Genomic DNA, 230686 nt, shown 5'->3' with positions numbered 1-230686 from the left:
CACGCAGCAGCGAGGTGGAACTGCCCAGCCGGCACCTGGGACTGGTGCAGGCCGAGGAACTGGCGGACCTGGATGCCCGCCTGGATGCCGCCGCCGATGCGCTGGCCGCCAGCGCCGAGGTGGCCTTGCCGCCCGCGGTCCGCTTCGCCGCGCCGGAGGCGCCGGGAGAGCGGCCCGACCTGGCCGGCGTGCGCATCGGCGTTGCGCGGGATACCTCGTTCGCCTTCCTGTACCAGGCCAACCTGGACCTCCTCGAACAGCTGGGCGCCGAACTCAGGTTCTTCTCGCCGTTGGCCGACAACGCCTTGCCGGAGGTGGACAGTCTCTATCTGCCCGGCGGCTATCCGGAACTGCATCTGCCGCAACTGGCCGGGAATCGCGCCATGGCGGAGGCCATCCGCGCGCATCATCAGGCCGGCAAGCCGATCCTCGCGGAATGTGGCGGCATGCTCTACCTGCTGGAGGGGCTGACCGACGTGACGGGCGCAGCCGCCGATCTGCTCGGCCTGCTCCCCGGTCGAGCCACCCTGCAGAAGCGCCTGGCCGCCCTGGCCCTGCAGGAGGCGCGGCTGCCCGAGGGTTCGCTGCGGGGCCACACCTTCCACCATTCGCTGCTGGACTCCCCGCAGGTGCCCCTGGTCCGGGGCCTTTGCCCCAACGACAAACCCGTAGCCGAAGCGGTGTTCCGCTCCGGGCGCCTGACCGCCTCGTACATCCACTTCTACCTGCCGTCCAATCCCCGAGCCGCCGCGGAGCTGTTCAGACCATGAGCGACCACGCCTTCAGCCCCGATGAGCGAGCGGCGGTCTATCGCGCCATCGCCGAGCGTCGCGACATGCGTCATTTCAGCGGGGGCGAGGTCGCCCCCGAGCTGCTGGCGCGCCTGCTGGAGGCCGCCCATCAGGCGCCCAGCGTGGGGTTGATGCAGCCCTGGCGCTTCATTCGCATCACCCGTGCCGAGCTGCGCGAGGCGATCCACGGGTTGGTGGAGGCGGAGCGGGCGCGTACCGCCGAGGCCCTGGGGGAACGCTCGGATGCCTTCATGCGACTCAAGGTGGAAGGCGTCCGCGACTGTGCCGAACTGCTGGTCGCGGCCTTGATGGATGGGCGCGAAGCCCATGTGTTCGGCCGCCGGACCCTGCCGGAGATGGACCTGGCATCGCTTTCCTGCGCCATCCAGAACCTCTGGCTCGCGGCCCGCGCCGAGGGGCTGGGCCTGGGCTGGGTTTCGCTGTTCGACCCCGTTGCCCTGGCGAGCCTGCTGGGCATGCCCGAGGGCGGCAAGCCGGTCGCCGTGCTCTGCCTGGGACCGGTGACCGAGTTCTATCCGGCGCCCATGCTGGCCCTGGAAGGCTGGGCGCAGCCCCGGCCGCTGGCGGACCTGCTGTTCGAGAATCAATGGGAGGCGCGGCCATGAGCCTGGGCTTGCTCACGCTCGGCGCGGTGGCGCTGGATGCCCTGTTCGGCGAACCGAGGCGCTGGCATCCGCTGGTGGCCTTCGGCAATTTCGCCCACCGCCTGGAGCGGCGCTTCAACTCGGGCGGCAGGGGCTGGCGCAGCCATGGCGTCAGCGCCTGGGTGCTGGCGGTGCTGCCGCTGAGCCTGCTGGCCTGGCTGTTGTCACAGCTGCCCTACATCGGCTGGCTGGTGGGGGTGGTGGCGCTCTACGCCGCCATCGGGTTGCGCAGCCTGAACGAGCATGCCGAGCCGGTGGCCGATGCCCTGGAGGCTGGCGACCTGGACGAGGCCCGTCGTCGCGTGGGCTACATGGTCAGCCGGGAAACCCGCGAGCTGGACGAATCCGCCGTGGCCCGCGCCGCCACCGAGTCGGTGCTGGAGAACGGCAGCGACGCGGTCTTCGCCGCGCTGTTCTGGTTCGCCGTGGCGGGTGCGCCGGGCGTGGTGCTCTATCGCCTGTCCAACACCCTGGACGCCATGTGGGGCTACCGCAACGCGCGTTTCGAACGATTCGGCTGGGCCGCCGCGCGCATCGACGATGTCCTCAACTACCTGCCGGCGCGGCTGGTGGCCCTGACCTATGCGCTGCTCGGCCGGACCCGGCAGGCCCTGCGCTGCTGGCGGCGACAGGCGCCGCGCTGGGACAGTCCCAACGCCGGTCCGGTGATGGCGGCGGGCGCCGGCGCCCTGGGCGTGGCCCTGGGCGGGGCGGCGGTCTACCACGGCGAGCGCCATGAGCGGCCGCTGCTGGGGGAGGGGCCGGAAGCCAGTGCCCGGGACATCCGCCGGGCCATGGACCTGGTGCGCCAGGGCGTGGTGCTCTGGCTGGCCATCCTGATCCTGGGGGGCTGGCTCCTTGCTTGAACACGGCGGACGACTGAAGGCGGCGGCCCGGCGCTACGGGATCGCCGAAACGGACTGGCTCGACCTGTCCACCGGCATCGCACCCTACGGCTGGGCGCTGCCCGAGATCCCGGCGGCCGCCTGGACGCGCCTGCCCGAGCGGGACGATGGCCTGGAGGAAGCCGCTCGAGGCTACTACGGGGCCGCCTCGCTGCTGCCGGTGGCCGGTTCCCAGGCCGCCATCCAGGCCTTGCCCCGGCTGCGGGCGGCCAGCCGGGTCGGGGTCGTCGCCCCCTGCTATGCCGAACATGCCCATGCGTGGCAGCGCGAGGGCCACGAAGTGGTGGCGCTGCGCAGCGATGAAGTCGAGCAGGCGCTGGATCGCCTGGACGTCCTGCTGGTGGTCAACCCCAACAACCCCACGGGCGAGCGCCTGGCTCGGGAGCGGTTGCTGGCCTGGCATGGCCGGCTGGTGGCGCGGGGCGGATGGCTGCTGGTGGATGAGGCCTTCATGGACTGCACGCCAGAGCACAGCCTGTGCGGATCGACCCCAGCGCCGGGCCTGGTGGTGTTGCGCTCCTTCGGCAAGTTCTTCGGCCTTGCCGGCATCCGACTGGGCTTCGTGCTGGCGGAACCGGCGTTGCTGCAGCGGCTTGAGGAACAGCTCGGTCCCTGGGCGGTGAGCGGTCCCGCTCGCGCCCTGGCGCGCACGCTGCTGGCCGACGAGGCCGGGCAGGTTCGGCAGCGGCTGGCGCTGTCGCGTGACGGCGCCCGGCTCGAGCGGCTCCTGGGCGAGTGCGGACTGGCGCCCGCCGGCGGCACCGCGCTGTTCCAGCGACTGCTCCGGGAGGACGCCGCCCGACTCCATGACTACCTCGCCGCACGCGGCATCCTGACCCGTCTGTTCATGCAGCCGGCCAGTCTGCGCTTCGGCCTGCCGCCGGATGAATCCGGCTGGCGGCGCTTACGCGCGGCCCTTATCGACTACGCCAAGGATCACTCATGACCACCCTGATGGTGCAGGGCACCACGTCCGACGCCGGCAAGAGCACCCTGGTGACCGCGCTTTGCCGCTGGCTGCACCGCCAGGGCGTGGCGGTGGCGCCCTTCAAGCCACAGAACATGGCGCTGAACAGCGCCGTGACCGAGGACGGCGGCGAAATCGGCCGTGCCCAGGCGGTGCAGGCGCAGGCCTGCGGGCTGGCGCCCCACACCGACATGAACCCGGTGCTGCTCAAGCCCAACACCGACATCGGCGCCCAGGTGATCATCCACGGCCGCGCCGTGACCTCGATGAACGCGGCCGCCTACCACGACTACAAACGGGTGGCGATGGCCGCCGTGCTGGCGTCCCACCAGCGCCTGTCCGCCGAGTACCCGGTGGTGCTGGTGGAGGGCGCGGGCTCTCCGGCGGAGATCAACCTGCGGGCCAACGACATCGCCAACATGGGCTTCGCCGAGGCGGTGGACTGCCCGGTGATCCTGGTGGCGGATATCGACCGGGGCGGGGTCTTCGCCCATCTGGTGGGCACCCTGGCGCTGCTTTCGGAAAGCGAGCAGGCGCGGGTGAAGGGGTTCGTCATCAACCGTTTCCGGGGCGACATCGCCTTGCTCCAGCCCGGCCTGGACTGGCTGGAGGCGCGTACCGGCAAGCCGGTGCTGGGGGTGTTGCCCTATCTGACCGATTTCCACCTGGAAGCCGAGGACGCCATCGATACCCGGCAGGGCCACAAGGCCGGCGAACTGCTGCGGGTGGCGGTGCCGGTGCTGCCGCGCATCAGCAATCACACCGATTTCGATCCGCTGCGCCTGCATCCCCAGGTGGCCCTGACCTTCGTCGCCCCAGGCCAGCCGATTCCGCCGGCCGACCTGATCATCCTGCCGGGCTCCAAGAGCGTCCGGGCCGACCTCGCCCGGCTCCGCGAGCATGGCTGGGACCAGGCCCTGGCGCGACATCTGCGTTACGGCGGCAAGGTGCTCGGCATCTGCGGCGGTTATCAGATGCTCGGCCGCACCATCGCCGACCCCCACGGCCTGGAGGGCGCGGCCGGTACCAGTTCGGGGTTGGGGTTGCTGGCGGTGGACACCGTTCTGGAGCCCGAGAAACAGTTGCGCAACGTCAGCGGTCGCCTGTTTCTGGAGCGGGCCCCGGTTAATGGCTATGAGATTCACGCGGGCATCAGCACGGGGGCGGGGCTCGAGCGTGCCGCGGTGATCCTGGACGACGGCCGCGCCGACGGCGCCCTCAGTGCCGATGGCCAGGTCATGGGCACCTACCTCCACGGCCTGTTCGAATCCTCCGACGCCTGCACGGCGCTGCTGCGCTGGGCGGGCCTGGCGGAGGTCCGGGCGGTGGACTATCACGCCCTGCGCGAACGTGACATCGAGCGGCTGGCCGACCAGGTGGAGCAACACCTGGATACGGGGCTGCTCGCCCAACTCTGTGGCCTGCGGGAGAACGCCCATGCCTGAACTCATCCTCGGCGGCGCCCGTTCCGGCAAGAGCCGGCTGGCCGAGCGCCTGGCCGGCGAAAGCGGGCTCAGGGTCACCTATGTCGCCACCAGCCTGCCTCTGGACGGGGAGATGAGTGCGCGGGTCGCCCATCATCGCGCTCGCCGTCCGGCGCATTGGGGGCTGGTGGAGGAGCCGCTGGAACTTGCCCGGGTGCTGCGGGAAAGCGCCGCGCCCGATGCCTGCCTGCTGGTGGACTGCCTCACCCTCTGGCTGACCAACCTGCTGATGCTGGACGACCCCGCCCGTCTCGACGCCGAGCGTGAGGCCTTGCTGGCCTGCCTTGGCGAGTTGCCCGGCCGCCTGTTGCTGGTGAGCAATGAAACCGGCCTGGGCGTGGTGCCCCTGGGCGAACTGACCCGTCGCTATGTGGATGAAGCCGGCCGGCTGCACCAGGCCATCGCCGAGCGTTGCGAGCGGGTGGTGTTCACCGTTGCCGGCCTGCCCATGATCCTCAAGGGAGAAGCCTTATGAATGCGTTGAACTGGTGGCAGGCGCCGTGCCAACCGCTGGACCCCGTCGCCCGTGCCAAGGCCCGCGCCCGGCAGGACCTGCTGACCAAGCCCCGTGGGGCACTGGGCCAATTGGAGGAACTGGCGATCACCCTGGCGGCTCACCAGGGACGGGAGCGGCCGTCGCTGGAGCATCCCTGGTTTGCGGTCTTCGCCGGCGATCATGGCGTGGTGGCGGAGGGTGTCTCCGCCTATCCCCAGGCCGTGACGGGCGAGATGCTGCGCAACTTCGTCCGGGGCGGAGCGGCCATCAGCGTGCTGGCCCGTAGCCTGGGCGCCACCCTGGAGCTGGTGGACCTGGGGACCGCGATTCCCCTGGAGCCCCTGCCCGGCGTACTGCACCTGCAACTGGGGGCCGGAACGGCCAACTTCGCCCGCGAGCCGGCAATGACCGCGGCCCAGTGCCTGATCGCCCTGGAAGCGGGTCGGGCCAGCGTCGAGCGTGCCGTGGGAGCCGGTGCCGAGCTGTTCGTCGGTGGAGAGATGGGTATCGGCAATACCACCACGGCCAGCGCCCTGGCCTGCGCCTTGCTGGGCTTGCCGGCCGGCGCCCTGACCGGTCCCGGTACCGGTCTCGACGACCGGGGCGTGGCACGCAAGGTGGCGGTGATCGACCGTGCCCTGGCTTTGCACCGGGGCGCCTGCACCGGTCCGGAGGAAACCCTTCGGTGCCTGGGCGGTTTCGAAGTGGCGGCCCTGGCGGGCGCCTACCTGGCCTGCGGTCAGCTGGGACTGACGGCCCTGGTGGACGGCTTCATCTGCAGCGTCGCGGCCCTCTGTGCGGTGCGCCTGAACCCCGCGTGCCGGGAGTGGTTGCTGTTCGCCCATCGTTCCGCCGAGCCGGGCCACAAGGCGGTCCTGGAAGCGCTCGAAGCCGACCCGTTGCTGGACCTGGGGCTGCGTCTGGGCGAAGGCAGCGGCGCCGCGGCTGCGGTGCCGCTGCTGCGCTTGGCCTGCGAGCTGCACGGTGGCATGGCGACCTTCGCCGAGGCCGCGGTGTCGGATCGGCCGGCATGAAGCTGGATCTCCTGCGCCATGGCGAGACCGAGCGGGGCGGCGGTTTTCGCGGCAGCCTGGATGACGCCCTCACCGAGCGGGGCTGGGCGCAGATGGGCGCGGGCATCGAGGGCGCGGGGCCCTGGGATGCGCTGGTGAGCTCGCCGTTGCAACGCTGCGCCGGGTTCGCCCGTGACCTGCAGTGCCGGCTGGGCCTGCCGCTGTCCTTCGAGCCCGAGCTGCGGGAATTGCATTTCGGCCAGTGGGAGGGCCGCAGCGCCGCCGAACTCATGGAGGACCAGGCCGAAGGGCTGGGGCGCTTCTGGAACGATCCCTACAGTTTCACGCCGCCGGACGGCGAGTCTCTGCTGGACTTCGAGGCGCGGGTACTGGCGGCCAGCGAGCGCCTGCGGGTCCGATTTCTCGGGCAACGGGTGTTGCTGGTCACCCACGGCGGTGTGATTCGCATCCTGGTGGCCCGGGCGCGGCAAATGGCCCGGTCGCAACTGATGCAGGTGGAGGTGGCCCATGGCGCGTTGTTCCGGCTGGCCTCCGATGGGCAGGGTCTGCGGGAGCGGCCATGATTCCATTCCTCATCGCCCTGCAGTTCCTCACCCGATTGCCGGTGCGCCTGCCGGGCATGCCGGAGCCGACCGAGGTCGGGCGCTCGTTGATCTGGTACCCGGTGGTCGGGCTTCTGGTCGGGGCCCTGCTGATGGCGGGGGCCGTTCTCCTGGAGGGCAGCCCGCCTCTTCTCGCGGCCGCGCTGCTGCTCGCGGCCTGGGTCGGGCTCTCCGGTGGGCTGCACCTCGACGGCCTGGCCGATACGGCGGACGCCTGGGTCGGTGGCTACGGCGATTCTGAGCGCACCCTGGCAATCATGAAGGACCCTCGTAGCGGCCCTATCGCGGTGGTGGTGCTGGTGGTGGTCCTGCTGCTGAAGTTCGCCGCCTTGTCCGCGCTGCTCCAGGCGGGCGTTGCGTGGCCGTTGTTGCTGGCGCCCTGGCTGGCGCGGGGCCTGTTGCCATTGCTGTTCCTCACCACTCCCTACGTGCGGGCCGGTGGCCTGGGGCAGGGGCTGGCGCGTCACCTGCCGCGCCGCCAGTTGCCGCCATGGCTCGCGGCTCACGCTTTGGCCATGCTCCTGCTGGGTTGGGTGGCCTGGTTGGCGCTGGCGTCGGCCCTGCTGGTCCTTGCGCTGTGGCGCCGCGACCTGCTGCGCCGCCTGGGAGGCACCACCGGCGATACCGCGGGCGCGCTGGTGGAAATGGTCGAAGTCACGGCGCTGGTGGTGGTGACATTGGCGATCGGCGTGTCGCGATAGGGCTCGCGGTGCAAGGGCGGCGGCTGGTACCACCGGACCCGCGCCGATGATCGACTCGACCGGCTTCCTCGTTGACGACCCCATTGATGCGGGTATATACATGCATCCCATGCTTCCGACCCAATGCCTCTGCACCAAGCTGCGCCGTGCCAGTCGCAACGTGACGCGCTTCTATGACGACGCCCTTGCCGGCGTCGGACTGAACGTGGCCCAGTATTCCCTGCTCAAGCACGTGACGCGGCTCGACCAGCCCAGCATCACCAGCCTGGCGGATGCCATGGGCCTGGACCGCAGCACCCTTGGGCGTAACCTCAAGCTGCTCGAGTCCAAGGGATGGGTGACGTTGGAGGAGGGCGAGGACTCGCGCAATCGCCTGGTGTCGCTGACGCCTGCCGGTCGTGAGGTCCTGGATCGAGCATTGCGGGACTGGGAGGTCGCCCAGGCGCGGATGTCGGAGCGCCTTGGGCCGGAGAATCGGGCGGCGCTGATGGCGTTGCTGGATGACCTGGAGTACCTGGACTGATTTTTTTCGGATTAAAGCGGGTAGCTACCCGCAAAGGATTTCTCTATGACTTCGGTGTGGCGCACGAGTGGCTGGATCCTGCTGGGGGCTTCGCTGATCCTGGCGTTGTCCCTGGGAATCCGCCACGGCTTCGGCTTGTTCCTGGCTCCCATGAGCGGTGAGTTCGGCTGGGGGCGGGAGGTGTTCGCCTTCGCCATCGCCCTGCAGAACCTCATCTGGGGACTGACCCAGCCTTTCACCGGTGCTCTGGCGGACCGCTTCGGCGCCACCCGCGCGGTCGTCGTAGGGGGCGTGCTCTATGCCGTCGGCCTGGTGCTGATGGGGTATTCGGATTCGGCGCTGTCGCTGTCCATCAGTGCGGGGCTGCTCATTGGCATCGGCCTGTCGGGGACATCCTTCTCGGTGATCCTCGGCGTGGTGGGGCGCGCCGTGCCGGTCGATAAACGCAGCATGGCCATGGGCATCGCGGCGGCTGCAGGCTCGTTCGGCCAGTTCGCCATGCTGCCCGGCACCCTGGGCCTGATCGGCTGGCTAGGGTGGTCGTCGGCATTGCTGGCCTTGGGGCTGCTGGTGGCGCTGATCCTGCCGCTGGCGGGCATGTTGAAGGACAATCCCGCCCCGCCCCAGGCCCATGAGCAGACCCTGGGCGACGCCTTGCGGGAGGCGGCGGGACATTCCGGGTTCTGGCTGCTGGCGCTGGGCTTTTTCGTCTGCGGCTTCCAGGTGGTGTTCATCGGCGTGCACCTGCCCGCCTATCTGGTGGACCAGCACCTGCCGGCCAGCGTTGGGACCACGGTGCTGGCGCTGGTGGGCCTGTTCAATGTCTTCGGCACCTATATCGCCGGTTGGCTGGGCGGCCGGCACGCCAAGCCCAGGCTGTTGACCGCGCTCTACCTGCTGCGGGGGATAGTGATCCTGGCCTTCGTCTATTCACCGCTGTCCATCTGGAGCGCCTACGCCTTCGGCATGGCCATGGGGCTGCTGTGGCTGTCCACCGTGCCCCTGACCAACGGTACCGTGGCGACCCTGTTCGGGGTGCGCAACCTGTCCATGCTCGGTGGTATCGTTTTCCTGTTCCACCAGTTGGGCGCCTTCCTCGGCGGCTGGCTGGGCGGTTATCTCTATGACCACACGGGCAGCTACGAACTGGTATGGCAGATCTCCATCTTTCTCAGCCTGCTGGCGGCAGTGCTCAACTGGCCGGTGCGCGAACAGCCGGTGGCGCGCCTGCAGCCGGTCGGCGCCGCATGACTACGCACCTGGCCTGGTGGGGCGTGGCCCTGTCGGCCGGCGCACTGATGGCGCTGGCCTGGTGGGGATGGCAGCAGGGCGGCCTGGCGCTGATGCAGTTGGGCATCCATTGCTAGGCGGGCGATCCGGCGTTAGCGTAGGCCCATCGATTTTGCGCCGGAGTCCGCCATGAAAGTCCTGCCCGTCCTTTCCCTGACGCTCCTTGCCCTATTCGGCGGCCAGGCCCTGGCCGCCGAGTGTCCTGCACTGTTGCAGCATGAATTGCCGAAGCTTCGCTCCAAGGAAACCCTGGACCTGTGCCAGCAGTTCGGTGGCAAGCCGTTGCTGATCGTCAACACGGCCAGTCACTGCGGCTTCACCCCCCAGTTCAAGGGCCTGGAAGCCTTGTACAAACGCTACAAGGATCAGGGATTCGAGGTGCTCGGCGTGCCGTCCGACGACTTCAAGCAGGAAGCCGCCAGCGCCGAGGAAACGGCCAAGGTCTGCTTCGTGAACTACGGTGTGACCTTCGCCATGACCCAGCCGCAGCACGTCACCGGCGATCAGGCGACGCCGCTTTACAGGGAACTGATCGCGCAATCCGGGCAGTCGCCGCGCTGGAATTTCTACAAGTACGTGGTGGATCGCCAGGGCAAGGTGATCGCCCATTTCTCCAGTCTGACCAAGCCGGATGATCCGGACCTGATCGAGGCGGTGGAGCGGGCATTGGAAAGCAAGCCCTGAATCCCGATCTACCTCGAAGATATTTCTTTCTTATCTGTCAGATTCGTCTGTGCTAAGGTTCATGCGCCCCAGTGCCCCGAGCAAGGAATCGCGCATGGTCATTTCGGAGCTGATCCATTTCCCGCCGTTTTGCCGACCCCGGCAATGCCCTTTGCCGTCCTGAGCCCGACTTCGCGCGCGTGCAGTGCGAAGCGGTCGTTCGTCGGCGGAAAGCAGTTTCGCCTTGTTCCTGCCCGTCGGATTTCTATGATGGCGTGCATTCTGGGCGATGCATCTTTTGATCCGGAAAGTTCCCTTGAGCGGGTAGCCGCTCTGGTCGTTGTGTCCCATGGAAAATATGAGAATGAATGGTCCTGTAGTCCGTCCCCAGCAATTCAGTGACGAAGTCGATCTGGTCGCGTTGTTCAAGGACCTGTGGAAGCAGAAGTTGCTGGTTCTTGCCATCACGGGCCTGGCCACGGCTCTGGCTGCCGTCTACGCCTTCACGGCTACGCCCTATTACAAGGTTGAGAGCGTGCTCAGGACGGCATCCCTGAAGGATCTGGACGAATTGAATGGTTCGGGCCTCTACTCGCTGACGCCGAAGCAGGCGCTGCGCAATGTCGGCGACGCCCTGGAGTCCTACAGCCTGCGCATGAAGTACTTTCACGAGAACCCCGAGTTGTTCAAGTCGCTGCAGGAGGATGGCGAGTCGCTGGATCGAGCGCTGGAGCGCCTCAATCGTGAAGGGCTCGCGATGCTGCGTCCCGATCCCAAGAAAGGCGCCGATGCAGCTCCGTTCCAGGGCATCAGCCTGACCTACCCTGAGGGGCTGGATGGGGTGGCTATCGTCAACGGCCTTATCCTGGCGGCGATCGATCAGGAGCGGCAGCGGGTTCAGGACGATTTCGACGTGTTCGTCAGTAACCGCCTGACGCAACTGCAAAGCCAGATTGCCACCGAGCGCGCGCGCTACGAGGCGGACAAGGAGTCGCGTATCGCGTCGTTGTCGGAGGCTGATCAGTTGAAGAAGAGTCGACTGCAGGACGAACTGCGGGCGCTGCGTCAACAATTGCAGGTTCGTCGCCAGAACCGGATCAAGCAGTTGGATGAGGCGATCCAGATCGCCGAGAACCTTGGCATCGCCAAGCCGACCACACCTTCCGCCCTGGGTGACAGCGCGCGCGAAGTGCAGGGCAGTGTGATTCGTACCGAAGTCAACAACCAGCAGATTCCCCTTTACTTCATGGGTAGCGAGACACTGAAGGCCGAGCGCTCGGCCCTGCAGTCCCGTCGTTCGGATGATTTCACCGAGCCGCGCATCGCCGAGATCCAGAAAGAACTCAATCTGCTGGCGAACAACCGGCAGATCGAGATTCTGAAGCAGCGGGACAACGAGGACCTGTTCTTCAAGAACCTGGTGAAGCTGCGCGGCGAGCAGGCCCGGCTCGAAAACCTGAAAGTCGATTTCTCTCGTCTGCAACTGGTGCGTGTGGATCAGCCGGCAACCGCGCCGCAGAAGCCCGAGAAGCCCCGCAAGGCCCTGATTCTGGCGCTGGGGTTGGTCGGGGGGCTGATGCTGGGCGGTTTCGTCGCCCTGGTCCGGGTCATGGTCCTGCGGCAACGCGTTGGTGCGACCGCTGTGTGACGCTACCGTCTTTCACGCAGGGATAACGAAAAGCCAGTCAGCATGCTGACTGGCTTTTTCTTTTCCTGCCGCGCCGCTGACTCAGAAGCGATAGGTCACCTGGGCTCCCAGGCCGTGGGCGCTGTTCTGGAAGGTGGCCTGGTAGCGCTGCTTGGAGGCGCTGAACTGGTCGATCCTGGCGTCTTCTTCCTTCAGGTAGGAGTAGGCGACGTCGATGGTCACTTGGTCGCTGGGGCTCCAGGCGGCGCCCAGGCTGAAGATCTTGCGGTCGTCGGTGGGGATGCGCGGTGAACGGTGCTCGTTGCGAGCCGGGGACTGGTCGTAGGCCAGGCCGGCGCGGAGGGTCCACTGACGGTTCAGCTTGTAGGCGGCGCCGACGGCGTAGGACCAGGTGTCGCGCCAGTCCTGTTCTTCGACGATGTTGCCGAGGGCTGCTGGCAGGGTGCCCTTGTTCTCGACGCGGATCTCTTCCAGTCGGCTCCAGCGGGTCCAGGTGCTCCCGGCGTACAGCGTCCAGTCGTCGTTCAGTTCGTGAGTGACTGAGAAGTCCACGGACTCGGGAGTTTCCAGGTCGAGGGATGCGTCGTACCTGCCGGCCAGAGGGCCGAAGCCGGAGCCGCTGAGGCGGGTGTCGCCACGCAGTGTGTAGTCCACCTTCGAGTGGTAGGTGAGGCCCAGGCGAGTGCGGGCGTCCACTTCGAACAGCAGCCCGGCATTGAATCCCAGCGCGGTATCGTCACCCTTGACCTTCACCTGGCCGTCGTTGCGGCCCGGCGTAGCCGGGTTGAGCACGGACGAGGTCAGCTCGCCGTCGATCCGGTTGATGGTGGGGCCGAAGCCGACAGCAAGCCGATCGTTGATCCGGTAGCTGATGGTGGGCTGGACGGTGATCACCCGGACTTCGCTGCGGTCGCCCCAGTAACGGCCGGCAAAGCCGCTTTCGTAGTCGGTGATCAGGCCGAAGGGGGCGTAGAGGCCGAGGCCGAATGCCCATTGGTCGTCGATCGGTTTCACGTAGTAGCCCATGGGAACGGCTACCGTGGGCACCATGTCGCCCTCGTTGCTGCCGCCGAAGGTGCCACGGCCGTCCTTGATGTCGGTCTCGGCGAGGATCGCCGCAGCGCCGACGCTGACCTGCTCGCGCTTGAGTCGCGCCATGCCGGCGGGGTTGCCGAACACAGTGGTGGCGTCGTCGGCGGACGAGGAGCGGCCGGCGAAGGCAGTACCCATGCCGCTGACGCTCTGCTCGTTGAGGGCGAAGCCGGCGGCCAGGCTGTAGGTGGAGGCGGTGCTGATGGTGAGCGCGAGGGCAGTCTTGAAGACTCTGCTGGTCACGGTGGACTCCTGAACGGTGCTGCAAAGGGGCGGCACGCTATCAGGATTACGACCCTCTTTCTAGCAACGGGTATGTCAGGAAAATCCGGTAAGATTGTCGAACAATCCTTGAGTTTGTGGTTATTTGAGCTGATCGTGCTGGATGTAAGCGGTGGTTGTTCCTGACTGTTCGGTCAGCGAGCCTGGTCAGGCAACCCGGCAAAGACCCCCTACGTGGCGCTGCCAGGCGTCGATGAAGTCCCGCGGGCTCCCTTCGGGCTGGAACACCTCTCGCCAGATCATGGCCATGCCGAACAGGTCGTCGGCGGGCGGCATGACCAGGATGCTGGATTCCACCAGCATCCAGGCGATGGCCGTGGCGTAGCGCAGGTTCACCGTCAACTCCAGATGCGGGGCGCCGAGGAAGGCGTGCTGGCTGGCGAGGCCGCGTACCAGGCTGGCCAGTTCGGGATCCCGGGCCAGATGCTGGTCCCAGAGCGCCTGGTGGCGCTCATCGCTGATGCGGTACAGCCCTCGGCCCTGGTCGCCGTCCAGTGCGGCACCGAGGGCGGACTGGCAGGCGGCGGCACCGAGCAACAGGGTTTCAGCCGTGGAGGAGGGGCGTTGCAGGTAGAGCAGCGTCGGTCGGATGACGTGCTGGCGCAGATCGCTGGCGGCAATTCCCATGGGGCCCTCGCGAAGGGTTCCGGCGGGGCCGGGGCGCTTGGCAGCTTCTCATCGTTTTAGTAGAGCCCCGCCGGGAGCGGGGTTAGCCGCTCGATTTGAAGTCTAGTGCGAGTTTTCCGCTGTAAAGGCCTGTTTTTAAACTGTTTCGGGTTTTCGGTTATTGCCTATATAGCGGCGCGTGATTAAAGCGTGGCCCGCCAGCGGAGGCGTGCCGCGCTTCAGGGGGGGACAGCGGCGTCACTCGCCGGTGGCCACCGGGCGGGCGGCGTCGGTGATCCATTCGCTCCAGGAGCCGGCGTAGAGCCGCGCCAGGGGGTAGCCGGCCAGGCACAGGGCGAAGAGGTTATGGCAGGCGGTGACCCCGGAGCCGCAGTAGGTGACCAGTTCGTCGTGCGGACGTTCTCCGATCAGTCGCGCAAAGCGCTGTCGCAGTTCGGCCGGCGGCAGGAAGCGTCCGTCGGCCCCCAGGTTGTCGGTGAAGGCGGCGCAGGTGGCGCCGGGAATATGGCCGGCCACGGGATCGATGGGTTCGACCTCACCCTTGAAGCGGGGCAAGGCGCGGGCATCCAGCAGGGTCAGGTGCGGGTCGCCCAGGCGTTGTCCTAGAGCGTTTGCATCCACGAGGAGGCGGGCATCGGGCTCGCCCCGGAAGCCGCCCTTCGCTGGCGACGGAGTTGCCGTATCCAGTGCCAGGCCCGCGCCTTTCCAGGCTTTCAGGCCACCGTCCAGCAGGAATACGCCATCGCGTTTGCCCAGCCAGGCCAGTAGCCACCAGGCGCGCGCGGCGAAGGCGCCTGGGCCATCGTCGTAGAGGACGACCTGGCTGTCGTTCTCCAATCCCCAGGTTCGCAGGCGGTCGAGCAGCCGGTCGGCGTCCGGCAAGGGGTGGCGGCCGGTCACGCCCCGAAGCACCGGGCCGGACAGGTCGCGCTCCAGGTCGGCGAAGCGGGCGCCGGGAATGTGGCCTTCGGCATAGCTGCGCTCGCCGTACGCCGGGTCTTCCAGGGCGAAGCGGCAGTCGAGGATGACCAGGCCGGGTGAACCCAGGCGGTCGTTGAGTTCGGCGGAGGTGATGAGTTGCGCGAGCGACATCGTGGATTCCTTGTCGTGGCCGTGGAGATGCTACGCATCATAAGGAGGCGCGCCCGCCCTGTCTCGGCGGTCCGCGCCTGGTCACCGGCAGGTGGCGCGCAGGCGTTGCAGTCCGGCGTCGAGGTCGGCGATCAGGTCGTCCGGGTGTTCCAGTCCCACATGCAGGCGAACCAGCGGGCCTTCGGCGCTCCAGGTGGTGGCGCTGCGATGGGCATCCGGGTGGGTGAGCAGGATCAGGCTTTCATAGCCACCCCAGCTGTAGCCCATGCCGAATAGCTGCATGCCGTCGAGCATGGCATGGATGGCGCGTTCGGATACGCCCTTGAACTCCACGCCAAAGAGGCCGCAGGCGCCGGTGAAGTCGCGCTTCCAGAGTTCGTGACCGGGAGCGCCAGGAAGGGCGGGGTAGAGGATGCGACCGACCTCCGGCTGTTCCGCCAGCCATGCCGCAATGCGCTCGGCGTTGCGCTGATGACGTTCCAGTCGGGTGGACAGGGTGCGCAGTCCGCGCAAGGCGAGGTAGGCGTCGTCGGCGCTGACGGACAGGCCGAGTTGCTTGTAGAAGCCGCGAATCTCCGGATAGAGGGCTTCGGTGGTCATGATCACGCCCATCAGGACGTCCGAGTGTCCGACGATGTACTTGGTGGCCGCATGGATGGAGATGTCCACGCCGTGGCGGAAGGACGCGAAATGCACCGGGGTGGCCCAGGTGTTGTCCATCATCACCAGGGCGCCGTGGGCGTGGGCGGCCTCGGCGATGGCGGGCACGTCCTGCACCTCGAACGTCAGGGAGCCGGGCGACTCCAGGAAGACCACTCGCGTGTTGGGGCGCATCAGTCCGGCGATACCGGCGCCGATCAGCGGGTCGTAGTAGGTGGTCTCGATGCCGAAGCGTGCCAGCGTCTGGTCGCAGAAGGCCCGGGTCGGGTCATAGACCGAGTCGGTCATCAGCAGGTGGTCGCCCGGTTTCAGGGTGGCAAGCAGTGCGGTCGTCAGGGCGCTCAGGCCGCTGGGCGTGAGCATCGCGGCGTGGGCGCCTTCCAGTTGCGCCAGTGCCGCCTCGAGGGCGCGGGTGGTGGGGTTGCCGTGGCGGCCGTAGGTATTGAGGGTCCCGTTCTGGGCCTGCAGCGTTTCCACGTTGGGGAAGAGCAGGGTGGAGGCTCGGTACACCGGCGTGTTGACGGTGCCGCCGACGCGCCCTCGTTCGCGGCCTTCGTGGGTCAGGAGCGTGTCCGGATGCAGCTTGCGGTGGTCCACCTGGGTTACCTCTGGAGTGGTGTCGCGTAACGGGAAGGCGGTCGCCGTGGTCGTCGCCTGTGGAGGTCACAGATTAGCGTCGAGGGATGGGAAATTCTTTGCGTTGATCGCGGGGCAGGTGGAGATTATTGGAAATATTTTCTTTTTTCTTGATGGTTGCTAGAAAATAAATTCGTTTTATGGCGCTCCATGGGGCATTACAAGTCAATGCCCAGGCTCCAGATGACCCAGTGGCAAGGCCGTGCTGTGCTTGATCACTTCCATGGCGAAACCCGCGCTGACGTCCGAAAGGTCAGCCACCCGGATCAGGCGCTTGTACACGGCGTCATAACCTTTGATATCGGGGACCACGATCTTCAGCAGGTAGTCCACGTCGCCGGTCATGCGATAGATCTCGACGATCTCCGGGATGTCGCGGGTACCTTCGATGAATTGCCGGGTCCAGTCGTCGCTGTGGCAACTGGTGCGGATGCTGACGAAGACCGTGATGCCGAGCTTCAGCCGCTCCGCGTCGCAGAGCGCCACCTGGCGGGTGATGATCCCCTCCTCGCGGAGCTTCTGCAGGCGTCGCCAGCAGGGTGTCTGGGAAAGGTTCACCGCTTCGGCCAGCTCCGCCAGCGAAAGGGAGGCGTCCTGCTGCAGGAGGCGGATGATCTGCAGGTCTTTCTTGTCCATGAAGGTGTCCGGATCGGGTCGTTTGGTCGGGGGCGGGCCGGTGACTGTGTCGAAAGCATGACAATCGGCATCATAAGGTCACCCGCGCATGAAGTCGCGCGGGGCAGAAGATGGGAGCGCTCGATGCCAAGCCTGCAACTGCTGAATGAACCTGCCTCGCTGATTCGCCGCCTGGGCGTGATCCTCGGATCCCTGCTGGTGGTCGTTTTCTACTGCTGCCTGGTGCTGCTGCGCGCAGCCTTCGGCCGCCTGCACCGCGCCGTGGTCGATCGCTACACCCGCGACATGTCGCGCCTGCTGTTGCGCCTAGTGCGCATGGACCTGTCGGTGCAGGGGACGCTGCCGGATTTCAGTGATGGACGCCGCTACCTGGTGCTCTGCACGCATTCCAGCCACTACGACATTCCCGCCAGCTTCGTGGCCTTGCCGGGGTCCATTCGCATGCTGGCGAAGAAGGAGCTCTTTCGTGTTCCCTTCCTGGGGCCGGCGATGCGCGCCGCGGAGTTTCCGTCCATCGATCGGCACAATCGTCGCCAGGCCCTGGCCGACCTGGCGACCGCGCGGAAAATGATGGAGAAGGGCATCGTCCTCTGGGCCGCGCCCGAGGGGACCCGTTCCGCCGATGGTCGCCTGCTGAAATTCAAGAAAGGCTGCTTCCACCTCGCACTGGATACCGAGGCAATGATCGTCCCGGTGTCGATCCGTGGCATCCACCGTGTGCTGCCTGCCCGTACCTTTCGCCTCAATCTCGGACAGAAGGTGGAGGTGCATGTGGGGGAACCCATCGATGCCAGTCGCTATGAGGCCGCGCAGCTCGCGGAGCTGATGGCGGAAACCCGTGCCCGGATGGAGGCCCTGCTGGGACAGCAACCGTCCGTGGACGAGGTGCCCGTTCGTCGCGCGTCGGTCGCCTGAGTTCGGCACCCGTCGCTGGCCTGATGGTGATTCAGCCTCGGTGCTGTTCGCCGGTGAACACCAGCGTGACCCGGCAGCGTCGACAGTAGTAGCGGCGCCCCCGTGCCACCAGCGCGTGGCGTTGGGACGAAAAAGGGTGCGGCTCGGGACAGGCGCAGCGATAGAGATAGCGGGTGACCCGGCGTCGTTGCACTTCATAGCTGTGGCAACGATTGGGGGGAAGTTCGTAGACGCCGCGCATGATCAGCTGCCACTCCTCGCCGTGGGGCTGGATGGTGTGGCCGAAGAGCTGATGGGCGATCAGGTGCGCCACTTCATGCGCCACCGTCTGGCGCAGGAAGTCCTCGCGATTCTCACGATACAGCTGCGGGTTGAAGCGCAGCTTGTTCTCATCGAGGTGGGCGACACCCGCTTTCTGTCCCCGAAGCCTGAAGCTCACCTCGGGGCGGGGAAATCGGCGTTTGAAGAAGTCTTCCGCCTGTTGGTAGCAGGCTTCGACGCGGGCCAGTAGTTGCTCGGGCATAGGGCACTCCAAGGGGGCGGATTATGCCGGAAAGGCGGGGAAGTCTGCTTGCAGGACGCCGAGCGGTGCGCCATCTCCCGATTCCGCTGTTAGCGGTAAACCATCCGGGGGCTGCTGCCGTACAACTGGGAATCCGCCGGCAAGCTGTAATGCCCGTTCGCTCAGGTTGCACCTCGGGCAAACGCCCCCGATAGCGGCTAATCGCTGTCCGGCGGCTGGCGCTCGCCCCTCAGTGCACCCCTTTCGAGGCCTGGCCGAACTGGCGGTCGGCGGTGTTCAGGCGCTCCAGCTCGCGGCGCACCATGGCGGCGAATGCCGGCGGCTTGAGGTGGTAGAGCTCGGTGGCGACCCAGGCCAGCCAGCGCGGGCCCAGGGCGTCGCGCTGCGCCAGCAGGCGCAGGGCTTCATCACGGGCCCGGTCGGCGTTCTCGGCGTGGAACTGCCGGCGGCTCCCGGGCTCAGCCGGCTTGCAGGCCGACATAGACGTTCTGCACGTCGTCGTGGTTGTCCAGGGCCTCGAGGAAGGCTTCCACTTCCTCCAGTTCGGCGCCGGACAGGCTCACCGGGTTCTTCGCCTTGTAGCCCAGGTTGGCCGATTGCACGGTGAAACCGAATTCCGGCAGGGCCTTGCACACGGCATCCAGGTCGGTGGGTTCGGTGTAGAAGAGGCTGAGGTTCTCGTCGCCGGCCTCGAAGTCCTGGGCACCGGCTTCGATGGCGGCCAGTTCGGCGTCGGACTCGGCGTTGGCCGGCTCGGCCTCGATGATGCCCAGGTGATCGAAGTCCCAGGATACCGAGCCGGAGGTGCCCAGCTGGCCCTTGCGGAACAGCACGCGGACTTCCGCCACGGTGCGGTTCAGGTTGTCGGTCAGGCACTCGACGATCACCGGGACGCGGTGGGGCGCGAAGCCTTCATAGAGGGTGCGCTCGTAGTGGACCACCTCGCCGGACAGGCCGGCGCCTTTCTTGATGGCGCGCTCCAGCGTGTCCTTGGGCATGGACGCCTTCTTCGCCTGGTGCACGGCAAGGCGCAGCTTGGGGTTCATGTCCGGGTCGGCGCCGTTGCGCGCGGCGATCATGATTTCCTTCACCAGCTTGCCGAAGATCTTCCCTCGGGCATTGGCGGCGGCTTCTTTGGGTTTGGCTTTCCACTGGGCGCCCATGGTGGCTCTCTCGCGGTTCTGATGGGAAATGGCGCGGGATTCTACTTGGACGACGGGGGCGGCGGCCAGCCGGCTCGTCAGTTGCGGGTGACCTGCGCGAGCAATCTGGCGCCCGCTGGCCATTGTGGATAGATTGCTGATTTCCACACCGAACATCCTCAAGTGGCCCCCAGCCTTCCGAAGTGCGGAAACCCGATGCCGTTGCCCAGTAGTTCCAGTGCGCCAGTCGGCGCGAGTGATGAGCGATTCGACAGCCTGCTCCGCCTGGCCAGGCGGCAGTTGGGCATCAGGGCCATCCTGCTGACCACGGGCGCCGACAAGCTCCAGCGGATCCGCAGCGCCCAGGGCCCGCTAGATCCCGAAGCCTTCGCGGAGGGCCTCCTGGAGCTGCCCCCGGGCCTTCCCTGCGAAGAACTGCTGGAAGTGCCCGATATCCTCGAACAGCCACGCCTGCGCCAGCATGACCTGGCTCGGGCATGGCCCGAACTGCGCTATCTCGCCGCCCACTCCCTGACCGACCCCCGAACCGGCCTGGCCGGCATGCTCTGGCTGCTGCACGACCGGCCCCACAGGCTGGACGAGGAGGCGCGGCTGGGTTTCCGCGACTTCGCCGGACTGGCGGCCGGGATGCTGGCGGACCGGCTCGAGCTGCAGCGGGTCCGGGACAGCGAGGAGCGCATGGCCCTGGCCATCGCCGGCAGCGGGACCGGCATCTGGGATCGCAATGCGCGGACCGGCGAGATCCATTACTCCAGCGACTGGAAGGCCCTGCTGGGGTATTCCGAGCATGAGGTGGGCAACCGCATCGAAGAGAGCTACACCCGCGTGCACCCGGATGACCTGGCCTATGTGCAGGCCACGATCCAGGCACACTTCGAGGGTCGGACCGACGCCTACGAGGTGGAGCATCGGCTGCGCTGCCGGGATGGGCGCTACAAGTGGGTGTGCAGTCGAGGCAAGGTGGTGGCCAGGGATGAAACCGGCCAGCCCTTGCGCATGGTGGGCACCACCACCGATGTGACCGCGATGCACGCCCTCTCGGAGAAGATGCAGCAGACGGCCGCCTTGATGACCGACCTGACCAACGAAATCCCCGGCATGGTCTTCCAGTACCGGCGGCAGCTGGATGGAAGGGCCGCCTTCACCTACGTCAGCAGCGGCGTCCGCGAGATCTACGGCCTGACGCCCGACCAGTTGGTGCAGGATGCCGAGTTGTTGCACGGCATCCTGCATCCCGACGACCTGGCCCTCTACCTCGGCTCCCTGGAAAGCTCCGCCCGTGATCTCAGGCCCTGGCACCTGGAGTACCGGGTGCAACTGCCGGGCTCTGGCCTGTCCTGGCGCCAGGGGGCCGCACGTCCCCGGCCGCTGGCGGACGGCAGCGTCCTCTGGCACGGCTTCATCACCGATATCACCGAGCGCAAGCTGATCGAGGCCGAGCTGCAGGTGTTCGCCACCACCGACTCCCTGACGCAGCTCGCCAATCGGCGTCATTTCATGACGCAGCTGGAATCCGAGCTGGCGCGGGTGCAGCGCAGCCAGGACTACGGCGCGGCGATCCTGATGTTCGACCTGGATCACTTCAAGTCCATCAACGACCGCTGGGGGCATTCCGTGGGCGACGAGGCGCTGCGGCATTTCTCGGCGATCCTCCGCGCCCAGTTGCGCCGTACCGATGCGGCCGGACGCATGGGCGGCGAGGAATTCGCCGTGGTGCTGAGCAACGCCTCCCTCGACGAGGCCCGGACCTTCGCCGAGCGGGTCCAGCGCGAACTGGCGGGCGCTCCGGTGACCCATGGCGACGAGCGCCTTCCCCTGGCGGTCAGCGCCGGCATCGCTACGCTGCATCCTGACGATCCCAGCGCCGAGGCGGCCCTGTCCCGCAGCGACATGGCGCTCTACCGGGCCAAGCGGGGGGGGCGCAACCGCATCGAGTGCCATTGAGTCCCGGGCCCCAGGTTCCGGTCCGGCTCGGGGGAGCAAGGAACCGAAGTGGGCCGAAAGACGACAAGGACGGGGTTCATCGCCGATCCGCCCGGCGGATGGCGGTTTTCGATCGGCCAAATGCCATGGAGAGTGCACAGGATGGTATGGAATCGCGCATCATTGGGCGCTGTCAGCTTTTAGGGAGGTTTCCATGGATCTTGTGTCACCCCGTCTGCGCATCGCAGCCCTGACCCTGGGCGCCGCCCTGGCCGGTTCCGCCCTGGCGTCCGAGGAAACCCTGCTGGTGGAGTCGATCAACGCCTACCGGGTCCAGCCGCAGCCCTGCGCCGGTCAGGTGTCCACCGAGCTGCCGCCGCTGAAGGCCGACCCGCGCCTGGTCCTGCCCACCGGCAGCATCGGCGACCTGCAGCAGGCCCTGGCCCGCACCGCCTACCCGCTGGTGAACGTCCAGGCCATCAACCTGTCCGGCCCCCGCGATGCCCAGGCGGCCATGAAGGCCCTGCAGGAAAGCTTTTGCCAGGTGCTGCTGGACCCGCAGTTCGTCGATGTCGGGGTCAACCGCGAGGACCGCGACTGGCGCATCGTCCTGGCCCGGCCGCTGCTGGCCGGCGGCCTGGGGGATTCCCAGGCGGAAGGGCAGAAGTTGCTGGAACGCATCAACGCTGTCCGTGGCCAGCCACGCCAGTGTGGCGGCCAGGCTTTCCAGGCGGCTGGCCCGTTGACCTGGAACGCCACCCTGGCGACCGCCGCCCAGGATCACACCCGGGCGATGGCCAACCAGAACTTCTTCGACCACAAGGACCGCGACGGCCGGACCCCGGGCGACCGCGCCGAACTGGCCGGCTACAGCGCCCAACTGGTGGGCGAGAACATCGCCGCCGGGCTGGATAGCCCCGGCAAGGTGGTGGAGGGCTGGCTGGCCAGCCCGGGCCATTGCGCCAACCTGATGAACCCGCGATTCAGCGAGCTGGGCGCCGCCTACGCGGTGGACCCGAAAAGCGATGCGGGCATCTACTGGACGGCGATGTTCGGCTCGCCCTGATCGCGCAGGGCGGGCTCACGCCCACCCTGCGATGCCGTCATGCCGGCGCCACCGTCTGCAGGTGGTTGGAAAACGCCGTTTCCGTCTCGCAGCGCCAGGTGGCCCAGAGTTTGGGCCTGTCGCTGCCCTCGTCCAGTTCCAGTGCCAGCCAGTTGCGCGCCGGCATCACGTAGCGGTTGTGGCCGGGGAACAGCATCATTTCCACGCTGGAGTGCGCATCGAGATGCTGGGGCGAGCCGGCGCTGGCGTTGAGCAGGCCGAGGAACAGCCGTTCGGCCACGCCCATCAGGGACGGGTGCACCACCGCCGATGAGGTGAACTGCTGGATCTGCGCCCTGGCTTCGCTGGCGGGCAGGTCGCGGCGATAGGCGATGCCCCAGGCGGCGACATGCACGTCCCCGGAAACCAGCGAGACCCGCAGCCCCTTGCTCCGGGCCGTTTCCGAGAGCACTTCCAGCAGCCGCTTGCGTTCACCTTCGTGATCGTCGTGGGACCAGTGGTCCCGCAGGTCGTCGGCGCTGCTGTCGAGCACGTGATCCTGGCCGAGGTTGTCCAGCAGGGCCTCGGCGGCCGACAGCTTGGGATGCACCACCGGCACCGACGACATGAACAGCAGGTGCTGGACACGGGTGCCCGGGTTCTTCGGCGGCGCCTTGGCATCCAGCTTCCCGAGCCAGGCCTTGAGCTGCGTCCAGCTGTCCGACCCGAGTACCTGGGTGCGCGAGCGCTCGGTGCGCAGGTCCGCCACCACCAGCGCCAGGGGGCCGGCCTGGAACGCCGACGTGAAGCCGGGCTGGCCGTCCAGCAGCGGCAGCGCCAGCGGGTCCTGCGCCAGCCGCTGGCTCCAGGCCACGGGCCGGTAGATCGGGTCCTGGCTGGAAAAGCCGGGTGGCGTGGCGTCCGCCAGTTCCGGCAGGTCGTCCAGGGCGTGTTGCATCTGGAACACCCAGAAGGCCCGGCGGGCATGGCGGAACAGGCAGCGGAACAGCGGCGAGCGCTGCATCTCCGGGCTGTAGGAACCCCAGCCGTCGAAGATGTCGTGGTCGTCCCACATCATCAGCGTCGGGATGCGCGCCAGGGCGTCGGCGGCATCGCGGTTGGGTTCGGCGGCACCCCAGGGGCGGCGTTTTTCCGGCAGCCAGCGTCGGGCGTACAGGGTGAAGTAGTAGGCCTCGATCTTGCGGTCCAGGGTGGCGGACACGCTGAACTTCAGTTGCTCCGCCCGCGACAGCGACACCCAGTGCTTCAACTCCGGCAGGTCTTCCCAGATGGAATCGAAATAGATCTGGTCGCCGCCCATCAGCAGCAGCTGGAAGCGCTGCAGGCCCTTGTCGTGGATGCGCACCTCGTGCCAGAGCTGCTCCTTGTCCAGCAGCATGCCGCCCCTCAGCGACTTGTCGTGGCTGGCCAGCAGGTCGGCCCAGACGGTGTTGGCCGGGCGCACCAGCCGGCGCATGCCGGCCGGGTCCGAGAAGCCGTTGCAGGACACATAGGCCAGGCGCGGGGCGAGGTCCCGGCCCGGCACGGTGAAGTGCCAGGTCGGCCCGCCTTGCACGCCGTATTCGACCCGGCGCTCGGTTTTCTTCATGGCGCAGGAGAGGTCATAGCGCAGGTAGCGCTCCTTCCTGATGACGAGCAGTTGCCGGGGCGCCGCGCAGGCCTTGCCCTCCAGCAGCAGAGTGGGCACGGCGGCGCCGTCCTTCAGTCCGATCAGTGCCGAAACCTTCCAGGTGCCGTCCGCACCGATGCCGCGAAACGACAGCACCGGGCCCAGCAGGAAATCGTGGGTGGCCATGGGTCTTCCTCCCTGTTCTGGCGTGGAATCCACGTCGATGGCGGGTCCCCATGACCCGCCCAGGCTGTGCGACAGAAATGTGACCGACTGGTTCCAGGGAGCCGCTCGCCGACCGACGAGCGAGGGATGGAAGAGACGAAAACGTGACCGGCGTCGCGAAAGCCGAGCCGGCACCCGCCAGGGTGGCGGAAGCCGGCGTTGGGGTCAGGCGCCCGCAGGGGCGAGGGTGGCCGGCTCGGGTCGCCTGGCGTAGCGCTGGGCGAGCACGGCGCAGACCATCAGCTGGATCTGGTGGAAGAGCATCAGCGGCAGGATCAGCACGCCGATGCTGCCGCTGGCGAACAGCACCTGGGCCATGGGCACGCCGGTGGCGAGGCTCTTCTTCGAGCCGCAGAACAGGAGGGTGATGCGGTCCTCGACGCCGAACCCCAGCCACTTGCCCAGCAGGTGGGTGAAGAGCAGCGCCAGGGCCAGCAGCAGGCAGCAGGCGGCCACCGCGCCCAGCAGGGTGAGGGCGGGCACTTGCTGCCAGAGGCCACCGATCACCGCCGAGCTGAAGGCGGTGTAGACCACCAGCAGGATGCTGCTCTGGTCGACGTTCTTCAGCCAGCCCTTGTTGCGGTTCACCCAGCCGCCGATCCAGCGGCGGGCGATCTGCCCGGCGATGAAGGGCAGCAGCAGTTGCACGCTGATCTTGCCGATGGCGTCCAGGGTGGAGCCACCCTGGCCCTGCACGCCCAGCAGCAGGGCCACCAGCAGCGGCGTGATGAAGATGCCCAGCAGGCTGGACGCCGCCGCGCTGCACACCGCCGCCGGGATGTTGCCCCGGGCGAGGGAGGTGAAGGCGATGGCCGATTGCACCGTGGCGGGCAGGGCGCAGAGGTAGAGGAAGCCGGTGTAGAGTTCGGCGCCCACCAGGGGCATCAGCACCGGCTTGAGCGCCAGGCCCAGCAGCGGGAAGAGGCCGAAGGTGCAAAGGAACACCAGCAGGTGCAGGCGCCAGTGGCCGGCACCGGCGATCACCGCCTCGCGGGAGAGCTTGGCGCCGTGGAGGAAGAACAGCAGGCCGATGGCGATGTTGGTGATCCAGTCGAAGGCCACCGCCACCTGGCCACGGGCGGGCAGCAGGGTAGCGGTGACCACCACGGCGATCAGCGTCAGGGTGAAGTTGTCGGGCAGCAGGCGGGAACGGGCCATGGTGTGAATCCGGTCGTTGTCATCGAGGCTCGGGCTACTCTAGCCTTGGGCAAAGATGCCGACTAACGCGATTGGGGCAAGAAATGCCGGGAAACGGACAGACTGATCGGCGCGAACGCCAGATTCCCCAGCTCGCCAGGCTGCCGCGGCCCCTGTACGCCCGCAACGAATCCCTGGTGAACGCGGTGGGCACGCCGCGCCATACCCATGCCTGGGTGCAGCTGTCCTACGCGGTTCGCGGCGTGCTCCATGTGCACACCGCCGAGGGCAGCTTCGTCGCCCCGCCGCAGCGGGCGGTGTGGATACCGGCGGGCATCGAGCACGAGGTGTTCAGCTCGGCCCATACCGAAATGCGCAGCCTCTACCTGGACCCGGTCGCCGCCGGCGGTGCCGAAGGGTGCCGGGTGATCGAGATCGATGCGCTGACCCGGGAGCTGATCCGGCGATTCTGCGAGCTGCCGGTGGCCTACGACGAACAGGGGCCGGACGGCCGCCTGGCGCGGGTGCTGCTGGACCAGTTGCAGGTAGCCCGGGAGGTAGGCCTGTCCCTGCCGTTGCCCGCCGACCCGCGCCTGCTGCGCCTGTGCCAGGCCTTGCAGGAGGCGCCGGACGACGCCCGCACCCTGTTGCAGTGGAGCCAGGCCCTGGGCGCATCGGAGAAAACCCTGCGGCGGCTGTTCCTGCGCGAGACCGGCCTGACCTTCCGCGCCTGGCGCCAGCGCCTGCGCCTGCTGGGCTCACTGGAAGCCCTGGAACAGGGGCGGCGCGTCACCGAGGTGGCGCTCGGTTGCGGCTACGACTCCACCTCCGCCTTCATCGCCGCCTTCCGTCAGCAGTTCGGCGTGACGCCTGGGGATTTCTTCCCGCCATGATGGGGCCGGCAGTGGCGGGCGGCGGCCATGTCGCCCAGGGTGCTGTTCGCCGGGCGCCATGTCCTGGCAGCGTCAGGAGCGGACACCGCCGGCGGGGCGAGGAGGCGTGGATTCTCCGTAGGAGCCGGCTTGCCGGCGAACCGCGCGGAGCAGCGTGGTGCTACGGCAGCGCCTTGCCGGAAACGACGACGGGAGCCCAAGGGCTCCCGTCGAGGTGGATCGGATCAATGCGGCTGGTTGAGGGTCAGGCGCATGTGGCGGTTCACATCCTTGTACAGCAGGTAGCGGAAGCGACCGGGGCCACCGGAGTAGCAGGCCTGCGGGCAGAAGGCGCGCAGCCACATGAAGTCACCGGCTTCCACTTCGACCCAGTCCTGGTTCAGGCGATACACCGCCTTGCCTTCCAGCACGTAGAGGCCGTGCTCCATCACGTGGGTTTCGGCGAAGGGGATCACGCCGCCCGGCTCGAAGTTCACGATGTTGACGTGCATGTCGTGGCGCATGTCGCTCATGTCCACGAAGCGGGTGGTGCTCCAGCGGCCTTCGGTATCCGGCATCACCAGCGGCTGGATGTCCTGCTCGTTGGTGACGAAGGCGTCCGGCAGCGGCACGCCGTCGACGCGCTGGTAGTGCTTGCGGATCCAGTGGAAGCGGGTGTGCTGGCCCGAGGTGTTGCGCACCTTGTAGTCGGCGCCCGGCGGGATGAAGGCGTAGCCGCCCGGTTGCATGCTGTGGACCTGGCCCTGCAGGGTCAGGGTCAGCTCGCCTTCCACCACGAACAGCACGGCCTCGGCGTTGACGTCCTGCTCGGGCTTGTCGCTGCCGCCGTTGGGGGCCAGTTCGACGATGTACTGGGAGAAGGTCTCGGCGAAGCCGGACAGCGGACGGGCGATGACCCACATGCGCATGTTGTCCCAGAAGGGCAGGTGGCTGGTGACGATGTCACGCATCACACCCTTGGGAATCACGGCGTAGGCTTCGGTGAACATGGCGCGGTCGGTCAGCAGCTCGGTCTGAGCCGGATGGCCGCCGTGGGGCGCGTAGTAGGAAGTCTTGGACACGGAAGGTCTCCTGTTGATAGTCGGCTCCCCGTCGGGCCGTCGAGGGGACGGGCCAGGCGTCTCTTGGCGCGGCACCGGGCCTGGGAGCAGGGGCGGAATCCAAGATATCCAGCTGTAGGTCCATCGACAAATTAAATGTTGGGATGGGGTGTATTCGATTAGCGAATGCGGCTGCGATGGCGTGGCGGCGTTCTCCGGGCTCGCCCAAAGGCGCTGTCAGGCCTCGTGTTGGTGCTCCTCGTCGAGCAACCGCGAAAGGGATTCGCCCAGGGCCTTGATCACCGGCCCGGCAGTGGGGCGGTGGATGATGGCCACCTCGAAGCTGTCCACCGGGGGCAGGCCCAGCTCCCGGGGGAGCTTCACATGGTCGCCGGTCACTGCCCGCCGTGGCAGCAGGCCGATGCCCATGCCGTCGGCGATGGCCGACTGGATGCCATTGAGGCTGGAACTGGTGAAGCTGATGCGCCAGCGCCGGCCGGCGGCCTCCAGGGCGCCGATCATTTCGTCGCGGTACAGCCCACGGGGCGGGAAGGTGACGATGGGCAGCGGGTCGAGGTGGAAGGTGGGGCTGCGGGCGCTGTCCACCCAGCAGGTCTTCTCCGGCCAGCTGGCCACGGCATCCCGGGCATTGCGGCGCTGCTTGAGCAGCACCAGGTCCAGCTCGCCCCGGTCGTAGCTGGCGGCCAGGTCGCGGCTGAGGCCGCTGGTCACTTCCAGCTTGGCCTGGGGAAAACGTCGATTGAAGTCCGCCAGGTGCCGGGTGGTGCTGCCGGCGGCGAAATCGTCCGGCACGCCGATGCGCACCGTGAGGGACACGCTGGCGCCGTCCAGCGCCTCGTGCAGTTCGTCGTTCAGGGCCAGCAGGCGCCGGGCGTAGCCCAGCACCGTCTCGCCGGCGTCGGTGGGCAGCACATCGCGGTTGCCGCGCTCCAGCAGCCGGTGGCCGGCCAGTTCCTCCAGGCGGCGCACTTTCTGGCTCACCGTGGATTGGGTGGAGTTGAGCCGGGTGGCGGCGGTGGTGAAGCTGCCGCAGTCGGCCACCGCCACCAGGGCGCGGAGCAGGTCGAGTTCGAACAGGCGGCTATTCGATCTTTCACTTTGGTCCATGACGCTATTCATCTTTCAAATGGCAATGGACGGCTTGTAGCAGGTCGGGCGGAAGGGGGCAATCGGCGCCCTGTCCCCGTCCGTTCGCCTGCCCAGCGGGGGATCACGAAAACCGGGCCTGAAGCGGCGGAGTGCCCCAGGCCCGGTTCCGGGGATCGGTTCAGGCGTTCTCCAACCTGGACAGGGAGTGCCCGGCGACGAAGATCGACGCGGCGAGCAATCCCAGGTCCTTGAGGAGGAACTGGCCGGGCGCGACGCTGATGCCGGGGAAGCCGACGCTGGGCTCGATCACCCCAGGCGTCGAGAACATGAAGCTCAGCGTCGTGAGGAACAATCCGGCGGAGAGGGCGCCGCCGATCAGCGAGAGTTTCGGCGACACCAGCCGGCCCGCGATCAGCAGGCCGATGCTGACTTCGAGGACGCCGAGCAGGCTGGAGAAGGTGTCTACGCTGAAGATCCCGTACAGCCATCCCAGCAGGGGGCTGTTGCTCACGAGCGGGACCAGTCCCTGGGCTTCGTAGTGGGTGAACTTCATGCCGCCGAACCAGAAATAGATGACGGCGAGGGCGAAGTAGGCGCCGTAGGTTCCGGTCGCCAGGGTGAGGGTGCCGAGCGACAGTCCGTTCGAGCGGGTGTTGCGGCCTTGATGGGCGATGTTCAGGGTATTCATTGATCAGGCTTCCCGTGATGTGGCTTGGGGCTGTCCCGACGCGCCTGGTGGCGCGGCCTGGGGACGGTGGTTCAGCGGATGAGGTGCAACCTGCGCGGTCAGGTTCGCGTGGTCGCTTCGGGCCCCCTTGTGCCAGGGGGCGATCAGGTTTTCATGAGGTTCCTGCCGTCGATGATTCACCTCCTGCAATCCCACGCGGAGTGCGTTGGGCTTGGGCACAGTGTTGCCCCGCTCGGTGAACCTTTGGCTCCTGAACGTACAGAGTTCGATGCAGATCGTCTTGATTCGCCGGCGCCCTGTTGGGGCGGATGCCCCCGCGCATTCCCAACCCGGCCGGTCATCGGCGGTGGGCCGCATCCCCGGCGCGCCCTACCAGCGCGGGTCCTTTCGCGGCCACCGACATCGGCGGTTGCCGCTCCTCATGAACCCCGCCCCCAGGGGTCGCCCTTGCTGCGCCGGTCGCCTTGCCGGCGGTCCTTCTCGAAACGGATGCTCTGGCGCCGGTCCGGGCAGGTGCGCCGGTCCCCGCCGCTACGGGTATCGATCTGGAACTTCGCCTTGCCAGGGCCGGATGGCGTCGCATCCGCCGTCTCCATGGGCTCCAGGCTGAGTTCGTCGAGGTTGAGTTTGTCGTTGATGTCCATCGCTTCCCTCCGCGTGGGCGTTGCACCCAGCAGAGGGTAGACCGGCCAGGGGATCCGCTCCGGGCGAAATCCGGGGCAATGGCATGAGCGGGCGATGGGGCTTACCGACGGATCCTGTGCCGATCGTCCGCGCATCGGTTCGGGGAATGAATCCCAGGCGTTGCCTAGACTCATGAGGCACAGGCCTCGTCGGATTTCCTTGGCGTGCCGTCATCACTGTGTCCGGTACCATACCGGCGAGGAGGCGGATGTGGATGAACATCGAATGCCCCGCGGCGCCATTTCCCGGCGTCGTTTCCTGGGCGGTGGCGCGGTGCTTCTGGGCGGCGGCCTGCTGTCCGGATCGACCCTGGCCCAACAGCTCTGCGCGCTGACCCAGGGCGATATCCTCGGCCCTTACTATCGGTTCGGTGCCCCCTTCCAGTCGCGGCTGGCGGGGCCCGAAGAGCCTGGCGAGCGGCTGATGATCACCGGCACCCTGTTCAGTTCGGACTGCCGCACGCCGGTACCGGGCGCCCTGATGGAGATCTGGCAGGCCAACAGCGCGGGCCTGTACGACACCCAGAAGCCCGGCAACTTCACCGACAAGGGCGACTTTCACCTGCGGGGGATGCTCTATACCGACGCCCAGGGCAGGTACCGCATCGAAACCGTCATGCCGGGCCGCTATCCGGTGCCGCCGAACCTGCCCGGGCTGGAGAAATACGGCGGGCTGATGCGGCCGGCGCACATCCACTTCCGGGTGATCGACTCGCTCCATGTGCCTGTCACCTTGCAGCTCTATTTCAAGGGTGATCCCCATATCGCGGGCGACCCCTGGGCGCGCGACAGGTCCACCAACACCATCGAACTGCAGCGGGACGGCGAGCTCCGTCGGGGCGTGTTCGACATCGTGCTCGCGCGAGGCTTCCAGTGACTTTCCAGCAGCGCGAGGCCGCCCCATGAACGCACCGCAGGCGGTGCTGCTCGACATCAGCGGCGTGCTGTGCGACGGCGACCAGCCCATACCGGGCGCCGTCGGGGCAGTGCGCCGGCTCCAGGACAGGGGCTATCCCCTGCGGCTGGTGACCAACACTTCGCGCCTGGGCCACGTCGCCCTCCATCGGCAACTCCGGGGCATGGGCTTCGACGTCGAGCCGGAACAGATCTTCACCGCGCCCCGGGCCGTGAGTCGCTACATCGAGGCGCGAAGCCTGCGGCCGTTCTGCCTGATCCATCCGGCGCTGGAGGAGGAGTTCGCCCCCTGGTTGCATCAGTCCGCGCCCGACGCCGTGGTGGTGGGCGATGCCGAAATGCGCTTCGACTACGAGCACCTCGACAGGGCCTTCCGCTTGCTGGTCGAGGGCGCGCCGCTGATCTGCATGGGGGATAACCGCTACTTCCGCATCCGGGGCGTCCTGCACCTGGATGCCGGTCCCTTCGTGCGTGCCCTGGAATACGCGTCGGGCGCCACCGCGCTGGTGCTCGGCAAACCCTCCCGTAACTTCTTCGCCAGCGCCCTGGACGACCTCGGGGTGAGCGCCGGCCAGGCCTTGATGGTGGGCGACGATGTGCAGGCCGATGTGCTCGGCGCCCAGGCCGCCGGCCTTTCCGCCTGCCTGGTGCGGACCGGCAAGTACCGCACCGGGGACGAGGCCCTGGCCCCGGGGGCCCATCTGGCCGCGGACCTGGCGGAGGCGGTGGCCTGGCTGGGGTGAGCCCCATCCGCCCCACGCCATGGGGCCCGGCTCCGTAGGAGCCGGCTTGCCGGCGAATGGTGCGGGGTCGCGGGCGGCCATTGCCCCTGGCTCAGAGCTTCAGGTTCAGTGACAGGTAGGCGGTGCGCCCCGGCGCGGGGGAGAACATCGGCTGGTCGTCGCCGCCCCAGAAGAAGTTGTCGTACCAGACGTACTCGTACTCGCGGTCGGTGAGGTTCTTCACCTGCAGATCCAGGCTGGTGGTGGGCGTCAGGCTGTAGTGGACGCTGGCGTCCAGCAGCGCGTAGCCGCCGTACTTGCCCTGCCGGTTCAGCTCGTCGATGTAGTAGTCGCCCTGGGCGCGGGCCTGCAGGCCGAGGCGCCAGTCCTGGGCAAACTGGTAGTCGGTGCCGAGGTTGCTGATATGGCGAGGCGTGGAGAACACCTCCTTGCCGGCCAGCGACTCGCCGCCGGCGGTGAAGGCGCTCTTCACCTTGGCCTCCTGGTAGGCATGGGAGGCCCAGAGGCTCCAGCGGTCGGTGAGGTTGGCGGTCAGCTGCAGGTCGACGCCGCGCCGGCGGGTTTCCCCCAGTCCCACGGTGGTGCCGGTGCTGGGCATGTTCGCCACTTCGTCGGTGGCGTCCTGCTGCCAAAAGGCGATGCGCGCCTCGGCGCCTTCCACCGGGCTGAACGTGATGCCCACTTCCTTGCCGGTGTTGATCGACGGGTCGAATTTGGCCTGGCCGGCCGTCAGGTAGGCCGGCTCGCGGGAACCGGTGAGGATCTGGAAGGTGCGTCCCCAGTTGGCGTAGAGGTTGACGTTCGGCGTCAGGCTGTAGACCAGGCTCAGCTTGGGCTGCTGGATCGTGCCGTAGTCCTGCAGGTCGGCTTCGGTGCCATCGGGCAGTTCGGTCTCGCCGTAGAAGCGGTCGACCCGGTAGGCCGGGATGATCTTCAGCGACTCGATCGGCTGGATCACCGCCTGCACGTAGGCACCGAAGTTGTCGAGGCTGTAGGCGTCGTCGTTCTGGATCCGCGCCGGGGTCACGTCGAACTCCGTCGGTACGCTGTAGTTGTAGCGGTAGCGGCGGTATTCGTTGTCCTGGTGCTCGACGTTGAGGCCGCCTTCCAGGGTCAGCCAGTCACGGGCGGTCCAGGTCAGGCTGCCGAGCAGACCGGTCTGGCGCTCGTCCCACTGGCGGCGCTGGCGGGGCGCGTTGCCCACCGGGTAGGAGGTGAAGGTCACCTTCCGGTCGTCGACGTAGCGGTTGTAGTAGAGCTTGCTGCTCAGGCTCAGGTCGTCCCGCGCCTGCCAGTCCAGGTGGATCGCCGCTTGTTTCATGTCGCGGTTGTCGCCGTCGTTGGCGTTCTTCGGGTCGGAGTCGGTGCGGCTGGCCTCGAGTTCTTCGCGGGTCAGGAAGCCCGGCTCATCGGCCTGGTGGTGATAGAGGCGGGTGACCAGGCCGAGCTTCAGCAGGCCGGCGTCGTCGGTGTAGAACCACTTGCCGCCGAGGGCGTACTTGTTGGATTGGTCATGGTCGCGGTAGCCGTCGGAGTCCTGCTTGGCGAGAACGTAGTTCTGCGCGAAGTTGCCCGACTCGCGCCCCATGGCCAGTTGTACTTCCCGGGTGTCGAAGCTGCCGTAGGTCAGGCGGCCGTCACTGTAGTTGCCGCCCTGGCGGGTGACGAAGTTGATGTTGCCGCCGATGTTGTGCAGGCCGTAGCGCGGGTCGTTGGTGCCGCGCACCACCTCGATGTAGTCCAGTTCGAGGGGGAAGACCATGTCGATGAAGCGCTGGTTGCCGCTGTTGACGTTGCTCGGCACGCCGTCGATCAGGGTCTTGATGCCGTTGATGTAGCCCTCGCCATTGAAGGCGCGGAAGGTGGCCTTGCCCGACTCGGCGCCCTGGCGCGTTTCGGTCAGCTGGATGCCGGGCATCTGCCCCAGCAGCTCCCAGCTGTTCATCACGTTCTGCTCCTCGATCCTGTCGGCACCCAGTACGTCCACCGAGGTCAGCACACTGCTGCCGCCGAGCAACGACGGACCGCCGCTGCCGTCTACCAGGACCTCGCCGAGGGTGAGGGTGGATTCGCCGGCTTGCGCGGCGTGGCCGTGGCCGCTGGCCAGGGCCACCAGTACGGCGAGGGGGAGCAGTTCGTTCTTCATGTAGGTCCTTCGGTGTGCGTCCTGGGCCTGCGTGGCGGCGGAGTTCGGGACGAGCGAATCCCGTCCCGGCCGCGCGGCGGTCGCGCGGCCAGGCCTGGGTGCAGCGGTGAGTGTTGGTGGTGTTTCCGCCTATGACGGCATCGAGCCGGCGTTCTGCTGGAAGCCTGTGTGCGTCGGAAAAAGATGACGGAGAAAGATGTTATACCATAACGTTTTTTCAGCCAATTCCCACTGCCTTTCAGGTTGTCGCGTGGCGTTCCAGTGACCCACGGCAGCCCTGGAGCGCGCTGCCGTGGGCGATGGGTCAGGTTTCGTCGGCGCCGCGATAGCGCGGGTAGGGCAGGGCGTTCCAGGCACGGCTGCCGAGGCGGCTGGCCTCCACCGGCGCCGGAATGTCGTCGAGCAGGGCTCTGGCCGCGCTCAGTTCCCGCAGCACCTCCGCCCGGTCCTGGTACATGAACTCGTCGGAGGCCTGTTCGGGTGCCTGTCGCAACTTCTCGTCCAGGTCGTCGAGCAAGCGCCGCTGCTGCCGGTGGAGGGCGTCGCGTGCCTCATCCACCCAGGCGGCCTGCAGGGTACGGTTGTGGTCCAGCACGGCGCTGTATTCCCGGTAGATGCCGTCGTAGACATCGCCCGTGTGGGTGCGCGCTTCCTGGCAGGCCAGCTCCAGGTCGCGCACCGTGAGGGATTCCGGCGCCAGGGGCTGCTGGCGCGGCGCGCCGCCCAGTCGGCTGAAGCGGGTGTAGAAGGGAAACAGGCTCTGGATCACCTTGGCCACCGGCAGGGTGCCTTCGCCGTCCTCCCCCAGGCCCTTGGGCTGGATGCCCTGCATGGCCGCCAGGGCCGACTCCGGGCGCACCACCTCCTTGGGCGGCACCAGGCCGTGGCGCAGCATCTCGCGGATGCCGGTACCGGAAATGTTCAGACGGTAGCGTTCGTCATGGGGGCAGGTTTCCGTGGTGGCATGGCTGGCGCAGCGCACGCAGTAGAAGACCTCGTGAAAGAGGCGCACCTCGATGCCCAGTTCATCCGGGGTGAACTGGTCGAAGATGCTGTGGCTGGCGTACTTGTCGTAATAGCTGCCGATGCCGGCGTGGTCACGGCCGATCAGTGCGTGGGTGCAGCCGTAGTTCTTCATGATCAGGGCGTGCAGCACCGTTTCCCTTGGGCCGGCGAATATGTAGGTGACCCGCAGTGGGGAGAGGATGGCGCGGTCCTTCGGGTAGTAGGTGTCCAGCACGTTGCGGTAGGCCTGCATACGGTACTCGTGGCGCACGTACTCGCGCTTGGCCATCTCCACCAGGGGTTGCAGCAGCAGGCCGTCGATACCTTCCAGGGCGTTGCGGTGGATGTACTCGTGGCCCCGGTGCAGCGGGTTGGCGCCAGTGATGAAGCCGGCCACGGAACGGAAGCCCCGATCCTCGTAGAAGCGCTTCCAGGTATCCCGGGGTTCCAGGCGCAACGACTCGAAGGGACCCCAGTCCACCCGCTGCAACAGGTGCAGCGGTCCGCCCAGGGCCAGGTCGCCCATGCGCCGGTGGATGGCGTCCACACCCGGGTGGTTGCGGTCGGTGGTGCCGAACAGCTGGCGGGCGCGTTCTTCCTTGTCGTAGTCGAAGATGTCCTCCACTGCGAGGATGGCCACCGGCTCGTTGCGGCTGTCGGTCAGGGCCACCTCGTCGCCCACCGCGAGGGTGCCCATCACCTCGCGGTTGCGCTCGCCCACCGGGGCGAAGCTGAGCGGCACCGGCCACACCAGGCCGTTGGCGAGGCGGCCGCTACTCAGTACCGAAAGGTAATCCGCGCGGTTCATGAAGCCCCTGTTGGGGGAGAGCACGCCGGTGGCGATCATCTCGATGGTGATCACCGCCTCCAGGTCGACGCGGATCGACGGCAGCCTGCGTGCCCGCGCAATTTCCGCCTGTACCCGGTCGGCCGGCACCACCTGGTTGACCAGCGTGCCGCCGTGGGGGTGTTGGGGGTAGCGATCGAAGGCGAGTTCCATGGTTCCTCCTGCTCGGCTCGGGTCTCGCTCGACGGAGGCCCAGGGGGCGATCGAGCGAGTCACGGTGTGCCGTCTTGTTATGGGGTGAGGCGCTGGACCGGTGCCTGCGGCCGTTCGATCGGGCCGGGCGTGCACCGGACTGGCTGAACGGTATTGGCGGCCCGCTTGGGCGGACAAGGTCGTTGCCCTGTGGGGAAAGTCTGTAAGTTGCGAGCGGGCTTTCTGGCTGGGCCGTCCGGGCACTGCCCGTGTGCCAGGAACACCCTGCGACTGCCGGGCTGCAGGGTGGATAGCCTGTGGCCCGGCGGGGGAATCAGCCGATCACCCGTTCCGGCCGCTGCAATAAGCGATGGCACTCACTCACATCCAGCCAGGTGCGACCTTGCCAGTGCAGCACCTCCAGTTCGTGCTCCCGCCACGGGATCACGTCGCGGCGGGGACGCGGGCCCTTGAGGCGCCCTTCGTCCCGCAGGCGGGGAATCACCTGCTGGGTGATCCAGCGGCGGATGGCGCGGTTCTCGGGGTGGAAATAGAACATCAGCACGGCATAGGCACCGGACTCGCTAATCAGGAATTCCTCCTCGAATTCGCCGTTGCTGTTGCGCATCCAGGCCCGCTGCCACTGGTCGTCGTCCAGGTTGCGCCGCACCCGCTCCGACAGCAGCGGATGGTGAATCAGGCGGAACAGGTCGCTGGCGGGAAACCAGGGCTCAACCTCCAGCAACACCGCGCGCAACTGGCGCTTGTGGCGGATGAACAGGCTGGGCAGGAGGACTTCGGCATCGGCCGGGGGCGTGGGATTGAGTTGGGGAGACTCGGGCATTTCCATTACCTCTGCTTGGTTTAACAGCTTTCTCAGGGCTGTGGCGTCGGGAGTTAAGAAACCCCAAGCAGAGGGCCGGACGTATTCCCCTTTCGGGTCTTGTATTAGCCCACTCCCGACAGAACAGAGGAGGATTTTTGCGGACGCGAGTATGAAGCGTGCACAAAAAAGCCGCTGAGCTATCGGGAGCGGTTACACCGCTGCTTGAGTAAGCGTTTCTTAGGCGCCGGGGAAAGAGGCTATGGGCGGTGCAGGGAGGGGGCAATGCAGTTGCAGCGTGGGAAATGGCTGATCGGCCCACGGAAGTCAGCCCAAGGGGGATCGCGCTTTACCCATCCAACTCGGGGACCTGGTCCATGGCGATAGGTGTATTTGCATAAAATGCGAAGAAAATGGCGTGAAATGTCAAGTTGACTGATGCCATATCCTGAAAGACTAGGGATTGTTTTTGCCGGAATAGGGTGCTGAAACTCTTCGTGTTGGTACGCGTTTCTGAAAGCTTTAGTGCGGCTCGTTTGTCGAGACGTGGCGTGAGATGTTTCTTAAAGCCTGATCGTTTGTTGTGGAGATGTGTTTTTAAGGCGGAAGTGAGGGTGGTCATGAGTGTGCCGGGTGTCATTTGTATTAATGATTTAAAAGATCTGTTGGCAAGTTTTGGTTTGTTTTTATTTTTATGTGTTGAGGTGGTTGCTTCGGAAATGCCAAGTCCTGAATTTATCAAGGGTATGTCTTATGAGTTGGATGGTCGTGCGACGATGCATGCCATTACGGCCAATATGGCGAAGCGCTTCGATGAAGGGGAAATGAATACTTACTGGAGTTCCTATCATCGACTGGAGGAATTCAGCCGGCCCAGGTATGAAAATATAGCGAGGGTGTTGGGTATCGAGTTGCCTGGCAGGACCTGGGTTTCGATCAAGGCAAGGGTCATAAGTTGGTTGCCGGGCTTCATGATGCCCTGGGTTATCGAGAATTTGCGTAATAGAACGGTTGAGTATGTCGAGCGGCTACGGTGGCTTTCTGGCTTAGGTCCTGCCGAGGAGCGGGAGTTTTATGCCTATATGGTTCGACAAGAACTGATGCAGATTCAACTCATGGATCTCGCGCTCAAAAAGGAGTACGCGGCTGCGGAGGATCTGGTTGCCCGGTTCATAGCCCAGGAGTCCGTTGCCAGGGAGCACTCGTTCTAGGCTTTCGATTTTCCCGCCACTGGGCGGCCGTGTTCTCTTGTCCGGCCATGTCGACATGGCGCATGTCGCGCCTTTTGCGCGATGGAGAGATGCTCTTTTCGAAGCGTTGCACTGCATCTAGGATGGTCAGATGTAGCTGTGCCAGAACCTTTGTTCTGGCGATATTCTGGTTGCGATCATCCATTATGACTGACCGTCGTCACACCGTTTTCTGCGAAAGCCTGTTCGTGAGAAATGCAGCGCTTTTCGCGCCCTATCTGGGGGCAGTGGGGCTTGGTGAAAAGGTTCTGACGTCACCTGATGCAGAGATCCCATTGTCCCAGTACATGGCTTTGTGGGAGGTGGTTGGTCGCGAAGTTTCACCCAGCGTCGGCCTTCAGACTGGCGCCCGGGCTCAAAGCAGTGACTGGGGTGCCTATGGATACGCCGCGCGAAGCGCGCCGTCGATGCAGCTGGCGCTTCGTTGCCTGAGTCACTTTTATGCCGTGCTTGCCCAAGGTGCGCGAACCGAAGTCAGCGTCAATGATTCGTTCGTCACCTTGATCTATCAGGTGGTCGATCCGCTCATCACCGAGCGTCGCCAGGATACCGAATACACAACGAGTGCTGCGCTCGCAATTTTGCGAGAGCTGACCAAGTGCTCCAGTCTGAAGCCGGTCCGGGTAGAGTTTGAACACGACAGGCTGGGTGATCTTTCTGTCTATCAGGACGTGTTCTCTTGCCCGGTTGTCTTCAATCAGCCCGACAATCGAATGGTGTTCGCCAAAAGCCTTCTGGATATGCCGATCCTGACGGCGGATACCCGGCTGTTCCAGGCGCTTGAGCCCTTCCTGCAGCGGCAGCATTCGGCTCGTGTCGAGTCAGAACTCCTTGGCCGAATGGCGGCACATATCGCCAGTGGCCTGGGCAGTGGTGGTGTAAGCATCGAGTGGGTCGCCAGTAGCATGAACATGGGCGTACGCACCTTGCAGCGCCGACTCTCCGAACAGGGCCTGGACTTTACTCAGGTAGTTGAAGATGTACGTCGCTCTTTGGCGGAAGAATACGTCGCCAGATCCGACTACAGCTTCACCCATATCGCCTTGTTGCTCGGATACTCGGAAGCCAGTTCTTTCAGCCGCGCATTTCGCCGGTGGACTCAACTCACTCCTCTCAAGTATCGCCAGCGCGCAAGGGGCTGATTCGATCCATTGGCATCGCATGTCAATGATTTGTCATGAGCTGGCAAGCGCACTTTTCCTGCTTTGAGTAGCTTGCCTATCAGGGCGCACTCCCTATAGCGCGTTTGTCGTATTGGCGATCGAAGAAACCCTTCACTTTTAGCCGTTTGTTCAGAGGGCACCTCAGGGCTGTCCCGGTCAGTTGACGGTGTTCTTCGAAGCGCATGATCGATAACCACGAACCTGCCTGAATGGAGGGTGCGCTTCTATGTCGTACATCCAAGGATTTGGTGTGTACAGGATTGGAACTCTTTAAATCCAATAGACCGAAGTGGGCCAGGGTATGAGCGAGCTACAGATCGGCAATATCCGCTTCCTGCTCCGCAGGAGAGGGCGGTCTGACTGTGTCTCAATTCATGGGTCGGCGGCTCTGGGGAGAAAATCATGAATAAGCCTGTCGCGGGGGGAACCGTTGATATTCCCCGCCGGAAGTTGCTCCAGTTCGCTGGGGCCTCGATCGCTCTTGGTGGAATCGGGCTGAAGCCTGGGTGGGCAAAGGCCGACTCGGATGACGACGTCCTTGATGTCGTCATAGTCGGTGCCGGTCTGGCGGGCCTGACGGCCGCCCGCAGCCTGTTCAAGGCGGGCTGTGAGTCCTTTCTGGTCATCGAAGCGCGCAACCGCGTGGGCGGGCGCACCCTCAATCATGATCTGGGGAATGGCCACATTTCCGAGGCCGGCGGGCAATGGATCGGTCCCGGTCAGACTGCGGTGGCGGATCTTGCCCGGGAGTTGGGGGTGGGAACCTTTCCGTCCTACTACCAGGGTGACTCGGTCTTCCTGGGGGGCGGCGGCCGAATGGCCATGGACCTGAAGGGCACGCTCGGCGCTGACGAGGCTGTCGCGGCAAAGCTGAGCGAGCTCTCTCGTGATGTTCCATCGGGAGCCCCATGGGAGTCTCCTCGGGTCGCCGAGCTGGACAGGATGTCCGTGGGGGAGTGGCTGGCTGATCAGGATGTGGATTTCGAGAAGAAGTTGAGTCTCGAGGGCGGGGTTCTGATATCGGGGGGCGTCATGCCCGCCAAGATGGGGCTGCTGCACTTCCTTTCCATGATCAATTCCGCGAACTGCGAATACTCGCAACTCGACTCGATGGAGCACAGCGCCCAGGAGACCCGCTTCATTGGCGGATCTCAGCTACTGAGCACCAGGATGGCGGAGCAGCTTGGCGAAAAGGTCAGGCTTTCCAGTCCGGTCCGCCAGATTGAAAACTGGGACAAGGAGGTCGTGACCCTGCGGACCGACAGCGGTGAGGTGCGAGCGCGAAAAGTGATCATGGCCATACATCCCGCCCTGTGCCAGCAGATCGAGTTCGCTCCGCAGCTTCCGGCGGCACGTGCGGCTCTTCAGCGCGCCTGGCCTGGACATTCCCCGATGAGAAAAACGGCGATGGTGTACGCCCGGCCGTTCTGGCGAGAGAAGGGGTTGAATGGTCATATCGCGCAAATCGGAGGGCCCGTGATCTGGGCTTACGACAACTCGCCGCCGAATGGGGAAATCGGTGTCATCAATGCCTTCGTTCGAAGCGCGGTGCTGCCATCGGACCCTGGCCAGGCTGAGCGGGCCCAGGTCGAGATCTATGCCCAGGCACTGGGCGAAGAGGCTTTGTCACCTCTGGCTTACTACGATCACGATTGGGGGCAGGACGATCCCTGGACGATCACCTGCGTCTCGGCAATCCCGCCTGGATTCTGGAGCGAGCACGGCAAGGCCCTGCGTCCACCCTGCGGCAATCTGATCTGGTCCGGCACCGAGACGGCCGATATCTGGGCAGGGTACATGGATGGTGCTGTGCGTTCGGGGCATCGGAGTGCCCTGCAGGTTCTCAACGCGCTGCGCCATGTCGGGAGGCCCGCATGAAGAAGGTCATCCTGCTGGGTTTCGTCAGCATCGTTGCCGTCCTGCTGGTCATATGGGGCCCCGATGGTCGGGATCTCTATCTGCTGCAGAAGCATTTCGAGAACTCGAACCAGGCAGCGGAACTCGATGGGGGGCCATGGCCTCGCCTGTCCGATGTCTGCATCGCCTGCCATGGCTTCAAAGGGGATTCACAGAATCAGCGGTATCCAAGTCTGGCCGGGCAGCCGGCTCCCTATATCACGGCCCAGCTTCAGAATTTCGCCAGCGGAACGCGTAGCAATCCGTACATGACTCCCCTGGCGATGACCTTGAGCGAAGCGGAGATAAAGGCGCTTGCCGATTACTTCGCCAAGCAACGTCCGGGAAACAACGCCAGCTTCAGTCCCGAATCTTCCTTGCGCGAAAAGGGCAGGACGCTTGTGGAAAGCGGGGCATGTGGCGCATGCCATGGGGCGCAATTGCTGGGCCACGAAGGTTTTCCGCGCCTGGCTGGCCAGGGTTTCGACTATCTCCTTGCGCAACTGGACAACTTCGCAAATGGAAAGCGCGTAGAGGCCACTGGCGTGATGAAAACCATTGCCAGTGCGGCCTCACCGGACGACCGCAAGGCAATCGCCAGTTACCTGGCCAGCCTCGCGACTGACAGCAACTGAGTCGAGGGCGTTTCAACCAGGCGGCCACCGACTTCGGTGGCCTCCATGCCGCTCGTCCCCCTGCACGACGACTCCGCTCGGCCTCCTGACGGGGCACTTCGCGCGGCGTCATCGTCTTCGCCTGGTTTCAGATCGGTTTGCGCGGCAGGATGACTTGTCCCCTGCCGGCGCGGGTCACCCCTCTCCTCTTCTGGGAGAGGGGCGGGGGAGGGGGCGGTATCCGCAGACTGGGAGTGGGTCAGGGCTCCGGGCAAAATCGCCAATCCAGTGTGAACAGGAATTCCCAGATACTCCGCGATGAACCCAAAAAAGACGCCCCGAAGGGCGTCAAAGGCTGCATCGTTTTCGTGTCGATTCGGGCAGGTCAGCGCAGCAGCAGGCTCAGCAGTCCCTGGGTGAGGCGCCCATAAGGCGGCTTGAGCAGGAAGCTGCCATTGAGGCGTGCCTGGTAGAAGATCGGCCGCATCTTGCTGAAGGTCTGGAAGCCTTCCTCGGCGTGGTAATGCCCCAGCCCCGAGTTGCCCACGCCACCGAACGGCAGGTTTTCCTGCAGGACATGAAGCATCACGCTGTTGACTGTGACACCACCGGACAGGGTCTGCCTGAGCACCTGTTGCACACGCTCGGAATCGTCGTCGAAGAGGTACAGCGCCAGCGGCCGCTCACGGGCGTTGATGTAGTCCACTGCCTCTTCCAGTCGGCGATACGTGAGCACTGGCAGCAAGGGGCCGAAGATCTCCTCCTGCATGATGTGCATGTCGTCGCGTACGTTGAACACCAGGTGCGGAGCCAGCTTGCCCGCGCGGCGTGCTTCTTCCGTATCGGCCAGCGCCACCACCCGCGCGCCCTTCTCGCGGGCGTCTGTCAGCAGGGCCTCTACGCGCGCCAGCTGGCGGGCATTGATCATGCAGCTGTAGTCGGGGTTGGCTCCCAGCGGCTGCGGGTAGCAGCGGGCCACGGCAGCCTTGGCGTGCTCGATGAAATCGGCCTCGCCGCCTTCGGGCAGGAAGAGGTAGTCAGGCGCCACGCAGGTTTGTCCGGAGTTCAGGCACTTGCCCCAGAGAATCGTCTCGGCGGCGCGCTGCAGGGAATAGCCCGGCGCCACCAGGGTCGGCGATTTACCGCCCAGCTCCAGGGTCACCGGCGTGAGGTTCTCGCTGCAGTTGCGCATGATCTGCCGGCCGACTGCCGGTGACCCGGTGAAGATCAGGTGATCGAAGGGCAGGCGGGAGAACTGATCATTGATGCCGGGCCCCGGCTGAATCACCGCCACCAGGTCCTGGTCGAAGCGCTCGCCGAGCAAGCGAGCCAGCAGCGCGCCATAGCGGCTGGAGTCGCTGGCGATCTTGATCATGGCCCGGTTGCCGGCGGCCAGGGCACCGCACAGTGGCCCCAGCGTCAGGTACAGCGGGTAGTTCCAGGGGGCCGCAATGCCGATCACGCCAAGAGGCTGTGCCAGCAGCGCGGCTCGCCCGGGCTGGAACCAGATCCCGACGCCACGCCGTTGCGGCTTCATCCACCGCTTCAGGCATTTGAGCGCGTGATTGATTTCGCTGACCAGGCCAAAGATGTCCAGCAGTTTGCTCTCGTGCGCGGAGCGGTGGCCGAAGTCGGCGGAGATGGCTGCGGCAATCTCATCGGCGTTGTCCAGCACCAGCGCCTTGAGGGCCAGCAGGTTGGCGCGGCGCGCCTGATAGGACGGATAGCGTTCAGTGGCGAAGGCCGCGCGCTGGCGGGCGAAGAGCTGGCGCATCTGTTCGACGGCCGGACCGACTTGTTCGATCGACATGGGAAGGGCTCCGGGGGTTGCTGAAGTGGCGGCGGCCCCTTGCAGGGCCAGGCCGCCAGCCAGTGTCTGGTCAGTCCCGGGCTGGGCGCCCGGAACATGCCATCAGTGCTTGCGAACGACCGCCGCCATGCGGCGGTCGGGCACGAAGCGGGACGGGGACGGCGGATGCCTGGTCGTTCAGGACCTGCCCCCGGCGGCCGCGACCCACTCGGCGCCGCGTTCGGCAATCATGATGGAGGGGGCGTTGGTGTTGCCGCCGACCAGGGTCGGCATGATCGAGGCATCGATCACGCGCAGTCCGTCGATGCCATGGACCCGCAAGCGGCTGTCGACCACGGCCATCTCGTCCTGGCCCATCTTGCAGGTGCCGACCGGGTGGTAGATGGTGTCGGTGCGCTTGCGCAGCAACTGGATCAGTTGCTCGTCGCTGTGCAGGTCCTTGCTGTAGAGGTCCTTGAGGCCGAAGCGCGCCATGGGAGCCTGGGCGATGATCTCGCGGGTCATGCGATAGCCCTTGAGCAGGGTCTTCACATCATCGTCATGGCCCAGGAGGTTCGGGTCGATACGCGGCGGCGCGCTCGGGTCGGCGGAGTTCAGCCCGACGCTGCCGATGCTTTTGGGGCGCAGCACGCAGACGTGGCAGCTGAATCCGTGTCCCCAGTGAAGCTTGCGGTTGTGGTCGTCGACCGCGCCGATCACCGCGTGCAACTGGATATCCGGACGCTCCAGACTCGCGTCGGTCCTGAGGAAGCCGCCACTTTCGGCGCAGTTGCTCGACAATGGGCCTTGGCGGCGGCGCAGGTAGTCGAACACCGCCTTGCCCATTTTCGGACTGCCGCTGACGGACAGGCCCATCAACGAGGTGTCGTGGCTCTTGTAGCAGAGCACCACATCGGGGTGATCCCGCAGGTTCTGGCCGACGCCCGGCAGTTCATGCTGCACGGCGATGCCCTGGGGCTTGAGTTCCGCCTCCGGTCCAATGCCGGAGAGCATCAGCAATTGGGGGCTGCCGAAGGCGCCAGCCGCGAGCAGGACTTCCTTGCGGGCCTTCAGTTGCAGGTGCACGCCTTTGATCAGGACCTCCACGCCGGTGGCCTGTTTGCCTTTGAGCAGTACGCGCTCGGCGTGGGCACCGGTCAGCACGGTGAGGTTGCTGCGCTCGCGGATGGGCTTGAGGAAGGCGGTGGCGGTGCTCCAGCGGCGGCCGTCGCGGATGGTCACCTCGTAGTAACCCACGCCCTCCTGCTCATCCCCATTGAAGTCGGGGTTGAAACGGTGGCCAGCGCCTATCGCGGCATTGACGAAAGCCTCGGTGACCGCGTGGCGATGGGCGCGGCTGACATACAGCTCGCCGTCACCGCCGTGGTACGCGTTGCTGCCACTGTGGTGCATCTCGCTCTTGCGGAAGTAGGGCAGCACATCGGCGAAGGACCAGCCTTCGTTGCCCAGCGCCTGCCAGTCGTCGAAGTCGCTCTGGTGGCCACGGATGTAGATCATGCCGTTGATCGAACTGCTGCCGCCGAGCACCTTGCCCCGTGGCTGGTAGCCGAGGCGCCCGCCGAGTCCGGGTTGTGCGACGGTGTGGAAGGCCCAGTTGACGTGGCGGGTCGGTACGATTGCCGCCACGCCGATCGGAACATGGATCAGCGGCGAGCGGTCTTCCGGGCCGGCTTCCAGCAGGCAGACGCGGTTCTCCGGATTGGCGCTCAGCCGGTTGGCCAGGACGCAACCGGCAGAACCGGCGCCAACGATGATGTAGTCGAATTCCATCTTTGCGGGTCTCGAATAGGGGCCTGGAAGGCAGCGCTCAGGTCAGGTGTCGGGGACGATTTCCGGCGTATCAGCCATCCCAGTCCGTGTGTTCGTGGACGAAGCTTCGGATGCTCTGTTCTGCCGCCCTGGCCTGAGGCAAGGCGGGGATCAGCTGGAAGACATGGGGAAGCCGCTTCCATATCTCCAGCTGCACCGGCACGCCGGAGGCATTGGCCTTTGCCGCCGCCCGCACCGAGTCATCCAGGAGCATTTCCGTGCTGCCCACCTGGAACAGCAGCGGTGGCAGGCCGCTGAAGTCCCCGAACAGGGGCGATACCGACGCGTTCGAGTAGGTGTCGGCTGGCGCGTAGAACGCGCGGACGCCGACGGCGAAGGGCAGCGTGAAGATCGGATCGCGGGGCGCGTTGCTCACGGCGCTTTCACCGCTGAGGGTGAGGTCCAGGAAGGGTGAGAGGAGAATCGCGCAACTGGGCAACGGCTGTTTGTCGGCCTTGAGGTGCTGCAAGGTCGCCATGACCAGGTTGCCGCCGGCGGAGTCGCCGGCGATGACGATGTCCCTGGCCTTGAAACCCTGGTCCAGCAACCAGCGGTAGGCCGCAAGGCACTCCTCCAGTGCGGTGGGGTAGGGATGTTCCGGGGCCAGGCGGTAGTCCACCAGCAGTGCGCGGGTTTTCAGGCCCTGGCACCAGGATGAAACCATGGCGGCGTACACGTCGGGCGTGTAGGCCACGAAAGCCCCGCCATGGATGTAGAGCAGCACGCGGTCCGGCCGGTAGCCCTCGGGCGACAGCCACTGGGCGGAAACACCGTTGCAGAGCACGTTCTCCCGTTTCACGCCGGCCAGGAGAGCGGGGGATGCCTGGCGATTCAACTGGCTGAACTTCCCACGCAGTTTTGGAATGTCGATGTGCAGTCCAAGCCTCGACTTCACCGTGAGACGGAGCAGCAGATTGAGCAGTTCGAGGGTGTAGCGGCCCTGGGTTGGATGGAAGACGCGGGTGAATGCGTTCGCCGGCAGGTGCTTGGTCATGGTCATGTTCATGGGGCCACCTCAGGCGGGAGAGACGTCGGCGGTGGGCCAGCGATACCCGCGCAATTGCTCGCGCAACTGCAGCTTGCTGACCTTGCCGGTGGCGGTGTGTGGAATTTCGTCGACGAACATCACGTCATCGGGAATGCAGAACTTGGCGACCTTGCCCGGATACTGGCCGAGAATTTCTTCGCGGCTCACGGCCTGGCCCGCTTTCTTCACGACGACCAGCAGGGGGCGCTCGTCCCACTTCGGATGGGCCATGCCCACCGCTGCGGCCTCGGCGACGGCCGGATGGCCCATGGCGATGTTTTCCAGTTCGATGGAGCTGATCCACTCGCCACCGGACTTGATCACGTCCTTGGCCCGGTCGGTGATCTGCATGAAGCCATCCTGGTCCAGGGTGGCCACGTCGCCCGTCGGGAACCAGCCGTCCACCAGCGGGCTTTCGTCCCTGCGGTAGTACTGCTCGAGGACCCAGTGGCCACGGACCAGCAGTGCGCCGGAGGCCTTGCCGTCGCGGGGCAGTGGGTTGCCCTCGTCGTCGACTATCTTCAGGTCGATACCGAAGGGCGGCCGTCCCTGCTTCACCTCGATGGCGAAGCGCTGCTCCTCGTCCAGCCTGAGTTGCGATTCCTTGAGCGTGTTGACAGTCCCGACCGGCGACATTTCCGTCATGCCCCAGGCGTGCTGGATCTTGATGCCGAACTCGTTCTCGTAGCTCTTCATCAGGGCAGGGGGGCAGGCCGCGCCCCCGACCACCATGCGCTTGACGCTCGACAGGGTCACGCCGTTCTTCTGCATGTATTGCAGGACACTGAGCCACACGGTGGGTACGCCCGCAGAGAAGGTGACGCCCTCGCGCTCGAACAGTTCGAACACGCTTTCGCCATCCAGGGCCGCTCCCGGGAAGACCAGCTTGGCACCAACCAGCGGCGCCGAGTACGGAAGGCCCCAGGCGTTGACGTGGAACATCGGCACCACGGGGGCGACCACGTCGCGAGCGGACAGGGACAGGGCGTCGGGCAGCGAGCTCGAGAGGGCGTGCAGCAGGGTCGAGCGGTGGGAATAGAGCACGCCCTTGGGATTGCCCGTGGTGCCCGAGGTGTAGCAGAGGGCGGCCGCCGAGTTTTCATCCAGCCGGGGCCAGGCGAAGTCGGCGGACTCCCTGTCCAGCAGGTCCTCGTAGCACAGCAGGTTCGGGATGTCCGCGCCCGGCATGTGCTCGCGGCTGGTCATGGCGACCCAGTACTTCACGCTCGGGCACTGGGCTGCGATGGACTCGACCAGCGATGCAAAGCTCAGGTCGAAGCAGACGACGCCGTCTTCGGCGTCGTTGACTATCCAGCTGATCTGCTCCGGAAACAGGCGGGGATTGATGGTATGCGTGATCGCTCCCATGCCCGAGATGGCGTAGTAGAGCTCGAAATGGCGATAGCCGTTCCACGCCAGGGTGCCAACGCGATCGCCCGGTCGAACCCCGAGCTTCGCCAGGGCATTGGCGGCTTTCCTGGCGCGTCGATGCGCTTGGGCATAGGTGTAGCGGTGAAGCGTACCTTCGACCGTGCGGGAGACTATCTCGGTGTCGCCGTGATAGCGCTCCGCATGTTCCAGCAGGGAAGAGACGATCAGCGGCAGCGTCATCATTTGGCCGTGCATGGTGTTCTCGCCTTTTGTTTTCATGGATCTTGATTGCCAGGCTTGCCCGGTATCGGGACGGCAGTTAATGGCCTGGTGGCGTGTTTTCACGAAAGCCGGTTTTTCAACCGGCAACTCGCGATACTTGTGTCTTGTATGCGTCCTGCCTGGCGGAGAGAAACTCCAGGCGACTGTCTTCGACTGGGTCTTTCAACAGCATCTTCTTGTCGCGTCCGTAATGCATCAGGACTTTCCAGGGATAGGATCGCCCTTGTCGCGGCAGTAAGTGCTGGTCGCGCTGTATATATCCTGACTTCAGCCCAAGAATATTGTCGTTGATGGTGTTATTTTCATTGTCGAGTGGAGTTACAACCTCGAGATTGTATTTCTCCATATGCTTGAAAAGGCGGCAAAGATACTCGGCGGAAATGGTGGATTTCAGTGTCCAGGAGATATTGGTGTAGCCGAAGATCCAGGAGAAGTTGGGGACGTTCTCCATCAGCACGCCCTTGTAGGTCATCTGCTCGCCGACGGGGCAGGGCTTTCCATCGATGGACAGGGACATGCCACCCAGCAACTGCAACCTGAGGCCGGTCGCCGCGATGATGATGTCGGCCTGCAGTTCCTTGCCGGATTTCAGGAGAATTCCATTCTCGGTAAAGCGCTCGATGTGGTCGGTTTCAACTGATGCTTTGCCGCTGCGTATGGTCTTGAACAGATCCCCATTGGGCACGGCACAGAGTCGCTCGTCCCAGGGCATGTACTTGGGCGTGAAGTGGCGCATGTCGACATCCGGGCCGACATTTCTGCGGACATGGGAGAGGAGAAACGAGCGCATCATCTTCGGCCAGCGTCGGCACGCAAGGTAAACGCCCCGATACAGCAGGATATTGCGCGTGCGGCCCAGGGCGTTCGCCCAACGCTCCGGCATGATGCGCGACAAGGCGGCGGTCACCTTGTCGACCGAAGGCAGCGAGTAGATATAGGACGGGGAGCGCTGCAGCATGGTGATGTGCCCGACGCGGTCCGCCATCGCCGGAATCAGGGTGGCCGCGGTTGCGCCACTGCCGATCACCACGACTTGCTTGCCCTGATAGTTCAGGTCCTCTGGCCAGTGTTGCGGGTGAACCAGGGTGCCTTTGAAGTTCTCCTCGCCTGGGAAGTTGGGAAGAAAACCATCGTCGTGGTTGTAATAACCGGTGCAGCACACAAGGTATTTGCAACGGTAGTGTCTGGTTTCGCCGCTCGGTTCATGCAGAGCGGTCAGGTGCCACAGTCGCTGCTGGCTGGACCAGTCTGCACTGGTAATTTTGATCCCGTATTGGATCTTGTTGGTTATTCCATATTCCGCAGCGGTGTCCTGGATATATTCACGGATCTCGGGACCATCGGCCAGAACCTTGCGCTTGTTCCACGGGCGGAACTTGTAGCTGAAACTGAGCATGTCCGAATCGGAGCGTATTCCCGGATAGCGAAACAGATCCCATGTTCCGCCGATGCGATCACGGCGCTCGAGGATCGCCAGGGATTTCCCTGGAAACTCCTTCGCAAAATGGCAGGCAGTACCAATGCCCGACAGGCCCGCGCCAATGATCAATATGTCGTGATGCTGGTTGCTCATATGAATCTCCGTGCTTATTGGAGTAAGCAGGGCAATTGATTGATGGAGTCGGCTCAGCCAGCGAGAAGTCTCGTTAATGACGACTCCTGATAAGCCACATGGTTAATACCTGGCAGGGGTGAGCCGCGGCGGAAAACACCGGCTGGCTCATTTCGCTTATTGCCGAATGGCTTCGTCACGCTCGTCCACTGTTGGCTACTGCGAACCCCGGAAAGGGACGGCAGGCAATGGATGAGGGGATGAGGCGGTTGGTCGGCGGGAGGCTTTCACCTGCCACGGCACGCAGGGCATGGACGAACGGGATGCGGTTGGGGCGAACGGCGGCTGAGCCACCGGGAAGACCCATTGAGGCGGCATCGCCGTGCGTGGGATCAGGATGTCTTGCACAGACTTTCATGAGACGAGCTCCTGAAGCTTTTGTTGTTTTGCTGGACTGTAATCCGATTCCCTATTTGGCGCAACTAGTGTTATCAAAATGATGGTTGCGTAAAATTGGCGCAGGTTTCCCGCCAAAGGGAAGGCCGCCCGGCCCGTCTGCAAGGGGCTGCGGGTGCCGGGCTCGCTCGCTCGTGAGTCGTCGGTGCCCGGTCGGCAGGCTGACGAACGGCGGCGTGGTACGGGGCGTCCGAGGATGGGCCACCCATGGCCGGCCATCGGCAGGAGCGAGCGGGCTCGCTCCTGCCGAGGCTCCGGCCTGCGTGGTCTAGGGCAGGGCGAAAAGCACCTTCACCTTGTCGTTGATGGCGCTCTTGTCGACATAGCCGATGGCATTCGCCTCGTCGCCGACCATCGCCACCACTGACGCGTCATCGGCAGCGCTTTGCAGCGGCTGGCCCTTGCCCGTGAAGATCAGTCCGGACCAGTACGACTTGAGCTGCGATTCGCTCTTGTTGGTGACCGCGCCGTAGAACTTCTCCTTGGTAGGGTTCCAGCCTTTCTGGTCGATGCCTTTGAGGCTGGTGTCCTTGCCCAGGAAGATATTGGCCACGTCGGATTGGGTGGGGGCGGCACTGGCGCCGGCGTTGACGATCACGACCACCTCGGATCGGGCGAGGGTGGATGCCGTGGCCAGGGTGGTGGCGATGAGTGCGGTGATGAGTGGGTTCATGTGGTCACTCCTTAGAACACGAAGTCGACGCCGACGCTGACAATGTCGCCGTCGTAGTTGCGCGAGGGCGCGCCCGCCACACCGTTGCTGGCCGCGAAGACCGCGTGGTCGAAGGTTTCCTGGGCGCTCTCCACGAACGTGCCGCGATAGCCATTGCCACGGGTGTCGACCCGCTTGTATTCGCCCTTGAGGACGACGGTCGGCGTCAGGTTGTAGTTCACGCCGTAGGTCCAGGAGCCCTGGCGGCCAATGTCTTCATCCAGTTGGGCATAGGTGACGTGCATCAGTACGTCGCCGAAGCGACGGCCACCCATGAGGTAGAAGGCATCGATGCTGCCTTGCTGGTCGCCTTCGGTGTTGTTGCTGGTCCACTCGTTGGACGATAGCCAGGTCCCGTCGTCGTACTGGTAGCCGATTGAGGTGAACCGGCCCTTGCGTCGGTCCAGGCTCAGGAAGTCGATGTTTGCGGGTGACCCGCCCGGGGTGATGACCGAGGCGCTGAGGTCGGTATCGATGTCCGCTTCGGCGTAGCCCACGCGGAGCGTGCCGAAGTCGCTGGTTTCCAGGCTGACGTTCGCGGCGAAGATCTTCTTGTAGTCGATGTCGTGCAGGTCATCCATGGCGAACAGGTTGCGGTTGACCGCCTGGCCGCCGGCTAGCTGGAAAGACAGGGCGCCGATGCCGGTGGGCAGCCTGTAGAGGATGTCCCCGCCCTCGTAGTTGCTCAGCTGGACCTGGCTGTAGACCTCGTCCGGCAGCCGCAGCCAGGGGTGGGTGAAGCCGACATCGAGGGTTTCCGAGTACATGTAGATCGGCAGTCGCAGGCGGCCGGCGCGCAGGGTCAGGCCGTCGCTGGCGCCCCAGGAGAGGTAGGCCCATTCCAGGTTGCCCTTCCAGGTGTCCTGCTCCGGCTTGAGGGTGGCCTGCACGGTCACGCCCAGCGTGTCGGTGAGCCCGTACTGGATCTGGCCGCCCAGCTTGGACAACTGGTCGCCGCGCCAGCCGTCCGTGGTCTGCCCGCTGACGCCGAAGCTCCGTCCGTCATCTTCGCCGCCCAGGTGGGTGATGCCGGCGGTGCCGAAACCGTTGAGTTGATAGTCGCCCTGATCCAGGGCCATGGCCGGCGTACTCGCGATAAGACCTGCGAGACCGAGTGCTCTAATGCCTTGCATGCTTCTACTGCTCTTGTGGTTGGGAAGGGTCAGATGCGGAACTGGGCTGTGGCGCTGCGCAGATGGTCGCCCGTGCTGACCAGCTGTTCGCCCAGGCGCGCGGTGGTGTCGGCGCCTTGGGTGGTGGCCTGGGTGTCCTGCTGCAGCATCTCGGTGTCCTGCTGGATCGAACGGGAGAGACCGATCTGTTCCTGGGTGAACTGGGCGATCCCGGCGTTCAACTCATCAATCTGGCGAACGGCCCGGGTGATCGCCTCGAGGGTCAGCGTGGCCTGCTCGGAGCGTTCGATGCTGGCCCTGGCCTTCGCGCCATTCAGGGTCATGGCGTGCAGCACGCCGTTGGCGCTGCTTTGCAGGCGCTGGATGATGCTCTGGATCTCCGCGGTGGACGCGGCCGTCTTCTGGGCAAGGTTGCGAACCTCGTCGGCCACGACGGCGAAGCCTCGACCCTGCTCGCCGGCCCGTGCCGCCTCGATGGCGGCGTTCAGGGCGAGCAGGTTGGTCTGTTCGGCGATGCTGCGGATGACCGTCAGCACCGAGCCGACCTGCTGGGTCTCTTCCTCCAGCTGTTGCATGGCCTGCACCGAGCTGAGCACGCTGCTGCCCAGATCGCCGATGCTGGAGGAAAGGCTGTCGATGTTCTGCCGGGCTTCTTCGGCCTGGCGGGTGGCGGCGCTGGCTTCCTCGGAAGCCTGGCGCGAGCGCTGCGCCACTTCCTGGATGCTGCTGCTCATGGTGCCGATGTCGCGGCTGATCGATTCCGTACGCCCCTGCTGGGAGTGCGCGCTCTTTTCCGCGCCCCGCGTCAGCCGATGCAGTTCCCGGGACATCTGCTCTAGGGGGCCGGCCGTTTCGATGATCTGGCGGATGGTGCCCTGCAGCCTGTCGAGCAAGCCGTTGAACAGGCCGATCATTTCTCCGATCTCGTCCCCGGATTCGACGTTCACGTGGCGGGTCAGGTCGCCGTCGCCGCTGGCGATGGCCCTGAGCGACTGGATGACGCCCTGGATGTTGTTCATGACCTGGCGGATCACCAGTACCGAACCGATGCTGACCACCAGCAGCAGGAAAGCACTGAGTAGGTATCCGACCCGGGTGGTGGTGGCGTTGTCGGTCCTGACCTGCTTCAGGCTGCTCTGGAAGTCGGCGTAGGCGTGGCTGCGGAAGCGGTCGCCGGCTTCTTTCGCGCGCTTGAGGTCTACCGCCATGCGATCGAGATTCGGCCGCAGGTCCTCGAAGGCGGCGCCATCGAGCAGACGGTCCGAGGAGGCGAATGCATTGTCGGCATAGCGCCGGATGGCCGCTGACCAGGCCTGCAGCTCCTTCGCCCGGTCGGTTCGCGCGTCCGTCAGCGATTCCAGGTCGCGCAAGCTGGCGCTCACACCGGCCAGGACCTTGCGTGCTTCATCCAGGGTCTCCCGCTCACCGGCGGCGACTGCGCTGTTGAGCAGTCCGGGAATGCGCGAGAACTGGAAGTTCACCTTGTCGGCGGTTTCCAGTGTCGGGTAGCTCTGCTTCTCGAGGGTTACCAACCGACTGTCGTTGTCGTCCAGTTGCAGCGCCGTGTAACCCACGAACAGCAACAGGCCGATCAGTGCCACTGCGGGTGGCAGGGAGAGTTTCAGGGTCAGCGATATGGCTTTGAACATGGGTTCTGTTGCTCTCGACGGAACGAATGGACGGTTTGCAAACCTGCCTTTACCGGGACGCGTTGGTGCACTTGCCTCTGAGCCGTAGACAGGCCCACCGCAGGTCACGTCCCCGGAGCGAGGCCGATTCGCGGGCAAGCGAAGGCCGTCACAGCCGGCAGCTGCCTGCCGGCGCGTCGATGGAGCGGGTCATTGCCACGCTCAGCTCAGGGGGTGTCCCGCAGTGGGACTTGTCGGCGTTACCTGTTCATTCCGGCCCATCCATGGCCAGCCACAACCAGGCCGTATCGGCTGCCGGCGTCTCTGCGTCGGCAGCCGTCCAGGGAATAGCAGCCATCACTCTTCCTCCCGGCGGGTCAAGGCGAACGTCGGGGGCAGGTGGTGGATTTTCGGACTGAATGGATCGAGGGGGACGCGCCAGCGGACCGCTGGCGGCGTCCTCGGCGTGGAAGGGTGTGCGCTCATCGGCGACAGGTCCAACGGTGGCCGGAATGCCGGCTCGGACCGCGACAGTGCCTTGGTTCCCAGGTCCATCTTCGCCCCCACCACTTGGTTGTGGTTTGTTTATTATTTCATGCGTTGTGCAAAATACAGGAGTTTCGGTTTCGTGCAAAGCGGTACGCTGCGACTGAGTACGACAGGCACGAGATGACCCGCTTGGGCACGGCGTTTGAGTGGTATCGACAGGGGACGAGGCGACCCTCGGGCAAGCCGGATCGCCGGGCAGCGGATGGGGAGCGCGAGTGGCGGGGAGGGCGTGAAGCCGCCCTCCGAGGGGTGTGTCGATTACTGCGCGGTGGTTTCGGCTTTTGGCGAGCGCCTGGTGACCTTGGGCGGGGAAATCAGGGTGATGAGCGCATCGAGCAGGGCCTGTCCCCGCTCCGCGCTGAAGCGCTCGGGTTCGATTGGCAGCATCATGAGCCAGCCATCGCTGAAGGCGTTGATCTGGTCGGCCAGCAAGTCGGCGGGAATGTCCGCGCGAATCTTGCCTCGGCGCTGGCCATCCTCCAGTAACGACGTGGAGACCTGGCGAAAGTGGATATGGCGCTGCCTGATGAGGCTGGCGAATGCCGGCTCGTGGCGGGCATGGGCGAGCAGTTGAAGCAAGGCGAGCCAGATGTCCGGCTCTTCGAAGTTGATCCACTGGTGCCACTGCTGGATAAGCGACTTGATGTCGATTAGTTCGCGGTTGATTTCCAGGAGCGCTTCGACCTTGTCGAACAGGTTCTGGGCGACGGCACCGACCATCTCTTCCTTGTTCGCAAAGTAGTAGGTCACGGCTCCGGTGGTGCATCCAGCGTGTTGCGCTACCTTGCGCATCGAGGCGCCAGAGTAGCCTTCCCGGGCGATCACGGCGATCGCAGCAGTCAGCAGCTCGGCCCGTTTTGCGTCGTGGTCGCCGACGGGACGACCACGACGGGCGACTGGCTCGGACTCGCTTTCGCCAGCACGACGCTTGGCGCTGGGGGAGAGGCGGGAACGTGATTCAGGCATGGGGAAATTTCGATTTCATTGGGGCGATCGATCGGGGGACAGTTGCCGCAGCCAGGCCGCAAATGTCGGGGCGCGACCCAGCATAGGGAAAATGACCGAGGAAAGCACCCACCCCCGATCCACCGTGAACGGTGCGCCCGGATGGCGACCTCAGGTATCGCCGCAGCCCGCGACTGCGACGGCGCGAATTTCCACGCGCAACCCGGGGATGGCCAATTGAGAGATGCCGACTGCGGTCCACGCGGGATAGCGGTCGGGGAAGTACTGGTCCTTGACCGCTGCGAAGGCCGGCATGTCGCCCTGGAGTTCGGTGTGGAAAGTCATCAGCTCGACGACATCGGCCAGGCTCGCGCCAGCCGCCTCCAGCACATGCTTCAGGGCCTGAAAGGCGAGGTGCGACTGCTCCTCGACATCCTTGCCGGGGGTCATGCCGGCATCGACCCCGACCTGGCCTGATACCCAGATCATGTCGCCGACGCGGGTCGCCTGCGAGAAGTGGAAATGGTCATAGATCGCCTGGGTCGGCGGCGGGTTGATGGATTGCCGTTTCAGGTTCTGGGTCATCATCGCGTGGTCTCCAATCGAACGGTTCGGTCGAACGGGTTGGAGCGTAGCGGCATGATTTTTTTAGCGCAACATTAGTTATGTAAATATTCCCGGGGCTCAGGGACCCCGAATGCTCCGCGCGGACGAGGCGGGACGTCCGATCAGCAGCCGGCGCATCGGCGCTTCGATGGCGGACGCCGGGGGAGGGGCGGTGACGCATGGGCCGGTGCTGTCCGGCCCATGCACGCGGGCTGGTTAGAGGCTGCCCACCAGATGCCCGCCATCCACCGCGAGGATGGCGCCGGACATGTAGGCACCGGCTTCGCTGGCCAGCAGCAGGAACGGGCCTTCCAGTTCCTGCAGGTTGCCCAGGCGGCGCATGGGCACGGCATCGCGTATGTAGGCCTGGCCCTTGTCGCTGTCGAAGTAGGCGTCGTTCATCTCCGTCTTGAAGTAGCCCGGTGCGATGGCGTTGACACGGATCTGGTAGCGCGCCAGTTCCAGCGCCAGGGACTTGGTCAGCTGCACCACGCCGGCCTTGGCCGCGCAGTAATGGCTGTAGCCGTTGCCGACGCGCAGCCCGAGGATCGAGGCGATGTTGATGATGCTGCCGCCACGTTCGGCCTTCGCCAGCCGCTGGGCGGCCACCTGGGCGACGCGCCAGACGCCGTCGAGGTTGGTGGAGAGCATGGCGCGCCAGTCGTCCTCGCTGATCGCCAGCGGGCGCTGGCCGCTGCCGATACCGGCATTGTTGAGCACCACGTCGACCACCCCGAAGTGCGCCTCGGCGGCATCGAAGGCCGCCTCGACGCTGGCACGGTCGGTGACGTCGAGGGCGACGGAGAACGCCTGTCCGCCCTCCGCTCGGATGTCGTTGGCGACTTGTTCGAGCCTTTCGACGCGGCGGGCGGCGAGCACCACCTGTGCGCCGGCGCGACCGGCGACCCGCGCCAGGTGCATGCCGATGCCGCTGGAGGCGCCGGTGACCAGCACGGTGCGACCGGCCAGGGAGAATTGTTTCGCGAAGTCAGCTTTCATCAGAACACCTCGAACAGGCCGGCAGCGCCCATGCCACCACCCACGCACATGGTCACCACCACATACCTCACGCCACGGCGTTTGCCTTCCAGCAGGGCGTGGCCGACCATGCGCGCCCCACTCATGCCATAGGGGTGGCCGATGGCAATGGCACCGCCGTTGACGTTGTAGCGGTCGTTGTCGATGCCCAGCTTGTCGCGGCAGTAGATGGCCTGGCAGGCGAAGGCTTCGTTGAGTTCCCACAGGCCGATGTCATCGATCCTCAGGCCGTGCTGCTTGAGCAGCTTGGGTACCGCGAGCACCGGGCCGATGCCCATTTCTTCCGGTGCCAGGCCGGCGACGGCGATGCCACGGTAGGCACCCAGCGGCTCCAGGTTGCGCTGCTCGGCCAGGCGGCCGTCCATCAGCACGCAGGCGCTGGCGCCGTCGGAGAGCTGGCTGGCGTTGCCGGCGGTGATGCAGCCGCCTTCCACCACCGGCTTGAGCCGGGTCAGGTCCTCGAGCACCGTCTGCGCCCGGTTGCCTTCGTCGAGGCGCAGGGTGACGTCCTCGAAGCTGACCGCACCGGTGGCCTTGTCGACCACCTGCTTGGTGGCGGTCACCGGGACGATCTCGCCGTCGAACAGGCCGGCGGCCTGGGCCGCCGCGGTGCGCTGCTGGGACTGCAGCGAGTAGGCGTCCTGGGCTTCGCGGCTGATGCCGTAGCGCTGGGCCACCAGCTCGGCGGTGTGCAGCATCGGCATGTAGGCGTGCTCGGCGTTGCGCATCACCTGTTCGTCGCGCTCGGCGAAGGACCATTCCATATGGCGGTTCTGTACCAGGCTGATCTGTTCCTGGCCGGCGCCGATGGTGACCTGCATGCCGTCGACCATGATCTGCTTGGCGGCGGTGGCGATGGCCATTAGGCCGGAGGCGCACTGGCGGTCGAGGGTCTGGCCGCTGACCGACAGCGGCAGCCCGGAGGCCAGGGCGGCCATGCGGCCGAGGTTCCAGCCGGCGGTGCCGCCGGGCATCGCGGTGCCCATCACCAGGTCTTCGATTTCGGCGGCCTCGATGCCGGCGCGCTCGACCGCGGCACGGATCGCGTGGCTGGCCATGCTCGGCGACTTGAGGTTGTTGAAGGCACCGCGGAACGCCTTGCCGATCGGCGTGCGGGCGGTGGAGAGGATGACGGCTTCTTTCATGACGCGGGTGTCCTGTATGAAGAGGCCCGTTGGCCGGGCCCGGAAGGGGGTCAGATCTTCTCGATGCGTGCCCGGCCGGCGGCCACCAGGCGCTCCAGCAGCGCAGCGGGCTTGAACCACATCTCGCCGTACCCGCCGAGCGTGCGGCGATAGTGCTGGATGCCGGCGAGCACCTTGTCCAGGCCGAGCTGTTCGGCGTAGTGCAGGGGGCCGCCGAGGTGGGCGGGGAAGCCGTAGCCGTTGATCCACACCAGGTCGATGTCGCTGGCGCGCAGGGCGATGCCTTCGTCCAGCAGCTGGATGCCCTCGTTGATCAGCATGAACAGGCAGCGGTCATGGATCTCCTGGTCGCCGACGGGGCGCCGCGGGACGTGCAGCTCGCCGGCCAGGCGTTCCGCCAGCGCGACCACCTCGTAGTCCTCCTGGCGATTGCGTCCCTCGTAGAGGTAGAAGCCGCGTCCGGTCTTCTGTCCGTGTCGGCCCTGGGCATAGAGTTCGTCGCCGAGGCGGCAGTAGCTTTCGTCATGGGCGAAGGCGGCGCGATTCGAGTTACGCACCAGGAAGTTCACATCGATACCGGCCAGGTCCAGCATGCTGAACACGCCCATGTTCAGGTCGAGGTCGGTGAGCACCTTGTCCACCTGGGTCGGGGTGGCGCCCTCCAGCACCAGGCGATGGGCTTCGCGGGAGTAGGGCTCGAGCATGCGGTTGCCGATGAAGCCGAAGCACACGCCGGAGATCACCGGCAGCTTGCCGATGCGCTTGGCGATTTTCATGGTGGTGGCCAGCACGTCGGGGGCGGTGGCCTTGCCGCGCACCACTTCAAGCAGGCGCATGACGTTGGCCGGGCTGAAGAAGTGCAGGCCGATCACGTCCTGCGGGCGGGAGGTGCTCGCCGCGATGACGTCGACGTCCAGCGACGAGGTGTTGCTGGCGAGGATGGCGCCCGGCTTGCACAACCGATCGAGCTCGCGGAACACCTGCTGCTTGATCTCCAGCTTCTCGAACACCGCCTCGATCACCAGGTCGGCGTCGGCCAGGTCGGCGTAGTCGAGGGTGCCGAACAGCAGCTCCATGCGCTGTTCCAGTTGTGCGGCCGTCAGCTTGCCGCGCTTGACGCTGATCTCGTAGTTCTTGCGGATGTTCGCCAGGCCGCAATCCAGTGCCTCGCCCTTCTGCTCGAGCAGGGCCACCGGGATACCCGCGTTGACGAAGTTCATCGCGATACCGCCACCCATGGTGCCGGCCCCGATCACCGCGACCTTCTCGATCCTGCGCAGCGGAATGTCCGCCTCGATGCCGGGAATCCGACCGGCCTCGCGCTCGGCGAAGAACACATGGCGCAATGCGGCCGATTGCTTCGATGCCTCGGCTTCCTTGAACAGCTCGTGCTCACGGACCAGGCCCTCGGCCAGCGGCAGGTTGCAGGCAGCTTCCACGGCGGCGAGCACCAGGCGCGGCGCCAGGCGGCTCTTCCAGCGCGGTTCGTTGGCCGCGCGGAACTGGCTGAGGAAGTCGGCGGCAACGCTCTCGGCCGGGTTGGCGAAGCGGCTGGTGCGCTGGGCCGGGGCGCGCTGGTCGAGCAGCTCGCGGGCGAAGGCCCGTGCGTCGTCCAGCAGGCTTTCCTTGCCACTGGCCAGGCGATCGAGGAGGCCGAGTTCGAAGGCGCGCCCGGCGCCGATGGGCTGGCCGGAAATCATCATGTCCAGTGCCGGTTCGACACCGATCAGGCGCGGCAGCCGCTGGGTGCCACCGGCACCCGGCAGCAGGCCCAGGTTGATTTCCGGCAGGCCGAGGCGGGCGTCGGGTTCGCTGATCCGGTAACCGCAGGCCAGGGCCAGTTCCAGGCCGCCACCGAGGGCGAGGGTGCCGATGGCGGCGATCAGCGGCTTGTCCAGCGCGGTCAGGCGCAGCAGCAGGTTGGGCAGGTCCGGCGCGGCGAACGAGGCCTCGCTGCCGAATTCGCCGATGTCGGCACCGGCGCAGAACAGGCCGTGGGCGCCGTGGAGGATGATGGCCTGCACCGAGGCGTCGGCGGCGGCGCGCTCGCAAGCGTCGAGGATGGCGGCGCGCAGGGGCTGGCCGAGGGCGTTGACCGGCGGGCGGGCCAGGCCAATCAGGGCCAGGCCGTCTTCTACGCGGTAATTCACCAATGTGGTCATCTCAGGTACTCCGGGAATCGATGAAAGCGTGGAGCGAATGGGGCGGGTAGCGGGACAGGGTCAGAACCAGGCGTTCTGCATGTCGAAGCACAACCGGTTGCCGGCGCTGAGCAGGCGGGCCTGGCTGTCCAGTCCGGCCAGTTCCCAGTCCATGAAGTAGCGCGCGGCGTGCACCTTGCCCTGGTAGAAGTCGGCCTCGCTGCCAAGGGCGCCACCGGCCAGCGCGCGACTGGCGACCAGCGCCTGGCGGAGCCAGATCCAGCCCACCACGACGCGGCCGAACAGGTCGAGGTAGGCGGTGGCGTTGGAGAGGCCGAGGTGGGCGTCGGCGGCGACCTGCGCCTGCAGGTCCCGGGTGACGCGCTCGAGGATGCCCAGCGCGTCGCCGAGGGCGGCGGCCAGCGGCGCACAGGTGGGATCGCCGGCGGCCCGGTCCAGGCTGGCGCGGGCCTCGGCGAGGAACAGCCGGTAGCCCTTGCCATCGTGGTAGCCCAGCTTGCGGCCCAGCAGGTCGAGGCCATGGATGCCTTCGGTGCCTTCGTGGATCGGGTTCAAGCGGTTGTCGCGGTAGTACTGTTCCAGCGGGTATTCGCGGATGTAACCGGAGCCGCCGAGCACCTGGATGCCGAGGTCGGAGGCGATCACGCCGTACTTCGACGGGTAGGACTTGACCATCGGGATCAGCAGGTCGAGCAGTTCCGCGGCGTCCTCGCGGGTAGCCGCGTCGGGCGCGGTGTGGGCGTCCTCGAACAGGCTGCTGGCGTAGAGGCACAGCGACAGGCTGCCCTCGGCATAGGTCTTCTGCTGCAGCAGCATGCGGCGCACGTCGGCGTGCTCGACGATGCGCACCTGGGGCGACAGCGGGTCCTTGGCGCCGGGCAGTCGGCCCTGGGGCCGCTCGCGGGCGTAGTCGAGGGCATGGATGTAGCTCTGGTAGGCCAGGGCGGAGGCGCCCAGGGCCACGCCGATGCGTGCCTCGTTCATCATCTGGAACATGTAGGCGAGGCCCTTGTTGGCCTCGCCCACCAGGTAGCCGACCGCACCGTCCTTTTCACCGAAGCTGAGTACGGTGGAGGTGGTATTGCGGTAGCCCATCTTGTGCAGCAGGCCGGCCAGCGCCACGTCGTTGCGCGGGCCCAGGTTGCCGTCCTGGTCGACCAGGAACTTCGGCACCAGGAACAGGGAGATGCCCTTGACCCCGGCCGGCGCGCCCTCGATGCGGGCCAGCACCATGTGCACGATGTTGTCGGTCAGCTCGTGGTCGCCGCCGGAGATGAACATCTTCTGGCCGAACACCCGGTAGCTGCCGTCAGTGGCCGGGCGCGCGGTGGTGCGGATGTCGCCCAGCGCCGAGCCCTGGCCGGGTTCGGTGAGGGCCATGGTGCCGCTGTAGCGACCGTCGAGCATCGGCGGCAGGAAGCGCTGGCGCAGGGCGTCGCTGGCGAAGCTCTTGACCAGGTTGGCCGCGCCGATGGTGAGGAAGGAGTAGCCGGCGCTGGCGATGTTGGCTGCATTGAAGTAGGCCATGCAGGCGCGCAGGACCACCTCCGGCAACTGCAGGCCGCCGTCCTCCGCATCGTGGTGCGCGGCGTGGAATCCGGCTTCGGCCAGGGCGTCCCAGGCGGCCTTGGTTTCCGGAATCAGGGTGACCTTCTCGCCGTCGAAGGTCGGCTCGTTGGCGTCGCCCTTGTGGTTGTGCGGGGCGAGGTATTCGGCGGCGATGCTCCGCGCAGTCTCCAGGGTGGCATCGAACACGGCTCGGTCGTGCTCGGCATAGCGCGGGCGTTGCAGCAGCGCTTCGGTGTCGAGCATCTCGTAGAGCTGGAAGCTCAGTTCGCGCTCATTGAGCAGCTTGTCGGTCATGGCGTTCTCGTCAGGCAGGGAAAGCTGGTGCCCGTTGTAGCAAAGGGCCTGGCGCCGGCGCGTCGAACCGAGGGTGGAAATCAGGGTGGAATTTGGGGGGAGGAGGGTGGAGCGAGCAGTTCGATCGGCCCGCTTCAGTCCACCAGCTTCAGGGCGCGGGCCGCCTGCAGTGCGCTGTCGCGGTCGCCGGCATCGAGCTTGCGGAACAGGTTGTTGATGTGGGTCTTCACCGTGCTCAGGCTGATGTAGAGGCCATCGGCGATCTGCTGGTTGCCCTGGCCGCGGGCCATTCGCCGCAGCACGTCCTGCTCGCGGCGGGTCAGGGGCTCGGGCAGTGGCTGATGGGCGACGTCGACCTCGCTGTGCAGGCCGCGCAACAGCCGCGCCAGGCGCTCGGGAGGCGGCAGCGGCTGTTCCAGGCCGAGCTGGCGGCGGGTCTGCGGGTTGAGCAACTGGCGGAACAGCTCGCCGAGCGCCTGGCCTTCCAGCTGCATCAGTTGCCCGAAGCCGTGCCGTGTCGCCAGTTGCAGTGCCTGTTCCAGGCTGCCCAGCGCCGCCTCCCGGTCGCCGCTGTCGCGGTGGAGCGTGGCGTCGAGCAGGTGCAGGTCGAGGCGCAGGCGCTGAAGGCTCTCGGCCTCCGCCAGCTCGTGCAGGTTGTCGGCGATCTGCCGGGCGCTGGCGTGCTGGCCGAGGTGGCGCTGGACCCAGGCGTAGGCCAGCCATTCCTCGGGCATCAGCTCCGCGCCGTAGCGGCGGCGGCACCCGTGCCACTCCTTGAGCCAGGCGAGGATGAAGTCCTGGTCGTGCTCGCACCCGGCCAACCGGGCCTGGTAGGCGCCGATCTGCCGGTACAGGGCGAACAGCTTGAACTGCCGGGCCAGGCGCCGGGCTTCGTCCCAGCGGGATCGAGCCAGGCGTGTTTCGCCCTGGGCCAGCAGCCGGCAGGCCTGATAGTGGAGCACCCAGGGCAGGCCGGCGCTGTGCGGGAAGGCCAGCGCGATGGCTTCCGCCTGGCTCAGGCGCTGGGCGGCCTGCTCCAGGTGATTCTGTTCGAGCAGGACGATGCCCTGGCCCAGTTGCTGGAACAGGTCGTAGAACGAACCGGGCGCGCCGGGAGGCGAATGCAGGCCGAGGAATCGCGCGCCGGCTTTCTCGACGTCGCCTTGCGCCAGCTCGATCTGGCCGAGCAGCAGCTGCAGCATGTTCGTGTAGCCGCTGAAGCCCAGTGCCTCCAGTTCGGCAAGGGCCCGGCCCGCCGTAGAGCTGGCCTGGTGGGCACGGCCAAGGGAGAAGAGGCAGATTGCGCGGTTGAACAGCAGGACAGCAGTCGCCGCGCTGGAGGCGGGGTACTGGTCCATGGCGCGGTCCACGAGGCGCAGGCCGTGATTGAAGTTGCCACCCAGGGCGGCCAGTCGGCTGCGCAGGAATGCGAGGGTCTGGTGGATGCGCTCGGAGCGGCGCTCGGGCACCTCGTGACGGCGGATCAGGCGTTGCAGCCGCTGCAGGCAGGCGCTCGCGTGGGTGATGTCGTTGGTGACTATCACGGTGCTCGCCTCGGTCACGGCCAGGGTGAAATGCTCGGGTGCGTTTTCGCCCGGCACCTTGGCGAGGAAGTCGACGATGCTGTTGACCTGTCCCTCACGCAGCAGGTCGAAGCAGTGCTGCTCGAGCGCAGCCAGCAGGCGGTTGAAGTCCCGGGCCCGGCCGAGCTGGTAGACGGCCTCGGCGTAATGGCGCTGGGTGAGCAGCCAGTCGGCGGCTTGCAGGTGCAACTGGTTGAGCAGGTTCGGATCCTGCTGGTGAAGTGACTGATAGAGCGTGCGGCGCAGCAGCGGGTGGAGGCGGAACACCAGTCGTTCGCCCTTGCGCTGCTGGATGAACAGGTCCTGGCGCTGCAACTGGTGGATCAACTGGGCGGCGTTGTCCTGGCCTCCGATGTAGGCCGCGAGGCGGGTGTCGAATGCGCTGACCACGGACAGGCGGGAAAGGAAGCGCAGCAGCGGTGGCGCCAGTCGTTGCAGGACCTCTTCATGGAAGAACCGGGCGACCTGCTCGAACGCGTGTTGCGACAGGAATGCCGGGGCATCGACCGAGCTGAAATCCGACAGCTTCGCGCCCGAACAGGTGCCGAGACCGAACAGGACGCCACTGAACCAGCCTTCGCTCTCGGCCCGAAGCAGGTACACGAGATCGCTGTCCAGGCTCTGCCCCCGGGCGCTTGCCAGCTCGCGGATTTCGCCGCTGTCCAGAACGAGGTCCCGGACGTCCAGCGTCTGCAGGCGTTGATCGCGTTGCAGGTGGCTGAGCGCAATGGCGGGCTCCCCTTCGCAGGCGGCCAGCAGATGAAGGTGCTTCGGCGGGTGGCGGAGGAGTTCGTCGAGGTAACGGCAGGCATTACGGGAACGCAGCAGGTGGAGATCGTCCAGGACCAGCGTGAAGCGAGCCTCGCGGCTCTCCAGGTGATTGAGGAGAGTCGTCCACAGGCTCGCCTCGGCAGCGCGACCCGGTGTCAGGTCCGGTATTGGCAGTTCGAGCGCATGACAGAGCTGTGCCAGCAGTTCGAGCGGTTGATTGTCGCTGTCATCCAGCCGGTACCACGCCCAGGGCAGGCCCGAATCACTCAGCGCGAGTACATGCTGCGCGAGGAGCGTGCTTTTCCCGTAGCCCAGGGGCGCCCTGAGCAGGCTCAACAGCCTGCCGTCACCGGCGGCTTCGCCCAGGCGTTTCAGCAATGCCGGGCGGGGCAGGCTGATGGCTGGCACCTGCGGCGGGCGGAGCTTGTTGCGCTTGGGGGAGGGCTGCTTCATCTCGGGTCGGTCCGCGCGTCGCAGTGGGCCTTCGGCGATGGCCGCGGGCTCAGTAGCTGGCCACCAGCAGTTTCATCGCCCGGCAGGCCGTCTCGGTTTCCTCCTCCAGGCGTTTCAGGTCGCCATGGCCGGACCAGGCGAGCAACAGGCCGTCGAAGAGGTTGATGAGCAGGCGGCTGATGGCCGGCAGCGTGGCCTGGTCCAGTTGGGAACCGGTGATCCGTTCGATCGACCGCTCCGTTGCCTCGCCGGCCATGGCGTAGATCTTGTTGGCCATTTCCGGGTTGTTGCGCAGGGTCCAGAAGAACAGCTCGGATTGCGTCGTGGCCACTTCGGGGTGAGCGCTGAACCATTTGACCAGCTGGCGCAGCATCTCCGCCGTGGATTCCGCGGCGGAGGTGCCGACCGGCACCTGCTCCAGGGCTTGCTGGGGCAAGTTGAACAGCGACTCGTAGACGGCATAGAAGAGCTCGTCCTTGGTATGGAACACGTAGTGCAGTGAGGCAAGTGGGGAGTTTGCCGCTGCTGCGATACGCCGCGTCGTCGCATTGGCTACCCCATGCTCCGCAATCACTTTCACAGTGGCTTCTATGAAGTCCTGTCTGCGCAGTTCAGCGCCTATTCTGGCCATAAGGCAATCTCCTTTCTACGGCTATGCCGCCTGCTATCCGGCTCGGCGTCGACGGTGGCGGATGCTACCGCATGGCCGCTCGCCGAGTCATGAACCCCCGTCAATCAACACCCGAGCGGTCGAGCGTCGAGGCTTGTCACCGATGCCTTCCTGCGCACCATTAAAGGTAACGACTGTTTCGTGAATACCCAGTTTGGTGCGCCATGCGGAACAGGTCAGTGCGCGAATTGGGTACGAACGTATCACCCAGTCTGGCTCGCGAACGGCGTAACCATTTGATTCTCGCGCTGTTGCGTCGGTCCTCTTAGGTTTGGCACATCCCTTGCTGTTGATCAAGTGACTTGTTCAAATGATTCTGTCTGCTGATCAGAGTATCCGGGACCGCCCGCAACGGCTTCCAGAGCGCTCAGGCAGACAGCCAGGGCGCCACGAGGGCCCGCAGAAGCGGGGCCCGGTGCGGCGCAGGTTTCTCGGGCTTTTCACACCATCAAACCCACTAAGTCAGGTGTACAAATGGAAACGAAGAAACTCACCACGTTGGACAGCAGTGAGTCTGTCGAACGAGTGGTCGAAGTCATCCAGCGCGATGGCGGCGTGATCATCTCGAACTTCATTTCAGACCAGGCACTGCAAGCGCTCAGAGCCGAGCTCGACCTCTACCTGAATGAAACGCCTTATGGCGAGGATGCCTACTTCGCGGGCGCCCAGACTCGGCGTGTCGCCCGCCTCATCGCGCGAAGCGATGCGGCAGTGAGCATTGCGCTGCATCCGCTGTTCATCGAGTCGGCCCAGAAGATCCTGCAAACCCCGACCCATGTATGGAGCGGAAGTGAGCGAATCGAGGTAGCGCCAAACATTCAACTCAGCTTCACCCAGGCCATCCAGATCTGTCCGGGACAAGGCTTGCAACCCCTGCATCGCGATGACGCCACCTCGCTCTGGCGACATCCGCAGTACGGCCGCGAGGCCCGGCTGCAAATGATGCTGGCCGTTTCCGACTTCACCGAAGAGAACGGCGCCACCCGCGTCATTCCTGGCAGCCACACTTGGGACGACGAGCGTATGCCCACCCAGGAAGAAACGGTCCCTGCGGAGATGTCGGCCGGTTCGGCCCTGTTCTGGATCGGTTCGGTTTACCACGGCGGCGGCGCCAACAACTCCGATCGACCAAGGACCGGGCTCTCCATGGCCTATGACCTGGCATTCCTGCGCTCGGAAGAAAATCACCTGCTTTCCATTCCGATCGAGCGCGTCCGGGAACTTCCGGAAGAAATGCAGCAACTGCTCGGCTGGAGCGCAAGCAGGACCTTCCTGGGGTGGGTGGAAATCGACGGGCAGATGCGAGACCCGCGCGAGTTGCTGGGTATGCCCTCGTTCAAGGAAGTCGGGAAAGGATTCTGAGGAAGTCTGGAGCCAGTGGGGCGGAAGGGCCATGAACTGAAGCGCGGTCGGCGGATGCTTCGAAGCGTTCAGGGAAGAACTCTCCAGGTTTCTGCCGCCGCCCGCGTGATGGCCCAGTCCAGCACCGCTCATGGACCCGGCTCCGCAACTGCGGAAATGCGTAAACGAAGAGGATTGCACTGTGCGCGAAAATGATGACGGCCGATCCGGCTTTGATGTGTCCGTGCTGGGGCTTGGGGCCATGGGAACGATCATGGTGCGAGCGCTCCTCAAGCAAGGGAAACGCGTGGCGATCTGGAATCGATCTCCCGGCAAGGCCGAGGGGCTTGTCGCCGCAGGCGCCCACCTCTGCGAATCCGCGGCAATCGCCCTGGCGGCGAGCCCGGTTGCGATCCTCGTGCTTCTGGACGACACCGCGGTACAGGAGATGCTTGGGGCGGATGGCGTGGGTCAAGCACTCGCCAACTGCACGATAGTCAACTTCTCCACGGGCTCGAAAGAGGACAGCCTGGCGCTTCAGGCACTCGTCAATCGTGCTGGCGGCCATTACGTCAAAGGGATGATCGTGGCCTATCCGCGCAATGTCGGTCATCCCGAGAGCTACTGCATCTATACCAGCGAGCGTGAAGCCTTCGAGCGGCATCGGGAGCTGCTCGAAGTGCTCGCCGGACATGCGGTGTTCCTTCCCTGGGATGAAGCGCTTGCGTTCGGGACCATGCTCCACGCGTATTCATTCGCCGCGATGGTTGCCTTTTACGAAGCCGTGGGCGCGAGCCGGCACTTTGGGATGTCCGCGCCGAAGATGGCTCGGCTTCTATCCGACGCTTCGCGTTTCCTCATCTCCGATGCGCTTGAAGACGCCGTGCGCCGGCTCGAGGAAGGGGATTTCGCGGGCGATCAGGCGACGCTCGATGTGCATGCAAGTGCCTTTGAATACATTGCCGAGTCCATGCATGCCTGCGGTGCGCGGACCCCGGTCTTCGACGCGGTGTGCCAGGTGGTACAGCGCGCGCAATCCATGGGGTACGGCGATCAGGACGTCTCGGCCACCACCCAGTTTTTCGCGGCCGAGGTTCCCGACTGTGCGGACTCCCCGGCCCCTCCCGAATTCGACACATCCCAATGCTCAGGCGCCGCAGTTGGATCCGCGACGCCATAAGGCATGCGCCCATGCGAGCTCGGTGATTGAAGCCCGGCCGCTGTGTCCAGGGCAGTTCGCATCGCTCGATCGACACGGTCGCGAGGGGGCATCACGCCGCACCTAACGTCAACTGAAGTTAAACAGTGAGGGTCTACCGTGGAAATTATTCAAGCTGAACACATTATGCATAACGACCCAGCTCATATCCGGCTGGAGCACGATCCCAAGTACGCTCACGGATCGGCCTTTATCAATGGTGTCTACTGCAGCATAGATGAAGCGGCTATTCCGATTACCGATACCGGCTTCATTCACGCCGATGCTGCCTATGATGTTGTCAGCGCCAGCAAGGGCTTCATTTTTCGACTTGAGGATCACCTCGCACGCTTTGAAAAAGCCTGTGAGAAGTTTCTCCTGAACAACCCTTACAGCAACTCCCAGACAGCGGAAATCCTGACCAACCTGGTCAAGCTGGCCGGCACCAGAGAGGCGTATATCTGGTGGTGCGTGACGCGCGGTCAGACGCCGGCAAATCGCGGTGACCTCGGTGCCTACAAGAACTGCTTCTACGCCTTCGTCGTTCCCTATGCCTACATTGCGAACGATGAAGTGCGATCCCGCGGTATCGACCTGATGGTCAGCCAGAAATACATTCGTATTCCGCCAAAAGCAGTGGACCCGACGGCCAAGAACTTCCACTGGATGGACATGAAGCTGTCCCTGGTCGAGGCGATGCAGAATGGCTGTGACTGGTCCGTGCTGTGCGATGCGGAGGGCTACCTGACTGAGGCGCCCGGCTCCAATATTTTCGTTATCAAGGACGGCACACTCTTCACTCCGGACAGCGGTTGCCTGGAGGGAATTACCCGCAAGACCACCCTGGAACTCGCCGAGGAGATCGGGATGCCGACTCGTGTCGAGCGGGTGCATGTCGATCAGTTGCGCGAAGCTGATGAAGCCTTCCTGACCTCAACGGCCGGCGGCATCATGCCGATCAACAGCGTTGACGGAAAACTGCTGGGGGGCGTGGCCGGGCCTGGCGAACAGGTCACCCAGCTCCACAACCTGTATTGGGAAAGGCGCTGGGCTGGCTGGTTGGGTACTCCGGTCGACTATCGCGAGCCGGCGACTGTGTAAACGCCTGAGGGGATGGCCCCCACGCCATCGTTCCACGGGTGGGCCATCTCCCGCATTGCGGCTCAGCGGCCCCAGGTGCTGGCTGGCCGATTGAGCGGCCAATCCCCCTGGCGCGCCATTGCCGCATTTGATCCCTCCCGCCACCCGCGCCTGGCCGACCAGGCGCGGGTGCGCGCTGCCCTGGCTGCACTGCGTTGTTCTGAATTTGTATAACAAATATTAAGATAACAAGTGTTGCTCAAAATAAGGCGCAGCGTTACAGTGCTGTGAAACAAGAAGCCGTCCCCGCTCAGGAGCGCAGCGCATGAGTCCCAGAAACGAAGCGATCACCCGTAACTCCGGATCGATGCGGTTCCGCCGCATTGGCGGGTGGGTGGAGCAACCGGGTGATCTGCAGCCGCAACTGGAAGGCCATGCCAGCGCCGATGTCATAGTGGTCGGGGCCGGTTTTGCCGGCCTGTCCACGGCGCTGGAGCTGACCGCTCGCGGTGCCAGCGTCATCGTCCTCGAGCAGGAGTTCGGCGGCTTCGGCGCCAGCGGGCGTAATGCCGGCTATCTGCTCGGCAGCATGGGGATCGAGTTCGAACTCTTCGTCAAGCGCGTCGGCGTTGAACATGCGAGGAAGTTCATCCGCTTCTACGACGAGGCTGTGTGCTATGTGGAGAGGCGGCTGGTCGAGCTGGGCATCGATTGCGACTACAACCCTTCCGGCGTCATCCGGGCTGCCGTGCATGAAGCGCAGGAAAAGTGGCTGCGCAGGAGCATGGAGCTCGGTCTTGAGCTGGGTTCCGTCACTCGTTTCGTGGACCAGGCCGAGATGCGGGCGCGTGGTATTCCGCCAGCCTTCCTGTTCGGCTGCGAGCAGCGCGGCGGCACGCTGAACCCGGGGAAGTACGTGAGCGGGTTGCGTCGTGCGGCGATCCGAGCTGGGGTGAAGCTGTACGAAAAAACTCCACTGCTCTCCTACAGCGAAGGGCCGACCATCACCTGCAAGACCGCTCGCGGCACCGCAAGCGCACCCGTCATGGTGCTGGCGACCAATGCCTACACGCCACAGTTGGGTCTGCTGCGCGACAAGGTTGCGCCGATACGGGTCTCGGCGATTGAAACCCAGCCGCTGTCGCCGGAGCAGCTGGCGTCGCTCGGCTGGCATGGCCGGGAGGGCATCATCACGCCGCACCTGACCATGGAGAGTCACCGTCTGACGGCGCACAACACCCTGGTGCTGACGGTCAAGAAGTTGAACTACGTCTACGGCTCGAAGACCCCCAACGTGCCGGATAACGGCGCCTATGACGCATTGGCGCAGACGCTGCGTGAGCGCTACCCCTTCCTGCGAGGCCTTGGTATCCAGCACTGCTGGAGTGGATACGTCAGCGTGGCATATGACGCGCTGCCTGTGGTCGGCGCAATCGGGGCGCAGCAGAACATCTTCCATGTGGCGGGGTGCTCGGGACATGGTCTTGCCACCCATTCGTTCATGGGGCAACTGCTTGCCGAGAAGATCAACGGTGTCGAGAACGCACACCTGACGGCGTTGCGCCACAAGACGCCTTCCACACTCCCTGAGCCATTCCAGTGGTGTGCCCTGAAAGCCGCTTTCGCAGCGACCAGGCAGTATGACGAATGGACGAACCGCAAGGCTCGTAAAGCCGCCGCCCGGAACTCGGCGATAGCCCTGTCTGATGCCGTCAAACTTCCATGACTCTGTCGTGAAGGCTGGAGGGTGAACCCGTGGGAATTTCAAGTATTTATTTCGAATGACTATCTGATAGTTGTTCCTCCGTTCAGGCGAATAAAGATGCTGCTCGCAACTACTGCGTCGGTCGAACTGCTTGTTGGCTAATTAAAGTTAAATAATGATTGCGTGAGATAATAAAATGACCAAGAAACCCACGTATGACACCCAGCTGAACTCAAAGCGCAGGCAATTATTGAAACTTGCCGGAGCCTCGGTGGCTGTGGGAAGTCTCGGTCTGAAAGTGGGACTGGCGCATGCCAATACGCCCACCGGTGATGCGGGGGATGTCCTGGATGTCGCCATCATCGGCGCCGGCCTGGCCGGATTGACCGCCGCCAGGGACCTGCTCCAGGCGGGCAACCCGTCTTTCGTGGTCCTGGAAGCCAGGGACAGGGTCGGAGGACGTACCCTCAACTTCGATGCCGGTGGCGGACATATATCCGAGGTGGGCGGCCAGTGGATCGGCCCCGGCCAGACGGCGATAGCGGACCTCGCGCGGCAGCTGGATGTGGGGACCTTCCCGTCGTACTACGAAGGACGCTCGGTCATCATGGCGGGGGACGGACGACTCGAGATCGACCTCGAGGGCACCTTCGGTTCCGACCTGCCCGTGGCCAGCAAGCTGAGCGAGATGTCCCGCGAAGTACCCTCGGGGGCTCCGTGGAAATCACCCCGGGCTGCAGAGTGGGACAAACTCTCGGTCGGCGATTGGCTGACTCAGCAGAACGTCAAGCCGGAGAACCGACTGGGCTGGGATACCACCGTAACCATTACCGGTGGGGTCCCCGTGCAGAAAATGGGGCTTCTGCATTACCTGTCGATGATCAACTCGGCCAGTTGCCAATACGAAATCCTCGATTCGATGAAGGACAGCGCACAAGGCACGCGCCTGGTCGGTGGTTCGCAGATTCTCAGTATCAGGATGGCCGAGCGACTGGGCGACAAGGTGCGTCTGCAGTGCCCTGTCCGCAAGATCTCCAACTGGGATGGCGAGGTCGTGAGCCTGCATACGGATCAGGGGCTCATCCGCGCGCGGAAGGTCATAGTCGCCATCCATCCTGCCCTCTGCAACCAGGTCCAGTTCGAGCCGGCCCTTCCGGCGGCCCGCGCGGCGCTGCAACGCGCCTGGCCCGCGCATTCTCCGGGGCGCAAGGCCGCCATGGTGTATTCCCGGCCGTTCTGGCGGGAGAAGGGCATGAGCGGACAAATCATGATGGCGGAAGGTCCCCTTGCCTGGGCCTACGACAATTCACCGCCCAATGGCGAGATCGGCATCATCAATGCCTTCCTCTCCAACGCCAATGTGCCGTCGGACCCTGAAAGGGCAAAGCGCATCCTGATGGAGGTGTTCGCCCAGGCCTGGGGCGACGAAGCGTTGCAGCCCGTGGCCTATCACGATCACGACTGGAAGTTCAGCGACCCCTGGACGATCACCTGCGTCTCGGCCATTCCTCCGGGCTTCTGGAGCACTCATGGCGAGGCGCTGCGCCCGCAGTGCGGCAATCTGTTCTGGTCCGGTACCGAAACCGCCGATATCTGGGCGGGCTACATGGATGGCGCCGTGCGCTCCGGCCATCACAGCGCGCTGCAGGTGCTCAATGCCCTGCGTCAGGCGTAGGAGATAGAAATGAAGAAGATGATCGCCTTGTGTTGCGTCGCAGTCCTTGTCGGGCTGCTGGCTTTCTACGGTCGGGATGCGCTCGACCTCTATCGCCTGATGAGTTTCATGGACACCACTACCCAGGCCAGGGACGCCGATGAGGGGGCCTGGCCACGTCTGACCGAGGCCTGCGTCGGCTGTCATGGTCGCCAGGGACGTTCGCAGAACCAGCATTATCCGAACCTGGCCGGCCAGCCCGCAGCCTACGTGGCGGCTCAACTGAAACGCTTTGCCAGCGGGGAGCGTGCCAGTCCGACCATGGCACCGCTGGCCATGACCCTGAGCGAGACCGAGATCGAGTTCCTGGCGGCTTACTACGCCAGGCAGTCCGCCACTGCCAACCAGACCTTCGAGCCGGACGCCCAGTTGCGGGCGAAGGGCGAGGAGCTGGTGACCAGCGGGGCCTGCGCCGCTTGTCATGGCGAAGGACTGATGGGGCACGAACAGTTCCCTCGTCTGGCAGGGCAGGGATACGACTACCTGCTGGCACAACTCGATGCTTTTGCCCAGGGCGGGCGGAAGGATCCGTCGGGCGCAATGACGGCGGTCGTCTCGACCTTGTCCGAGGGGGATCGCAAATCACTGGCCCAATATCTTGCATCGCTCGCTCCTGCGGCGAACTGATGCATTGAATTAAATACTTGATAGAGGCTGTCGTTATGCAAGTCATAGATATCCTTGCGCTTGTTTCGTGTCTTTTGTTGGCTCTTTCCGGATGGGTCTATGGGGCAAAGTTCATCAGGAGAAAGAATTATCTGCTAGGTCTGGAGTGGTGGGTCGTCGGTTTCTCTGCGTCGAATTTCCTCGTATTCATCGCGACGAGCTCCGAGTTCAACTACGGTATTTCGCTCTTCCTTGATTCCTTCTCCAGAAGCTTCGGCATGCCGATCATCGCCACCCTCGGCCTGATGGCGGTTACCCATAATTACAAGCCTTCGCTTATGAAGGACCTCATGCTGTTTGCGGCGGCATTCGCCGGTACATGCTTCGTGTACCTGTCTGATTCGTTTGACGAGCCGCGCCCTTACTTCTACGTGATCATGTGGTCGGGCTACTCGATTTATCTGTCTTACTTCATCGTGCAACTGATGCGTGCGGGAGAAGGCATGCACGCCCTGGCTACCGCAGTGGGGGCGGCAGTTCTCCTGGCCGTGGCGATCACCTATGACTTCTTCCCGATCCCGGGCGACGACACCCACATGATTTTCATGACCTGGGCCTTCTTCACCTGGTCCTATTCGGCGATCCAGATGTATTACGCCTACTGTGCATTGGAGCGTGCGAAGGGCGTGTCTTCCCGATCGTTCGTACCTGCTCGCTAGTCGCGCCGTTGTTCGCGAAGTGGTTCGTGGTTGGGGCGCGGAGCTGGCGCCTCACCGCGAGCCTCGTCTCTTCCAGGCAGCGAACACCCGATACTCCAGAGCGGGCCAAAAGCCCGCTCCTTTGCCGCCCTTCGGGGCGGTATTTTTTGTGCGCCCAGCATGGGCGCAATCTTGTGGGTGAGAGTCCCGCCGTGAGTTGACCACAGCGAACGAAGTGAAGCGCAACTGCATGAGGGTGACCGAGTGTGGGGAGGAAGCGTGGAGCGAAGCCGCGAGCCGATGAACAAGAACCGGATAGAAGGCGATGCCGACCAGGGCGAGCGGGCAAAAAGCCGCGAAGCCCTCGTGGTCAAAGGGCGGCGGCGTAGATCCGGCGGTTGTGCGGTGAAGGATTGCGTTCTTACCTGGGGAGATCTCGCCTTGTGCCTGAAAGGGCGACGGCGGCAGCCGGAGCGAGAAGTCAGCAGAGGCCGTAGTAGTTGTTTTTTGACGAAGGGCCGAACGAGAGAGAGCGCCGGAGGCCATCTTGATGCGACATGACCGGAAGTCAGATGCCCGCCAAACGCGGGGCGGACGCCGACGAGAAACGGTGAAGCCGTGAATCGCGCCGTCAGCGACGAGGCATTGCGCCCGCAAGGTGATCCCGAAAGCGCAGGGCAAGGGCTGCTGCAACGCGCCCTTGCGAGAGGCAACCTGCAGCGCGCCTGGAAAAGGGTCAAGGCCAACAAGGGGGCGGCGGGTGTCGACGGTCTGGACATTGAACAGACGGCCGAGCACCTGCTGACCGCGTGGGCCGGGATTCGCCATAGGCTGTTGTCAGGGACGTATCGGCCCAGTCCGGTACGCCGCGTGGTGATTCCCAAGCCGGATGGTGGCGAACGCGAGCTGGGCATTCCGACGGTCACCGACCGCCTGATCCAGCAAGCGCTGCTGCAAGTCTTGCAGCCACTCCTTGATCCCACCTTCAGTGAACACAGCTACGGTTTTCGCCCTGGCCGTAACGCCCACGGCGCGATCCTCGCGGCGCAGCGTTATGTCGCGTCAGGGCGTCGGATCGTGGTGGATGTGGACCTGGAGAAGTTCTTCGATCGGGTCGATCACGACATCCTGATTGATCGTTTAAGCCAACGGATTGCGGACCGGTCGGTGATCCGGCTGGTGCGCGCGTATCTGGATGCCGGAACGCTGAAGGCTGGTGTGGTCGAGAAAAGCCGCTGCGGGGCGCCGCAAGGCGGCCCGCTGTCGCCGTTACTGGCGAATGTGCTGCTGGACGAAGTGGATCGGGAGTTGGAGCGAAGAGGCCACTGTTTCGTGCGCTATGCCGATGATGCGAACGTCTACGTCCGCAGCGTCAAGGCGGGTGAACGGGTGATGGCCTGGCTAAAGCGCCTGTATGGGCGGCTGCACTTGAGCGTCAATGAGCGCAAGAGTGCGGTGGTCAGCGCGTTTGGCCGGAGATTCCTCGGTTATGCCCTTTGGCAGACCTCGAACGCCGAGGTTCGGCGCGGGGTGTCGATGAAGGCGCGGGAAACGTTCAAGCAACGAGTCAGGCAACTGACCCGCCGGTCCGGTGGCTGCAGCCTGGCTGATGTGGCCGGGAAACTGCGCAGCTACCTCTTGGGATGGAAAGGGTATTTCGGGCTGGCACAAACCCCCCGAATCTGGCGAGCGCTGGACGAGTGGATACGCCGCCGTCTGCGTGCCCTTCACCTCAAGCACTGGCGCCGTGGCAAGACGACCTACCGGGAGCTACTCCGCCTTGGAGCCAGTCCCCAGGTGGCGCAATCGGTGGCAGCGCTGAGCCGCCGCTGGTGGCATAACAGCCTTTCCGCCGTGCACCGCGTGCTGACGACTGCCTACTTTGACCGTCTCGGCGTGCCACGCCTCTCCTGACCTCAATCCCTCGAACCGCCCGGTGCGGACCCGCATGCCGGGTGGTGTGGCAGGGGAGCGGCCTGTGAAGGCCGCCCCCTATGCCGATTGCGCTCGAAAACTGCGCTCGTCAGGCGCTGAGGGCCCGGTAACGTCCGGCACATGGAGTTGCTGGCTCGGGCCGGCGCGCCTGCCAGCAGGTTCGAGGCAGGGGCATGGCGAAGGGGAAGCGGTATTTGAGGGAGTCAGTGGAGAGGGCTGACGCCTGATCGGCCCTCCCCGCACTGACCCTGTTCGTCAGAGCTTGAGATAGTCCGCCAGATCGGCGTAGTTGTGTTGCCAGAGGCCCGGACTGCCGTTGGGGTACTGAGAGCGGAAGCCGATGATCTTCTGAACGCGAGGGGAGAGGGTTCTGGCCACCTCCATAGGGACGATCAGCGGATAGGCTTCTTCGGGCGTGAGAATCGACGCCTGCATCGGAATCGTCAGCCCGCGACGGTACTGATCGGTCGTGACGTTGGCGCCACCACCATGAACGACCTTGCCGCCGAACAGCACGGCATCACCGGCTTTCAACTCGGCAGGGATTGTCATCTCTGGCGACCCCACATCTTCGAAGTCATCCCAGTGCTGACTGCCGGGAATCACTCGCGTAGCGCCGTTTTCCTCGGTGAAGTCGGTGAGGGCCAGCATCAGGTTGGTGATGGCACGCGGCGCATGCTTGTTCATGGCGACAAAGGGCTGATACTGGGCCATGTCGCGATGCAGCATTTGCGCTTTATTGCCAGGCCCGATTTCTATCAGTTGGGCGGTTGTCAGCCACCAGTCGCCACACTCCGGCTCGTAAAGCGCGCGGCCCATTTCGTGAAAGAGGTCGTCATCGAGGATTTCCTCACGAAAGGTCTTGCTATGTGTGATCAGGTTGGTAAGTCGTTTGGTGTGATGACCATGAAACTCTGCAATCAACTCGTGTTCGTGCTTGGAACCCGCATCCAGCGCTGAAAGCGGCGCTTCGAGTTCCGCGTTTATTCGCACTACCTGTTCATCGGTCATGAAGTTTCGGATGATGACCGCTCCAACTTCGTCGCAAAGCCGGACAATCTCTTCCGCGGGAGTTGATCGGCTCACAATTGGCAGGCTTGGTCTTGAATCTCGATGGTTGGACATTGACAACACTCCGAACAGGTAGGGAAAGAAACGGTTCGTGTCCGGGCATGTTCATCGCCAGCACTCATCGACTGGCACTGCTGAACGAGCCCTTCACTACGATCTCGGCTGCTCCAATGCCAAAGAAACATGGGGAGAAAACGTGCCTCCTTGTGATGGTTCCTGGGCTCAAGCAGCCACTTCATGCTATTTTTTCCACTGCCTTGCGGTAAGGTACAAAATGCACACCTTATCCGGCTCTTTTTGATTGATTTGCACCTTCCATGACCAGCACTCCACCTCTCTGGCCACGCCCTTCCGAAGCCGTTCGTGAGCTCATGCGCAAAGGCGCCGAGATCGCCCAGGGCCTGCCGCCGGAGTGGGTTGAGCACCTGAATCAATCGATCTTCGCTACACCGGACGATGCGAGCGTGCGGGAGGACCCGGTTATCCTGGCGTCTTGCCGGCGAGCCAATCGGGCAGAGTTGCTGCATTGGGCGAACGCGAACCTGCAGCGCCCCGGAGAACCGGTGGAGCCCTACGTTTCCACCGACATGGTGGATACGGCCAGGGAGCTGGCCCGCCGGGGCATGTCCGAACTCCTGCTGAATACCGCGAGGGCTGCACAGAACACAGCCTGGGAGCTCTGGATGAAGATGGCGTTCAGCCTGACTCAGGATCCTGAGGAGCTTGCGGAACTGCTGGAGGTCTCGTCGCGTTCGATCTCAGCGTTCATCGACAGCAACATGCGTCTGGTGACCCAGATCATGCTGGACGAAAAGAACGCCCAGGCCCGCGACGAGCATATCGACAAGCGCAGCCTGGTCAGTCGACTGCTCGATGGCAGAGAGGTGGATACCGGGCAGATCGGCAGGCAACTGGGCTATTCCCTCTCCCAGAAGCACTGTGCCTGCCTCGTCTGGAGCGAAAGCCCGGACGCCGAAATCCGCCCGCTGGAGGACGCGGCCCACGCGCTGGCTCGCCTCACCGGAGCCGCAGAGCCCCTCATGGTGTTCGCGGGTTCCGCGACCCTGTGGGTCTGGAGCGGCGCAGCGAAACCGCTGGACCTGAATCGGCTGCAGGGCATCGCCCAACAGTTTCCGGGCGTCCGCGCAGCAATCGGCTCCCCAGGGGCGGGGCTGAACGGCTTCCGTCGCTCGCACCTGGAAGCGCTGGCCACGCAGAGACTGATGGGGCGGTTGGCTGGCGCACCCTCCGTAGCCAGCATCGATCAGGTGCGGATGGTCTCCCTGATGACGCAGGACGACCGTGCGGCCAGGCAGTTCGTCGCGAGCATGCTGGGGCGGCTGGCGACGGAGTCCACTGTCCTTCAGCGCTCGCTGCACGCATTCCTGGCCCATGGCTGCAACATCACCCAGACCGCCGAAGCACTAGGTACGCACCGCAACACCCTGTTGCGTCGGCTGGAGCGCGCCCAGGACCTGTTGCCCGTCCCGCTTGCCGACCACCGCATTCAGATCGCCGCAGCGCTTGAGCTGCTGATCTGGAGCACCCCGCTGAATGGCGACGAACGGTAGTCGCCGCCGAACGGTGGCTTCAACGACTGGATTCAAAGGCCGCCTGGCCATTCAGGCGGGCCATCCTCCACGAACGGATGACTGCGGAATTCTCCGGCGAGAAGCTGCCGGGGCTTCAGGCGAAGCGCCTGGCCGCGTCAATGCTCGGCGCCAGAGCGCCCGATGCGCAGGAGACGGGGTTGGCGTTTGATGCCGTGTTTCCTTTGCCATTCCAGGGGGCTCATTCCGAACCATCGATTGAATGCGCGATTGAATCCGCTGGGGTTCGAATAGCCGAGCAGCCCGGACATCTGAGCCATGCTGATCGAGGGGTCGGCGAGGCACTGGCCCGCCATTTCCTGTCGGGTTTCATCCAGGAGCCGTTGGAAGGACGTGCCTTCCTGTGCCAGCCAGTGTTGCAGCGTGCGCGGGTGAATGGCCAGGCAATCGGCGATCTTCTCGATCGTCGCGCGCCCGGAGGGCAGGAGATGGCGCAGCAGTTGCCTGACATAGCTGGGCAGTTCGTCAGCCGCGAGGCGCTCGATCCTGCTCATGTGGTCGGCGATCAAGCGGTGCAGCGTTTCATTCGCCGAGCTCAAGGGCAGCGACAGGTCGGACGAATCGAACTCTGTCTCGGAGCAGCGCGCACCGAAAGTCGGTATCAGACCCAGGGCCTGCAGGTAGTGCGACTCATCCTGGAGCGGCAGATGTCTGAGCCGGATCGCTCTGGGCTGCCAGCCGCTTCCCGCGAGCGTCCGCATCAACTGCAAGCCGATTCCGCATGACGACTCTTCGACCTGGCTCACCCCGGGCACGTCGCGCTCGTTCGGGCTGTAGCTGAGGCGCGCTCGCCCGTCTTCGATGTCGAGCCCTATTTCGGCATCGTTGAAGTACAGCGAATAGCTCGCCCGCAGTTCGGCCAGGGCATCGCCTACCGTCCGGGCGTTTCGTATCAGATAAAACAACTCGCCGAAGACATCGACACCTTGATGGAGCCCGAACTGCAGGCCGAACAGGGGATTGCCGGAGCATCGGGCGCACAGCTCGAGCAGACCGCTGAATCTGCGGTAGGACAGGATTCCGTCCTGCCGGCGCAGGATGTCCTGGGGTATCGATGCGCGCTGGAGCATTTCGACCGGATTGAGGCCCTGGCGGTTGGCGAACTCACCGAAGCCAACAAGGCCGATGGCTCGAATCAATGGCGTGAACGGCATGCGTTTGTGCATTCGGGGCGGCCTGTCATCCGGATGATCGGCGGGTTAGCTGCGGCACGGTCACCCGGTGCCACTGGCGCTGTCGGGTAACACCGGCTGCCCGGTCATGACGTCAGGCGCTGCCTCACCCGGGCCGGGGATGGCGATCCGTTGCGTTTGCCGATGGCGTTGTTTCCACTTCTGGGGACTCATGCCGTTCCAGCGGCTGAAGGCTCGGGAGAATGCGCTGAGATCGGCATAGCCCAGCAGTTCCGAAAGCTGGGTCAGGCTCACGGAGGAGTCGCGCATGTAACGAGCCGCCATCGATTGCCGTGTCTGGTCCAGCAGTTTTTGAAAGCTGGTGCCTTCCGCGTGCAGATAGCGTTGCAGACTCCGAGGACTGATCTTCATCTGCTCCGCGACGTGTTCGATGGTGACCTGGCCGCTGGGAAGCCGCCTGCGCAACAGCTTTCCCACATAGGGAGGCAGTTCCTGCAGGGTGATCTGGGCCAGCTCACCGATATGGCGGCTGGCCAGTTCATGGAATCCCGCATCGATGGCACTCAGGGGAGACTCCAGCAGGGATTCGTCGAATACCCACGCATTGACCGGGCTGTCAAAGTGCGGCGTGACGCCGAGCAACTGTCGGTAAGCGCTGGGTTTTTCCGCTACCGGATGCCGCAAATGCAATCCGAGTGGTTTCCAGGGATGCCCCAGCAGACCCTGGATGAGCCGCGCGGAGATGCCCATGGCCAACTCCACGGTCTGCCTCACCGCAATGGCGTCACCGTCGGTTACATCGTAGAGCAGTCGTGCGGTGCCGCCCTGTCGTTCGAGATGGAGGTCCGCCCCGGTGCTGTGAAAATGGAAGTACCGGGTCAACGCCTCGAGTACCTGGCCCAAGGTGCCGGTGCTTCTGATCACGTACAGCAAGCTGCCCAGCGCCTGAGGGCCCTGGTGGAGACCGAGTTGCAATCCGAACAACGGGTTGTGCGAGCGCTTCGCGCACAGCTCCAGCAATGCGACGAACTCGGTACCGGAGATCAAGCCGTCCACGGCGTCGCTGGGGAGTCCGACTTCAGCCAGGACGGCCTGTGGTTCGAGTCCCTGGCTGATGGCGAACTTATCGAATCCCAACAGGGCGATGCCACGGACAAGAGAAGCCATTTCGATGCCCAGGTGATGGATACGGCGCGGTGCAAGGCTGCGGCCGCGGTTGAAGGGGAGGGGAGCGTGCCTCCTCGGGTAGTGGTCCGCCGACGATACTACATCAGCCGGAGGCGCCTTCCCGGACCCTCCCGCATCAAGCGGGAATTGGTAATTTTTTGGCGCGATCTGTCAAGCGCTTGCGTGCGCCAGTGTCCAGACTTCAGCCCACCAATAATAAAAAGCACCCATGCTGGAGGTTCGCGATGCGTCGCTTCCTGTTCGTTTGTGTCACCCTCGCCGTGGTCCTGAGCACCCTCTACGCACTGAAGCCCACGCATCCGAATCGGGCGGTCGACCCGCGTATCGGGCACCCGGTAGCCAGCATCGGTGACGTCTTCAGGCACTACTGAGCCGTGGCGATGAATGCCTGAACTTCCGGGGGCCTGGCCGCAGCGCCACCCCCGCCAACCCACGAATCCCGCGCGTCAACCCTGATGAGCCCCAGACCCAGCGCGGGCCGGCAGGGTTCGCGTCGGCCGCTCCAACGAGCCCCTGAGGTCGGGACGGGGGCGGGCGGGCTCAGTGGTTCTCCACCAGCAACGCCAGTGCCCGGCAGGCCGTCCTGGTCTCTTCTTTCAGCCGCTCCACGTCGCCATGGGCAAACCAGGCGACGAGCAGGCCATCGGTCATCTGGATGAGCAAGCGGCTGACCGAAGCCAGAAAAGCCTTGTCCAGTCGCGGGCCCACAGCCCGCTCAATGGCCTTTTCCGTCATCTCGGTGGCCGTCGTGTAGATCCGGTTCGCCAGTTCGGGCTTGTTGCGCATGGTCCAGAGGAACAGCTCGGATTGCGTGCGAGCCATTTCGGGGTTGGCGGTGAACCATTCGATCAACCGGCGCAGCACCTCCGCCACGGTTTCAGCGGGCGTGGCGCCGGGAGGTAGATGCTCCATGGCCTCCTGCGGCATGTTGAAGAGCGACTCGTAGACCGCATAGAAAAGGTCGTCTTTCGTGTGGAATACATAGTGCAGCGATGCCAATGGGGAGCCTGCCGCGGCGGCAATGCGCCGAGTCGTTGCATCGGCCACCCCATGTTCGGCAATCACTCTGACAGTCGCCTCTACGAAGTCCTGTCTGCGCAGTTCGGCACCTACTCTGGCCATGTCTGAGTCATCTCCATTCTTGCAGCGCTGCCGCTGCGGTCTCGGCGTCAATGTCGCCGGATGCTACAGGATCATCGTTCGTCGAGACATGGGCGGGTCTTCGGCGGTGCGACTAAGTTGTAAACAGGTCCTGCATTTGCCCTCTCTCCGGTGACCCCTGATCCCGGTATATCTTCGTAACACGTGTTCCGTAAATTCCCAAAATGGTGCGGCCTGCTGACACGCACTGGTGCGCTCTTGAGGTGACAGGTATCGCCGATCAGGTGCTTAATTTTCATAACGAGCTGATAAATAAAGAGATTTTCAGTTTCTTGGCGTTTGGCATGTGGCTTGCTTTGTAGTCATCGGACTTGTTCATTTGATCATGTCACTTGATTAAGAAAATGCGGCACAAGCCGATCCTTCCCTCCAGGAAGGTCGCGCCGCCGGTCAACGCCCCGTGAGGACCTTCCAATGAATGAAGTGATTGAGCGCCCAGAAGTCGGCATTTCCACCCGCCGTGGCGTCAGGCATCTGCTCGTGGCCATTGCGGCATCGACTGCAATCTGTTCGGTTCAGGCTGCGGAGAAGGATCCTGCATTGCTGGGTACGAAGCTGACCCCGCTGGGCGGCGAGGTCGCGGCAAGTGCCGATGGGGTGATCCCGGCCTGGACGCCACCTGGCCAGCAGGACGTGGGTTGGAGCTACGGCCAGATACGTGGCCAGCATTGGAAGTTCAAGGACGACAAGCCGCAGTTCAGCATCGACGCCAACAACGTCTCGCAGCACGCAAGCAAGCTTTCGCCCGGCCAGCTTGAGCTGTTCAAGAAGATTCCAGGCTATCGCATGGATGTCTATCCGACCCGCCGTAGCTGTGGCGCTCCCGATTTCGTGGCCGAGAATACGAAGAAGAACGTCGGTTTCGCCAGCCTGGACGCCGAGGGGCTGGCGTTGCAGGAGGCGCATGTTCCCGGCGTGCCGTTCCCCATGCCGACGACCGGCGCCGAGGTCATGTGGAACATGAAGATGCGCTACCGCGGCGTTGGCGTCGACATTCCCAAGAGCATCGCCGGGATCTCCCCGCGCAAGGGGGGAGGGGATTGGCTGCGCATCTCGAATGATCTGTCCTTCTTTACCCCTTGGGGCGAGAAGGGGAGTGCACTGTTCTCTTCCGTAGGCCGGCTGGAAAACGCCACTTACTTTTCCTTCCTGGAGCCGGCTGCCCTGGCGGGGCAGGCTGCCGTGGGAACCGTCACAGCCGGAGAGCAGTCGGCCACCTTCTATTATTTCCCTGGTCAGCGTCGTGTACGGCGCATGCCCGCCTACTCCTACGACGCCCCGCAGATCGGCATGGATAACCAGTACACCGTCGATGAAGCGAACATCTTCTTCGGTCCCCTGGATCGCTTCGGCTGGACGCTGGTCGGCAAGCAGGAGTTGATCGTGCCCTACAACGCCTTTGGCGCCTACGACACGTCCGCCAAGTTCGATGAGGTCGCCCAGGACGATTCGCTCGTGCCCGAGTCGCGTCGCTACGAACTGCATCGTGTGTGGGTCGTCGAGGCCAATGTCCGCCAGGGCATGCGCCACCAGGCGCCGAAGCGCCTGTTCTATATCGACGAGGACAGCTGGAACGCCGTGATGGCCGTCGACTACGACAAGCAAGGGCAGATCTGGAAGGTACGCGAGGGATTCCCGATTCCTGTGTACGAGACCGGTGCTTGCGACACGCAGGCCCTGGTGCAGTACAACCTGGCGGACGGCCGTTACCTTTTCGACCTGGGCACCATCGGCGCTGGCAAGGATCTCCGCTGGCTGACCGAGAGCGAAGGCAACCCGCGGCATAAGCGCGATTTCTACACCTCCGACAACCTGCGGACCATCAGCGAGCGCTAATTGCGAATCTCGGGAGCCGACATGAAAAGAACAATCGCTAAAGCATCGGGTCTGGTCATCGCCTGCACAGCGCCGCTGGCCATGGGCTTCACCTTCGAGACGGAGAATATCCGTGGCTCGTTCGATTCCACCATTGGCTGGGGCATGGGGGTGCGCACCCAGTCTCAGGGCTGCGATCTGGTCAACGCCGGTGCCACTGGCAGCAGTGCGCCTGGCTGTCTGGATCCGACCGTCTCCGGGATCGGCGATCAGGGCAACCTCAACTACGACAAGGGCGACCTGTTCACCCACTACGTCAAGGGCGTTCACGAACTGGTATTGAAGTTCCCCGAGGACTTCACCTTCATGGCGCGCGGCAGCTGGAAGCGCGACTTCGCCGCCACCGACACCACCGGCGCGCTGGCTGCGGAAACCCAGTTCCGGCAGGCCATGGGCTCGGACATCGGCAGTGACGGGCTGACCGACGACGCCCGCGACGACCTGGAGTTCAAGGCGCGCCTGCTCGATCTGTGGGTGAGCAAGAGCTTCGATGTGGGGGACCAGCGGGTCCGCGCGCGCCTGGGCAACCAGGTGATCAACTGGGGCGAGAGTCTGTTCGCGGTGGGCGGTATCAACGCCACCAACGCCTACGACTTCCAGGCACTGTCGAGCCCGGGGGTGCAGCTCAAGGAGGCCGTGCTGCCGGCGCCGATGCTCAGCGTCGCCACCGGGCTGGGCCATGGCGTGAACGTCGAGGCCTACTACCAGTTCGCCTGGAACAAGAGTGAACTGCCGCCGGTGGGCAGCTACTGGTCGACCACCCATGCGCTTGGTGAAGGCCTGGAGGCTTACGGCTTCGACGACAAGGATGCTCGCGACAGCGGTCAATGGGGCCTCTCGGTGCGCTGGCAGCCGGAGGACAGCGACGTCAACTACGGTTTCTACGTGATGCGCTATCACGACAAGCTGCCGTCGCTGAGTTACAACCAGGCCACCTTCGCGCCCACCTGGGTCTATCCGGAAGACCGCATGCTCTACGGCATCAGCGCCAACCTGCCGGTCGGCGACTGGGCCGTGGGCACCGAGCTGTCCTATCGGCCCAAGGAGGCCGTACCGCTCAACCCCCTGCCTGGCCTTGCATTCGGCCCCGCGCCTTGTTCGGGGCGGGGCGGGGAGTGCTGGAAGGACACCAAGAAATTCCAGTGGCACCTGACCGGCATCTACAGCATGACCAACGCCAACTCTCCGGACCTCCTCGAGTTCACCGGGGCCAGCACCGGTACCCTGCTGTCGGAACTGGTGCTGGTGAAGTATCCGGGGCTGCACGACAGCTACGATGGCGAGCTGGTCGCCCCCGGGGCCAACACCTGGGTCGAGGACCTGTCGCAGTTCCCGCCCAAGTCCCACGGCGACGCGACCTCCTCGGGGATCCACCTCGACTTCAGCCTGACCTATGACAGCACCCTGATCCCGGGCTGGACCGTGACCCCGGGCATCTACTACCAGCAGTCGCTGGGCAATGGGCGCACGCCATCGGTCTATTCGACCTACTCCCGCGATGCCAGCTCGATGAACCTGTACCTGAACTTCGTGCGCAACCCGGGTAACTGGCAGGTCAGCCTGAACTACGCGAAGTTCAACGATGGCGACACCTCTTACGACCAACTGCTGCGTGATCGCGATTACGTCGGCGTGGCGATTTCGCACTCGATGTGAGGCATGCAGTGAATACTCCAGTTGTAGATGGGTCCGCTAAGGGAGGGCGTGGCGTGCTGCCACGCCTGGAGGCTTGGCTGTTTCGCCAGCGCCGGCTGGTGCTGGTGTTGCTCGCTCTCTTCACCTTGGGCATGGCCTGGTTTGCCATTCAGCTGCGCATGGACGCCGGCTTCGAGAAGCAGTTGCCCATAGGCCATGAATACGTCGAGACCTTCCAGGCCTACCGCACCGACCTGATCGGTGCCAATCGCCTGACGATTGTGGTCAAGGCCCGCGACGGCTCGATCTGGAACGTGGCGGGGCTCAAGCGGCTGTACGACGTGACCCAGGCGGTGACCTTCCTGCCCGGGGTCTCGCGCAGCAGCGTGCAGTCGCTGTGGACGCCCAACTCCTTCGTCAACGAGATCACCGAGGAGGGCTTTCGCGCCGATCCGCTGATCCCCGGCACCGTGACGCCCGAGCGTCTCGACCAGGGGGTCGTCGACAAGATCGCCAACTCCACGGCCCAGGGCGGTTTCATCGGCACCCTGGTGGCGCGCGATCAGAGCAGCGCGATGATCACCGCCGAGCTCAACGAGCTCGACGAAAATGGCCAGCAGCTGGATTACGTGGCCTACAACCAGGTGCTGGAGCAGCAGATCCGCGCGCAGTTCGAGGACGAGGCGTTCGAGATCCAGATCATTGGCTTCGCCAAGCAGATTGGCGATATCGCCGATGGTGCCTCCGCGGTTCTGGAGTTCTGCCTGCTGGCGCTGCTGCTGACCGCCGCGGCGGTCTACTGGTATTGCCATTCCGTGCGCTTCACCCTGCTGGCGCTGGGTTGCTCGCTGACCTCGCTGATCTGGCAGTTCGGCAGCCTGCGCCTGCTTGGCTACGGCCTCGATCCCCTCGCCGTGCTGGTGCCCTTCCTGGTGTTCGCCATCGGTGTGTCCCATGGCGTGCAGCAGATCAACTACATCGTGCGGGAAATCGCCTGCGGCAAGAGCGCCGAGGAGGCTGCGCGCTCCAGCTTCAGTGGCCTGCTGATTCCGGGCACGCTGGCCCTGGTGACGGCCTTCGTGTCCTTCGTCACCCTGCTGCTGATCCCGATTCCGATGGTGCGCGAACTGGCCATTACCGCATCGCTCGGCGTGGCCTACAAGATCATCACCAACCTGGTGATGCTGCCGCTGGTGGCGTCGATGCTGAAGGTGGAGGGCAGCTACGCGGTCGCCGAGGAGGTTTCCCGCGAGCGCCGCGCGCGTTGGCTGCATGGGCTGGCGCGGCTCGCCGAATGGCGCAACGCCCAGGTCGTGCTTGGTGTCGCCGTGCTCGTCTTCATTGCGGCGGTCTGGCAGAGCCATGACCGGGTTGTCGGCACGCTGCAGGCCGGTGCGCCGGAGCTGCGCGAGGACGCCCGTTTCAACCGCGATGCGGTGTCCATCGCCGGCAGCTACGACATCGGTCTGGACTGGCTCAGCGTGGTGTTCGAGGTCAGCCCTGACGCGTCGGGCGAGGTGCCGCCCGGCGCCTGCGAGAACGTCGCCCTGGGGCAGTACCAGGACAACTTCGTATGGGCCATGCAGGGCGTTCCCGGAGTGTTGTCGGTCGCCTCGTTCTCCACCCTCATGCGCCAGTACAACGAGGGTTACAACGAGGGGAATCCAAAGATGAGTGCGGTCCCCATCGATCCGCTGAACTACTCCGCACTGGCTACCGAGGTGGCGCGGGTTGCAGGAATCATGCGTTCCGATTGCAGCATGACCGCCGTGCATCTGTACCTGGCGGATCACAAGGCGACGACCATCAACCGGGTGCTCGAGGCGGCCAAGGCGTTTCGCGCCAAATATTCCATGCCGGGCGTCACCATGCGTCTCGCCTCGGGCAACGCCGGTGTCCTGGCGGCCATCAACGAGGAGGTGGAAAAAAGCGAGACGCCCATGCTGCTGTACGTCTACGCCGCCATCGCGCTGCTGGTGCTCGTCGTCTATCGCGACCTGCGAGCGGTGCTGGTGTGCTGCCTGCCCCTGACCATCGGCACCTTCATCGGCTACTGGTTCATGAAGGAACTGCAGATCGGCCTGACCATCGCCACCTTGCCGGTGATGGTGCTGGCGGTGGGTATCGGCGTCGATTACGCCTTCTACATCTACAACCGCCTGCAACTGCACCAGGCCCACGGCCAGCCGATCACCAAGGCCGTCGAGCACGCCCTGCTGGAGGTCGGCGTGGCGACCATCTTCACCGCGATCACACTGGCGATCGGCGTCGCGACCTGGGCGTTCTCCGATCTCAAGTTCCAGGCCGACATGGGCAAGCTGCTCGCCTTCATGTTCATGGTCAACATGATCATGGCCATGACCGTGCTGCCGGCCTTCGCCGTCTGGCTGGAGCGGGTGTTCCCGCGCAAGCGCCCCGTGCGCATGGTCGGCGCGCTGGCGCACTGAGGAGAGAGAGATGCGATACCTGACTTCATTCATGGGGACCCTGCTCGCCACAGTGTTGCCGCTGTTCCCGCTCCAGGCCGCGCCATTGCAACCCGTGCCGGCCGCCCAGGCGGGCCATGCCACGCAGGCCACCCTGCTGGGGGCCGCCTGGGCGAAGGATCGCGTGGTCGCCGTGGGCGACCACGGCATGGTGCTGCTGTCCGACGACCAGGGGAAAAGCTTTCGCCAGGCCAACTCGGTGCCGCTGTCCTCGCCGCTCAACGGCGTGTCTTTCGTCGATGACAAGCAGGGCTGGGCCGTTGGCCACTGGGGCGCGATCCTGTCCACCTCGGACGGTGGTGACTCCTGGCAGATCCAGCGCCTGTCCAGCGAAGAGGACCGGCCACTGTTCGCCGTGCATTTCTTCAACGCCCGGCAGGGTGTCGCGGTTGGCCTCTGGTCCCTGGTGCTGACGACCGATGACGGTGGGCGGACCTGGGCGGAGCAGACGGTGCAGGCCCCACCGGGGTCCAGCCGGGCTGACCTCAATCTGATGGGGCTGTTTGCCGATGGACACGGCCGCCTGTATGCCACGGCCGAACAGGGCCAGGTGCTGCGCTCCGAGGACAAAGGCAAGAGCTGGAGTTACCTGGATACCGGTTACGAAGGCACCCTCTGGTCCGGCGCGGTGCTGGCCGATGGAAGCCTGCTGGTCGGCGGCCAGCGCGGCACGCTGTTGCACGGTACCGCCGAGGGCAAGGACTTCCGTCGTCTGCCGCTGGAGAGCAAGAGTTCGGTCACGTCCATTGCGGTGTCCGGTCCCCAGGTGCTGGTGGTGGGCCTCGATGGGCTGATGGTGCGCAGCAGCGATGGCGGCCAGAGCTTCCAGGAGCAGCTGTCGGCTGATGGCGTCTCCTTGACGGCTGTGCTGCTCAACGGCGGCGGTGCTCCCGTGCTGTTTTCACGACGCGGTGTAGTGCCCGCAGAAGACTGATGACGGGCCGCTTCGACTCGCACTGAAATGGCGAGTCGTTGGCGGTGTTCCGGCCAGGTGGAGGATTGTGGTTGTCACCCTTTGAGGGCCCCGTCGCGAGTCGACGTCAGGCCCTTTTTTTTGATCCGGGTCGCGCAGGAGGATGCTGAGTGATGAAAGCCTTTCATCTCGTCTTGGCCATGGCATGGCCGGTGATTGCCGGGGCGCAGGTCGAAGCCGTCTACACCGATGCGGAAGCGGCGAACAAGGCCAGGCTGCTGATCGAGGAAGCCCATGCCCTGCATGCCAGGGTCACCGAAATCTGTAGCGATCCCAATGCCACGGGGCTCCTCTACCAGGTGGCTGAAGAGGTGGTGAGAAAGCTGGATGACTGGCCCGATCATTATCGGAAAAGACAGGCCCTGACCTCATATCACGCTTGCCGCCAGTCCATGGTGGACGTCCAGACCTACGCCTACGCCTGTGCCCAAGGAGGGTTCAAGGGCGGGGCGGAGAAGTACATGCAGCGCCGGTGGACAGAAGATACCGCCAGTTGTGACCAGGCCATTCGTGCATCGGAGCTCTCGCAGGGTCATGGCAACTGACCTCAATGCTCCGCACCTGGCTTGCCTGGATGGCACCAATCGACTCCTTGGCAGGGTTCGTTGCTGCAGTGATCGCCGTTCGAACTCCAGTCGCGTAGGGTGGATGACGCTCTTCTCATCCACCAACCAGTTGCGTAGGGTGGATGACGCTTTTCTCATCCACCAACCAGAGCCGATCCCGTACTCACTCGCCCCAGGTCTCCGCGTCCTCCTCCAACGCAATGCCCGCCCAATCCACCGGATAGATTCCATCCCGCACCGCCCGATGAACGCTCGAATACGGCCAGTCCTGCGCGAACTGCACGGCGGTAGTTGGACATGATTCCTCCTGAGTCGCCTTTCAAAGCGGTGGATGAGAAGAGCGTCATCCACCCTACGAAGTTGCAAGTTGCGAGCGGGTTTCTGGTGGCTCAGCCGATCACCCGTTCCGGCCGCTGCAACAAGCGATGGCACTCACTCACGTCCAGCCAGGTGCGACCTTGCCAGTGCAGCACCTCCAGTTCGTGCTCCCGCCACGGGATCACGTCGCGGCGGGGACGCTGGCCCTTGAGGCGCCCTTCGTCCCGCAGGCGGGGAATCACCTGCTGGGTGATCCAGCGGCGGATGACGCGGTTCTCGGGGTGGAAATAGAACATCAGCACGGCATAGGCACCGGACTCGCTGATCAGGAATTCCTCCTCGAATTCGCCGTTGCTGTTGCGCATCCAGGCCCGCTGCCACTGGTCGTCGTCCAGGTTGCGCCGCACCCGTTCCGACAGCAGCGGGTGGTGAATCAGGCGGAACAGGTCGCTGGCGGGAAACCAGGGCTCAGCCTCCAGCAACACCGCGCGCAACTGGCGCTTGTGGCGGATGAACAGGCTGGGCAGGAGGACTTCGGCATCGGCCGGAGGCGTGGGGTGAAACGGGGGAGACTTGGGCATATCCATTACCTCTACGTGAAGTGGGCAGCCTTCCTCGGGCTGTTGGCGTCGGGAGTTAAGAAACCCCACGTAGAAGGCCGGGCATATTCCCCTTTCGGGTCTTGTATTAGCCCACTCCCGACAGAGCAGAGGTTTTGAGCGCGCGAGTATGAAGCGCGCACAAAAAAGCCGCTGAGCTATCGGGAGCGGTTACACCGCTACGTGAGTAAGCGTTTCTTAGGCGCCGGGGAAAGAGGCTATGGGCGGTGCAGGGAGGGGGCAATGCAGTTGCAGCGTGGGAAATGGCTGATCGGGCAGGCAGAAGCGTGAAGGCGGCGTAGGGTGGATGACGCACTTTTCATCCACCAGGCGAGGCCCGAATCCGGCTCATTCTCCCCAGCGGACATCGTCGTCCGCCAAGCCATCACCGGCCCAATCCGCCGGGTAGATGCCATCCCGCACCGCCCGGTGAAAACTCGAATACGGCCAATCGCATACCCGCCGCACATGGCCGTGTTTCACCGGGTTGATGTGGATGTAATCGAAGTGCCGTTGGTAATCGAGGTCGTCGCGGATCAGGTGTTCCCAATAGCGGCGTTGCCAGATGCCGCGTTCGCCCCGGGTGCGTTGAGCCTCGGTGCGGGATTCGGTGTCGGCCAGGCGCTTGGAGAAGGCGAATTTGATCGAGCGCCAGCGCATGGCGAAGTCGTCGTCGCCCGGTGGCAGGGTCCAGAGGCAGTGCATGTGTTCGGGGAGCACGACCCAGGCATCGATATGGAAGGGGCGGCGGTGTTTGACCGACTGTACCACGGCGCGAAGCAGGTGGATTTCGCGGACCAGCAGGTCGCTGTGCCGGTTACGCAGGTTGACGGTGAAGAAGTAGGTGCCCCCGCGCATCCGGGCGCGACGGTAGTTGGACATGACCCCTCCTTGAGCCATTGGTGTTGCGGGTGGAAGAGCTGGTGGATGAGAAGAGCGTCATCCACCCTACGTAACTGGATGGCCCCAATTGGCTCCTTGGCAGGGTTCGTTGCTGCAGTGCAATCACCCTTTGAACTCCAGTCGCGTAGATACCGCCTTGCTCGCTAGCGATCAAGGCGGTATCTGCGAAGTTGCAAGTTGCGAGCGGGTTTCTGGTGGCTCAGCCAATCACCCGTTCCGGCCGCTGCAACAAGCGATGGCACTCACTCACATCCAGCCAGGTGCGACCTTGCCAGTGCAGCACCTCCAGTTCGTGCTCCCGCCACGGGATCACGTCGCGGCGGGGACGCTGGCCCTTGAGGCGCCCTTCGTCCCGCAGGCGGGGAATCACCTGCTGGGTGATCCAGCGGCGGATGGCGCGGTTCTCGGGGTGGAAATAGAACATCAGCACGGCATAGGCACCGGACTCGCTGATCAGGAACTCCTCCTCGAATTCGCCGTTGCTGTTGCGCATCCAGGCCCGCTGCCACTGGTCGTCGTCCAGGTTGCGCCGCACCCGCTCCGACAGCAGCGGATGGTGAATCAGGCGGAACAGGTCGCTGGCGGGAAACCAGGGCTCAGCCTCCAGCAACACCGCGCGCAACTGGCGCTTGTGGCGGATGAACAGGCTGGGCAGGAGGACTTCGGCATCGGCCGGGGGCGTGGGATTGAGTTGGGGAAACTCGGGCATATCCATTACCTCTATGTGATCGACAGCTTTCTTGGGGCTGTTGGTGTCGGGAGTTAGGTTCTGTACGAAAAGTACTGCCGTAGGCATCGCAGCGTGCAAGCCAGCGTGACCATCGCGCCAAAACTTCTGGCGAGCTTGTCGTAGCGGGTGCCAATTCTCCGGTTCTCTTTCAGCCAGCCAAACATCCGCTCGATGATGTTCCGTTGCCGGTATTTCGGACGATCAAACAGTCGGGGTAGTCCTGGCTTGGGTTTGCGCTTCATGGTGCGCTGCGGAATCACCGGCTGCATGCGGTAGCGGTCGCAGTACTGGCGCAGATGTTCGGCATCGTAACCTTTGTCTGCCAGTAACCAGCGGCAGCGCTTACGAGGCCGTCCCGACTTTCCGGGAATACGCACCTGATCCAAGAGCGGCTGAGCATGTGCAATGTCGCTGGCCTGCCCCGGTGACAGCATGAAGCGAAGAGGTATCCCATTGGCATCGCAGATCAGGTGAATCTTGGTGGTCAGGCCGCCTCGACTACGTCCCAATGCATGGTCTACCGGTTCTTCTGGCCCCCCTTTTTCCCGGCGCCAGAAGAGGCTCGGGTTGCGCGCACCGCAGTGGAGTCGATCATCCACGACTCCAGGTCAATCAGGCCTTCCTGATTCAGCCGGACGTGCAATCGCTCAAGTACTCGGTCAAACGTGCCGTCGTCTCGCCAGTCACGGAACCGTTGATACACCGTCGACCACGGGCCGAAACGCTCCGGCAGATCACGCCAGGCGGCTCCGGAGCAGAGGATCCAGAAGATGCCGTTCAGCACCAACCGATCATCACTTCGAGGTCGGCCCATCTTCTGTTCCGGGGAAACCAGATCCTTGATCAACTCCCAGCCCGCATCCGGGAGTTCGTAGCGCCTTGCCATGTGGGCCTCCAGCCAATCATGGCGGCAATTCTACCTGCACCGACTTTTCGTACAGAACCTAAGAAACCCACACAGAGGCCGGGCATATTCCCCTTTCGGGTCTTGTATTAGCCCACTCCCGACAGAGCAGAGGTTTTGAGCGCGCGAGTATGAAGCGTGCACAAAAAAGCCGCTGAGCTATCGGGAGCGGTTACACCGCTGTGTGAGTAAGCGTTTCTTAGGCGCCGGGGAAAGAGGCTATGGGCGGTGCAGGGAGGGGGCAATGCAGTTGCAGCGTGGGAAATGGCTGATCGGCGCACGGAAGTCGGCCCTGGGTGGATCGCGCTTCATCGCTCCACGCGGGGAACCGTGCGAGGCGCCGGCAGGTGGATGATTAGAGCGTCAACCACCCTAAATAAAGAAACCCCGCACGAGGCGGGGTTTCGACTTTCTTCGCTCCCCCGACATCCGTATCAGGTTGAAGCGTTTATGGAGTTCCTAATGTCTTGACCCGAAAGATATCTAACGGAGAAGAAATTGGTGCTATGAAAATCAATGGGTTACAAAGCTGGCGATCACCTATAAGTGAAATGACGTGTCAAAAAAAAGAAATAACAGATTTTTTTGCGCAAAATGGTCGGAAATCTAGGTTCTAGCCCTAGCCCCCCGATTGAAGGAGGCTTTCTTAGGGAGCACTCTAACAGGAAAGTGGTTGAGAATATTCGTTCGAGGGGGGGGATGAAATGAATAAATTAACAATAAATTCAGTGGTACTGGAATAACGTAAATAAAAAATACTTAATTTGGCTAAATAGCTGAGCAGTAGATTATTGGGCTATGGGCTATGGGCTATGGGCTATGGGCTATGGGCTATGGGCTATGGGCTATGGGCTATGGGCTATGGGCTTGTATGGAGTCAATCGCGAGATCTGGCTGAACGGCAGGCGCTGAATTTTGATGGGCTAAAAGACGGGCGGGTAAGTTGACTAGGTCGACGATTCTATGTTGATAGGTTTACTTATTTTGCGGCGTATTAGTGGTTTGTAATCCATTGATTCAATTTCCTTTCTATCCAGGAGTAATTTTCCGGTTAGCAGAGCTTCTGGACAGTGCGCAGCGCGAAGTAACCCCCGGCTTAACAATTGGTATGCGTGGCCCTTAGGTGCGCCCATGATCACGTCGGCCATTTTTAAGTTGCAATATTTGCTTGTAAACTCAGTTAGCTTAGTAATGTCCTCCTTGTTGATGTGCGGTATCCTTTTGATGAATAACTCAGAGATAATGTGAGTGTTCAAGAATATTTTGCAGAAAGTTTTTCGAGACATCCAAGTGCCACGTAGCACTTCTCTAGTGGCTTTATAGTTACTCAAATGGTCGGTTATGGTTTGTAGTTCTGCTGGTGAAATGCCAACTATTGACTTGTTATCTTGAGCGCGGAGGGGAATGATCAGGGCGGCTTTTACAGCCAGCATATCCGCTTGTGTTAAACCGGTTTGTTTGGCTGCGTGCTTTATGGGAATTAAATTCGATTCTGCCTGGCTTTCCGTATGGCATCTGAGTTTTGATTTGAGCTTGACTAGTTTTCGTCCGATAAAATCGCTTCGTAAAAATAAAACATTAGCTTCTCCATCCACGAGCGGTCCGGTACATTGTTGTATTCCATTGCTGGCTAGGGTGCAGGAAACTTTTACTGTGGGGATTTCTAAGAGGGATGCTGCTTCAGATACACCTATGTATTTACGTTGTATTTGATGGATTTCATCTTTGTGGAACAGGTATCCTGGTTTATTTTCTCTATAGTGAACATGCAGGATATTGACTCGAACAAGTTGCCTTAATAAGGTCGTGGACAGACTTGATATCTGTGACGCTTCTTTTGTGTTGTAATAGGAGCTTCGATCTTCGCTTTTTACACGTAGAAGATTCGCTGAGCGCTTAGGGGATCGATGCATAGGCTTTTCGTAGGGAGTAAGGTGGTTCTTAATTTTTTCTATGTCTTTCTTGAGTATTACTGTGGTAAGTATATGTTTGTGCGGAAGTGGTGGAGTTAATAGGTTAAGATCTACGATGACTTTTCTGAGCGTACGAACAGAAATTTCCAATTCTTCAGCCAGTTGATGGGCGAGAATGTAGTTTTCATTAAAATTTGATATGGCGTTGCAAGAAATTCGATGGGGTCTTATTGATTTGTTGACATTTCCCAGCAAGTTCGCGATTTTTAATTCGTAAATAACGTCTAGATTTGTTTTAAATTGACCTGCGACTTCGTGTGCGGTTAACGATTCCTCAAGTCCTTGAGTGTCATTCAAAGATTGCAAGATTAGATCTTCATGAATCTCCTTGATTCGCATAATTTTCGAATGATCGAATCGGGATTTATGGTTTCCCAAATTGGTGAATTCTTCATGCCTTTGGATCTTGGTCCATTCAGTTTGTGAGAGGCCTAGGTAGATCTTCAATTGATGGCAGGTAAGTGGTGCTGGAATTTCTTTAGAGATTCCTTTGTGGGCATACTCCCTATAAAGAATATCCTTAACCGTGGTTAAGGTTTTTTCGGGGGTAAAGGGATTCAATTTGGCAATATAAAAATCCAAATTGTTGCCGCGGCTATCTCCGTAGAGATTAACTAGTGATGAGGCTATTTTTTCGGGTTCGTCCAGTGAAATAGCTAGCGCAATTGATAAAATCTTTCTTCGTTCTTCATAGGAGCTATTTTCTATGTTCCAGTACAAGTTTTTTAATGATGTGGCGAGTAAGTCGAAGGCTTTTTGAGACTTAAGCCGAAGTAAGAATAAGATTTTTCTATCGAGAATAACGTCATTTGCAGGGCAGCTAGGGGACTCTAGTCGGTTACCACATTTGCACGCAAGGAGTACCTGGTTTACCCAAGTTATTTTTCGTTCACAGCTTGGGCAATGCGAAATGTATTTTTTTGAATGATATGGGCAGTTTTCAACAGGTAAGAGGTCTTTGACTTGCTTTTCCCAGCCGTCTCTAACGCAGTCTGTGCAAATTGCGGCCGCGCTATAGCGTATTAGTCTTCTATCAATTGCCATCTGGTTAATGCATACTCGTACTCCTGAGTAAGTAGAATAGTTAATTTCGTAAAATGATTGTCTGACCTCGTGTGCATACTCTCCTGCTTGGGCGCACAAAAGCATAGCAAATTGAGAGTCAACCAACATGGGATGGTTTTGGGCCTTATATGCTGCATTTTGCCAAGAGAGGAATTGTCTACAGGTACTGTAGCCATTTCTAATAGCGGCGCGCTTGAGAAGGCTTAACGGGCTTTCCTCTGGTAAGGGTATAGGTATGAAATGCAGATCCTTCATTGTGAGTGCGTCTCAATAATTGAATAGCACTTAGCTAGGTCTAGTGAAAAAGGGTTCTGCTTCGGGCTGAGACTAAGTTCTAGTTCTATAAGAGCGCAGGCATCGTGAAAGTCGGCGAGAATGATCTTTTTGTCATTCCGATTAAGGCAGAAGCTAAATGCGAGGGAAAGAATCTGTCGGAGGTACTCGAGATTGCCTTGGCTTGCGACGTACAGGCGAGTGCAAATGCTGGGGTCGGTCAAATGTATTCCGGGCTTTAAGTTTCCTATTTCATAGAGTTTTTCATCGAGCCCGCGAAGCGTTGTAATGTACTCCGAGTCCAGTTTTTCATTGAATTCCAAGTACTTAAGCCTAACCAGAAAGGGAAAGCGCCTGGCAAGTTGAGGCTCCCGATAGATTATTTCCGCACATTCTTCCGTACCTACGATGATTATGGGAATGTTTATGCTATTTGAAAGTGCCAGGAGCCAGTCCTTCAATCCTTCTAAATGGTTATAATTGCCTCGTTTCGCGAGTATCTGGAACTCGTCTATTATGATTATCTGTGTTTGGCAGGTTTTCAGGAGTTCGATGATTCGTAGTTCCAGGTCGACAGTGTCGCCGGATGTGTCATTGCAGTGAAGTCCGCTGAGTATTGCTTTGCAGAAGGACTTAATCGTTACTTTGGCAGGCACGCTGCAATAGAATGCCGGAATTACGTGGTAGATCCCCTCGTGTTTGTGCTCTATGTGAGGTGAGGGAAAAGAATTTTGGAAGATGGTACTGAGTGTGGATTTTCCTGCGCCAGAAGGGCCAATTAAAACCGCAGAGGTGGGTATGCCTCGTAGTCGTGTACATTCGACTGCCTTCTCGAGTTTGGCAAACGCTTGGCGATAGTTTTGAAAGAAAACGATTTGTTGCTCAAAAAGCTTAACTTTCTCCGTTGTGTTTATCATGCTTGGCTCCAATCACTTGAGAAAGTCCGGGTACTTGACTGTTGGCCAAGTGTTTGGACGGGTCGATCATGAAGGTCTCATTCGTTTCTGACGGCGTCGAAGCTAGGGGAAGGGGAGGGCTATACGAGCCATTCTCTGCCATTCGCGCTTGCTGCTTGCGGGCACGCTTACCCTTGGCTGCGGCCAATCGGAGGTTGATCCTCACGCGATTATTACGGGCATCCTTGTAATTAAACTTGCTGTGTTTCTCTTGCAGCTCTTTCCTAATTAGCTTATGCATGTGCATAGTCAGACCAATCTGATAATCCGGATCGGCCGCCTCTATGCTAAATAGCTCGTCCGGGGTATCGGGGTGACACACCCAAGCAGTGCCCAATTCACTCGGGTCATAGAAGAGAGTCAACTTGTCTTTATTGCCCTTAAGGGTGCTTAGGTACGCGACAGCTGGGCCCGTCCATTGCAGATCCTGGAAGCCGATGCGACCATTTGCCGGAAGCGCGCTCCTCTTGCTGAGAAAGAAGCGATTCAGATCCTCATGCGAATACCTTTTCGGGGGGAAGGCGTTATCAGTATGGGTATTCCAGAAGATGTCCGGCGACGTTCCAAGTCCGCGATGGAAGTCACTGTGGTACACGGTGTCTAACCAATCCTTGAAAGTCTCGCTCAGTTGCCCCAGGGTGAACACGGCATCTTTTTCCGAGTCGTAATCGCCCCGCTCAAGTATGTTTGAGAACGTTGTCCCCTTCATATGATGGATAAGGCTGATCGTCAGTGTTTTGAACCAGCGCTCGACGAAGGGTTTCTGATTGGGTTCGCCAGGTTCACAGAATGTTATTTCGGCGCCCAGCAGTCGCAAGCAGTCCTGAAGTTTTTTGGCTATAAATTCAGCGCCGTTGTCAACAATATAGTGTTCCGCCAATCCATTGCGCTCATACGCACTAGACAACGACATTTTGATCGCGCGGATAGTTTTCTCGATGCTGGGGGGATTCAGAGAAATGTCCCAGCCGATCACTCGGCGTGAATAAACATCAAGAGCAATCGTCAGGTAAGGTCGTCCAAGGACCTCCCCGTGCTCATTGACGACGATCAGGTCAAGGACGTGTGTATCGCACTCTACACGCTGCAGTCTTCGACGTAGCTTCCTGTATACCCTACTCCAACGTTGGTTCTTGATCGCAGCTCCGTGCCCAAGCTGATGAGACTCTGTCAGGAAAGTATCAATTTCATTGATGATTCGACGCAGTGTCGACCTACTGGGTACCTGAAGTTGATCTGAAATGGGTCTCTTGGAGTTTAGGTCTTCGATGCTAAATTCAATGGCTTCAATGACAGCTTTAACTGGGCAGGGTGTACTCGAGTGGTATAGCAATTCAATGTTGTAATTGATTTGCTCTTGGATTTCTTCCGGCTGTCGTGTGAGCCTGTATTTTCTCTTCCTAACGCGCATTGAAATCAATGAGGTGGGGTTTTCGCCGGCGTGAAGATATGTTCTCACCCAGTTGTAAATGGTCGTGTAACCAGGGGGAGAGGCGTCGCCGATTATTTTTCCGATTTCGGCCAGAAACGTGGTGGTTTCTTGTCTAGGGAGAGACCCCTCAAATTTTTCCAAGACCCGGCGTACATACTCCAAGCGTTTGTCCAGTTGCTCGCGGACTTTTGTGCTTAGGGCGGCTATGATTTTGTTTACTTCTGCAAGTAGAGGCGCTTCCTGTATTTTGTAGAAGATACCTCGTCGGTAAGCGAGTGCTAGTGTTTCGTAACTCTGGAAGCAAATATTTTTTCTCTGGAGTAAGCTTCTCAGTTGTATCTTGTTGCCATCAATGGAAATTATTACAAATCCTTGGCTGCGGTAGTGATAGTGCTCGCCAATGCGAAGATCTAGTTGATTAGTGTTTTCATTTTCCATCATTGACTCCACACCGAAGCCGGGAATGTAAAGTAAATGGGCGGGTTAAATTAGTTACGATCGATCCATAAAATACTGCATGGGCAATGTCCTCAGTACGTATTTGTTTGGTTATCAAGTCCTCGACTAATAGTTGTTTTTGGGGTGATTCTTGTATTAGGTTCTGTACGAAAAGTCGGTGCAGGTAGAATTGCCGCCATGATTGGCTGGAGGCCCACATGGCAAGGCGCTACGAACTCCCGGATGCGGGCTGGGAGTTGATCAAGGATCTGGTTTCCCCGGAACAGAAGATGGGCCGACCTCGAAGTGATGATCGGTTGGTGCTGAACGGCATCTTCTGGATCCTCTGCTCCGGAGCCGCCTGGCGTGATCTGCCGGAGCGTTTCGGCCCGTGGTCGACGGTGTATCAACGGTTCCGTGACTGGCGAGACGACGGCACGTTTGACCGAGTACTTGAGCGATTGCACGTCCGGCTGAATCAGGAAGGCCTGATTGACCTGGAGTCGTGGATGATCGACTCCACTGCGGTGCGCGCAACCCGAGCCTCTTCTGGCGCCGGGAAAAAGGGGGGCCAGAAGAACCGGTAGACCATGCATTGGGACGTAGTCGAGGCGGCCTGACCACCAAGATTCACCTGATCTGCGATGCCAATGGGATACCTCTTCGCTTCATGCTGTCACCGGGGCAGGCCAGCGACATTGCACATGCTCAGCCGCTCTTGGATCAGGTGCGTATTCCCGGAAAGTCGGGACGGCCTCGTAAGCGCTGCCGCTGGTTACTGGCAGACAAAGGTTACGATGCCGAACATCTGCGCCAGTACTGCGACCGCTACCGCATGCAGCCGGTGATTCCGCAGCGCACCATGAAGCGCAAACCCAAGCCAGGACTACCCCGACTGTTTGATCGTCCGAAATACCGGCAACGGAACATCATCGAGCGGATGTTTGGCTGGCTGAAAGAGAACCGGAGAATTGGCACCCGCTACGACAAGCTCGCCAGAAGTTTTGGCGCGATGGTCACGCTGGCTTGCACGCTGCGATGCCTACGGCAGTACTTTTCGTACAGAACCTAGTGATCGAATAGTTGAGGCTGAGCGAAAATTGGAGCCAAAGCTTTGCTGATACAGAAGGTGGAGGTTGTCGGTTTTGATGGGATGGAAAAATTGGTTTTCGAATACACGTTCTAGTTCATAGCCGCACTCGTTTAAGAGCTCCCGCCAACCGTCTAGCCGATCGAGTGTTAACAAGTCGTTTCGCACGGCGTCATGCTTGATTTCGTAGAGCACGATTGTTCCGTCCCGATGGCATGCTACGAAGTCTGGGGTATAGCACTTACGACTGTTGGTTAGGGCCAAAGTGAATGGCTGAGCCTGGTAGTGAGTGATACATGGGCTGCGCTCGAGCTCGATACAAAAATGCGTTTCGAGAATGGTTTCACAGACTATTGTTCGACCATTTTTGCGCGAGGGAACGCATGTGACATGTTTTCCATATTTGCCGCGTCGGAGTTTGGGGCCTGGCCTTAACGAAAGAGTACTTCTCAGTTCTTCGGGTATCGAGATCATCGCATTGCCTCCGGGAATTGCCGCTAGGCAGGTTTCTTACGCGAGGAGAAGTTAGCCCGGTGGCGGCCAGTACCGCCTTTTGCAAGATGAGGGGCTTTCGGTTGAGAGGGCATGACAAACCTCCTGCCACGAATCGAGGTTCGCAGCCTCCGAGGAAGGGGCCATTACGCTTATTACATAAGACTGTGAACCCTAATCAGGAACTGGTCTAGTACAGCAAAGACGCCCGGCTAGAGTTTTCCGATGGCTCTACAACGCTGGTTGTAGGTGTGCAACAAGTTCCAGTTTGTTCGGGCGGACCTTTATGAACAGTTCAGAAGGTGGGCGAAACAGGCCATGGTGTGATGTGGCCGTGCGCGATACGTACAACTCCGCGGTGCGTAAAACGCGGGCCATGCTGTTTGCGCATACGTTGGCGGACCTAGCGGGTGTGCCGCACAACGGGCACGCACTGGGGGTTTGGTGGGTCAAGACCCACGGTCTGCAGCACGACGATCCATACAGTAGTAAGTGGATCGCCTATTTCGAGGGCAGCTTGCCTCGCGATGCGCTTTTGCAGCAGATGCTTGGAGAATTTCCAGTTTTGCGGCAGGTCTTGTGTGACCCACTATGGCTGGCACTTAGCGGGCTTTCTGCAGACCGATCCTTCTGGGATAGGTGTGCAGCAGCACTCCGAATGGATGGTAAACCGTTACCCGACTTCACCAACCTAGCAATGGCCCGGCTATGCAGTAGCCCCAGTTGGACCAAGATCGGCCCTTTGCTGATCTTGATGCGCAGCGAGGCGAGGTCGCTTGTGGGGCAGCGTGCTTGGCTGAAGAAGAATTTCTCCCTGTATTTTTACTTGGCCTGCTTGCGCTCGCCGTTATGGCATATCAGATACCAGCTACTGGATCTGATTAGTGCCTTGCTTGACTGTGAGCTATTGGTGGATGGTGAACTGAGGGCGTGGGAAAGGAAATATAAAAACCTTAACCACACGTTGAATGTTTACCAGGATATCTTGGAATGCATGTTCGAGTACGAGTGGGTGCATGCGTGGAATGACGAGGCTTTCTTATTGCTGTGGGAAGCGCTTGAAGATATGGAGCTTGTTAACGCGCTATTGAATTCAAAAACCAGAATGGTAATGCCTGATCGACTTCGCATGCAGTGGTCTCGTGCGAAGAAAACCATCTTAACAGCGCGGGTTTCGCTGCCTTGGACAGCTATAGGCCTGAGTCGCGACGTCGCCAAGGGTGATCTCCGGATAATGCGGCGTGTGGGTGTTAAGGCTTGACGCAATCACATTGGCTAACACAGTTTCTTGATGGTCAATGCGCGTCACCTGCATTTCACCAGGTATTCTTACTCGACGTACTTAAGCAACTCACCGGGCAACAATGCTTTACTCCAGGCTTCGTATGCGTTACTCGAAACTTACCCGCTACCCAGCAGGAGGCGATGGAGGGGACATAGTCGGAGATATTGCCTGAAGCTGATGTAGCTGTTTCTCTTGTCGATGTATTTGGCGTCGGCACTGGCGATACTCCCCCACATGCCGCTTCAGTCGTTCACGCAGGGTGGCGTTTTCTGTCTGCGACGAGGTTAGTAGAGCGCGCGCGGTGGCCAGGTCGGTGGATAGAGCAGAGGACGTCTCCTGGAATTGTTGGCGCTGAGCGATCAACTCGCGCTCCCATTGGCGCTGTTGTTGTTGCTGGGCCCTGACGTCGCTGAGTAGCCGCTCGTTGTCCCGGTTGAGGGTGGTCAACTCGTCCTGCTTGCCGATTAGGCTTTGCTGCAATGATCGGATTTCCCGGCGCAGTTGCTGAAGTTCTTCGTCATGACGGCGGAGTTCTTGAGCTCGCTGATCCTGCTGGCTCTGTCGATAATGCTCGAGGGCTTGACGAGCCCGCAGGTGTTTCTCCTCAAGTGACTGCACTTGTAGAGCACTTTTCTCTAGCTGGGCCCGCAGGCTTTGTTCGACCTCCTGCAGTCGGCTCCGCTCCATTTCACTGTCTGTCATACGGTTTTGCAGGGTCAGCTCCAGTTGCCGTTGCGCCTGTACCTGCTCCGTTAGTGCGGCGACGATCCCCTGCAGATCCTGTATCCGCTCCTCGCATTGCTGGCGTTGCAGGCGGAACTCCAATTGCTGGCGGGTAAGGGTTTCGCGTTCTGCCGCTACTGCCGCCTGAGCATTTTCGCGTAAGTGGTCCCCCATCTGATGCGCCAGGGTGATTATCACGTCGTCCTCCCCGGGGGCATTGTGCGGCGGGATCCGCTCGGCCAGTTCCTTCAAGCATCGATGGATGGTGCTCTTCGAGCCGGTATTCCCCAGCTCAATGCGCACCGCGTCGACTGTCGGCCGTAGCCCGCGAGCCAGTAGCGCGTCCCGCGCTATCTTGACGACTGCCTTGTTCACGCCACCGCGTGCCATAGCGTCTCTCCTGACGATTTCGTGTCATGCCATGGATTATGGGATTACGGCTGTAACGGCGCTCGTGACGAAGCATTCGAGCTGACGGACTAACATGGGATAATGCGGAGTTATCTCATGTGAGAGCGCAATTCGACCCAATTCCGGCCTTGAGGCGGTATGCCAAGGCGGGGAGGCGCGATGAATGAGGTGGTGGAGCGCTATCTGCAGGCCGGTACCCGGGCCAACACCCGACGCAGCTACCAGCAGGCGATCGAGCATTTCGAAGTGAGCTGGGGCGGTTTCCTGCCCGCCACCAGCGACGCCATCGTGCGCTACTTGGTCGACCATGCCGGCACGCTGGCTGCCAATACGCTGAAGCTGCGTCTGGCCGCGCTCGCGCAGTGGCACGTCGCTCAGGGCTTTCCGGATCCGACCAAGAGTCCCCTGGTGCGCCAGGTGTTGAAAGGCATCCGCACCCTCCACCCGAAGCCGGAAAAGCAGGCCGAACCGCTGCAGTTGCGCGAGCTGGAGCAATGTGTCGCCTGGCTGGAGCGGATAGGGGAAGCGGCTCGGGTCGCGGGAGACCGACCACGATGGCTGCGCTGTTGGCGGGACCGGGCCTTGCTGCTGATTGGCTTCTGGCGGGCCTTTCGCAGTGACGAGTTATGCCGACTGCGGGTCGAGCATATCCAAGCGCGAGCCGGGGAGGGCCTGCGGCTGTTTCTGCCCTGGAGCAAGAGTGATCGTGACAACCAGGGCCAGTCCTTTAGCGCGCCAGCGCTGGTGCGCCTGTGTCCAGTCCAGGCCTATCTCGACTGGATCGAAGTAGCAGAGGTTACCAATGGACCGGTGTTCCCGGGCATCGATCGTTGGGGGCATTTGAGCAAGCAAGCGTTGCACCCGCATAGCGTGATTCCACTGTTGCGGGCGGTGCTGCACGGCGCCGGGCTGCCGGCTGTGCTGTACAGCAGTCACTCGTTGCGTCGTGGCTTCGCCACCTGGGCGACGTTCAATGGCTGGGACATAAAGGCGTTGATGGGCTATGTGGGATGGCGCGATACCAAGTCCGCGTTGCGTTATGTCGAGAGCACGGGGTCCTTCCCCGGGCAACTCCACCCATTGATGCCCGGTCTTGAGGTCGAGTTCAGGCCGGGCCTGTCGGACCTAACTACGCCGCCAGGTGGTTGATCAGCTTCAGTGGTCTGGCCTGCAGTCCGCTTTGGCCGATATACGCCTAGGCGCGGGGCATCAGTTTGGCATCTCGCGTGGCTGAGGGCTGGATCGCGCTGTCGATGCCGCATGGGCTGTTTTTTGACCGCGCAGCGAGGCGGCCGCATTGTCATCAGTTCGGTCACGAGTACGCTCCGCCAGCCAGACAACGGGCTACCTGCAGGTGCTCACCCTCGTGCCTGCTTAGTGGAATCTTCCATGGCGAGTTGGGTCGTTTGGAGTGAGTAGTCAGCCAGCAAATCTTGCCTTATGGGCTAATCATTAGCCCAAATCCCATGATTAGCTGGACAGCTAAACAAGCCATTTGAGCTAAAAGAAACCACTGTTTGGATCGGCGGGTTGACCCGTTCCTCGCCCCCCGCTTCAGGGACGGTATATCAGAGGACTGCAGCGGTAATCCTGCGCGGATGAACTACGAGGCCTTGTGTGCGTGCAAGGTGGGCTACAGGCTGTCCTCCCATAGTCAGCGAGCTATTTGCTGGCCCGTGGGGAGCGATCGTGTGGCCAGTCACTTCTGACAATTCAGCAAGATGGCGGCCAATTTGCGGCAGAGCCTGTCTCGCCAGCGATCGACAGGTCGGTAAGTGGGGCTCGAAGTGAAAAATGGAGAAAGAAGAAGCTTCGCTGGGAGCCTTTCTTCGAGCAGCCCTTGCAGTAGGACTTCCGCGCGACTGGGGTAGTGGCGGAGCAACTGCGTGGCCATACAGCGAACGTCCTCGCTTAGCGACGCGTCTGCTTCCAATCGCTGCAGAAACGCGTGGGTCTGTATGACTGCTCGGGTTCGCTCATGAGGCATTGTCATGTGACAACCTCCTCTCAAGGATTTGTGCGCAACAACCAAAAAACAAACCCCCTGGTGCGCAGTACGGGAGCGTCCCGCCCGAGGCGTGGGGGTTATGGTCAGTTGTCATCCTAACCGAAGACTGCCAGGCATTCTACCTACGGTGACCAGACGTTGCTCCACAACTGACCGCGTCTGCAACGTGTCAGGCGCCTATCTGTCGCACCAGCGGTTTCATGGTGTGTCATCAAGTACGGAAGTAGAGCTGTATCGGCATCCGGCTCGACGTGATAGATCCAGACAAACTGACGTTTGCGAAGCGGGCATTCTCAAACCTCAGCGGCGGTGGAGGCGGGAAAGGGCGGTTTTTCCAGTACACAGGAGGGCGCGACGGTGACGGAGAAGGTCGATCGCTACCGGCAGGCCGCGCGGCGCGAAAGCACCGAGCGCCGCTATCAGCAGGCGCTCGCCCATTTCGAGGACACCTGGGGTGGCTTCCTGCCCGCCAGCAGTGAGGCGATTGCCCGTTATCTGGCGGATTACGCCGAGACCCTGGCCAGCTCGACCTTGCGGGCGAACCTCGCCGCGCTGGCCAAGTGGCACCTGAATCAGGGCTTTCCCGATCCGACCAAGGCGCCGTACGTGCGCGAGGTGCTCCGCGGCATCCAGGCCCTGCATCCCCGGCTGGAGCGGCAGGCGGAGCCGCTGCAGTTGACCGAGTTGGCCCGCTGCATCGACTGGCTGATGGCGCAGGAACAGATCGACCGCCACGCCCTGCTGAGCTGCCGCCGCGATCGCGCCCTGATCCTCCTGGGGTTTTGGCGGGCGTTTCGCAGCGATGATCTGTGCCGGCTGCGCGTGGAGTTTATTGAGGCGCGGCCAGGGGAGGGGATGGACTTGTTTTTGCCCAGCAGCAAAGGCGACCGCGACAACACCGGACGGTCGTTCACGGTGCCGGCCTTGAAACGTCTGTGTCCGGTGGAGGCCTATCTTGACTGGCTCGCGGTATCGGGTTTGCACCAGGACCCGGTGTTTCGTGCGGTGGACCGTTGGGGCAACTTGGCGGATGAAGGGCTGCACGCGTACAGCATCTCGCGCATCCTCCGTCGGGCGATGGTGCGCAGTGGCTTGGAGGGTGAGCGCTACAGCAGCCACTCGTTGCGTCGCGGCTTTGCCACCTGGGCCAGTCGCAACCAGTGGAGCGTCAAGGCGCTGATGAGTTATGTCGGCTGGCGCGATGCCAAGGCCGCTTTACGCTATGTTGAGCCGGAGATGCCGTTTGGCGAGCTGCGCCGCTCGCAGTGAAGGGCCCGTTATTGGTTGTTTGTTCCGATTTGCCCGGTGGGTGCGGGGGCAGGTGGGGAACGCGCGAGCGAGCCTGCCGACAGGAGGGCAGCCGATCCGATTGGACTTACCCTAGCACCCATCAGCATCGGCGTAGGAGGGCAGGGAGCTTAGGCTTGGCTAACTGGGACCGGGCGCCTGCATGGCCCGGCGAGGAGCGACCACCATGACTGAGAATTTTGCTGTGCAGTATTCCAGAATGCTGAAGCGCGCCACGCAAGTTTTCGGCAGTCGGGAGGCTGCCGAACGCTGGATGGTGGCGCCCGCCTTGGGGCTCGAGCGGCGTCGTCCGATCGACATGCTCGCCAACGAAGAGGACCTGGAAGTGCTCGAGACCTTTCTTGGGCGCATCGAGTATGGGGTTTATCACTGACCCTGAGTTGTAAGGCCGCCGTTGGCGGCCTGGCGTGACCTGCTATCCCCTTTGCAAGCCCACTGTGAGGGTACCGGCATGCGTGAACGACCTGTCCCGTTGTCACCGGGGGCGTTAGCTCGCCAAGGCGTCGATCGCGTGCTGCTCGATGCGGTGATCGCGCTGGTACGGGAAGCGGGGTGCCTGATCGCTGCTGAGGTGGTGCGACCTGGAGGGCCGAGAGGCGCCGGGGACAAGGCCGAAATTGATGGCGAGGTCGAGGTCATGCTGCACCAGGGACTGACGAAGCTGCTCCCTTGCGACTTTGTCGGTGAGGAAACCGGTGTGCAACTGACGGGGCATCACTATTGCTGGGTTGTGGATCCCAACGATGGCACCCGTGACTTCCTGCAGGGGCACTTGGGCTCGGCGATTTCCGTGGGTTTGCTACGAGAGTGTGTGCCGGTGCTGGGCGTCGTCTATGCGCCGATGACGGAGCGCGGGGCGGATTGTGTTGCTTGGACTGAGGGGATGCCGCACTTGCTCCGTAATGGCGCGTTGATCGTGCAGAATGTCGCGCAAGGCGGACTGGCGGAAGGTGCCCAAGTCTTCGTCAGTCTCGCGGCGCGTGCCCGGCCCACCCAGAACGCCGAGCTCTGCGCGCCCGCCACCTTCTATGCCATGCCGAGCGTTGCCTATCGGCTTGCCCGGGTGGCGGCGGGGGATGGGATCGCTGCAGTATCCTTGTACGCGGTGTCGCCCCACGATGTGGTGGCGGGTCACGCGTTGCTGCGGGCAGGTGGCGGTGGCCTTTGGAACGAACAGGGACAGGCCCTGGGCTACGCGACACCGGCGACATTCAATCAACCAGTCGGGTATTGCTTCGGCGGCGGGGAAATAGCCTGTCAGGAGCTGATGAGGCGCCCGTGGCAGATTGTTCTCGCAGACAGAGCATAGTTGTGTGGCGAGCCTACAAGCGGGCAGTCTCCCCAGCCTATGTGCAAACCACTGCCGAGTTCTGCTGCGGGTCCGGAGCACCGAAGGGCCGTATTCGGGGGAGCACGTCACCCCCACCGAGCAAAGCTTCTACAGGAGTATCGTGTGCCAGATAAACGAAGGCGTACATGTACCTTGGTAGGAGGTTCTCGATGAAGATCACTGCTATGGAGCAGGCCGAATCGGTCAGTGATGTCCTGTGCGACGTTTGCGGCGCTAGCACGCGTGTTGAAGGGGGTGGATTGCAATTTGGCACGCTTCGCGCCAGTTGGGGCTATGGCTCGGCCCATGATGGCGAGTGCTATGAGGTCCATCTGTGCGAGCCCTGCTTTTTCAGCACGCTTTCAGGCCTCAGACGCGACCGCATGGTGAACTTCATGTTCAGCGAGGAGGATCAAGACCTCACCGATTTTGGGCGCGTTGCTCGCGATGATCTGTCCAATGACGGCGGGAGCTCGGCCACCTGATATTTCCCTGCTGGGGCAGCACCCATCCGATTGCAATTTCATCCAGGGCAGGCTCTGTGCCGGCATGGGAGTTTTTCAACAGAGTCGGCCGGTTGCTGGCGTATAGGTCGAACGCAGTCCTATGAAGCTACTGGCTAAACGTTCCTCACACCCATAATGCAGCAGTATCGGTAGGCGCAGCGCCGACGATTGTCAGCCGCTGCAAGCTACCAAATCCGGCCATTCGCAACTTGTGCTCCTGGGTAGCGCGAATTCAGCTGATTTCTCCGCAGAATATCTCCCGGTTTCCGTCTGCAGGGCCGGTGCGTAGCACAATAGAGTAGGCCGCGGACCGTAAAGTATTCAGAGGCACGTTCGCCCTTCTCGAAAGCGTCCAGCCATGTCTGTTGTCTTTATCTGCCAATACTCGCTGGTTCATCTCGAATGCAGGGGCTGAATTTTGCCTCTTCGTGCAGGTACCTGAATAGATATAGGAATAGATGTGGACCGGCCGCGTCGTTTCGCTGGGTACCCCGCTGATGAAGATCGACATGGAAGTCTCTTCTCCGTCGGCGGCGAGGGTTGCTTGGCCAATCTGGCCTACATTGTGCTGACTGGCGACAAGGGGAATGTTGACCACTTGGCGGTCTTCTACTGATGCACAGCTGACCAGGCCTGCAGCAATCGCGATTGCTGCAAGGTGCTGTTTGCGCTTCATGGTTTGCCTCCGGCTGGATGAGGCTTTCGACAAGGAAATCAGTATCTGCTCACGGCGGCTTATACGGATGCCAAGCGCCACTCATAAGTAAATGCCCAATTCTCTTTCTTGTCTTGGCAGCCAGATACCGCTGATCCCTCAATCCATGGCGAGTGCGAGTTACGTGCGTTTGGCTGGGGCCCACAGCAGTAGCGTCATTGGGGCTGCGGGTAGGGTGATGAATATCATCAGGCGGTAGTCCTGCAGGTAGGCCAAGATCGACGCCTGGCGTACTACTTCCCTGTCTAGCTTCATGAAGTCCGCTGGCGAACTGAGATTGTGGACGCCTGCCTGACCTGTTTGAAGAATGGATTTCGCTAGTCTTCGGCCGACTCAAGAAGTGAGATTGGTACGCATGTGTTGTAAGGCAGAAATCAGGGTGCGGGCCTCGTCCTCTGAGAAGTTGCGAAGCGCTTCTTGCCGTGTCACCTCAGCTACGTGAGCAATGGTCGACAGTTCAGCACCAGCTTTGGGGCGCAGAAAAAGCCGGTAGGCGCGCCTGTCGCCTGGATCCCGTCGGCGCTCAACCAGATCTGACTGCTCCAACTGGTCGATGAGCCGGGCCAGCGTGATCGGCTTGATCTCCAACATGTCTGCGAGCTCGACTTGTCGACAGCCCTGGTGCTTTGCCACGTATAGAAGCGCCCGTGTCTGGCTAAGGGTCAGGCTTTTGCCTTGCAGGTGGCGTTCGAAAGAACGCCGTATCAATTTGGCAACGTCTGCGATCAAAAAGCCCAGGCTGCTTAGATCGGGGTTCATGGCGTGTATTCCTCATAATGAGTACTACGTACTAATTGCATGTAGTTCTGCCCTGTCCAGACTGGGCTGAGTGGACACTTGCTTAAGGTGGATAATGTCCGCCGCAAGGAGTGTTCATGATCCAGGCCTGACGACGTTGTCCCGAGTCCTTTACTACTACGCAGATGTCGAGAATGTTCAAGCATGGGGAGAGGAGGGCATGCAAACTCGCCGATGAGGCGAGACGCCAGTTGGGAATTTACTTGCTCCTTATGAGTTGAAGAAACTCTTGCCTAGAGTTGGAGGACTCGCGGAAGGCTCCGAGCATCACTGATGTGGTCATCACCGAGTTCTGCTTTTCCACACCGCGCATCATCATGCACATATGTTTTGCCTCTATTACGACGGCGACGCCAGCGGCCTGAGTGACGCTTTGTATTGCGTTGGCGATTTGCTTGGTGAGGTCCTCTTGAATTTGCAGGCGACGGGCGAACAGATCGACGATTCGCGCGACCTTCGAGAGTCCAAGGACCTTCCCTGTGGGCATATAGGCGACATGTGCCTTACCGATAAAGGGCAGCAGGTGATGCTCGCAGAGCGAATATAGTTCGATGTCGCGCACGATCACCATTTCATCGGTATCTGACGCAAAAAGGGCGTCAGAAACTACCTCCTCTAGCGACATCGTATAGCCTTGGCATAAATAGCTCATGGCTTTTGCGGCGCGTTTGGGAGAATCGAGCAGGCCTTCTCGGTTTGGATCTTCACCCAGACCAATGATGATTTGTCGGAAGTGTTCTGCCATCTTATCTTTCATGGTGATTCCCATTGCTGCGCTCGTCCTTGGCTAGAGGCGTACTAAATAGAGTTGATCCTTGGAGAGCAGGAAGAGCCCTCATTCCCATTGCATTGGCAACCATGCAGCTGAATAGTCCAATCACATTGGACTGGAAGTTGGCCGTTGCACCTTCAAGCATGGAAAGAATCGCATGGGCGGCTACTTCCGGGGGTAGTGGCTGAAACAGTTGCTGTGCAACGCCCTGCTGTAAAATGTTCTGCAAACACTCTCGTTGTAGTCGCCGCAGCGACTGGATGCTCGACTGTTGTTCATCTGTCAGGCTGCGTAGTTCCCGACGTGCCAGATCGTGATGTTGACGATGCTGCAAGTTGAACTCGATGTGCGCACGCACGAAGGCTTCGAGGCGCTGGATTGGATGCGGGATGTTACTGCTTTCATCGACGAGGGTGTCGAGCAGGTCCGCCTCGTACTCCTCAACCAATTCGAACAGCAGTGATTGCTTGCTATCCATATGGTTGTACAGCGAGCCGACTTGCATACCTATTGCCGTGGCCAGCTGGCGCAGGCTTACCGCGTCGAAACTCCGGTCGACGAACAGTTCCAGCGCGACTTGACGGAGGAGCTGGCTCGGCGAAGGGCTTTCCATGCAATGCCCTGGCGACGGAGTGATTGAGGAAGCGGAGGCCGGAAGCAATTGTTCAGTTCCTTTCCAGAGCCAGAGCAATGCCTTGACCACCGCCGATGCACAAGGTCGCGAGTCCTTTCCTGGCGTCGCGCTTGAGCATCTCGTGAATCAGGGTAACTAGCACGCGACAGCCAGACGCCCCTATTGGGTGACCGAGAGCAATTGCACCGCCATTGACATTGACCTTGCTCATGTCCCAGCCAGTCTCTCGACTAACTGACAAGGACTGTGCGGCAAAGGCTTCGTTGGCTTCGATCAGGTCCAAGTCGTCCAGGGTCCAGCCCGCCTTCTCCAAGCATTTCCTAGTCGCCGACACAGGTCCGATGCCCATGATTGCGGGATCGACCCCAGCACTGGCATAGGACCTGATTGTCGCCAGTACCGGTAGACCCAGATCTCGAGCTTTAGCCGAACTCATTAGAAGGACTGCGGCTGCTCCATCGTTGATGGTTGAGGCGTTTCCCGCCGTGACACTGCCGTCGGGCTTGAAGGCGGGGCGAAGTTTGGCCAGTGATTCAGGCGAGGTTCCGTCCCGTGGTTGTTCATCTGTCGCGAATGAAGTCGGTTCACCTCCTCGTTGCGGGAGCATGACCGGCGTGACCTCCTCCTTGAATCGATCTGCTTCGATGGCTGCCGCTGCCAGCTGCTGGGAGAGCGCCGCATAAGCATCCTGTTGTTCGCGGGTCAGCTTGTAGCAGTCGACCAGATTCTCGGCAGTGATCCCCATGTGATAGCCGTTGAACGCATCTGTCAGCCCGTCTTGCAGCAGCGAGTCCGTCAACTGCGCGTTGCCCATACGCAAGCCGCTACGTGCTTTGGCCAGGGTAAAGGGAGCCTGGCTCATATTTTCCATTCCACCGGCAATAACGATTTCGGCGTCACCGCTGCGAATGGCCTGGGCGCCCAGGCTCACCGTTTTCAAGCCGGAACCGCACAGCTTGTTGATAGTCATGGCCGTAACCGTTTGGGGTAGCCCGGCATTCAGTGCGGATTGTCGGGCGGGGTTTTGTCCACACCCCGCTGTCAGCACCTGCCCGAGAATTACTTCGTCAACGTTGGCAGGATCCAGGCCGGTTTGCTCCAGCAAACCGCGAATGACAATGCTGCCTAGTTCAATAGCGCTGACGTCGGCCAGACTGCCCTGGAAAGCTCCGATAGCAGTGCGGGTGGCGGCTACTATTACGGCCTCTTGCATGATCACCTCTGAATAAAAGACGTGGCTCTATAACCTTTTGAGTCGGAGCCACGGTCTGCCAAACGGGGGGCAGAAAACTCACTTGGATGGGGCCTAATCAAAGCTGGGCCGCATGTATGCGCACCACCTTGTCGACCTGGCCCGCATCGTGGAACTGCGAGGGAGTGCCATGCCACTGCTCCAACAAGCGTGTTTTCTGCTGTTGGGCGTGCGCCAGATAGCGCTCTTTGACTGCGCCATAGCCACGTACGGCATCCGGTAGCTTGGCCAACTGCACGGCAGTGTCGAGCTTGTCAGGCGTGAGCCCGGACAGCAGTTCCTCAAGGATTTGCTCGTAGTTACGTAGCCACTCGCGTTCGACCTTGCGCTCATGGGTGTAGGCGAACGGGTCGAGCCACGTGTTGCGTATGCCCTTCAGCTTGGCAAGCAGCTTGAAGCCTTTGAGCATCCAGGGACCGTAACTGCGCTTGGCCGGCTCGACACCGGGGCCTGCTTTGTTGAGCAGCGGCGGGGCAAGATGAAAGCGCAGGTTGTAATCGCCCTCGAAAGTTGCCTCGATCTTCTTGAGGAACTCGCCGTGAGTGAACAGACGAGCGACTTCATATTCGTCTTTGATCGCCAAGACCTTGAAGTAGTATCGGGCCACCGCTTCGGTCAGCTCGCCGGGCTTGCCCGACAAAGCGCGTTCCGCTGCGCTGAACTGTTCAACACGACTCAGGTAGCGATTGCCGTACTCTGCGTTTTGGTACGCCGTGAGATACTCGACGCGCCGCGCAACGGCTTCATCCAGGCTCTGGGATATTTGCCTGTCAGGGCTGACCACCTTCCCTGCTTCAAGAATGCCTCGTACGCGTTGCAGGTCCACCGCGGCGCGACGCCCCCAGGCGAAGGCACTGCGGTTGAACGCCACGGCGGTACCATTGAGTTCGATGGCTTGAAGCAAGGCAGCTTCACCCACCGGCAGCCAACCCTTTTGATAGGCATAGCCGAGCATAAAGGTGTTGGTCGCAATCGAATCGCCCATTAGCGCTGTCGCAATATCGCTGGCATCGATAAAGGTGGCGTGGCTGTCCCCGACAGCCTCCCGGATCTGTGAGGCCATCCCTTGACTACGAAATTGTGGGTCAGGATGGGCCGTTAGGTCACCGCTTTCGGCTTGCTGCGCGAAGGTTCGGATAAATGCGCTGGTGATGCTTTCCTCGCTATTGATCAGCGCATAGGTGACACCCTGGCGGACTTTGGCGAGAGTCTCGGTATTGGCGCTGACTACCAGATCGCAGCCCAGCAACAAACTGGCCTCACCTTCTGCGATGCGTGGAGCGAACAGTTGATCCTGGTGCGCGGCGATGCGGATATGTGACCAGACCGCGCCGCCTTTTTGCGCCATGCCGGCCATATCAAGGTTCAGCGCACCTTTGCCCTCGATAAAAGCCGCCATGCCGAGGAGGGCGCCGATGGTGACCACCCCGGTGCCGCCTACGCCGGTGACCAGGATGCTGTAAGGCTCATCCAGACTCATAGGCGGAGGGGCTGGAAGATCCCATCGGTCCTCTGGGTGTTCTGCCATAGCCTTGGGTTTGCGCAGGTTACCGCCTTCGACTGTGACGAAACTCGGGCAAAAGCCGGACAGACAAGTGAAGTCCTTGTTGCAGGATGACTGGTCGATCTCGCGTTTGCGGCCGAACTCTGTTTCTACCGCGACCACGGACATGCAGTTGGATTTGCTGCTGCAGTCGCCGCAGCCTTCGCAGACGGCTTCGTTGATTACGACCCGGCGTGCCGGGTCGGGAAACTTGCCGCGCTTGCGGCGGCGGCGTTTCTCGGCGGCGCAGGTCTGGTCGTAGATGATTGCCGACACGCCGGGAAACTCGCGCAGTTCCTTCTGCACCTCTTCAATCTGGTCGCGGCGCAGGACCGGCACGCCGGGCGCCAGGTCGTGCACATCCCGGTACCTGTCCGGGTCGTCGCTGACCACCACGATGCGCTGCACGCCTTCGGCGGCGAGCTGGCGGGAAATCTGCGACACGGTCAGGCTACCGTCCACCGGCTGGCCGCCGGTCATCGCCACCGCATCGTTGTAGAGGATCTTGTAGGTGATCGGCACCTTGGCCGCCACGGCCGCGCGGATGGCCAGCAGGCCGGAGTGGAAGTAGGTACCGTCGCCGAGATTGGCGAACACGTGGCGGGTTTCGGTGAATGGCGCCTGGCCGACCCAGGCCACGCCTTCGCCGCCCATCTGGCTGAAGGTCTCGGTCCGCGGGTAGATCCAGGCGGCCATGTAGTGGCAGCCGATGCCGGCTAGCGCGCGGCTGCCTTCCGGCACTTTGGTGGAGGTATTGTGCGGGCAGCCGGAGCAGTAGTGCGGCACGCGGTCCATCAGGTTGCTGAACTGCTGCTTGCAGCCGAGCTGGGCCTCCAGCACACCCAGTCGCGCCTGCAGCGGCCCATGCGGATGCAGGTGCAGGATGCGCTTGGCCAGGGCGCGGGCGATCAGCGTCGGGGTCAGGTCGTTGATCGCGGGTAGTAGCCAGTCGGTGTGCGGCAGGCTCCACTCGCCCTTGTCATCGAACTTGCCGACGATGCGCGGGCGCACGTCCTCGCGCCAGTTGTAGAGTTCCTCCTTGAGCTGATACTCGATCATGTGGCGCTTTTCCTCGACCACCACGATTTCCTCCAGCCCTTCAGCGAACTGGCGCACGCCCTCAGCTTCCAGCGGCCAGACCATGCCCACCTTGTACACCCGTATGCCGATTCGTTCGGCCATCTCCTGGTCGATGCCGAGCATGTCCAGCGCCTGGCAGACATCCAGGTAGGACTTGCCGGAGGTGATGATGCCGATGCGCGCATTGCGTGAGTCGAGAGTCACGCGGTTCAGACCGTTGGCGCGGGCATAGGCGGCGGCGGCGTACAGCTTGTGCTCCAGCAGGCGCTGCTCTTGAGCCAGCGGCGGGTCCGGCCAGCGGATGTTGAGGCCGCCCTCCGGCAGATCGAAATCGGGAATGACCGGCTGCACGCGGTTGATGTCGAGATCGACGATGGCCGCGCTTTCCACAGTGTCGGCCACCGCCTTGAGCGCCACCCAGCAACCGGAGTAGCGCGACATGGCGAAGCCGTGCAGGCCATAGTCGAGGTATTCCTGCACGCCGGATGGTGCCAGCACCGGCATCATCACGGCCTTGAAAATGTGCTCGGTCTGGTGAGGCAGCGAGGAGGAGCGGGCGCCGTGGTCATCGCCGGCGATAGCCAGCACACCGCCGAACTTCGAGGTGCCGGCGGCGTTGGCGTGGCGGAACACGTCGCCGCAGCGGTCCACGCCGGGGCCTTTGCCGTACCACATGCCGAACACGCCGTCGTACTTGGCGCCGGGGAACAGGTTGACCTGCTGGGTGCCCCATAGCGAGGTGGCTGCGAGGTCCTCGTTGACCCCCGGCTGGAACCTGACGTGGTTCTGCTTGAGGTGGTCGCGGGCCTTCCACAGCGCCTGGTCGAAGCCGCCCAGCGGCGAACCACGGTAGCCGGAGATGAAGCCGGCGGTGTCGAGGCCGTCGATGAGGTCGCGCTGACGCTGCATCAGGGGCAGGCGCACCAGTGCCTGGACGCCGGTCATCAGGGCTTTCCCGGTTTGCTGGACGTACTTGTCTTCCAGCGAGGGCGATGTGCTCATGGCTAACCTCCAATTGTTCTTCGATGCGGCCAACCTGTGGGCGTCGCATTTTTCTTTGAACAGATTATTGGTTAGTGTTCAGATATCGTTAAGCAATAAAAATTAGTCTTAGGTATCTGTTTATCAAATACCTGGGTGATCCCCCTGCTGTATTTCGGCGATAGCCTTTTGCATTTCGGCGATAGCCCGATTCGTTGTCTCCGCCTCCGTCCTTCCGTTTACTCGTTTTGCGGTCCCGCTGAGAGGGAGCGCCAGCACCGGCTGAAAACAACAACAACGAGCGAGACGGAGATTTCTGATGTCGAGTGCCAACCTGATCGGCGGCCGTTTGGTAATTGGCTTGGCGGCGGCCCTGGCCTGTGGCGGTGTGCTCCAGGCGAAGGAGTTCGGGACCGGGAATCCGGACCTGAGCCTGCGTTGGGACAATACGCTGCGCTACAACTTGGGGGTACGGGCCGAGGAGCGGGAGCGCGCGCTGGCCAACAACGCTACCTATGACGAATCCGACTCCAAGTTCGACCGTGGAGATGTGGTGACCAACCGCCTCGACCTGATGAGCGAGTTCGAGCTGGCCTACCAGCAGTACCATGGCTTCCGTGTCAGCGCCGCGGCCTGGTACGACCAGGCTTACGCGGATGGCGACGTGGAGACCGCCGAGGGCAACGTCTTCTACCCCGGCGCCTTTCCGGGGCCGAGCACGCCGAGCTACCGGGGGGGCGAGTACTCCGGTTTCACCAAGCGCTATCACCGGGGCGTCAGCGGCGAACTGTTGGATGCCTTCGCCTTCACCCGTTTCAACCTCGGTGACGTACCAGTCAGCCTGCGCGCCGGCCGGCACACGGTCTACTGGGGCAGCGGGTTGCTGATCGCCGGCCACGCCATTTCCTACTCGCAGGCTCCGCTCGACGGCCGCAAAGCGGTGAGCAACCCCGGCACTGAGACGCGCGAGATATTCCTGCCGCTGACCCAGCTCTCAGCCCAGGCACAGGTGACCGATAGGCTGTCGGTCGCCGCCCAGTACTTCTTCGAATGGGACACCACTCGCGCGCCAGAAGGCGGCACGTACCTGGCCTCGGCCGACATCGCCCTGGAAGGGCCGAACCAGTTGCCGGTCGCGCCTGGCTTCGTGCGGCCTCTGATCGATCCGCTGACTCCGGGCGACAGCGGCAACTGGGGGGTGATGGGCACCTACAGTCTCGATTTCCTGCACTCCGATATCGGCCTGTACTACCGCGAATTCGACGACTACAACCCGTGGGGCCTGCAGGTGGGTGGCAACTTCGCCCGCTACGTATATGCCGACAACGTCAGGCTCTATGGCCTGAGCTGGTCGGCCGGGCCGGTGCTGGGGGGCGGCTCGGTAGGGGTGGACCTGTCCTATCGGCAGAACACTTCGCTGATCTCGAGCAATTTCAGTTCCGTGGATAACCAAGGGGCGCGTGGCGACACCTGGCACCTGGTGGTCAACGGCCTCTGGCTGCTTCCACGTACGGACTTCTTCGACACCGGTAACGTCATAGCCGAGATGGCCTACAGCCACGTGCAACGCGTGACCGACCGCAAGGAGCTGTTCAAGGGCGAAGGCTACTCCGGCTGTCCGACAGGCCAGGACAAAGAGTGGGGCTGTGCCACGCGCAACTATGTTGGTGTCGCCTTCAGCTTCGCGCCGCAGTGGCTGGGAGTGTTTCCGGGCTGGAACATCTCCGCGCCCATGAGCTTTGACTACGGCGTGTCGGGCAATGCCGCCACCGGCGGCGGCAGCGAGGGTAAGTACAGCTACAAGATCGGCATCAAGGGCACGCTGGATGAGCGTTATGACGTGACCCTGGCCTACATCGGCTACGGCAGCCCTCGCAAATACGCCGACATCCCCAGCGTGGGCAAGACGGTGGTCGGCGGTGCCGGCGACATCGGGCTGTCCGATCGCAACTGGATCTCGCTAACCCTGAGCACCGCGTTCTGATCCGCTGCCGGCTTCGCGGCCGGTGCGACACCACGGCACTGCGCTTGTGACGAAGACGCGCGGCGCGCCCGCCTGGTGTTTCCCAAGACCATGACTGGAGATTTCCATGCAACCGAACATCTACACGACGGGGCTGCTTGCCATCGTACTGGCCGGCCCGGCTCTGGCCGAAGGCAGCGATTTGCCAAGCGATCTCGGCGGCAAGCTGACGCGTTTTGGTGCCATTGCCGTCGGCAATGCGGAGGGTACCATCCCACCCTATGACGGGGGCCTCAAGGTGCCGGCCGGATTGCAACCCGGTGACGGCAGTTGGCCCAACCCGTTCGAGGGTGAGAAGCCTCGGCTGCGGATCACTGCGGCCAATGCTGATCAGTATGCCGAACAGCTATCCGCAGGGCAGATGAGGCTGCTCAAGCAGTACCCGGATACCTATTTCATGGATATCTACCCGACTCACCGTACCGCCGCGTTCCCGGAGAATTTCCTTGCGGCGACCCAGCGCAACGCCAGCGACCCCGATTGCAAGGCCATGAACGACGGGCTGTCCATTAGCGAGGCTTGTCGCGGCGGTTTGCCGTTCCCATTGCCCAAGGATGGCCGGCAGGTGATGTGGAATTACATTCTCAACTACCAGGGTGTGAACGGCTGGGACTGGAACCACAGCGCCTATGTGGTCAACCAGGGGCGCCCGACCCTGACCAACACCAACCGCTCCACTGGCGAAAAGCCCTTCTACCAGCTCGATGTGTCTGGGCGTGATCCGAAGATCGCCCAGCGCATCTGGTCGCGCATCGTCGCCCCGGCACGCACCGCCGGGCAGGCCTCGGGCTACTGGGACTATCTCGACCCGGTGGATAACGCGCGTTATGCCTGGAGCTACTCGACCGGGCAGCGCCGCGTGCGCAAGGCGCCGGAGTTCGCTTACGACACGCCCAATTCGGCGTTCGGCGGGGTGGCGTTCTACGACGAGATATTCCTCTTCTCCGGGAAGATGGACCGTTTCGACTGGAAGCTGCTGGGCAAGAAGGAAATGTTCATCCCCTACAGCAGTTACGACCTGAAGTGGAAATGCGACATGGACACCAAGCTGATGGAGAAGCACATCAATCCGGCCTGCGAGCGCTGGGAGCTGCACCGCGTCTGGGTGGTCGAGGCCACGCGCAAGGAGGGCGTACGCCACGCGCAGAAGAAGCGTCGCTACTACATCGACGAGGACACTTTTGGCGCCGCGTTGTACGACGCCTGGGACGACAGTGGTGCGATGTTCCGCGCAGGCGCGCAGTACAACATTCAGGCCTACGGCATGCCGAATAACCCGCTGCAGGACTCCTACTCGCTGTACGACTTCACCCGCGACCAGTACGGCATGTTCGGCAACGGCCCGACCCGTTACCGCGCGGCCCCGGTCGTTGAGCGCGAGGCCAATCCGCAGACCATCGCAGGCGGGCAGACCCGCTAATCCCCCTGAGGAGAACCGACCCATGCAACGTCTGGAAGGGAAAGTGGCCGTGCTCACCGGGGCCGGCAGCGGCATCGGCCGGGCCACGGCCTGGATGTTCGCCGAGCAGGGCGCTCGGGTGGTAGTGACCGACCTCCATGAAAGTGCGGCGGAGACGGTCGCCCAAAGTATCGCCGAGGCTGGTGGTCGCGCCATTGCGCTGAGGGTCGATGTCGGCGTGGAGGATGAGTTGCGACAAATGATCGCCAGCACTCTGAAGGCTTTCGGGCGCATCGATGTGCTGTTCAACAACGCCGTCAACAAGAACCCGGCGACCGTGCGCGACGTGGACTTCCTCGACTTCAACGAGGAGCTGTTCCACGCCAACATGCGGGTCAACGTGCTCGGCGGCGTGTTGGCCTGCAAGCATGCCCTGCCGCAAATGCTGGAGCAGGGAGGCGGGTCGATCATCTTTACCTCGTCAACCAGCTCGATTGCCGGCGAGGTCGCCCAGTTCAGCTACGGTGCTTCGAAGGCGGCGCTGAACTGGTACGTGCAGAGCATCGCCGCGACCTTCGGCAAACGCGGTGTGCGCTGCAACGCGATTCTCCCGGGCGTGATCCGCACCCCGGCGATGGAGAGCTGGGCCAACTCGGCTATGCAGGCGGCTTTCCTCGACATCCAGAACGTCCCACGCCTCGGCGAACCGGAGGACATCGCCGGCATGGCGCTGTACCTCGCCTCGGACGAGTCCCGCTACGTAAACGGCGCGCTGTTGCGCGTCGATGGCGGCATGAGCTGTACCACGCCGATGGTGCCAGTGGTGCGCGCCTATCTCTGAACCCCGGCGCGGGCCCGGTGCTCGCGCCGAACGAACCTGGAACTTTCCAATGGGCTTACGACAAGAAGATTTCATCCGCAAATTCTGTGCTGCCTGGGGCGACGGCAGCGAACAGTCGCGACCGCAGGTAGACAAGATCGTCTCCATGCTGGCCGAGGATGCCGTCTGGCAGCTCTGGGTGCCGGGCGGGCCGGTCATCCGTGGGCGCGCCGCGCTGCGCCGGGAGATCGAGCGGCAGATGACCTACACCAGCCACAACCTCTGCACCATCAGGCACATCGTTTCCTCTGACACGCTGGTGATGACCGAGCGCGACGACTACGCGGTGTCCAGTGGCAAGCCGATGCCGCATTCGATGGTCGCGGTCTACGAGCTTGACGAGCAGGGCCTGATCAAGGCCTGGCGTGAGTACCTGGATACCGCTGACCTGGCGAAGAAGAAGGGGGTGGAGATCGACCTGGTCGGTGGGCCGGCCCTTGATGAGCCGACACGCTGAGTCATGGATAAAATCTGGAGAAGTGGATGCAATCGCTAGACACGCAAGAAAGCGCTGGAGCGCTCATCGAACAGAAGCTGCGAACCTTTGTCGAGCAGCTCACCGGCGGGCGGGTGACGGTCATGGAGCGCCTGCCGCGCTGGCGGCCGGCCTGGAACCTGGACGTGCGCCGCGGAGAGGAGGTCCTCCGGCTGCACATCCGCGGCGAACGCGGCGGCGATGTCAGCCCGTTCCCGGAGCTGCGCCGCGAGGCTGACATTCTCAGGCTGCTCGGCGAGCAGGGCATCCCCGTACCGCATATCCATGGCTTCTGCGAGGACCCGTCGGCCATCGTCATGGAACGGGTGCCCGGGACGCGGGACCTCTCCGCCGCGGCCAGCGACGAGGAGCGACGTTCACTGGCTCGCCAGTACGTGCGCGCCATGGCGGCCATGCACCGGTTGCCCTTGGAGCCCTTCGTGGCACAGGGTATCCGCCTGCCGCAGGGCGCCGACGAAATCACCCTGGCCGGGCTGGAGGCCTATTACCCGCTGTACCTGCGCAACAAGACCCGGCCGCAGCCGCTGGCCGAGTTCGCCCTCGGCTGGCTGCGCCGCAACGTACCCCGGCATCGCACCAGAGCAGGTTTCGTGCAGTACGACTCCGGCCAGTACCTGTTCGAGAACGGCCGGGTCAACGCGCTCTACGACTTCGAGTTCGCCATGATCGGCGACCCGCTGGCGGACCTCGCCTCGGCGCGCATGCGCGACAACTACGAACCGCTGGGAGAGACTTTCAGCGAGCTGTACCGCTATTACCAGGAGGTCACCGGCGAGCCGGCCGATCCTGATGTCGTGCGTTACCACACGGTGCTGTTCTCCACCGTCAGCGCCATGCAGTTTTCCGCCACCGTTGCCACTCCGCGGCCGGGCGATCCGCACGACACCTACATCGAGTTCGACCTCGCCCTGCGCCGCGTTGTCGCGCATGCGCTTGCCGAGGCGATGGGGGTTGCCATCGAGGCGCCGCCGCTGGTGCTCATCGAAGCGGGGCCGAACGCACGGTTGCTGACGATGCTCGAGGACGCGGTCGGGCAGATCGAGGTGAGCGACGACTTCCAGAAATCCAGGCGCGCCGCCGCGCTCAAGCTGGTCGAGTACCTCGGCCGTGCCGATGCCATGGAGGTTGAGCTGCGGCGCCTGGAGCGAGAGGACGCCGAGGGGCTGCTGGGGCGGCGCTTCGAGGATCACGGGCAGATTGACGCCGCTCTGGAGGTTTTCGTCCGGGATGCCGGGCCTGAGTACGACGAGCGTTTGCTGCGCCTGTTCATGGCGCAGATCGAACGCCGTGTCCAGGTATTTGGCAGTACTGCCATCGGCGTGTCGGCCAGCCATATTGACCTGCCGCCCATCGAGCCGCGCTGACGGCCCCCCTTCGACCAGACGAGGAAGACCCATGTCGGAACGACTGCAACAGGCCGGCGATGCGCTGGCGTTCAAACGGAAGTACGGCCCCTGGGCGCTGATCGCCGGGGCCTCGCACGGGGTGGGCGCGGCGTTCGCCCACCAGTTGGCGGCGCGCGGCCTGAATTGCGTGCTGGTGGCGCGGCGCCAGGACGCCCTGGACGCACTGCGCTTGGAGCTGGTCGCACGCCACGGCGTCGAGGTACTGGCGGTCAGCCAGGACCTGTCCCATGCCGATGCGGCGGACAGGCTGCTCGCCGCTGTGACAGATCGCGAGATCGGCCTGTTCGTCTACAACGCCGGTGGCGATTCTTTCCTTACCCGTTTCCTCGATACCCCGGTGGAGGATTGGAGCTCGCTGCTGCGTCTCAATGCATCGACGCCGATGGCGTGCTGTCACGCCTTCGGCGGGCGGATGCTTGGCCGTGGTCGTGGCGGGATGATCCTGGTGGGGTCACAGGCGGCCCTAGGTGGCATCCGCAAGTTGGCCATGTACAGCGCCTCCAAGGGCTTCGCGATGAATCTTGGCGAGTCGCTATGGGCCGAGTGGAAGGATCGCGGCATCGACGTGCTGAACCTGCTGATTGGCACCGTGGATACTCCGACGATGCGCGAAGCGATGGTCAGGCTGAACATCCCTGATGCCCTGGGCATGCCCTTGCCCCAGGCCGCGGACATCGTCGCCCTGGCCCTGCGGGAACTGCACAACGGACCGACCCTGATCCATCCGCAAGATATCGATGCCACCGGCTACGGGCAGTCGCCGGGACAGGTACGGCGCGAGCATGTGATCGCCAAGAGCGCCGAGGCGGCGGCTTTCATCGGCAACGATTGACACACTTCCCACCGGAGCGACGAGGCTTGAGCATGAAGAGTTTCAACAACGCGGAATTCAAGCGCGGCTGGCACGTACTGATCCTGGCCGTGGTCGGGGTGGCCACTAGCTCCAGCTCGCTGCTGCTGTACAGCTTCAGCTCCATGGTCATCCCGCTGGAGCGGGCCATGGGCTGGGCGCGCAGCGACCTGCAGGCGGCCATTACCGCCCTGTCGCTGGGCACTATCGTCGGTGCACAACTGGCCGGCTGGCTCAACCTGCGCTACGGCCTGCGCGCTGTCACGTTGGTGTCGCTGGTCGTACTGGCCCTGAGCGTCTTTATGCTGACTCGCATCGGCGGCTCGATATGGACGCTCTACCTGGGATTCTTCCTGGTGCCGTTGGCGGGCGTGGGCACCCTGCAGATCACCTGGTCGCACCTGGTCAACCTGTGGTTCGAGGAGAATCGTGGGCTGGCTCTGGCCATCATCCTCAGCGGCTCAGGCCTCGCGGCTATAGCCCTGCCGCTGATCACCACCTGGGCGGTCACACGCTGGGGCTGGCAGGCCGGCTTCCTCGCGCTCGGCCTGCTGCCGGTGCTCTTCGCCCTGCCGCTGGCGCTGCGCTGGCTGGAGCCTGTGGCGGCGACGCGCCGGGTTGCGGCACAGGTGAGCGAGACCGTGCGGAGGTTGCCGGGCATTATGCTGAGGGATGCGCTGCACGCCTGGCGCTTCTGGGTCTGCAACCTGTCCATGACCCTGGTAGTGGCCTGCGTGGTCGGCATGGTCACCAATATCGTGCCGCTGCTGCAGGACCGTGGCCTGAGCGCCACCCAGGCCGGCCATGTGTTCAGCAGCTTCGGCATTTCATTGATCCTTGGCCGCCTGGTAGTGGGCTATCTGATTGACCGGCTGTGGGCTCCGGGGGTCTCTGCCCTGGCGCTGCTGATGCCGGCGTTCGCCTGCCTGATCTTCGCCTACGCCGAACCCGGGCTGCTGTGGTTCACCGTCGCCACGCTACTGGTGGGCATCGGTGCCGGTGCCGAGTTCGATATTGCCGCGTTCCTCATCGCTCGCTATTTCGGCATGCGTGATTACGGTCGCCTGTTCGGCGTGCATCTGGGACTGGTCACCGCCGGTGCCGCCGCCGCGCCATTGCTGTTTGGCCAGTTGTTCGAGATCAGCGGCGGCTATGCCGGCATGCTCGGTTTCTGTTTCGTCTGCTTCCTGGTCGGCCCGCTGCTGCTGCTGACGCTGGGCGGCTACCCGCTGTTCAGGCAGGGGGCGGCAGTGGCGCACGGATAAAATACTGGACAAATTATAAAAATGTGTTCAATTAAATGGCTTCCGAATTCATGCATAGAACAACAAGATGGAGGCTGTATGCGCGCTGCTGTGATTTCCGAACGCAATGCCCCGCCGGTGGTGGGCGATTTCCGTGAACCCGAGCCGCAGGACGGCGCGGTACTGATCGACGTCGACACCGCAGGCCTCGGCGGCTGGGATGTGCTGGGCGCCTATCGTCTGGGCGTGGAATATCCCTGCGTGATCCGTGGCGAAGGCGTGGGCCGCGCGCCCGACGGCCGCCGCGTGTATTTTGGCGAGCGCTCGGTGGCGCCGTTCGGAGCCTGGGCCGAGCGTACTCTGGTGCCCGCCGCCGAGGTGTGGGAGGTGCCGGACGAGGTGGACGACAAGACCGCTATCAGCATGGGCATCGCCGCCACCGGGGCCATCGTGCCGCTGGAGAAGGCTGCAATCCAGAAGGGCGAGAAGGTGTTGATCCTCGGCGCCACCGGCACTCTCGGCCAGATCGCCCTGCAACTGGCGCGCAGCATGGGCGCCGGCAAGGTGGTGGGCGCGGCGCGCTCGGCTGAAGCACTGATGGGCCTGAAGTCGCGCGGCATTGCCGACGAGGTGGTGACCCTGGGCGGCACCGACGACGTAGCCGCACTGAAGGACGCCGCCGCCGGCGGCTTCGACGTGGTCCTTGATCTGGTCTGCGGCCAGCCGATGCTCACCGCGCTGAAGGCCACCAACTGGGGGGCGCGAATCATGACCATCGGCACCGGGGCGGGTCGGCAGGTCAACCTGGACATCGCCGACCTGCTGTTCCGCTCGTTGTCCTGCATCGGCACCGGCCAGCGTTCACCGGCAGAGCGCGAGCAGATCTGGCGGCGACTGCTGAAGATCGCCAAGGAGCAGGACATCCAGGTCGACTATCTGGATTACACCCTGGACCAGGCCGCTGAAGCCTGGGCCGCCCAGGTGTCCGGCCCACACGCGAAGATCACGGCAAGCATCAGACGCTGAGGCCGAAGCCGAACGATTACTTGACGTGTCAGGAGGGATTTCAACTGCTGCGCTGACGACGGAACTCCTCCGGCGTCAGCCCGACCTCCTTGCGAAAGGCCGCCGTGAAGGCTGCGGCATTCTGGAAGCCGGCGGCATAGGCGACCTGTTTGATCAGCAGATGCTGGTCGGCGAGCAGCGCAATGGCTTTCCTGATCCGGATTTCCGCCGCGTAGCGGCGCAGGGTCTTGCCGGTGGTGTTCCGAAAACGGGTCGACAGCTTTCTCGCCGACAGGGCGCAGGCATCGGCCAGCCGGTGCAGGGAAGTGTCCTCGTTCGGGCCAGCCTCCAATATCTCTCGCAGCAGATTGAGTTGGCTGGGGCCGAGTTTACTGGTGTCCTCATCGTCGTTCCGGTTGCTGAGGAATTCCCTGCGCAGCTCCAGAGCGACGCTGGTCAGCAGGCATTCGGTATGCAACTCGCTGGCGAATCCCGGTGCGGCGACTTCTTCCGCGAGGCGTTGCAGGGTGCTCTGCAGGTACAGGCTCTGCAGGTTCAGCATGTTCTCGTCGGTATGGCCATCCCAGTTCCAGTGATAGGCCGCCAGGGGGCCGAGGTCCGCCGGATCGAATAGGCAGATCAGCGCCTTTTGCTGGCAGGCGCCATGTTTGAGGTGGAATTCAGTGCCATGAGGAATGAACAGAAGTTGGCCAAGTGGCTTGAATCGATGTGTGGCGTGTCCGCGGAAGCTGCCGAGGTTATGCGATGTGTCGTTGCACTCGAGGCCGGACGGCGTGAGCAGCATGCGCACCAGACAGCTTTTCCGGGTTTCGATCAGTGCTGTCCCCGCACTGGGCCATTGGGCATGTTCCAGCCGGACGTCGAAACCTTTCTTGCTGAGCGAGGCTTCGGTCAGAAAGTCGCCCGAGTGTTCAGACTCGTACTCGCAATAATTGATCGCGGTCATTTTCAACCTTCAGCAATTCTTGTTCTTGGTGCTGAAATTCGAACGGTCGCGAAACCGCCGGGCATCCCGATTGCCGACTCGTGGTGGGCAGGGATCGCCACGAGTCCCCGAGTTTACCCAGCACGATTGCGAAAGCGATTCATAAAAATAAGAGGCAGGTATTAGAAAAGCAGATGGCGAAAGGCAAAGATATTTCCATGCGTCAGCTCCGTTACTTCGTGGCGGCGGCGGATGCTGGCCAGTTCTCCCAGGCCGCGCTCAAGGTGCATGTTTCGCAGTCGGCGATTACCGCGGCGGTCCTGCAACTGGAAGAGAGCTTGGGCGTCAGCCTGTTCGAGCGCCTGCCCTATGGCGTGGCGCTGACCGCCGAGGGGCACAAGTTCGCCCAGCACGCCCGGCACATCCTCGACACTCTGCAGGACGCCTTGAGTGAACCACTGTTCCTCAGCCATGTAATGCAGGGCGAGGTGCGTGTCGGCGCCTCGTATACAGTGCTCGGCTACTTCCTGCCTTCTCTGCTGGCGCGCTTCAAGCGCAGTTACCCGCAGGTGGAGATCGACCTGATCGATATGGATCGCGAGAGCATCGAGACGGCGGTGGCCGATGGCCGACTCGACCTGGGGCTGGCGATCATTTCCAACAGCCCGGACCTGTCCCGTTTCGAGCACCATGTGCTGATCCGCTCACGGCGCCAGCTCTGGCTGGCCAGCCAGCATCCGTTGATGACGGCGACCTCGGTCACCCTGGAGGATGTTGCCAGGCATGCCTACATCCTGGCGACGGTCGATGAGGGCGACGTATCCACCAGCCGATACTGGGATGCGCGCGGACTGGTGCCGGACGTGGCGTTCCGCACTTCCTCAATGGAGGCCCTGCGCGGCCTGGTGGCCCACGGTTTCGGCGTCACCATTCTCTCCGACATGCTCTACCGTGCCTGGTCTCTGGAAGGCAAGAAGATCGAGGCACGTCCACTGGCCGACGCCATACCGTCCATGGAACTCGGACTGATCTGGCGCCCCGGCGCAAGCCTGTCGGAGCCCGCCCAGGCGTTCCGGCAATTCCTGATCATGGCCTGTGCTTCCTAGGGGGCGTCGGCGTTTCAATCTCGCCGAGAGGTCGGCAGGGCCTATCAATAGGTGAGGCTTTAGCCGCAAAGGAGCGCGTTGCGCGCTCCCCGGGATGCCCCTAGTGCTTCTCCAGCTCGGCTTCGACGGCCTGGAGCAGGCGGGGATCGTCCGCCGCCACGTCTGGAGCGAAGCGACCGATCACCTGCCCGTCACGGCTGACCAGGAACTTCTCGAAGTTCCACAGCACCGCCGGTGCTGGCGTGGGATCTATGCCGTAGCCTTTGAGGCGCTCGCGCATCGGGCCTTCGCCGATGGTGTGCGGTTGCGCCTTGGTCAGCAGCCGGTACAGCGGGTGGCGATCTTCGCCGGTCACCGTGATCTTGGAGAACAGGGGAAACTGGACGGCGTAGTTCAGGCTGCAGAACGCCTTGATCTCCTCGTCGCTACCCGGCTCCTGCTCCCTGAAGTCGTTGGCCGGGAACCCCAGTACCTCAAGCCCGGCTTCACGCTTGTCCTCGTAGAGCTTCTCCAGGCCCTCGTACTGCGGGGTGAGCCCGCACTTGGAGGCGACGTTCACCACCAGCAGCACCTTGCCCTTGAAGCGGTCGAGCGTCAGGGAAGTGCCTTCGATGGTCTTGAGCGGGATGTCGTAGATCGTCTGGGTCATGCCGTTCTGCTCCTTGCGGTTGGGGAAAAGGGGGAGGGTCACTCTCAAGCGTTTTCGTTGCGCTTGCGAGCGGCTTCCGCGAAATCGCGCTTTAGGGTCGGGAAATAGGCGATCTGCCCGCCCATTCCGCCGCTGATGTCAATGGAAGCGGCGCTGATGAAGCTGGCGTACTCACTGGCCAGGAACAGGGCCATGCCGGCGATGTCCTCGGGCTTGCCGAAGCGGCCGAGCGGCACCACCTTGAGTACCATCTCGTTGAACTCCTCGCGGCTCACGCCTGGGGGCATCTCCTTGTAGTGGCGGTCCCACTGTCCGGTGTCGATCCAGCCCATGTTCAGGCTGTTAACCAGGATATTGTCCCTGGCCAGGGACATGCCCAGCGAGCGTGAGAGGGCGATGCAGGAAGCGCGGTTGATCACCGAGGGAATTCCGTCCGGGGTGGGGATGCTGCCGGCGAGAGCGTTGATTTCGATGATCCTGCCCCAGCGCTGTGCGCGCATGTGTGGGACCACCGCCTGAACGAAGCGGAAGTGGCCCATCTGCAGGATATTGGCGTGGGCAAGAATGTCCTCGGGCGTCAACGTATCAAGGTTGCCACCCTTGCCTTGGCCTGCATTGTTCACGAGCACATCGACGCCACCCCAGGCTTCTACCACTTCGTCGACGAAGCTTTTCACCCCGGTGGTGTCCGTTACGTCAACGGCGCGCGCGATGACGTCCATTGCGGAGCCTTCAAGGGACTTCCCCTCCGCTGATATTGCGTCTTCGCTCCGGGCGCAAATGGCCACTCTCGCACCTTCTGCAGCAAAAGCCTGAGCGATTGCTCGGCCGATGCCTCGTGAAGCGCCAGTTACGATTACTCGCTTCCCTCTGAGGTCAATGTTCATACGTTCTCCTTGCTAGTAGACGGGGTCGCCACCTCAACGGCAGCGCTGATGCGGGTTTGGCACGGGCACTAAGCTGGCCGCCCCCGGTCGCCATGGGAAAGCTTGTGTTGAACATAAAACAGCAATGTGTTTAATTTGTCGAGCCGCGCATCAGCTTGGATGCATGCGTACCCAAGCAGAAGTGCACAAGGACGGGGAGGGCAGTAACGATTCTGTATATGGAATTGCAATCTGTATCTGGGATTGGTGGGTTTTATCGGCTAGTCTAGGCTTCACGCAAAACGGAACGGTTTCTCAGTTCCTGTGCAGATGGTCGATCCATTCCTTGGGCGTGCCTGGTCTGGAATGGAGTGGTTTTCCCTTTTAAGCATCTGAAAATAAAAATAAAAGGATCTCAAATGAACGTGATGAAACAGCTAGGCGATTGGCCGTTTGTACGCAGCAGTTTGGCTCTTGTAGTCATGGGCTGCAGTGGCGGGATCGCAGCGATGGAATTCGATGTCGGAAATCCGGATCTGCGCCTGCGGTGGGACAATACGGTGCGCTACAACCTGGGCTTCCGAATGGAGGATCAGGACAAGAAGATCATGAACAACCCGAACTTCGATGAGTCCGACGGGAAGTTCGATAAGGGCGACATTGTTACCAATCGCCTCGATCTGTTGACCGAGCTCGACTTGTCCTATCGGCAGGATTTCGGTGGACGTGTCAGTGCCGCCGGCTGGTATGACGACGCCTATCACAGCCACTCCGTGGAAAGTAACGTTCCCGGCTTCTCAACCAGCTACAACAGGGATCGCTACAGCTCCGAGGTGGCACGCTACACCAACGGCCCTTCTGGCGAGATCCTTGATGCGTTTCTCTGGACCAACTTCAGTCTCGGTGCGACTCCCGTCAACCTGAAGGCGGGTCGCCACGCAGTGTTCTGGGGTGAAGGCCTACTGTTTGGGGCTCACGCAGTTTCCTATTCGCAGGCTCCGACGGATGGGGTTAAGGCAGTTACCAGTCCTGGTATCGAGACCAAGGAAGTCTTCTTGCCGATCGGTCAGGTTTCCGCCAAAGCCCAGGTGACCGACTCGTTGTCTGTCGCTGCTCAGTATTTCTATGAATGGGATAACACTCGTTTCCCTTACGGGGGGACCTTTTTCGGTGCTGCCGACCCGTTCTTCGAGGGGCCTGACCGACTGCCGGCCGCTCCAGGTTTCAACCTCAATCATGTCTCGTCGAAGCGCGGCCGGGACGGTGAGAACTGGGGCCTTATGGCCAAGCTGAATGTGGAGTCCATTGAGACAACGTTCGGTGCTTACTATCGCCAGTTCGACGATTATCAACCTTGGCTTTCCCCTCAGATCAACTTGGCTGCGGGTGAGTACCGGCTGGTTTATCCCCGTGACGTGAAGCTGTATGGTCTGAGCTTCTCCAGGGCCATTGCCACTGTCGCAGTTGGGGCAGAGCTTTCGTATCGAAAGGACGGTGCGCTCAACGCCACCGGTGTGAGCCTTCTGGATGACGAAGGCCCGCGTGGTGACACCATTCATTTCGTGGCGAACGCTGTATATGGCGTACCGCGCAACTTCATTGCGGACAACGCCACTCTGGTGGCTGAGTTCGCGTACAGTCATTTGGACAAAGTGACCTCTCACGAAGAACTGTACAAAGGCGAAGGCTTCGCCGGCTGTACGGATCTCCGGACCCCCAGAATTCCTGGATCCGGCAACAAGTCCGATGGATGCTCGACTCGTGATTACTACGCCATTGCGGTGAACTACACGCCGCAGTACGTGGAAATTCTGCCGTCATGGACTCTGGATGTGCCCTTCACCGTGAACTACGGCCTGCATGGCAACGCGGCGAGCGCTGGTGGAGGTGCCGAGGGTGCTCTCTCCTGGTCTGTCGGAGCCAAGATGACCTATCGGCAGGAGCATGAGTTCAGCGTGCGCTACGCCGATACTTCTGCACAGGAAAAAAATGTGCTCAATGCCAACGGGGACAGGATGGTCAACGGCAATGGCAACGTCGGAGGGACAGACCGTGGCTGGCTGACCTTCACTTACAAAACCTCCTTTTAATAATTCCAAGAGCGGAGACTGGCTATGAAACTCCAACTCGCTTTGAGCCTTGCCTTAAGTGGACTGTCTGTATGTGCTTTTGCTGCTGTCAGTTCGGAAGAAGCTGCCGAACTGGGTAAATCGCTGACGCCTTGGGGAGCTATCCAGGCCGGCAATGCAGACGGGACAATTCCTGCCTACGAAGGCGGCCTCCGCCAGGCTCCGCCCGGTTTCAAGCCGGACAGCGGATTTTGGGTTGATCCGTTCAAGGACGAGAAGCCCCTGTTCCGGATCGATGCGAAGAATGCAGATCAGTACGCTGACAAGCTGAGTGAAGGTCAGAAGGAGCTGCTGAAGAAGAATCCTGATACCTGGTACATGGATGTTTATCCGAGCCACCGCACCACTGCCTATCCACAGGAAGTGGTGGAGGCTACTCTGCGCAACGCTACCGGTTGCCAGATTCAGAAGGACGGCTTGGCAGTTGATCCAGCCTGTCGTGGTGGCTTGCCGTTCCCGATCCCCAAGAATGGTAACGAGGTGATCTGGAATCAGCAGCTGCGATACAAGATCGGTCCCGGTTACTCCACCACCAAGTCGTCCAACAGTTGGGTGATCGACAGCAATGGTCAGGTAACCAAGACTGCGGAGCAGGCGACCTTCGAGGAAACCCCGTACTACCAGGTCAGTCTGTCTGATCGTGATCCGCAGATGTATGCCCGTGTGTTCTCCCTGAACAATTTTCCCGCGCGGCGCTCTGGAGAAGTCATCGTTTTGAATGACTACCTCGATCCGACGTCCAAGCCACGGCGCTCTTTCAGCTACACCCCGGGTCAACGCAGGGTCAAGCTGGCTCCTGAGTTCGCCTTCGATACCCCGGTTGCCAGCCAGGGTGGCGTGACTCTGTTCGATGAGCTCCAGATGTTCTCCGGTAGCCAATCCCGCTTCGACTACAAGCTGATTGGCCGTAAGGAAATGTATATCCCCTACAACGCCTACAAGTTCTACTTCGATTGCAAGCAGGACGAGCAATTCCAAAAGAGCCACGCCAATCCAGCTTGCGAGCGCTGGGAGCTGCACCGTGTCTGGGTGGTCGAGGCCACACTCAAACCGGGTCAACGTCACGTCTACAGCAAACGCACCTACTACCTGGACGAAGACACTTTCGGCATCGGCCTGTATGACGCCTGGGACAAGAGCGGTGCGCTGTATCGTTCGATCTTCCTGAGTGGTGTGCAGCTGTACGACAAGAATATTCCCTACAACGTGAAGAACGTTGTGTATGACTTCAACAAGGGGATGTGGGCGTTGCTTAACGATGCTTTGAAGGGTGGCTACTGGTTCTCCAGCAAGGCATACAGCGAGCGTGAGATGAACCCGGAAGCGATTGTCTCGCGGGTAACCCAGCGCTGATATCTGCTGCTTGCCCGCGCGGACTGGGAGGTCCGTGTGGGCAGGTAAGCTGAAATGGGCCGCAAGGGCGCATCGTTGAGTGCCCGCTGCGTCCCACCCTGCGGTTGAGGATAAAAACAATGATTAGCCCGGGCCTTGACGTAATTCATTCGCTGCTCCGTCGTGCGATCGTGGGATTGCCCCGTCGATCGTTCAGCACAGCGTTGTTGTTCTCACTGCTGCTGCCTGTTTCTGCCTTTGCTGAGCAAGTCTCGGGCACCGATTCGTTACGGGAGCCTGCGCAGATCCTTGATTCGCGCATGCCTGCGCCGGTGATAGGTATTGCTCGAGCTGGCAAAGCCTTGGTCAGCGTTGGGCCACGCGGTCTTATCCAACGTTCTGAAGATGGTGGCAAGTCCTGGCGGCAGGTGCCCAGTCCGGTATCCAGCGATTTGGTCCAGGTGCGTTTCAGTGATGCGTTGAATGGATGGGTCGTTGGTCACGATTCAGTATTGCTACATACCGCCGACGGCGGCGCCAGCTGGAAAGTACAACTTGATGGGCGCAGTGTGCTTGCGCTGCTGCAGGATCAGTACGGTCGTCGCGCCAATGCAGGCGATCAAGTAGCTGACGACATGCTTCGCGAAATCAATCTTGCGATGAGCACTTCCGCAACACCCGATGTGTTGGCCGCTCCTTTCCTCGATGTGCTGTTCGATGATAACGGCAACGGCTTCGTAGTCGGTGCATTCGGCATGATCTTGCACAGTCGGGACGCTGGTACGACCTGGGAACCCTGGGTCGACCGTACCTCCAACGAACGACGCATGCATCTGTACGGACTGGCTGAGCGAGAAGGCGTCTTCTATGTCAGCGGGGAACAGGGTTTGTTGATGCGTCTTGATTCCCAGACACAGCGCTTCGTGACCCTGGAAACCCCGTACACAGGAACCTATTTCGGCGTCAGGTCCTTCGACGGCTTGCTGTTGGTGTATGGCCTGCGCGGCAATTTATTTGTCAGTCGAGATAACGCCCTGCACTGGCAAAAGATCGAGACCGGGCTGAAATCCAGCATCGTCGATGTTGTGGAGCAGGGCGGTGAGTTGCTTGTCGTCAGCCAGGGTGGACAGATGGTGTCGCTCAATCAGCACAACCTCGGTATCACCTCGCTGCAGCCCGCAGAGATCGGCGAAATTTACGCGGCAAGCTATTCCGGCGAGGCCGGCATGCTGGTTGTGACTCAGTTCTCCGGCGCCAAGCTTGTCGACATCACCAGCGCAGAGTGAGCCAGCCGTCGCAGACCTCCAAAGAGAATGAAGAAATGGTAGAGCAGAAATACAACAGCGGAATGCCGGTGGTTCCGGACCTCAAGGACTTTGACATGTCGTCCGGCGGGTTCTTTGAACGGGTGATCTTTAACAACCGCATTCTGGTGATCGTTGCCTGTTTGCTCGCTACTGTGGTGCTCGGTTTCTTCGCGACTCGACTGCAGGTCAATGCCAGCTTCGAGAAGATGATTCCGAGCTCCAGCCCTTACATCAAGAACTATCTGGCCTACAAGAGCGAGCTGCCGGGACTGGGCAATAGCATTCGCGTGGTGGTCGAGAACAAGCAAGGTGATATCTACAACCCGGACTACCTGCTCGCCTTACAGAAAGTCAACGACACGCTCTACCTAATTCCCGGCGTCGACCGGTCGTGGATGAAGTCGCTGTGGATGCCCATCGTTCGCTGGAAAGAGGTGACGGAGGAGGGCGTCGAGGGTGGTGCCGTGATGCCTGCCGACTACGACGGGAGCGAAGCCTCGATTAGTGCCCTGCGTCGTAATATTGCTCGCGCCGGCATCATCGGAGGCCTAGTGGCCAATGACGGCCGCTCCAGCATGATCGTCGCGCCCCTGCTAGATACCAACCCTCAGACTGGGGAGCCGCTCAACTATGGCGAATTCTCCAGGCAGCTTGAAGAACAGTTGCGCTCAATGGAGAGCGACAAGATTGGTATCCACATCGTCGGTTTCAGCAAGCTGGTTGGTGATCTGATCGACGGGCTCTACGCCGTCATGCTGTTCTTCGGCGCTTCTGTGATCATCGCCGCAGTGTTCGTTTATCTCTATACCCGCTGCCTGAGAAGTACTCTGCTGCTAGTCGGCATTGCCGTAGCAGGCGTGGTCTGGTTGCTCGGTCTGATGCAGTTGCTCGGCTATGAACTGGACCCTTACTCGATTTTGGTGCCGTTCCTGATCTTCGCCATAGGTGTTTCCCATGGCACCCAGAAGATGAATGGGATCCTGCAGGACATCGGTCGCGGCACACACAAGTATGTCGCCGCGCGCTATACCTTCCGCCGCCTGTTCCTCACAGGGCTAACGGCCCTGCTGTGCAACATCGTTGGGTTCGCGGTTCTGGTAATCATCGATATTCCGGTGATTCGTGATCTCGCGCTGACAACCAGCATTGGTGTGGCCGTGTTGATCTTCACCAAGCTGCTGTTGATTCCTGTGGCGCTCTCCTATATCGGCGTAAGCAAAAAGGCGGCGCGTATCGCTATCGAGAAGGATCGCGCTGGCGAGGAGAATCGCGGTTTCCTGGGGCACGTCTGGCATGGTCTCGATCGGTTTACTGAGCGCCGTTGGGCGACAGCAGTGATCGCACTATCTCTGGGTGTTACTGCGATTGGCAGCGTGGTCATGCTGGATCTCAAGGTTGGTGACCTTGATCCGGGGGCTCCGGAGCTACGCCCAGAATCACGCTATAACCGTGATAACGCTTACATTACCGCGCACTACGGGCTTTCCAGCGACCAGTTCGTAGTGATTATGAAAACCAGCGAAGACAGCTGCCGTCTTTACCAGTCGTTGCAAACAATGGACAAACTGGCTTGGCAGTTGCGTCAGACCGAGGGTGTACAGACCACTAACTCACTTGCCGAAACGGTGCGCTTCATCACTGCGGGGATGGCTGAGGGTAGTGGTAAGTGGCTGACCATCAGTCGTGATCAGGCGATCACCAACTCGTCGGTGGATGCCGCAATGATTTCGGCACCAGGTATCACTAACCAGAAGTGCTCAGTGACCCCGCTTATTGCCTATCTGGCGGACCATAAGGCCGATACGCTCAACCGGGTACTCAAGGTCACCGAAGATTTCGCCGCGCAACACAATACCGCCGCGGAATCTGAGCAGCCGTTGGAGTTCCTCCTGGCTGCCGGTAACGCCGGCATCGAGGCTGCGACCAACATTGAGGTTGAGAAGGGCATCGTCACCATGTATCTCGCGGTATACGGTGCCACGGCGCTGCTCTGCCTGCTGACCTTCCGCAGTTGGCGGGCCACTGTTGTCGCACTGATTCCGCTCCTTATGACCACAATCATCTGCAAGGCGCTGATGGTCTGGCTAGGTATTGGCTTGAAGGTGGCCACATTGCCAGTAATTGCAGTAGGCGTTGGCGTCGGCGTCGACTACGCGCTCTATTTGCTCAGCGTGCAGTTGGCTGTCCAGGAGCGTGGCGGCAGCTTGGCCGTGGCCTACCGGCGCTCGCTCGATTTTACGGGCAGGGTTGTGGCGCTCATAGGCTTGACGATGGCCGCAGGCGTCGTCACTTGGGCCTGGTCGCCCATCAAGTTCCAGGCCGACATGGGAATACTGCTGACCTTCATGTTCCTCTGGAACATGCTCGGGGCGCTGGTACTGATTCCCGCATTGTCACACTTCCTGCTCAACCCCAAGACCACTGCAACATCGCCTGAAGCTGCGCGAGGCGAGAAGGTCGCAGGCTCTGTGGAGCAGGGCAAGCGAGTGAATACCCAAGCGGTCACCGCACATTAGTAAACCAACGTACAGACGAAGGCATCAGCCGATCCCAGCGGTCGGGCTTGTGCCGTGGCTAGCAATTGGAGGGAAGTCAGATGTTCGAATTGTTGATGAGTGCCGACATGATGGTTCGGGATCCTGATGGGATGACGGAGAAGCTGGTAGACAAGCTCGGTGTCTACAAGCATGAGCGCTGGCGCCAGGCGTTCGATAACCATCCCTACATCGCGCACTTCCTGCGTGTGCATAAGTCATTAGCTGTGGCGCCGACACGCATTGAGCCTCAATGGCACCTCGATAAACCGAATCCCGGTGATCCGTTGTTCCACGACTTCCTGGAAAGCCTCAAGGACTACCAGGGGCATCACCGGCCGATGATCACTCACTCCATCGTCCTTGCCCTGCATCGTGAGAAGTTTGCCGTACTGGTGGACAAGTTGATGCGCCGCCGCCTGCCGTTCCGCATGGCGCAGCGTACTCCGGAGATGCCGTTCGACCGCCTGTGGCTCGGTGCTACGCCGGAGAAGCCCTACTATCAGCCCTCGGTCGATGGTGGCCTGTGCATCGAGATAATGGAGACTGAGCCACTGCAGATGCCTCCGGAAACCTACGCCCTGCCACCGGCCCAGCCGCGCGACCTGGCGCCAGGTGGAATGGTTCGGGTGACCGCCCGCGGCTTCCTGGTACGCGATCTGGATGAAACTCTGCGCAAGGTTTCCGCCAACCTCGACTGGGAGCCCAACGGCCCGGTGGAGCATCTGCGCGAAGAAGGCTATCGCCGTGCGCGCATGGGCTTCACGGTGGCCAACAGCGCGACCCTCGACGTGATCGAAGCGACCTACTGGAACACTGACGCTGGCCACTACCTGAACAATTGGGGGCCGGGCCCGTACTACATTCGCATCGGCGTCAACGATCTGGCCGCCAAGGCTGAGGACCTGCGCGCGCGTGGCACTGCCTTTGAGTGGATCGAGTCGTCCGAGGCGGTTGGGGGGAGGCCGCTGATCAAGATCGATCCGAAAGAATTGGATGGTCAGGTCTTTGAGTTTGAGGAGTGCACCGCATGAGTGCTATCGATTCTCTTCCTCAGATCATCAACGAAGCGGTGCGCATTGAACGTGACGCTGCCGTTGGATGGATCGTGCTAACCCGACCCGGGCAGATAAATGCGATCAACGATAGCATCCGGCAGGGCGTACCTCAGGCGCTGGCACAACTCGACAAAGATCCTCAGGTGCGGGTCATTGTTATCCGTGGGGAAGGGGAGCGTGGGTTCTGCGCAGGCGCCGATATCAAAGAGCGTCGCGGTGTTGAATCTTCTCTGCAGGTTCGTCAGCGGATGGAAGGCTCACGCTGGATCGAGTCGCTGGATTCGATGGCCAAACCCGTCATCGCGGCGATCCACGGGTACTGCATGGGGGGCGGTCTGGAGCTGGCATTGGCCTGCGATATTCGCTTCGCCGCGCCGAACGCAATCTTTGCACTGCCAGAAACCGGGCTTGGCCTGATTCCTGGTGGTGGTGGTACTCAGCGCCTATCGCGAGTTGTTGCGCCTGGACGGGCACTGGACATGCTCCTGACTGGTGACCGGATGGACGCCGCGGAGGCGCGGCAGATTGGCTTGGTGAGTCGCTTGGCCGGCTCCGTGGAATCCCTTCTCTCCGAAGTGGCTGCCTTCGCCTTGCGAATTGCCAATAAGCCACCGGCGGCCTCTGCATTCGTCAAGCAGGCGGCTCGCGCATCCTTAGAGCTGGATCTGAAAAGTGGTCTGAACCTGGAGCTCGATCTGTTCGCGTTGCTGGCCCCGACCAAGGACGTGAAGGAAGCTGCTCTAGCATTCAGCGAGCGCCGTGAGCCGCGTTTCACCGGCGAATAGCACTTACTCCCGTTAAGTCACGAAAGAGAGCAGTTTCATGAGTACAGGAAAGCTTGCGGGGCGGGTTGCAATCATCACAGGTTCCGGGGGCGGTCTGGGCGCCGAATGCGCTCGGGTACTAGCCTCACACGGGGCTAGTATCGCGGTGGTCGATATCAACGGCGATGCTGCGGAGTCAGTGGCGGAATCTTTGCGCTCGGCAGGCAGTCAGGCACTGGGTATCCGAACCGATGTTTCATCGGAAGAGGACGTGCATGCGATGGTCGCGCGGGTCAAGGAGCGATTCGGTCGCATCGATGTGTTGCACAACAACGCTGCGGTGCTGGATGCCGAGCAGCGTCAGCGCGACCGTGATCTCTGCAACCTCGACATGGCGGCATGGGATAGGGCAATTGCGGTTAACTTGCGCGGCGCAGTGCTTTGCACCAAGCATGTAGTTCCGGTGATGCTTGAGCAGAGCAAAGGCTCAGTGATCTTTGCCACGTCCGGTCTAGGAATGCAGGGTGATATGTCGTTGTCGGGGTATGCCACTTCCAAGGCCGCGCTGATGATGCTGCCAAAGCTGGTGGCAGCCCAATACGGCAAGCGTGGTATTCGTGGTAACGCCGTGCAGATTGGATTGGCGCCGCAGCACCCGTTGCCGGACGCCTTGCTGGACATCATGCGCGACAATCACTGTACACCGGAGCTCGGTACCCCACGGCAGATTGCTGACGTGGTGGCCTTTCTGGCGTCCGACGAGTCTTCGTTCGTCACCGGGACAACGCTTGTGGCCGACGGCGGCTTCAGCAGCCATACGCCTTCGCTTGTGGAAATGCGGAAACTGTTTGAGCAAATGGGCCGTACTGGGATGTAGTCGGCGAGGCCAGTGACAATCCTCAGCAAGGACGAATCTGGTCATTCGGAGGGACTGTGCCCTGTCTGCGCGCGAGCGGGAGTCAGGGATGTGGGGCACAGCAGTCGCTGTGCTCTACGCCTCCAAAAGCGGCAAGCGCATTACCAGTTGCACCTTTGCTGCTCCTGTCAGTAAGCATCCAATTGATACATCGTCTGCCCTACATGCCCAACTAGTAACCAATTCGGTTCGAATTGCGGGCCGTATCTTTTATGGTTGGCAACTATCTCAGGACGCCACGATCGCTGTCCTAATGCCCCTGGACGCAGTGACTGCGCGCTAGAATCAATCAGGTAATTCTTCCGTCGATACCAATCGGTGTAGCGAGTGAACCTCTGCCCTTGAGGCTCTCATCGAACTCTGTATTTCGCTTGACCGACAGTGTCCACGCAAGCGCGAAGCCCCCCAGCGACAGTACCAAGGCGAGTGCCGCACCCGTGGCAAGCATCAGTGGTGTGTGCCAGAAGAGGGGGGCGATGAGCGCCGACAAAACTGCGTTGAAAGCGGTCTGGGTGAACAATTGCAATGAAGAGCCCAGGCCACGCCGATCTGGTACGCAATCTAGTCCTAGCAGCGTGATGGTGGGTTGGATCAGCGTCATGCCGAGTGTGTAGATGAATAGATAGGGTAGATACCATCCGAATGCTGCAGGTGCGAGATAGCTGACAGTAAGGTTCCAGAGGCTGCCCAATCCCATAATGGCGAACCCTGTGACAATGCAGAAGCCAGTCGGAAACCGCGTCGCGTACCGGCCGGCCAGAAATGAGCCCAGCATCATTCCTGCAGTGGCGGGGCCGAAGAGCCAGATGAAGTCGGTTTCTGCTAACCCTAAATGTCGCATCAGGAATACGGGTGCAGACAGCACGTAAATGAAAAAGCCTGCGAACATCAAGGCAAAGGTCATCGCCCAAAGGACAAAGGGTTTGTTAGCCAACACCTGCCGATAGCCAATCAGCAAAGCGTGGCCTGAAAATAAATGTCGTTTCGACGGCGGGAGTGTTTCTGGAAGGAAAGCAATCACCAGGACCAGCAATGTAGTGCTGAACATTGCCAAGAATCCGAAGCTTGCGCGCCAACCGGCGTGGACCTGAAGCCAGCCACCTACGATCGGCCCTATAGCTGGTGCCAGCGCGAACAACATGATCACCAGTGCATATAGACGCTGGGCTGCTGCGCCTTCGTACAGGTCCCGAATCACCGCTCGGCCGATCACAATGCCGGCTCCAGCGGAGACGCCTTGCAATACGCGGCAGACATAGATCTGCTCGATGCGAGTTGCGGCAGCGGCGCCTGCGGATGCCAGCGCGAACACCACCAAGCCGACTATCACTACCGGTCGCCGTCCCAGGCTGTCGGAGATTGCGCCATGCCAGAGCGACATGAAGGCGAAGGCGGCGAAATACAGGGACAGGGTGATCTGCAGCTCGATGTCCGTCACGTCAAACACCGCCTTCATCTGCGCGAAGGAGGGCATGTAGATGTTGATGGTGAACGGACCCAGCATTGCCAGGCCGGCAAGCAGGATGGGCAGGAGTCTTGCCGTGGCAGGGGAAATCAAGGGAAGCCTTCCGTCGTCGCGTCGTCGACCGTGGCACGTTGCCAGGGGGAGGTTTTGTGTGATTTTAGACAAAAAATTAAAAAGTGTCTTGATTGTTTCTGCGCATGCTTCGCTATACGGCGCAAGGCCGGCGTGTGGCGATTTCTTTTACCGGCGGTAAAACGGATACCCAACTGTTCGCCGGCGGTTATTGCTAGCGTGGCATTCCCGGCGGGCTTCCAGAGCGGCTGGCATGGCCTGGGGCCGAAGCGCTGCCTGCTTTCAAGCAAGGCGTAGCTGCTCGGCAGCAGGTATGCCGGGCCGTCAGGGACTCACCATAAACAGCGACGAACAAGAACAATCAAGTCATGAACAACTACAACACGGATTACGATGTGATAATCGTCGGCGGCGGGACCAATGGTCTGTCGGCCGGCTGCTATCTGGGGATGGATGGCAAGAAGGTGCTGGTGCTCGAGGCGCTGGACAAGATAGGTGGCATGGCTTCATCGGGCTACCTAATTCCCGAGGCGCCCCAGCATCTAGTGCACCCCTGCGCGATGGATATGATGTCCATGCGCGTGCATGCCCATGTGCCCCGTGAGTTGGAGCTCGAGCGGCATGGTTTCAAGTCGATCGAGCTGTCGCCGGGCTACGTCTACCTGCATCCCGACGGTACCTCGCTAGTGTTTTGGCGCGATCGGCAACGGACGGCTGCGGAAATCCGTCGCTACAGCGCGAAAGACGCCGACGTGTTCCTCGAGTTCATGAAGGTCATCGATCTGTTCCTCGACATTGCCTTGCCGATGATGCGGGTCGATCCGGCGCGGACCAACCTCATGACCAAGCTGAAGGTGGTGGGCACCGCGCTCAAGCACCGCAAGCTGAAGCCCGAGCTGATGGCCCTTATGACTGGCTCCGCCCATCAGGCCGCGCGGGAGCGCTTCGAGCACCCGGTGACCATTTCCGCCATGTGCGCGCTGACCGGATTGGCCGGTGACATTAGCGCCGACGGTGGCGGCATTTATTACGCCCTGCTTGGTTTCCTCCACCGCTTCGGTGTCGGCCGGGTGATCGGTGGCATGCAGCAGCTCAGCAATGCCATGCGTGCTCGCTTGGAGGAGTTGGGTGGCCACGTTATGACCTCGGCCCGCGTCGGTGAAATCCTCGCCAGTCAAGGTAAGGTCCGAGGTGTCAGGCTGGTCGACGGGCGTGAGTTCACGGCGCGCGCGGTCATCGCCGGCTGTCACCCCAAGGTCGCGCTGGAGATGGTCAGTGCCGGGGAAATGCCGAGGAACCTGCTGACCCGCATTGCCATGGCACCGGCCAATGCCAGGGGCTCGGGGCCGTTGAAGGTCGACCTAGCGCTTGACGGGCAGATTTCCGTGCCCCGTTTCGAGGCGGCTAGGGGCGACGGCGTCGATCTGCGCAAGGCCTGCCTGATGATCGGTACGGAAGAGGCGGTACTGGAGAACTTCGCTGCCAGTTCCCGTGGCGAAGTGCCGCGCCTACCGTACATCACCATGGTCGCGCCCAACTCGGTTGACCCCTCGCAATCGCCGCCGGGTCAGGACGTGCTCTACATCTACCCACCGGTGATGCCGGTCGCCCCGCGCGAGGGCTGGGACGCACTCAGGGAGCGAGTGGCCGACCAGGTGGTCGAGCAGTTGTCCGAATACGTCGAGGGCATCCAGGGGCACGTCATCGGCCGCTGGATCGAGGCGGCACCGGACTTTACCGCCCGCCTGAACACGGTGAACGGCTGCGTGGTGCACATCGACACCACCTCCATGCGCTCCAGTGCCATGCGTCCGGCCTATGGGCTCGGTGGCGACACGCTGCCGGTCGAAGGGTTGTATCTGGGCAGCGCCGGCATTCACCCAGGAGGCGGGGTCAATGGCATGGCTGGACGTTTGGCTGCCAATAGGGTGAAGCGCTTCCTCGCCAAGGCCCGGCAGTAACGGGCACGAGGCAAGGTCTGCCGACAGAGCTCCCGCACGGCGGGAGTTCGACTGCCAAGATGTATTTTCAGTCGGCGAGCTATTCGTGTCGCAGTGTGATGCCGGCCAGGATGAAATCGGCCGAGTACGACCGCCAGGTATTCATGCCTTCCTCTGAGGTGGTATCCAGGCCGGCGAGAGTGGACATCGAATAGCGATTGGTAAACCAGTCGGTTGTCACCAAGGCAGCTGTGGCGAGAAACAGGCGAGAGTTGACGTCGGGCTTGAAGTCGCCGCTCTTGGCGCCGCGGCGCAGAATATTGTCGAACTTGTCGATCAACGCTGGCGCCATCTCCAGGAAGCGGTTGCGCGGCGTCTGGTGGCTGTTGTGATAGTGGATACCCTCGTGGGCCAGGGAACCTAGCAGGGGGTCCTCGCGGTACTGGTCGAAGAAGTGGTTGAGCATGGTGCGCATGGCTTCCGAGGGGGCAAGATCATCCACTTCCAGCCCCACCAGTTCGGACATGATCCGCTCCGAGCACTCATCCAGCACGGCTACGAACAGGCCCTCCTTGGAGCCGTAGTAGTGGTAAATCAACTGCTTGGTAACCCCCGCCGCGCTGGCTACCTCTTCCATGCGTACACCGGAGAGGCCTTTCTCCGAGAATTCCTGGCGGGCCGCCTCGATCAGGCGGCGGATCGTATTGCGTTTTCCGGGTTCATTCTGCACGGCAGTTTTCACCCATGCCTCCTTATGACAACGACGGGTCGATGTACTTCGTTTGACCCTGGGTAAAACGAATCGGGTCGCAGAAACAGGGCAGCCCGTTAGTATCCCGAGTCGGTGGATCCGAAAGGATACCGTTCCTTGCAGTGAGGTGAGCGAAATGGCGTGTTTCCAAATGAAAAACGCAGCCGCACGCTCGCTACCGCGATCCTGATGACCTGTCTTCGCGCCGGCGTCACTCGATTTCCAACAACAACAATTCCACAGAGTGTTGAATCTCATGAGCACCAATAGCACTTCCGCCCTGGACCTCAAGAATAACTACTCCGCTGTCTCCGAAACCTATCGTGGTACCAATCTGGACATCCATGCCGTATGCCGTGAGCAGCGCCTGAAGTCACCGATTTACGAAGGGGACTTTATCGCTCAGTTTGGTGTTCCCACCAATGCTGGCGTCCAGCAGGGTACCCGACCTACTTTCGCTCTGTTCAAGTACCAAGACGTGATGGCTGTGCTGCGCGACGGCAACACTTTCACTAGTGGTTTCATCGCCGAGGGCCTGGGCGCCTTCTTCGACGGCTTGGTGATCCTGGCCATGGACGGTGAGCCCCACCGCAAGGTGCGCGCACTGCTGCAACCGGCCTTCATGCCTGAGAGCGTGAACAAGTGGCGTGGGCAGATCGACGAGCTGATCCGTGAGGAGTTCCTCAAGCCGCTGGTACCGCAGAAGAAGGCCGACCTGATGGAGTTCGGTCTGGAACTGCCGATCCGCATCATGTACGCCCTGATGGGATTCCCCTCCGACGACCCCTCGAAATACAAGCAGTACGCTGCCTGGGCGCTGGCTATGGTCGGTGGCAACCAGATCGATCCAGCGAAGATGGAGGACGCGCGTAAGCGGGCCGGCATCGCGGTGAAGGGGCTGTATGACGCTATCCAGGAAGTCGTGGTGCGCCGCCGCGCCGAGGGTAGTCAAGGCGACGACGTGATTGGTCGTCTGCTACGTGCCGAATTCGAAGGTCGCACCCTGGACGATCACGAGGTGATCACATTCACCCGTTCGTTACTACCCGCTGCTGGTGAAACCACCACGCGGATGTTCGGCTCGGTGATGGCTCTGCTACTCACCACACCGGGACTGTTGGAGCGAGTCAAGGCTGATCGCTCTCTGATACCCAAGCTGATGGACGAAACCACCCGCTACGAGCCGGTGGCTACCTTCAAGGTGCGTGAGACGGCAAGGGACGTAGAGTTCCACGGCGTGAAGATTCCGAAGGGCTCCTTCGTGCAGTGCATGGTGGTGTCCGCTAATCGGGACGAGGATGCCTTCGAGAATCCCGAGGTGTTCGACATCGACCGCAAGCTCAAGCCTTCCTTCGGCTTCGGTTTCGGCCCGCACATGTGCATCGGCCAGTTTATCGCCAAGGTCGAGATTAACTGCTCTATCAACGCCATCCTCGACTTGTTCCCCAATATCCGCCTCGACCCGACACAACCTGCTCCTGTAATCGAGGGCGCGCAGTTGCGTGGCACCTCGTCGCTCCCGGTGATCTGGGACTGAGCATCAATATCCCTTGCCTTGCGTGCATTTCGACAATAACGACAAGAGACGATTTTCATGAAAGCTTTCAAAACGATTCCAGAACGCGGCGACTTCGGCTTCCAGCAACTGGTCGGCCCGCACCAGGTCACCGGCGCTGCGATGGGCGGCAGTCGCGGCTTCTTTGGGCTGCAACTGAGCAAGTCCGCGCCGTTCGGCTCGGTGCGTGACGAGGAGGGCAACATCTATTCGTTCGTGCGTTCTCTGTTGGCCCCGGGCGGCACGCCGAATCCAACCAAGTTCTTCTACCTGAACAACCATGTCGACGGCGTCAACCTGCGCATGGACCACGAGAAGATGGCTCTCCAGGCGCTGACGCCGATGCCGGTGCAGACCCTAGACGGCGACACTGTGCGCTGGACCAACCAGCCCGGCGAGGCCGGCAACAGCTGGGAGATCACAGCCAACAGCGAGCGCTTGACCTGGCGGGAAGATGGATTGTTCCAGCTGGAGGGCCGCCTGCTCGGCCCTGGCCTGCAGTGGTATCTGCCGGGGGTGGAATGGGGCACCTTCTATGTGTCGCAGCTCTGGGAGCTGGCCGGCGTCTGCGAAGGCCGGCCGGTGAAGGGGGCGATGGCGCTCGACCAGTTCTACATGGCCGAGGGCGGTGCGATCCACTTCAAGAAGGACCTGGTGGTCAACAACAACAAGCATGTCCTGTGGTGGTCGTTCGTCACCGTGTACAAGGACGGAAGTTGGGACGCCGGCTCCTTCATGGTTGGCCATGACCACCTAGGCTACGCGATCTTCAGCAACGACAAGGGCGAGGTGCGCGTCACCACCGACATCGAAGGGCAGACTCGGCACAAGGACGGCAGCTATTTCCTGGAGTCGGCGCGGATCGTTCTCGACGGCAAGGAAGAGTGGGAATTCCTCCCAGACCCCAAGGGCGAAATGATTGACTTCGTCGGCGGCTTCCCGATCACCGCGCAGCAGGAGGGGCGCTGGCGCCGGGTGGGTGATACCCGCGAGCCCTCGCACTGGCTGGGCTGGGGCGAGTCGGACCGGCGCAACGGTTCGGCGCGTAACGTGCCGGGCCGGGATCTCTGACCCAACCTGACGAGCTTCCCGCGGCTTGATTGCCGCGGGAGTTCTTCCGAACAAGAACAACACCAGAGGAAGCAGGCAATGAGGTTCAAAGACAAGGTGGTGCTGGTCACCGGCGCCGGACGTGGCATGGGACGCGCCATCGCCCTGGCCTATGCGCAGGAGGGGGCCAGAGTGGTAGTGTCCGCACGCACGCCACGTCATGGCGAGGAAACCGTCGCGCAGATCACGTCGCTGGGAGGCGAGGCCCATCTAGTCGGCGGCGACATCGCCGACCGCGCGGCTGTCAAGGCCATGGTCGAGGGTGGCATGGAACGCTTCGGCGCACTGGACATCCTGGTGCATTGCGCCGCCGATACGGCGCGTGGGTTGATTAGCGAGATGGCGGACGACACTTTCGATCATCTGGTGCGCAGTAATATCCAGTCGCTGTTCTGGCTCGCTAAGGATTGCGCCCCCTACCTTTCTAGGGCGAGTGACAAGGGACGGGTCATTTTCATCTCCTCCGGTGAGGCCAATCGCAAGTACACGCCAACGCTGATTCCCTACAGTTCCAGCAAGGCGTTCATGAACGCCTTTGCCCGCGGGCTGGCCGTAGAGTTCGGCGCGTTGAACATCCTGGTCAATGTGATCGAGCCGGGGCTGATCGGCACCGACCATATGTTCGAGTCTCTGGGCGAGGAAGTGCCACACCGTCTGGCCGAGCACTTCCCCGTGCCACGTCTGGGGCAGTCGACCGATATCGCCGACGCCGCGCTGTTCCTGACCTCCAACGAGGCCTCCTACATTACCGGCACCTCGTTGCTGGTTGACGGGGGCGCCACCATGGTGGCCATGCCGAAGGTCGAAGAAATTCTCAAGGGGCATTGAGCCCGGGTTGTACGGCCCGACTGGCACGGTGGGCCGAGATAGGAGTCCTCGCATGTCCGATACATCCACTTCGCGCCCGCGGGCCGCCATCGACCTCGCCGAGTTCAAGCGCGGCTGGCGCATTCTGCTACTGGGCCTCGTCGGCATCTGCACCAGCATCAGCGTGGGCCTGCTCTACGGCTTCGGCACCCTGGTGATTCCCCTCGAACAGGCCTTTGGCTGGAGCCGTGGTGCACTGCAGGCGTCGATCACCTTCCTGTTCGCTGGCGTGGCGATCTCCACCCAACTTGTCGGTCCGCTGTACCGCCGTTTCGGCCCGCGGCGGGTGGCAATCGTGTCGATCATGCTGCAGGTGATCGGCTATGCGGCGATCACCCGGATCGAGCATTCCATCGGCTGGTTGTACCTGGCGTTCTTCGCCATGCCGCTGGTTTGCGCGGGCACCATTGCCATTACCTGGACGCAACTGGTCAACCTGTGGTTCGAGCGCAACCGTGGCCTGGCCCTGGCGGCCATTCTCTGCGGCACCGGGCTGATGGCGGTGGTGTTGCCGCCACTGCTGGCCAGGCTGATCGCCCTGTTCGGCTGGCAGGCGGGCTTTTTCACCCTGGCGGCGCTGCCGTTGCTGTTCACCTTGCCGATGGCATTGCTGTGGATGCGCCTGCCGAGCGAGGTCGGGCCGGAATCACCAGCGGGGAGCGAGACGGTATCGCAGATGGATGGTTTCAGCTTCCGCCAGGCGCTGCGCTCGCCAGTCTACTGGAGCTTCAACGTTGCCCTAATCCTCTCGGTGTGTCTGACCGTCGGCATGGTTACCAATATCGTGCCGATGCTGCAGGGAAAGGGGCTTTCCGCCCAGGCGGCAAGTCAGATTTTCAGCAGCTTCGGCGTTTCCATTATCGCCGGGCGCTTGCTGGTGGGTTATCTGCTGGACCGCTACCCACCGATCCTTGTTGCAGTGATCAGTCTGGCGCTGCCAGCCATCGGTTGTGCGATCTTTCTGTACGGTGACGTGCAGAGCACGGCGCTGCTGGTGCTAGCCACCCTATGCATCGGCGCCAGCGCTGGCGCGGAGTTCGACCTGGCGGCGTTTCTCATGGCGCGTTATTTCGGGCTGCGCGAGTACGCGCGGATCTTCGGCCTGCACCTGGCGCTGATCACCATCGTCTCGGGGCTGATGCCGGTGTTCTTCGGCTATCTCTACGAGGCCTACGGCAATTATTCGGCGGTGCTGCTGTGCTGCCTGGCCTGTTCCATCATCGGCCCGTCGATGCTGCTCTGGTTGCAGCCGACAGCGGCGGTTGTGGCCCAACAACAGCCCACCTAAGCGGGTGTGCACAAATCCGGCGGGACTGACTCGCCCATGGAAACAGAGGAGAAATCAATGAGTGCGCAAGAAGCCATCGAGCATTTCCTGCATGGCCAGATCGAATGCTGGAACAACGGTGACAAGGAGGGGTTCTTCGAGCATTACCGCCAGATGTCGCCCGCCGGCCTGAGCATTGAGTACGTCGGTCGTGCCTTGCCGACCGACCCGTGGCAGATCCTGGAAGGCATGTGGGAAAACCAGCAGCCGCGTTTCCGCGTGGAGGTCAAGGAAACCATCATCAACGGTGAGGAGGCCGCCTGCCACCATCGCAATGCACTCCGCGACGGCAGCGGTGGTATAGAGACCATCGAGCTGTACCGTTTCCAGAACGGCAGGCTGTGGGTGCGTTACTTCATCAAGGCGTGAGTGGGAACGTGGGGCGCGACGACGGTCGCGCTCTGTTTGTACGGCGGTTAGCTACCGTTCGCCCAGGCACCAGATAGTTTTTTGACGTCGAGCAACCGAGTGGCCTGTCTGGGAAACAATTGGACAGTACATTGGCAATTGTTCCGTTATTCCCCCAGTCTCCGGCGTGGCTGCCGCTGGAGATTCAGCACCAGTAGCAGGCCGACGGCCGACAGCAGGGCGGAGCAAAGGAATACTTGCGCCAGGCCGAAGCCTGAAACCGCCAACCCCATCAACGGGCCAGCCAGCCCCACCGCTAGGTCGAAGAACAACGAAAGCGTGCTTAGGGCCGAGTTGCGATTGGCCTGCGGCGTGCGCGCCAGGGTTTCCACCGCCAGCCCCGGATAGACCCAGGAAACGCCCAGACCGGTCAGCGCCGAGCCAAGGATCGCCACCAGGGGCGAGGGTGCCAGCCAGACGAGTAGCAGGCCGAGGGTCTGCACCGCCATGCAGGCCGCGACCACTGGGTAGCCGCCAAAGCGGGATAGTGCACTGGGCGAGGCCAGTCTGGCGAAGATGAAGGCGACGCCGAAGGCGCTCAGGCAGTAGGCCGCGTTGGCCCAGCCCAGATTGTCGAAGTACAGGGCGATGAAGGCAGTCAGACTGCCGAAGCCCACCGAACTGCAGGCTACGGCCAGGCCGTTGGGCAGCACGGCGAGGAACACGCTGCGGAACGGCAGCCGCACGCCCGAGAGCAAGGGTGCGGGGCGACGAGTCTGGGCGAACAGCAGGGACAGGAAGCCGAGCAGGGTGATGCTGATTCCGATGCCGGCGAGCCCCAGGTGATCCCGTATCAGTACCCCGAGTGGTGCGCCAATGGCGGTGCCGCCATAGGCGGCGATGCCGTTCCAGGACATGACCTGCGCAGTGCGTGCCGTGCCGTGCAGGCCGATTGCCCAAGTGCAGCAGGGGGTGGAGATCAGGGCCGAAGAGAGGCCCTGGAGGATCCGCCCGGCTATCAGTAGCGCCAGGCTGACCCAGGGGGAAGTCGGAAGGACGATCGCCAGCGCCGTCAGCAGGCCGCTGCTCGTCAGCACGGCCAGCCCCGCCATCACCGTGCGATTGGCGCCAAAGCGGTCGGCAAGCTGGCCAGCCAGTGGACGCGACAGCAGGGTCGTCAGGTATTGCGTGCCGATCACCAGTCCGGCCACCGCGCTGCCGAAACCCAAGGTGTTCAGCACATGGCCGGGCAGCACGGCCAGCGGCAGTCCGTTGCTGATGAAGGAGACGAAATTGAAGCAGACGATCGAGATGATCGACAGGCTGGTGGGGAGCGATTGGCTGCGGGCGTTCATGGCATGTCGCCTTGTGCGGACGCGGAGTTGGCGCCGGAGTTGGCGAGGCGGGTAACGACAGGGGGCAGGGCGCCCGGCGCCCGGGCGGTGGCCGCGTCCGAGAGCGGGCGCGGCCTCGGGTGGTCAGTCGCGGTTGGCGGCTTCCCAAGCCTTGAGCTCGAAGCCCTCGGCGGCGGCCTCGGCAGCGGTCAGCTTGGGTGGGCGAGAGAGGATCTTGCGCGCAGCCATGTGATCCCCTGGGCGGTTGCAGGACTCCACCGCGATCAACTGGTCGTTGCGGAAGCACAGAACGGAGAGCTGGTGGGTCTCCGGTGAGCCGAGGGTGACGGTGCTGTCGTAGCTGGTGGAAAGTCCGGCGATCTGCAGCTTGAGGTTGCCTTGGTCGGTCCAGAACCAGGGCAGCGCACTGTACGGGGCCGGTTTGCCGAGCAAGCGGGCGGCCACGTTACGTGCCTGGTCGGCGGCGTTCTGCACGGATTCGAGGCGGGTCGGACGCTCGCCATTCTGCAGGCAGGGGAAGCAGGCGACGTCGCCGATAGCGGAGATGTGCGGGTCGGAACTCAGCAGGTTGGCGTCCACACGAATGCCGTTCTCGATGGCTAGGCCCGCTTCGTTAGCTAGTTGGGTGTTGGGGATCACGCCGATGCCAAAGACCACCAGGTCGGCCGGTAGTTTGCGGCCGTCCGAGGTTTCCACCGCGCTTACCTTGCCATTGTCACCTTCGATGCGGGTCAGACCCTGGCGGAAGTCAAACTTCACCCCCCAGGCCTCGTGCGCCTGGCGGAACAGTTGGGACATCTCCGTCGACACAGCACGCGCCATCGGCCGATCGCCGAGCTCCAGCACGTGCACACTGGCGCCCAATTCGGCGGCGACCGCGGCGAATTCCAGGCCGATGAAGCCGGCGCCGACCACCACCACGTTGCGTACCTCCTTCACCAGGGGGGCGAGGGCATCGGCATCCTGCTTGGTCTTGACGCCAAATACGCCCTGCAACTCGGCACCGGGTACTGGCAGCGGACGGTTGTGTGCGCCGGTGGCTAATACCAAGTGATCGTAGACGGCCGCCTCGCCGGAGGCGAGCAGGACTCGGCGGTTCTGCCGGTCGATGGCCGTCGCCTGGTCGTGGATCAGCTCGATGCGTTGGGTGGTGAAGAACTCGGTTGGACGGAACAGCAGGGCGTTCTCGTTGATCTTACCGAGCAGGTAGGCCTTGGACAGCGGTGGGCGCTGGTAGGGCAGGCCGGGCTCGTCGCCGATCAGGGTGATGCTTCCGTCGTATCCCTCCTGGCGCAGTGAGGCTGCAACCTGGAAGCCGGCTTGGCCAGCACCGACGATGACTACTGAGGCGAGTGACATGGGAACCTCTTCTTCAGAATTGCGACGCGGGCAGGTGCAGCACCAGGCCGTCGAGCTCTTCGGTCATGAACACCTGGCAGGTCAGGCGGCTGGTATCGCGGCGCTCGAAGGCACAGTCGAGCATGTCGTTTTCGGTGCTGTCGGGAGCCGGGAGGCGCGCCAGCCACCCCTCGTCGACGTAGGCGTGGCAGGTGGCGCACGCACAGGCTCCGCCGCAGTCGGCAGGGATGCCGGGAACGGAGGCGAAGGTGGCGGCCTGCATCACCGATTGGCCAATGTCTGCAGACACCTTGTGCTCGGTACCGTTGTGCTCAATGAAGGTCAGTGTGGGCATGGTCTTCTCCTAGGGAGTCAGGTCAGGAATGGGCAGCGAACGGTGTGGAGGCGAAGCGTGGGACGCGACCCAGGGTAAGCAACAACAGGGGGCCGACAAGACTGCAGGCGAGGCAGTACACCAGCATTGCCGAGTAGGTGCCGGTACGGCTGAGCAGGAGGGCGAACAGCAGCGGTGCGATGGCTGAAGCCACGGTGTTCAGACCCTGGTGCACACCGAACAGGCGGCCATACTCACGCAGGCCGAAATAACGGGCGACCAGGAAGGCCGCGATGTCGAACTCGGCACCGGCGCCGAAGCCGACCAGAACAGCGGCCAGCAACAATGGGCCGAATTCGATGGTGCTGCCGAGATAGATAAGGCAGCCGATGGCCGGCAGGGCCAAGCTGAAGGCCGCCACTGCTGGTGGCCAGAGACGGTCGAGTAGGTAACCGATGAGCATACGACCGAAGATCAGCGCGATGCCAAATCCGCTGAAAATCTGATTGGCCTCGGCGGCCGAAAGCCCCCTGGCCTGCAACATGGGCACGGTGCTGGTGACCATGCCGACGATCGAAGAAATCACCAGCGCCAGGGCCAGGTTGCATGTCCAGAATTTGGTTGAGCTCATCCCCTCGCGAAAGCTCAGACCGGGTAGTTCCAGCAGTGCGCTGGCGTCGTCCTGGCCATGCTTGTCGGCGCTGCCGGCGAGCTTGAACCACAGCAGGGTCAGCGGTAGCAGTACCAGCAGGTTGAGCAGGGCGAGGATGATGAAGGCGGCGCGCCAGTCCCACTGCTCGATGCCCCAGGACATCAGTCTCGGGATGATCGCGGCGGTCAGACCGGTACCGGACAGGCCGATGGCAAGGGCTAGTCCGCGATTACGGTCGTACCAGAGGCTGAGTAACTGGGTCCAGGTCACCGCCAACGCGCCCATACCGATCAATGGCAGGATGGCAAAGGCCAGGTAGAGCGACCAGACCGAGCCACTAAGCTGGGTGGTGCCCAGGTAGCCCAGCGAGAGCAGGACCAGCGAAATGACTGTCATGCGCTTCATGCCAAAACGCAGGTTGAACCATCCGACCAGCTGCAGAGAAACCACCGCGCCGCCGAACAGGAATGTGATCGCTGCCTGCAATTCGCTCTTGTTCCAGCCGAACGCCTGTTCCAGTGGCACAACCAGGGTACCAAAGCCGTAGAGCAGGGCCGCGTTGATACTAATGGCAACGCCGACTACGGAGAGCAAGAGGATTCGCCATCCGCGGCGGAACTCACTGAAGTCGATTGCCGCTTCATTTTGGGAGGAAGGCATGGTCTGGCGTCCTTTATTGGTTTTGTGGGGCCAAGCTGTGGAGAGATGCGCGGATATTGCCGATTGATGATCTGAACATAAATCTGAATAATGTATAAATAGTATGGCGAGACGGGTGTCCTGTCTAGTCATGTCCCATAACAACAAGAACGGTGAGCATCATGCTATTCCTGAAAAGACTCTCCATTGGCGCCAAGCTACTCGTGCTGCCAGGGCTGTTCGTGCTCGCGCTGCTGATCGTCTCGGGTATGGCCTACCGGGGATTGGCCAGGCAGCAGGCGGTGATCGAAGAGATCGACCAGTTGCGTTTCCAGCAGTACCGTCAGGTACTTGAAACCTCCGCCGCCTCGCAGGCTGCTATGGTCGGCGCCTATGCCACGGTTGCGCGAATTCTCGAATCGAATGGCTCGACCTCCGCCGAGGAGCTGGAGTCTTATCTCGAAGATATGCAAGCCAGTGTCGACGACATGCGTGCCGGGCTGGACAGGCTTGCGCGCGAGACAGGGCTGGGAGAGGAGGAGAAGGCTCTTTACCGTGCGGTGGAGGAGCAGGCTGGCGTCGTTGGCGAGGGGCTCTCCGATTTCAAGCGCACTGCGTTGGGCGACCAGCTGCAAGCGGCATCGCTGCTCGGTCGTGTACGCGCCGAATACAACGGTTTGCAAGGCCAGTTCAACCGTCTGTTGGGCCTGCAGGCAGAGCTTACCTCCGGCGCTTTCGCTGAGGCTGGCACCATGCAGCGGCAAGTGTCGAAGATGCTGATTGGCGTGCTGCTGACGGCCAGCACCTTGGCGCTGCTTGTCAGTCTGTTGCTACGCGGTCAGATCGTTCGCTCCATCCGGGAGATCGAGCAGGCGTCGATCAGGTTGCGCGACGGCGACTTAACCCGGCGTGTGCGAGTTATCGGTCGCGACGAAATCGCTCACACGGCGCAGGCCTTCAACGAACTGATCGACAGCTTTCAGCAGGCCATGCGCCAGGTCGCAAGTGTGGCGGCTTCCGTCGGCGCCTCGGCTGAGGAGTTGGTGGGGGCCTCGGCACGGGTGGCCGAGAGTTCCACGGCGCAGGCCGGAGCTGTGGGAGCGGTTTCGATGACCATTGAGCAGATGAGCGACGGCATCGCTGCGATTTCCAGTCATGCCGAGAACCTGCGCAGCTCGGCTGAGGCCAGCTTGCATGGAGCGGAGGGCGGGCATCTGGCCCTGTCGCACTTGCTCGAAAAGATCGACAGTGTGCGTCACGCGTTCTCCGCCATTCGGGGCTCGGTGGGCGATTTCGTCGAAAGTACCACGGCTATTACAGCAAGCATTACTCAGGTCAAGGACCTCTCTGCGCAGACTAACCTGCTGGCGCTCAATGCCGCGATCGAGGCAGCTAGGGCTGGCGAGAGCGGGCGGGGGTTCAGCGTGGTTGCCGACGAAGTGCGCAACCTTGCTCAGCGCTCTGCGCTGGCCGCCAACTCCATCAACGAGTTGACCGCAAAGTTGGAGGGGCAGTCTGAGGTGGTGGATGAAGCCTTGCGCGCTGGATCTGTGGCACTGGAAGACAGTGGCAGGTTGCTGGTTGAGCTGGAGAGCACTCTGCAGCAGGCGGCAGAGTTAGTGGGAGACTCGACCCGTGGAGTGGACCAGATTGCTGATGCGGTGCGGGTGCAGAGCGAAGGTGGGCGAGATATCGCCTCGAACGTCGAGCGCATCGCGCGAATGGCGGGAGAGGGGGATGCGATTGCTCACCGGGTCTCTAGCGCAGTGATTTCTCTGCGTGAGTTGTCCGAGGAATTGAATCTGGCGGTGAGCCGCTTTCGTTTCCAGGGTTGATCTGCACCCTCAGCGTAGGTCCAGTCGGTGTCATTGCTCACATCTCGAAATACTTATACAAAAAATAAATTAATGATCATATAAATTTGATTATCTGGCTGGTTCTGTCCTTCTGTGCGAGCTGTAGCATTGCGGTGAAGGGGGTTCTTGCAGTTTTAAATATATGATTAATAAGCAATTTTTTGATTTTTATTGAGCTGTGCTCAGTGGATTATTTACAAACACTCGAAAAGTGTTCATTATTTTTCTGCCTGCCTAGATGAGGAGAATAAGATGAATTCTGACAAGGCTCGATTCGAGGTTGTGGTCGATCGCAGTCGCTGCTGCGGCTACGGGCTTTGTGCCGCGATCTGCCCAAGCGTCTACAAGCTGGATGCCGATGGTTTGGTTTATGTGGATAGCAAGGTCGTTCCCCCGGAGCTCGAAGAGGAAGCGCGCGAGGGGGCTGAGGCTTGTCCGGCCGAGGCGATCTGGCTCGAGGAGATCAAGCCAGAGGGTGAATAGCAGGGGCGTTGTCGTGAGGCCTGGATGAATAAGAACAAGAAGTGGAGGGTGCAATGACGGGGCGTCTTGAAGGTAAGGTTGCTCTGATTACCGGGACCGGCGGTGGTCAGGGCAGGGCAGCAGCATTGCGCTTCGCCCGTGAAGGAGCGATTGTGGTGGGCTGCGACGTGAATGCCGTCGCGCATGGGGAAACCGCTGCCCTGTTGCACGCAGAAGGACTGCGTTTGTACGGTCAGGCGCCGGTCGATCTCGGCGACCACGAGCAGGCCAGGGCCTGGGTTGAGGCGGCAGTGACCGAACATGGCGCTATCGACATCCTCTACAACAATGCTTCGGCTGCGCGTTTTGGCAAAGTCAGCGAGTTTTCCATCGAGGACTGGCACTACACCATTCGTAACGAAGTCGATTTGCTCTTCTACACGACCAAATACGCCTGGGATCATCTGGCCGAGCGACGCGGAGTGATCATCAACGTCTCGTCCACGGCGGCCTGGGGCGGTTCCAAGGTGGCCGGCATCTCTGCGCATGCCGCTGCCAAAGGGGCGGTGGTTTCTTTCACCCGCCAACTGGCGGTGGAAGGGGCTCCACTCGGTATCCGTGCCGTCAGTCTCAGCCCTGGTTTCATCGCCACTCCTGGCACCGCGGAGTTCCTGGAAAACCCGGTGGCACGGGCCGCTCTGCTCGACGGCGTACTGATGGATCGCCCGGGGGAGCCCGAGGAAGTGGTCGCTCTGGCGCTGTTCCTGGCGTCCAGCGAGGCTTCTTTTGTTACCGGCTCCGATTTCGTCATCGATGGTGGTCTCCTGGCCATCTAGCCTCCGCAGCCACCACTCCTACGGTATTCGAACAATAAGGTGAAATCATGGATATCATCGGCATCGGTTATATGGGATTCGAGACCGCGAACCTCGACGCCTGGCGTGAGTATGGCCCGCAGGTCATGGGCTTCGGCATCGGCAAGTCGCCGGAGAGTGATCCGCAATCGCTGTATTTTCGCATCGACGACCGCCGCCATCGTTTCGCCTTCCACCCCGGCAAGGTCGACCGCCTGGCCTACATCGGCTGGGAGGCGCTCGGACGCATGGCGTTCGAGGATGGCCTGAGGCGGCTCGAGGCCGCAGGCGTCGAGTTCACTCGTGGCGATGCTGCCTTCTGCGAGTTGCGTGGGGTACGTGAGGTGGTGCGCTTCCGCGACCCAGTGGGCTACCAGTACGAGCTGTTCTACGCGCAGAAATGGACGCCGCGTTCGTTCATTCCTGGTCGTCCGCATACTGGCTTTCTGGCCGACGAGCGCGGGGCCGGGCATGTGGTGGTGATCACTCCGGAGTACACTCCAGAACTGGAACATTTCCTCCTCAATGTGATGGGGTTCCATTGGTATGGCGCGGGAGCGGGCAAGGGGCGCACCGGCTTCTTTCGGGCCAAGCTGAACAACCATACCAGTCACGACATTGCCTATGGGCATGGGCCGGGGCGCATGGGGGTTCAGCATGTCGGCCTGTTTGTGCGCAGCGTGCGCGACGTCGGCGAGACCTATGACATCGTACGCAAGCGTGAGCTGCCGATGATGATGACCCTCGGCCAGCACAGTCAGGATCCGCATCTTTCCTTCTATCACTTCAACCCCTCCGGCTTCGCCTTCGAAACCATCGCCGAGATCGAGCCATGGCAGGGCGACCCCTATGAGCTCAACCCTGAGACTCTGAGCCTGTGGGGCCACGAGATAGTCGGGCCGATCCTCGGGCCGAGCGTGCGCACGCCCGAGGAAGTGCTGGACGCCGAGTATCTAGCAGGCAAGAAGCGCTGAGCATGCGTCTGGCGAGGGTCGAGTCGGGTGGCGAGGCGTTCTGGGCGCTGCTCGATTCCGACTTCTGTCGTTTGCATCGTATTCGCGCACCGTTCGAGGCCTGGGCACCGGTTGTGGGGCTGGGACTGGCTGCCGACCTTGGTCTCGACAAGGCGCCCCTTGCGCTGTCGGACTGCCGTCTGCTGCCGCCCCTGCAGCCGGGGGCGCGGGCCTTCGGTGTGGGGCTGAACTATCGCAGCCACCTGGAGCGCCTGGGCAGTTCACCGCCAGCCCATCCGCTCGCTTACCTGAAGCCGGATTCTGCCTTGGTCGGTGCGCACGACGAGATCGCCTATCCGCCCCTTACCGGGCAGCTCGACTACGAAGTCGAGCTGGTCGCCGTGGTCGCCCGACCGCTATGTGACGAGCCCCGGGCCAGCGCCTGCTTGCTCGGCTACACGGTCGGCAACGACATCAGTGCGCGGGACGCGGGACGGCGCATCGGCCGCCTCGACCTGTTGACCCAGAAGGCCATGGACCGTACCACGCCGGTCGGGCCTTGGATCGTCACGCTCGACGAGCTTGGCGGCTCCGGGCAGCCGGAGCTGGAGGTGAGCTTGAGCGTCAACGGTGAGCTGCGTCAGCAGGACAACACTCGGCAGATGATCTTCCCGATCGACGAACTTCTCAATTTTCTCGATGCACGCATCAGTCTGCGTCCAGGGGATCTGGTGTTCACCGGCTCGACTCATGGCGTGGGGCTGGAGGACGGACGCTTCCTGGTACCGGGGGACCTAGTCGAGGCGCGCATCGAGGGGCTCGGCACGCTGCACAACCGGATCGGTCCCCAGCGCGTCCTGAATGCTGCGCGCAGCGTCGGGCGGCTGGGACGGCCCGACGGCGAATGAGCATGGACAGACAGACCTCCTCCGCCCCCTCTGGGGAGCCGCTGGCTGATACGGAGCTCTCTGCGTTCTGGGCGCCGCTACGTCATGGATTGTTCGTCGGACTGTGGCTCGCCTGCGCCGTCGCCAACCTGGCAATCTGGATGCAGACGGTCGGGGCAGCCTGGATCATGACACTGCTGTCGGCGTCGCCGCTGATGGTCTCCCTGGTACAGACGGCGATCACTCTGCCCGTCTTCCTGTTCGGTCTACCGGGCGGTGTGCTCGCCGACCGAATGGACCCTCGCCGCCTGCTGCTGTTTACTCAGTCGATCATCCTGGGAGCGGCCGTGGTGCTGTGCCTGCTGGACTGGGGGGGAGGACTGGAAGCCTGGTCACTGCTGCTGTGCACCTTCGTCCTGGGCACCGGTAGCGCCTTGGGGATGGCGGCCTGGATGGTGACGGTGGTTGGTGTCCTGCCGCGTGAGCAAGTGCCGGCGGCGATTTCCCTCAGTGGCATTTCGATCAACGCCACTCGTGCCTTGGGACCGGCCCTGGCCGGGGCGTTGATCGTATGGTGGAGCAGCGCCGCCGTGTTCCTGGTAATCGCCCTGTGCATGGTTGCTGTACTGGTCTTCATCTTCCGCCTGCCGGCCCGTGCCCACGCCGACGCTCTTCCACCGGAAACCCTGGCTGGCGGTATGCGCAGCGGCTTGCGCTACATCCGCCATTCTGCAGTGCTGTCCAGCGCGCTCAAGCAGGTATTCGTCTTCACCAGCTGCGCCAGTGCGCTGTGGGCGCTGTTGCCGCTGGTGGCCAAGGAAGAACTGGGCATGGACGCTGGTGGCTACGGCTTGCTGATGGCCTTTTTGGGGGCCGGTGCGGTGCTGGCCGCGCTCGGGCTAACCAGCGTCTATAGCCGTTTCCCTCTGCGCCGGCTGATTGTCGTCGGCGCCTTTGCCTTCGCTGCGGCAACCCTGGCGGCGGCGCTGTCGCACAGCCAGGCGGTGGTCTGCGCCATGCTGGTGCTGGCCGGCATGGGTTGGATGGCGGTGAACGCAACCATCTCCACTGTGGTGCAGACCTACGCCGCGAACTGGGTGCGCGCTCGCGTCGCCTCGGTGTACCTGTTGGTGCTGATGGGCTCGATGGCCCTGGGTGGCGCCCTGTGGGGCGTTTTGGCGCAGTACCTGGGACTGGACAACAGCCTGCTGCTGTCGGCGTCGAGCATCCTGCTCGGGTTGTTCCTGACGCGCCGCGGAGAGATCGCCATGGGCCGGGAGGCGGATTTCGCCGACGCGCAGCAGACCGACAAGCTGGTGCTGGCCGGGGAGGTCGCCCACGACGACGGGCCCGTCTGCATCGAAGTCAGTTACCGGGTGGAGGTCGCCGAGCGTGAGGCTTTTCTTCGTACCGTATATGCCGTAGGCCTGGCGCGGCGGCGTAACGGTGCGCAGAACTGGCGGTTGTATCGCGATCTGGCCGAGACCGACCACTATGTTGAGCGCTTCATCGTCGAGTCGTGGCTGGATTACCTGCGCCAGTGCGGGCGACTGACCCAGAATGACGAAGTTCAGGAGGTGGCCCTGATGCGATTCCGCGACGTGCGGCGGGAGATCAAGCGCTACATCTACCAGGCACCGATGGAGCAGATCTGAGGTCAATTAATCTCTATATTAAATTTGCAGGGGCTTTGTGTTCTCGGTATAGAATTGCAGAGTCAAGCCAACCGAGAATAAGCGCATGGATACTTCAGAGACCGTGGAAGCCGACGGTGATCGCAAGGCAATGGGGGCGGTCACTGTAAAACCGGTCGTCAACGCGATCCGCATCCTTCGTCACTTGAGCCAGGCCGGGGCGCCGGAACGTTCGGTGGACATCGCCCGGTTGCTGTCGATCAACCCCAGCACCTGTTTCAACATTCTGCGCACCTTGGTGATGGAGGATGTCGTCGATTTCAATCCGATGTCGAAGCGCTATTCGGCGGGGCTGGGACTAGCCCGCCTGGTGGGGCAGTTGGTCACCCAAGGGCAGCGTGTGCAACTGGTCAAACCGCTGCTGCAGGAGTTCGCGGCGCGCATGAGGGTGACCATCACCTTGTGGCGGCGCATGGGGGCGGACCGCATCGTCATTGTCAGTTCGGCGGCCAGTCCTACTGATGTCCGCATCGACATGGCCGAGGGGCAGCGCTTTCCCATGCTGATGGGGGCCAGCGGGCGCTTGTTCTCAACGCAGCTGGACCTGGATGCCTCGGAGTTCGAGGCCATCTACGAGAAGATTCGCTGGGCGCGCCCACTCCCCATAGAGACCTACCGCGAGGAAGTGCGACTGGCCGCTGAGCGGGGTTGGGCGATTGACGATGGTTATTTCTCGGTCGGCATCCTGGCCGTTGCTGCACCTGTCTATTCCCCCGAGGGGGCAATCGACTACACCGTTTCAGCCGTGATGTTTCGTGGCCAGCGCGATGACGAAGGCATCAAGGAGCTGGCGGGCGCACTCACCGAGTTCTGCTCCGAGTTGGCCGACGTCCTGTTTTGACGCAGGCCGAGTATGGGTCACTCCCGAACCAGCAGTAGGCTGCCGCCCAGCGGTCCACCGCCAGCGGCAACCACGGATACACGATTCTCTTTGGTCTGACGCCCTTGGGCACGTCCCCATAGCTGCAAGCACGCCTCGTGGACGTAGCCCAGGCCGTGGGTGCGGCCACCGGACAACTGGCCGCCGTTGGTGTTGATCGGCAGTTTGCCGTTCAAGGCGATGCGCTGGCCGCCTTCGACAAAGGCGCCGCTCTCGCCCACCGGGCAAAGGCCCAGCGCCTCCAGCCAGATCATGGTCAGGATCGAGAAGCCGTCGTAGAGTTGTGCCGAGTCGACGTCGTCCGGGGTGTAGTCGGTCCGCTGCCACATCATCCGGCCAACGTCGAAGGCCGCCATCCCGGTAAGGGATATCTGATCCCAGGACCACGGTTGGTTCAACGCGGCTCCTATCGCCTCTATGCGGATCGGTGCGTGGCGGCCATCGCACGCGGCATCGCGGCGCGACAGGACGATAGCGGTGGAGGCGTCGCAATGCACGTCGCAGTCGAACATGCGCAGCGGCGTGGAAATCATCCGCGACTGCATGTAGTCGTCCAGCGACATGGGGGTGCGGTAGATGGCCTTGGGGTTGCGCATGGCGTTCTGCCGACAGGTCAGTGCGATCTGCGCGAGCTGTTCGGGCCGGGTGCCGTATTCGTGGAAATGACGCTGTGCGTACAGCGCCATCAGGTTGATGCCGGAGAGCACATTGAAGGGCGTGAACCACTGCCAGGCATAGCTGCTGTCGCGCCCTTGGGTCTTGTTGCTCAGGGCACCAGCCTGTTTGTTGTGCAGGCGCGCCGAGGCTTCGGTAATGGTGCGGAAAACCAGGACGTGCCGGCACAGGCCGGCGGCGATGGCCATGGCACCATTGATCATGCCGGCCAGTGGACCGGGACCCTCGTAGCCGGCGCCGAACCAGTTGAGGTTCAGGCCCAGGGCGCTTTTCAGGGCGCTGGGGCCGACCGGGGAGAAGGGGTCGCCGTTGTTGTTGTCCCCCGGCCAGCAGGCCACGCCATCGATGTCGTGGCGCTCCAGGCCGGCGTCGGCGATGGCTTCCAAGCAGGCATCGAGGGTCAGGCGCATGGCTGATTTGCTGGATGGCCGGGCTACCTCGGACTGGCCGATGCCGGTGATGGCGACATCTTTCTCGTAGCGCTGCTCAATCATCATTGATCCTTCTCGAACAAGGGTAGCCAGACGTCCTCGACGTTCAGGAAGCTGACCCGTACCGGCATGTCGATATACACCCGCTGTGGATCCATACCGACGACGTTGCTGACGAAGCGCAGGCCCTCCTGCTCGGCCAGCTCGATGATTGCGACCACGTAGGGCACTTCCAGGTCGCTGCTCCATTGCTGGTAGTTGAGGGTATAGCTCAGCACTTTGCCCTTTCCGGAGACCGCGCACGGCGCCACATCGAGGCTCGCGCAGCGCGGACAGATCGGGCCGGGCGGGTGGAAGAAGCGCGTGCAGCCGTTGCACTTGTGGATCAGCAGTTGGCCGTGCTCGCCGCCCTGCCAGAAGGCACGGTTGTCGGCGTTGAGGGCGGGCAGTTTTCTGGGCATTCGCGGAACCTGCGGGTGCGCTGGCTTGGGATGCCGATGACTTTAACAATTGTACATATTTTTGAAAAGTGTCATATATTGGCGGCGATACGAGCACGCACAATCAGGCTCGCGGTAAACAACAAGAGGATCCTTTTGCCATGTCCCTGCCTTTGCAAGACAAGACAATCATAGTCACTGGCGGTTCCGGCGCTCTGGGTAGTGCCTTGGGTCGCCTGCTGCTGGAGCGCGGTGCGCAGATCGCCCTGCTCGACCGCGCCGAAGCGTCTGCCAGCCTAGGTGAGGCCCCTGGGTTGCTTCCGTTGGGAGGCGTCGACCTGACTTCCACCGAGTCGGCGCAGGCGGCCGTGGCCAAGGTGGTCGGGCATTTCGGGCGGATCGACGGGCTGGTCAACGTGGCCGGCGGCTTCGCCTGGGAGACCCTGGAGGGCGGCAGCCTGGAAACCTGGGACCGCCTGTACCAGATCAACCTGCGTACCGCGCTGGTTAGCAGCCAAGCGGCTCTGAGCCATTTGCTCGAAGCGCCGGCGGGGCGAATCGTGAACGTCGGCGCGCTGGCCTCGCTGAAGGCAGGGCTGGGCATGGGCGCTTATGCCGCCTCGAAGTCCGGCGTGGCTCGCCTGACCGAAGCCTTGGCCGAGGAGCTGAAGGACCGTGGCGTCACCGTCAACGCCGTGCTGCCGAGCATTATCGATACCCCGGCAAACCGAGCCGATATGCCGGATGCCGATGCTGGCCGTTGGGTCACGCCGGAGGCCCTGGCCCGGGTCATCGCCTTCCTGCTTTCGGACGACGCCGCACCCATCACCGGCGCCTGCCTGCCCGTGAGTGGCCGGGTATGACGCCCACTTTAAACTGCTGGCACTCGACTGGAGTACAAGAACCATGAGACTGGTGACCTTTACCGATGGCAGCGGCTTCGAGCGTGCTGGGGTGCTTCTGGAGAACGATCAGGTCGTTCTCGACCTGCAGGCGGCCTATCGGGTGGTGCAGGGGCGTGAATGTCCGGAACTGAGCAGCGTGCTGGCGCTGGTCGAGGCGGGCGAGGACGGTCTGGCGCTGGCCCGCTCGCTGGTGGAGCGGGCGCCCGCCCTGGCGGTGCGCGAGCGCGCCCTGGTGAAGCTGCGCGCACCGATCCAGCCGCCGCCGCAGATGCGCGACTGCTCCTGCTTCGAGCTGCACCTGCGGCAGAGCTTCGCCGCCGCACGTCGCGCCCGGGCACTGCGCACGCCGGACCCGGAGGCGACCCTCAAGGCGATGAATACGCGCGCCGACGAGCGGGTCATCGAGACCTTCAATCGGCAGCCCATCTACTACAAGTGCAACCGCTTCGCGGTCATCGGAATCGACGACGAGTTTCAGTGGCCTGGCTTCAGCAAAGCGCTGGACTTCGAACTGGAGTTCGGCTGCTACATCGGCAGACGCGGCAAGGACATCAGCCGTGATGCGGCCCGTTCGCATATCGTCGGCTACACCATCTTTAACGACATGAGCGCGCGCGATGCGCAGGCGGCGGAGATGCCCGGCATGCTTGGCCCGGCCAAGAGCAAGGACTTCGACACGGCGAACATCATGGGGCCATGCCTGGTGACGGCCGACGAGTTGGGCGATCCCTATGACCTGAACATGGTCGCGCGGGTCAACGGCGAGGAGTGGGGGCGGGGCAACACCCGCGACATGCGTTGGTCCTTCGAGGATGTGATCGCCCACATCTCGCGTTCAGAAACCCTCTATCCCGGCGAATTCCTCGGCTCCGGCACGGTGGGCAATGGTTGCGGTCTGGAGCAACTGCGCTATCTGCGGCCGGGTGACCTGGTCGAGTTGGAGGTGGATGGCATCGGAGTGCTGAGCACTCGCGTCGGCAGCGCCGGGCAAGTTGTTACCTGATATGCCCGAATCACCCGGCCCGGGCATGAGAGGTCGATGGTAGCGGGTATGCCAGGGGTGGGTGGAAGGATTCACTCACTTTCCGAGTGGCGATTTCTATGTACATTTTTATAAAAAGTGTCTTATATTTGCTCCGGCTTAAATTCGCCGTAGCGCCCTGAACAGGAGGCAATCATGCTAACAAGAACAAGCCCTGTATTGTCCGACGGAACCAAGGTTTCCGATCTCATCTACCCCGATACCCGTGAAGTGCAGATGCGCGTGTTGTCGGACCGTGAGATCTATGAGCTGGAGATGGAAAAAATCTTTGGCAAGATCTGGGTCTTCCTCGGGCACGAGTCCGAGATCCCCAATTCCGGAGACTTTGTGGTCCGTGACATGGGCTCCGATTCGGTGATCGTTGCCCGGGGCAAGGACGGCGAAGTCTATGTGAACCTCAACGTCTGCCCGCACCGTGGTATGCGTATCAGCACGGCCGACTGTGGTAACACACAGATCCACAAATGCATCTACCACGGCTGGGCCTTCCGTCCCAATGGCGACTTCATCGGCTCGCCGGTCGAGCGAGAATGCATGCACGGCAAGATGCTGTCGAAAGAGGAGTTGGGCCTGAAAAAAGCCCGGGTAACCCTCTACGGTGGCCTGGTCTTCGCTACCTGGAATGTCGACGGTCCGTCGTTCGAGGAGTTCCTCGGCGATGCCAAGTGGTACTACGACATGCTGTTCTGCCGCTCTGACAAGGGTATGGAGGTGCTCGGTCCGCCACAGCGCTTCATCGTCAACGCCAACTGGAAGACTGCCGGCGAGCAGTCGGCCGCCGATGGTTTCCACACCCTGACACTGCACCGTTGGCTGGGCGAAGTGGGCAACTACGCGAAGAAAGGCCAGGGGGAAGGTGAGGGGGCAGATCTCAGCCCCGAGATGATCGGCGTGGAGATTAGCTCGCCGCATGGTCACGCCCTGCGCTGCATCGACCTCGCACGCAAGATCAAGCGTCTGACTGGCCTCGATCCGGCGGAGCTGTCCGTGCAGGAGAAGCTGAACGCGCTGCCGCCGGCTGGAATGACCCGCGACATGGTCGAGCAGCTGTCTCGCAACCTGAGCGAGGACCAGCTCAAGGTGCTGACCAGCATGCCGCCGCAAGTGGGTGGAATGTTCCCGAACATTCTTTTCGGTTTTGTCTATATTCCACAGCCCGATGGTTCGGTGGTCGGCTCCATGACCATGCACGCCTACGTGCCCCAGGGGCCGGACAAGCTCGAGTTCGTCAACTGGATCTTCGCCGAGAAGGATGCGCCGGCCGAGTTGCGCGAGAAGATGCTGAAGCAGACCATCCAACTGTTCGGCACCTCCGGCATGGTCGAGCAGGACGACTCCGATACCTGGCCGCATATGACGCTGGCCGCCAAGGGAGCGATGGGCCGCCAGATGACCTTGAAATACCAGGCATGTTACGAGACCGGCGCTCCCGAGGGTTGGCCGGGGCCGGGTATCGTCAACGAGGGTTTCACCAAGGACGACACCCAGTGGCATTGGTGGCAGTACTGGCACGAGCTGATGACGGCGGAAGACTGATCGTCGCTCCAGGCACAACAACAATTTCAGGAGTTACTCATGGCCCAAGTACAAGAACGTGGCGCCGACCAGATTCAGCCTGGATCGCCGGTTGGCATCAAGCGTGTCCCGGTCGGTACCGAGATCTATAACCAGGTAGTGACCTTCCTTTACGAGGAGGCGACGTTGCTGGACCAGATTCGCCTGCAGGAATGGGCCGCGCGCCTGGCCACCGACCTGGTCTACACCGTGCCTCTGCGGCATACCCGTCTGCAGTCCGAGCTGTCCACCACTATCGTGCGCAGCGTACAGCACTACCACGACGACTACCGCTCGATCATGGGACGGATCCTGCGCCTGTCCGGCAAGAGCGCCTGGGCGGAAGACCCACCCTCCCGTACCCGTCGCCTGGTAACCAACGTGTTCGTTGAAGAGACGGAGAAGGGCGACGAGTTCGTGGTGACCAGCTATCTGCTGCTGACCCGTAACCGCTTCAAGGACCACCATGTCGACATCATCAGTGGTGAGCGCCGGGATGTGCTACGCCTGACCGAAGAAGGCTTCAAGCTGGCGCGCCGTGAGGTCATCCTCGATCAGGCTGTGCTGGGGACGCCTAACCTCGCCGTGTTCCTCTGATGGCCTTGGCCTGCCCCTCGTCAGGAGGGGCGGGCCTCCTCTTTCCCGGCTAGCCAGTTCTGGTCGTCCATGCACAGCGCTGACGCCGCTTCGCTGAAGTCCCAGGTGGAACCCTTGATCCGCAGCGCTTGTGTGGCCCGTGCCGGTTGCTGGCTGTAGCAGCGGCCAGTGCTGGAGGCATGCACCTGAGCATCCAGGTTGTTCATGCGACCCAGCGAGATCTGTGTGCAGCGGCGTAGCAGCAGTGCAGCTTCCGCTTCCTCCTCGGACAGATTGTTGAACGCCCAGCGAGCCATTCCTTCACGGAGATTGACCCCGCAGTAGGGCGGTGGTCCCTCAATGGTCGAGCCATGCACGTCCCAGCTAAGCAGGGGGGCGCCGTCGCGTAGCAGGACCGGGTTGGTGCGCTCGTCGATGCGGTCTGGAACCTGAATGTCGTACCGACGCCGGGACGCCCCTCGAGCGGCGTTGGCGATGGCCAGGCCAGCCAGGTCGAGCAGATGCGTGCATTGGTGCTGGGCATCTGTCTGCCGGGTCACTGAGTGGGCTATCTGGCTGAGCGGCATGCCGATCAGCCGCTCCAGTTGTTCGGCGGCCTGCGGGCAGGCGGAGTAGGGATAGCGCACGGCCTCGCCGCCGATCTCGCTCACGATACCGTCGCGGTGGCGCAGCCAGACGCGGAAGTGGTGGAAGTCGTCCTCCAGGCTCGCGCGTACCTCTCTAGTGGCATCCTGTATCGTCGAAACTATTTCCACCCGGCGCCGGAACATGCTGGTCATCGTGGTTTCCTTTTGCTGTTTTCGCAGGTGCTTGTCGCTAAGGATTGCAGTATATTTGAACACTATATGTAAAAATGTTCACCAAAAAACAAGAAGGAATTCGCTATGAAGCTGTTGCAAGAGCAAGTGGCGCTGATCACCGGTGCTGGCGGTGGAATCGGGCGAGGGGTGGCGCTGAGTTTTGCTAAGGCCGGTGCCGCAGTGCTGGTCGCCGAGCTCGACGAGATCAGCGGCAGGGCCGTGGAGCAGGAGTTGCAGGCACTGGGAGCCCGGGCCCTGTTCGTCAAGACCGACGTTACCCGCAAGGTGGATGTCGAGGCGGCCATCCAGGTGGCCGTCGAGCGGTTCGGCGGCCTGGACATCCTGGTCAACAATGCCTTCGCTCCCACACCCAACGTGCTGTTGGAGGATAAGACCGACGAGATGCTGGCCCGCACCCTGGACTCCACTCTGTGGGCCGCCTGGTGGTCGATGAAGGCCGCCCTGCCGCATATGCGCGTGCGTGGAGGTGGCAAAATCATCAACTTCTATTCCATCGACACCGAGGTCGGGGCCTGGTTGCATGGCGACTACAACGCGGCCAAGTCGGGCGTCGTCGGCCTGACCCGCAGTGCTGCCTCGGAGTGGGGGCGTTTCAACATTCGCGTGAACGCGATCGCGCCAACTGCCATGGGCGCGACCTTCCACAAGTTGGCTGCAGAGAACCCGGGCTTCGCCGAGCGCTCCGCGGCCATGCGACCGCTGGGGCGCTGCGGCGAGCCGGAGGAGGACATCGGGCCGGTGGTGGTGTTCCTGGCGTCGGAAATGTCGCGCTTCGTCACTGGCGAAACAATCCACGTCGATGGTGGGCTGCACCTGCCCGGCTATAACTCCCGTCCGGCGGACGTTCCGGTTCGCGAATATTGACAAGGCGACCGGTGCGGGTGGCGCCGCGCCTTTGTTCCGTGGGGGGGGGGGCCAGGCTGGGGATGCCAGCCTGGCGTGCGGGTCATTTTTTTGCGACCTTGATGTCTGTGTCTTCCAGATCCCAGGTATCGGCCGTCTTGCCCTCGTCGCGCAACTGGTACTTCAGCACGCGGCCCTGGGGATTCTTCGGCAGGCTGCGGCGGAACTCGATATATCGCGGCAGGGCGTAGTAGGGCACCGAATCGGTCGCCCAGTGGAACAGCTCTTCCGGTGTCAATCGGGCCTCCTGGTGCAGCACGGCAGTCACCTTGACGTCATCCTCACCCTTGTCGGATGGAACGGCATGCACCGCAACCTCGGCGAGGTCCGGGTGTACGGCGAAGGCTGCTTCCATTTCGAAGCTGGAGATGTTCTCGCCACGGCGCCGCAGGTAGTCCTTTTTGCGGTCGACGAAATAGAAGAAACCGTCGTCGTCGAACTTGCCGATGTCACCGGTGTGGAACCACATGTTGCGCATCAGCTTCAGGGTGTCCGCCGGGCGGTTCCAGTAGCCCTGGAACATGATGTCCGGGCGCAGCGGACGAACCACGATCTCGCCGGGGGTGTTGGCCGGCAGTTCCTGATCGTTGTCGTCGACGATGCGCACGTCGAAGTCCGGGATTCGCTTGCCGGATGAGCCGGGCGCCGCGTATTCGCCGGCCGCCAGGGAGGTGACCACGCAAGCTTCGGTGAGGCCATAGCCATTGCCTCCGACCAACTTGGTACCGAAGCGCTCTCGCCAGATCTTCTTGGTTTCCTCGGTGTAGGGGTTGCCACGCGCCGTGTGGATCTGGCCGTAACAGCGCCTCATCGCATCATTGTCCGGCGCCTGGGCGAGCAGGCCACCCATGCCACCTAGGATGGAGGCGATGGTCGCTCCGGAGCGTTCGACTTCCTGCCAGAAATTGGAGACCGAGAAGCGCGGCAGGATGGCAGCCCGCGCGCCGACCAGGATACTGGCGATGATGCTGACGCACAGGGCGTTCATATGGAACAGCGGCAGCGGCGTGATGGTCACGTCGTTCTCGTCGGCCGGGCCGGCACGTAACTGCAGGCGGGCCAGATTGCACATGAAGTTGTAGCTGATCATGCATCCTTTCGAAGGGCCGGTGGTGCCGGAGGTGTAGATCAGGCAGGCAAGGTCGGAAGGCTCGGGCTTGCTGGTGAAAGGCGTGTCGTCCTCGCCGCGGAACTCGTCCAGGGCGGCAATCGGAATCCTGCATTCGGTGGGCTCGGCCAGTTCACCACGGTAGAGGATTTGGCTGACCTCGCTGAGCTGCTCGGCGAGTGGGAGGATGCGCGGCAGGTAGTCGGCTTCGCAGATGACCAGGTGGGTCCTCGTGTCGGCGATCTGGTGGCGCAGGAATTCGCCCTTGAGCGCGGTGTTGATCGGCACGCTCACCGCGCGGAGCTTGTTGATGGCCAGCCAGCAGACGACCGCGTCGATGTTGTTGTCCAGCATGGTCAGCACAGTCTCGCCCGGTTGCACGCCAAGGGTGGCCAGGGCGTGAGCCATGCGGGTGGACAGAGAGTCAACTTCTGCATATGTGTATAGATTTCCGCTGAAATCCAGCAGCACCCTGTCTGGATGCCGTGCAACCGCTCGATCGAGCGCTGCGATGGCGGTGTCTCTCTCGCCTACGGACCATGTGTCCGGATGACCAATGCCACTCATAGCTCATCTCCTTTGGAGGCCTTTCCCGCTGTGGGATGGCAGATTTTATTTTGGTGGGAGAATGCCATTCTAAATTCAAATTTGTCGCTTGTCTCCAGCTAAGATTTGAACAAATCCATGTAGTACTGCCTATATCCTGTGCTAATGTGACGAAAATTTACCAACTGAGAATCCCTATCAATGTCAAGGAACGCTACGAAGTCCAGCAAAATAGAGCCTGTCGCTCCTGCCAGGAGGAAAACCGCCCCTGCAGAGAAGCCTTCCACTGCGGTTAAACAGGCTGTTCAGAAAAATGGTCGCGCGTCATCGGTGGCCGGAGTCAACGTAAAGCCCAACCGGCGCTCCGAGGAGACCATTGGCAATATCCTCGCCGCCACCGAAGAGGTGGTGCTGCGCTCCGGGGCGGACAGGATCTCGATCCTGGATGTCTGCCAGGTGGCGGGGGTGTCGCGGGGCACCTTCTATCGCTACTTCTCATCCCAGGAAGACCTTCTGGACACCTTCTCCCGGCACAAGCGGGACAGCTTCCATAGCTCCCTGTCCCAGGCCCTGGAGGATATAGCCGATCCTGACGCACGCCTGAATGCGCTGATCGCCTACCTCGATACCTATCTCGAACAGAGTCGCGCACGGCGTCTGCTGGTGGTGGCGCCTGAGTATGCGTTGGGTTTCTTCCGGCGCATTTTCCATGATTCCATCGTGCGTTTTCAGGATCTGCTGGGCATAGTCTTCGATGAGTGGGATGCCCGTCTCGGGGTCAAGCTCGATCGTGAGCTGGTTTGCGAAATGGTCATCCGCTACGTGTTGAGCGAGATTCTCGTGCCGGAGGGCAGTGGCCGCCGTCTTCTCCCAGTCCGTGTGAGAAAGCTCGTTGCTGCTCTGACCATCGGCTCCACCTCCCGCTCCCGCCGCTGATCCCTCGGTGTTCTCGGCCGCCCTCTGGATGAGGGTGGCCGCTCTTCTTTCTTCCCCGCGTCTCGCTCGCCCCCATCTCTTCGCCTGAATTCCTGTTCGGCTGGTTGCCCCTTCGGGTCCTCGCACGTCTGCGGTGAGGCTCTGGCACGGGCTTTTTCGCCCAAATCAAAAAATAATATGAACAGATTTTTGATTTATGATCATTTTAAACTTATTCTCTGCCTTGAAGGCGGGCCGATGTGCGCTTCTTTCGTGCATGTTGGGCCGAACGGTCGCGCTGCGAGCGCCACGTTACACAACCACAAAAAATGTCACTTCAGAGGTACCGGACTATGCTTATCGATCTCCACGCTCATGCGCCTCATCCTGACTACTACGACCAGCATCCCTATTGGGGGCCTGCTTTCGAGTCCCAGCCCGATGGCGATATCAAGTTGCGTGTGGGCGATTGGATCCTGACCCTGGGGGCACCGGAGCGTAAGAAGGCGCTGCGCGAGGCGCATGCCCGCGGCGAAACACTGAACGTTGCGGAGTACATGGCCAAGTGGCGCGACCCGAACCACCGCCTCGCCGCAATGGACGCGGCCGGCCAAACCGCCCAGGTTCTGTCGGTGCCGAGCCATTGCTACATGTACTGGGCCGAGGCCGAGTTCGCGGTGCCTTTCGCCCGCAAGGTCAACGACGTGCTGGCCGGTTACTGCTCGGCTGCACCCAATCGCCTGATGTTCTGGGCCCATGCGCCGTTGAACGTACCGCATGAGGCGGCCAAGGAAATCCGCCGCGCCTGTACCGAGCTGGGTGCCAAGGGGCTGGTGGCCGGCGGCTCCAACTTCGGTGGTATGGAATTCGATTCGCCTGAGCTGTATCCGGTCTGGGAGGCGTTGTGCGATCTCGATCTGCCGATATTCGTGCATGGCTACAACCAGTCCGTGACCTGGGGCAGCCGAGCCAACACCGACCGTTTCGAAACCACTGCCATCGTCGGAATGAACTACGACGAAACCAAGTGCCTCTGGTACCTGATCAATGGTGGCGTGTTGGATCGCTTCCCGAACCTGAAGGTCTACATCACCCACGGTGGGGGCTTCGCTCCCTACCAGTTGGGGCGTTTGGCGCAGACCAATCCGAATCTCGACGTCTATCACAACAAGAAGCCCTTCCTGGACTATCTGTCCAACTTCTACTTCGACGTGGAGCTGCATGAGGTACCCATGCGCCAGGCCCTGGTCGACATCATCGGTGCAGACCGGATTCTCTACGGTTCCAATTTCGGTGGCAGCGATGCCGTGCGCCATGACCTGACCGAAGGGCTGCGCCTGTCGGACGAGGATCTGCAGAAGATTCGTTGGAAGAATGCCTGCGAGCTGCTGCATATCGATCCGGCAAAATTGGGCAAGGTAGGCGTCTGATGAAACTGGCGCGTTGCTCCTATTTTGAGACCGGCCCTTTCTGGGCGGTGGTCGATCCTGAACGGGACGAAGTACACGCCATCACCGGCGAGTTTTCCTCTTGGGCACCCGCTGTGGCCAAAGGGGCTGGAATCAGTGCGCTGCGTCTTTCCGGGTCGGCACTACCGTTATCCAAGGTGCGCTTGCTGCCGCCGATCGAGCCGGTGAACCGGGTAGTGGTGGCGGGGGCCAACTACGCCAAGCACCTGGCCGAGGACTTCGGCCTTTCCAGCCCGACCCAGCCGGTAGCCTTCCTGAAGGCCTACGGCGCTCTGATCGGCGCCCATGATGCGATTCGCTATCCCCCTTTGACCGAGGAGCTCGATCATGAGGTCGAGCTGGTGGCGGTGATCGGCAGTGCTGACATCGACCTGGCGGACCCCTTGGCCTGCGTGCTGGGCTACACGGTCGGTAACGACGTCAGCGCGCGCGACCTGCAGCGTAGTGGGCCGGCCGGTATCGGTATGGACCTGTTTGCAGCCAAGAGTCAGGACCGCACCACCGGCCTGGGGCCCTGGATCGTCACCAAGGACGAGTTCCCAGCCGGCTCGCCCAAGCTGCGCCTGGTCCTCAAGGTGAATGGCGAGATCCGCCAGGATGGCTCGACCGCCGAAATGACCTGGGATGTCGGCCAGTTGATCCGTTTCGTCCAGCAACGCTCCAGCTTTGCCTGTGGCGACGTGTTGTTCACCGGTTCGCCGGCCGGCGTCGGAATGGGTACGGGATTGTTCCTCAATCCGGGAGATGTGGTCGAGGCGACCATCGAAGGCATAGGCACATTGCGCAACGTGGTGAGCGAGAAGTCCCGCGTCTAAATCGAGAGCGAAACATGAGCATTGATAAAGAAGAAAAAATCGTAGTGGTAGGTGCCGGCCTGATGGGGACCGGCATTGCGCATGGCTTCGCCAGTTCCGGCTATCCCACCGTGCTGGTGGACACCAATCCGGAGTCGCTGGCCCGTGCCAGGGACAATATCGGCAAGATCCTCAGCGACGGTGTGGGGCTCGGCAAGGTTACCGCCGAATCGGCGCAGGCCTCCCTGGCACGCCTGGCAACCAGTGGCGACCTGAGCGAGGCGGCACGGGGCGCCGACTGGCTGGTGGAAACGGTCTCCGAGAAGCTGGAAGTGAAGAAGGCGGTAGTCGCCCAGGCCGAGCCCCTGCTGGCGCCCGGCGCGATCATCGCCACCAACACTTCGGCGCTGAGCGTGACCGAGATCGCCGCTTCGCTGGCCGCTCCCGAGCGGGTCATCGGCATGCACTTCTTCAATCCGGTGCACAAGATGAAGCTGGTGGAGCTGGTGCGCGGCCTGGCGACCAGCGACGAGGCCCTGGTGCGCACACGCGCTCTGTGCGACGCCATGGGCAAGACTTCGATCGTGGTCAACGAATCCCCCGGCTTGACCACCAGCCGCATGTCCGCGCTGCTCGGCAACGAGGCCATGTACATGCTGCAAGAGGGCACGGCCAGTGCCGAGGACATCGACACAGCTCTGCGTCTGGGTTTCAACCACCCCATGGGCCCACTGGAGCTGGGTGACCTGACCGGCTGGGATACCCGCTTGTCGGTGCTGCGCTACCTGCACCAGACCCTGGGTGAGAAATTCCGTCCATGTCCGCTGATCATCAAGATGGTTGCCGCCGGCCGCCTGGGGCGCAAGACCGGACATGGGGTCTATCGCTATGACGAGGGCAAGCGGGTGCCGGGTTCCGGGCTCAAGGCGAGTGCACTATGAAAGACATCGTGATCGTTGATGCGGTGCGTACGCCGATCGGCCGCTTCCGTGGCAGCCTGGCCGGTGTGCGTGCCGACCATCTGGGTGCGCTGGTGATCGGCAAGTTGCTGGAGCGCGTCGATCTGTCGCCCGCGCAAGTCGATGACGTGATCTTCGGCTGTGTCACCCAGATCGGCGAGCAGTCGGCCAACATCGCCCGCACCGCACTGCTCAGCGCCGGCTGGCCGGTGACCATTCCCGGCCTGACCATCGACCGCAAATGCGGCTCTGGCGAGGTGGCAGTGCATCTTGCCGCCGGCGCCATCGCCACCGGCTCCGCCGACATCGTGGTCGCCGGCGGGGCGGAGAACATGAGCCGAGTGCCCATGGGTAGCAACCGTGAGATCCATGGCGAGGCCTTCGGCTGGATGGCGGCCGAGCGCCACGAGCTGACCAGCCAGGGCGAGGCCGCCGAACGCATAGCCGACAAGTGGTCGCTCAGTCGTGATGAGCTGGATGACTATGCCTTCGCCAGTCACAGCCGTGCGGCGGCCGCGGCGGATGCCGGGCGTTTCGCTAACGAGATCGTCGAGGTGCCGGTCGAAGCCCTGCGCGAGCACAGCCTGAGTGAACCCGCAGCGCCGTTGCGTGCCGACGAGACCATTCGCCGCGACACCTCGCGGGAGAAACTGTCGACCCTGAAAACCAGTTTCCGCCCGGAGGGTGGGCGCATCACTGCCGGAAACTCCTCGCAGATTTCCGACGGCGCGGCGGCGTTGCTGCTGATGTCGGCGGAAACGGCGCAACGTCTGGGGCTCAGGCCGCGTGCACGGATTCGCGCCTTTACCACCGTGGGCGCCGACCCTACGCTGATGCTCACCGGACCGATCGCCGCCACCTATAAGGTGCTGGAGAAGACCGGCCTGCGCATCGACGACATCGATCTGTTCGAAGTCAACGAGGCCTTCGCCTCGGTGCCGCTGGTCTGGATGCGCGAAACCGGTGTGTCGCACGAGCGGCTCAACGTCAATGGCGGTGCCATCGCCCTGGGCCATCCGCTCGGTGCCAGTGGTGCGCGGCTGATGACCACGCTGCTCAACGAACTGGAGCGGCGTGGCGCCCGCTATGGCTTGCAAGCAATCTGTTGCGCCGGCGGCATGGGCACCGCGACCGTCATCGAGCGCCTCGATTGAGCATGCCTCGGATCCCCATGGTACCGCTGGACGAGATGCCGGCCGCATTGCGCGATGCCATCGCCCAGGGGCGGGCAAGCCGCATGCTCAGCTCCAGCAGGCCGGTTCAGGTCTGGGCACACCGCCCGGCCCTGGCGCAGGCCTGGCTGGAGTTGATGAGCGGCTTCTACCGGGACAGCCTGCTGGACGAGCGGCTGCGCGAACTGCTGCGACTGAAGATCGCCAGCATCACCACCTGCCAGGCCTGCCAGCTGGCGCGCAAATCCGACGCGGTCAGCGAAGAGGACATCGCCTGCCTGGCGACGGACAGTGAGCGCTTCACGCCCGCCGAGCGGGCGGCCCTGCGTTTTGCCGAACTGTTCGCCGGCGACTACATGGCCATCGACGATGGGCACTATGCGCGGATGGAGGAGTTCTTCAGCTCGGCGCAGGTGACGGAGATCAACATGTTCTGCGCCCTGATGCTGGCTGGTGGCCGTATGACTTATGTCCAGCAGGCCTATTGACCTGGTTGCTTGTCGCTACTTGGTCTCGTGGGGTTTCTTGGATAATTAGTCATAATGTAAAAAATCGTTCAATTGTTGGCGGGGAGTGCCTAAGATGCCCGGTAAGGCACAGCCCCGTCAGGCCATGCATTCCGACAGTGCACAATAAGAAAGGAGATGTCCATGTCCGCCCCGTCCCAAAGCAATCTGGAACAGGTCTTCGCCAATGTCGCGAGCAATTACCGTGGCGCCGACATCGATCTGCACGCGGTGTATCGCGAAATGCGCGAGAAATCTCCCGTTCTCCCGGAGAACTTCATGGCGCGCCTGGGCGTACCGTCGATTGCCGGGCTGGATCCTGACCGCCCCGCTTTCACCCTGTTCAAGTACAACGACGTCATGGCGGTGATGCGTGATGCGACCAACTTCACCAGTGGTTTCATCGCCGAGGGGCTGGGTTCGTTCTTCGATGGCCTGATCCTCACGGCGATGGACGGTGAGGCGCACAAGAACATCCGCAGTCTGCTGCAGCCGGTGTTCATGCCCGAGACGGTCAATCGCTGGAAGGAAACCAAGATTGACCGGGTAATCCGTGAGGAATACCTGCAGCCCATGGTGGCCAGCAAGGGGGCGGACATCATGGAGTTCGCCCTGTACTTCCCCATCCGCGTGATCTACTCGCTAATCGGCTTCCCCGAGGACCGCCCCGAGGAAATCGAACAGTACGCCGCCTGGGCCCTGGCCATTCTGGCTGGACCGCAGGTCGACCCCGAGAAAGCCGCGGCCGCGCGCGGTGCGGCGATGGAGGCCGCGCAGGCACTCTACGACGTGGTCAAGGTGGTGGTGGCGCAGCGCCGCTCCGAGGGCGCCACAGGCGACGACCTGATCAGCCGGCTGATCCGCGCCGAGTACGAAGGCCGTTCGCTGGACGATCACGAGATCACCACCTTCGTCCGCTCGCTGCTGCCCGCGGCCAGCGAAACGACCACGCGTACATTTGGCACGCTGATGACATTGCTGCTGGAAAGGCCGGAGCTGTTGGCGCGCATTCGCGAGGACCGCAGCCTGGTACCCAAGGCCATCGACGAAGCCGTGCGCTACGAGCCGGTGGCCACCTTCAAGGTGCGCCAGGCGGCCAAGGACGTGGAGATCCGTGGTGTGGCCATTCCCCAGGGAGCCATGGTCTCGTGCATCGTCACCTCGGCCAACCGCGACGAGGACGCGTTCGAGAATGCCGATACGTTCGACATCGACCGCCGCGCTAAACCGTCATTCGGCTTCGGCTTCGGCCCGCATATGTGTATCGGCCAGTTCGTCGCCAAGACGGAGATCAACTGTGCGCTCAACGCCATCCTCGACCTGATGCCGAACATCCGCCTCGATCCGGACAAGCCGGCTCCGGAGATCATCGGGGCACAGTTGCGCGGTCCTCATCACGTGCACGTGATCTGGGACTGAGTGGCATTGCCGGGCGGAGTGGGGGCGGCAATGCCTGGCCACGCGCGCGGGGGCTTGGTGGCGCAAGCGAGAGATTGTAGGTAGATCGATTAGTTGAACATATTTAAAAAAAGTGTTTAGTTTTTCTCTGGCGTGCTCTATGATCAAAGGCACTTCAAGAACCCATTAAGCGAAGGGGAAAACAACAATGAAGGTTGAAGATCTGATTCTCGTCAGCGTCGATGATCACGCAATCGAGCCGCCAAATGCCTTTGCTCGCCACATGCCTGCCCGCTTCAAGGGACGCGAGCCGCATGTCGTCAAGCGCGGAGAGCGTGATGTATGGGTTTTCGAGGAGCAGGCTACCGGCTACATGGGCCTCAACTCGGTGGTTGGCCGTCCCAAGGAGGAGTACGGCATGGAGCCGCTGGGCTACGACCAGATGCGCCGTGGCACCTGGAACATCAGCGACCGTGTCGATGACATGAACGCCAATGGCGTGCTCGGTTCGCTGTGCTTTCCGACTTTCCCCGGCTTTGCTGGCCAGCGTTTCCAGGTGCATGCCGACCGTGCGGTATCCCTGGCGGCGATCCAGGCCTACAACGACTGGCACCTGCATGACTGGTGCAATGCCGCGCCGGGCCGTTTCATCCCGCTGATGTTGGTGCCCTGGTGGGACATGCAGGCCGCTGCCGCCGAAGTCGAGCGCCTGGCCAAGCAGGGTGTGCATGCCGTGTCGCTGTCCGACAACCCGGCGATGCACGGCTTCCCGTCGATCCACAGCGACTACTGGGATCCGCTGTGGAAGGCCTGTGCCGACAACAACGTGGTGATCTGCTGCCACATCGGCACCGGGGTCAAGGCCAACCACGCCTCCGACCTGTCGCCGATTGACGCCTGGATCACCTCCATGCCGATCTCCATTGCCAACTCGGCGGCCGACTGGATCTGGGCGCCGATGTGGAAGAAGTTCCCCAACCTGCGCATGGCCCTGTCCGAAGGAAGCATTGGCTGGATTCCCTACCTGCTGGAGCGTGCCGACTTCACCCATCGCCACCACAACGCCTGGACCAACTCGAACTTCGACGGCAAGCTGCCCAGCGACATTTTCCACAAGCACTTCATCACCTGCTTCATCGAAGACAACTTCGGTCTGCAGAACCTGAAGTTCATGAACGAAGACATGGTCACCTGGGAAAGCGACTACCCGCACTCCGACTGCACCTGGCCGTACTCGCCAGAAAGCGCCTGGGTCGGCCTGCAGCACTTGCCTAAGGAAACCATCGACAAGGTCACCCACCTCAACGCCATGCGCGAGTTCTCCTACGATCCGTTCGCTATCCTCGGCCGGGAGAACTGCACCGTTGGCGCCCTGCGTGCCAAGGCCGCCCATGTGAAGACCGAGCCGGCTCTCGGCCTCGGCGGCGCCGATCATGGGCGTGCGGACGGCAAGCCGGTCACCTCTGGCGACATCAATGCGATGTTCGCCAAGGCGGATGCCGGTACCGCTCTCTGAGGGGTTCCTGACGTGCTCTCTCCCGCCGTGACGGGAGAGGGCGTACAGGTTCGATCGCCTGCCAGTTTTCGAGAGTACGCATGTCTATTGCTCAATTTACCTACAGCAGGATTCCTCCCGAGGCGGAATCGCTTCGCCGCGAGGTGCGGGAATTTCTCAAGGACAACCTCGCCGAGTACCAGGCGACCTCCAGGGCGCAGTCCTGGATGGGATTCGATGCGGACTTCAGTCGCAAGCTCGGTAGTCGGGGCTGGGTCGGCATGGCATTGCCGAAGCAGTATGGCGGCAGCGAGGCCGGACCCTTCTCGCGCTACGTGGTCATCGAGGAGCTGCTTGCCGTGGGTGCGCCGGTGTCGGCGCACTGGATCGCCGACCGGCAGAGTGGGCCGCTGATCAACCGCTTCGGCAGTGCCGCGCAGAAAGACCGCTATCTGCCGCCGATCTGCCGTGGCGAAAGCTACTTCTGCATTGGCATGAGCGAGCCGAACTCCGGCTCCGACCTGGCGTCGATCAAGACCACTGCCCGGCGCAACGAGGCCGGCTGGCTGCTCAATGGGCAGAAGGTGTGGACCACCAACGCCCAGCACTCGCATTTCATGATCGCCCTGGTGCGTACTGGCGAAAAGCAGGCGGCCCGCCATGAGGGCATGTCGCAGTTCATCGTCGACCTCAGCCTGCCGGGGATCAGCATCCGCCCGATCCGCGACTTGGCCGGCGGCGAGCATTTCAACGAAGTGTTCTTCGACAATGTCCAGCTCGACGCGGACGCGCTGATCGGTACCGAGGGCAAGGGCTGGGAGCAGGTGACCGCCGAGTTGGCTTTCGAGCGCAGCGGTCCGGAGCGTTTCCTGAGCTGCATGGCGTTGCTGAAAACACTTGTCGACGCGTTGGGCAGTACCCCGGACGCCCTGCAACGCCGCGAAATCGGCCGCCTCACGGCGAAGCTGGTGACTCTGCGCAACATGTCGCTGGCGGTCACCGCGCAATTGGCCGCCGGCGAGCACCCTACTTGGGCCGCTTCCTGCGTCAAGGACCTGGGCAACCTGTTCGAGCAGGAGATTCCCGAGGTCGCTCAATTGCTGGTCGAGGCCGAGCCGCGCCTGAGTGGCGGCAGCGAGCATGCCCGGGTCCTGGCCTATCTGATGCAGATGGCGCCGTCCTTCTCACTGCGCGGAGGCACCCGCGAAATCCTGCGCGGCATCATCGCGCGCGGTCTGGGGTTGCGATAATCATGCGAGAACTATTCGAATCGACCATCGAGCGTCTGCTCGGCGACCTGGCCACGCCGGAATACGTGCTCGGCTGTGAAGGCGGCGTGTGGCCTGCCGAACTCTGGACCGCCGTGGAGGAGTCCGGGTTTACTCTGGCCGGTGTGCCGGAGCTCCTGGGGGGCGCCGAGGCGGGTTGGGCCGACCTCCATGTGCTGGTCCGCGCCGCCGGACGTTTTGCCGCGCCAATACCCTTGGGCGAGGCGCTGCTGGCCAACTGGCTGCTCGGCCAGGCCGGCCTCAAGGGGCAGAGCGGCGTCCTCAGCTTTGCCGCGGATGCCCGGCTCGATCTGTGTGATGGCAAGGTGGACGGTGCAGTGCATGACGTGCCCTGGGGCCGGCATGCCGAAGCCGTGGTGGCCATTGCCGACGATGCCGGCACGCCTTGCGTAGTGCTGCTTGCCCGCGCCGAGGCAGCCGAACAGAGTCTGGGCCTGAACGTGGCCGGCGAGCCGCGCGACGGCCTGCGCTTCAGGACGGCCCCGGTGCTCGCCAGTGCGCCCTTGCCGCCAGGAATCCCTGCTGATGTCCTGCTGCTGGGTGGTGCGTTGCTGCGCTCCGCACAGATCGCCGGCGCCTCGCGGGCGCTGCTGGAGATGACTTCCACATACGCCGGCGAGCGCTCCCAGTTCGGTCGCCCGATCGGCGCCTTTCAGGCCATCCAGCAGCAACTCGCGGTGTTCGCCGAGCAGGCGGCCGCTGCCGGCATCGCCGCGGAGGCGGCTTTCGTCGAGTCGGACACGGCGCTGGCCGCTCTCACCATCGCCGCTGCCAAGGTCAGCACCGCAGAGGCGGCCAGTAGCGCTGCCGGCATCGCCCATTCGGTACATGGCGCCATAGGCTTCACCCAGGAATATTCGCTGCACCTGCTATCGCGGCGCCTGTGGGCCTGGCGCAGCGAGTTCGGCTCGGCCAGTCTGTGGAGCCAGCGTATTGGCCAACTGGTCTGTGCCAGTGGTGGCGAAGGCTACTGGCCGTTGCTCACCGAGCATGCGAAACAACCTCTACCAGGACTCGAGGGGCATACGCTATGAATCCCTTTCTGCAGATCGAGCGGGATGGCGGCATCGTCACCGTGCGCATGAACCATCCGGAAACCCGTAACGCGCTGACCTCGCCGGAGCAGATCCAGGAGTTCGTCGACCTTTGCGCTGAACTGCGCAGGGACCGCTCGGCACGGGTCATGGTGCTGACCGGCAACGGCAGCGCTTTCTGCGCCGGTGGTAATGTCAAGGATATGCGTAGCCGCGAGGGGATCTTCGCCGGCTCACCCTTTGAGTTGCGCAATACCTATCGCGACGGCATCCAGCGTATCCCGCTGGCGTTGTATGAGCTGGACATCCCGGTGATCGCCGCGGTCAACGGTCCGGCGATTGGCGCCGGCTTGGATCTGGCCTGCATGTGCGACATCCGCCTGGCTTCCAGTTCGGCGCTGTTCGCCGAAAGCTTCGTGCGCCTGGGCATAGTTCCTGGCGATGGTGGCGCCTGGCTGCTGCCGCGCATCATTGGCATCCCCAAGGCCAGCCTGATGGCTTTCACCGGTGACACCATCAACGCCGCCAAGGCGCTGGAGTGGGGGCTGGTGGAGCAGGTTTGCACCCATGAAACCCTGCAGGCCGAAGCGCACTCCCTGGCTCAGCGTATCGCCAGCAACCCAGGCCATGCCCTACGCCTGTGCAAACGCCTGCTGCGTGAAGGCCAGCACATGCGCCTCGATTCTCTGCTGGAGCTGTCTGCCGCCTACCAGTCCCTGGCCCATCACACGGAAGATCACCAGGAGGCGGTCGCTGCCTTCATGGACAAGCGCAAGCCGGGTTATCTGGATCGTTGAGAAACCGACTGAATTGGAGTAAGTGCAATGCGTGGCGTTTTCCGTGAAGACCACAATATGTTCCGCGAGCTGGCACGACGTTTCGTCGACCGTGAGATCGTGCCCCACCTGCATGAATGGGAAAAGAACGGCATCGTGCCCAAGGACGTCTGGCTGAAGGCCGGCGAGCTTGGCTTGCTGTGCTCCACAGTGCCGGAGGAATATGGCGGTTCCGGTGGCGATTTCGGCCACTCCGCAGTGATGATCGAGGAACTGGCGCGGGCCAATGCCACCGCCGTGGGTTTCACCACCCACTCGGAGATCGTTGCGCCCTACATTGTCGCCTATGGCTCCGAGGAGCAGAAGCAGAAGTGGCTGCCGCGCATGGTCAGCGGCGAGCTGATCGGCGTGATCGCCATGAGCGAGCCGGGCATCGGCAGCGACTTGCGCTCGATGCGCACCCTGGCGCGCCGCGATGGCGAAGATTACATCGTTTCCGGGCAGAAGACCTTCATCACCAATGGCGGCAACGCCGGGTTGATGGTGACCGCCACCAAGCTCGATCCAGCGGCCAAGGAGCTGACGCTGATCTGCATCGAAGAGGAGCGAAAGGGTTTCTCCAAGGGGCGTCTGTTGGAGAAGATCGGTCTCAAGGGCCAGGACACCGCAGAGCTGTTCTTCGACGAGGTGCGTGTGCCGGCCAGTAACCGCCTGGGCGAGGAGGGGCAGGGCTTCAAGTACCTGACTCACCAGTTGGCCTGGGAGCGCCTGATCATCGCTATCCGTGCGGCGCAGTCGATCCATACCCTGCTCGAGGAAACCATTGAGTACACCCGCGAACGCAAGGTGTTCGGCAAGCCGGTGCTGGACTTCCAGAACACCCGCTTCAAGCTGGCCGAGGCCAAGGCGCAGGCAACCATGCTGCGAGTGTTCGTCGACGATTGCCTGGCCAAGGTGATGCGTGGCGAACTGCCGGCGGATGTCGCCGCCATGGCCAAGCTGCTCGGCTCGGAGATGCAGGGCAAGTTACTCGACGAGTTCCTCCAGTTGCACGGCGGCTACGGTTTCATGAGCGAGTACAAGATCAGTCGGGCTTGGGTCGATGCTCGTGTCGCACGTATCTATGGAGGTACGTCTGAAATCATGAAGGAGATCATTGGCCGTAACCTTTGAGCAAACAGGCTCCCATTGTCGAAGAACCGCAGTTGAAGGGTGGGGACACACATGTGGTCAATCTTCCGTGACGTCTTGCTACTGCTGTTTGGGCTGGCTTCCTTGTCCAGCGCATTTGCGCAGATCGACGAAGACTATGCGCAAGAAACTGAACGCGCGACTCGGCTCCTGAACAAGGCCGTTGCCTTGTACAGAATCAAAGGGCCGGCCGCATTGGCTGACTTCAGTCGCCAAGGCGGGTTCGTCGACGGTGAGATGTATGTCTATGTCGTGGATACCAATGGGGTGATGTTGGCCAGCGGAGGGCCTTCGGTCATTTTGGTTGGGCGGAACGTCAGCAGCGTTCTCGACGGTGAGTTAGATAGGGCCTTCAAGGAAGCCCTGTCTGTTCCGGAGGATGGGAAGGTGCGTAGTGCCGAGTATCGCTGGCTGAACTGGAACGATGGCAAGACGGAGCGCAAGAGGGTGTTCTATCAGCGCGTCGGCGAGCAAATATTCGCTGCGGGTTACTACATGCCTCGTTCCAGTAAGTCCGCGGCAGTCGACCTTCTTGGGCGTGCCAGCGCGGCGATCGCTGCCGACGCACAGAAAACCATCGAGCGTATCAATGCCTTGGATGCTGATTTCATCCGCGACGATCTCTATGTATTTGTCGTTGATCTGGATACGCAGAAGTTCAGTGCCCATGGCTTCAACTTGCGCCTTGTGGGTACTGATTTCCGCGCTCTGCAGTCTGCCGACGAGCAGCCTATTGGCATACAGATGCTGGACGTACTGAAGAGCAACGAGGTGGGCGAGGTTGTCTACACATGGCGTAATCCCGCGAACGGCCGCATCGAACAGAAGAGCACACTGCTACGCAAGGTAGGCAAGTACGCCGTTGCGGTTGGGTACTATCTGGGTCCGTCGACTTAAGGGGTTCCCAGGGCCGGCGTTTGGCCAATCTGCGCCTGTCTTGCTGATGGCGTGATTGCGACGGGGTGAGCCTCTGATGATCCTTCTGCTTCCCATTTTTGCCGCGTTGATTTGGGCGGGAAGCACTGTAGTCAACCGCCTTGCCGTTGGCTCCATTGTAAGCGTCCGGTCAACACACCTTTCATGATTACAGCAGGCCAGACTCATGATTGATCGCGAACCGCCAGCTGGGCGCGCTCCAGCGCAGGGCGCATTTTAATCCCATATTGTTGCGGCAGTATCAGCCTAACAACTACTCAGCGCAGAAGGATTCATCGGTCAGATGCAAATCGCTCGTACTGTTTCTTGCTTGAGAGCAGCAATTGCAGATCTTCGTCGCACAGGTGGTCGTGTGGTTTTGGTACCTACCATGGGTGCACTGCATGACGGCCACTTGGCATTGGTAAACGCGGCCGCCATGCGAGCAGAGCACGTTGTTGTGTCTATTTTTGTAAACCCCCGTCAGTTTGGTCCCAATGAGGATTATGCGGACTACCCACGCCAGGAACAGACCGATTTAAGGCTGCTTGAAGACGCTGGTGTTAGCTTGGTTTGGGCACCGAGTGTCGAAACGATGTACCCGGCGGGTTACGCAACCAGCGTTTCAGTATCAGGCGTTACTCGCGACTTAGACGGTGCCACAAGACCGGGGCATTTTGAGGGAGTCGCAACCGTAGTACTTAAGCTCTTCAACCAGGTTCGTCCGGATGTGGCGATTTTTGGAGAAAAAGACTTCCAGCAACTCGCAATGGTTCGACGCTTGGCCCATGACCTGGACACAGGCGTTGAAGTCGTAGGTTGCCCAACTGATCGCGCGGAGGATGGGCTAGCGCTTTCTTCACGCAACGCCTATCTCAGCCCCGATCAACGCATTAACGCAGCGACAATTCCCAGAGTCTTAGGTGCTGCGGCCGAGTCACTTAGGATGGGAGAACCCGTCTCCCAAACTCTTCTCACAGCCAAGAGTCGGTTGGAACAGGCTGGTTTCTCTCCAATTGACTATCTAGACCTTCGTGATGCAGCCACCCTCGAGCCAGTTGATATTCTGCTATCTCCTGCCCGCCTCATGGTTGCGGCGTGGCTAGGTACCACTCGCCTGATCGACAATATGGCGGTTTGAGCGAAATCGTTTACCCCGAAAACTTGTGTTTCTGCGCGGAATTTGCGCGAACGCCCACCTAAGGGTCGCTGTAGGGATGGCAGTTACCTGCCACCCCCTGGACGTAGGCGTCTGCCACTTGGCGGCGGGTGGATTTTGATTGGAGTCGCGGTTGTGCAAGGAGCGCCCAAGACCACTCCGAACGGTGATCGAGCAGAGTTGGTGATTCAGCGCCTCGATGCTTAAGGAAGCGTGGCCCACGACATCGCGGGCCGCAGCTTTTACTGGTCGGAATCAGATTGCGCCAGGTACATCAAGTTTGAGCAGTTGGATGGCATTGCCGCTGCGAATCTTCTCCCGGTCTTCATCGGACAGATCCAGGTTCGCGGTGAGATCGCCATGCGCATAGGCACCCCCGAAGTTTGTCCCATAGACCAGACGGTCCACTCCGACCACTTCGACTACGCCGCGGCGTAAGCCGGGCGCATGTACATCGAGATCAAAGTAGAAGTTCGGCAGGTACTCCATCAACGGCCTTTGGTTGCGCGCGTCCGGCGCCATGGCGTTGTTCAACTCGCATAGCCGGCCGAGCTGGAATACCGCCATGCCTCCGGCATGAGTGATGTAAGCCTTGAGGTTGGGGAATGCGTCCAGCGCACCGCCGCAGATCAGGTACCAGAAAAACAGCGTTTCGTCGACGCAGTCGCCAATGATCGACGTGGTCTCGAACTTGTCGTCGGTGTGCTTCTCGCCCCAGTAAATGGACTGGTTGAAGCCGTGCACCATGACCGGCACGTCCAGTTGCTCGATCTTCTCCCAGACCGGGAACAGGCGTTCGTCATGGGTCTCGATGCCGTTGAAGTTAGTGCCGCCGACGCAGACGCCCTTGGCGCCCAGTTGGGTAACGGCGCGTTCAATTTCCCGCACCGCCGCATCCGGCTCGGCCAAGTTGGCATGGCACCAGAAGTCGAAGTGCTGTGGGTCCTGGCGGCAATAGGCGGACATCTCGTCATTGCAGATGCGCGCGTACTCGGTTCCGAATTCTCCGGCCCAGTACATGAAAGCATGCGAGGGCGCGGAAACCACCAGCTTGTCCACGCCGCGCTCGGCCATCAGCCGGCGACGGCTTTCGTGGGTCATACGTGCCAGCAAGTTGGCCTCGGCTTCAGCGTCGTTCCGTGCCTTGGACGGCTGCTTGGTGCCCAGGGAGAAGTGCCCGACGGTGAAGCCGGTGGTTTTCATGAACGGGCCCCAGAACTCATGGCGATTCAGCATTCCCTTCGTCACAAGGTGGGCATGGATATCGATCAGCACGGCGTACTCCTCAGGGTGGGTTGCAAGGCGGTGGCGTCGACTTCGCGCCAGATTCTTGTGAATACTATTTGAACATAAATAAAAAATTTGTTCATATGCTTCGAATGCACCTGCCATTGCGATGTGGGTGACGGCAGGTTGCGTAGTCCACCGAACCAGGAGAACAACAATGAACAAGACATGGTTCGTCACGGGGGCTTCCCGTGGCATCGGCGCAGAAATCGCCAAGGCGGCGCTGGAGGCCGGAGCCAACGTAGTGGCGACGGGGCGCGATCTCGCTCAACTCGAGGTGCTGTATGCGCGCTACGGAGACCGTGTGCTGCCGCTGCAACTAGACGTGACTGATGAAGGCCAAGCTGCTGCGGTGGTTGAGGAGGCGGTGCGGCATTTCGGACGTGTCGATGTGGTGGTGAACAACGCCGGCTATGGTCAATTGGGACCATTCGAGGAGAACGACGCTGAGGCGGCCGAGCGGCAGTTCGCAACCAACGTCTTCGGCATTTTTCACGTGTGCCGCGCTGTGTTGCCTGTGATGCGTCGGCAGCGGGCCGGGCACATCTTCAATGTCTCGTCGATCGCCGGCCTGGCTGGCATGGGCGGCGCCGCGTTGTACTGCTCGGCGAAGTTTGCAGTGGAGGGCTTCTCCGAAGCGCTCGTGCAGGAAGTGGCGCAGTTCGGCATCCGCGTCACTATCGTCGAGCCGGGGGCGTTTCGCACCGATTTCCTCGATGGCACCTCGGCTGTCCTGGGCGGAAAGGGTCTGGAGGACTACGCCGAGTTCAGCAGGAAGATCAGGGCTTCGTCGGAGACCAATAACCATAGGCAGAAAGGCGACCCGGCCAAGCTGGGAGCTGTTCTGGTGCGGTTGGCTGCCGAAGAAAGTCCGCCATTGCGCTATCTGGCAGGTTCCGACGCCCTGCAGGTGGTGACAGGAAAGCTTGCGGCGGTGGCTAGGGAGATTGAACAGTGGCGCGATTGGTCGGTATTGACCGATGGGGATTTCAGCTGATGCCCAGAGTAGCTCGACGATACTCTCTTCAAGTCTGAGTAGGGACTTGAGTCGTCGCTCGCGGGATAGGTACCGACAAAGCTGGTGAAGGATGAGCGTCTTGAAACGCGACAATAACGATAAAAGCCGTTTGCTGAACTACTTGCTGATACTGATGCTGCTGGCTTGCGCCAGGGGCGAGGCGCTGGGGGCCCCGGACCGCCAAGCGCTTCAGGAGATGCGCACGATGGCGACGATGGCGACGGCCAACGTGCTGCTCTACTACAACCTCAACGGCATGCCCTACGAGACCGAGAACCTCGAGGCCTTCACCCAAAACTTGAAACGGCTGCGCGAGTTGTCCGAGCAAGCCGACGATGCCTCGCTCTCCGAACAAGTTCGCCGGCTCGATGATGCGGTTGCCCACCTCAAGAACTTGCCGCAGAGCGTCGCAGACTTGCGTTCGGTGTGGCCCGCCTACGCACGCTGGTTGCCGGGCCTCATAGAGGCACATGTTCACCTGGAAAAATCGCTATCCGAACGCTACGGCGCTGCGCCCGAGGTGGCGCAGGCGCAAAGCGGGCTGCATGTGCTCAGCCACGATATCGGACGGATGCTGCTGTCATACCAGATGGCCTCCTTCCCTAACTTCGGGGGCGATATCTGGATTCTCGACGAGCAGGCGCTCACCGCACTGGATACTGACATCGAGCGACGCTTCGCCGAACTGGCCGAGCGCGACGGTGGCATTGCGGAGGCGCTGAAGGCTCCACTCCGGGACTATCGTTTCGTGCGCCGGCGCCTGCTTGAACCGGCCGGAAACTGGGCACCAAATGCAGTGGCGCTGTACCTGGCGAAAACCCTACGCACCCTCGATGGCGAGGGGAGACGCCTGGGAAGTAGCTCGCCTGGATAAGATGAGCCATCTGCCAGTAAGTTGATTGCGCGCCCTTTAGGCCGGCCGCATCCATCAAATGGGCGCAAGGATTCGCAGTCAAAAGCGGAGGTCGGCGTCGTTATTTGGATGTGCGCGCAATGAGGTCGGCGATGTGCTGGGCTGACAGTTCCGGGTACTGGTGTTGCAGGCTATCCCCGATGGTGGATATAAAACGAACGGCGCGTTGAGAAGCTGGCCAATTAGCGGGAACCAGTTCTGGACGGCAGTGCTGGTGTCGTTATCGCCACTGATGACCATCGACGTGCACGTCTGGGCCAGCCTGATGCGGCGTCCCGACTTATCCCGGCCAAAGGCTTCGGCCGCCCTAAGGTGCTAGTGTCCTTAATAGTGGCAGCAAGCGAACCACATACCAATGAAAAAGGGCCGGTGAGCGTTGCTCACCGGCCCTTTTTCTTACTCCTTTCTACCCCAACTCCTTTGGGGCTAATGGCCTTGCCCTGTTACTACAGCCGCCCGTGGATGGCTGTCGCCGCTGCCTCCCCAGGCAGCGGCTGTGCACCGCCTCGGTGCATTCGTTTCAACATTCAGTGAAAAAGTTTCAGTGTTTGTTGAAAAACTACGTGACCCGGAATCAATCCCAGCTCAGCGCGCCACCGGTCTGGTACTCGATCACGCGGGTCTCGAAGAAGTTCTTCTCCTTCTTCAGGTCCATGATCTCGCTCATCCACGGGAAGGGGTTGCTGGCGCCCGGGTATTCCTCTTTCAGGCCGATCTGGGTCAGGCGGCGGTTGGCGATGAACTTGAGGTAGTCCTCCATCATCGCGGCGTTCATGCCCAGTACGCCGCGCGGCATGGTGTCGCGTGCGTATTCGATCTCGAGCTGGGTGCCCTGGAGGATCATCTGGGTGGCTTCGTCCTTCATCTGGGCATCCCACAGGTGCGGGTTCTCGATCTTGATCTGGTTGATCATGTCGATGCCGAAGTTCAGGTGCATGGACTCGTCACGCAGGATGTACTGGAACTGCTCGGCGGTGCCGGTCATCTTGTTGCGGCGGCCCATGGAGAGGATTTGGGTGAAGCCGCAGTAGAAGAAGATGCCTTCCAGTACGCAGTAGTAGGCGATCAGGTTGCGCAGGAACTGGCGGTCGGTTTCCGGGGTGCCGGTCTCGAACTTGGGATCGGAGATGGAGCGGGTGTACTTGAGGCCCCAGGAGGCCTTTTTCGCGACGCTCGGAATCTCGTGGTACATGTTGAAGATCTCGCCTTCATCCATGCCCAGGGACTCGATGCAGTACTGGTAGGCGTGGGTGTGGATCGCCTCTTCGAAGGCCTGGCGCAGGATGTACTGGCGGCATTCGGGGTTGGTGATGAGGCGGTACACGGCCAGGACCAGGTTGTTGGCAACCAGGGAGTCGGCGGTGGAGAAGAAGCCCAGGGAACGCTTGACGATGCGGCGCTCGTCTTCGCTGAGGCCGTCCTTGCTCTTCCACAGAGCGATGTCGGCGTTCATGTTCACTTCCTGGGGCATCCAGTGGTTGGCGCAGCCGTCCAGGTACTTCTGCCAGGCCCAGTCGTACTTGAAGGGTACGAGCTGGTTGAGGTCGGCACGGGCGTTGATCATCTGCTTGTCGCCCACCTGTACGCGGGCGGCGGAGCCTTCCAGGTCGTCCAGGCCTTCCTGGATGTCGAGGTCGTCGAGGGCCTTCTTGGCGCGGGCGACGGCATCGGAGTCGTCAGCGGAAACGGCGCGGGCGTCCTGCACGGAGCCGGCGGCTTCGTCGTCGAGCTTGTCGGCGTTCTGTGCGGCGGCCTGGGCGATGGCGGGCGCGGCTTTGGCTTCGGTGGGGTCTTCTTTGTCGAATTCGTCCCAGCTGAGCATGGTTCCTCTCCTGGTGTCTGGATGCGTGAGTATGGTTGCACGCTAAAGCGATGATCTGGCCGGCGGTGCTTTGCCTGGCCTGCACGCCCGGTGTGTGGACGTGCTGTTCGGATTCGGTGTTGCTGAGGTTTCCCTCACCCCCGGCCCCTCTCCCGGAGGGAGAGGGGAGGAGTCTTGCCCTTGATCGAGCGCGCCGCTGAGCGGCGCGCGCTTACTGGCAGGCTTCGCAGTCGGGGTTGTCGATGGAGCAGGCCTGGGGTACCGGAGCCGGCTGCGGAGCGGCCTGCAGGCCTTCGTCGATCACCGAGCTCACGGCGTTCAGCTTGCCGGTGTTGATGGTGGACTTCTCGGTGCTGGTGGCGGCCAGGGCACGGAGGTAGTAGGTGGTCTTCAGGCCACGGTACCAGGCCATGCGGTAGGTCACGTCCAGCTTCTTGCCGGAGGCGCCGGCGATGTAGAGGTTCAGGGACTGGGCCTGATCGATCCACTTCTGGCGGCGGCTGGCGGCGTCGACGATCCACTTGGTCTCGACTTCGAAGGCGGTGGCGTACAGGTCCTTCAGGTCTTGCGGGATGCGCTCGATCTGCTGCACGGAGCCGTCGTAGTACTTCAGGTCGTTGACCATGACCGGGTCCCACAGGCCGCGCGCCTTAAGGTCGTGCACCAGGTAGGGGTTGATCACGGTGAACTCGCCGGAGAGGTTCGACTTCACGTAGAGGTTCTGGTAGGTCGGCTCGATGGACTGCGATACGCCAGTGATGTTGGCGATGGTCGCGGTCGGGGCGATGGCCATGATGTTGGAGTTGCGGATGCCTTTCTTGACGCGCTCGCGCACCGGGGCCCAGTCCAGGCTCTCGCTCTGGTCGACTTCGATGTACTTGGCGCCACGGGCTTCGATCAGCAGCTTCTGGGAGTCGATCGGCAGGATGCCCTGGGACCACAGGGAGCCCTGGAAGGTCTCGTAGGCGCCGCGCTCGTCGGCCAGGTCGCAGGAGGCCTGGATGGCGAAGTAGCTGATGGCTTCCATGGACTTGTCGGCGAAGTCGATGGCGGCGTCGGAACCGTAGGCGATGTGCTGCAGGTACAGGGCGTCCTGGAAGCCCATGATGCCCAGGCCCACCGGACGGTGCTTGAGGTTGGAGTTGCGCGCCTGGTCGACCGAGTAGTAGTTGATGTCGATGACGTTATCGAGCATGCGTACGGCGGTCTTGACGGTGCGGCCGAGTTTCTCGACGTCCAGCTTGCCGTCGATGATGTGATTCACCAGGTTCACGGAACCCAGGTTGCACACGGCGATCTCGTCCTTGTTGGTGTTCAGGGTGATCTCGGTGCACAGGTTCGAGCTGTGGACCACGCCCACGTGCTGCTGCGGGCTGCGCAGGTTGCACGGGTCCTTGAAGGTCAGCCAGGGGTGGCCGGTCTCGAACAGCATGGAGAGCATCTTGCGCCACAGGTCCTTGGCCTGGATGACCTTGTGCAGCTTGAGCTTGCCGTAGGTGGCCAGGGCTTCGTAGTACTCGTAGCGCTCCTCGAAGGCCTTGCCGTAGAGGTCGTGCAGGTCCGGTACGTCGGCCGGGGAGAAGAGGGTCCAGGTGCCGTCTTCGAACACGCGCTTCATGAACAGGTCCGGAATCCAGTTCGCGGTGTTCATGTCGTGGGTACGGCGGCGGTCGTCACCGGTGTTCTTGCGCAGCTCGAGGAATTCCTCGATGTCCAGGTGCCAGGTTTCCAGGTAGGCGCAGACGGCGCCCTTGCGCTTGCCACCCTGGTTCACGGCCACGGCGGTGTCGTTGACCACTTTCAGGAAGGGGACGACGCCCTGGGACTTGCCGTTGGTGCCCTTGATGTAGGAGCCCAGCGCGCGCACTGGGGTCCAGTCGTTGCCGAGGCCGCCGGCGAACTTGGACAGCATGGCGTTGTCGTGGATGGCGTTGTAGATGCCCGACAGGTCGTCCGGAACGGTGGTCAGGTAGCAGCTGGAGAGCTGCGGACGCAGGGTGCCGGCGTTGAACAGGGTCGGGGTGGACGACATGTAGTCGAAGGACGACAGCAGGTTGTAGAACTCGATGGCGCGCTCTTCCTTCTGCGGCTCCTCGATGGCCAGGCCCATGGCCACGCGCATGAAGAAGACCTGCGGCAGTTCGAAGCGGATGCCGTCCTTGTGGATGAAGTAGCGGTCGTACAGGGTCTGCAGGCCGAGGTAGGTGAACTGCTGGTCGCGCTCGTGGTTCAGGGCGCGGCCCAGTTTCTCCAGGTCGAAGGACTTCAGCTTGGGATCGAGCAGTTCGAACTCGATGCCCTTTTCCACGTAGGCCGGCAGGGCCTTGGCGTAGAGGTCGGCCATTTCGTGGTGGGTGGCGCTTTCGGCGACGCCCAGGAAGCCCAGGGCTTCGGCGCGCAGGGTGTCCATCAGCAGGCGAGCGGTGACGTAGGAGTAGTTCGGCTCACGTTCCACCAGGGTACGGGCGGTCATCACCAGGGCGGTGTTGACGTCCTTCTCGGCCACGCCGTCGTACAGGTTCTTCAGGGTTTCACGCTCGATCAGCGCGCCGTCGACTTCGGCCAGGGCTTCGCAGGCTTCGCTGATGATGGTGGTCAGGCGGCCCATGTCCAGCGGGACGAGCGAGCCATCGGCGCGGGTGATGCGGATGCTCGGGTGCGGCTGGGCGACGTCGCTGCCGGCGCGGGCGTTCTTGCGCTCGGCGGCGCGGGCCTCGCGGTAGATCACGTAGTCGCGGGCGACCTTCTGCTCGCCGGCGCGCATCAGGGCCAGTTCGACCTGGTCCTGGATCTCTTCGATGTGGATGGTGCCGCCGGAGGGCATGCGGCGCTTGAAGGTGGCGGTGACCTGTTCGGTCAGGCGCGCGACGGTTTCATGGATGCGGGAAGAAGCCGCGGCAGTACCGCCTTCCACGGCGAGGAACGCCTTGGTGATGGCAACGGTGATCTTGTCGTCGGTGTACGGGACGACAGTGCCGTTGCGCTTGATCACGCGCAGCTGGCCGGGGGCGGTGGCAGCCAGATCCTGGTTGGAATCGGCGGCCTGCGGCGCCACGGCCTGCGGGTTCTCGCGAGTGGTGTCGGTCTGCATGGGGATCTCCATGTTCTGATTTATTGAGTGGCGCCCGAGCCGTTCTTCATTCCCTTTTCACAACGCATGCGCACGGCGAGGACGCCGGGCGCGAATCGTGGTGCATCGAGGCAGAAGGACAGGACTCAAGCGCCTTCCTGGCCCTACAAGTCAATCGCCACGGTGTTAACACGCCGTGACAACACAATACCTAGTGGTGGGCGTGTTCTTCGCCGCACCGGCTTCCGGCCCCCAGGTGACGTCTCTGTGTCCTGGGCCGGCACCCGCCGCGCTGGGCGGTTGGTGGGTCGAATACTGCTGGTTTGACACCGGTCGTCAGGCTCGGAAAAGGCCGTTAGCGCTTGATTCTAGTTGTGTCCGGTGTTACGCCCTTACCCCAATATGTAGGGGCTGAGCTTGATGGGGGTACAAGATAATGCGGTGCCGGGGTCATTGCAAGGCGACCCACTACATCTAGCCTGTGGATAAGTTGTGGGTGATTTGTGGGTGACTGCGGGGTAACGGAGGGAAAGCCCCGGTGGCTCTAGGCTTTGCCGTTCGTCGCCGCCCAGTGGCACCTTTTTCGGGCTGCACCTGGCTGTCGACGGCGTCGCAAGCTAACACAATATCTTGTGTTTTGTGCTTGATTTGGCATGCGCTGTGCTATCCGCCCGGCATTGATACAATGCGAGCCTTTTTTCGATGGTCCTGATGCAGTCTCGGGGAGTGCGTGGTGGAGCAAGAAGCCTGGCGGGTCCTTATTGTCGAAGATGATCAGCGGCTGGCCGAACTGACCCGCGAGTACCTGGAGGGCAACGGCCTGCGGGTCGCCATCGAGTCCGACGGCGGCCAGGCGGTGGCGCGCATCCTCAAGGAGCGCCCGGACCTGGTGGTGCTGGACCTGATGCTGCCGGGGGAGGACGGCCTGTCCATCTGCCGCAAGCTGCAGGGCCAGTTCGACGGGCCCATCCTGATGCTCACCGCACGTACCGACGACATGGACCAGGTGCTGGGCCTCGAGCTGGGGGCCGACGACTACGTATGCAAGCCCGTGCGCCCGCGTGTGCTGCTGGCGCGCATCCGTGCGCTGTTGCGGCGCAGCGAGGCCGCCAGCGAGGCGCCGGCGCCGGAGAATCCGCGCCGCCTGGAGTTCGGCCCGCTGGTGATCGACAGCGCCATGCGCGAGGCCTGGCTCAGCGAGCGCGGCATCGAGCTGACCAGCGCCGAGTTCGACCTGCTCTGGCTGCTGGCGGTGAACGCCGGACGCATCCTCTCGCGGGAGGAGATCTTCAATTCCCTGCGAGGCATCGAGTACGACGGCCAGGACCGCTCCATCGACGTGCGCATTTCCCGCATTCGTCCGAAGATCGGTGACGACCCCATGCACCCGCGCCTGATCAAGACGGTGCGCAGCAAGGGCTATCTCTTTGTCAAAGAGGCCGCCGAAGGTCTCTGACGACGCGGCCACCGGCCGCCGCACGGGCGAACGTCCATGAACTCCATTTTCCTGCGCATCTATGGCGGCATGCTGGTCACCCTGGTGTTGGTGGCGCTGCTGGGCATCTTCACCATTCACCAGGTCAACCAGGTGCGGGCGGACCAGTACCGCGAAAGTCTGGCGCGGGGCACCTTCCGCCTGATGTCGGACAACCTTCAGCCCATGAACGAGGTAGAGCGTCGCCGCGCCGTGGTGCTCTGGGGCCGGTTGCTGGGCATTCCGCTGGAGTTGCGGCCCATGGACGGTGCGAAGCTGGACAGCGGCGCCCGCAATCGCCTGGCGCGTGGCCAGGTGCTGGTGGAGCAGACCGGCCCCCACGCGGCGCGGGTCTACAGCCTGGTCAGCGTGGGTGAGCGGCTGATGCTGACCGGCGATGTGGAGCAGATCAGCGAGCAACTGGCACGGGCCACCGTCTACCTGCTGATGGACGAGCTGGTGCGCTTCCCCGTCAACGAGCAGCCCCACCGCCTTGCGTCGCTGAAGGAGAACAAGCAGTTCGGTTTTCCCATGCGCCTGATCCCGCTGAAGAGCGCGGACCTGGACGATGACCAGCGCCGCCGGGTGGACGAGGGCGACACGGTGATGGCCCTGGGCAAGGACGGCGACTCGATCCGGGTGTTCGCCGGCATGGTGGACACGCCCTGGGTGCTGGAGCTGGGGCCATTGCACCAGATGAACCCCTACCCGCCGCAGATGCTGGTGCTGATCGGTTTCCTCGGCCTGACCCTGATCGGCCTGACCGTGTATTTCCTGGTACGCCAGCTGGAGCATCGGTTGATGGGGCTGGAGAGTGCCGCCACGGCCATCGCCCAGGGCAAGCTGGACGCACGCGTGCCGGCCAGAGGGGCGGACTCGGTGGGGCGGCTGGCGGCGGCCTTCAACGGGATGGCGGAGCAGTTGCAACGGCTGATCTCCCTGCAGCGGGAGCTGATTCGCGCGGTGTCCCATGAACTGCGTACGCCGGTGGCGCGACTGCGCTTCGGCCTGGAGATGATCGCCGACGCCGAGACCGAGTCGGCCCGGCGCAAGTACATGGACGGCATGGACGGCGATATCCAGGAGCTGGACAAACTGGTGGACGAGATGCTGACCTACGCCCGTCTGGAGCAGGGCTCGCCGGCGCTGCATTTCCAGCGGGTGGACCTGGATGCGCTGTTCGACCAGGTGATCGCCGAGCTGTCCCCCCTGCGCGCCAGCGTGCGCATCGAGCGCGGCCTGTGCCTGAACGTGGGCAGCGACGGCGCCTGGGTGGAGGCCGAGCCGCGCTACCTGCACCGTGCCCTGCAGAACCTGGTGAGCAACGCCATGCGCCATGCCGAGTCGCGGGTCCAGCTCAACTACCAGATCGGTCACAAGCGCTGCCGCATCGATGTCGAGGACGACGGCCCGGGGGTCCCGGAGAACCAGTGGGAGAAGATCTTCAAGCCCTTCATGCGCCTCGACGACAGCCGCACCCGCGCCTCCGGTGGCCACGGCCTGGGGCTGTCCATCGTGCGGCGGATCATCTACTGGCACGCTGGCCGCGCCCAGATCGGTCGCAGCGATTCCCTGGGCGGCGCCCGCTTCAGCCTGGTCTGGCCGCGCCGGCAGAGCGAGGCGGAGTCGCTCTAGTCTTTCCCGCGCAGCTCGAGCGGAGCCCATCACAGTGCCTGCACCAGGCCCCGGCGGTGGGTCGATGGAGCGTGACCCACCCTACGCAAGCCTGCGAGGGTGTCGGCTCCGCGAACCCCATCGGGCGGGGTCAGGCCTCCACGGCCACCAGGCTCAACAACCGCTCCCGGAACAGGCAATGCCAGCCGTCCAGTTCACGTCCCGCCCGCCATTCCGCCGACAGGTCGATCAGCAGCCGCAGGCGGGCCCTGCCGTCGTCGTCGGCCTCCAGCAGCTCCGCGTCCTGGAAATAGAAGCGGGTGCCGACCAGGGGATAGAGGGCCTTGAACAGGCTTTCCTTGATGGAAAAGGTGAGGGTGATTCGCGCGGCCTGCTGCTCCGGGGTGAAGGCCGCGAGGCGTCGCAGTTCAGCGGGGGTGAGGATTTCCGCCGCCAGCTTCAGGGCGCGTGGCGTGGCCAGGGGTTCTTCCAGGTCCAGCCCCAGTCCTCGCCATTGGCGTTGATCCGCCACCAGGGCGGCCGCCAGTCCGTGGCTGTGGCTGATGGAGCCGCTGACGCCTTCGGGCCAGAGGGGCGCACGGTCGTCCCCCAGGGCTGGGACGTCGGCGCGGCCGGTGAGGGCGAGCAGGGCGTCGCGGGCGCAAAGGCGCCCGGCGAAGTACTCGGCCTGCCGCTTGGCCACCGAGCGCTGGATGCTGGCCGGCGCCGGGATGCCGTGCTGGACGAAGGCATCGGCGGCCAGCAGGGCCGGATCGAAGGCGCAGGATCGCATCACCAGCCCCGGCAAGGCCTGGGGAAAGGGCGAGGTGGCGTCGAGGGGGCCGCAGCAGATGGGGTGAGTCGAAGTCATGGCGGGATTCTGCCCGGCGGCGCGGTAAACGGCCAGCGGTCCTCCCGTTTACATATGTTTGCAAATGGCAAACAAAGCGAAACGGAAGCGTCCCCCCGGTTTTTGCCAGACTAGCCCTGCGTTTCTTCTGGAACGCAGGTGAGGTTGTAGTCTGGAATCACGGCAGTGCCGTCTCCGGACATTTTCTCTGAATTGAGTGCGGGAGCCTGGATGGGCTCCCGTTTTTTTTTGCGCGTCTTTTGCGGCGACACGCCTGGTGGGATGAATTCGATCCTGCGAAATATCTTCAGACGCTGTAGGCAATTTCGTTCAGCCAAGGTTCAAGGAGGGTTCAGGCGCGGTTCAGTGGTCGGGGGGCAATCTGGCTCCGAGTTCAACCGATACCCGATCACTCGATGAGGAACCACAGCATGAACCGCACCTTCAGCCGTATCGCCCTTGCCTCCGCCCTGGCCTTCGCCGCAGTGGGTGCCCAGGCCGCCGACAACTTCGCTGGCCTGACCTGGGGCCAGACCAACAACAACATCCAGAAATCCGACTCGCTGAACGCGAACCTGAACAACCCGAAACTGGACAAGGTCATCCACAAGTCCGACACCTGGGGCGTGCGCGCCGGCCAGCAGACCGACGGCGGTCGCTACTACATGACCTACGAGAACTTTTCCGATACCGACAGCGGCTACAAGCTGCGCCAGCAGAACCTGCTCGGCAGCTATGACCTCTTCGTGCCGGTGGGTGACTACAACACCAAGCTGTTCGGTGGCGCCACCCTGGGCCTGGTGAAGCTGGAGCAGGAAAGCAAGGGCTACAGCCGCGACAGCAACATCAACTACGCTGCTGGTCTGCAGGCCGGTATCCTGCAGGACATCAGCAAGAACGCGTCGATCGAGGCGGGCTACCGCTACCTGCGCACCAACGTCAGCACCGACATGGGCGAACACGGCGGTCCGCGCCTGGGATCCCTGGACCTGCACAGCAGCGGCCAGGCCTACATCGGCGCCAACTACAAGTTCTGAACCCTCTACCATCTACCACGACAGGCCGGGCCCGGCGCCCGGCCGCTTCACTGACAGGGAGAACAGCCCATGAAACTGCTGGTGGTGGAAGACGAGGCGCTGCTGCGCCACCATCTCTACACCCGCCTGGGCGAGCAGGGGCACGTGGTGGACGCCGTGCCTGACGCCGAGGAAGCCCTCTACCGCGCCGCCGAATACCACCATGACCTGGCGATGATCGACCTGGGGCTCCCCGGGATCAGCGGCCTGGACCTGATCCGCCAACTGCGCAGCCAGGGCAAGACCTTCCCCATCCTCATCCTCACCGCCCGGGGCAACTGGCAGGACAAGGTGGAAGGCCTGGCTGCCGGTGCCGATGACTATGTGGTGAAACCCTTCCAGTTCGAGGAGCTGGAGGCCCGCCTCAACGCCCTGTTGCGGCGTTCTTCCGGTTTCGTCCAGGCCACCATCGAGGCCGGCCCGCTGCTGCTGGACATCAATCGCAAGCAGGCCCAGCTGAACGGCGAGACGGTGCCGCTGACGGCCTACGAGTACCGCATCCTCGAATACCTCATGCGGCATCACCAGCAGGTGGTGGCCAAGGAGCGGCTGATGGAGCAGCTCTACCCGAATGACGAGGAGCGCGACCCCAATGTGATCGAGGTGCTGGTGGGCCGCCTGCGTCGCAAGCTGGATAACGGCAAGGGCTTCAAGCCCATCGACACCGTGCGCGGCCAGGGCTACCTGTTCACCGAGCGCTGCCGATGAGCCTGGGCTTCAAGCGCCTGCTTCGGTTCCTCGGCGCTTCCCTGCGCCTGCGCCTTATGCTGGGCGCCGCCGCCATGGCCGCGCTGTTCATGCTGGCGCTGCTGCCGGCCCTGCGCGGGGCCTTCGTGATTACCCTGGAACAGTCCATCCAGCAGCGCCTGGCGGCCGATGCCAGCGCGCTGATTGCCGCCGCGCGGGTGGAGGGCGGCCACCTGGAAATGCCCGACAAGCTGCCGAACGAGGAATTCGACAATCTGGAGGCCAGCCAGCTCGGCTACATCTTCGACAGCGATGGCAACCTGGTCTGGCAGTCCCGGTCTTCCCGTGACGAGGCGCTCCACTACCGCCCGCGCTACGACGGCCAGGGCCACGAGTTTCTCCGGGCCACCGACTCCGGCGGCCACGAATACTTCGTCTACGACGTGGAGGTGGACCTGCTGCGGGGCCAGAAAGCCGCCTTCAGTGTGGTCACCATGCAGCCGGTCAGCGACTACCGGACGTTGTACGACAGCTTCATGCGCCAGCTCTACCTGGGGCTTGGCGTGGCCCTGGCGGTGCTGCTGGCTTTGCTCTGGTTCGGCCTGACCTGGGGTTTTCGCAGCCTGCGGGAGCTCTCCGCCGAACTGGACCAGGTGGAGGCCGGCAGCCGTGGACGCCTCAGCGACGATCATCCCCGTGAACTGCTGCGCCTGACCCGGTCCCTCAACCGCTTGCTCGACAGCGAGCGGCGCCAGCGCGAGCGCTACCGTCACTCCCTGGACGACCTGGCCCATAGCCTGAAGACCCCGCTGTCGGTGCTCCAGGGCGTGAGCGAAACCATCGCCGCACGCCCGGAGGACCGGGAACAGGCCCGGGTGTTGCAGACCCAGATCGAGCGCATGAGCCAGCAGATCGGCTACCAGTTGCAGCGCGCCTCGCTGCGCAAGAGCGGCCTGGTGCGCCATCAGGTGCCGCTCGCGCCGCTGCTGGACACCCTCTGCGATGCCCTGGACAAGGTCTATCGGGAAAAGCGGGTGCGAGTGGAGCGCGACTTCGACCCCGGATTGACGCTGCCCATGGAGCAGGGCGCGGCCCTGGAGATGCTGGGCAACCTGCTGGAAAACGCCTACCGCCTGAGCCTCGGCCATATCCGCGTCAGCGGCCGGGCGGCCAGCGGCACCTGCGAGCTGCGGGTGGAGGACGACGGGCCGGGCGTGCCGGTGGACCAGCGCGAACGCATCCTCAAGCGTGGCGAGCGGCTCGATGCCCAGCATCCGGGGCAAGGCATCGGCACTGCGGTGGTGAAGGACATCATCGAAAGCTACGACGGCGAGCTCTTTCTCGACGATTCCCCGTTGGGGGGCGCCGAATTCAGGATGCGCTTCCCGCTGCCCTGAGGTTCGGTGAAGCGTGCCCCACCCTTGAACGCCGGCAGGCCTGATGCCCGATCGACCGGGACTTGTCAGGCTTCTTGCGCGCGGTAGGCGCCGGGCGTCAGCCCCGTCCACTTCTTGAAGGCGCGATGAAAGGCCGAGGGCTCGGAGAAGCCCAGCTGCTCCGCCAGGTCCTGGATGGACAGCTCGTCCCGACCCAGGTGGTAGATGGCCAGGTCCCGACGCAGATGGTCCTTGAGTTCCTGGAAGCTCGTGCCTTCCTCCCGCAGGTGCCGGCGCAGGGTCTGCGGACTGGTATGGAGCTGATGGGCCACCGCTTCCAGGTCCGGCCAGAGTCGGCAGTCGCGGCCCAGCAGGCGTCGGATCTGGCTGATCAGGCTATCGCCGCCGTCGGGGCGGGCCAGCAGGTCAGCCGGGGAGTGCAGGAGGAACTGCTTGAGGGTGCGCTCGTCCTGCAGCAGCGGCATGGCCAGGTAGCGGGCATGGAAGCGCAGGCAGGTGCGTGTCGCGCCGAAGACCCGAGGATTGGGAAAGAGCAGTTCGTACTCTGCCGAGTGGGCCGGCTCCGCATAGTGGAAGCGGGCCTCTTCCAGGCGGATGCGCTGGCCGATGAGCCAGCTTCCGAGCCGATGCCAGATCACCAGCAGGCTTTCCACCAGGAAGTGGTCCGGGTCCCAGAGCGGCGAGTCGTCCACCGTGAGCACGGCGAAGTCGCCGTCCCGCTCCAGCTGGATGCGAGGGGCGTCGGGAAAGAGCCCGTAGAACAGGGTGCCCCGGAGCAGGGCTTTCTCCAGGCTGCGGCAATGGATGATGGCGTGGCACATCATGGCGAAGGTGCCGCGCTTGCTGCGTTGCAGGCCAAAGCCCATGTACTCGTCGTCCAGCGCCTCCCAGAGCACCTGGACGAGCCGTGCGAACTGCTCGGGGGCGATGCGCGCCCGGGGCTCCTCCAGCAGCGCGGGCTGGATGCCGGCGATGCGCAGCAGCGGGGCGCAATCCAGGCCTCGACGCTCGGCGCCCCGCAGGGCGGCGCGAACGAAATGGCTGGCGATGGTGCGCTCGCGCATGGCTGGGAAATCCGTGTTGGGGAGACCGATGGTAGGGCGTGCCTGGCCGGCCCCACAAGGGCGAGGATGGCGGAAATCCCCCTTGGCACCTGGCGGATATCCGCCTGGAACAGTGGCTTCGCCTGCCTGGGTTAATTGTTAAGTTATTGAAAATAAAGGATTTATTCTAATTCAAAGAGTTGGCACAGCGGCTGCTATGGAGACAGTGCCGTCCATTCGACTGGACCGCACAACAACAAAAGTCTCCTGGTGAGGGAGATACGTCGATCACGGTGACGCCAGGCCTTCGGAAGGAAACGGGTCGGGATCACTTGATAAGGAACACTGCCATGTCCCGCCAACCGTTCTACAAGAGCCTGTACGTCCAGGTCATCGTCGCCATCGCCGTCGGCATCCTGCTGGGGCACTTCTATCCGGAGACCGGCGTCGCGCTCAAACCCCTGGGTGACGGCTTCGTCAAACTCATCAAGATGGCCATCGCGCCCATCATCTTCTGCACCGTGGTCAGCGGCATCGCCGGCATGCAGGACATGAAATCGGTGGGCAAGACCGGCGGCTACGCGCTGCTGTACTTCGAGATCGTCTCCACCATCGCCCTGATCATCGGCCTGGTGGTGGTCAATGTCGTCCAGCCGGGCGTCGGCATGCACATCGACCCGACCACCCTGGACACCAAGGGCATCGCCGCCTTCGCCACCGCCGGCGAGCAGCAGAGCACCATCGGCTTCCTGCTCAATGTGATCCCCTCCACCGTGGTGGGCGCCTTCGCCAACGGCGACATCCTCCAGGTGCTGTTCTTCTCGGTGATCTTCGCCTTCGCCCTGCAGCGCATGGGTGACTACGGCAAGCCGGTGCTGGAGTTCATCGACCGCATCGCCCACGTGATGTTCGGCATCATCAACATGATCATGAAGGTCGCCCCCATCGGTGCCTTCGGTGCCATGGCCTTCACCATCGGCCAGTACGGCGTGGGCTCCCTGGTGCAGCTCGGCCAACTGATGCTGTGCTTCTACATCACCTGCCTGTTCTTCATCCTGGTGGTCCTGGGCGGCATCTGCCGCGCCCACGGCTTCAGCGTCGTGCGCCTGATCCGCTATATCCGCGAAGAACTGCTGATCGTCCTGGGCACTTCCTCGTCCGAATCCGCCCTGCCGCGCATGCTGAAGAAAATGGAACAGCTGGGCGCGCAGAAATCCGTGGTCGGCCTGGTGATCCCCACCGGTTACTCCTTCAACCTGGACGGCACCTCCATCTACCTGACCATGGCGGCCGTGTTCATCGCCCAGGCCACCGACACCCCGATGGACATCACCCACCAGCTCACCCTGCTGGCCGTGCTGCTGGTCGCCTCCAAGGGCGCCGCCGGCGTCACCGGTTCGGGCTTCATCGTCCTGGCCGCCACCCTGTCCGCCGTGGGCCACCTGCCGGTAGCCGGCCTGGCGCTGATCCTGGGTATCGACCGCTTCATGTCCGAGGCCCGCGCCCTGACCAACCTGATCGGCAATGGCGTCGCCACCCTCGTCGTCGCCAAGTGGTGCAAGCAACTGGACGAGGACACCCTGCAGCGTGAGCTGGCGTCGGGCGGCAAGCGCCTCGAAGAGCCGGTCGCCGCTCCGCAGGCCACCGCATGATCGACTAGCACCGCAGCGTTCTCCTCCTGGCGAGGAGCGTTCCTCAAACCCGGCCCCCGAAGCCGGGTTTTTTTTGCCCGCGAAATGGCCGGCGAGGCCGGCGGGTGACGCCGGCCAATGGCCTGAACGATTGGGTCAATGGGCCCTGAGCGCCGGGGTCATTGAGGTGGGCCGGGGCCGGCGCCTAACCTGCGGCACGACCCGGGCCCCCGGATATGCCGTGCCGGTCGAGCGCGCGCCGGGACGGGTTGTCTCATGCCGACGCGCGCAAAATGTTCACACTGTAGGGGCACGACTCAAGGAGCTGCCATGAAAGGCCCATTGTCCTCGCTGAAGATCCTCGACTTCTCCACCTTGCTGCCCGGTCCCTTCGCCTCGCTGCTGCTGGCCGACATGGGCGCTGAGGTGCTGCGGGTGGAGTCGCCCACCCGGATGGACCTGGTGCGCCTGCTGCCGCCCCACGATGGGGGCCAGTCCACCAGCCACGCCTACCTGAACCGCAACAAGCGCAGCATCGCGCTGGACCTGAAGCGGCCGGAGGCGGTGGAAATCGTCGGGCGGCTGGTGAAGGAGTACGACATCGTCCTGGAGCAGTTCCGCCCCGGCGTGATGGAGCGATTGGGGCTGGGTTACGAGGCCTTGAAGGCCATCAATCCCCGGCTGATCTACCTGTCCATCACCGGTTACGGCCAGACCGGCCCCTACCGCGACCGCGCCGGCCATGACATCAACTACCTGGCCCTTTCCGGCATCGCCAGCTACACCGGGCGCCGTGACAGCGGGCCGCTGCCGCTCGGCGTGCAACTGGCGGATATCGCCGGTGGCTCGCTGCACGGGGTGATGGGGCTGCTGGCGGCGGTGATCCATCGCCAGGCGACGGGGGAGGGGCAACAGGTGGACGTGAGCATGACCGACTGCGCCTTCGCCCTGCACGGCATGGCTGGTGCCGGCTACCTGGGAGCCGGGGTGGAGCCGGACATGGAGAACCAGGCGCTGAACGGTGGCAGCTTCTACGACTACTACCGCACCCGCGATGGCCGCTGGTTCTCGGTGGGCAGCCTGGAACCGCAGTTCATGGAACCCTTCTGCGCCGCCATCTGCCGTCCCGAGCTGGCGGCCAAGGGGCTGTCGCCGAACGCGGAAGACCAGCGGGCGCTGAAACGGGCCATCGAGATCGAGTTCGAGAAGCGCGACTTCGCCGAATGGCAGGCGCTGTTCGCCGGCCTGGACGCCTGCGTCGAGCCCATGCTGCCGCTCTCGGAGGCGGTGGAACACCCGCAGATTCGCGCCCGGGGCCTGGTGCAGGAGGTGCCCCGCGAAGGGCAGGCGCCGCAGCGGCAGATCGCCTGCCCGATCAAGTTCTCCGCCGGCCTGCCGCCGCCTCGCCATGCCGGTGGCGCCCTGGGCAGCCATACGATGGAGGTGCTCAGGGAACTGGGCCTGGACGAGGCCGCGATTGCCGCGTTGAAGTCCGCTCGGGTAGTGGGCTGAGCTGGGGGGATTTCAGGGAGTGAGCGGGTTGATCGGTGAAAGGACGCGCGGCAGCCCCTCCGTGGGTGGAGGGCTGCCGCGCGTACCGGCGTCTCAGTGGAGCGTCAGCTTGCCGATGCGGTCGTTGTCCAGGCTGCCGAAGTACAGGCTGTCGCCCACCGGTTTCACCGAGGTGACCATGCGCAGGTGGGTGCCGCTGGTGTCGTGCAGGCTGCGGATGATCTCGCCGTTCTCGTTCAGCTGGATCGCCAGCCCATAAGGCACCGGCTTGGGCCAGAACAGGCGCGGCAGCTTGGCCAGCTGCGCTTTCACCCAGGGCAGGGTGTGCAGCAGGTCGGCGTCGGCCTTGCGCGGGGAGGGCAGGGCGACCCAGAAGCTGCCCTGGCGATCGCCCTGCAGGTTGTCCGGCAGGCCCGGCAGGTTGTCGATGAACACCTCATGGGTGCCGGCTTTCTCGCCGCTCAGCCAGTAGCGGGTGATGCGGTAGCGGTAGGTCTCGTTCACCAGGACGAAGTCTTCCTTGGCCGACAGCGCCACGCCGTTGGCGAAATAGAGGTCCTTGAGCAGCACCTCGGTCTTGCCGCTGGCCGGGTCGTAGCGCAGCAGGCGGCCGTGGGGGCGGGCTTCCAGCAGGTCCAGCAGGTAGTCGGGCTGTTCGAACCGGCTCGAGGCATCGGTGAAGTAGATGCGGCCATCGCGGGCGATGTCCAGGTCGTCGGTGAAGCGGAAGGGCACGCCATCGGCTTCGGTGGCGAGCACGCTGATCCGGCCCTGCGGGTCGATCTTCAGCAGGCCCTTGTAGGCATCGGCAAGGATCAGGTTGCCGGCGGCGTCGAAGTCCATGCCCAGGGGGCGGCCGCCGGTCTCGGCGAAGGTCTGCACCTGGCCATCGGCGCCGATGCGCACCACACGGCCGTCATGCAGGCCGGCATAGACGCGGCCCTGGGCATCGACGGCGGTGTCTTCCGGCCCATGCACCTGTCCCTGGGCGATGAGTTCGGCCTTCATCAGGGTGTCGTTGGGCTCCATCACGCCGATCATCGTGGGCGCCTTCGGGGCTTCCCAGGCCAGTGGATCGATGGGGGAAGGGGTGACGGCGAGGTAGACCGCCAGGGCGGCGATCAGCAGGGCGACCAGGCCCAGCAGCTTCTTCATCTTCTAGATTCCCTGTGTGAGGTGATGGCCGGACGAGCGCGTCCGGCGCGGGCTTTTTAGCAGCCGTTCAGGCACCGCGCCAGGGATGGGTGTCAGATTGTCATGCAGGCCGTGGTTGACAGCCCCCCGGCGGCTTGCGCAGTATCCGGACTCGTTTCGCCTGCCACCGAGCCATTCCATGCCCGCCATCGCCTTCATCGCCGCTTTCGCCCTGGCCCTCCCGGCCCAGGCGTCGGCCCATGGCGTTGCCGCGGGTAAATCGAAGAAACAGCCGCTCATTTGATCGGGGCGCGCTGTCCCGTCAGATGGGCTGACAGGACAGTGGACGCGAACCCGGGTCGATCCCCCCTCGAACACTCCCTCCCTGCATCCCTCCGACGGCGACACTGACGGTCAGCCAAGGAGTTCTGCAATGCCTGTGTTTTCCGGTATCTGGGTTGCCCTGGTAACCCCCTTCAACGACGGAGCCGTCGATTTTCCCGCCCTGCGCCACCTGGCACGCCACCTGCTGGATGAGGGCGCCGCCGGGCTGGTGGTCTGCGGCACCACCGGCGAGGCCGCCGCGCTGTCCAAGGCCGAGCAACTGGCGGTGCTCGACGCGCTGCTCGAGGACATCCCCGGCGAGCGCCTGGTGATGGGCCTGGCCGGCAACAACCTGGCGGAGCTGCTGGCCTTCCAGGCCGAGGTGCAGCGCCGCCCCGTCGCCGGCCTGTTGGTGCCCGCTCCTTATTACATCCGGCCGTCCCAGGCGGGCCTGCTGGCCTGGTTCGAAACCATTGCCGACGCCGCCAGCGTGCCGGTGATCCTCTACGACATTCCCTACCGCACCGGCGTTCGCCTGGAGCTGGAAACCCTGCGGCGACTGGCGCGCCACCCGCGCATCCGGGCCATCAAGGACTGCGGCGGCAATGCCGAGGTGACCCAGGCGCTGATCGCCGACGGCCAACTGGACGTGCTGACCGGCGAGGACAACCAGATCCTCAGCACCCTCTGCCTGGGCGGCAGCGGCGCCATTTCGGCGGCTTCGCATATCCGCACCCGCGACTTCGCAGCGCTGGTGGAACGGGTGACCGCCGGGGACCTGGAGGCGGCGCGGGCGATCTTCCGATCGCTGCAGCCCTTGTTGCGCCTGGCCTTCGCCGAGCCCAACCCGGCGCCGGTGAAGACCCTGCTGGCGATGCGGGGGCTGATCCGCGACGAACTGCGCGCCCCCATGCTGCCCAGCTCGGAAGCCCTGCGCGAGCGCCTGCGCACCGAGCTCGCCTAGGCGTCGCCCCGCCCCGGACGTCGGCCGTCACGGGGCGGGAGCGCGGGAAGGCGCGATGCCCGGGTCCCGCCCGTATATACTGCGCGCCACTGATTCAAGGAGAGCCCTGTGGCCATCGACATTATCTGGATCCGCGACGACGCCGCGCTGGCTCGACACTGCACCGAATGGCGGCGCCTGCCCTTCGTAGCCCTGGACACCGAGTTCATGCGGGTCGACACCTTCTACCCCAAGGCCGGCCTGGTGCAGGTGGGGGATGGTGAGCGTGCCTTCGTCATCGACCCGCTGCTGATCGGTGACTGGACGCCCTTCGCCGAGCTGTTGGAGGATCGTGCCGTGCTCAAGGTCCTGCACGCGTGCAGCGAGGACCTGGAAGTCTTCCAGCGCCTGACCGGCGCGCTGCCCCAGCCGCTGCTGGACACCCAGCTGGCCGCAGGCTACCTGGGCATCGGCTACTCCATGGGCTATTCGCGTCTGGTGCAGGCAGTGCTCGGCATCGAGCTGCCCAAGGACGAGACCCGTTCCGACTGGCTGCAGCGACCCTTGACCGAGATGCAGGTGCGTTATGCCGCCGAGGACGTGCAGCACCTGGCGGAACTCTATGTCGCCCTGGAGTCGCGGCTGACCGAACCGAAACGCGCCTGGGTGCTGGAAGACGGCGCCGAAATGGTCGCCAACCTGCGTCGTGAGGTGCTGCCGGACGAGCTCTACCGCGAGGCCAAGCTGGGCTGGAAACTCACCCGTAACCAACTGGCCGTGCTGCGGGTGCTCTACGCCTGGCGCGAGACCGAGGCCCGCCTGCGTGACCAGCCGCGCAACCGCATCCTTCGGGAGCACAGCCTGTGGCCCCTGGCGCGATTCCAGCCGGACAACCTGGTGTCCCTGGCGCGAATCGACGACATGCACCCCCGCACCGTGCGCCAGGACGGCAATACCCTGCTTAACTTGATCCGCGAGGCCGCCGCCACGCCGCCGGAGAGCTGGCCCGAGGCGCTGCCCGATCCCCTGCCGCCGGAGGCCGCGCCGCTGTTGAAGCAGCTCCGTGCCATCGGCCAGGCCGAAGCCGAGCGCCTGGGCATGGCGCCCGAGCTGATGCTGCGCAAGAAGCACCTGGAAGCCCTGCTGAAAAGCGGCTTCCCCAACGGCCCCTACAGCCTGCCCGACGGCCTGCGTGGCTGGCGCCGCGAGCTGATGGGCCAGGCCCTGCTGGACGCCCTGGCCTGAGTGCCGAAGAACCACCCGCCGCGCCCATTGGCGCGGCACGCCCCACGAGTCCGACCATGAAACGTATCTGCTCCATCTACAAAAGCCTGCGCAAGAACGAGATGTACCTCTACGTCGACAAGCGCGAGGCCCTGTCTCGCGTGCCCGAGGCCCTGCTGGGCGCCTTCGGTCCGGCGCAGCACAGCTTCGACCTGGTGCTCACGCCCGAGCGCAAGCTGGCTCGGGAAGACATCGGGAAAGTCCTGGAGAACATCGAGAAGCAGGGCTTCCACCTGCAGATGCCGCCGGGGGAGGAGGAGTACATCGAGCACCTGCCGGAAGAGCTGTTGCGGATGAACGACCCCATCTGATGAACATCCTGATCGCGGAAGAGGAGTTCGCCCTCTACAGCGACCTGCTGCGCAGCCAGCCCGGTCTGCAACTGCATGGCGGCGCCGACGCGGCGGCGCTGCGGGAGGCTGCGGCGGTATGCCCGATCTGGCTTGGCGAACCGGTGATCATGGCGGAACTGCTGCGCCAGGGATGCAAGCCCGCGTGGATGCAGTCCACCTGGGCGGGCATCACCCCGCTGCTGGCCGCCGACCTGCCCCATGACTACCCCTTGACCCGCGCCGTGGGCATCTTCGGCCAGGTCATGGCCGAGTACGTGCTCACCTACCTGCTGGCCCATCAGCGCCGCCTGCTGGAGCGGGTCGCGGCCCAGGCCGAGCGGCGCTGGGACAACCGCCTGCCCCACAGCCTGGCGGGCAAGCGGGTGCTGGTGGTGGGCGCCGGGGATATCGGCCAGAGCGTGGCGGGCTTCCTCGATCCCTTCGGTGTCGAACTCCACGGCATCGCCCGCGCGCCCCGGCCGCTGGAGCCCTTCGAGCGGGTATTCGGCATGGAGTGCCTGGCCGAACAGATGGCCTGGGCGGATTGCGTGGTCAACCTGCTGCCGGATACGCCGGCCACCCGCGATGTCTATGACGCTGCACTGTTCGCCTGCATGCGCCCGACGGCGCTGTTCATCAATGCCGGGCGCGGCGTGGCGGTGGTGGACCAGGACCTGGTGGCGGCGCTCGCGGCCGGACAACTGGCCGGCGCGGTGATCGACGTCTGCCGGGAAGAGCCGCTGCCGGCCTGGCACCCCTTCTGGAGCGCCCCCAACCTGCTGGTCACCGGCCACAGTTCGGCGCCGACGCTGCCCAGCGCCATGGTTGCGCTGTTCCTCGACAACCTCGAACGCTATCGCAGCGGCAAGCCCTTGCGGGGCTGGGTGAGTTTCGAGCGGGGCTACTGAGTCCGCCCCCGTGTCCTCCGGCGGTCAGCTATGCTTGGCCAGTACCCCCGACCCGACTAGACTACGCGCCCCCGAACCAGCCCCTCATACACCATGGCCGCCAAAGTCGAACCCTTCTGGAAGCGCAAGACCCTCGATCAGCTCGATCAGGAGGAATGGGAATCCCTCTGCGATGGCTGCGGCCTCTGCTGCCTGCAGAAACTCGAGGACGAGGACGACGGCGCCGTCTACTACACGCGCATCGCCTGCAAGCTGCTGGACCTCAAGACCTGCCGTTGCACCGACTACGCCAACCGCCGCCAGTTCGTCGCCGACTGCATCCAGCTCACGCCGGCGCAGGCCGACGAGTTCCGCTGGCTGCCGCCCACCTGCGGCTATCGCCTGGTGGCCGAGGGCAAGGACCTGCCGCCCTGGCACCACCTCGTCTGCAACGACCCGGAAGCGGTACACAAGGCGGGCATCTCCCAGTCCGGCCGCATGCTCAGCGAGAACAGCGTGGCCGAGGACGACTGGGAGGATTACCTGATTTTTCGCGCGGGATGAGACGGCTCCGGGATCAAAACGCCGTCTGATCGAGTCTCAGGGACTGACCCCGCCCCACCAAGGAAGCCACCATCCATGTTCGCCCGTCCCCCGCTGCTGCTGTCTGCCCTCCTGCTGACCCTGAGCGCCCCGCTATGGGCCGCCAAGCGGGTCGATCTCGACTATCGGGTGCGTTTCCTGCCCGAGAGCGACCAGGCCGAGGTCAGCCTGGTGCTGGAGAAGGGCGACAGCGTCCGCAGCCTGCGCTTCAACCTGGGCGACAAGGGCTACTACAGCGACTTCGAGTCCAGCGGTGGCTGGAACCAGGACGACCCCGGCCACGGCACCTGGGTGCCGGGCGAGGGCAAGGCCAGCCTGACCTACAGGGTGCGCATCAGCCATCCGCGTGGGGACGGCCGTTTCGATGCCCGCATGACCCCGGACTGGGCCCTGTTGCGGGGGGACGACCTGGTGCCCGCAGCGACCCTCGACATGGTGGATGGCACCGAGCTGGTATCGCGTCTGGAGTTCGAGCTGCCCAAGGACTGGAAGTCGGTGGAGACCGGCTGGACCCGGGTCGGCAAGAATCGCTTCCGCATCGACAACCCCGAGCGCCTGTTCGATCGCCCCACCGGCTGGATCATCGCCGGCAAGCTGGGCAGCCGCCGCGCCACCCTGGGTAACACCGACATTACCGTCAGCGCGCCGGTGGGCGAGCAGATGCGGCGCATGGATATCCTCACCCTGATGACCTACATCTGGCCCTATGCCCGCGAAGTCTTCCCCCGCGAGCCGGGCAAGCTGCTCATCGTCGGGGCCAACGACCCCATGTGGCGGGGCGGGTTGTCCGGCCCCAACTCCCTCTTCATGCATTCGGCGCGCCCGCTGGTCAGCGAGAACGGCACCAGTTCGCTGGTCCATGAGCTGGTCCATGTGCTCAGTCGCATCGACGACACCGATCGCAGCGACTGGATCACCGAAGGCGTCGCCGAGTACTACGCCATCGAGCTGTTGCGACGCTCCGGTGGCCTGGGCGACGACCGCTACGAGTCCGTCCGCAAGCATCTGCGCCAGTGGAGCCGCAAGGTGGACAGCCTGCGTGGCGAGCACGCCACCGGCCCGGTGACCGCCCGCGCCGTCCTGCTGATGCAGGACCTGGACAAGGAAATCCGCCTGCGCACCGACGGCAAGCACTCCATGGACGACGTCACCCGCGCCCTGATGCGCCTGGACAAGGCCAGCACCCGGGATTTCATCGAGATCAGCGAAAACCTCATGGGCGGCGCCTCGGACGTGCTGGACAGCAAGCTCCTGCGCTGAGGGCCCACGCCGCCCGCGCAATTTCGTAGGAGCCGGCTTGCCGGCGAATGGCGCGGAGGTGTTCGCCGCCAAGCCCGCCCTGGCGCGGCGCGGGCCGTTCCTGGGGGCGCCATGCGCAGCGCCCGCGACGCCCAGCCTGCAGGCCTCCGCTACAACTCGTCGCGCCGTCCGCTCAGCAGGTCCAGCAGTGCCGCCGCCGTGGGTTCCGAGGAGGCCGGGTTCTGTCCGGTGATCAGGTTGCCGTCCGCCACCACGTGCGGCTGCCAGTCCGCCACTTTCGAGTAATGCCCGCCCCGGGCCTGCAGCTCGTCTTCCAGCAGGAAGGGCACCACTTCGGCCAGACCCACGGCGGTTTCCTCGGAATTGGAGAAGCCGGTCACCGCATTGCCCTGCACCAGGGGCGCGCCGTCGGGGGCCCTGGCGTTGAGCAGCACCGCCGGTGCGTGGCACACCGCGCCCACGGGTTTGCCGGCGGCATACAGCGATTCGATCAGCACGATGGAGTGGAGGTCGTCCACCAGGTCCCAGAGCGGGCCATGGCCGCCGGGGTAGAACACCGCGTCGTAGTCGGCGGGCGCGAGGCTCGCCAGCATCTGGGTGTTGGCCAGCGCGCGGCGGGCTTCATCGTCCTCGCGGAAGCGGCGGGTGGCCTCGGTCTGGGCCTCGGGGTCGTCGCTCTTCGGGTCCAGGGGCGGCTGGCCGCCCTTGGGCGAGGCCAGCACCACCTCGGCGCCGGCGTCGCGGAAGGCGAAGTAGGGCGCGGCGAACTCCTCCAGCCAGAAGCCGGTCTTCTTGCCGGTAGTGCCCAGTTGGTCATGGGAGGTCAGTACCATCAGGATCTTCATAAGGCTCTCCTAGCGGACTCGGTGGCGATTGCCATGGCACCGGCGCAGGATGGCGCCAGGCGCGTTACAAGGCTGAGATCGCCGCGCTGTGCTTTGGGTTCGGGTAGAGGAAGTCTAGTCCGGGCTCCGCCGATCGCCGGTATCCCGTCCGGTTGCGCAGGGTCCCTTGTCGCGGGGCGTAGACTGTAAAATCCCAGGCGCAGGAGCAGGCACATGAATCGATCGCTTTTCCCCACGCTGCTGGCGCTCGCTCTGGTGGCCGGCGGCGCGCTCGCGCAGGGCTCGCCGCCCTTGCTCCGAGCCCCACTGCAGGCGCCGGCCGGTTCTCCCGGCACCTCGACGCCACAACCCTACCCCCAGGTGACGCCGCGAGCCGTCACCCGCCCGGCACCCCAGAGCGGCAGCCCGCAGATGATGCGGCGCCCGGACCAGGAGCAGCGCCTGCGCGAATCCCTGGAGCGGCGCGATCAGCCGATCCCGTCCCTGGAGCGGCAACTGGAACGCAACAGCCGGGGGCTCGGCACCGGTACCGGCAACCCCTGATCAGGACTGGGCCAGCCCCAGCACCTTGAGCAGGAAGGCGTACTCCAGGGCCACGTCCCGCAGGGCCTGGTAGCGGCCGCTCATGCCGCCGTGGCCGGCTTCCAGGTCGGTCTTGAGCAGCAGGGGGTTGTGGTCGGTCTTGAGCGCGCGCAGGCGCGCGACCCACTTGGCGGCTTCCCAGTACTGCACGCGGCTGTCGTTGTAGCCGGCCACCACCAGCATGGCCGGGTAGGCCCGGGCCTGGACGTTCTCGTAGGGCGCGTAGGCCTTGATGCGCTGGAATACCTCGGGGTCGTTCGGATCGCCCCACTCGTCGTACTCGGTGACGGTCAGCGGCAGGTCCGGGTTCAGCATGGTGTTCAGCACATCGACGAAGGGCACCTCGGCAATGGCCGCGGCGAAGAGCTCGGGCCGTAGGTTGAGCACCGCGCCCATCAGCAGGCCGCCAGCGCTGCCACCGCTGATCGCCAGTTGCGCGGAGGTGGTGTAGCCCTCGGCGATCAGGCGTTCGGCACAGGCGATGAAGTCGCCGAAGCTGTTGGTCTTGTGTTCCAGCTTGCCGGCGCGGTACCAGGCTTCGCCCAGTTCGCCGCCGCCGCGCACATGGGCGATGGCGAAGACGAAACCGCGCTCCAGCAGGCTCAGGCGGGCGTGGGAGAACCAGGGGTCGAGGCTCTCGCCGTAGGCACCGTAGCCATAGAGGTAGAGCGGGGCGGGGCGGCCCAGGGTTTCGCGACGGGCCACCAGGCTGATGGGGACCTGGGTGCCGTCCGCGGCCGTCGCCCAGAGGCGCTGGCTCACGTAGTCGTCGGCGTCGAAGGGGCCTTCCACCGGGGTTTCCTTGAGCACCTGCTGTTCGCCGCTGGCCAGGGTCAGCTGGCGTATCTGCGCCGGCCGGTTCAGGGCCTCGTAGCGCAGGCGGATCACCGGGCTGTCGAACTCCAGGCTGTCCTGCACGTAGAGGCTGTAGGCGGCGTCCGGCAGTTGCAGTGGGTAGGGGGCGCCGCCGGCCGGGTGGACCTCGATGATGGGCAGGCCGCCTTCCCGCAGGCTGAGGGCGAAACCGCCCGCATTGAGGCTGGCGCCCTCCAGCATCCGTGCCGGGTCATGGGCGATCAGCTCGCGCCAGTGCTCGCGACCCGGAGCCGCGTCACTGGCCTGGAACAGGGCGAAGTTGATGCCGCTCTGGTTGCTGCGGATCAGCCAGGTCCACTGGCCGTCGAGCTGGCCGTGGTCGGGGTAGTACTCATGACCCTCCTCGCGGGCGGCGAGGCAGGTCCAGGCGCCGCTCGGGGCGTCGGCGTCCAGCACCCAGGCTTCGCAGGTGGTCTTGCTGTTCAGCAGCAGGACCAGCTGGCGCTCGGAACTGGTGCGGTAGCAGTGCAGGAAGAATCGGCCGTCCTCTTCCTCGAACACCCGCTCCGCGCCGGGCTCGCCCAGGCGGTGGCGGTTCAGGCGGAAGGGGCGATGGGTGTCGTCCAGTTCGCCGAAGAACAGCGTGGCGCTGTCGTTGGCCCAGGTCATGCTGCCGTCGCAGTCCTCGAAGGGCAGGGCGCTGATATCGCCGCTGGCCAGGTCTTTGACGAACAGCCGGTAGATCTCGTCGCCGCTGGTGTCGAGGCTGTAGGCCAGGCGCTGGTGGTCGGGGCTGACACTGAAGGCGCCGATGGAGAGGAAACCGCCTGCGGCCAGTTCGTTGGGGTCCAGCAGCAACTGCTCCCCGGCTTCGTCCAGCGTCAGGGAACCATCCGCCGGACGCGGGCAGCGGTAATGGCGTGGGTATTCGTCACCGGCGGTGGTGCGCTGATAGTAGAGCCAGGGGCCCCAGGGCACCGGCAGGGACAGGTCAGTCTCGCGGATGCGGCCCTTGATTTCCTGGAACAGCGCCTCGCGCAGGTCCTTCTGGTCGGCCATCTGGGCCTCCAGCCAGGCGTTTTCCGCCTCCAGGTGAGCGATCACCTCGGGCGCGTCGCGCTCCTCCAGCCAGCGGTAAGGGTCGTTGCCGGGGGCGATGCGGGCGATGGGGGCATGGGGCATGGGCAGTCTCGAAAGGAGGGCGTGGGTGACGACGGCAGGAGCGCCGGATGCGAGAAAAGGGTTTATCATAAGCGCCCTTTTGCCAGCCTCGCCACGGACGCCAATGACTGAAAACGACTACCTGCTCGCCTGGGCCGCCTACGGTGTCGCCGCACTGGGCTGCCTGCTGGTGTGGTTCCGCCTGACCGGCTGGATGTGGCGTTGGTTGCGCGAGCCATTGCGGGTGCTGGTGGCGGTGCTGCTGCTGACCCCGACCATCGTCGATCCGGCCAAGGACCTGTTCGCCCCGGCCATCGCCATCACCGCCCTCGACCTGATGTTCAAGGTCGGCAACAACGCCTGGAAGGCGGCGCTGGACCTGACCATGTACACCATCATCGCCTTCGGCCTGTACCTGGCGTTCGCCGGTATCCGCTGGCCCATCGAGCGCAGGATCAAGGCTCGCCGCGCCGCCGACGAGGACGCCCGGCAGGCGGAGGGGGAGCCCACCCTGCGCGAGGTGATTCAGGGCCGCGCCGACGAGGCGGACAGTCGTTACGACGCGAACGGCGATCGCCGGCTGCGCATCGAACCCCGCCTCTGACTCCCCAGGCCTTGCAGCCTCGGCCCGTCGCGTTCAGCATGGGCCTCCCGGCCGGGTATGCCCCGGCCGGCCCCGATTTCTACACGAACTCCCTGACGCCTGAGTCCTGACCATGTGCGAACTGCTCGGCATGAGCGCCAACGTCCCCACGGATATCGTTTTCAGCTTCACCGGGCTGATGCAGCGCGGTGGCGGCACCGGACCGCACCGTGATGGCTGGGGCATCGGCTTCTACGAGGGCCGCGGCCTGCGCCTGTTCCAGGACCCGGCCGCGAGCATCGAGTCCGAGGTGGCGCGGCTGGTGCAGCGCTACCCCATCAAGAGCGAGACGGTGATAGGGCACATCCGCCAGGCCAACGTCGGCAAGGTCTGTCTCTCCAATACCCACCCTTTCGTGCGTGAGCTCTGGGGCCGCAACTGGTGCTTCGCCCACAATGGCCAGTTGGCGGACTTCCAGCCGCCGCGCGGGTTCTACGCCCCGGTGGGCGATACCGACAGCGAGGCGGCCTTCTGCGATCTGCTGAACCGGGTGCGCGGGGCTTTCCCCGAGCCCGTGATGGCGGAAATCCTTCTGCCGGTGCTGATCCAGGCCTGCTTCGAGTACCGCCGCAAGGGCGTCTTCAACTGCCTGCTGAGCGATGGCGACTGGCTCTTCAGCTTCTGCTCCAGCAAGCTCGCCCATATCACCCGCCGTGCTCCCTTCGGCCCGGCAAGCCTGAAGGATGCCGACCTCACCGTCGACTTCCAGGCGGAAACCACGCCCAACGACGTGGTCACCGTGATCGCCACCGAGCCGCTTACCGACAACGAGACCTGGAACCTCTTCCGGCCCGGCGAGTGGATCCTCTGGCGACGGGGCGAGATCGTCACCCAGGGCCGTACATGACCCCAGGAGCACAGGGAATGTTGCGAAGCTACCTGCGTCTGATCCTCTTCACCTTCGGCCTGCTGGCCGGTATCCAGGTTCCCGGTTTCATCGAGGACTATGCCCAGCGCGTGGACGCCCACCGGGCCGAGGCGGAGCAGGGACTGTCCGGCTTCCGCGAAACCGCCCAGCGCTTCTTCAAGGGTGACCTGGTGGCCCTGGTCGCCCATTACCGTGCCAGTACCGACCCGGTGATGCGCAGCGACGCTGACAGCATCGCCCACCTGGTGGCCCGCGCCGAGCTGATGCAGCGCGAGTGGCAGGCCATGCAGGGCACCTGGTACCGGCGCGCCTGGCATGTGCTGGCGCTGGCCGATCCCGGGCTGCGCCAGGAAACCCTGGCCGGCTATGGCTACCAGGTGCTGCTCAAGCCGGAGGCCATCGCCTGGGGCCTGTCCTGCGGACTCCTGCTGGCCTGGCTGGTTGAAAGCGTCGTGCTGCTGATCGGCGCCGCCGCCGGCGTGGGGCGCAGCCGCAAGGTGCAGCAGCGGCACCGGCTCTGACTCCCCGGGGCGGGTTAAGGAAGCACTCGCAAGCGATTCCCATTTGGCTTTAAACTCGGCGCCTTTCTGACAGGGGCCTGCCATTCGTGGGTGTTCTCGACTTCCTTCATGAGCGCCTGGGCGAATGGGCGATCACGCCGATCGTTCAGCAGTTCGCCGGCATCTTCGACTTCAACGGCCGCTTCGGCGTGCTGTTCCTGTCCATTTCCTACCTCGCGGCCTATGGCCTCTACCGTTTCAGGCGGCATCGCGGCCTGACCGACGCCGGCTCGTTCTGGCAGTTCGTCGGCGGCGGACAGGTGCATTTCCACCCCTCGGCCTGGCTGGATTACCGCTACTACTTCGTGCGCGCCATCCTCAAGGTCGCCCTGGTGGTTCCCATCGTCGGCCTGGTCGATCCCTACGTGCTGCGTTCCGGTGACTACATCGCCTTCTTCACCCGGCTCTGGGGCGCGCGCCCGCAGCTGGGGGAAACCCTGGGCCTGTCGCTGGCCTTCGGGCTCGGCGTATTCCTGGTCAAGGATTTCGTGCACTACTGGGCGCACCGGGCGTTCCACTCCCGCTGGCTCTGGGCCTTCCACAAGGTTCACCACTCCGCACCGGTGCTGGTGCCCGCCACGGCGAGTCGTGTCCATTTCGTCGAGAAGATCATCAGCAAGCTGGCGGTCACCGCCTGCGTCGGGCTGTATGCCGGGGCGTTCTGGTACCTCTGCGGCGGCGAGATCAGCCGCTACACCCTGTTCGGCGTCACCTACCTGGTGTTCATCTTCAACGGCCTTGCCGCCAACCTGCGCCACAGCCATGTCTGGCTGTCGTTCGGACCGGTGGTGGAGCACCTGATCAACAGCCCGGCCCAGCACCAGATCCACCACAGCGACGCGCCACGGCACTTCAACAGGAACTTCGGCACCAACCTGTCCCTCTGGGACTGGATGTTCGGCACCCTCTACGTCACCACCTCGACGCCCGAGGACATCCGCTTCGGCATTCGCGGGCTGGACCAGGGACGCTACCTGACCCTCTACAGCCTGATCGTCACGCCCTTCGTGGAAACGGCCTGCAAGCTGGCACGCCTTCGGCGCGGCGCCGGACTGCCGCTCACCCGGAAATCCTAGGAGCCGGCTTGCCGGCGAATGACGCGGATGGGTTCGCGAGCAAGCTCGCTCCTACGCGGGCGCGATTGTAGGAGCCGGCTTGCCGGCGAATGACGCGGATGGGTTCGCGAGCAAGCTCGCTCCTACGCGGGCGCGATTGTGGGAGCCGGCTTGCCGGCGAATGACGCGGACGGGTTCGCGAGCAAGCTCGCTCCTACGGGGTACGTGCGGGCCTGGCGTCGTAGGAGCCGGCTTGCCGGCGAATCGCGCAACCCCGTTCGCGAGCGAGCTCCTGCAGGGGGAGGCGATGCCCTGTTACGGAGCGGGGCTACTTCGACAGGAACCGCATCCCGTCCTCCAGCCCCTGCAGGGTCAGGGGGAACATCTGGTCGTTGACCAGCTCCCGCACCAGGCCGGTGGAGGCGGTGTAGTTCCAGGTGTCCTTGGGGTAGGGGTTGATCCAGATGAGCTTCTTGTACTTCTCCATGAAACGCTTCATCCAGACGTAGCCGGGCTCCTCGTTCCAGTGCTCGACGCTGCCGCCGGCCTGGGTGATCTCGTAGGGGGCCATGGCGGCGTCGCCGACGAACACCACCTTGTAGTCCGGGCCGTACTTGTGCAGCAGGTCCTGGGTGGAGGTGCGCTCGGAGGTGCGGCGCAGGTTGTTCTTCCACACCGACTCGTAGACGAAGTTGTGGAAGTAGAAGTACTCCAGGTGCTTGAACTCGGTCTTGCAGGCGGAGAACAGCTCTTCGCAGACCTTCACGTGGGCGTCCATGGAGCCGCCGATATCCAGCAGCAGCAGGAGCTTCACGGTGTTGCGCCGCTCGGGGCGCATCTGGATGTTGAGCAGGCCGGCATCGCGGGCGGTGTGGTCGATGGTGCCGTCCAGGTCGAGCTCTTCCGCCGCGCCTTCGCGGGCGAACTTGCGCAGGCGGCGCAGGGCGACCTTGATGTTGCGGGTGCCGAGTTCCACCTGGTCGTCGAGGTTCTTGTACTCGCGCTGGTCCCAGACCTTGACCGCCTTGCCCTGGCGCTTGCCGGCATCGCCCACGCGGATGCCCTCGGGATTGAAACCGCCGGAGCCGAAGGGGCTGGTGCCGCCGGTGCCGATCCACTTGTTGCCGCCGGCGTGGCGTTCCTTCTGCTCTTCCAGGCGCTTCTTGAATTCCTCGATGAGCTTGTCCAGGCCGCCGAGGGACTGAATCTGCGCGCGCTCCTCGTCGGTGAGCAGGCGCTCGAATTCCTTGCGCAGCCACTCGTCGGGGATCAGCGCCTCAATGTGCTGGTTGAGGTTTTCCAGGCCCTTGAAGTAGGCGGAGAAGGCCCGGTCGAACTTGTCGAAGTGGCGTTCATCCTTCACCAGCACGGTGCGGGCGAGGAAGTAGAACTCGTCCATGTCGGCGAAGACGACGTTGTGCTTGAGCGCGTTGATCAGGTCCAGCAGTTCGCGGACCGAGACCGGCACCTTGGCGGCGCGCATTTCGTTGAACAGGTTGAGCAGCATGGCTGCACCCTCTTGCTAGCGGTGGGGCCTCAGGAACGGGATTCCTGGGGCAGGCCGTCGGCGATGGCGTACCAGTCGGCCTTGGATTCTGTGTAGATGTGCGTCTGCGGGATCTCGCCCAGGGGCGAGTCCAGTGTGCCCAGGGCCACCGAGACCCACTTGGGGTGCGGGCGGTCGGCGAACCATTGCAGATTGCTGCCGCACTGGCGGCAGAAGGTCCGGGTCACGTGGGGGGAGGAATGGAACGCAGCCACCTGCTCCTGCCCCTGGGTGAAGCGGAAGTGCTCGCGTCGCACGTTGCCGTAACTGGCGAAGGCCGCGCCATGCCCTTTGCGGCACTGGCTGCAATGGCAATGGGTGGCGGATTCGATGGGCGCGTCGATCTGATACTTCACCGCGCCGCACAGGCAACTGCCGTGGTGCATGGATTTGAAATCTCCTGCGTTGGCTGGGCTTCCCTCACCCCCGGCCCCTCTCCCGGAGGGAGAGGGGAGACACGCGGCTTTCAGCGGGACGCGCGGCGCGCCATGAAGGCCAGGCGCTCCAGCAGCATCACGTCCTGCTCGTTCTTCACCAGCGCGCCGGCCAGCGGCGGGATGGCCTTGGACGGGTCGCGCTCGCGCAGGACCGCTTCGCCGATGTTGTCCGCCATCAGCAGCTTCAGCCAGTCCACCAGCTCGCTGGTGGAGGGCTTCTTCTTGAGGCCGGGAACCTTGCGCACGTCGAAGAACACGTCCAGTGCCTCGGCCACCAGTTCGCCGCTGATGTTGGGGTAGTGGACGTCGACGATCTTCTTCAGCGTCTCGCGGTCGGGGAAGGCGATGTAGTGGAAGAAGCAGCGGCGCAGGAAGGCGTCCGGCAGCTCCTTCTCGTTGTTGGAGGTGATGATGATGATCGGGCGCTGCCTGGCCTTGATGGTCTCGTTGGTCTCGTAGACGTAGAACTCCATCTTGTCGAGTTCCTGCAGCAGGTCGTTGGGGAACTCGATGTCGGCCTTGTCGATCTCGTCGATCAGCAGGATCACGCGCTCGTCGGCCTCGAAGGCCTCCCAGAGCTTGCCCTTCTTGATGTAGTTGCGGACGTCGTGGACCTTGTCGGAGTTGAGCTGGGAGTCGCGCAGGCGGCTCACCGCGTCGTACTCGTACAGGCCCTGGTGCGCCTTGGTGGTGGACTTGATGTGCCAGGTGATCAGCTTGGCGCCGAAGGCTTCCGCCAGTTGCTCGGCGAGCATGGTCTTGCCGGTGCCTGGCTCGCCCTTGACCAGCAGCGGGCGCTGCAGGGTGATGGCGGCGTTCACCGCGAGCTTGAGGTCGTCGGTGGCGACGTAGGACTGGGTGCCTTCGAACTTCATCAGGGATTCCTCGACTCGGCGCCGGTTGGCAAACCGCGCGGTTCAGTATTTGGGAAAGGGCTGACTATAACGCGCGCGCAAGTCGACTGTGAACGCAGACGCTTCATTCAGTCACTGAATGGCGGGTCGAGCCGGGACCCGCTCGCCATCCGGCTGGACGCCTCTGTGGCGCCCGCTTAGGCTTGAGGACTTTTTCCGCCATGACAAGGAATCCGCCATGAGCCGCATCTTCGCAGACAACGCGCAAGCCATCGGCAACACGCCACTGGTCCAGATCAACCGCCTGGGTCCCAAGGGCGTCACCCTTCTCGCCAAGATCGAAGGCCGCAACCCCGCCTACTCGGTGAAGTGCCGCATCGGCGCCAGCATGATCTGGGACGCCGAGGCCTCGGGCCGCCTCAAGCCGGGCATGACCATCGTCGAGCCCACCTCCGGCAACACCGGCATCGGCCTCGCCTTCGTCGCCGCCGCCCGTGGCTACAAGCTGGTGCTGACCATGCCGGCCTCCATGAGCCTGGAGCGTCGCAAGGTGCTCAAGGCCCTGGGCGCCGAACTGGTGCTGACCGAGCCGGCCAAGGGCATGAAGGGCGCCATCGAGAAGGCCGGCGAACTGGCCGCCGCCCACCCCGAGCAGTACCTGCTGCTGCAGCAGTTCGAGAACCCGGCCAACCCGGCGATCCACGAGAAGACCACCGGCCCGGAAATCTGGAACGACACCGATGGCGCCATCGACGTGCTGGTGGCCGGCGTCGGCACCGGCGGCACCATCACCGGCGTGTCCCGCTACATCAAGCAGACCTGCGGCAAGCCCATCCTTTCGGTGGCGGTGGAGCCGGTGGGCTCGCCGGTGATCAGCCAGACCCTGGCCGGCGACGAGGTGAAACCCAGCCCCCACAAGATCCAGGGCATCGGCGCCGGTTTCGTGCCGAAGAACCTCGACCTGAGCCTGGTGGACCGGGTGGAACAGGTGAGCGACGAGGAGGCCAAGGCCATGGCCCTGCGCCTGATGCGCGAGGAAGGCATCCTCTGCGGCATTTCCTGTGGTGCCGCCATGGTCGCGGCGGTGCGCCTGGCCGAGCGTCCCGAGATGCAGGGCAAGACCTTCGTGGTGATCCTGCCGGACTCCGGCGAGCGCTACCTTTCCAGCATGCTCTTCGACACCCTGTTCACCGAGCAGGAACTCCAGCAGTAAGTCGCAGCGGCCGCACCGGAAAAGGCCCGCCCCCGTCCTCGGGGAGCGGGCCTTCCTGCATCCGGCCTCTCCTCGCGGGCCCGCTGGGACTTGCCGCGCATTGTCACTGCCCGCCCTGATGGCGAAGCTGGAACCCCCGCACGACGGGGGCTCGATCCACTCGCAGCAGGACAAAAAGACAATGACAGGTTCCTTCGCGCCGCTTCTCCTCACCCTGGCTATGGCCACGACCGCCCAGGCGGCCGGCACCGTGAAAATCTACAACTGGAGCGAATACATCGCCCCGGACACCGTAGCCAACTTCACCCGGGAGAGCGGCATCCAGGCCAGCTACGACGTCTACGACAGCAACGAGACCCTGGATGGCAAGCTGATGACCGGCAAATCCGGTTATGACGTCGTGTTCCCTTCCAACCACTTCATGGCCAAGCAGATCCAGGCCGGCGCCCTGAAGAAGCTGGACAAGAGCCGGTTGCCCAACTGGAAGCACCTCAACCCGGTCCTGCTCAGGGCGCTGGAGGTGAACGACCCCGGCAACCAGTACGGCTTCCCCTACCTCTGGGGCAGCACCGGCATCGGCTACAACCTGGAGAAGGTCAAGGCCGTGCTGGGCGACGATGCCCCGCTGGATTCCTGGGACATCTTCTTCAAGCCCGAGTACATGGAAAAGCTCGCCCAGTGCGGCGTCGCCGTGCTCGACAACGGCCCCGAGCTGCTGCCCATCACCCTCAACTACCTGGGCCTGCCGCACCACAGCCAGACAGCCGACGACTACAAGGCCGCCCAGGCCGCGCTGATGAAGGTGCGCCCCTACATCACCTACTTCCATTCCTCGAAGTATGTGAGCGACCTGGCCAACGGCGACGTCTGCATGGCCGTGGGCTTCTCCGGCGACATCCTCCAGGCCGCCACCCGCGCCAGGGAGGCCGGCAATGGCGTGAACATCCAGTACTCCACGCCGAAGGAAGGGTCGCCCATGTGGTTCGACATGGTCGCCATGCCCGCCGATGCGCCTGACGAAGCGGCCGGCTACGCCTTCCTCGACTACCTGCTGCGGCCCGAGGTGATGGCCGGCATCAGCAACTCGGTTCACTACGCCAATGGCAACGCCGCCGCCGACCCGCTGGTGGAGCCCGCCATCAAGGCGGATGCCGCGATCTACCCGCCGGCGGACGTGATGAAGAGCCTGTTCGCCCTGGAGTCCATGCCGCCGAAGATCGACCGTGTGCGCACCCGCACCTGGAGCGCGATCAAGACCGGGCGCTGAGCCCACTCATGGACCGCCCGGCCGGCTCCGGCAGCTTCGTCGCCTGGATGCAATCCAGGGGCGGTGGGGCTGCCTATCCCCGGATTTCGTCCGGGCGACCCACTGCCTGGACTAGCGGGTCGCCTTCGCCTCGGCCGGCGCCGCCGCCGGCTTGAGCACCAGCCACAGCGCCAGGGCGATCAGCACGCCGCCCTGCAGGTGCGCCATGGACAGCGATTCGTCCAGCAGCAGTACCCCCCAGAACACGCCGAAGGGCGGGATGAGGAAGGTCACCGTCATGGTCTTCACCGGCCCCACATTGGCGATCAGGCGGAAGTAGAGGATGTAGGCGAACGAGGTGCAGACGAATCCCAGGGCCGCCAGGGCCAGCCAGGTGCCGGGCTCGGCCAGCGGTGCCAGGGGCAGGTCGCCGGCGTCCCAGGCGAACGCCGGCAGGAGGCAGAGGGTGGCGCCGATCTGGCAGCCCAGGGCCACCAGGCCGCTGTCCATGCCGCCCGCTTCGCTGATCCAGCGCTTGGTCATGAAGCCGGCGAAGCCGTAGCAGGTGGTGGCCACCAGGCAGGCCGCCGCGCCCCACAGGAGGTTCGCATCGAAGGCCACGGGGCCGGTGCGGGTCAGCAGGGCCACGCCGGCCAGTCCCATCAGTACGCCGCCGGCCTTGGCGCCGGTGAGCTTCTCACTGAAGAACAGCGCGCCGATGAGCACCCCCATCAGCGGCGTCGTGGCGTTGAAAATGGCCGAGTAGCCCGCCGGCAGCACCTGCGCCGCCAGGGCGTACATGGCGGCGGGAATGCCGGAACTGACGGTGCCGATCACCAGGGTCTTGCCCAGCTTGCCGCGAAAGGCCCAGTCGCTGCGCAGCAGGGCCAGCAGCACGGCCAGGCCCAGCGCCGAGAGCAATACCCGCAGGAAGGCCGTCGGCATCGCACCGATTTCCGGCACCAGGATGCGGATGAACAGGAAGCTGGCGCCCCAGATGGCGGCAAGGCTCAGCAGGCGGAGGAGGTCGGCGGGGTTCATGGCGGGCTCCAGGCAGTGGAGCCGGCACGATGAACCCCGCCAGGAGGGCGCGCAATCCACAACTTGCTTTCAAATTGCCGGCACAGTTTTCCGCTGGGGTGTCCCTTGGGCCTCGAGAGGGCGGGTTCTCAGCCCGTGGCGATTGAGGTCGCCACGAGGCCTGCAAGGCGCCGAAGGGGCGGCCGACCTCAGAAGCTCTTGCTCAGGCTCGCCACCCAGGTGGCGCTGCAGACGTCGGTGAAGCCGTAGTAGCTCGCGCATTCCGACTCGGAGAGGTCGGTGTCGATGTAGGACAGGCCCCAGGTGACGCCGACGAATTCGCGGGTCAGCTTCGCCTCCCACTCACGGTAATGGTCGGAACTGTCGCCGTCGTTGGACCAGAACAGCGGGTCCTTGAAGTCGTTGCGGCCGTAACGGAGCGTCAGGCCCAGGTCCAGCAGCAGGGTGGCTTCGTAGCTGAGGTAGCTGTAGAGGGTGTCCTGCTTCTCGCCGAAGAGGTTCTTCGCGTCGTTGGAGTACTGGGCGGCGACCTGGAATCCGTAAGCGCCCAGGATGGCGTAGACCTCGCTCTGGTTGAACTGGCCTTCCCTGGGATAGGTGTACTTGATGTAGCCCAGGTCCAGGCTCAGGTCGTCGGTGGCCTGCCAGTACCAGCCGGCCAGGTAGTCCACTTCCTGGCGTGTCTTGAGGCCGAAGCCGTAGTCCACGTTGGAGGTCCAGATTCCCGCATAGAGGCCGGTGGCGTGCAGCAGCGTGGCGCCGGCCTGGACGGCGGGGTCGTTCTGCGTCTGGGAGACGCCGCGGGTGCGGTAATCGCTTGCCAGGGTCAGGTCCAGTTGCAGGCCGAAGTCGTCGGTCAGTTCGATGGCCTGGACGGCGGAGGACGCCAGGGCGAGGGCGAGGGCGAGGAGGGCGGTGCGTTTCATCGGGTTTACCCTTTGTTGTGATTGTTCTGGCGGATGCGGGCAAGGCTCCGCCCAACCCCCGCCAGGGGGCAGGGGTGGACGAGCGGAGAAGGAGGATTCCTGTCAGTCGTTGGCCTGGTAGACCTCACGGCCGCCGAACCAGGTCTGCAGTACGCGGGTGTCGGCAAGGTCTTTGTCGGCGACTTCAAGGACGTCGCGGTCCAGCACGATGAAGTCGGCCTGCTTGCCGGGGGTGAGGGAGCCTATGCGGTTCTCCAGGCCGATGGTGCGTGCAGCGTTGACGGTGTAGGCCTGGAGCATGGTGGCGCGGTCAATGCGCTCGTCGGCGTTGAGCACCCCCTTCGGGCCGTCGCGGGTGATGGCCTGAGACATCGCCATCCAGGGATTGGGCGACGACACCGGCCAGTCGCTGGCGCCTGCGATGGTGGCGCCCTGGGCCAGCAGCGAGTGGGCCGGGTATTGGTAGCGGAAGGCGAAGGCGCTCACATAGGGCTTGACCAGGTCCAGGGTGTAGTCGTCCCCCGAGGCCCAGAGCAGCTGCATCGAGGCGATCACGTCCAGTGGCTTGAAGCGGGCGAATTCCTTGGGGTTGACCAGTTGCAGGTGCGTGATGGAGTGGGTGATGCCGCTCTGCCGGTCACGCCGCGCCTGCTCGATGCCGTTGAGGGACTCGCGCACCGCGCGGTCGCCGATGGCGTGGATGTGCACCCGCCAGCCCCGGGCATCGGCGGCGCTCACCAGCTCGCCGAAGTGAGCGGGGTCGATCAGCAGCTCGCCGCGTTTCTGCGAGTTGTTGTACGGATCGATCAGTGCTGCGCTCTGGGCGGGGTACTCGAGCACGCCGTCGGCGAACACCTTGATACCCGGCAGGGTCAGGTTGGGGATGCCGGTAAACCGCTGGCGGACCTTGTCCAGGGTGTCCAGGTCGGCCGGGCGGCTCTTGGAGTTCGCCACCAGCAGCGCGGCCACGTGGGCGCTCAGCTCGCCCTTGTCCGCCAGGGCCTTGTACACCGGCAGGATGCCCACGGAGTTCTCCGTGGGCGTCATGGCGAACACCGCCTCGCCCGGCGCGGCGTTGGCCGCCGGGTCCATCCAGGCGGTGATGCCCAGGCTGTTGTTGTACTTCACCGCGGCCTCGGCGGCCTTCAGCAGGATCTGCGGGCTTACCGGCGGCAGGGCGGCGGCGATGCGGTCCCAGCCGGCGTCCACCGCGAAGCCGTTGGGTTGCCCATCCGGGCGGGCGCCCAGGGTGCCGCGCTCGGCTTCCGGCAGGCTGGCGATCAGCCTGGCGTCGATCCCGGCACGCTCGAGCATGGCGTTGTTGGCCCAGCCGGTGTGGTGATCACTGCCCGCCAGCACCACCGGCTGTTTCGCCCATTCGCCCTGGTTGAACAGGCGGCCCAGCTCCTCTGCCTTGCTCCAGTAGGCCGAGCTCATGCCCGAGAGGTTGATCACGTCGCCGTGCAAGGCGGTGCCGTCGTCACGCCAGCCACGCAGGCGTTTTTCCAGTTCGGCCAGTTCCACCACCTCGTCCCCCATGTTCGCGGTGGACATTTCCAGGCCGCCGAACACGGCGTGGGAGTGGGTGTCGATCAGGCCCGGCATCAGCCGCTTGTCCGTCAGGTCGATGACCCGCGTGGAACCGTCGGCCAGGGACTTGATCTCGTCGTTGCCGCCGACCTTGAGCACCTTGCCGTCCTTCACGGCCATGGCCCGGGCGGACGGATTGGCCGGATCGGCGGTGTAGATCTTGCCGTTGAGCAGCACCAGATCGGCCGCCGCCATGGACTCCATCGAGGAAAAAGCCAGCGCGAGCGCCAACAGCGAGGGTGTAAAAGCCTTCATGATCGAACCTCTTGTTTTTCTTGGTCTGGCGGCGAGACTAGCGGCTGCCCCCGGGACGGCAGAACGTCCAGAATGCTCTAAACCCTTTTGCCTGAATGGAAAAACCATGGACAAGCTCGGTGCCATCAGCATGTTCGTCGCCACGGCGGAGCACGGCAGCTTCAGTCGCGCGGCCGAACAGTTGGGCAAGACCCCATCGGCGCTGACCAAGGCCGTCACCCACCTGGAAGACGAACTGGGGGTACGCCTGTTCGAGCGCAGCACCCGGCGTACCGTGCTGACCGAAGCCGGTCGCCTCTACCTGGAAACCGCGCGCCAGGTGCTGCAGCGCCTGCACGAGGCGGGTGAAGAAGTGAGCCAGTTGCAGCACGGCCTGCACGGCAACCTGCGGATGACGGCGCCGCTGGCGTTCGGCCGGTCCTTTCTCGACGAGGCGTGCGCCGGCTTTCTCGCCGCGTACCCGCAGATCCGCCTGCGGGTGGACCTGTCCGACGCCTTCGTCGATCTGGCGGACGCGGGCTACGACCTGGCCCTGCGGGAAGGACGTGGCGACCAGCCCGGATTGATCGCCCGGGTGGTGGGGCGCAACCGCATCGCCATCTGCGCCAGCCCCGGCTACCTGGCGCGTAACCCCTTGCCGGTGGGCCCGGACAGCGTCGAGCGGCACGACTGGCTGCTCTATCGCCACACCTCCCTCAGTCGGCTGCAGTGGTGGGTCGAGAAGGACGGCCAGCGATTCGGCCTCTCCCATTCCGCCACCCCGCGTCTGGAGAGCGACAACTATGACCTGCTGTTGGCCAACTGCCTGGCCGGCGTTGGCCTGCTCCACGTGCCGTTGTGGAGCGGCGCACCCTACATCGCCGACGGTCGCCTTGTGCACCTGATGGCCGATTACGAAATCGACCCCGATGCCTTTGGCCCGCAGATCCTGGCCGTCTATCCCAGCCACCGCCGGGCTAGCGGGAAGGTGCTGGCCTTCATCGACTACCTGGCTCAGGTGCTGAAGGCGCGCGGGCTGGCCTGACGCCCGGCCGAGGGCTTGGCTGCGCGTCCTCCGGGATTCCGTCCGGGTCCCGGCGCTCAGCGCTCGGCACTGAACCTACAAGCGGGCATCTTTTCTGGATAAGCTCGCCTTTTCCATGACCGCAGCCGAGAACAATTCCATGGCGCAGCAATGGCCGGCCGAAGGCATCGCCCGACTGATACTCGAAGGCTTCGACGACTACCGCGAACACTTCCGCCGGATCACCGATGGCGCCCGCGCCCGGTTCGAGCGGGCGGAGTGGCCGGCGACCCAGCAGGCCGCCGCCGAACGCATCGCCCTCTATGAAGTGAAGGTGACGGAAACCCGGGGGCGGCTGGCGGAGGCCTATCCGCCGGAGGAGCTGCTGGACGTGCAGCTCTGGCCCCTGGTGAAGAGCGCCTACATCGACCTGATCGACCTGCGTCTGGACGATGAGCTGTCCGAGACCTGGTACAACTCGGTGTTCTGCAGCCTGTTCAGCCATGACCTGATCAGCGACGGCTGCATGTTCATCCACACCACGCGCCCGTCCTTGCGTACCCATGAACGGGCGCCGCAGACCCGCAACTATCGCCCCGGCGGCCGCCTGCATGCGGCGCTTTCGGCGATCCTCGACGACTTCCGCTTCGACGTGCCCTACGACGACCGCGCCGGCGACCTGGCCAGGCTGGAGGCGCAGCTGCGGGAGACGGTGCCGGACTGGGTGTGCAAGGACCCGGAACTGGCCATCGAGCTGTTCGCCGCGCCCTTGTTCCGCAACAAGGGCGCCTACCTCGTGGGGCGGCTCTACAACCGCGACGAGCAGTGGCCCCTGGTGATCCCGCTGCTGCACCGCGAGGGCCGGGGCATCCAGGCGGACGCGGTGATCACCGACGAGGCGGAGGTGTCCATCATCTTCTCCTTCACCCGTTCCTACTTCATGGTGGACGTGGCGGTGCCGGCGGAGTTCGTCGGCTTCCTCAAGCGCATCCTGCCGGGCAAGCACATCGCCGAGCTCTACACCTCCATCGGGTTCTACAAGCACGGCAAGTCGGAGTTCTACCGCGCCCTGATCAACCACCTGGCCAACACCGATGACCGTTTCGTCATGGCGCCGGGGGTGCGCGGCATGGTCATGAGCGTGTTCACGCTGCCGGGCTTCAACACCGTGTTCAAGATCATCAAGGACCGCTTCGCCCACGCCAAGACGGTGGACCGCAACACCGTGATCGAGAAGTACCGGCTGGTGAAGAACGTCGACCGCGTCGGGCGCATGGCCGATACCCAGGAGTTCGCCGACTTCCGCTTCCCCAAGGCCAAGTTCGACCCCGACTGCCTGGCCGAGCTGCTGGAAGTGGCGCCGTCCACCGTGGAGCTGGAAGGCGACGTGGTGCTTGTCCGCCACTGCTGGACCGAGCGCCGCATGACCCCGCTGAACCTCTACCTGGAGAACGCCAGCGAAGCGCAGATGCACGAGGCGCTCTACGACTACGGCCTGGCCATCAAGCAACTGGCGGCGGCGAACATCTTCCCCGGCGACATGCTGCTGAAGAACTTCGGCGTCACCCGTCACGGCCGCGTGGTGTTCTACGACTACGACGAGATCTGCTACCTCACCGAGGTGAACTTCCGCGTGATTCCACCGGCGCGCTACGAGGAGGACGAACTCTCCGCCGAGCCCTGGTATTCCGTGGCGCCCAACGACGTCTTTCCCGAGGAATTCCCGCGCTTCCTGTTCGCCGACCTCAAGCAGCGGCGGCTCTTCGCCAAGCTGCACGGCGAGCTCTACGACGCCGCCTACTGGAAGTCCCTGCAGGACGCGATCCGCGAGGGCAAGGTGATCGACGTCTTCCCCTACCGGCGCCAGGAGCGCGAACTCACCGAGGCCCTGCAGTAAACGCCATGGTCGAGCACGTCTTTTCCCGCGCCACCTGGCTCAACTCCCTGCACATGTCGGCGCTCACCGTGGCCCTGTTGCGGGAAGCGGACATTCCCGCCAGCGAGGTGCTGGCCGGTACCGGCATCAGCGAGCAGGACCTGCTGGAGCTGCAGCGGCTGGTCAGCCCCGAGCAGGAACAACTGGTATACGCCAACGCCGTGCGCCTGGCGCCGCGCCCGGCCCTGGGGCTGATCCTCGGCCTGCGTACGCGCATCTCCGCCTACGGGCTACTGGGCTACGCCATGCTCTCGGCGCCCACCTTCGGCGAGGCGCTGCGCATCGGCCTGAGCTACCCGGTGCTGCTGGGCACCTACTTCCGCCTGGCGCTGGAGCAGGAAGGCGATACCGTCTGGCTCAGCGCCACCGGCTACAACGAGGATGCCGGGTTGCGCGCCTTCAATACCGAGCTGTGCCTGGGGTCCCTGAAGGTGATCTTCGCCGACCTGCTGGGCCAGGCCCTGCCATTGCGCGCGGTGCAGCTGGACTATCCCGCCCTCACCGGCATGGCGCGGCCCTACGCCAAGGGCTTCGGCTGCCCGGTGACCTTCGGCGCCGCTCGCAGCGCCATCGGTTTCGACGCTGACTGGCTGTCCCGGCGCCTGCCCCTGGCCGACCCGGTGACCCACAAGGAAATGCTCGAACAGTGCCGGCGCCAGAACGTCGAGTTCGCCGCCCGCCGTGCCTGGCTGGAGCGGGTGCGCGGCCTGCTCGCGGCACGCCTGCAGGACCCGCCGGGGCTGGAGGAGCTGGCGCGGCAGATGAACTGCTCCTCCCGCAGCCTGCGCCGGCACCTGGCGCAGCAGCAGACCAGCTACCAGCAGTTGCTGGACGAGCTGCGCTTCACCCGCGCCAAGGAAATGCTTCAGCAGGGCGACATCCCCATCTACCGCATCGCCGAGGAACTCGGCTTCAGCGAGACCGCCAGCCTGCGCCACGCCTTCCAGCGCTGGAGCGGCCAGCCGCCCAGTCATTTCCGGGGTTGAGGAGAGCGGGTGCGCGTGGCGCACCCAGGCGTATCGCCCTGTCCCAGGCGGCGCCATCTACTCACCGATGCTCTGGCCTCAGGCCGCCTGGCGCGCGCGCAGGCTGGGAATCAGTTCCTGGGTTATCCAGCGGCGCAGGTTGCGGTTTTCCGGGTGGTAGAAACGCCGGATCATCAGGTCGTAGCAGCCGGATTCGCTCAGCATCAGCTCCTCGCTGACCATGCCGCGGCCGCATTTGATCAGGCCGTTGCGCCACTGGTCCGGGTCCAGGCCCTCGTAGAGCCGCACATTGGCGGAGATGCCCAGCAGCCGTGCCAGGTCGCGGGCGGCGAACCAGGGTTCATGGCCGATCAGGGTGGCGCGCAGCAGGCGGCCGTGACGGAAGAAATGGCGGGTTTCGTAGTAGTGGGTGCTCATGGTGCAGTTCCCTCTAGAGCCTGGAGGAACCGCCACCGGGGTACAGCGGGGAAGGGTGGCGGACTGTGCAAGGTTGGAACCACCGGGTACAGAAACCGGCCGGGCACATGCCCGCCTCGCACAGTCCGCCATGACTGCCAGGAAAACTGGGAACGATAGTTCGCCGTCGACCTGCATGGCTAACCGTACTCTGTACCTCTGGGGTTCCAGCCCAGGTCACGACCGTGGTCGCAACGAGGCCGGATGCTGCCCAAGCCTCCTGTAGGACGGCAATGCGGTTGCCGGGTCGGATTCTTCGGATCGCTCCCGAGCCCTCTGTAGGATGGGTAGAGCGAAGCGAAACCCATCAGCCGCCGACGAGGGGGTTCGCAAGCTCTACCCATCGTACAAAGCGAGAGGGGTTGATCGGCCAGATAAATTGGCCATTTCGATCTCCTATTGGCCGTTCCCACCACTGCGCAAGACGGCGTGGGCGTCCCAGAATCGGTCCACCAATAACAAGACCCGTCGAGGTACCCATCATGCTCACCGTCTACAGCGACGATCACCGCCTCCACTTCGGCCAGTCCGAACTGGTCGATGGCAAGCTCCAGCCCTGCTTCGAGATGCCCAGCCGCGCCGACACCGTGCTGGCGCGGGTACGCCAGCAGAACCTCGGCGAGGTCATCGCACCCCGGGATTTCGGCCTGGAGCCCATCCTGCGGGTACACGATCGGCGCTACGTGGAGTTCCTCAAGGGGGCCTGGGCGCGTTGGGCCGCCGAAGGCCATAGCGGCGACCTGGTCTCCACCACCTTCCCGGGCCGCCGCCTGCGTCGCGACGGTCCCATCCCCACCGCGC

Annotated in this window: 199 protein-coding genes (2 of these 199 only partly in view); 119 read left to right on the top strand and 80 right to left on the bottom strand. The window is 63.2% G+C overall.

What is annotated here, in order from left to right; translation table 11 throughout:
* The 13 genes from KF707C_RS19580 to KF707C_RS19520 form a co-directional block, all read left to right on the top strand.
* A protein-coding gene (locus KF707C_RS19580; RefSeq protein ID WP_003458304.1) for a cobyrinate a,c-diamide synthase crosses the window boundary here: on the top strand, window positions 1-770 show its 3' portion. The gene continues 520 nt to the left of window position 1, outside the view; only the last 770 of its 1290 coding nucleotides appear in the window; its start codon lies beyond the left edge, outside the window; its stop codon occupies window positions 768-770.
* Window positions 767-1417, top strand: coding sequence for a 5,6-dimethylbenzimidazole synthase (gene bluB, locus KF707C_RS19575; RefSeq protein WP_003458302.1), 651 nt, complete (start codon window positions 767-769; stop codon window positions 1415-1417). The genes KF707C_RS19580 and bluB overlap by 4 nt, the downstream gene beginning before the upstream one ends.
* A complete protein-coding gene (gene cbiB, locus KF707C_RS19570; protein WP_003458301.1) occupies window positions 1414-2322 on the top strand; it encodes an adenosylcobinamide-phosphate synthase CbiB in 909 nt (302 codons plus the stop codon). Before bluB ends, cbiB begins: the two co-directional genes overlap by 4 nt.
* On the top strand, window positions 2315-3307 hold the full coding sequence (gene cobD, locus KF707C_RS19565) for a threonine-phosphate decarboxylase CobD (protein ID WP_003458298.1): 993 nt from the start codon (window positions 2315-2317) through the stop codon (window positions 3305-3307). The genes cbiB and cobD overlap by 8 nt, the downstream gene beginning before the upstream one ends.
* Window positions 3304-4773: a cobyric acid synthase gene (locus KF707C_RS19560; RefSeq protein WP_003458289.1), complete on the top strand. Its 1470-nt coding sequence runs from the start codon at window positions 3304-3306 to the stop codon at window positions 4771-4773. Before cobD ends, KF707C_RS19560 begins: the two co-directional genes overlap by 4 nt.
* Window positions 4766-5287 (top strand): bifunctional adenosylcobinamide kinase/adenosylcobinamide-phosphate guanylyltransferase, encoded by a 522-nt coding sequence (gene cobU, locus KF707C_RS19555; RefSeq protein WP_003458286.1) that lies wholly within the window; start codon window positions 4766-4768, stop codon window positions 5285-5287. The genes KF707C_RS19560 and cobU overlap by 8 nt, the downstream gene beginning before the upstream one ends.
* Window positions 5284-6342, top strand: coding sequence for a nicotinate-nucleotide--dimethylbenzimidazole phosphoribosyltransferase (gene cobT / locus KF707C_RS19550; protein ID WP_003458284.1), 1059 nt, complete (start codon window positions 5284-5286; stop codon window positions 6340-6342). Before cobU ends, cobT begins: the two co-directional genes overlap by 4 nt.
* Window positions 6339-6905 carry an alpha-ribazole phosphatase family protein gene (cobC, locus tag KF707C_RS19545; RefSeq protein WP_003458281.1) on the top strand — a complete coding sequence of 189 codons (567 nt, stop codon included), beginning with the start codon at window positions 6339-6341 and terminating at the stop codon, window positions 6903-6905. Before cobT ends, cobC begins: the two co-directional genes overlap by 4 nt.
* On the top strand, window positions 6902-7645 hold the full coding sequence (locus KF707C_RS19540) for an adenosylcobinamide-GDP ribazoletransferase (RefSeq protein WP_003458279.1): 744 nt from the start codon (window positions 6902-6904) through the stop codon (window positions 7643-7645). The genes cobC and KF707C_RS19540 overlap by 4 nt, the downstream gene beginning before the upstream one ends.
* 109 nt (window positions 7646-7754) lie before the next feature.
* Window positions 7755-8168 carry a MarR family winged helix-turn-helix transcriptional regulator gene (locus KF707C_RS19535; RefSeq protein WP_036994778.1) on the top strand — a complete coding sequence of 138 codons (414 nt, stop codon included), beginning with the start codon at window positions 7755-7757 and terminating at the stop codon, window positions 8166-8168.
* 45 nt (window positions 8169-8213) lie between these two features.
* The gene (locus KF707C_RS19530; protein ID WP_003458276.1) at window positions 8214-9419 is read left to right on the top strand and encodes an MFS transporter; all 1206 of its coding nucleotides are present in this window, start codon (window positions 8214-8216) and stop codon (window positions 9417-9419) included.
* Window positions 9420-9587: 168 nt separating this feature from the next.
* Window positions 9588-10142, top strand: a complete 555-nt coding sequence (locus KF707C_RS19525; protein ID WP_003458273.1) for a glutathione peroxidase — start codon at window positions 9588-9590, stop codon at window positions 10140-10142.
* A gap of 343 nt (window positions 10143-10485) precedes the next feature.
* A complete protein-coding gene (locus KF707C_RS19520; RefSeq protein WP_003458269.1) occupies window positions 10486-11769 on the top strand; it encodes a Wzz/FepE/Etk N-terminal domain-containing protein in 1284 nt (427 codons plus the stop codon).
* Between the two features lie 81 nt (window positions 11770-11850).
* On the opposite strand, the gene KF707C_RS19515 is transcribed toward KF707C_RS19520, so the two are convergent.
* The 5 genes from KF707C_RS19515 to KF707C_RS19495 all read right to left on the bottom strand — a co-directional run bounded on the left by KF707C_RS19515 (window position 11851) and on the right by KF707C_RS19495 (window position 16794).
* Window positions 11851-13104 carry an OmpP1/FadL family transporter gene (locus tag KF707C_RS19515; RefSeq protein ID WP_003458266.1) on the bottom strand — a complete coding sequence of 418 codons (1254 nt, stop codon included), beginning with the start codon at window positions 13102-13104 and terminating at the stop codon, window positions 11851-11853.
* Window positions 13105-13290: 186 nt separating this feature from the next.
* The gene (locus tag KF707C_RS19510; RefSeq protein WP_003458264.1) at window positions 13291-13770 is read right to left on the bottom strand and encodes a hypothetical protein; all 480 of its coding nucleotides are present in this window, start codon (window positions 13768-13770) and stop codon (window positions 13291-13293) included.
* Between the two features lie 237 nt (window positions 13771-14007).
* On the bottom strand, window positions 14008-14862 hold the full coding sequence (locus KF707C_RS19505; protein WP_003458261.1) for a sulfurtransferase: 855 nt from the start codon (window positions 14860-14862) through the stop codon (window positions 14008-14010).
* 81 nt (window positions 14863-14943) lie between these two features.
* Window positions 14944-16119 carry a cystathionine beta-lyase gene (metC, locus tag KF707C_RS19500; protein ID WP_003458258.1) on the bottom strand — a complete coding sequence of 392 codons (1176 nt, stop codon included), beginning with the start codon at window positions 16117-16119 and terminating at the stop codon, window positions 14944-14946.
* Between the two features lie 204 nt (window positions 16120-16323).
* On the bottom strand, window positions 16324-16794 hold the full coding sequence (locus KF707C_RS19495; protein WP_003458256.1) for an Lrp/AsnC family transcriptional regulator: 471 nt from the start codon (window positions 16792-16794) through the stop codon (window positions 16324-16326).
* A 123-nt stretch (window positions 16795-16917) separates the two neighbouring features.
* On the opposite strand from KF707C_RS19495, the gene KF707C_RS19490 reads away from it, so the two are divergent.
* Window positions 16918-17709 carry a lysophospholipid acyltransferase family protein gene (locus KF707C_RS19490; RefSeq protein WP_003458254.1) on the top strand — a complete coding sequence of 264 codons (792 nt, stop codon included), beginning with the start codon at window positions 16918-16920 and terminating at the stop codon, window positions 17707-17709.
* Window positions 17710-17740: 31 nt separating this feature from the next.
* On the opposite strand, the gene KF707C_RS19485 is transcribed toward KF707C_RS19490, so the two are convergent.
* From KF707C_RS19485 to KF707C_RS19475, 3 genes are all read right to left on the bottom strand, one after another.
* Window positions 17741-18232 carry a SprT family zinc-dependent metalloprotease gene (locus KF707C_RS19485; protein WP_003458252.1) on the bottom strand — a complete coding sequence of 164 codons (492 nt, stop codon included), beginning with the start codon at window positions 18230-18232 and terminating at the stop codon, window positions 17741-17743.
* A gap of 229 nt (window positions 18233-18461) precedes the next feature.
* On the bottom strand, window positions 18462-18713 hold the full coding sequence (locus KF707C_RS19480) for a hypothetical protein (protein ID WP_003458250.1): 252 nt from the start codon (window positions 18711-18713) through the stop codon (window positions 18462-18464).
* Window positions 18691-19395, bottom strand: coding sequence for a YebC/PmpR family DNA-binding transcriptional regulator (locus tag KF707C_RS19475; RefSeq protein WP_036994756.1), 705 nt, complete (start codon window positions 19393-19395; stop codon window positions 18691-18693). The genes KF707C_RS19480 and KF707C_RS19475 overlap by 23 nt, the downstream gene beginning before the upstream one ends.
* A 195-nt stretch (window positions 19396-19590) precedes the next feature.
* Here KF707C_RS19475 and KF707C_RS19470 point away from each other — a divergent pair, with 195 nt between their 5' ends.
* Both KF707C_RS19470 and KF707C_RS19465 read left to right on the top strand, forming a co-directional pair.
* Window positions 19591-21339 (top strand): sensor domain-containing diguanylate cyclase, encoded by a 1749-nt coding sequence (locus KF707C_RS19470; protein WP_003458247.1) that lies wholly within the window; start codon window positions 19591-19593, stop codon window positions 21337-21339.
* 193 nt (window positions 21340-21532) lie between these two features.
* On the top strand, window positions 21533-22384 hold the full coding sequence (locus KF707C_RS19465; protein WP_003458246.1) for a CAP domain-containing protein: 852 nt from the start codon (window positions 21533-21535) through the stop codon (window positions 22382-22384).
* Between the two features lie 37 nt (window positions 22385-22421).
* Here KF707C_RS19465 and KF707C_RS19460 read toward each other — a convergent pair whose 3' ends face one another.
* Both KF707C_RS19460 and KF707C_RS19455 read right to left on the bottom strand, forming a co-directional pair.
* Entirely contained in the window at window positions 22422-24179 is a 1758-nt protein-coding gene (locus KF707C_RS19460) for an alkaline phosphatase D family protein (RefSeq protein ID WP_003458245.1), read from the bottom strand.
* Window positions 24180-24383: 204 nt separating this feature from the next.
* Window positions 24384-25376, bottom strand: a complete 993-nt coding sequence (locus KF707C_RS19455) for a bile acid:sodium symporter family protein (protein WP_003458244.1) — start codon at window positions 25374-25376, stop codon at window positions 24384-24386.
* Between the two features lie 83 nt (window positions 25377-25459).
* On the opposite strand from KF707C_RS19455, the gene KF707C_RS19450 reads away from it, so the two are divergent.
* On the top strand, window positions 25460-26248 hold the full coding sequence (locus tag KF707C_RS19450) for an AraC family transcriptional regulator (protein ID WP_003458243.1): 789 nt from the start codon (window positions 25460-25462) through the stop codon (window positions 26246-26248).
* Between the two features lie 224 nt (window positions 26249-26472).
* Here the strand turns inward: KF707C_RS19450 and KF707C_RS19445 are convergent, their stop codons facing one another.
* From KF707C_RS19445 to KF707C_RS19430, 4 genes are all read right to left on the bottom strand, one after another.
* A complete protein-coding gene (locus KF707C_RS19445; protein WP_003458242.1) occupies window positions 26473-27309 on the bottom strand; it encodes a bifunctional allantoicase/(S)-ureidoglycine aminohydrolase in 837 nt (278 codons plus the stop codon).
* A 216-nt stretch (window positions 27310-27525) separates the two neighbouring features.
* Window positions 27526-28416 carry a LysR family transcriptional regulator gene (locus KF707C_RS19440; protein WP_003458240.1) on the bottom strand — a complete coding sequence of 297 codons (891 nt, stop codon included), beginning with the start codon at window positions 28414-28416 and terminating at the stop codon, window positions 27526-27528.
* Between the two features lie 160 nt (window positions 28417-28576).
* On the bottom strand, window positions 28577-29086 hold the full coding sequence (locus KF707C_RS19435; protein ID WP_003458238.1) for a YkgB family protein: 510 nt from the start codon (window positions 29084-29086) through the stop codon (window positions 28577-28579).
* A gap of 419 nt (window positions 29087-29505) precedes the next feature.
* Window positions 29506-29730 (bottom strand): hypothetical protein, encoded by a 225-nt coding sequence (locus tag KF707C_RS19430; RefSeq protein WP_003458237.1) that lies wholly within the window; start codon window positions 29728-29730, stop codon window positions 29506-29508.
* 250 nt (window positions 29731-29980) lie between these two features.
* On the opposite strand from KF707C_RS19430, the gene KF707C_RS19425 reads away from it, so the two are divergent.
* Entirely contained in the window at window positions 29981-30646 is a 666-nt protein-coding gene (locus KF707C_RS19425) for a dioxygenase family protein (protein ID WP_003458236.1), read from the top strand.
* 25 nt (window positions 30647-30671) lie between these two features.
* Window positions 30672-31427 (top strand): TIGR01458 family HAD-type hydrolase, encoded by a 756-nt coding sequence (locus KF707C_RS19420; protein ID WP_003458235.1) that lies wholly within the window; start codon window positions 30672-30674, stop codon window positions 31425-31427.
* 91 nt (window positions 31428-31518) lie between these two features.
* On the opposite strand, the gene KF707C_RS19415 is transcribed toward KF707C_RS19420, so the two are convergent.
* The 3 genes from KF707C_RS19415 to KF707C_RS19405 all read right to left on the bottom strand — a co-directional run bounded on the left by KF707C_RS19415 (window position 31519) and on the right by KF707C_RS19405 (window position 36401).
* Window positions 31519-33573 carry a TonB-dependent receptor gene (locus KF707C_RS19415; RefSeq protein ID WP_003458233.1) on the bottom strand — a complete coding sequence of 685 codons (2055 nt, stop codon included), beginning with the start codon at window positions 33571-33573 and terminating at the stop codon, window positions 31519-31521.
* 304 nt (window positions 33574-33877) lie between these two features.
* Entirely contained in the window at window positions 33878-35578 is a 1701-nt protein-coding gene (locus KF707C_RS19410; RefSeq protein WP_003458228.1) for a sulfate adenylyltransferase, read from the bottom strand.
* 313 nt (window positions 35579-35891) lie between these two features.
* Window positions 35892-36401, bottom strand: coding sequence for a BRO-N domain-containing protein (locus tag KF707C_RS19405; protein WP_231992283.1), 510 nt, complete (start codon window positions 36399-36401; stop codon window positions 35892-35894).
* 461 nt (window positions 36402-36862) lie between these two features.
* Between KF707C_RS19405 and KF707C_RS29165 the strand changes: the two genes are divergently transcribed.
* The 4 genes from KF707C_RS29165 to KF707C_RS19390 all read left to right on the top strand — a co-directional run bounded on the left by KF707C_RS29165 (window position 36863) and on the right by KF707C_RS19390 (window position 41324).
* Window positions 36863-37591 (top strand): hypothetical protein, encoded by a 729-nt coding sequence (locus tag KF707C_RS29165; protein ID WP_131679656.1) that lies wholly within the window; start codon window positions 36863-36865, stop codon window positions 37589-37591.
* Between the two features lie 185 nt (window positions 37592-37776).
* Entirely contained in the window at window positions 37777-38772 is a 996-nt protein-coding gene (qhpR, locus tag KF707C_RS19400) for an AraC-like transcriptional regulator QhpR (protein WP_036990742.1), read from the top strand.
* Between the two features lie 423 nt (window positions 38773-39195).
* Window positions 39196-40671 (top strand): flavin monoamine oxidase family protein, encoded by a 1476-nt coding sequence (locus tag KF707C_RS19395; RefSeq protein WP_003448029.1) that lies wholly within the window; start codon window positions 39196-39198, stop codon window positions 40669-40671.
* Window positions 40668-41324, top strand: coding sequence for a c-type cytochrome (locus KF707C_RS19390; protein WP_003448030.1), 657 nt, complete (start codon window positions 40668-40670; stop codon window positions 41322-41324). Before KF707C_RS19395 ends, KF707C_RS19390 begins: the two co-directional genes overlap by 4 nt.
* A 364-nt stretch (window positions 41325-41688) precedes the next feature.
* On the opposite strand, the gene KF707C_RS19385 is transcribed toward KF707C_RS19390, so the two are convergent.
* The 16 genes from KF707C_RS19385 to KF707C_RS19310 form a co-directional block, all read right to left on the bottom strand.
* Window positions 41689-43113, bottom strand: a complete 1425-nt coding sequence (locus KF707C_RS19385; RefSeq protein WP_003448031.1) for a coniferyl aldehyde dehydrogenase — start codon at window positions 43111-43113, stop codon at window positions 41689-41691.
* A 177-nt stretch (window positions 43114-43290) separates the two neighbouring features.
* The gene (locus KF707C_RS19380) at window positions 43291-44883 is read right to left on the bottom strand and encodes a GMC family oxidoreductase (protein WP_003448277.1); all 1593 of its coding nucleotides are present in this window, start codon (window positions 44881-44883) and stop codon (window positions 43291-43293) included.
* Window positions 44884-44953: 70 nt separating this feature from the next.
* A complete protein-coding gene (locus KF707C_RS19375; RefSeq protein ID WP_003448274.1) occupies window positions 44954-45928 on the bottom strand; it encodes an alpha/beta hydrolase in 975 nt (324 codons plus the stop codon).
* 9 nt (window positions 45929-45937) lie between these two features.
* Window positions 45938-47575 carry a 3-(methylthio)propionyl-CoA ligase gene (locus KF707C_RS19370; protein WP_036990881.1) on the bottom strand — a complete coding sequence of 546 codons (1638 nt, stop codon included), beginning with the start codon at window positions 47573-47575 and terminating at the stop codon, window positions 45938-45940.
* A gap of 103 nt (window positions 47576-47678) precedes the next feature.
* Window positions 47679-49175, bottom strand: coding sequence for a flavin-containing monooxygenase (locus tag KF707C_RS19365; protein WP_003448272.1), 1497 nt, complete (start codon window positions 49173-49175; stop codon window positions 47679-47681).
* Window positions 49176-49878: 703 nt separating this feature from the next.
* Window positions 49879-50283, bottom strand: coding sequence for a hypothetical protein (locus KF707C_RS19360; RefSeq protein WP_003448271.1), 405 nt, complete (start codon window positions 50281-50283; stop codon window positions 49879-49881).
* A gap of 11 nt (window positions 50284-50294) precedes the next feature.
* Window positions 50295-51401: a porin gene (locus KF707C_RS19355; RefSeq protein ID WP_003448270.1), complete on the bottom strand. Its 1107-nt coding sequence runs from the start codon at window positions 51399-51401 to the stop codon at window positions 50295-50297.
* A gap of 83 nt (window positions 51402-51484) precedes the next feature.
* Complete coding sequence (locus tag KF707C_RS19350; protein WP_003448269.1) at window positions 51485-53104, bottom strand: methyl-accepting chemotaxis protein; 1620 nt, start codon at window positions 53102-53104, stop codon at window positions 51485-51487.
* A gap of 786 nt (window positions 53105-53890) precedes the next feature.
* Window positions 53891-54598, bottom strand: coding sequence for a TetR/AcrR family transcriptional regulator (locus tag KF707C_RS19345; protein ID WP_051050669.1), 708 nt, complete (start codon window positions 54596-54598; stop codon window positions 53891-53893).
* 150 nt (window positions 54599-54748) lie between these two features.
* Window positions 54749-55165, bottom strand: a complete 417-nt coding sequence (locus KF707C_RS19340; RefSeq protein WP_003448267.1) for a RidA family protein — start codon at window positions 55163-55165, stop codon at window positions 54749-54751.
* Window positions 55166-55399: 234 nt separating this feature from the next.
* On the bottom strand, window positions 55400-56182 hold the full coding sequence (locus KF707C_RS19335) for an SDR family NAD(P)-dependent oxidoreductase (RefSeq protein ID WP_003448266.1): 783 nt from the start codon (window positions 56180-56182) through the stop codon (window positions 55400-55402).
* Window positions 56182-57366, bottom strand: a complete 1185-nt coding sequence (locus KF707C_RS19330; protein WP_003448265.1) for an acetyl-CoA C-acyltransferase — start codon at window positions 57364-57366, stop codon at window positions 56182-56184. The genes KF707C_RS19335 and KF707C_RS19330 overlap by 1 nt, the downstream gene beginning before the upstream one ends.
* A gap of 50 nt (window positions 57367-57416) precedes the next feature.
* On the bottom strand, window positions 57417-59528 hold the full coding sequence (locus KF707C_RS19325) for a 3-hydroxyacyl-CoA dehydrogenase NAD-binding domain-containing protein (protein WP_003448264.1): 2112 nt from the start codon (window positions 59526-59528) through the stop codon (window positions 57417-57419).
* A gap of 60 nt (window positions 59529-59588) precedes the next feature.
* Complete coding sequence (locus tag KF707C_RS19320; RefSeq protein ID WP_003448263.1) at window positions 59589-61391, bottom strand: acyl-CoA dehydrogenase; 1803 nt, start codon at window positions 61389-61391, stop codon at window positions 59589-59591.
* Window positions 61392-61525: 134 nt separating this feature from the next.
* Window positions 61526-64198: a LuxR C-terminal-related transcriptional regulator gene (locus KF707C_RS19315; protein ID WP_003448262.1), complete on the bottom strand. Its 2673-nt coding sequence runs from the start codon at window positions 64196-64198 to the stop codon at window positions 61526-61528.
* A gap of 49 nt (window positions 64199-64247) precedes the next feature.
* Window positions 64248-64829 (bottom strand): TetR/AcrR family transcriptional regulator, encoded by a 582-nt coding sequence (locus KF707C_RS19310; protein WP_036990879.1) that lies wholly within the window; start codon window positions 64827-64829, stop codon window positions 64248-64250.
* Between the two features lie 513 nt (window positions 64830-65342).
* Here KF707C_RS19310 and KF707C_RS19305 point away from each other — a divergent pair.
* The 8 genes from KF707C_RS19305 to ltrA all read left to right on the top strand — a co-directional run bounded on the left by KF707C_RS19305 (window position 65343) and on the right by ltrA (window position 75124).
* The gene (locus KF707C_RS19305) at window positions 65343-66230 is read left to right on the top strand and encodes a phytanoyl-CoA dioxygenase family protein (RefSeq protein ID WP_003448259.1); all 888 of its coding nucleotides are present in this window, start codon (window positions 65343-65345) and stop codon (window positions 66228-66230) included.
* A gap of 181 nt (window positions 66231-66411) precedes the next feature.
* A complete protein-coding gene (locus KF707C_RS19300) occupies window positions 66412-67389 on the top strand; it encodes an NAD(P)-dependent oxidoreductase (RefSeq protein WP_003448257.1) in 978 nt (325 codons plus the stop codon).
* Window positions 67390-67527: 138 nt separating this feature from the next.
* Window positions 67528-68508 carry an aminotransferase class IV gene (locus KF707C_RS19295; protein ID WP_003448256.1) on the top strand — a complete coding sequence of 327 codons (981 nt, stop codon included), beginning with the start codon at window positions 67528-67530 and terminating at the stop codon, window positions 68506-68508.
* A gap of 304 nt (window positions 68509-68812) precedes the next feature.
* On the top strand, window positions 68813-70213 hold the full coding sequence (locus KF707C_RS19290) for an NAD(P)/FAD-dependent oxidoreductase (RefSeq protein WP_003448253.1): 1401 nt from the start codon (window positions 68813-68815) through the stop codon (window positions 70211-70213).
* Window positions 70214-70388: 175 nt separating this feature from the next.
* Entirely contained in the window at window positions 70389-71867 is a 1479-nt protein-coding gene (locus KF707C_RS19285) for a flavin monoamine oxidase family protein (protein WP_036990876.1), read from the top strand.
* A 9-nt stretch (window positions 71868-71876) separates the two neighbouring features.
* A complete protein-coding gene (locus tag KF707C_RS19280; RefSeq protein WP_003448250.1) occupies window positions 71877-72533 on the top strand; it encodes a c-type cytochrome in 657 nt (218 codons plus the stop codon).
* A 35-nt stretch (window positions 72534-72568) separates the two neighbouring features.
* Window positions 72569-73231 carry a hypothetical protein gene (locus tag KF707C_RS19275; protein ID WP_081608018.1) on the top strand — a complete coding sequence of 221 codons (663 nt, stop codon included), beginning with the start codon at window positions 72569-72571 and terminating at the stop codon, window positions 73229-73231.
* A 597-nt stretch (window positions 73232-73828) separates the two neighbouring features.
* Window positions 73829-75124: a group II intron reverse transcriptase/maturase gene (gene ltrA, locus KF707C_RS19265; protein WP_003448247.1), complete on the top strand. Its 1296-nt coding sequence runs from the start codon at window positions 73829-73831 to the stop codon at window positions 75122-75124.
* A gap of 276 nt (window positions 75125-75400) precedes the next feature.
* Here ltrA and KF707C_RS19260 read toward each other — a convergent pair whose 3' ends face one another.
* The gene (locus KF707C_RS19260) at window positions 75401-76270 is read right to left on the bottom strand and encodes a phytanoyl-CoA dioxygenase family protein (protein ID WP_036990874.1); all 870 of its coding nucleotides are present in this window, start codon (window positions 76268-76270) and stop codon (window positions 75401-75403) included.
* A 317-nt stretch (window positions 76271-76587) separates the two neighbouring features.
* On the opposite strand from KF707C_RS19260, the gene KF707C_RS19255 reads away from it, so the two are divergent.
* Window positions 76588-77787: a PucR family transcriptional regulator gene (locus KF707C_RS19255; RefSeq protein ID WP_036990872.1), complete on the top strand. Its 1200-nt coding sequence runs from the start codon at window positions 76588-76590 to the stop codon at window positions 77785-77787.
* A gap of 137 nt (window positions 77788-77924) precedes the next feature.
* Here KF707C_RS19255 and KF707C_RS19250 read toward each other — a convergent pair whose 3' ends face one another.
* Both KF707C_RS19250 and qhpR (KF707C_RS19245) read right to left on the bottom strand, forming a co-directional pair.
* Entirely contained in the window at window positions 77925-78992 is a 1068-nt protein-coding gene (locus KF707C_RS19250; protein WP_003448241.1) for an AraC family transcriptional regulator, read from the bottom strand.
* Between the two features lie 48 nt (window positions 78993-79040).
* Complete coding sequence (gene qhpR / locus KF707C_RS19245) at window positions 79041-80126, bottom strand: AraC-like transcriptional regulator QhpR (RefSeq protein WP_069776278.1); 1086 nt, start codon at window positions 80124-80126, stop codon at window positions 79041-79043.
* A 245-nt stretch (window positions 80127-80371) separates the two neighbouring features.
* On the opposite strand from qhpR (KF707C_RS19245), the gene KF707C_RS19240 reads away from it, so the two are divergent.
* The gene (locus KF707C_RS19240; protein WP_003448238.1) at window positions 80372-80518 is read left to right on the top strand and encodes a hypothetical protein; all 147 of its coding nucleotides are present in this window, start codon (window positions 80372-80374) and stop codon (window positions 80516-80518) included.
* 169 nt (window positions 80519-80687) lie between these two features.
* Here the strand turns inward: KF707C_RS19240 and KF707C_RS19235 are convergent, their stop codons facing one another.
* Complete coding sequence (locus KF707C_RS19235) at window positions 80688-81269, bottom strand: TetR/AcrR family transcriptional regulator (RefSeq protein ID WP_036990869.1); 582 nt, start codon at window positions 81267-81269, stop codon at window positions 80688-80690.
* A 453-nt stretch (window positions 81270-81722) separates the two neighbouring features.
* Here KF707C_RS19235 and KF707C_RS19230 point away from each other — a divergent pair, with 453 nt between their 5' ends.
* The 5 genes from KF707C_RS19230 to KF707C_RS19210 all read left to right on the top strand — a co-directional run bounded on the left by KF707C_RS19230 (window position 81723) and on the right by KF707C_RS19210 (window position 88822).
* Window positions 81723-83144 carry a DUF1329 domain-containing protein gene (locus KF707C_RS19230; protein WP_003448236.1) on the top strand — a complete coding sequence of 474 codons (1422 nt, stop codon included), beginning with the start codon at window positions 81723-81725 and terminating at the stop codon, window positions 83142-83144.
* Between the two features lie 21 nt (window positions 83145-83165).
* Entirely contained in the window at window positions 83166-84839 is a 1674-nt protein-coding gene (locus tag KF707C_RS19225; protein ID WP_003448235.1) for a DUF1302 domain-containing protein, read from the top strand.
* A gap of 53 nt (window positions 84840-84892) precedes the next feature.
* Window positions 84893-87265, top strand: a complete 2373-nt coding sequence (locus KF707C_RS19220) for an efflux RND transporter permease subunit (RefSeq protein ID WP_003448232.1) — start codon at window positions 84893-84895, stop codon at window positions 87263-87265.
* Window positions 87266-87275: 10 nt separating this feature from the next.
* On the top strand, window positions 87276-88238 hold the full coding sequence (locus KF707C_RS19215) for a WD40/YVTN/BNR-like repeat-containing protein (protein WP_003448230.1): 963 nt from the start codon (window positions 87276-87278) through the stop codon (window positions 88236-88238).
* A 152-nt stretch (window positions 88239-88390) separates the two neighbouring features.
* A complete protein-coding gene (locus tag KF707C_RS19210; RefSeq protein ID WP_036990866.1) occupies window positions 88391-88822 on the top strand; it encodes a hypothetical protein in 432 nt (143 codons plus the stop codon).
* Between the two features lie 410 nt (window positions 88823-89232).
* Here KF707C_RS19210 and KF707C_RS19205 read toward each other — a convergent pair whose 3' ends face one another.
* The 7 genes from KF707C_RS19205 to KF707C_RS19180 all read right to left on the bottom strand — a co-directional run bounded on the left by KF707C_RS19205 (window position 89233) and on the right by KF707C_RS19180 (window position 98434).
* Window positions 89233-89742, bottom strand: a complete 510-nt coding sequence (locus KF707C_RS19205; RefSeq protein ID WP_231992282.1) for a BRO-N domain-containing protein — start codon at window positions 89740-89742, stop codon at window positions 89233-89235.
* Window positions 89743-90108: 366 nt separating this feature from the next.
* Complete coding sequence (locus tag KF707C_RS19200; RefSeq protein WP_003450288.1) at window positions 90109-90642, bottom strand: REP-associated tyrosine transposase; 534 nt, start codon at window positions 90640-90642, stop codon at window positions 90109-90111.
* A 220-nt stretch (window positions 90643-90862) separates the two neighbouring features.
* The gene (locus tag KF707C_RS19195; protein WP_231992281.1) at window positions 90863-91372 is read right to left on the bottom strand and encodes a BRO-N domain-containing protein; all 510 of its coding nucleotides are present in this window, start codon (window positions 91370-91372) and stop codon (window positions 90863-90865) included.
* Window positions 91373-91425: 53 nt separating this feature from the next.
* Window positions 91426-92279, bottom strand: a protein-coding gene (locus KF707C_RS19190; RefSeq protein ID WP_085986648.1) for an IS5 family transposase whose coding sequence is annotated in 2 segments (ribosomal slippage) — window positions 91426-91937 and window positions 91937-92279 — 855 coding nt in all. Because the reading frame shifts where the segments join, the coding sequence is not laid out codon by codon here.
* 965 nt (window positions 92280-93244) lie between these two features.
* On the bottom strand, window positions 93245-95590 hold the full coding sequence (locus KF707C_RS29155; RefSeq protein ID WP_003451022.1) for a hypothetical protein: 2346 nt from the start codon (window positions 95588-95590) through the stop codon (window positions 93245-93247).
* Window positions 95587-96525, bottom strand: a complete 939-nt coding sequence (locus KF707C_RS19185; protein ID WP_081608068.1) for a TniB family NTP-binding protein — start codon at window positions 96523-96525, stop codon at window positions 95587-95589. The genes KF707C_RS29155 and KF707C_RS19185 overlap by 4 nt, the downstream gene beginning before the upstream one ends.
* Window positions 96500-98434, bottom strand: coding sequence for a DDE-type integrase/transposase/recombinase (locus tag KF707C_RS19180; RefSeq protein ID WP_003451024.1), 1935 nt, complete (start codon window positions 98432-98434; stop codon window positions 96500-96502). The genes KF707C_RS19185 and KF707C_RS19180 overlap by 26 nt, the downstream gene beginning before the upstream one ends.
* A gap of 218 nt (window positions 98435-98652) precedes the next feature.
* Between KF707C_RS19180 and KF707C_RS19175 the strand changes: the two genes are divergently transcribed.
* A protein-coding gene (locus KF707C_RS19175; protein ID WP_085986648.1) for an IS5 family transposase occupies window positions 98653-99506 on the top strand; the annotation gives its coding sequence in 2 pieces (ribosomal slippage) (window positions 98653-98995 and window positions 98995-99506; 855 coding nt in all).
* A 796-nt stretch (window positions 99507-100302) separates the two neighbouring features.
* Window positions 100303-101277, top strand: coding sequence for a hypothetical protein (locus KF707C_RS19170; RefSeq protein ID WP_131679694.1), 975 nt, complete (start codon window positions 100303-100305; stop codon window positions 101275-101277).
* A 147-nt stretch (window positions 101278-101424) separates the two neighbouring features.
* Here the strand turns inward: KF707C_RS19170 and KF707C_RS19165 are convergent, their stop codons facing one another.
* Window positions 101425-102414, bottom strand: a complete 990-nt coding sequence (locus KF707C_RS19165; RefSeq protein ID WP_003454594.1) for a DNA-binding protein — start codon at window positions 102412-102414, stop codon at window positions 101425-101427.
* Between the two features lie 180 nt (window positions 102415-102594).
* Here KF707C_RS19165 and KF707C_RS19160 point away from each other — a divergent pair, with 180 nt between their 5' ends.
* Window positions 102595-103584, top strand: a complete 990-nt coding sequence (locus KF707C_RS19160; RefSeq protein ID WP_003454597.1) for a site-specific integrase — start codon at window positions 102595-102597, stop codon at window positions 103582-103584.
* 550 nt (window positions 103585-104134) lie between these two features.
* Here the strand turns inward: KF707C_RS19160 and KF707C_RS30040 are convergent.
* Window positions 104135-104422 (bottom strand): BPSL0761 family protein, encoded by a 288-nt coding sequence (locus tag KF707C_RS30040; protein WP_285899548.1) that lies wholly within the window; start codon window positions 104420-104422, stop codon window positions 104135-104137.
* A 378-nt stretch (window positions 104423-104800) separates the two neighbouring features.
* Here KF707C_RS30040 and KF707C_RS19150 point away from each other — a divergent pair, with 378 nt between their 5' ends.
* The 4 genes from KF707C_RS19150 to KF707C_RS19135 all read left to right on the top strand — a co-directional run bounded on the left by KF707C_RS19150 (window position 104801) and on the right by KF707C_RS19135 (window position 107566).
* Window positions 104801-105712 (top strand): site-specific integrase, encoded by a 912-nt coding sequence (locus KF707C_RS19150; RefSeq protein WP_003454599.1) that lies wholly within the window; start codon window positions 104801-104803, stop codon window positions 105710-105712.
* 205 nt (window positions 105713-105917) lie between these two features.
* Window positions 105918-106124 carry an antitoxin Xre/MbcA/ParS toxin-binding domain-containing protein gene (locus KF707C_RS19145; RefSeq protein ID WP_036993563.1) on the top strand — a complete coding sequence of 69 codons (207 nt, stop codon included), beginning with the start codon at window positions 105918-105920 and terminating at the stop codon, window positions 106122-106124.
* Between the two features lie 78 nt (window positions 106125-106202).
* On the top strand, window positions 106203-107060 hold the full coding sequence (locus tag KF707C_RS19140) for an inositol monophosphatase family protein (RefSeq protein ID WP_051050765.1): 858 nt from the start codon (window positions 106203-106205) through the stop codon (window positions 107058-107060).
* Between the two features lie 191 nt (window positions 107061-107251).
* Entirely contained in the window at window positions 107252-107566 is a 315-nt protein-coding gene (locus tag KF707C_RS19135; RefSeq protein WP_036993597.1) for a hypothetical protein, read from the top strand.
* A 253-nt stretch (window positions 107567-107819) separates the two neighbouring features.
* Here KF707C_RS19135 and KF707C_RS29150 read toward each other — a convergent pair whose 3' ends face one another.
* From KF707C_RS29150 to KF707C_RS19110, 6 genes are all read right to left on the bottom strand, one after another.
* Window positions 107820-108263, bottom strand: a complete 444-nt coding sequence (locus KF707C_RS29150) for a hypothetical protein (protein WP_131679695.1) — start codon at window positions 108261-108263, stop codon at window positions 107820-107822.
* 372 nt (window positions 108264-108635) lie between these two features.
* Window positions 108636-109061: a MarR family winged helix-turn-helix transcriptional regulator gene (locus KF707C_RS19130; RefSeq protein WP_036993564.1), complete on the bottom strand. Its 426-nt coding sequence runs from the start codon at window positions 109059-109061 to the stop codon at window positions 108636-108638.
* Window positions 109062-109299: 238 nt separating this feature from the next.
* A complete protein-coding gene (gene folE / locus KF707C_RS19125) occupies window positions 109300-109857 on the bottom strand; it encodes a GTP cyclohydrolase I FolE (protein ID WP_036993599.1) in 558 nt (185 codons plus the stop codon).
* The gene (locus KF707C_RS19120) at window positions 109847-110485 is read right to left on the bottom strand and encodes a TetR/AcrR family transcriptional regulator (protein ID WP_003454609.1); all 639 of its coding nucleotides are present in this window, start codon (window positions 110483-110485) and stop codon (window positions 109847-109849) included. Before KF707C_RS19120 ends, folE begins: the two co-directional genes overlap by 11 nt.
* Before the next feature lie 52 nt (window positions 110486-110537).
* The gene (locus tag KF707C_RS19115) at window positions 110538-111719 is read right to left on the bottom strand and encodes an acetyl-CoA C-acetyltransferase (RefSeq protein WP_036993566.1); all 1182 of its coding nucleotides are present in this window, start codon (window positions 111717-111719) and stop codon (window positions 110538-110540) included.
* Window positions 111720-111816: 97 nt separating this feature from the next.
* On the bottom strand, window positions 111817-115383 hold the full coding sequence (locus tag KF707C_RS19110) for an indolepyruvate ferredoxin oxidoreductase family protein (protein ID WP_003454616.1): 3567 nt from the start codon (window positions 115381-115383) through the stop codon (window positions 111817-111819).
* A 298-nt stretch (window positions 115384-115681) separates the two neighbouring features.
* On the opposite strand from KF707C_RS19110, the gene KF707C_RS19105 reads away from it, so the two are divergent.
* From KF707C_RS19105 to KF707C_RS19070, 8 genes are all read left to right on the top strand, one after another.
* Window positions 115682-117346, top strand: coding sequence for a DUF1302 domain-containing protein (locus KF707C_RS19105; RefSeq protein WP_003454618.1), 1665 nt, complete (start codon window positions 115682-115684; stop codon window positions 117344-117346).
* 106 nt (window positions 117347-117452) lie between these two features.
* Window positions 117453-118805 carry a DUF1329 domain-containing protein gene (locus KF707C_RS19100; protein ID WP_003454620.1) on the top strand — a complete coding sequence of 451 codons (1353 nt, stop codon included), beginning with the start codon at window positions 117453-117455 and terminating at the stop codon, window positions 118803-118805.
* Window positions 118806-118827: 22 nt separating this feature from the next.
* The gene (locus tag KF707C_RS19095) at window positions 118828-119625 is read left to right on the top strand and encodes an SDR family NAD(P)-dependent oxidoreductase (protein ID WP_003454622.1); all 798 of its coding nucleotides are present in this window, start codon (window positions 118828-118830) and stop codon (window positions 119623-119625) included.
* A gap of 49 nt (window positions 119626-119674) precedes the next feature.
* Window positions 119675-120121 carry a nuclear transport factor 2 family protein gene (locus tag KF707C_RS19090; protein ID WP_003454623.1) on the top strand — a complete coding sequence of 149 codons (447 nt, stop codon included), beginning with the start codon at window positions 119675-119677 and terminating at the stop codon, window positions 120119-120121.
* Between the two features lie 26 nt (window positions 120122-120147).
* Window positions 120148-121524, top strand: coding sequence for a phosphotransferase family protein (locus KF707C_RS19085; protein WP_003454625.1), 1377 nt, complete (start codon window positions 120148-120150; stop codon window positions 121522-121524).
* A gap of 31 nt (window positions 121525-121555) precedes the next feature.
* A complete protein-coding gene (locus KF707C_RS19080; RefSeq protein ID WP_003454627.1) occupies window positions 121556-122398 on the top strand; it encodes an SDR family NAD(P)-dependent oxidoreductase in 843 nt (280 codons plus the stop codon).
* A 32-nt stretch (window positions 122399-122430) separates the two neighbouring features.
* A complete protein-coding gene (locus KF707C_RS19075) occupies window positions 122431-123681 on the top strand; it encodes an MFS transporter (protein WP_003454629.1) in 1251 nt (416 codons plus the stop codon).
* 78 nt (window positions 123682-123759) lie between these two features.
* Window positions 123760-124686 (top strand): quinone oxidoreductase family protein, encoded by a 927-nt coding sequence (locus tag KF707C_RS19070; RefSeq protein WP_003454631.1) that lies wholly within the window; start codon window positions 123760-123762, stop codon window positions 124684-124686.
* 40 nt (window positions 124687-124726) lie between these two features.
* On the opposite strand, the gene KF707C_RS19065 is transcribed toward KF707C_RS19070, so the two are convergent.
* Window positions 124727-125632 (bottom strand): helix-turn-helix domain-containing protein, encoded by a 906-nt coding sequence (locus KF707C_RS19065; protein WP_036993569.1) that lies wholly within the window; start codon window positions 125630-125632, stop codon window positions 124727-124729.
* 173 nt (window positions 125633-125805) lie between these two features.
* Here KF707C_RS19065 and KF707C_RS19060 point away from each other — a divergent pair, with 173 nt between their 5' ends.
* On the top strand, window positions 125806-126717 hold the full coding sequence (locus KF707C_RS19060; RefSeq protein ID WP_003454635.1) for a LysR family transcriptional regulator: 912 nt from the start codon (window positions 125806-125808) through the stop codon (window positions 126715-126717).
* Between the two features lie 100 nt (window positions 126718-126817).
* Here the strand turns inward: KF707C_RS19060 and KF707C_RS19055 are convergent, their stop codons facing one another.
* Entirely contained in the window at window positions 126818-127366 is a 549-nt protein-coding gene (locus KF707C_RS19055; protein WP_003454651.1) for a glutathione peroxidase, read from the bottom strand.
* 44 nt (window positions 127367-127410) lie between these two features.
* The gene (locus KF707C_RS19050) at window positions 127411-128253 is read right to left on the bottom strand and encodes an SDR family oxidoreductase (protein ID WP_036993572.1); all 843 of its coding nucleotides are present in this window, start codon (window positions 128251-128253) and stop codon (window positions 127411-127413) included.
* A gap of 398 nt (window positions 128254-128651) precedes the next feature.
* Here KF707C_RS19050 and KF707C_RS19045 point away from each other — a divergent pair, with 398 nt between their 5' ends.
* The 7 genes from KF707C_RS19045 (at window position 128652) to KF707C_RS19015 (ending at window position 138233) form a co-directional block, all read left to right on the top strand.
* Window positions 128652-130322 (top strand): DUF1302 domain-containing protein, encoded by a 1671-nt coding sequence (locus KF707C_RS19045; RefSeq protein ID WP_051050766.1) that lies wholly within the window; start codon window positions 128652-128654, stop codon window positions 130320-130322.
* Between the two features lie 24 nt (window positions 130323-130346).
* A complete protein-coding gene (locus KF707C_RS19040; protein ID WP_003454660.1) occupies window positions 130347-131714 on the top strand; it encodes a DUF1329 domain-containing protein in 1368 nt (455 codons plus the stop codon).
* A 119-nt stretch (window positions 131715-131833) separates the two neighbouring features.
* Window positions 131834-132979: a WD40/YVTN/BNR-like repeat-containing protein gene (locus KF707C_RS19035; protein ID WP_003454662.1), complete on the top strand. Its 1146-nt coding sequence runs from the start codon at window positions 131834-131836 to the stop codon at window positions 132977-132979.
* A gap of 35 nt (window positions 132980-133014) precedes the next feature.
* Window positions 133015-135516 (top strand): efflux RND transporter permease subunit, encoded by a 2502-nt coding sequence (locus KF707C_RS19030; protein WP_003454666.1) that lies wholly within the window; start codon window positions 133015-133017, stop codon window positions 135514-135516.
* An 80-nt stretch (window positions 135517-135596) separates the two neighbouring features.
* Window positions 135597-136568: a VOC family protein gene (locus KF707C_RS19025; protein WP_003454667.1), complete on the top strand. Its 972-nt coding sequence runs from the start codon at window positions 135597-135599 to the stop codon at window positions 136566-136568.
* Window positions 136565-137377, top strand: coding sequence for an enoyl-CoA hydratase/isomerase family protein (locus KF707C_RS19020; RefSeq protein WP_003454679.1), 813 nt, complete (start codon window positions 136565-136567; stop codon window positions 137375-137377). Before KF707C_RS19025 ends, KF707C_RS19020 begins: the two co-directional genes overlap by 4 nt.
* A 37-nt stretch (window positions 137378-137414) precedes the next feature.
* Window positions 137415-138233 carry an SDR family NAD(P)-dependent oxidoreductase gene (locus tag KF707C_RS19015; protein ID WP_036993574.1) on the top strand — a complete coding sequence of 273 codons (819 nt, stop codon included), beginning with the start codon at window positions 137415-137417 and terminating at the stop codon, window positions 138231-138233.
* Between the two features lie 328 nt (window positions 138234-138561).
* Here KF707C_RS19015 and KF707C_RS19010 read toward each other — a convergent pair whose 3' ends face one another.
* Entirely contained in the window at window positions 138562-139830 is a 1269-nt protein-coding gene (locus tag KF707C_RS19010) for a multidrug effflux MFS transporter (RefSeq protein ID WP_003454681.1), read from the bottom strand.
* Window positions 139831-140177: 347 nt separating this feature from the next.
* Between KF707C_RS19010 and KF707C_RS19005 the strand changes: the two genes are divergently transcribed.
* Window positions 140178-141770 carry a phytoene desaturase family protein gene (locus tag KF707C_RS19005; protein WP_003454682.1) on the top strand — a complete coding sequence of 531 codons (1593 nt, stop codon included), beginning with the start codon at window positions 140178-140180 and terminating at the stop codon, window positions 141768-141770.
* Between the two features lie 79 nt (window positions 141771-141849).
* Here the strand turns inward: KF707C_RS19005 and KF707C_RS19000 are convergent, their stop codons facing one another.
* The gene (locus tag KF707C_RS19000; RefSeq protein ID WP_003454683.1) at window positions 141850-142491 is read right to left on the bottom strand and encodes a TetR/AcrR family transcriptional regulator; all 642 of its coding nucleotides are present in this window, start codon (window positions 142489-142491) and stop codon (window positions 141850-141852) included.
* A 265-nt stretch (window positions 142492-142756) separates the two neighbouring features.
* Here KF707C_RS19000 and KF707C_RS18995 point away from each other — a divergent pair, with 265 nt between their 5' ends.
* From KF707C_RS18995 to KF707C_RS18975, 5 genes are all read left to right on the top strand, one after another.
* Window positions 142757-144037 carry a cytochrome P450 gene (locus tag KF707C_RS18995; protein ID WP_003454684.1) on the top strand — a complete coding sequence of 427 codons (1281 nt, stop codon included), beginning with the start codon at window positions 142757-142759 and terminating at the stop codon, window positions 144035-144037.
* Window positions 144038-144094: 57 nt separating this feature from the next.
* Entirely contained in the window at window positions 144095-145126 is a 1032-nt protein-coding gene (locus KF707C_RS18990; RefSeq protein ID WP_003454685.1) for a hypothetical protein, read from the top strand.
* Between the two features lie 78 nt (window positions 145127-145204).
* A complete protein-coding gene (locus KF707C_RS18985; RefSeq protein WP_003454686.1) occupies window positions 145205-145993 on the top strand; it encodes an SDR family NAD(P)-dependent oxidoreductase in 789 nt (262 codons plus the stop codon).
* A gap of 52 nt (window positions 145994-146045) precedes the next feature.
* Window positions 146046-147320: an MFS transporter gene (locus KF707C_RS18980; protein WP_003454690.1), complete on the top strand. Its 1275-nt coding sequence runs from the start codon at window positions 146046-146048 to the stop codon at window positions 147318-147320.
* Between the two features lie 57 nt (window positions 147321-147377).
* On the top strand, window positions 147378-147728 hold the full coding sequence (locus KF707C_RS18975) for a nuclear transport factor 2 family protein (protein ID WP_003454692.1): 351 nt from the start codon (window positions 147378-147380) through the stop codon (window positions 147726-147728).
* A gap of 146 nt (window positions 147729-147874) precedes the next feature.
* On the opposite strand, the gene KF707C_RS18970 is transcribed toward KF707C_RS18975, so the two are convergent.
* From KF707C_RS18970 to KF707C_RS18955, 4 genes are all read right to left on the bottom strand, one after another.
* Window positions 147875-149062, bottom strand: a complete 1188-nt coding sequence (locus tag KF707C_RS18970; protein WP_003454695.1) for an MFS transporter — start codon at window positions 149060-149062, stop codon at window positions 147875-147877.
* Window positions 149063-149185: 123 nt separating this feature from the next.
* Window positions 149186-150421: an NAD(P)/FAD-dependent oxidoreductase gene (locus KF707C_RS18965; RefSeq protein ID WP_003454698.1), complete on the bottom strand. Its 1236-nt coding sequence runs from the start codon at window positions 150419-150421 to the stop codon at window positions 149186-149188.
* A gap of 13 nt (window positions 150422-150434) precedes the next feature.
* The gene (locus KF707C_RS18960; RefSeq protein ID WP_003454700.1) at window positions 150435-150755 is read right to left on the bottom strand and encodes a 2Fe-2S iron-sulfur cluster-binding protein; all 321 of its coding nucleotides are present in this window, start codon (window positions 150753-150755) and stop codon (window positions 150435-150437) included.
* 22 nt (window positions 150756-150777) lie between these two features.
* The gene (locus KF707C_RS18955; RefSeq protein WP_036993581.1) at window positions 150778-152046 is read right to left on the bottom strand and encodes an MFS transporter; all 1269 of its coding nucleotides are present in this window, start codon (window positions 152044-152046) and stop codon (window positions 150778-150780) included.
* A 161-nt stretch (window positions 152047-152207) separates the two neighbouring features.
* On the opposite strand from KF707C_RS18955, the gene KF707C_RS18950 reads away from it, so the two are divergent.
* From KF707C_RS18950 to KF707C_RS18920, 7 genes are all read left to right on the top strand, one after another.
* Window positions 152208-153860: a methyl-accepting chemotaxis protein gene (locus tag KF707C_RS18950; RefSeq protein ID WP_003454704.1), complete on the top strand. Its 1653-nt coding sequence runs from the start codon at window positions 152208-152210 to the stop codon at window positions 153858-153860.
* A gap of 273 nt (window positions 153861-154133) precedes the next feature.
* The gene (locus tag KF707C_RS18945; protein ID WP_003454705.1) at window positions 154134-154364 is read left to right on the top strand and encodes a ferredoxin; all 231 of its coding nucleotides are present in this window, start codon (window positions 154134-154136) and stop codon (window positions 154362-154364) included.
* 53 nt (window positions 154365-154417) lie between these two features.
* The gene (locus KF707C_RS18940) at window positions 154418-155179 is read left to right on the top strand and encodes an SDR family NAD(P)-dependent oxidoreductase (protein ID WP_036993583.1); all 762 of its coding nucleotides are present in this window, start codon (window positions 154418-154420) and stop codon (window positions 155177-155179) included.
* A gap of 47 nt (window positions 155180-155226) precedes the next feature.
* Window positions 155227-156171 carry a 2,3-dihydroxybiphenyl 1,2-dioxygenase gene (locus KF707C_RS18935; RefSeq protein ID WP_003454709.1) on the top strand — a complete coding sequence of 315 codons (945 nt, stop codon included), beginning with the start codon at window positions 155227-155229 and terminating at the stop codon, window positions 156169-156171.
* Between the two features lie 2 nt (window positions 156172-156173).
* Window positions 156174-157058: a fumarylacetoacetate hydrolase family protein gene (locus KF707C_RS18930; protein ID WP_003454712.1), complete on the top strand. Its 885-nt coding sequence runs from the start codon at window positions 156174-156176 to the stop codon at window positions 157056-157058.
* The gene (locus KF707C_RS18925; RefSeq protein ID WP_051050767.1) at window positions 157055-158692 is read left to right on the top strand and encodes an MFS transporter; all 1638 of its coding nucleotides are present in this window, start codon (window positions 157055-157057) and stop codon (window positions 158690-158692) included. The genes KF707C_RS18930 and KF707C_RS18925 overlap by 4 nt, the downstream gene beginning before the upstream one ends.
* An 85-nt stretch (window positions 158693-158777) precedes the next feature.
* Entirely contained in the window at window positions 158778-159572 is a 795-nt protein-coding gene (locus tag KF707C_RS18920) for an IclR family transcriptional regulator (RefSeq protein WP_003454717.1), read from the top strand.
* 17 nt (window positions 159573-159589) lie between these two features.
* Here KF707C_RS18920 and KF707C_RS18915 read toward each other — a convergent pair whose 3' ends face one another.
* Window positions 159590-160780 (bottom strand): thiolase family protein, encoded by a 1191-nt coding sequence (locus KF707C_RS18915; protein ID WP_003454719.1) that lies wholly within the window; start codon window positions 160778-160780, stop codon window positions 159590-159592.
* The gene (locus KF707C_RS18910) at window positions 160780-161178 is read right to left on the bottom strand and encodes a Zn-ribbon domain-containing OB-fold protein (RefSeq protein WP_003454721.1); all 399 of its coding nucleotides are present in this window, start codon (window positions 161176-161178) and stop codon (window positions 160780-160782) included. Before KF707C_RS18910 ends, KF707C_RS18915 begins: the two co-directional genes overlap by 1 nt.
* Before the next feature lie 140 nt (window positions 161179-161318).
* Here KF707C_RS18910 and KF707C_RS18905 point away from each other — a divergent pair, with 140 nt between their 5' ends.
* The 4 genes from KF707C_RS18905 to KF707C_RS18890 all read left to right on the top strand — a co-directional run bounded on the left by KF707C_RS18905 (window position 161319) and on the right by KF707C_RS18890 (window position 165255).
* Entirely contained in the window at window positions 161319-162020 is a 702-nt protein-coding gene (locus tag KF707C_RS18905; RefSeq protein ID WP_003454723.1) for an SDR family NAD(P)-dependent oxidoreductase, read from the top strand.
* Between the two features lie 43 nt (window positions 162021-162063).
* On the top strand, window positions 162064-163065 hold the full coding sequence (locus KF707C_RS18900) for a fumarylacetoacetate hydrolase family protein (protein ID WP_003454726.1): 1002 nt from the start codon (window positions 162064-162066) through the stop codon (window positions 163063-163065).
* A 174-nt stretch (window positions 163066-163239) separates the two neighbouring features.
* Entirely contained in the window at window positions 163240-164640 is a 1401-nt protein-coding gene (locus KF707C_RS18895) for a Rieske 2Fe-2S domain-containing protein (RefSeq protein ID WP_003454729.1), read from the top strand.
* A gap of 39 nt (window positions 164641-164679) precedes the next feature.
* Window positions 164680-165255, top strand: a complete 576-nt coding sequence (locus KF707C_RS18890) for an aromatic-ring-hydroxylating dioxygenase subunit beta (protein WP_003454732.1) — start codon at window positions 164680-164682, stop codon at window positions 165253-165255.
* Between the two features lie 20 nt (window positions 165256-165275).
* Here KF707C_RS18890 and KF707C_RS18885 read toward each other — a convergent pair whose 3' ends face one another.
* Window positions 165276-166034: a DUF2889 domain-containing protein gene (locus KF707C_RS18885; protein ID WP_003454735.1), complete on the bottom strand. Its 759-nt coding sequence runs from the start codon at window positions 166032-166034 to the stop codon at window positions 165276-165278.
* Between the two features lie 105 nt (window positions 166035-166139).
* Here KF707C_RS18885 and KF707C_RS18880 point away from each other — a divergent pair, with 105 nt between their 5' ends.
* Window positions 166140-166940 (top strand): SDR family NAD(P)-dependent oxidoreductase, encoded by an 801-nt coding sequence (locus tag KF707C_RS18880; RefSeq protein ID WP_003454738.1) that lies wholly within the window; start codon window positions 166140-166142, stop codon window positions 166938-166940.
* 82 nt (window positions 166941-167022) lie between these two features.
* Here the strand turns inward: KF707C_RS18880 and KF707C_RS18875 are convergent, their stop codons facing one another.
* On the bottom strand, window positions 167023-168654 hold the full coding sequence (locus tag KF707C_RS18875) for an ATP-dependent acyl-CoA ligase (protein ID WP_003454740.1): 1632 nt from the start codon (window positions 168652-168654) through the stop codon (window positions 167023-167025).
* Window positions 168655-168834: 180 nt separating this feature from the next.
* On the opposite strand from KF707C_RS18875, the gene KF707C_RS18870 reads away from it, so the two are divergent.
* The 14 genes from KF707C_RS18870 (at window position 168835) to panC (ending at window position 183687) form a co-directional block, all read left to right on the top strand.
* A complete protein-coding gene (locus KF707C_RS18870) occupies window positions 168835-169569 on the top strand; it encodes a TetR/AcrR family transcriptional regulator (RefSeq protein WP_197704967.1) in 735 nt (244 codons plus the stop codon).
* Window positions 169570-169901: 332 nt separating this feature from the next.
* Complete coding sequence (locus KF707C_RS18865; protein ID WP_003454746.1) at window positions 169902-170978, top strand: amidohydrolase family protein; 1077 nt, start codon at window positions 169902-169904, stop codon at window positions 170976-170978.
* Window positions 170978-171832, top strand: a complete 855-nt coding sequence (locus KF707C_RS18860; protein WP_036993586.1) for a fumarylacetoacetate hydrolase family protein — start codon at window positions 170978-170980, stop codon at window positions 171830-171832. The genes KF707C_RS18865 and KF707C_RS18860 overlap by 1 nt, the downstream gene beginning before the upstream one ends.
* A gap of 14 nt (window positions 171833-171846) precedes the next feature.
* Complete coding sequence (locus tag KF707C_RS18855) at window positions 171847-172752, top strand: 3-hydroxyacyl-CoA dehydrogenase (RefSeq protein WP_003454751.1); 906 nt, start codon at window positions 171847-171849, stop codon at window positions 172750-172752.
* Window positions 172749-173924 carry a thiolase family protein gene (locus KF707C_RS18850; RefSeq protein ID WP_003454753.1) on the top strand — a complete coding sequence of 392 codons (1176 nt, stop codon included), beginning with the start codon at window positions 172749-172751 and terminating at the stop codon, window positions 173922-173924. Before KF707C_RS18855 ends, KF707C_RS18850 begins: the two co-directional genes overlap by 4 nt.
* A 2-nt stretch (window positions 173925-173926) precedes the next feature.
* Window positions 173927-174430: a carboxymuconolactone decarboxylase family protein gene (locus KF707C_RS18845; protein WP_192817704.1), complete on the top strand. Its 504-nt coding sequence runs from the start codon at window positions 173927-173929 to the stop codon at window positions 174428-174430.
* Between the two features lie 162 nt (window positions 174431-174592).
* The gene (locus KF707C_RS18840; protein ID WP_003454760.1) at window positions 174593-175867 is read left to right on the top strand and encodes a cytochrome P450; all 1275 of its coding nucleotides are present in this window, start codon (window positions 174593-174595) and stop codon (window positions 175865-175867) included.
* A gap of 187 nt (window positions 175868-176054) precedes the next feature.
* Window positions 176055-177362: an amidohydrolase family protein gene (locus tag KF707C_RS18835; protein WP_003454763.1), complete on the top strand. Its 1308-nt coding sequence runs from the start codon at window positions 176055-176057 to the stop codon at window positions 177360-177362.
* Window positions 177363-177442: 80 nt separating this feature from the next.
* A complete protein-coding gene (locus KF707C_RS18830; RefSeq protein WP_003454764.1) occupies window positions 177443-178591 on the top strand; it encodes an acyl-CoA dehydrogenase family protein in 1149 nt (382 codons plus the stop codon).
* 2 nt (window positions 178592-178593) lie between these two features.
* Window positions 178594-179664, top strand: coding sequence for an acyl-CoA dehydrogenase family protein (locus KF707C_RS18825; protein WP_003454766.1), 1071 nt, complete (start codon window positions 178594-178596; stop codon window positions 179662-179664).
* A complete protein-coding gene (locus KF707C_RS18820) occupies window positions 179661-180461 on the top strand; it encodes a crotonase/enoyl-CoA hydratase family protein (RefSeq protein WP_003454768.1) in 801 nt (266 codons plus the stop codon). The genes KF707C_RS18825 and KF707C_RS18820 overlap by 4 nt, the downstream gene beginning before the upstream one ends.
* A gap of 27 nt (window positions 180462-180488) precedes the next feature.
* Window positions 180489-181613 carry an acyl-CoA dehydrogenase family protein gene (locus KF707C_RS18815; protein WP_003454770.1) on the top strand — a complete coding sequence of 375 codons (1125 nt, stop codon included), beginning with the start codon at window positions 180489-180491 and terminating at the stop codon, window positions 181611-181613.
* Between the two features lie 51 nt (window positions 181614-181664).
* Entirely contained in the window at window positions 181665-182528 is an 864-nt protein-coding gene (locus KF707C_RS18810) for a cache domain-containing protein (RefSeq protein WP_003454773.1), read from the top strand.
* 322 nt (window positions 182529-182850) lie between these two features.
* Complete coding sequence (panC, locus tag KF707C_RS18805) at window positions 182851-183687, top strand: pantoate--beta-alanine ligase (RefSeq protein WP_081608113.1); 837 nt, start codon at window positions 182851-182853, stop codon at window positions 183685-183687.
* 273 nt (window positions 183688-183960) lie between these two features.
* On the opposite strand, the gene KF707C_RS18800 is transcribed toward panC, so the two are convergent.
* A complete protein-coding gene (locus KF707C_RS18800) occupies window positions 183961-184980 on the bottom strand; it encodes an amidohydrolase family protein (protein ID WP_036993588.1) in 1020 nt (339 codons plus the stop codon).
* A gap of 169 nt (window positions 184981-185149) precedes the next feature.
* Here KF707C_RS18800 and KF707C_RS18795 point away from each other — a divergent pair, with 169 nt between their 5' ends.
* Together KF707C_RS18795 and KF707C_RS18790 are read left to right on the top strand one after the other, a co-directional pair.
* Window positions 185150-185989 carry an oxidoreductase gene (locus tag KF707C_RS18795; RefSeq protein ID WP_003454779.1) on the top strand — a complete coding sequence of 280 codons (840 nt, stop codon included), beginning with the start codon at window positions 185150-185152 and terminating at the stop codon, window positions 185987-185989.
* 100 nt (window positions 185990-186089) lie between these two features.
* Window positions 186090-186884, top strand: coding sequence for a hypothetical protein (locus KF707C_RS18790; RefSeq protein ID WP_003454781.1), 795 nt, complete (start codon window positions 186090-186092; stop codon window positions 186882-186884).
* A gap of 613 nt (window positions 186885-187497) precedes the next feature.
* Here the strand turns inward: KF707C_RS18790 and KF707C_RS18785 are convergent.
* A complete protein-coding gene (locus KF707C_RS18785) occupies window positions 187498-188745 on the bottom strand; it encodes a ribonucleotide-diphosphate reductase subunit beta (RefSeq protein WP_003454783.1) in 1248 nt (415 codons plus the stop codon).
* Between the two features lie 211 nt (window positions 188746-188956).
* Complete coding sequence (locus tag KF707C_RS18780; protein WP_003454786.1) at window positions 188957-191836, bottom strand: ribonucleoside-diphosphate reductase subunit alpha; 2880 nt, start codon at window positions 191834-191836, stop codon at window positions 188957-188959.
* A gap of 712 nt (window positions 191837-192548) precedes the next feature.
* Here KF707C_RS18780 and KF707C_RS18775 point away from each other — a divergent pair.
* Window positions 192549-193271 (top strand): response regulator, encoded by a 723-nt coding sequence (locus tag KF707C_RS18775; RefSeq protein ID WP_003454791.1) that lies wholly within the window; start codon window positions 192549-192551, stop codon window positions 193269-193271.
* A gap of 36 nt (window positions 193272-193307) precedes the next feature.
* Window positions 193308-194924, top strand: coding sequence for an ATP-binding protein (locus KF707C_RS18770; RefSeq protein WP_003454793.1), 1617 nt, complete (start codon window positions 193308-193310; stop codon window positions 194922-194924).
* Window positions 194925-195054: 130 nt separating this feature from the next.
* Here KF707C_RS18770 and KF707C_RS18765 read toward each other — a convergent pair whose 3' ends face one another.
* Window positions 195055-195774, bottom strand: coding sequence for a 4'-phosphopantetheinyl transferase family protein (locus tag KF707C_RS18765; protein ID WP_003454795.1), 720 nt, complete (start codon window positions 195772-195774; stop codon window positions 195055-195057).
* Between the two features lie 410 nt (window positions 195775-196184).
* Between KF707C_RS18765 and KF707C_RS18760 the strand changes: the two genes are divergently transcribed.
* The 3 genes from KF707C_RS18760 to KF707C_RS18750 all read left to right on the top strand — a co-directional run bounded on the left by KF707C_RS18760 (window position 196185) and on the right by KF707C_RS18750 (window position 198913).
* A complete protein-coding gene (locus tag KF707C_RS18760) occupies window positions 196185-196790 on the top strand; it encodes an outer membrane beta-barrel protein (protein ID WP_003454797.1) in 606 nt (201 codons plus the stop codon).
* A gap of 69 nt (window positions 196791-196859) precedes the next feature.
* Window positions 196860-197537, top strand: a complete 678-nt coding sequence (locus KF707C_RS18755; protein ID WP_003454799.1) for a response regulator — start codon at window positions 196860-196862, stop codon at window positions 197535-197537.
* On the top strand, window positions 197534-198913 hold the full coding sequence (locus KF707C_RS18750; protein WP_003454801.1) for an ATP-binding protein: 1380 nt from the start codon (window positions 197534-197536) through the stop codon (window positions 198911-198913). The genes KF707C_RS18755 and KF707C_RS18750 overlap by 4 nt, the downstream gene beginning before the upstream one ends.
* Before the next feature lie 65 nt (window positions 198914-198978).
* Here KF707C_RS18750 and KF707C_RS18745 read toward each other — a convergent pair whose 3' ends face one another.
* Window positions 198979-199977 (bottom strand): AraC family transcriptional regulator, encoded by a 999-nt coding sequence (locus tag KF707C_RS18745; protein WP_003454803.1) that lies wholly within the window; start codon window positions 199975-199977, stop codon window positions 198979-198981.
* A gap of 329 nt (window positions 199978-200306) precedes the next feature.
* On the opposite strand from KF707C_RS18745, the gene KF707C_RS18740 reads away from it, so the two are divergent.
* Entirely contained in the window at window positions 200307-201608 is a 1302-nt protein-coding gene (locus KF707C_RS18740; RefSeq protein ID WP_003454823.1) for a dicarboxylate/amino acid:cation symporter, read from the top strand.
* 309 nt (window positions 201609-201917) lie between these two features.
* Window positions 201918-203099 (top strand): CaiB/BaiF CoA transferase family protein, encoded by a 1182-nt coding sequence (locus KF707C_RS18735; protein WP_003454825.1) that lies wholly within the window; start codon window positions 201918-201920, stop codon window positions 203097-203099.
* 93 nt (window positions 203100-203192) lie between these two features.
* On the opposite strand, the gene KF707C_RS18730 is transcribed toward KF707C_RS18735, so the two are convergent.
* Window positions 203193-204254 carry an SMP-30/gluconolactonase/LRE family protein gene (locus tag KF707C_RS18730; RefSeq protein WP_003454827.1) on the bottom strand — a complete coding sequence of 354 codons (1062 nt, stop codon included), beginning with the start codon at window positions 204252-204254 and terminating at the stop codon, window positions 203193-203195.
* 412 nt (window positions 204255-204666) lie between these two features.
* Between KF707C_RS18730 and dapA the strand changes: the two genes are divergently transcribed.
* The 6 genes from dapA (at window position 204667) to KF707C_RS18700 (ending at window position 209866) form a co-directional block, all read left to right on the top strand.
* Window positions 204667-205521, top strand: a complete 855-nt coding sequence (dapA, locus tag KF707C_RS18725) for a 4-hydroxy-tetrahydrodipicolinate synthase (RefSeq protein WP_003454828.1) — start codon at window positions 204667-204669, stop codon at window positions 205519-205521.
* Between the two features lie 108 nt (window positions 205522-205629).
* A complete protein-coding gene (gene rnd, locus KF707C_RS18720) occupies window positions 205630-206745 on the top strand; it encodes a ribonuclease D (RefSeq protein WP_003454830.1) in 1116 nt (371 codons plus the stop codon).
* A 56-nt stretch (window positions 206746-206801) separates the two neighbouring features.
* The gene (locus tag KF707C_RS18715) at window positions 206802-207095 is read left to right on the top strand and encodes a YcgL domain-containing protein (RefSeq protein ID WP_003454834.1); all 294 of its coding nucleotides are present in this window, start codon (window positions 206802-206804) and stop codon (window positions 207093-207095) included.
* Window positions 207095-208024, top strand: a complete 930-nt coding sequence (locus KF707C_RS18710) for a D-2-hydroxyacid dehydrogenase (protein ID WP_003454837.1) — start codon at window positions 207095-207097, stop codon at window positions 208022-208024. Before KF707C_RS18715 ends, KF707C_RS18710 begins: the two co-directional genes overlap by 1 nt.
* Window positions 208025-208117: 93 nt before the next feature.
* Complete coding sequence (locus KF707C_RS18705) at window positions 208118-208567, top strand: YcgN family cysteine cluster protein (RefSeq protein WP_003454839.1); 450 nt, start codon at window positions 208118-208120, stop codon at window positions 208565-208567.
* 75 nt (window positions 208568-208642) lie between these two features.
* Window positions 208643-209866 carry a M61 metallopeptidase family protein gene (locus tag KF707C_RS18700; RefSeq protein ID WP_003454841.1) on the top strand — a complete coding sequence of 408 codons (1224 nt, stop codon included), beginning with the start codon at window positions 208643-208645 and terminating at the stop codon, window positions 209864-209866.
* A gap of 149 nt (window positions 209867-210015) precedes the next feature.
* On the opposite strand, the gene KF707C_RS18695 is transcribed toward KF707C_RS18700, so the two are convergent.
* Window positions 210016-210711, bottom strand: coding sequence for a type 1 glutamine amidotransferase domain-containing protein (locus tag KF707C_RS18695; RefSeq protein WP_003454843.1), 696 nt, complete (start codon window positions 210709-210711; stop codon window positions 210016-210018).
* Between the two features lie 213 nt (window positions 210712-210924).
* Between KF707C_RS18695 and KF707C_RS18690 the strand changes: the two genes are divergently transcribed.
* A complete protein-coding gene (locus tag KF707C_RS18690; protein ID WP_003454846.1) occupies window positions 210925-211254 on the top strand; it encodes an alginate lyase family protein in 330 nt (109 codons plus the stop codon).
* On the opposite strand, the gene KF707C_RS18685 is transcribed toward KF707C_RS18690, so the two are convergent.
* Window positions 211255-213297 (bottom strand): S9 family peptidase, encoded by a 2043-nt coding sequence (locus KF707C_RS18685; protein ID WP_085986673.1) that lies wholly within the window; start codon window positions 213295-213297, stop codon window positions 211255-211257. It abuts the gene before it with no gap.
* Between the two features lie 97 nt (window positions 213298-213394).
* On the opposite strand from KF707C_RS18685, the gene KF707C_RS18680 reads away from it, so the two are divergent.
* The 4 genes from KF707C_RS18680 to KF707C_RS18665 all read left to right on the top strand — a co-directional run bounded on the left by KF707C_RS18680 (window position 213395) and on the right by KF707C_RS18665 (window position 216417).
* Window positions 213395-213874, top strand: a complete 480-nt coding sequence (locus KF707C_RS18680) for a hypothetical protein (protein WP_003454855.1) — start codon at window positions 213395-213397, stop codon at window positions 213872-213874.
* A 112-nt stretch (window positions 213875-213986) separates the two neighbouring features.
* A complete protein-coding gene (locus KF707C_RS18675) occupies window positions 213987-214760 on the top strand; it encodes a class II glutamine amidotransferase (protein ID WP_003454857.1) in 774 nt (257 codons plus the stop codon).
* 17 nt (window positions 214761-214777) lie between these two features.
* The gene (locus KF707C_RS18670) at window positions 214778-215302 is read left to right on the top strand and encodes a DUF2937 family protein (protein WP_003454859.1); all 525 of its coding nucleotides are present in this window, start codon (window positions 214778-214780) and stop codon (window positions 215300-215302) included.
* An 86-nt stretch (window positions 215303-215388) separates the two neighbouring features.
* On the top strand, window positions 215389-216417 hold the full coding sequence (locus tag KF707C_RS18665; protein ID WP_003454860.1) for a sterol desaturase family protein: 1029 nt from the start codon (window positions 215389-215391) through the stop codon (window positions 216415-216417).
* A 307-nt stretch (window positions 216418-216724) separates the two neighbouring features.
* On the opposite strand, the gene KF707C_RS18660 is transcribed toward KF707C_RS18665, so the two are convergent.
* The 3 genes from KF707C_RS18660 to KF707C_RS18650 form a co-directional block, all read right to left on the bottom strand.
* Window positions 216725-217903 carry a vWA domain-containing protein gene (locus tag KF707C_RS18660; RefSeq protein ID WP_003454861.1) on the bottom strand — a complete coding sequence of 393 codons (1179 nt, stop codon included), beginning with the start codon at window positions 217901-217903 and terminating at the stop codon, window positions 216725-216727.
* 29 nt (window positions 217904-217932) lie between these two features.
* The gene (locus KF707C_RS18655) at window positions 217933-218328 is read right to left on the bottom strand and encodes a GFA family protein (RefSeq protein WP_003454862.1); all 396 of its coding nucleotides are present in this window, start codon (window positions 218326-218328) and stop codon (window positions 217933-217935) included.
* A gap of 80 nt (window positions 218329-218408) precedes the next feature.
* Window positions 218409-219254, bottom strand: coding sequence for an AAA family ATPase (locus tag KF707C_RS18650; protein ID WP_003454863.1), 846 nt, complete (start codon window positions 219252-219254; stop codon window positions 218409-218411).
* Window positions 219255-219471: 217 nt separating this feature from the next.
* Between KF707C_RS18650 and cysK the strand changes: the two genes are divergently transcribed.
* Both cysK and KF707C_RS18640 read left to right on the top strand, forming a co-directional pair.
* On the top strand, window positions 219472-220446 hold the full coding sequence (gene cysK, locus KF707C_RS18645) for a cysteine synthase A (RefSeq protein ID WP_003454865.1): 975 nt from the start codon (window positions 219472-219474) through the stop codon (window positions 220444-220446).
* Window positions 220447-220627: 181 nt separating this feature from the next.
* A complete protein-coding gene (locus KF707C_RS18640) occupies window positions 220628-221713 on the top strand; it encodes a polyamine ABC transporter substrate-binding protein (RefSeq protein ID WP_003454866.1) in 1086 nt (361 codons plus the stop codon).
* 111 nt (window positions 221714-221824) lie between these two features.
* On the opposite strand, the gene KF707C_RS18635 is transcribed toward KF707C_RS18640, so the two are convergent.
* From KF707C_RS18635 to KF707C_RS18625, 3 genes are all read right to left on the bottom strand, one after another.
* On the bottom strand, window positions 221825-222733 hold the full coding sequence (locus tag KF707C_RS18635) for a DMT family transporter (RefSeq protein WP_003454867.1): 909 nt from the start codon (window positions 222731-222733) through the stop codon (window positions 221825-221827).
* A 188-nt stretch (window positions 222734-222921) separates the two neighbouring features.
* On the bottom strand, window positions 222922-223659 hold the full coding sequence (locus KF707C_RS18630; protein ID WP_003454868.1) for a TorF family putative porin: 738 nt from the start codon (window positions 223657-223659) through the stop codon (window positions 222922-222924).
* 102 nt (window positions 223660-223761) lie between these two features.
* A complete protein-coding gene (locus tag KF707C_RS18625; RefSeq protein WP_003454869.1) occupies window positions 223762-225504 on the bottom strand; it encodes an amidohydrolase in 1743 nt (580 codons plus the stop codon).
* 106 nt (window positions 225505-225610) lie between these two features.
* Between KF707C_RS18625 and KF707C_RS18620 the strand changes: the two genes are divergently transcribed.
* The 3 genes from KF707C_RS18620 (at window position 225611) to KF707C_RS18610 (ending at window position 229429) form a co-directional block, all read left to right on the top strand.
* Entirely contained in the window at window positions 225611-226528 is a 918-nt protein-coding gene (locus KF707C_RS18620; protein ID WP_003454872.1) for a LysR family transcriptional regulator, read from the top strand.
* A gap of 139 nt (window positions 226529-226667) precedes the next feature.
* Complete coding sequence (aceK, locus tag KF707C_RS18615; protein ID WP_036993606.1) at window positions 226668-228404, top strand: bifunctional isocitrate dehydrogenase kinase/phosphatase; 1737 nt, start codon at window positions 226668-226670, stop codon at window positions 228402-228404.
* Between the two features lie 5 nt (window positions 228405-228409).
* Window positions 228410-229429: an AraC family transcriptional regulator gene (locus KF707C_RS18610; protein WP_003454878.1), complete on the top strand. Its 1020-nt coding sequence runs from the start codon at window positions 228410-228412 to the stop codon at window positions 229427-229429.
* A 78-nt stretch (window positions 229430-229507) separates the two neighbouring features.
* On the opposite strand, the gene KF707C_RS18605 is transcribed toward KF707C_RS18610, so the two are convergent.
* The gene (locus tag KF707C_RS18605) at window positions 229508-229846 is read right to left on the bottom strand and encodes a BRO-N domain-containing protein (RefSeq protein WP_003454881.1); all 339 of its coding nucleotides are present in this window, start codon (window positions 229844-229846) and stop codon (window positions 229508-229510) included.
* A gap of 521 nt (window positions 229847-230367) precedes the next feature.
* Here KF707C_RS18605 and KF707C_RS18600 point away from each other — a divergent pair.
* Window positions 230368-230686, top strand: the 5' end (the start) of a protein-coding gene (locus KF707C_RS18600) for a histone deacetylase family protein (RefSeq protein ID WP_003454896.1). The gene runs 722 nt beyond the window's last position; the window shows 319 of its 1041 coding nt (coding positions 1-319); the start codon lies at window positions 230368-230370; the stop codon falls past the right edge of the window.

It is taken from the genome of Pseudomonas furukawaii (genome assembly GCF_002355475.1).
Lineage (GTDB): Bacteria > Pseudomonadota > Gammaproteobacteria > Pseudomonadales > Pseudomonadaceae > Metapseudomonas > Metapseudomonas furukawaii.
This window is presented reverse-complemented; position numbering and strand designations above follow the sequence as displayed.

Bases quoted from the DNA above. Each gene is read 5' to 3' on its own strand.
- bluB (WP_003458302.1), top strand. From the start codon at position 767: ATGAGCGACCACGCCTTCAGCCCCGATGAGCGAGCGGCGGTCTATCGC.
- cbiB (WP_003458301.1), top strand. From the start codon at position 1,414: ATGAGCCTGGGCTTGCTCACGCTCGGCGCGGTGGCGCTGGATGCCCTG.
- KF707C_RS19560 (WP_003458289.1), top strand. From the start codon at position 3,304: ATGACCACCCTGATGGTGCAGGGCACCACGTCCGACGCCGGCAAGAGC.
- cobU (WP_003458286.1), top strand. From the start codon at position 4,766: ATGCCTGAACTCATCCTCGGCGGCGCCCGTTCCGGCAAGAGCCGGCTG.
- cobT (WP_003458284.1), top strand. From the start codon at position 5,284: ATGAATGCGTTGAACTGGTGGCAGGCGCCGTGCCAACCGCTGGACCCC.
- cobC (WP_003458281.1), top strand. From the start codon at position 6,339: ATGAAGCTGGATCTCCTGCGCCATGGCGAGACCGAGCGGGGCGGCGGT.
- KF707C_RS19540 (WP_003458279.1), top strand. From the start codon at position 6,902: ATGATTCCATTCCTCATCGCCCTGCAGTTCCTCACCCGATTGCCGGTG.
- KF707C_RS19535 (WP_036994778.1), top strand. From the start codon at position 7,755: ATGCTTCCGACCCAATGCCTCTGCACCAAGCTGCGCCGTGCCAGTCGC.
- KF707C_RS19530 (WP_003458276.1), top strand. From the start codon at position 8,214: ATGACTTCGGTGTGGCGCACGAGTGGCTGGATCCTGCTGGGGGCTTCG.
- KF707C_RS19525 (WP_003458273.1), top strand. From the start codon at position 9,588: ATGAAAGTCCTGCCCGTCCTTTCCCTGACGCTCCTTGCCCTATTCGGC.
- KF707C_RS19520 (WP_003458269.1), top strand. From the start codon at position 10,486: ATGAATGGTCCTGTAGTCCGTCCCCAGCAATTCAGTGACGAAGTCGAT.
- KF707C_RS19510 (WP_003458264.1), bottom strand. From the start codon at position 13,770: ATGGGAATTGCCGCCAGCGATCTGCGCCAGCACGTCATCCGACCGACG.
- KF707C_RS19505 (WP_003458261.1), bottom strand. From the start codon at position 14,862: ATGTCGCTCGCGCAACTCATCACCTCCGCCGAACTCAACGACCGCCTG.
- KF707C_RS19495 (WP_003458256.1), bottom strand. From the start codon at position 16,794: ATGGACAAGAAAGACCTGCAGATCATCCGCCTCCTGCAGCAGGACGCC.
- KF707C_RS19490 (WP_003458254.1), top strand. From the start codon at position 16,918: ATGCCAAGCCTGCAACTGCTGAATGAACCTGCCTCGCTGATTCGCCGC.
- KF707C_RS19485 (WP_003458252.1), bottom strand. From the start codon at position 18,232: ATGCCCGAGCAACTACTGGCCCGCGTCGAAGCCTGCTACCAACAGGCG.
- KF707C_RS19480 (WP_003458250.1), bottom strand. From the start codon at position 18,713: ATGTCGGCCTGCAAGCCGGCTGAGCCCGGGAGCCGCCGGCAGTTCCAC.
- KF707C_RS19475 (WP_036994756.1), bottom strand. From the start codon at position 19,395: ATGGGCGCCCAGTGGAAAGCCAAACCCAAAGAAGCCGCCGCCAATGCC.
- KF707C_RS19470 (WP_003458247.1), top strand. From the start codon at position 19,591: ATGCCGTTGCCCAGTAGTTCCAGTGCGCCAGTCGGCGCGAGTGATGAG.
- KF707C_RS19465 (WP_003458246.1), top strand. From the start codon at position 21,533: ATGGATCTTGTGTCACCCCGTCTGCGCATCGCAGCCCTGACCCTGGGC.
- KF707C_RS19460 (WP_003458245.1), bottom strand. From the start codon at position 24,179: ATGGCCACCCACGATTTCCTGCTGGGCCCGGTGCTGTCGTTTCGCGGC.
- KF707C_RS19455 (WP_003458244.1), bottom strand. From the start codon at position 25,376: ATGGCCCGTTCCCGCCTGCTGCCCGACAACTTCACCCTGACGCTGATC.
- KF707C_RS19450 (WP_003458243.1), top strand. From the start codon at position 25,460: ATGCCGGGAAACGGACAGACTGATCGGCGCGAACGCCAGATTCCCCAG.
- KF707C_RS19440 (WP_003458240.1), bottom strand. From the start codon at position 28,416: ATGGACCAAAGTGAAAGATCGAATAGCCGCCTGTTCGAACTCGACCTG.
- KF707C_RS19435 (WP_003458238.1), bottom strand. From the start codon at position 29,086: ATGAATACCCTGAACATCGCCCATCAAGGCCGCAACACCCGCTCGAAC.
- KF707C_RS19430 (WP_003458237.1), bottom strand. From the start codon at position 29,730: ATGGACATCAACGACAAACTCAACCTCGACGAACTCAGCCTGGAGCCC.
- KF707C_RS19420 (WP_003458235.1), top strand. From the start codon at position 30,672: ATGAACGCACCGCAGGCGGTGCTGCTCGACATCAGCGGCGTGCTGTGC.
- KF707C_RS19415 (WP_003458233.1), bottom strand. From the start codon at position 33,573: ATGAAGAACGAACTGCTCCCCCTCGCCGTACTGGTGGCCCTGGCCAGC.
- KF707C_RS19410 (WP_003458228.1), bottom strand. From the start codon at position 35,578: ATGGAACTCGCCTTCGATCGCTACCCCCAACACCCCCACGGCGGCACG.
- KF707C_RS19405 (WP_231992283.1), bottom strand. From the start codon at position 36,401: ATGCCCGAGTCTCCCCAACTCAATCCCACGCCCCCGGCCGATGCCGAA.
- qhpR (WP_036990742.1), top strand. From the start codon at position 37,777: ATGACTGACCGTCGTCACACCGTTTTCTGCGAAAGCCTGTTCGTGAGA.
- KF707C_RS19395 (WP_003448029.1), top strand. From the start codon at position 39,196: ATGAATAAGCCTGTCGCGGGGGGAACCGTTGATATTCCCCGCCGGAAG.
- KF707C_RS19390 (WP_003448030.1), top strand. From the start codon at position 40,668: ATGAAGAAGGTCATCCTGCTGGGTTTCGTCAGCATCGTTGCCGTCCTG.
- KF707C_RS19385 (WP_003448031.1), bottom strand. From the start codon at position 43,113: ATGTCGATCGAACAAGTCGGTCCGGCCGTCGAACAGATGCGCCAGCTC.
- KF707C_RS19380 (WP_003448277.1), bottom strand. From the start codon at position 44,883: ATGGAATTCGACTACATCATCGTTGGCGCCGGTTCTGCCGGTTGCGTC.
- KF707C_RS19375 (WP_003448274.1), bottom strand. From the start codon at position 45,928: ATGAACATGACCATGACCAAGCACCTGCCGGCGAACGCATTCACCCGC.
- KF707C_RS19370 (WP_036990881.1), bottom strand. From the start codon at position 47,575: ATGCACGGCCAAATGATGACGCTGCCGCTGATCGTCTCTTCCCTGCTG.
- KF707C_RS19365 (WP_003448272.1), bottom strand. From the start codon at position 49,175: ATGAGCAACCAGCATCACGACATATTGATCATTGGCGCGGGCCTGTCG.
- KF707C_RS19360 (WP_003448271.1), bottom strand. From the start codon at position 50,283: ATGAACCCACTCATCACCGCACTCATCGCCACCACCCTGGCCACGGCA.
- KF707C_RS19355 (WP_003448270.1), bottom strand. From the start codon at position 51,401: ATGGCCCTGGATCAGGGCGACTATCAACTCAACGGTTTCGGCACCGCC.
- KF707C_RS19350 (WP_003448269.1), bottom strand. From the start codon at position 53,104: ATGTTCAAAGCCATATCGCTGACCCTGAAACTCTCCCTGCCACCCGCA.
- KF707C_RS19345 (WP_051050669.1), bottom strand. From the start codon at position 54,598: ATGCCTGAATCACGTTCCCGCCTCTCCCCCAGCGCCAAGCGTCGTGCT.
- KF707C_RS19340 (WP_003448267.1), bottom strand. From the start codon at position 55,165: ATGATGACCCAGAACCTGAAACGGCAATCCATCAACCCGCCGCCGACC.
- KF707C_RS19335 (WP_003448266.1), bottom strand. From the start codon at position 56,182: ATGAAAGCTGACTTCGCGAAACAATTCTCCCTGGCCGGTCGCACCGTG.
- KF707C_RS19330 (WP_003448265.1), bottom strand. From the start codon at position 57,366: ATGAAAGAAGCCGTCATCCTCTCCACCGCCCGCACGCCGATCGGCAAG.
- KF707C_RS19325 (WP_003448264.1), bottom strand. From the start codon at position 59,528: ATGACCACATTGGTGAATTACCGCGTAGAAGACGGCCTGGCCCTGATT.
- KF707C_RS19320 (WP_003448263.1), bottom strand. From the start codon at position 61,391: ATGACCGACAAGCTGCTCAATGAGCGCGAACTGAGCTTCCAGCTCTAC.
- KF707C_RS19315 (WP_003448262.1), bottom strand. From the start codon at position 64,198: ATGAAGCAGCCCTCCCCCAAGCGCAACAAGCTCCGCCCGCCGCAGGTG.
- KF707C_RS19310 (WP_036990879.1), bottom strand. From the start codon at position 64,829: ATGGCCAGAATAGGCGCTGAACTGCGCAGACAGGACTTCATAGAAGCC.
- KF707C_RS19305 (WP_003448259.1), top strand. From the start codon at position 65,343: ATGGAAACGAAGAAACTCACCACGTTGGACAGCAGTGAGTCTGTCGAA.
- KF707C_RS19290 (WP_003448253.1), top strand. From the start codon at position 68,813: ATGAGTCCCAGAAACGAAGCGATCACCCGTAACTCCGGATCGATGCGG.
- KF707C_RS19285 (WP_036990876.1), top strand. From the start codon at position 70,389: ATGACCAAGAAACCCACGTATGACACCCAGCTGAACTCAAAGCGCAGG.
- KF707C_RS19280 (WP_003448250.1), top strand. From the start codon at position 71,877: ATGAAGAAGATGATCGCCTTGTGTTGCGTCGCAGTCCTTGTCGGGCTG.
- KF707C_RS19275 (WP_081608018.1), top strand. From the start codon at position 72,569: ATGCAAGTCATAGATATCCTTGCGCTTGTTTCGTGTCTTTTGTTGGCT.
- KF707C_RS19260 (WP_036990874.1), bottom strand. From the start codon at position 76,270: ATGTCCAACCATCGAGATTCAAGACCAAGCCTGCCAATTGTGAGCCGA.
- KF707C_RS19255 (WP_036990872.1), top strand. From the start codon at position 76,588: ATGCGCAAAGGCGCCGAGATCGCCCAGGGCCTGCCGCCGGAGTGGGTT.
- KF707C_RS19250 (WP_003448241.1), bottom strand. From the start codon at position 78,992: ATGCACAAACGCATGCCGTTCACGCCATTGATTCGAGCCATCGGCCTT.
- qhpR (WP_069776278.1), bottom strand. From the start codon at position 80,126: ATGGCTTCTCTTGTCCGTGGCATCGCCCTGTTGGGATTCGATAAGTTC.
- KF707C_RS19240 (WP_003448238.1), top strand. From the start codon at position 80,372: ATGCGTCGCTTCCTGTTCGTTTGTGTCACCCTCGCCGTGGTCCTGAGC.
- KF707C_RS19235 (WP_036990869.1), bottom strand. From the start codon at position 81,269: ATGGCCAGAGTAGGTGCCGAACTGCGCAGACAGGACTTCGTAGAGGCG.
- KF707C_RS19230 (WP_003448236.1), top strand. From the start codon at position 81,723: ATGAATGAAGTGATTGAGCGCCCAGAAGTCGGCATTTCCACCCGCCGT.
- KF707C_RS19225 (WP_003448235.1), top strand. From the start codon at position 83,166: ATGAAAAGAACAATCGCTAAAGCATCGGGTCTGGTCATCGCCTGCACA.
- KF707C_RS19215 (WP_003448230.1), top strand. From the start codon at position 87,276: ATGCGATACCTGACTTCATTCATGGGGACCCTGCTCGCCACAGTGTTG.
- KF707C_RS19210 (WP_036990866.1), top strand. From the start codon at position 88,391: ATGAAAGCCTTTCATCTCGTCTTGGCCATGGCATGGCCGGTGATTGCC.
- KF707C_RS19205 (WP_231992282.1), bottom strand. From the start codon at position 89,742: ATGCCCAAGTCTCCCCCGTTTCACCCCACGCCTCCGGCCGATGCCGAA.
- KF707C_RS19200 (WP_003450288.1), bottom strand. From the start codon at position 90,642: ATGTCCAACTACCGTCGCGCCCGGATGCGCGGGGGCACCTACTTCTTC.
- KF707C_RS19195 (WP_231992281.1), bottom strand. From the start codon at position 91,372: ATGCCCGAGTTTCCCCAACTCAATCCCACGCCCCCGGCCGATGCCGAA.
- KF707C_RS29155 (WP_003451022.1), bottom strand. From the start codon at position 95,590: ATGAAGGATCTGCATTTCATACCTATACCCTTACCAGAGGAAAGCCCG.
- KF707C_RS19185 (WP_081608068.1), bottom strand. From the start codon at position 96,525: ATGATAAACACAACGGAGAAAGTTAAGCTTTTTGAGCAACAAATCGTT.
- KF707C_RS19180 (WP_003451024.1), bottom strand. From the start codon at position 98,434: ATGGAAAATGAAAACACTAATCAACTAGATCTTCGCATTGGCGAGCAC.
- KF707C_RS19170 (WP_131679694.1), top strand. From the start codon at position 100,303: ATGAACAGTTCAGAAGGTGGGCGAAACAGGCCATGGTGTGATGTGGCC.
- KF707C_RS19165 (WP_003454594.1), bottom strand. From the start codon at position 102,414: ATGGCACGCGGTGGCGTGAACAAGGCAGTCGTCAAGATAGCGCGGGAC.
- KF707C_RS19160 (WP_003454597.1), top strand. From the start codon at position 102,595: ATGAATGAGGTGGTGGAGCGCTATCTGCAGGCCGGTACCCGGGCCAAC.
- KF707C_RS30040 (WP_285899548.1), bottom strand. From the start codon at position 104,422: ATGCCTCATGAGCGAACCCGAGCAGTCATACAGACCCACGCGTTTCTG.
- KF707C_RS19145 (WP_036993563.1), top strand. From the start codon at position 105,918: ATGACTGAGAATTTTGCTGTGCAGTATTCCAGAATGCTGAAGCGCGCC.
- KF707C_RS19140 (WP_051050765.1), top strand. From the start codon at position 106,203: ATGCGTGAACGACCTGTCCCGTTGTCACCGGGGGCGTTAGCTCGCCAA.
- KF707C_RS19135 (WP_036993597.1), top strand. From the start codon at position 107,252: ATGAAGATCACTGCTATGGAGCAGGCCGAATCGGTCAGTGATGTCCTG.
- KF707C_RS29150 (WP_131679695.1), bottom strand. From the start codon at position 108,263: ATGAAGCGCAAACAGCACCTTGCAGCAATCGCGATTGCTGCAGGCCTG.
- KF707C_RS19130 (WP_036993564.1), bottom strand. From the start codon at position 109,061: ATGAACCCCGATCTAAGCAGCCTGGGCTTTTTGATCGCAGACGTTGCC.
- folE (WP_036993599.1), bottom strand. From the start codon at position 109,857: ATGAAAGATAAGATGGCAGAACACTTCCGACAAATCATCATTGGTCTG.
- KF707C_RS19120 (WP_003454609.1), bottom strand. From the start codon at position 110,485: ATGGAAAGCCCTTCGCCGAGCCAGCTCCTCCGTCAAGTCGCGCTGGAA.
- KF707C_RS19115 (WP_036993566.1), bottom strand. From the start codon at position 111,719: ATGCAAGAGGCCGTAATAGTAGCCGCCACCCGCACTGCTATCGGAGCT.
- KF707C_RS19110 (WP_003454616.1), bottom strand. From the start codon at position 115,383: ATGAGCACATCGCCCTCGCTGGAAGACAAGTACGTCCAGCAAACCGGG.
- KF707C_RS19105 (WP_003454618.1), top strand. From the start codon at position 115,682: ATGTCGAGTGCCAACCTGATCGGCGGCCGTTTGGTAATTGGCTTGGCG.
- KF707C_RS19100 (WP_003454620.1), top strand. From the start codon at position 117,453: ATGCAACCGAACATCTACACGACGGGGCTGCTTGCCATCGTACTGGCC.
- KF707C_RS19095 (WP_003454622.1), top strand. From the start codon at position 118,828: ATGCAACGTCTGGAAGGGAAAGTGGCCGTGCTCACCGGGGCCGGCAGC.
- KF707C_RS19090 (WP_003454623.1), top strand. From the start codon at position 119,675: ATGGGCTTACGACAAGAAGATTTCATCCGCAAATTCTGTGCTGCCTGG.
- KF707C_RS19085 (WP_003454625.1), top strand. From the start codon at position 120,148: ATGCAATCGCTAGACACGCAAGAAAGCGCTGGAGCGCTCATCGAACAG.
- KF707C_RS19080 (WP_003454627.1), top strand. From the start codon at position 121,556: ATGTCGGAACGACTGCAACAGGCCGGCGATGCGCTGGCGTTCAAACGG.
- KF707C_RS19075 (WP_003454629.1), top strand. From the start codon at position 122,431: ATGAAGAGTTTCAACAACGCGGAATTCAAGCGCGGCTGGCACGTACTG.
- KF707C_RS19070 (WP_003454631.1), top strand. From the start codon at position 123,760: ATGCGCGCTGCTGTGATTTCCGAACGCAATGCCCCGCCGGTGGTGGGC.
- KF707C_RS19065 (WP_036993569.1), bottom strand. From the start codon at position 125,632: ATGACCGCGATCAATTATTGCGAGTACGAGTCTGAACACTCGGGCGAC.
- KF707C_RS19060 (WP_003454635.1), top strand. From the start codon at position 125,806: ATGGCGAAAGGCAAAGATATTTCCATGCGTCAGCTCCGTTACTTCGTG.
- KF707C_RS19055 (WP_003454651.1), bottom strand. From the start codon at position 127,366: ATGACCCAGACGATCTACGACATCCCGCTCAAGACCATCGAAGGCACT.
- KF707C_RS19050 (WP_036993572.1), bottom strand. From the start codon at position 128,253: ATGAACATTGACCTCAGAGGGAAGCGAGTAATCGTAACTGGCGCTTCA.
- KF707C_RS19045 (WP_051050766.1), top strand. From the start codon at position 128,652: ATGAACGTGATGAAACAGCTAGGCGATTGGCCGTTTGTACGCAGCAGT.
- KF707C_RS19040 (WP_003454660.1), top strand. From the start codon at position 130,347: ATGAAACTCCAACTCGCTTTGAGCCTTGCCTTAAGTGGACTGTCTGTA.
- KF707C_RS19035 (WP_003454662.1), top strand. From the start codon at position 131,834: ATGATTAGCCCGGGCCTTGACGTAATTCATTCGCTGCTCCGTCGTGCG.
- KF707C_RS19030 (WP_003454666.1), top strand. From the start codon at position 133,015: ATGGTAGAGCAGAAATACAACAGCGGAATGCCGGTGGTTCCGGACCTC.
- KF707C_RS19025 (WP_003454667.1), top strand. From the start codon at position 135,597: ATGTTCGAATTGTTGATGAGTGCCGACATGATGGTTCGGGATCCTGAT.
- KF707C_RS19020 (WP_003454679.1), top strand. From the start codon at position 136,565: ATGAGTGCTATCGATTCTCTTCCTCAGATCATCAACGAAGCGGTGCGC.
- KF707C_RS19015 (WP_036993574.1), top strand. From the start codon at position 137,415: ATGAGTACAGGAAAGCTTGCGGGGCGGGTTGCAATCATCACAGGTTCC.
- KF707C_RS19005 (WP_003454682.1), top strand. From the start codon at position 140,178: ATGAACAACTACAACACGGATTACGATGTGATAATCGTCGGCGGCGGG.
- KF707C_RS18995 (WP_003454684.1), top strand. From the start codon at position 142,757: ATGAGCACCAATAGCACTTCCGCCCTGGACCTCAAGAATAACTACTCC.
- KF707C_RS18990 (WP_003454685.1), top strand. From the start codon at position 144,095: ATGAAAGCTTTCAAAACGATTCCAGAACGCGGCGACTTCGGCTTCCAG.
- KF707C_RS18985 (WP_003454686.1), top strand. From the start codon at position 145,205: ATGAGGTTCAAAGACAAGGTGGTGCTGGTCACCGGCGCCGGACGTGGC.
- KF707C_RS18980 (WP_003454690.1), top strand. From the start codon at position 146,046: ATGTCCGATACATCCACTTCGCGCCCGCGGGCCGCCATCGACCTCGCC.
- KF707C_RS18975 (WP_003454692.1), top strand. From the start codon at position 147,378: ATGAGTGCGCAAGAAGCCATCGAGCATTTCCTGCATGGCCAGATCGAA.
- KF707C_RS18970 (WP_003454695.1), bottom strand. From the start codon at position 149,062: ATGAACGCCCGCAGCCAATCGCTCCCCACCAGCCTGTCGATCATCTCG.
- KF707C_RS18965 (WP_003454698.1), bottom strand. From the start codon at position 150,421: ATGTCACTCGCCTCAGTAGTCATCGTCGGTGCTGGCCAAGCCGGCTTC.
- KF707C_RS18960 (WP_003454700.1), bottom strand. From the start codon at position 150,755: ATGCCCACACTGACCTTCATTGAGCACAACGGTACCGAGCACAAGGTG.
- KF707C_RS18955 (WP_036993581.1), bottom strand. From the start codon at position 152,046: ATGCCTTCCTCCCAAAATGAAGCGGCAATCGACTTCAGTGAGTTCCGC.
- KF707C_RS18950 (WP_003454704.1), top strand. From the start codon at position 152,208: ATGCTATTCCTGAAAAGACTCTCCATTGGCGCCAAGCTACTCGTGCTG.
- KF707C_RS18945 (WP_003454705.1), top strand. From the start codon at position 154,134: ATGAATTCTGACAAGGCTCGATTCGAGGTTGTGGTCGATCGCAGTCGC.
- KF707C_RS18940 (WP_036993583.1), top strand. From the start codon at position 154,418: ATGACGGGGCGTCTTGAAGGTAAGGTTGCTCTGATTACCGGGACCGGC.
- KF707C_RS18935 (WP_003454709.1), top strand. From the start codon at position 155,227: ATGGATATCATCGGCATCGGTTATATGGGATTCGAGACCGCGAACCTC.
- KF707C_RS18930 (WP_003454712.1), top strand. From the start codon at position 156,174: ATGCGTCTGGCGAGGGTCGAGTCGGGTGGCGAGGCGTTCTGGGCGCTG.
- KF707C_RS18925 (WP_051050767.1), top strand. From the start codon at position 157,055: ATGAGCATGGACAGACAGACCTCCTCCGCCCCCTCTGGGGAGCCGCTG.
- KF707C_RS18920 (WP_003454717.1), top strand. From the start codon at position 158,778: ATGGATACTTCAGAGACCGTGGAAGCCGACGGTGATCGCAAGGCAATG.
- KF707C_RS18915 (WP_003454719.1), bottom strand. From the start codon at position 160,780: ATGATTGAGCAGCGCTACGAGAAAGATGTCGCCATCACCGGCATCGGC.
- KF707C_RS18910 (WP_003454721.1), bottom strand. From the start codon at position 161,178: ATGCCCAGAAAACTGCCCGCCCTCAACGCCGACAACCGTGCCTTCTGG.
- KF707C_RS18905 (WP_003454723.1), top strand. From the start codon at position 161,319: ATGTCCCTGCCTTTGCAAGACAAGACAATCATAGTCACTGGCGGTTCC.
- KF707C_RS18900 (WP_003454726.1), top strand. From the start codon at position 162,064: ATGAGACTGGTGACCTTTACCGATGGCAGCGGCTTCGAGCGTGCTGGG.
- KF707C_RS18895 (WP_003454729.1), top strand. From the start codon at position 163,240: ATGCTAACAAGAACAAGCCCTGTATTGTCCGACGGAACCAAGGTTTCC.
- KF707C_RS18890 (WP_003454732.1), top strand. From the start codon at position 164,680: ATGGCCCAAGTACAAGAACGTGGCGCCGACCAGATTCAGCCTGGATCG.
- KF707C_RS18885 (WP_003454735.1), bottom strand. From the start codon at position 166,034: ATGACCAGCATGTTCCGGCGCCGGGTGGAAATAGTTTCGACGATACAG.
- KF707C_RS18880 (WP_003454738.1), top strand. From the start codon at position 166,140: ATGAAGCTGTTGCAAGAGCAAGTGGCGCTGATCACCGGTGCTGGCGGT.
- KF707C_RS18875 (WP_003454740.1), bottom strand. From the start codon at position 168,654: ATGAGTGGCATTGGTCATCCGGACACATGGTCCGTAGGCGAGAGAGAC.
- KF707C_RS18870 (WP_197704967.1), top strand. From the start codon at position 168,835: ATGTCAAGGAACGCTACGAAGTCCAGCAAAATAGAGCCTGTCGCTCCT.
- KF707C_RS18865 (WP_003454746.1), top strand. From the start codon at position 169,902: ATGCTTATCGATCTCCACGCTCATGCGCCTCATCCTGACTACTACGAC.
- KF707C_RS18860 (WP_036993586.1), top strand. From the start codon at position 170,978: ATGAAACTGGCGCGTTGCTCCTATTTTGAGACCGGCCCTTTCTGGGCG.
- KF707C_RS18855 (WP_003454751.1), top strand. From the start codon at position 171,847: ATGAGCATTGATAAAGAAGAAAAAATCGTAGTGGTAGGTGCCGGCCTG.
- KF707C_RS18850 (WP_003454753.1), top strand. From the start codon at position 172,749: ATGAAAGACATCGTGATCGTTGATGCGGTGCGTACGCCGATCGGCCGC.
- KF707C_RS18845 (WP_192817704.1), top strand. From the start codon at position 173,927: ATGCCTCGGATCCCCATGGTACCGCTGGACGAGATGCCGGCCGCATTG.
- KF707C_RS18840 (WP_003454760.1), top strand. From the start codon at position 174,593: ATGTCCGCCCCGTCCCAAAGCAATCTGGAACAGGTCTTCGCCAATGTC.
- KF707C_RS18835 (WP_003454763.1), top strand. From the start codon at position 176,055: ATGAAGGTTGAAGATCTGATTCTCGTCAGCGTCGATGATCACGCAATC.
- KF707C_RS18830 (WP_003454764.1), top strand. From the start codon at position 177,443: ATGTCTATTGCTCAATTTACCTACAGCAGGATTCCTCCCGAGGCGGAA.
- KF707C_RS18825 (WP_003454766.1), top strand. From the start codon at position 178,594: ATGCGAGAACTATTCGAATCGACCATCGAGCGTCTGCTCGGCGACCTG.
- KF707C_RS18820 (WP_003454768.1), top strand. From the start codon at position 179,661: ATGAATCCCTTTCTGCAGATCGAGCGGGATGGCGGCATCGTCACCGTG.
- KF707C_RS18815 (WP_003454770.1), top strand. From the start codon at position 180,489: ATGCGTGGCGTTTTCCGTGAAGACCACAATATGTTCCGCGAGCTGGCA.
- KF707C_RS18810 (WP_003454773.1), top strand. From the start codon at position 181,665: ATGTGGTCAATCTTCCGTGACGTCTTGCTACTGCTGTTTGGGCTGGCT.
- panC (WP_081608113.1), top strand. From the start codon at position 182,851: ATGCAAATCGCTCGTACTGTTTCTTGCTTGAGAGCAGCAATTGCAGAT.
- KF707C_RS18795 (WP_003454779.1), top strand. From the start codon at position 185,150: ATGAACAAGACATGGTTCGTCACGGGGGCTTCCCGTGGCATCGGCGCA.
- KF707C_RS18785 (WP_003454783.1), bottom strand. From the start codon at position 188,745: ATGCTCAGCTGGGACGAATTCGACAAAGAAGACCCCACCGAAGCCAAA.
- KF707C_RS18780 (WP_003454786.1), bottom strand. From the start codon at position 191,836: ATGCAGACCGACACCACTCGCGAGAACCCGCAGGCCGTGGCGCCGCAG.
- KF707C_RS18770 (WP_003454793.1), top strand. From the start codon at position 193,308: ATGAACTCCATTTTCCTGCGCATCTATGGCGGCATGCTGGTCACCCTG.
- KF707C_RS18765 (WP_003454795.1), bottom strand. From the start codon at position 195,774: ATGACTTCGACTCACCCCATCTGCTGCGGCCCCCTCGACGCCACCTCG.
- KF707C_RS18760 (WP_003454797.1), top strand. From the start codon at position 196,185: ATGAACCGCACCTTCAGCCGTATCGCCCTTGCCTCCGCCCTGGCCTTC.
- KF707C_RS18755 (WP_003454799.1), top strand. From the start codon at position 196,860: ATGAAACTGCTGGTGGTGGAAGACGAGGCGCTGCTGCGCCACCATCTC.
- KF707C_RS18750 (WP_003454801.1), top strand. From the start codon at position 197,534: ATGAGCCTGGGCTTCAAGCGCCTGCTTCGGTTCCTCGGCGCTTCCCTG.
- KF707C_RS18745 (WP_003454803.1), bottom strand. From the start codon at position 199,977: ATGCGCGAGCGCACCATCGCCAGCCATTTCGTTCGCGCCGCCCTGCGG.
- KF707C_RS18740 (WP_003454823.1), top strand. From the start codon at position 200,307: ATGTCCCGCCAACCGTTCTACAAGAGCCTGTACGTCCAGGTCATCGTC.
- KF707C_RS18735 (WP_003454825.1), top strand. From the start codon at position 201,918: ATGAAAGGCCCATTGTCCTCGCTGAAGATCCTCGACTTCTCCACCTTG.
- KF707C_RS18730 (WP_003454827.1), bottom strand. From the start codon at position 204,254: ATGAAGAAGCTGCTGGGCCTGGTCGCCCTGCTGATCGCCGCCCTGGCG.
- dapA (WP_003454828.1), top strand. From the start codon at position 204,667: ATGCCTGTGTTTTCCGGTATCTGGGTTGCCCTGGTAACCCCCTTCAAC.
- KF707C_RS18715 (WP_003454834.1), top strand. From the start codon at position 206,802: ATGAAACGTATCTGCTCCATCTACAAAAGCCTGCGCAAGAACGAGATG.
- KF707C_RS18710 (WP_003454837.1), top strand. From the start codon at position 207,095: ATGAACATCCTGATCGCGGAAGAGGAGTTCGCCCTCTACAGCGACCTG.
- KF707C_RS18705 (WP_003454839.1), top strand. From the start codon at position 208,118: ATGGCCGCCAAAGTCGAACCCTTCTGGAAGCGCAAGACCCTCGATCAG.
- KF707C_RS18700 (WP_003454841.1), top strand. From the start codon at position 208,643: ATGTTCGCCCGTCCCCCGCTGCTGCTGTCTGCCCTCCTGCTGACCCTG.
- KF707C_RS18695 (WP_003454843.1), bottom strand. From the start codon at position 210,711: ATGAAGATCCTGATGGTACTGACCTCCCATGACCAACTGGGCACTACC.
- KF707C_RS18690 (WP_003454846.1), top strand. From the start codon at position 210,925: ATGAATCGATCGCTTTTCCCCACGCTGCTGGCGCTCGCTCTGGTGGCC.
- KF707C_RS18680 (WP_003454855.1), top strand. From the start codon at position 213,395: ATGACTGAAAACGACTACCTGCTCGCCTGGGCCGCCTACGGTGTCGCC.
- KF707C_RS18675 (WP_003454857.1), top strand. From the start codon at position 213,987: ATGTGCGAACTGCTCGGCATGAGCGCCAACGTCCCCACGGATATCGTT.
- KF707C_RS18670 (WP_003454859.1), top strand. From the start codon at position 214,778: ATGTTGCGAAGCTACCTGCGTCTGATCCTCTTCACCTTCGGCCTGCTG.
- KF707C_RS18660 (WP_003454861.1), bottom strand. From the start codon at position 217,903: ATGCTGCTCAACCTGTTCAACGAAATGCGCGCCGCCAAGGTGCCGGTC.
- KF707C_RS18655 (WP_003454862.1), bottom strand. From the start codon at position 218,328: ATGCACCACGGCAGTTGCCTGTGCGGCGCGGTGAAGTATCAGATCGAC.
- KF707C_RS18650 (WP_003454863.1), bottom strand. From the start codon at position 219,254: ATGAAGTTCGAAGGCACCCAGTCCTACGTCGCCACCGACGACCTCAAG.
- cysK (WP_003454865.1), top strand. From the start codon at position 219,472: ATGAGCCGCATCTTCGCAGACAACGCGCAAGCCATCGGCAACACGCCA.
- KF707C_RS18640 (WP_003454866.1), top strand. From the start codon at position 220,628: ATGACAGGTTCCTTCGCGCCGCTTCTCCTCACCCTGGCTATGGCCACG.
- KF707C_RS18635 (WP_003454867.1), bottom strand. From the start codon at position 222,733: ATGAACCCCGCCGACCTCCTCCGCCTGCTGAGCCTTGCCGCCATCTGG.
- KF707C_RS18630 (WP_003454868.1), bottom strand. From the start codon at position 223,659: ATGAAACGCACCGCCCTCCTCGCCCTCGCCCTCGCCCTGGCGTCCTCC.
- KF707C_RS18625 (WP_003454869.1), bottom strand. From the start codon at position 225,504: ATGAAGGCTTTTACACCCTCGCTGTTGGCGCTCGCGCTGGCTTTTTCC.
- KF707C_RS18620 (WP_003454872.1), top strand. From the start codon at position 225,611: ATGGACAAGCTCGGTGCCATCAGCATGTTCGTCGCCACGGCGGAGCAC.
- aceK (WP_036993606.1), top strand. From the start codon at position 226,668: ATGGCGCAGCAATGGCCGGCCGAAGGCATCGCCCGACTGATACTCGAA.
- KF707C_RS18610 (WP_003454878.1), top strand. From the start codon at position 228,410: ATGGTCGAGCACGTCTTTTCCCGCGCCACCTGGCTCAACTCCCTGCAC.
- KF707C_RS18605 (WP_003454881.1), bottom strand. From the start codon at position 229,846: ATGAGCACCCACTACTACGAAACCCGCCATTTCTTCCGTCACGGCCGC.